Below are 230,686 nucleotides of genomic sequence, written 5' to 3'. Positions count from 1 at the left end.
TTACCGCACCGTTTCACCCTCACCGACGCTCACGCGCCGGCGGTCTGTTTTCTGTGGCACTGTCCCGCGAGTCACCTCGGGTTGCCGTTAGCAACCGCCCTGCTCTGTGGAGTCCGGACTTTCCTCGGCACCGGGCCTGACATCTCGTGGATGCCGGTTCCCGTCGCCGCGGCCGCCCGGCCAACTCGTCCGCACGACAAGACTACTGGTTGAGGCGGGTCGGGTCCGAATCGGCTCCGCGCCTGCCGTTGTCGGTGAGCGCAAGTATGGTCGCCGCATGACCCGATACGTGGCACTCCTGCGTGGAATCAACGTCGGCGGCATCAACATCAAGATGGCCGATCTGCGGCGGGTCTTCACCGACCTCGGGTTCGACGACGTCAAGACCGTCCTCGCGTCGGGGAACGTCCTGTTCACCACGGACTCGGCCGACACCGCGGCGTTGAAGGCCGGCATCGAGTCCGCGCTGCGCGCGGCGTTCCGGTACGAGGCGTGGGTGTTCGTCCTCGAGCTGGACACGGTCACGCGGATCGTCGAGGCGTACCCGTTCGATCCCGAACGCGACGGCTGGCACCCGTACGTGATGTTCACCGCGGAGCCGGCCGTCCTCGACGGCCTGCTCACCGTGCAGGGCGACCTCGATCCCGCGATCGAGCGGATCCAGGGCGGAGACGGCGTCCTGTACTGGGAAGTCGAGCGCGGCCGGACGCTCGACAGCGCGTTCGGCAAGAACACCGGCAAGCCGAAACTCAAGGCCGTGACCACCACCCGCAATCTGCGGACGCTGGTGAAACTGCTGAATTGACTTCCTCCCACGCGTGAACGCGGGGGATTCCTACGCAGCCTCACCCGCGGGGGTGGGGTCTGTTCGGCGGGTTCCTGTTTCATCGGGGTCCGCTGCAGCAAGCCGGAGTCTTACGTCCCCTCCACAAGCGTTTAACGACTCCGCCAGCCCGGCGGCGTCGATGATGTTCACTGCGGCGTTGTAGTCGCGGTCAAGGCAGGCGCCGCACTCACACTCCCAGCCGCGGACGTGCAGCGGCTTCGCCTCACCCACTGCCCCGCACTGGGAGCATGTGCGGGTCGACGGGAACCACCGATTCACTTTCACGACCTGCCGCCCGCACTGGGAGGCCTTCTCCTCGAGCAACCGCACCAGGATCGACCATCCAGCATCGTGCACCGACTTCGCCAAACGGGTCCGCGCCAGTCCCGACACCGCAAGATCCTCGACGGCGACCACTTGGTTCTCGTGGACCAACCGCCGAGCGAGCTTGTGATGATGATCGAGACGCGTCTCGCGCACCTTCCGATGCAGACCGGCAACCCGGATCCGGGCCTTGGCCCTGTTCTGCGATCCTTTCCGCTTCCGCGACAACGCTTTCTGCGCACGCGCCAACCGCCGCTCCGCAACCCGTAGGTGTCTCGGGTGGTCGATCTTCTCCCGCGTCCCGTCCGATCGCACGATCGTGGCCAGGTCGATGAGCCCGAGATCGACCCCCGCCACCGTTTGCAGCTCCTGCAGCGGGGTGTCTGGAACGTCGACGACGAACGACACGTAGAAGCGGCCGTCGGCCTCTCGGGTCACCGTCACCGACGAGGGATCCGACGGCAGCAGTCGTGACGCCTCGAAACGGATCCGTCCGATCTTCGGCAACGCCACCAAACCCACCCCATGTGCGGTCTCGGCGATCTTGAACCCCGCGTTGCGGGTGAACCGAACCGATTGGCGGTGGGTTCGCTTCTTCAACCGCGGCGCACCCACAGCCCGTCCGCGCCGCTTCCCGGTCCGGGAATCGAAGAACGCTCCGTACGCGCGATGCAAATCCGCCAGCGCCTGCTGCAACGGCACCGAGGACACTTCAGCCAACCAGGCGCGCGCCGGTATCCGCTTCGACGCCGTCAACGCCGCCGACAGCTCTGCCCGCGACGGCACCGGAGATCCCGCCGCGCGGGCCGTCTCACGCGCAGCGAGCGCGTCGTTCCACGCCACCCGCACACACCCGAACAACCGGGCCAGGTCCTTCTCCTGCCCCGGCGTCGGATACGCCCGATAACGGTAGCGTTTCAACACACCCGCGACGATACATTGGTGTCATGACAGAAATCTCCGCTATTCGCCTGGACGCCAAGCAGTTTGGGAATGCCACGCCCATTTGGTGTTCGTGACGAAGTATCGGCGGGGCGTGTTCACCGACGAGATTCTGCGCGACTGCGAGACCATCATGCGCGACGTGTGCGACAAGTTCGGTTGCGAACTACGCGAGTTCAACGGAGAAGACGACCACGTCCACCTCCTCATCAGCTTCCCCGCCACCGTCCAGCTGTCCCGCCTGATCAACTCCCTCAAAGGTGTCTCCTCGAGACACCTGAGACGCGACCACGCCGACCACCTCGACTACTACCTGTGGGGAGGGCACCTCTGGTCACGCTCCTACTACTGCGGAACCGCAGGCGGCGCACCGCTGTCGACGATCACCGAGTACGTCCAGTCTCAACGACGACCAATCTGAACAACGGTGCTTCACCTCCGCCGTGAACGATGGAGCATTCTCACAATCACAGGTGGACCCGGCGTGACGTCGTTCACCGGTGACGGCTGCGGCGGTAATGCTCGTGGCCGCCGGCCCGAACCCGGGACGTGCACCGAGTTCGGGCGGGCGACCACTCCGTCGACCACCAGCCGGAGCGACGGTCGCGCTGCGGCGGTCCTGCCAACCGGTTCAGCGGGCGAGTTCGAGCGTCTCGTCGGCGAACGGGTCACCCGTGCGGGGTGCGTTGTACAGGTCCTCGTCGAGGATCTTCTCCCGCTTCGCGACGATCGTCGGCACCAGTGCCTGCCCGGTGACGTTCACGGCGGTGCGGCCCATGTCGACGATCGGCTCGACCGCGAGCAGCAGACCGACACCGGCGAGCGGCAGCCCCAGCGTGGACAGGGTCAGCGTGAGCATGACGGTCGCGCCGGTCGTGCCGGCGGTGGCCGCCGATCCGATCACCGACACCACGATGATGAGCAGGTAGTCGGTCAGGCTGAGATCGACGCCGTAGAACTCTGCGACGAAGATCGCGGCGATCGCCGGGTAGACGGCGGCGCAGCCGTCCATCTTGGTGGTGGCGCCCAGCGGCACGGCGAACGAGGCGTACTCGCGCGGCACACCGAGGTTGCGCTCGGTCACCCGCTCGGTGAGCGGCAGCGTGCCGATCGACGATCGGGACACGAAGCCCAGCTGCGTGGCCGGCCACACCCCCGAGAAGAAGTTCTTCACCGAGAGTCCGTGGACGCGAATGAGGATTGGGTACACCACGAAGAACACGATCGCGAGGCCGATGTACACGGCGACGGTGAAGACACCGAGCTGGCCGATGGCGTCCCAGCCGTAGGTCGCGACGGCCTTCGCGATGAGGGCCGCGGTGCCGATCGGGGCGAGGCGGATGATCCACCAGAGGCCCTTCTGCACGATCGCGAGGAGCGCGGCGTTGAAGTTCAGGAACGGTTCGGCCTTCTCCCCGACCTTGAGGGCGGCGATGCCGATCGCGATCGCGACGACGAGCAACTGCAGGACGTTGAAGCTGAGCGACGTCGTCGCCGACAGGCCCGACGCGGCGTCACCGGTGACCGTGGTCTTGGCGCCGAGGCCGAGGAAGTTCTGCGGCACGAGGCCTGTGAGGAACGCCCACCACGATCCCCCGGTCTTGGGCGCCGTCGCCTGCGCGGCGTCGACCGTCGTGTTGGCGCCGGGATGGGTGATCAGACCGACCGCGAGGCCGACGAGCACCGCGATGAAGGCGGTGATCGCGAACCACAGCAGCGTCTGCACCGCGAGACGGGCGGCGTTCGCGACGTTGCGCAGGTTCGCGATGGAACTCACGACGGCCGTGAAGATCAGCGGGATCACCGCGACGGTGAGCAGCGCGACGTAGCTGGAACCGATCGTCTTGACGGTGCCGACGAGCCAGTTCTCGTTGCCGTCGGCGGCGTCCGGCATGGACCGGGCGATCAGGCCGATGAGGACGCCGAGGATCAGACCCGCGACGATCTGGGGACCGAAGGAGGTTGCCCACTTGGGCAGGGCGCGCCGGGGCGCGTCGAGGGTGGGGGCCGACATGAGGGCCTTTCGGGTGGAGATGTGGAACCGGCGGCGCACGACGACATGCGCGCGACCGAAGGGGACGCACGGTGGCTCAGGAGGACGAGCCGTCCCGGGACTCGAGTGGTCTACCGGGTGTCAGGCGTGACAGACCGCGCTCGCCTGCAGACAGTTGTCGACGTAACGGCGACAGGTCAGCAGGGCGTTCACAGCGCAAGAGGCTACGCCCCCCACTCGCGCGGAATCCAATCGGGCGCCCACGAGGTGGGAGTGACGGACAATGGGGGGCGAGTGCGATGTCTCCAACGTGTACCGGCCACTGTGCGAGGAGAGCGATTGCGATGGACGAGGGCCTCGCCCGAACCACCACCCAAGTGGTCACGATCGCCGTCTCCGTGGCCGTCCTGTTGATCGGTGTCCTCGGATTCGTCCCCGGAGTCACGTCCGGACTGGGCGACATCGCCTGGGCCGGTCCCGGCTCGGACGCGCACATGCTCGGCTGGGCGGACGTGTCCGTCCTCCACAACGTCGCGCACATCACCACGGGCGTCATCGGCCTCGCGCTGGCCCGCACACTGGCGTCCGCCGAGATGTTCCTCATCGGCGCAGGCCTGGTGGCGATCCTGACGGGCGTGTACGGGCTGGTCATCGACTCCGACACCGCGTCGAACTTCCTGCCGATCGACCGTGTCGCCAGCTGGCTCCACCTCGTCGTCGGGGTGACGTTCGTGTTCCTCGGGGTCGCGCTACCGCGACACGACGACGGCCCTACAGATGCGACGTATCGTTGACCAGCCGCACCGACGAACCACCGTCCGGGTAGAACTCGGCGATGCTGAGCGACGCGAGGTCCAGGTGTAGGCGGTACAGCAGCGAGGGGCCCACGTCGAGCCCGAGCTGCAGCAGCGTCTTGATCGGTGTCACGTGGGTGACCACGAGGATGTTCGCCCCGGCGTAGGCCGTGGTCAGATCGTCGCGGACGGCCTCGATCCGCACCCGAACCTCGTCGAAGCTCTCGCCTTCCGGCGGCCGCACCGCGGTGTCCGACAGCCAGCGGCGGTGAAGGTCGGGGTCGCGCTGCGCGGCCTCGCCGAACGTGAGGCCCTCCCACTTGCCGAAGTCCGTCTCGGTGAGCCCCTCGTGCACCGTGACCGGCAGCCCGAGTGCACCGGCCGCCGCCTCGGCGGTCTCGCGGGCGCGCCCGAGCGGCGACGACACCACTGCCGCGATCGCACCCTTGGCCGCGATCCGCTCGGCCGCCGCCCGCGCCTGAGCGCGGCCGAACTCGGTCAGCGGCGGATTCCCGCGACCGGAATAGCGGCGTTCGACCGACAACTCCGTCTGCCCGTGCCGCAGCAGCAGCATCCGGGTCGGGGCACCGACGGCACCGGTCCATCCCGGCGCCGAGGCCGGGGCGGGGGCCGTCTCCTCGGTCCCCTCGTCGGCAACGACACCCGACGTGATCGCGTCCTCGCCGTCCATCGCCTCGTTGGCGAGGCGGTCGGCGTGACTGTTCTCGCTGCGCGGAATCCAGGTGTAGGTCACGCGCGCGAACGATCCGGCCAGCTCCCGCGCCCGCTGCGCCAGCGGAATCATGTCGGGATGCTTGACCTTCCACCTGCCCGACATCTGCTCGACGACCAGCTTGGAGTCCATACGCACGTCCACCTCGTGCGCGCCGAGATCGCGGGCCGCGGTCAGGCCGGCGATCAGTCCGCGGTACTCGGCGACGTTGTTGGTGGCGATGCCGAGCGCCTCACGACGCTCCGCGAGGACGCGACCGCGGTCGGCGGCGAACACCACCGCGCCGTAGCCGGCCGGGCCCGGATTGCCCCGGGATCCACCGTCGGCCTCGACGACGACCCGGCTCTGGGTCACAGACCGGATTCCTTGGTACGCACCATGATTGCGCTGCACTCGGGGCAGCGGACGACGACGTCGGCGGGTGTGGCGGCGATGCGGGCGATTTCGCCGCGGTCGATCTCGATGCGGCACGCACCGCAGCGGCGGGCCTGCAGCAACGCCGCCCCGACGCCGCGCTGCTCGCGCTGCTTCTCGTAGATGGCCAGCAGGTCGTCCGGGAACTGCCCGACCAGGGCGGCACGGTCGGCGTCGCACCGCTCCTGCGTCTTCTCCAGGTCGGCGACCGCGTCGTCGCGGCGACGCTCCGCGTCGATCAGCTCGTCCTCGGCCCGGGTCAACTGTGCACCGGCGTGATCGTGGTCGGCCTGCGACGCCTCCCGACGCTCCATCACCTCGAGCAGTTCGTCCTCGAGGACGCCCTGCCGACGCTCCAGGGTGCCGAGCTCGTGCTGCAGTTCCGACAGCTGCTTCGGGGCCAGGGTTCCCCCCTCGAGCAGCTTGCGGTCGCGCGCCTCGCGCTGGCGGACGGCGTCCACCTCACCCTCGAGCTTCTTGATGTCGCGGTCCAGGTCGTCGAGCACGATCTCCACGGCCACCGACGCATCCTTGCGGGAGAGGCGCTCGGCCTCGAGGCGCTCCACCTCCTGCTGCTCGGGCAGCGTCGAGCGACGGTGCGCGAGCCGAGCCAGCTCGGTGTCCACACCGGCGAGCTGGAGAAGCTTGGACTGCACTGAGGGATCGACGTTCACGCGTGGAAGCTCCTGCTGTGTTCTTGTTCTTCAGGGGTGCTCGGACGGCCCGAGATCAGACGTCAACCGTACCCCCGAATACACCCGTCACCGACCACATCAGTGACAGGCCACGGTCCACGGATCGGTGCGCAGGTCCGTCACTCGCACGTCCCAGCCGTCGACGTCCCCGAACCGCGCGTCGAGCACGCCCTTGGCCTGCGCGCACCACGGCTGTTCGCTGGCCCAGTGCGCGACGTCGACGAGCGCGGGACCGCCCTTGCGCAGGTGCTCGTCCGCCGGATGGTGCCGCAGGTCGGCCGTCACGTAGGCGTCGGCGCCGAGCTTGGAGACGGTGTCGAGCAGCGAGTCGCCCGACCCACCGCACACCGCGACCGTGCGGATGATCCGGTCGGGGTCACCGGCGGCCCGCACCCCCCACTCGGTGCGGGGCAGGGCCGCCGCGACCCGCGCCGTGAACTCGCGCAGCGTCTGCGGCTGCGGCAGCGCGCCGATGCGTCCCAGGCCGCGGGTGCCCGGGAAGTCGGCGGTCTCGAACACGTCGAACGCCGGCTCCTCGTAGGGGTGCGCGGCGCGCAGTGCCGAGAGGAGCCGCGACCGCGCGGACCGCGGCGCGATCACCTCGACGCGGTCCTCGCGCACCGCCTCGACCTGCCCGACCGCGCCGAGCGCGGGGGTCGCTCCCGGCAGGGGCCGGAACTGGCCGTCGCCGGTGACCGTCCAGCTGCATTCGCGGTAGTCGCCGAGCTCACCGGCACCGGCGTCGAACAGGGCCCCGCGCACCCGGGCGGTGTCCGTGGTCGGCACCATCACCACCCACTTGTCGGTGACGGTGTCGGGAATCGGGATCAGCGGCCGGGTATCGACCAGCCCCAGCGCCCCGGCGAGCGCGTCGGACACGCCCGGGTCGGCCCGGTCGGCGTTGGTGTGAGCGCTGTAGAGGGCACAGCCGCCGCGGATCAGCCGATGCAGCAGCGCGCCCTTGGGAGTGTGCGCGCCGACCGTGTCGACGCCGCGCAGCAGCAGCGGATGGTGCACCAGCAGCAGCTGCGCACCCGACTCGAGCGCCTCGTCCACGACCCCGGCCGTCGCGTCGACCGCGACGACGACCTTGCGCACCTCGTCCGCGGGATCGCCGGCCACGAGTCCCACCGAATCCCACGACTCGGCCAACGCCGGCGGGTAGGCGGTCTCGAGTGCCGCGATCACGTCGGCCAGCCGTGGTGTGGTCACAGGAACTCCCTCATGGTCGCGATCAACTGTTCGGTCATCGCTCGCGGCCGGACCGCGATGCGCAGGAAGTCCGGGCCCAGTCCCGGGAAGGTGTCGCACCGGCGCACGGCGATCCCCCGCTCGCGCAGACGGGTGCGCATGCGCTCGCCGTCGGGCAGGCGCAGCAGCAGGAACGGTGCCGCCGCCGGTGTGTGCACCTCGATCCCGGCGTTCCGCAACAGTCCGACGGCGACCGCACGGTCCGCGCCGATCCGCCGCGCCTTCTCACCCGCCTCCGCGACCGCGGCGGGTTCGCTGCACGCGGTGATCGCCTCGAGCTGCAGGCTGCCGACCGGCCAGTGGGCCCGTCCGTGGCACAGCCGCGCCAGGACGTCGGGGGCGCCGAGGGCGTACCCGCAGCGCAGCCCCGCGAGCGCCCACGTCTTGGTCAGGCTGCGCAGCACCAGGACGTCGGGCAGCGCCAGGCCGGCGACCGATTCCGTCTCCCCCGGCACCGCGTCCATGAACGCCTCGTCGACCACCAGGATCCGGCCCGGACGGCGCAGCGCGAGGACGTCGGCGGCGGGGTGCAGCACCGACGTCGGGTTCGTCGGGTTGCCGAGCACGACCAGGTCGGCGGACTCGGGCACCGCCGACGGATCCAGCCGGTACGGCGCGTCCAGTGTCACGTGCGTCACCGGGACGCCGGCCTCGCGCAGCGCCAGTTCGGGCTCGGTGAACGAGGGATGGATCAGCACGGCCTCGCGGACGTCGAGCCGCGGCAGCATCGCGAATCCTTCGGCACCGCCGGCGAGCGGAAGCACCTCGTCGGGCGTGCGACCGTGCCGGGACGCGACCTGCTCGCGCGCACGGCGCTCGGCCTCGGCGCTCGGATACCGGCCGAGCCCTGCCACCGCGTCGGCGAGCCTGCGCCGCAACCACTCCGGTGGGCCGTCGCCCTGCACGTTGACCGCGAAATCCAGCAGTCCGGGTCCCGCCTCGGCGTCGCCGTGGTGCCGCAGCCGCGCGAGCGCGTCGAGCGCCGTTCCCGAACCGGATTCCATAGCCGTCGAGCCTACGGCGCGCACCGGCGCACACCGGACCGGGCGTCCGGGGCCGATGCCAGCACAATGGAACGGTGACGTCTTCCCCATCCGATCCCCTCGCTCCCGTGATGCTGTTCGACCTGGACGGCACCCTCACCGACTCCGCCCTCGGCATCCACAACGGTTTCCGGCACGCCCTCGCGGCGGTCGGTCGCCCCGCACCCACCGCGGAGATGCTGGCGACCGTGATCGGTCCACCGCTGATGGATTCGATGCGCGCGATGGGCCTCGACGAGGCGACGACAGCGGCGGCGCTGGCGGCGTACTTCGAGCGCTACGACGCGGTCGGCTGGTCGGAGAACGAGGTGTACGACGGCATCGAGCCGATGCTGTCGCTCGCCCGGGACACCGGCGCGCGGCTCGCGGTCGCGACGTCGAAGACCGAGAAGTTCGCGGTCCGCATCCTCGAGCACTTCGGGCTCGCCGGGTACTTCGAGGTCATCGGCGGGGCAAGCTCCGACGGCTCGCGCCGCGCCAAGGCCGACGTGATCGAGCACGTACTCGGCGGTCTCGGTATCCCGGCGACGGCGGGCGCTGTCGCCGACGTCGTGATGATCGGCGACCGCGAGCACGACGTCCACGGCGCGGCCCGCTGGGGCATCCCGACGGTGTTCGTCGAGTGGGGTTACGGCTCCACGGCGGAGGCCGAGGGGGCGCAGTGGTTGGCCCCGACGGTCCCGGACCTCGCGCGAATCCTGACGAAGGCGGCCTGATGCGCATGATTCACGTCACGTTCGTGTGCACCGGCAACATCTGCCGCTCCCCGATGGCGGAGCGGATCTTCGCCGAGCACGTGCGCCGCGCCGGTCTCGCCGACCGGGTCCGGGTGACGAGCGCGGGCACCCACGACTACCACGTCGGCGACGGCGCCGATCGGCGCACCGACAAGGTGCTCGAGGCCGCCGGCTATCCGACCGGACACCGTGCCGCGCAGGTCGACGACGACCACCTGGCCGCCGACCTGGTGGTTCCGCTGGACCGGGGGCACGACCGGATCCTCGCCCGCCTCGGCGTGCCCGCCGAGCGGCGCCGGCTGCTGCGCAGCTTCGACCCGGACGCGGACGGCGATTCGGTGCCCGACCCGTACTACGGCGACATCACCGATTTCGAGCTGGTGCGCGACCAGATCGAGGCCGCCGTGCCGGGCCTGCTGGCCTGGGTGCGCGAGAACTGAGCTGCCGGCGAGCCAGTACCGTGGTAGCCGTGCGAAGGCTGACGTTTCTGTTGCGACCCGGCTGGCTGGCGTTGGCCGCCGTCGTGGCCGGTTTCGCCTTCATGTGCTTCACGGTGCTGGCACCGTGGCAGCTGGGCAAGAACACCCGGACGTCGGAACGCAACGGGCTGCTCGAGCAGTCCATCAACGCCGACGCGGTGCCGATCGACAGCCTGATCGTCGGGACCGGTCCCACCCCCCAGGACGAGTGGCGCAAGGTGGTCGCGACGGGTACCTACGTCCCCGACAGCGATCTGCTCGTGCGCCTGCGTTCGGTCGAGGACGCGCCCGCCTACGAGGTGCTCACACCGATCCGGTTCGGCGACGGGCAGACGATGCTCGTCAACCGCGGCTACGTGCGCCCGGTCCAGGGCACCGACGCCCCGCCGATCCCGGCCGCACCGGCCGGTGAGGTGACGCTCCAGGGCCGCATCCGCATGTCCGAGGGCACGGTCGTCGGCAAGGAACCGATCAACGAGGCCGGCGCCAAGCAGGTGTACTTCATCGACTCGGGCCAGATCGGGCTGTTCATCGGGACGGACCTGGTCAACGGCTATCTGCAGCTCGACGAGGACCAGCCGGGCGGACTCGGCACCATCCCGCTGCCTCAGCTCGACGCCGGACCGTACCTGTCGTACGGCCTGCAGTGGCTCGCGTTCGGCATCATGGCGCCGCTGGGTCTGGCCTACTTCGTCCGGGCCGAGCTTCGCGAACGCCGGAAGGCGCGCGACGCCACCGCAGCAGCTGCGGCACCGCCGGAGGAGGCGCCCGCGACACCTGCGCCGGAGCCGGAGCCGACGGTCACCACGCCGACCGAACCCGAGGTGCAGACGCCGAGTGACGACTTCCAGCTTCCGGCCCGCAAGGGACTGCTCAAGAAGTCCAAGGCGCCGGACGCGCCGCTGAGCGAGTCGCAGGCGAAGCTGGCCGACCGCTACGGCAGGAACCGCTGATCCCAGTCCCGCCGACGGGACGCCATATGCTCGCGGCATGAAGGCTGCCAGGGTCGTCTCCGCCACCGCTGCCGTCGCGCTGGTGCTTCTCCCGCTCGGCATCGGCGCGATGGTCGCCTTGCGCGCGGCGCAGCAGGGCAAGGACCTGCAGGCGTGGCCGCTCGTGCTGCTCTGGGTGGTGTACGGATCGTTCGTCGCGGCGGTCGCGTTCCGCGTGCTGCGGCGCACCGCGGTCACGGAGGCGGCCGAGGCGCTGGCGCAGGCGCGCCGCGACGACGACGCCCGCGTGCTCGAGCAGATACCCGCCCCGGCCCGCCCGCCGCGGATCAGCTTCGACGACCTCGACGATCCCGAGGCGATGCGTCTGCTCGAGTACAACGACCGACTGGCCCGCCTCCGCGATCAGCGTTGACGTAGCCGGGCCGCCGCGAGGGTGAGCGCGGCGGCCGCCACGGCGGCCCCCACCTGCACTGCCGACGACAGCCGCGCCGCCCGCTCGAGGTCTGCGACGACCGGCGCCGGCCCGGTGCCGAGGGTCGGCCGCATCTCGACGCCGTGCGCGTACTCGGTCCGCCCACCCAACTGCACGCCCAGTGCGCCCGCGGCCGACGCCTCCGCAACGCCCGCGTTGGGGCTCGGATGCTTCGACGCGTCCCGCCGCCACGCGTCGAGTGCGCCGCGCGCCGACCCACCGACCACGGGCGCCGCGGCCACCGTGAGTGCCCCGGTGAGGCGGGCCGGTGCGAGGTTGACCAGGTCGTCCCAGCGCGCCGCCGCCCAGCCGAACCGCGAGTACTTCTCCGAGCGGTAGCCGATCATCGCGTCGAGCGTGTTGGAGGCGCGGTACGCGAACAGCCCCGGCACGCCCGCGACGGCGCCCCAGAACAGCGCGCCGACGGTGGCGTCCGAGGTGTTCTCGGCGACCGATTCCAGGCTCGCGCGGGCCAGGCCGTCGGTGTCGAGGACGCTCGGGTCGCGGCCGCACAGCGACGGCAGCAGCGCCCGCGCCGCCTCCAGGTCGCCGGCCTCGAGGTGCCGCGCCATCGCCCGCCCGGTCCCCGCCAGCGAGGTGCCGCCGAGGACGGTCCAGGTGGCCGCCGCCGTCACCGTCGTCTCGCCGAGCCAGCCGAGGCGCGCGCCGAGGCGGTGGGCCGCGACGCCGCCGGCCGCGGTCGCGCCGACGAGCACCGCTGTGTGCACGGCGCCCGACAGTCGGCGGTCCGCGTACGTCCGCCGCTCCAATCCCATTGCGGCGAGACCGAATCCGGCCACCGGATGCCACCTGCGCGGATCGCCGACGACCCGGTCGGCGGCGTAGCCGAGGAGCAGACCCGCCGCTCGGGCGGTGGAACGAGAACGTCGGGCCGGGACTCGGCGGGCACAGCGGAACACGACGGTATTTCTACCAACCCTGCGCCACGCGGCGCCCACGGAGTCGCCGGGCAGTGGCACCCTCGACACCATGCCGACGAGTGCCGAAGCGCCGACCGTCCTGCTCGTCGAGGACGACGACCGCCTCACCGACCTGCTCAGCGACCTCCTGTCCGAGGAGGGCTACCGCGTCGACGTGGCCCGCGACGGCCAGACCGGCCTGCACCAGGGCCTGACCTACCGATACGACGTCGTCGTCCTCGACCGGGGGCTCCCGCTGCGCGACGGGATCGAGGTGCTCCGTGCCCTGCGGCGGCGCGCGGTCGACACCCCGGTGCTCGTGCTCACCGCCCGCGGCACCCTGGACGACCGGGTCGAGGGGCTCGACGCCGGCGCCGAGGACTACCTGGTCAAGCCGTTCGAGATACCCGAGTTCCTGGCCCGGCTCCGGGCGCTGCGACGCCGCCGGCTCGAGGTCGCGGAGTCGCTTCCGGTCGCGGGCCGGACACTCGACCTCGCGAGCCGGACGGTGACCGGCCCCGACGGCGCCGTCGAGTTGTCGGCGAGCGAGTGCGCCCTGCTGTCCGTCCTCGCCCGATCCCCCGGTCAGGTGTTCACCCGCGGGCAGCTCCTCGACGCCGCTTTCGGGGCCGCCGGCACCCCGGGCACGGTCGACACGTACGTCCACTACCTGCGCCGCAAACTCGGCCGCGACGTCGTCCGGACGGTGCGCGGGGTGGGCTACCGGCTCGGTTCACGATGACGACCCGGAGATTCGGCCGCCGCCCACGCCTGTCCACCCGGCCGGCGGCGGTGATCGGGGACGAGCACGTGTTGCGGCGGGCCGGACGGGTCGCCGCGCTGCAGGCCGCGGTCGCGCTCGCCGTCGTGCTGGTCGTGGTCGGGCTCGTGGTGTTCGTGGTGGACACCCGTGCCCAGTCGAGGCAGATCGACGCCACGTTGCGGTCCGTGGTCGCGGCCACCGAGGACGTCGACGATCCACCGCCCGACACCGCGCTCGCGCTGCGGACACCGGACGGCACGACGGAGGTGAGCGCGGGCGCGCCGCCGCAGGCCGCGGCGCTGCTCGACGAGCCCTCCGGCTTCACCACCGTCCGCGACGGGGAGCGGCACTATCGCGCATTCGTCGCCGACAACGCCCACGGCCGCGCCGCCGCCCTCCTGGATCTCGAGCCGTACGAGACCGGACGGGAACGGCTCCTGTCGGCCCTCGTACTGGCCGAGATCGCCGGCATCGCCGCCGCCGTCCTCGTCATAGTCCTGTTGTCCCGCAGATCGATCCGCCCGCTGACGCTCGCACTGTCGTTGCAGCGAAGATTCGTCGCCGACGCCTCGCACGAGCTGCGCGCCCCGCTCACCGTCCTGCACACGCGCGCGCAACTGCTCGCCAGGCGGGCCGACCGGCTCGAGCCCGCCGAGGTCGCGCGACAGCTCGACGGGATCGTGGACGACACCCGCGCGCTGAGCGAACTGGTCGAGGATCTCCTGCTGTCCGCGGCATTGGAGACCGGACCGCACACTCGCGAGCCGGTCGAGATGGTGGCCCTGTGCGAGCAGGTTCGCGACAGCGTCGCCGCGCACGCCGACTCCCTCGGTGTCACCGTCGACGTCGAGCGGGACGTCGACGCGCTGGTGGTGACCGGGGCCCGGCCGGCGCTTCGGCGAGCGGTGCACGGACTGGTCGACAACGCCGTCACCCACGTGCGCCCGGGTGGCCGAGTGACCGTCCACGTCGGTCACGACGACGAACACGCCCGAATCTCCGTAACCGACACCGGCGTCGGTATCGCACCCCACCAGCTGCAGCGATTGTTCACCCGCTTCGCGCATGGCCCCGACCAGCCCGCCGGGGGCCGGCGGTACGGGATCGGTCTGGCCCTGGTCCGGGAGATCGCCGTGGCGCACGGCGGCGACGTGCTGGTCCACTCGACCGAGGGCGTGGGGACGACGTTCACTGTCGTCCTGCCCCGCAGTTCCCAGGAGACTCCAAGAATTCGCGCCTAGGGTGGCCGCCAGTCGTACACATCCCGACGGAGGCGATCATCATGGGCCCCACGACATTCGACGGCATGCCGATCCACCCGCTGCTCGTGCACTTCGTGGCGGTGCTGGTGCCGATATCCGCGCTGCTGGTGCTGCTGTCGGTCTGCTGGCCCGCCGCACGACGCCGAATCGGCATCATCTCCCCCGCGCTGGCACTGATCACGCTGATCCTGGTGCCCCTCACCACGCACGCGGGCGAGTGGCTCGAGAAGCAGACGCCCCGCGAGCCGCTGGTGCGGATCCACGCCGAACTCGGCGATCAGTTGATCTTCTGGTCGGCGGGAGTCTTCGTGGTCTCCGCGGTGTGGTGGGCCATCCACGATTCGCGGGTGCGCGGATGGTGGGAGTCTCGCGGCGGGTCGACGGGCAGGCAGACGCCCCGGGTCGTGGCGATCGCGCTCACCGTCGTCGCGATCGCCGTGTCCGTAGGCTCGGTCGTGCAGGTCTACCGGATCGGCGAGAGCGGGGCGGCCGCGGTCTGGACCGGGTCCGACGCCGCGAACGAGGCACCGGCAGCCGCGTCACGGTGACCGCGCCGACGGCGCCTCGTCGTCACCGCTCGAAGCCCCGCCGCATGTCGTCGACGATGCGCGGCCGGTCCAGGGTCGACGGTTCGAGGTCCCGGCGCTGACGGTCGAGCGGGAACACCGCCGCCGACGCGAGCGTCGCCGTGTCGAGGAACCGGCGCGGAGCGGCCTCCGGCGAGAGCTCCAGCGCGGGAGCCGGTCCCACCTGCGCGAGGACGTAACCCCAGTCCCCGAAGCTCGGGACGTACACGTGATAGGGCGTCGTTCCCAGTCCCACCGATCCGACGGTCGCGACCGTTCGCCAGAACGCGTCGGGGGTGGAGTACGGGCTGCCGGACTGGACGACCATCCGGCCGCCGGGCGCCAGGACGGTGGCCGCCACGCCGTAGAACTCGGTGGAGTACAGCCGGCCCAGCGTCGGGGTGTCCGGGTCGGGCAGATCGACGATCACCGCGTCGAATCCGGCGTCCGCGTGTTCGCGCAGCCACCGGAACGCGTCGTCGACGACGACCGTCACGCGCTCGTCCTCGAGCGCGCCGGCGTTGAGCGCCCGCAGCCGGGTGTTCGCCAGGTCGAGCACCGCCGGGTCCAGTTCCACCTGGACGATCTCCCGAACACCGGGGTTGCGCAACACCTCCCGGGCCGCGAGCCCGTCGCCGCCGCCGAGGATCAGCACCCGCCCGGGACTGCGGGCCAGTGCCGGGTACACCAGCGCCTCGGTGTACCGGTGCTCGTCGCGGCTGGAGAACTGCAGGTCGCCGTCGAGGTAGAGGCGCACGTCGCCGGCGCGTTCCGTAACCACGATCTCCTGATACTGCGACCGCTGGGCGTACACGACCGGGTCGGGATACAGGCGCTGGCGGGACGTCGTCTCGATGTCCGACGCCCGCACCAGCAGCCCCGCGAGCAGCGCCGCGGCCAGCAGCAACGCGATCATTGCCGCCGCCCGCACCGTCGGACGCAGGTGTCCGCGCAGGAGGAACAGCGCCGCGACGGCCGCCGCCACCAGATTCACCATGCCGGTCAGGGCCGTGCCCCGGATCAGGCCCGCAGCAGGTAGCAGCACGAACGGCCATGCCAGGCCGCCGATCAGCGCGCCCGCGTAGTCGGCGGCGTTGAGGTTGGCCAGCACCTTGCCGGTGTCGGCGGCGTCGCCGTCGCGGCCGGTCTGCAGCAGCGTCATCAGCAGAGGGACCTCAGCGCCGACGAGCATGCCGATCGCCGCGGTCGCGAGCACCAGCACCCACGTCGACGACCCGAGGAACGTGAACGCCACGTACAGCGCGGCCGCGCTGACGCCGCCGACCAGCCCGAGCACCACCTCGACCGCGACGAACGACGGCGCGGCCTGCCGCAGCAGGGGCTTGGCCGCGAGCGCACCGAGGCCGAGCGCCGCGACGAAACCGGCCACGATGAGCGAGGTTTCGGTGATGCCGCCGCCGGTGAGGCTGGTCGAGAGCGTGAGCAGCGCCAGTTCGTACACGAGCCCGCACGCCGCGCACGCCGCGACGGCGGCGAGCAGCACCACCCGCGACCGGCGGCCCAGCGCGGGCGACGTCGGGGCCGGCTCGACGGACGCGGTGACGGTCACGACAGCGCGGCGGCGTTGACCAGACCGACCGAGAACAGCGTCACCGCGACGGCCCACGCGGCCCCGCTCATCCGCGGCTCGCCCACCAGCGTGACGAGACGCCCAGGCAGCAGCACGTTCATGATCGCGAGCGCTGCGGCCTGCAGCACGACGCCGACGACGCCGTACACCAGCGAATCGGTGATGCCCTGGGCGAATCCGTCGGAGCTGGTCAGGATGGCGGTGACCACGATGATCGCCAACGTCAGGTGGTTGGCCCCCAGCAGCAACGCCGCGTTGGGGTTCTTCTCGACGTACACCTGGTGCCGGAGATTGCCCGGCGTCAGTGCGTCGAGCATCGCGAATCCGGCTGCCAGCACGCCGATCCCGACCACGAAGTAGGCGAGCGTGCCGAGAACGCCCCCGACGATCGGGAGGAACTCGACGGTTCCGATCTCGGTGGGGGCGGCCAGGTTCGTGACGGTCATGTTCGTGCTCCCCGCGTGGTGTGTGATGGCGGTCATTTCGCGGATCCCGATCCGCCGGAGGTGTTGCCCGCGGCCGGCGATCCGGGTGTGAATCCGGTGCCCAGGTAGGTGAAATGGCCGCTGCGGTAGCGGCCGTCGAGGTCCTCGACGTCGATCGTGCTGCCGCCGCCCGGGGCGGGCCCGACGGTCACGATGTCGTCGTTGTACCGCAGGTATTCGTTGTTGCCGTCGGCCTTGCGCGCCGCCGGGACGTCGTCGCGGACGATGCGTTCGACGGTGGTGCCCACGGGATCCGGCGAGAAGTACGTGGTGATGTCACCCTGGGTGCCGCGGTGCGCGAATTTGTCGGCGATGTGGTCGCGCACTCCCCCACCGCATCCGGTGGTCAGCAGCAGCGTCGCGACCGCGAGGACACCGGCCGCCCCACGCCTCACGGTCGCCACCTGCTTTCGGTCTCGACGACCGTGCCGGTCACCGGCCCCGGATACAGATGCCAGGTCCGCCATCGCCATTCGCCGTCGGTCGCGGCGGCCGTCAGCGCGGTGAGGGCGTCGCGGTCGCCGGGGAATGCCCCGCAGATCCAGTCGTCGCCACCGGCCTGGAGACGCAACCACTCCGCACGTCGCCTCAACTCCACGGCCGGCACCCGCTCGACGCGCGAGACGAACCGGTAGCCGGTCCGTTCGTCGAACTGCGGGAGGTCCCGCCCACCGGCCCGGCGGGCGTCGCACGAGACCTGCTCGGTGAAGAGCCGCCCCGGCGCGGAGGCGATCACGACGTGCGACGCACCGAGGACGCCGAGTGTGAGCGTTCCGCCCGCGTCGTCGCGAAGGTGCAGTTCCGCGAGCGCCTTCGGGGCCGGGGCATCGACGACCAGGCCGAGCGCATCCGCGTCGACGTCGGACGGCGCGACGTCGAGCAGGTGCACGGTCACGCCGCGGGGCCCGCGTGGATGACGGTCAGCTCACCGCGCGTGACGGCGCGACCGGTCGACACCTCCCATGATGCGGCCTTCGCCCACCGCTCGAACGCGAGCAGACCGGTCTCGTCCGCGGTCGCGTAGTCCGCGTAGTCCATCGACCCGGACGGCGCTGTGCCGGTGGTTCCCTCGGCGGTGAAGCGGGCCGAGCCCGACTCGATCTTCCGGTACACGCGGTCGTCGAGGATGACGTCGCCGCCGGGTTCGAGACCGGTCCCCTCGCGCCGCATCCACAGCGTCATCTCGAGCTCGCCCTCGTCGTCCTCGACCGTGAGCCACCGACGGCCGGTCGAGCCGTCGAGCAGGTGCTCGTGCCAGCGGTATCCCTCCTGGTCGAGGGTGAGGGTGCCGCGGACGACGTGGTCGATGCCGGCGTACGTGACGATGTCGCCGACACCGATCCGGTGCGGGTCGTAGACCTCCGGGTAGTCGGCGAGCGGATCGACCCGCGGCGACGAACCGGGAGTTCTTGTGCGCCAGACGAATACAGCGATCCCCGCGATCAGAACCAAGATCAACAGGACTATCAGAAGAATCAGGACACCCATCCGGACAGCATTCCCCCCGTGCTCGACTCGTTGCGCCGCCAGACCCTACCGGCGCGCGGCCGCCGACAGCCAGTCGCCCAGCTCGAACGCACCTTCGGACAGCCTTGCATTGCTGGTGGAACGGACTCGCTCGCAATAGCCTTCGGGTTGTGACCGCGAACCAGGAATCACCCGATGCGACCGACGGCACCGGCAACGGACCGCATCCCGCGGAGCCGCACGTGGCAGGGCTCTCGTCGCGCTTGAACTGGCTGCGGGCCGGCGTGCTGGGCGCCAACGACGGCATCGTCTCGGTCGCCGGTCTGGTGGTCGGTGTCGCGGCGGCCACCACCGACCGCGGGCCGATCCTCACTGCCGGGCTGGCCGGTCTGGCCGCCGGCGCCGTGTCGATGGCCCTGGGCGAATACGTATCGGTCAGCACCCAGCGCGACACCGAGCGTGCACTGCTGGCCAAGGAGCGGCACGAGCTGTCGACCATTCCCGAAGCCGAACTCGACGAGCTGACCTCGCTCTACGAGGACAAGGGGCTGTCGCCCGCGACGGCACGCAAGGTCGCCGAGGAACTCACCGCGCACGACGCGTTCGCCGCGCACGCCGAGGTCGAGCTGGGCATCGACCCCGACGAGCTCACCAACCCGTGGCACGCGGCGCTCGCGTCGGCGATCGCGTTCACGGTGGGCGCGATCCTGCCGATGCTCGCGATCCTGCTGCCCCCGGCCAGTGCGCGCATCCCGGTCACGTTCGTGGCAATGCTGGCGGCGCTGGCGATCACCGGCAGCCTCAGTGCCCGCCTCGGCGGCGCGAGCCGACCCCGCGCGGTCCTGCGGGTGGTGACGGGCGGCGCACTCGCGATGGCCGTCACCTACGGGATCGGCCAGCTACTCGGCGTCGCCGGCGTCTGACGCGGGTACCACCGGCTCCCCCAACAGCCAACTTTCGAACGCCTCGTTGCACAGACACGCCGGGGAACGCCGCGCCCGCAGCAGCGCCACCGCTCCCGCCGGGTCCGCCTCACCCGACATCACCAGGGCCCGGGCCGCCACCAGGCTCGACCGGTTGAGCCCCACCTGGCAGTGCACCAGCACCGGACCGGTCTCGCGGCACACGTTCACCCACGCCGCGAGCGCGTCGACCTGCTCGAACCCCTGCTCGCCGCTGTCGTACATCCGCACGTAGACCTCGGAGTCGATGTTGTGCCGCACGTCGTACTGCTCCCACGGGTACAGCGACACCACGTGGACGACGAAGTCCGGCAAGACCAGGCCGTCCCGGCAGCCGCCCTGCCACAGGTTCGGGGCGACCTCGCTGATCACCGGCACGTCGAACGGGATGTGCCCGTGCGCGGTGATCCCGACCAGGTGCTGACGCATCGGGTCGATCTGGATGTCGATCGCGGTGGGGTCGACCAAGTCGTCGTTCACGCTCGGGTCCGTTCGGGTCGCGGCCAGGAGTTCCTGAGGATTCCAGTATCTCCGGTTTTCCCGCGACAACCACGCAAATTCCTGCAGCGGAGCAGACAATCGCCTCTCGACCGATCCGAGGCCCCCTTCCCGTTCTGCGCCGACACGCCTCCCTGTCTGGGGCCCAAGTCTCGCCGTGTCGGCACCTCAGAGCAATCAGCCGCCACAGCGGTGCTTGTCAGACTCTGCCCGTAGCGTGCGCATCGCTGTAGGTCGAGTGAAGACCAGGGCTGATCGGGAGGAACAAAAGCAAATGGACACGGCTTCGGCGTTGTGGCAAATCGCGATCGGCATCGTGATCGCAGTGGTAGTGGCTGCACCAGTAGCGGCAATCACAAACCGGGTGAATCGCACGGATAGCGAGGGCGGCCGCGTCGTGGTTGCAGGCCGTGACGCGGTTGTCGACCAAAGCACCCACCACAGCGTCACGACCGTCATCAACTACGAGTCGGTTCAGAATTACGTGCACGAGAAGTCTGGCCGGGCAGGCGACGAGGATGACGCCTGGGTCCAAATCGTGGCCGCGTTGATCGGCGCCGTGGTTGTTGGCGGAGTGTTCGCGCGTTACTCGAACTGGGTGCTACTTGTCTCCGCAGGTGTCACGGGGACGATCGTGATCTGGGCTGCACTGATGTTCAACGCGTCACGCCAGCGGTTCGGCAAACTTCCCACGCCAGCTGTCGTGATCACCTGGCATGTCGCGACCGTACTCGCTCTAACGATCGCAGGCTGGGTGATAGTCCTCAACACCACCCGTCGCGGCGTCAGGTTTGAAGAGGCCGTCGCTGTAGCCCAGGCATCCGACAGCTGGCTTCCATACCAAGACCTCGTCGACGCGTTCGGCTTCACCGGATTCCTCGTTGTCGCAAGCTTCGGGGTGGCCATTCTGGTTGTGGCACTGCTTGCAGCTCTCGCTGGATTCGACTTGTGCATGTGGGCTGCCGTATTGAGGGTGTCGTCAGCGATCACGCGTGGGGCCACCGTTTCGTCTTCGGCCGTACAGCTTGCGGGCAGGTTCCAGCGGATCACCTCATCCTCGCTGATCGGAGTTGGGATTCTCGGTGGATTGGCCATTCTGTTCGCGACCGGCATGCTGTTCGAGTTGCTTCCGCCTTCCGACAGTCCAACGCAGATTCCAGGGTCTGCTCCGATCCAGTAGCCTCTCGGCAAACTGGGCGCATATCGGAAGGAGCAGTCTGTAGCGTTGGTGCTCGACCCGGTTACTGACCGTCCGAATTCGGCGCGTTGTCCCGCGAGTGTCCCAAGACGTACACGTACCACGATGTACGGTGTGGACAGCTCGGAACCGAATAGGGCGCTGAACTGCACGGCCGTGGACACACGGTACTCGCTCGGACGAGCTGTGGCGCTTTTACACACCAGCGGTCGGGGTTCGAAACCCTCCGCGCCCAGTGGAATGATCCCCCTGGACCGCAGAGAACATGCAGTCCAGGGGGATTCCTATTGCCCAGCAGCTTCTTCTTCGTCCGAGTTTGCCCACACTTGCTTTCACTCTTGCGGCACTCAACGCCGCCGTTACGACCTCAGGATCGTCGTCGAGGAGACCCGCGTACACGCCGAGCATCATGTTGTCGCCATCGGCCCTGGGCCTTCTCATCGAGCAGAAACGTCAAAGCCGTCCAGAATCTGCTCGGTGCAGATCAACGGCGGCGAGGGTCGAGTTCCCTCGCGAAGAAGATCGAGGCTGATTTCAGGATCTCGTTGGCTTCCTTGAGATCTCAATTCTCACGTTCAAGTTCCCTGATCCGCTACTGCTCCGCGGAGGTGGCTCCGGGCATCTGAGCCGTGTCGATCTGGGCCTGCTTGGTCCAGGCCCGAAGAGACTCCGGGCCGAAACCGAGCTTCGGCCCGATGGCTTGACAGGCGGCGTGGAGGGACCGGTACTCGTCGAGGTGGTCGAGGACCATCTTCACCGCTCGCTCACGCTGCTCGGCGGGGTAACGCTTGGGCATGGCCTGCATCCTTCACAAGAAAGGAAGCGGCATCAAACCCGGGACGGTTCACGTTCACGGTGTACTGGATCTCGCCGTCAACGCTCCCTTCGGCGTCGCACCAGGGGCAGCCGCGAGGGTTGAACTCCGGCCAGATATATTTCCACTCAACATCTTTGAGCGCTTACGCGCCGGCTGGCGTCCAGTCGACCGAGGCGAGTAGCTTCTGGCCATCCTCGCTCACACGCATCTTGCTGATCCCGGCCGCAGCCTTCTGCCAGCTCTCGTGCGCGTAGTTGACCGGGGCCTTCTTGTCGGCCTCGACCACGCTCACACCTTTGACGAAGTTGGGCGCAAACTCATGCGGATCAGCTTCAGTGATCTCGAAATCACCGTGGTACGGGGTTTCCCAGTTACCAGTTCATAGAAGTTCAATTTCGCCGAGAGCATTGCCGGTAGCGTCAGCTTTGATCAAAATCTTCGCAAGTAGATGATTCGGTTACATCTGCCGCTAATATCTTGCGGCTTGAATCAAAAGTCAGTAGCCGGTAGTCATCGGCTGCAGCCGCGTGTCGGTCGGCTCGAGTAAGATCAACTCAGTCAGTGAAGAGCACGGGGAGGAACGAACGCGTTGGGCAAGAAGCCAGGTCGCAAGAGTCAGAATCGGCCGCCGAAGCCGGCCGCTCCACCGAAGCGGCAGAGGCAGTCGCTCCCGGAAATCCAAGCCCCTAGGAACGGAAACGGCGGCACCGTTACGGCAACGTTCGTCACCCACCAGGACTCGATTCTTCCTGTGCCGCTCAAGTTTCCGCCACCGCTTGCCCATCTCGCCGCAGATCCGTCTGCGTTTGAGTACAACTGGCAGCACCTCACGTACGCCTTTCACCTCCCCGACCCGGCGACATTCGCCCCTCTTACACAGAAGATCTCGGCCGAAGATCGTCGAAACTTACTTCGGTTCGTTCAGGTATGTGAGAAGACCGCAGGCTACACCGTCGTCAGCCACAAGGGCGGCGCCACTCTCAAGATGGAGCGCGGTGAAGCAACGGTAGAGTTCGAGCAGGCGGACGACGAGGACACCGTTGGATTCTCCGTGCGCTTCAGGCAGCTCCATAAGTCCAGTGTCGGAGACCCAGACTTTGAGAACGTTGCGAACATCCTCGCCAAGTACTCAAAGAACGAAGCAGACGGGGCCGACGAACGGATGGCCGCCCTGTCGGAGTGGCGCAAGACACGTGGCGCACTGATGAACCGTCCACTGCAAAACATTGTGTGCCGCATGGTTCTTGAGAAGGATGGCTACACGCCTGACAAGATCGCAGAGCATGAGATGTACGGGGATGTGAACCCGAACGACATCATCAACCTGTTCAACTACGGCGAGCTGATTCACTTCGGCCAGCGGAGCGAGGAGTACGACGAACTCGCAGAAGACCCCGAGAAGCAAGGTTTCAAGCACCACGACTTCATCACCTCGATGCTTGGCCTTATCCACGTGTACTTCGGATTCTCACGAGTCATCGTCGCTGCGCTCGCTAGTCAGATGAGATAGGAGGTGGAAGGTTTGCGGAGACCAACCCCATTGGGAACCGCCTCAACCACTCCAACAGATCAGTATCCGTAGACCACCCCACACCGACACCACGGGTGGACACTCGGCCGATCCTTCCCATTACTGAACAGCTTGTCGATGTCGACCGTCCCTCCGTCCATCGGTCCGCACATCCGCACGCACCGGCCAACGCCTCCCAGGTCTTCGTCTTGGCTCCGGTCTCGATAGCAAAAGTTCTTCAGTCCCGCCTGGTAGGCGTTCATGCTCTCCGTCTGGGCGATGGCCTCGCGAATCAGCTTCCGGTTGGTCTCCGTCACCTGGCTGACAAGCGCGGCGGTCTGCTCACGAGCAGCTATCAGCACAGACTCGCTCAGTGTCGAGATCCCCAGGTTGATGCCGTACTCCAGCTCGCCGAAGTGACCACCAGTAGCGACCAGTGCCGTTGGGGCGTCGACCACGGCCTTGGTGAGGCTGATTGCTTCTCCTTGCCACACCTCGTCGTCCTCGTCGGCGAGGAGGTTCGCGGCAGCCTTGACCGGCTCGAGAACTAGAGACCAATCGACGTAGCTCGGTGCTCGCCCGGCGAGGCCGGCTAGATACTCGGCAATACCCTCCACGAGTTTCGCTTCGTGAAGCAGATACGGGGGGACTTCATCGTGTTCGCCAAGTCGCTCCCCCGTTCGAGTCGCTAACGCTGCCATCTCTGTTCGACGTCTCCTAAGCGATGCGTGAAGCCGCGGATGACATGGACAGCAAGTACACCGAGTACATAGCTGAAGTCAGGCTGCGGGAGACGCAGGTTGCACGGAAGCACTGAAGGCCAGTGGTGTTGAGGTACCGGCTATCTCACGAGATGGCGCTGAAGAGGCCGGCCAGGATTCCCCAGACAACCACGAGGGCGCCGCCGAGAGCGAAAAAACCAAGGATCGCGGCCAGGCCGGCCCAGGCACGGAGCAGCGCGATGAAGGCGCCCGCGCCGCAAACGATGGTAATCAGTAGGGCCATCGCCCAGGTCTCAGAGTCCACGCGATGAAGGTCCAGGCGCGTGCCGACAGCACCCTATAGGTCAGAGCGACTGAATGATGTCCAGCGCGTCGTCCTGACTCAGCTCCCCGGTGTCTACAAGCTCCTTTGCAAGCTTGTGGATGTCATTCACGAGACCGTCGCTCGGCCTCTCCTTGTTCACCCGGATCAGCTTGTACATCTGCTCGCGGCTCATCCTGAACACCTTCCGTCGTAGAGGTTCGACGGAGCGTAGCACTGCACACCACCAACAAAACTGAAGAGAGGAGGCCTATGGCCAAAGTCATCGCGCACGCACGCGTCAGCACAGGAGTCCAAGACGCGGAGAACTAAGAGTTCGAGATCCGTAGCTTAATGGAGCACCGCGGAATCAGGTGCGACAAGTTCATATCCGAGGTTATCGCGGGCAAAGTCGACGTGAAGGATCGGAAGATCGGCGCAGTGCTCGAATCACTCAAGGCCGGCGACACCTTGATCGTATCCGAGGTACGCCGCATCTCGCGAAGCCTGACTGCGGTGCTGACCACGATCTAGGACGCAACGAAGCGCGGTATCAACATCACGGCGAACGACCGCGACGGGCACCAGCACCAGGTCGGCTCACTCGGGCTCCGCAAGCAAGAGTTGGCCGACCTTAGATCGGAACACATCGACATGGAGGCCCACACCATATAGATCGTCAGGACTCGAACGATCGCGGGCGGGAGGTCATCATCGGCAAGCCCAAGACGGAGCGCTCGAATCGAGAGCTGCCGATCCCCGATCCCGTCGACACGCCTCTGTTCCACGCACGGGGCGTACAGCACGGTGAGCCAGTACTGACTTACAAGGAGAGCAGCTACGTTCTTCGTAGACCTTCTCGCACCGCGGTGTACCCCGGACTACCTCACAGACCGCTCGAATGCCGCCTGTGACCGCCCTCGGGCACCTGCGATCAATCCCCATGACGAACGCCACACCTGTGCGACGCTCATGATCCTCAACGGCGTACCGATCCGACCGTCTCGGGCTGGTTGGGGCACGCCACGGCGTCGTTCACGATGGCCCGTTGCGTCCACAACCAGCCACACGCGCTGACCGCTGCGGCGAAGAGACTAGCCCGACTGGTGACGATGAGGAGCAGACCCGCGGCCACCGGCGCAGAGTTATCGGGAGATGTGACAATCCGTGACAACTTGGCGGCGTTGTGACAACGCGCTACACGCTCCAAGATGCGAAACAACACCTCTCACCTGTAACAACCTTGGTGGGCGCGGAGGGTTTCGAACCCCCGACCGCTGGTGTGTAAAACCAGAGCTCTACCACTGAGCTACACGCCCGAAATCCGGCGACGACTGCCGCCGGAATCGCTTCAGGACTTTAGCGCGGTGAGCGCTTTCTCCCAAGCTGCCTGGTCACGGGGTTCGCCGGGGCCGTTCATCTCCGCGAAGCGGATGATGCCGTCCTTGTCGATCGCGAAGGTGCCGCGATTGGCGAAGCCGAGCTTGTCGTTGAACACTCCGTACGCCTCGGCGACGGCGCCGTGCGGCCAGAAGTCCGACAGCAGCGGGAACGTGTAGCCCTGCTCGGCGGCCCAGATCTTGTGGGTCGGCGACGGGCCGACCGAGATCGCGAGGATCTCGGCGTCGTCGTTCTGGAACTTCGGCAACTCGTCGCGCACGCGGCACAGTTCGCCCTGGCACACGCCCGTGAACGCGAGCGGGTAGAAGACGAGGAGGACGTTCTTCTTGCCACGGAAGTCGGACAGCGTGACTTCCTGGTTGTTCTGGTCCTTGAGCGTGAAATCGGGCGCGGTGGCGCCCACCTCGAGAGGCATGCCTGGTCCTAACGTCGGGTACGTCGGCGCATCCGCCACGACAAACGTACGCCGCGCGGATGAACGGAACTGCGGTTACGGGGGTCGATCAGCGCTTGGGTGCGCGCGCCTTCGGCTGGACCAACCGGCTGCCGCTCCACGACCCGAGGTTCGCGGCCGACGTCTGCGTCAAGCCGGCGGTGGGAGCGGATTCGGCGATCTCGCTGGGCTCGACGTGGCCGGGTCGACCCGTCTTGGGAGTGAGGACCCACACGAAACCATCGTCCGACAGCGGGCCGATAGCGTCCATCAGCGCGTCGACCAGGTCGCCGTCACCGTCGCGCCACCACAGCAGCACGACGTCGACGACCTCGTCGGAGTCCTCGTCGACCATCTCGCCACCGATGGCCTCTTCCACCGACGAACGCAGCTCGTCGTCTGTGTCCTCGTCCCAACCCAGTTCCTGAACCACCATGTCGTGGATAACGCCGAGTTTCTGAGCGTAGTTCTGAGCGTCCTCCGCGGCGACCACGGTGGTGTCCTCCTCTGTTCGGTGGGGCGCGAACTTCCGCGTACCCCGGTCGGGATCGAGCATGTGTCGATCAATAGTGGAAAGCGAACATGGTCGAAGCCTTTCGCGCAAGCTGACGAACGAGAAAATCTCGAGAAAGTGCTCGCAGGACGGCGCGTACCGCCCCTATCAGGGCAAATCCCCGGCCGAACATGGTGCCGCGACGCGCCGGGTACCGAACAACAGGAGCGGGGGTGCTCAGTTCGTCTGGATGGTGAAAGATGAGTGCTGCGCCATATTCATATGGAAACTCGGTAGGTCCTAACAAGGACCGACCGGATGGAGCGGACGCGACACCGCGCGTCCCACCACAATGAGGAGCACACCTTGTCAGACCTGATCCAGGGGCCCGCGTCTCAGCCGAACGCCGACACACCAGGCGTCTCCGGAGGGGCCTCGTCACCCGCTGCGAACGCGCAGCCCGGCACCGACGGCCGGGTCCGCGTCATCCGCGAAGGGGTGGCTTCCTATCTGCCGGACATCGATCCGGACGAGACCAGCGAGTGGCTCGAATCGTTCGACGGCCTGCTGGACCGGGCGGGCCACGCCCGCGCTCGCTACCTGATGCTGCGCCTGCTCGAGCGCGCCGGCGAGAAGCACGTCGCGATCCCCGCGCTCACCTCGACCGACTACGTCAACACGATCCCGACCGAGAACGAGCCGTGGTTCCCCGGCGACGAAGAGGTCGAGCGGCGGTACCGCGCCTGGATCCGCTGGAATGCCGCGATCATGGTTCATCGCGCCCAGCGACCGGGCATCGGCGTGGGCGGTCACATCTCGACCTACGCGTCGTCCGCGGCGCTGTACGAGGTCGGCTTCAACCACTTCTTCCGCGGCAAGGATCATCCCGGCGGCGGCGACCACATCTTCGTCCAGGGGCACGCCTCGCCGGGCATCTACGCCCGCGCGTTCCTCGAGGGGCGCATCCCGGCAGAGCAGCTCGACGGGTTCCGCCAGGAGGCCAGCCACGCCCAGTCCGGCGGCGGCCTGCCGTCGTACCCGCACCCGCGTCTGCTCCCCGACTTCTGGGAGTTCCCGACGGTGTCGATGGGCCTCGGGCCCATGAACGCCATCTACCAGGCGCGTTTCAACCACTACCTGCACGACCGCGGCATCAAGGACACCGCCGACCAGCACGTGTGGGCGTTCCTCGGCGACGGCGAGATGGACGAGCCGGAGTCGCGCGGTCTCGCGCACGTCGCGGCCACCGAGGGCCTCGACAACCTGACCTTCGTCGTCAACTGCAACCTGCAGCGTCTCGACGGCCCGGTCCGCGGCAACGGCAAGATCATCCAGGAGTTGGAGTCGTTCTTCCGCGGTGCCGGCTGGAACGTCATCAAGGTCGTGTGGGGCCGCGAGTGGGACTCGCTGCTGCACGCCGACAAGGACGGTGCGCTCGTCAACCTGATGAACGAGACGCCGGACGGTGACTACCAGACGTACAAGGCCAACGACGGCGCCTTCGTCCGCGAGCACTTCTTCGGTCGGGATCCGCGCACCAAGGCCCTCGTCGCGGATATGAGCGACCAGGAGATCTGGAACCTCAAGCGCGGCGGCCACGACTACCGCAAGATCTACGCGGCGTACGCGGCCGCGATGGCGCACAAGGGTCAGCCGACGGTCATCCTGGCGCACACCATCAAGGGCTACACCCTCGGCAAGCACTTCGAGGGTCGCAACGCGACGCACCAGATGAAGAAGCTGACGCTCGACGACCTCAAGCGTTTCCGCGACATCCAGCGGATCCCGATCTCCGACGCGGAACTCGAGAAGGATCCGTACCTGCCCCCGTACTACCACCCGGGCCCGGATTCGCCGGAGATCCAGTACATGCTGCAGCGCCGCAAGGCGCTCGGCGGTTTCCTGCCGTCGCGCCGCACCGACGCCGCGCCGCTCGCCCAGCCGGACGACAAGACGTACGCGCCGGTCCTGAAGGGGTCGGGCAAGCAGGAGGTCGCGACGACGATGGCCGTCGTGCGCATCCTCAAGGAACTGTTGCGCGACAAGGAGATCGGCAAGCGCATCGTCCCGATCATCCCCGACGAGGCCCGCACGTTCGGCATGGACTCGTGGTTCCCGTCGCTGAAGATCTACAACCGCAACGGACAGCTGTACACCTCGGTCGATGCCGAACTGATGCTCGCCTACAAGGAGAGCTCGGTCGGGCAGATCCTCCACGAGGGCATCAACGAGGCCGGCTCGACGGCGTCGTTCACCGCGGTGGGCACGTCGTACGCCACGCACGGCGAGCCGATGATCCCGGTCTACATCTTCTACTCGATGTTCGGGTTCCAGCGGACCGGTGACGGCCTGTGGGCGGCGGCGGACCAGATGGCCCGCGGCTTCGTCCTCGGCGCCACCGCCGGCCGCACCACCCTGACCGGCGAGGGCCTGCAGCACGCGGACGGCCACTCGCTGCTGCTGGCGTCGACCAACCCGGCCGCGGTGTCCTACGATCCGGCGTTCTCGTTCGAGATCGCGCACATCGTGAAGGACGGCCTGCGTCGCATGTACGGCGGAACGCCCGGCGTGGACGGCTTCGGTGGAGAGAACATCTTCTACTACCTGACGGTCTACAACGAGCCGTACCAGCAGCCCGCCGAGCCGGAGAACCTGGACGTCGACGGCCTGCTCAAGGGCATCCACCTGTACAAGCGGGCCGAGAACTCCGGTCCGCGGGCCCAGATCCTCGTCTCGGGCGTCACGATGCCCGAGGCTCTGCGCGCGCAGCAGTTGCTCGCCGACGACTGGGGTGTCGCCGCGGACGTGTGGTCGGTGACGTCGTGGGGCGAGCTGCGTCGTGAGGGCATCGAGTGCGAGCGCGAGGCGCTGCACAACCCGGGCGTCGACGCACCGCAGCCGTACGTCACCCAGGTCCTCTCGCAGGCGCAGGGTCCGTTCGTCGCGGCGTCGGACTGGATGCGGGCGGTGCCGGACCAGATCCGCCAGTGGGTCCCCGGCTCCTACACCACGCTCGGCACCGACGGGTTCGGCTTCTCCGACACCCGTCCGGCCGCGCGCCGGTTCTTCAACGTCGACGCCGAGTCCATCGCGGTCGCGGTGCTCTCGTCGCTCGCGAAGTCCGGCGAGCTCGACCGGTCGAAGGCCGTCGAGGCGGCGGCGCGCTACCGGATCGACGACGTGCTCGCCGCGCCGGAGCAGACGTCGGATCCCGGCGTCGCGTGACGCCGAGCCGATCGAACTGATCGGCCGCGCCCGACGCGGAACACGCTGAACGCCCGTCGCCGGCACGAGTGTCCTCGGACCTCGTGTCGGCGGCGGGCGTAAGTTCCTTTTCATGGCCGCGGATCAGCCCGAGACGTCGAATCCTTCCCCGCCCGCGCGCGCGGAGCAGCCGAACCCGCCGCAGCCCCGACGGGCGCGCTACCAGCCGCCGGCCCCGAACCCCACGGGACGGCCGAGCCGCGACTCCTTGCCCGACGCGCTGTTGCGCCGCGTCAAGCAGTTCTCCGGCAGGCTGTCCACCGAGGCGATCGCCGCGATGCAGGGTCAGCTGCCGTTCTTCGCCGACCTCGACGCCGAACAGCGCGCGAGCGTGCAGATGATCGTCCAGAGGTCGGTCGTCAACTTCCTCGAATGGCTCACGGACTCCGACAGCGACATCCGGTTCACCATCGACGCATTCCAGGTGATCCCGCAGGACCTCGCCCGGCGGCTGACCCTGCGGCAGACCGTCGACATGGTGCGGGTGGCGATGGAGTTCTTCGAGCAGCGCCTACCCGCGCTCGCCCGCAACGACCGACAGCTGGTCGCGCTCACCGAGTCGATCCTGCGGTACGGCCGTGAGCTCGGCTTCGCGGCGGCGTCGGTGTACGCGAGCGCGGCCGAGTCGCGCGGTGCGTGGGACACCCGGCTCGAGGCCCTCGTCGTCGACGCCGTCGTCCGCGGCGACACGGGATCCGAGCTGCAGTCTCGAGCCGCGACCCTGAACTGGGACGCGACCACACCGGCGACAGTGATCGTCGGCACTCCCCCGCCCGAGGAAAGCCTCTCGGTGATCGGCACAGTGCACACCACCGCCCAGAAGCATGGGCGGGCGGCGCTGGCCGTCGTCCAGGGCGAGCGGCTCGTGATGGTGGTGAGCGGCGAGTTGCACGGCACCAAGGGCGCCCACGAATTCGTGCACGAGCTGATGGAGAGCTTCTCGGACGGTCCAGTGGTGATCGGTCCGACCACCCCGACGCTGGGCGCCGCGCACTTCAGCGCCGTCGAGGCGCTGGCCGGAATCGAGGCTGTCGTGGGCTGGCGAGGGGCACCTCGTCCCGTGTTTGCCGCCGAGCTGTTACCCGAACGTGCACTGCTCGGAGACATCGCCGCTGTCGCCGCCCTCAACGAGCGTTTGATACAGCCGCTGTCGACCGCCGGCACCGCCCTCGCGGAGACTCTCGACGCCTATCTGGACTCCGGTGGTGCGGTGGAGGCGTGTGCCCGTCAGCTGTTTGTTCATCCAAATACGGTTCGGTACCGATTGAAGCGCATTTCGGAAATCACGCGACGGGATCCGACGAACCCACGCGACGCGTATGTGCTCCGCGTCGCAGCGACAGTCGGCCGACTTGCCCAAACGCGCGTTCAATCCGCGACTTCCGACGCATCCGTCGCAAATTTCACATTCCGGAATGTTGGGGCGTAACACTGGAGCGCCCGAATCCGATAGCGCGCGCCGACGTGCCTTTTTGTGGGGAACCTACAAAACACCTGTCCAGAGTTCATCCCCGACAACATCTCGCGCGGACCCGGTGAACGTGTTCTCTTGTAGGCGTGATTTCGTTGCTAGCCCCGGGTCAGGGCTCCCAGACACCCGGCATGCTCAGCCCATGGCTCGAGCTGCCGGGCGCACACGATCGCGTGGCGTTGTGGTCGAAGGCTTCCGGTCTCGACCTCGAGCGCCTCGGTACCACCGCGTCGGCGGAGGAGATCACGGACACCGCCGTGACTCAGCCGCTCGTGGTGGCCGCCGCCCTCCTCGCGTACGAGGAGCTCGAACGCCGCGGACTCGTCCCGGCGGACACCATCGTCGCCGGTCATTCCGTCGGTGAACTCGCCGCTGCCGCTGCCGCCGGAGTCCTCTCCGCCGACGATGCGGTGATGCTCGCCGCGATCCGCGGCGGCGAGATGGCGAAGGCGTGCGCGCTGGAGCCCACCGGCATGTCCGCGGTCCTCGGCGGCGACGAGGATGCGGTCCTGTCGCGGCTCGAGGAACTCGACCTCACGCCGGCGAATCGCAACGCGGCCGGTCAGATCGTCGCGGCGGGTCGCCTCGACGCTCTCGAGCAGCTCGCAGCGAATCCCCCGGAGAAGGCCCGCGTCCGCGCCCTACCGGTCGCGGGGGCGTTCCACACTCGGTTCATGGCACCCGCGCAGGACGCCGTCGCCGAGGCCGCGTCGCGGATCGCACCCAGCGATCCCGTCCGCACCCTGCTCTCCAATTCTGACGGCGCGCCGGTGGCCTCCGGCGCCGACGCCCTGACTAAGCTGGCCGCGCAGGTGACCCGACCTGTGCGTTGGGACCTGTGTACCGCGAGCCTGCGGGCCGCTCAGGTCTCGGCGATCGCGGAACTTCCTCCGGCAGGCACCCTCATCGGGATCGCCAAGCGCGAGATGCGCGGCACACCGACCGTGCCGCTCAAGGAGCCCGGAGATCTTTCCGCACTGACCGAATTCACCGAAGACGGTTAGCTCGCCGCGCGCTCACGATGCGCGTGCCCGGGTCGGCCCCGGCCGATCCGAACCCGAAGACACGAAACAACGAAGAAGGGAGCCACGTAGTGGCCGCCAACCAGGAAGACATCATCGCCAACCTCGCCGAGATCATCGAAGAGGTCACCGGCATCGAGCCGTCCGAGGTCACGATCGAGAAGTCGTTCGTCGACGACCTCGACATCGACTCGCTGTCGATGGTCGAGATCGCGGTCCAGACCGAGGACAAGTACGGCGTGAAGATCCCGGACGAGGATCTCGCGAGCCTGCGTACCGTCGGCGATGTCGTCGCCTACATCCAGAAGGTCGAAGCCGAGGGCGGCGAGGCTGCCGAGACCGTCAAGGCCAAGCTCGAGGCCGCGAAGAACGACGACGAGTGAGCCAACCGTGACCTCCGCTTCTACCAGAGGGAAATTCCCCAATATCGTCGTCACCAGCCTCGCGGCTACGACGTCGGTTGCCGGAGATGTGGATGGCACGTGGAAGGGCCTGCTGGCCGGTGAGAGCGGCATCGACGTTCTCGAGGGCTCGTTCGTGGAGGAATTCGACCTACCGGTGCGGTTCGGTGGCCAACTCAAGGTCCCGTTCGACGACGCACTGAGCAGGGTCGAGATCCGACGGATGAGTTTCGTCGAGCGTCTCGCTCTAGTTCTGGGTCGGCAGGTCTGGCAGAACGCCGGCAGCCCCGAGGTCGACAAGGATCGACTCGGGGTTGTCATCGGCACCGGACTCGGCGGCGGCGAGGCTCTCGTCGACGCCGTGGACAAGCTGCGCGCAGGCGGTTACCGCAAGGTGTCGCCGTTCGCGGTTCAGATGGTGATGCCGAACGGTCCGTCGGCCACCGTCGGACTCGAACTCGGCGCGCGCGCCGGTGTCATCACGCCGGTTTCGGCGTGTTCGTCCGGGTCGGAGGCCATCGCGCATGCGTTCCGCATGATCGCGATGGGCGACGCGGACATGGTCGTCACGGGTGGAGTCGAGGGCAACATCGACTCCGTGCCGATCGCGAGCTTCGCAATGATGCGCGCGCTCAGCACCCGCAACGACGACCCGAAGGCGGCCTCGCGCCCCTTCGACAAGGACCGGGACGGGTTCGTCTTCGGTGAAGCCGGCGCCATGATGATCCTCGAGACCGAGGAGCATGCGAGGGCACGTGGGGCGACGATCCACGCTCGACTGCTGGGCGCGGGGATCACCTCCGACGGCTACCACATCGTGGCACCCGATCCGGAAGGCACCGGGGCGGCTCGCGCCATGACCCGGGCCATCGAGACCGCAGGTCTCACCAAGTCCGACATCAAGCACATCAACGCACACGCCACCGCGACTCCGATCGGCGACATCGCCGAGAGTCTGGCCATCAAGGCAGCGGTCGGCACGCACGCTGCGGTGTATGCGCCCAAGTCGGCTCTGGGCCACTCGATCGGCGCCGTCGGCGCCCTCGAGGCTGTGCTCACAGTCCTGAGTGTGCGTGAGGGCATCATTCCCCCCACGCTCAATCTGGACAACCAGGATCCGGAGATCGATCTCGACGTCGTGAAGGGTGAACCCCGCTACGGCGACATCGATTTCGCGATCAACAACTCGTTCGGTTTCGGTGGGCACAACGTCGCGCTCGCCTTCGGCCGGGCATAACCCAGCCGAACTCGCTGGATCGCCAGGTGGGGGCCCCGTACCCGGGGTCCCCACCCCCGAACCTTCGCCCCATGTGGGCTTGCTCAGGAGGACACGATGACCGTCTTGGCTCCCGCGACGCAGTCCGAAGCATCGACCGATCCGCGCGATCCGCTCGCGCGTCTCGCCAAGCTGTTCGATGCCGGCACCGTCGCTCCCCTACACGACCGTGACAAGTCCGGTGTGCTCGCCGCAGCCGGCGAGATCGACGGCGTGCGCACGATCGCCTACTGCTCGGACGCCACCGTCATGGGCGGCGCGATGGGCGTCGACGGCTGCAAGCACATCGTCGCCGCGATCGACACCGCCATCGCCGAGAAGGCACCGGTCGTCGGCCTGTGGCACTCGGGCGGCGCCCGCCTCGCCGAGGGTGTCGAGGCCCTGCACGCCGTCGGCCTGGTCTTCGAGGCGATGGTGCGCGCGTCGGGTCTGATCCCGCAGATCTCGGTGGTGCTCGGCTTCGCGGCCGGCGGCGCCGCCTACGGTCCCGCACTGACCGACGTCGTGATCATGGCGCCCGAGGGCCGCGTATTCGTCACCGGACCGGACGTCGTCAAGAGCGTGACGGGCGAGCAGGTCGACATGGCGACCCTCGGTGGCCCCGACACCCACACCAAGAAGTCCGGTGTCGCCCACATCGCCGCGCGCGACGAGGACGATGCCTACCACCGCGCCCGCCGTCTGGTGTCGATGTTCTGCGAGCAGGGCGAATTCGATATCGCTGCCGCCGAGCACGGTGACACCGACCTGCGCGCACTCATGCCGGAGTCGGCCAAGCGCGCGTACGACGTGCGCCCGATCGTGCACGAGTTCCTCGACAACGTCGAGGGCGAGTCGAGCTTCGAAGAGCTGCAGGGCAACTGGGCTCGCAGCATCGTCACCGGTGTGGGTCGCCTCGGCGGCCGCACGGTGGGCGTGATCGCGAACAACCCGCTGCGCCTGGGCGGCTGCCTCAACTCCGAGAGCGCCGAGAAGTCGGCCCGCTTCGTCCGGCTGTGCAACGCGTTCGGCATCCCCCTCGTCGTCATCGTCGACGTCCCCGGCTACCTGCCGGGTGTCAGCCAGGAATGGGAGGGCGTCGTGCGCCGCGGTGCGAAGCTGCTGCACGCGTTCGCCGAGGCGTCGGTCCCCCGCGTCACGCTGGTCACCCGAAAGATCTACGGCGGCGCCTACATCGCGATGAACTCCCGTGCACTCGGCGCGACCGCCGTGTACGCGTGGCCCGAGTCCGAGGTCGCGGTCATGGGCGCGAAGGCCGCGGTCGGCATCCTCCACAAGCGTGCTCTCGCGGCCGCCCCGGAGGAGGAGCGCGAGGCTCTGCACGAGCGTCTGGCCGCCGAGCACGAGGCCATCGCCGGTGGCGTCGGCCGCGCCATCTCGATCGGTGTCGTCGACGAAACGATCGATCCCGCCAAGACCCGCAGTGTCATCACCGCGGCGCTCGCCGCTGCCCCCGCGAACCGCGGACAGCACAAGAACATTCCGCTGTAAGCCTGCAGCGATTCGAAGGGCCCCGCGTCGTCGACGCGGGGCCCTTCGCGGTTTCCGAGCCGCGTGCGCGTCCGGGATCCCGAATCGGACGAAAACCGCAATCGTAGATCTCGCAACGACTTTCGAAGAATACGTGCGAATCTCGGCGCACGACAACGACCTTCGTGACCGCGCCCGGCAAGCGAATTCGTGCGACCGGGGTCTAGCCGACGTTGCGATGCAGCCAGGTCACTTCCGCCCCTTCGCCGCCGCTGCGGTAGGGCTCGAGCACGTCGTCCCACGGAGTGCCCAGTGCATGCTCGACGGCGCCGGCGAAGTCGTCGCGCCCCTTCGCCAGCAGCGCGCGCAGTTGCATCTCGCCGACCACGACGTCCCCGTTCGCGCTCATGGCACCGCGCCACAGCCCCAGTCCCGGCGCATGCCCGAATCGTTCGCCGTCGACGCCGTCGCTCGCGTTCTCGGTCACCTCGAAGTACAGCAGCGGCCACGCCCGCAGAGCGCTCGCAAGTCGGGCCCCGGTGCCCACGGGACCGACCCAGTCACAGGTTGCCCGGAGTGTGCCGTCGGATGCGGGCTGCGCGGTCCAGCGCAGGTTGGGGCGGGCATCGAGGATCGAGCCGAGCGCCCACTCGACGTGTGGACACACGGCCGCTGGCGACGAGTGGACGTAGATCACTCCGGTCGTCGCGTCCGCGAACTGGTTCAACGAGCGCACTGCAACACCTCCAGCCTCGACGAGGGACGTCTTCCCCAACGACCTCGCCCGAATCCGGAGCCTCGTGTGCCGCACCGCGACACACAGTGCATCAGTGTGCCCTGTGATGCCGCTGTTACGCCAGTGATAGCAGTAAATTGATCTACCCGCGCGGCCGCAGCTCCCCCAGCACGGCATCGCTGACGTCGGGCCACAGCGGCTTGGCCCAGTCACCGAAGGCCCGGTCGGTGAGCACCACGCACGCCGCGTCGACCTGGGGATCGACCCAAAGGAATGTGCCCGACTGGCCGAAGTGTCCGTAGGTGTCCGACGAGTTGCCGGCACCGGTCCAGTGGGGGCTCTTGCCGTCCCGGATCTCGAAGCCGAGGCCCCAGTCGTTGGGTCGCTGCGGGCCGTATCCGGGGAGCAGGCCCGCGAGCCCCGGGAACTGCACGCGGGTCGCGTCGGTGTGGGTCTGCGGCGAGATCAGGGTCGGCCGCAGGAGTTCGGCCGCGAACGCTGCGAGATCGCGCACACTCGCCTGGGCCCCGTGTCCGGCCGGACCGACGAGCGCGGAGTCGGTCATCCCGAGGGGGGCGAACACGGCCTCGGCGACGTAGTCCGCGAAGGCGATCCCGGTCTCGGCCTCCACGAACTCGGCGAGCACCTCGAAACCTGCGCTCGAGTAGATTCGTTTGACGCCCGGGGCGGCCTGCACCGCCCGGTCACCGAACGCCAGCCCCGACGCGTGCGCCAGCAGGTGCCGCACCGTCGACCCGGGCGGCCCGGCCGGCTGGTCGAGTTCGATCGCCCCCTCCTCGACCGCGACGAGGGCGGCGTACGCGCACAGCAGCTTCGTCACCGACGCCAGCGGGTACACGCGCCGCGGGTCCCCGAAATGCGCAACGCCTCGGCCACCGTCGTAGACGACGGCGGCCGAGGCGTTGTCCACCGGCCATTGCCCGATCCGATCGAGAGTCTGCACCCGATCAGATTACGAGAGACGCCCGATCGGCGATTTACCAGTCCGCTTCGGTGTAGCGGATGACACCGCGGATGTTCTTGTTGTCGAGCATGTCCTGGTAGCCCTCGTTCACCTGCTCGAGCGAGTAGGTGTTGGTGACCATGTCCTCGAGGTTGAGCAGACCCGCCCGGTACAGGTTCAGCAGGTTCGGGATGTCGACGCGGGCGTTGCAGCCACCGAAGATGTTGCCCCGCAGATCCTTCTGCAGCATCGAGAACAGGAACGAGTTGAGCTTGACGTCCATGTCGGCGATGTGGCCCATGGCGGTGACGACGCAGCGGCCGTTCTTGGCCGTGAGGGTGAGGGCCGGGTCGACGTACTCACCCTTCATCTCACCGACCGTGATGATCGTCTGCTGGCACATGCGGCCCCACGTGATCTCCATGATCGGCGCGATTGCCTCGGCCATGGACGGGAAGGCGTGCGTGGCACCGAACTTGAGGGCCTGCTCGCGCTTGAACGGCGACGGGTCGATCGCGAACACGTGGCGCGCACCCGACGCCACGGCGCCCTGCAGCGCGCTCATGCCGACACCGCCGACGCCGATGATGGCGACCGAGTCGCCCGGCTTCACCTCGGCGATGTGCGTCGCCGAACCCCACCCGGTCGGCACGCCGCAGCCGACGAGGGCCGCGAGCTCGAACGGGATGTCCTTCTCGATCTTGACGACGGAGGACTCGTGCACCGTCATGTAGGGCGCGAAGGTGCCGAGCAGGCACATCGGGATCACGTTCTCGCCGCGCGCCTGGATGCGGTAGGTGCCGTCGGCAATGGCCTGACCGCTGAGCAGCCCCATGCCGAGGTCACACAGGTTCGAGTGGCCCGACGAACACGACGGACAACGTCCACACGCCGGGATGAACGAGAGCACGACGTGGTCGCCCACCTCGAGATCCTTGACGCCCTCGCCGACCTTGGTGATCACACCGGCGCCCTCGTGGCCACCCATCGCGGGGTAGGACGGCATCGGCGTCGCACCGGTGACGATGTGGTGGTCGGAGTGGCACATGCCGGCGGCTTCCATGCGGATCTGCACCTCGCCGGCGACCGGGTCACCGAGTTCGATCTCCTCGACCGACCACTTCTCGTTGACGCCCCACAGCAACGCGCCCTTGGTCTTCATTGCAACCGTCCTTCCATACCTGACTACCGGTGGCTGTGACGATAGCCACAAATCTTTCAAATTGAAACATGTTCTAGGCGCCCGGTAACGAAGCGACCGCGTCGGATGCGGGTTTACGCAGGTCGCGGCCCCGTATCGCGAACAGACGCACTTGGACAGTCGACCGTTAGAACGCCGTCCGGACAGTTGTCCTGGGGCTTCGTCGCCGCTCCGCGCGCATCTGGACATCGTTCACGGCGACGTCGTCGGACGTACACGGCGCGGTACCCCGCACGACACCGTCGGCGGTGAGGGTGTGCACCCGAGAACAAACCGACCGCGCACCACTTCGATGCGATCAGGAGATCCGTGCCGATGACCCTCGCTCGCCAGACTGCTTCTGCCGCGCTTGCCGCGCTGACCCTCGCCGGCACCATTGCCGCCGGCACCGCCACCGCCGCCCCGCAGTCGAGCGTCGCCCCCGCGTCGCTGTGCGGTTCGGCCGCCCCGCTCACGGGTTCGCTCTCGACGGGATCGCTGGGTGCCGGCGGTTCCCTGGCGGACCCCGCGTACCTGTGCGCGAAAACCGGGGATCTCCTCGACGTGCGCATCGGCGACGTCCGCGCCACCCAGCCGTCCCTCGGCTACGACGAGGTCTACTACAAGCTCGGGCGCTACACGCGCGGCAAGGACGCGATCAACAAGAAGTTCGACGACTGGTGCGAGGCGAACGGTCAGTTGAAGGCCGCCACCGCCGCACCGAATGCGTCGCTGTCGGATCCCGCATCGTTCACGTGCGAGGTTCCACTCGGCCAGGAGACCGCCGACACCATCGCACCGATGAAGACGGTGGTGATCGGCCCCGGTGGGCGCCCCTACCTCACCGACGGCCACCACACCCTCACGTCGATCTACGAACTCCCCGACGGCGGACCGGACCTGCACGTCCGACTGCGCGTCCTCGACAACCTGAGTGACCTGTCGACCCAGGACTTCTGGGCCGAGATGAAGCAGAACAAGTGGGTGTGGGACCGCGACGTGGACGGCAATACCGTTCCCGTGGAGAACCTTCCGAAGGGCGTCGGGCTCGCCAACTTCGCGGACGACCGTTACCGCAGCCTCATGTACTTCGCGCGGGACATCGGATTCACCGCCGGCACCATCCCGTTCCAGGAGTTCTACTGGGGTACATGGGTTCGCGGCGCGTCCGGCGTCGACCTGAGCACCTGGAACCGGGGCGACCTGACCAGCTACCTCGACACCGTCAAGAAGGTCACGAAGGCACAGACCGCCCTCACGGCCGATTCGGTGGTCGAGGCCGGCTTCACCGCTCGTGAACTCGGCGCCCTGCCCCAGTGGAACGACGGAAAGGCCGAGACGAAGGGCGAATTCGCGAAACTGTCCAAGCCGTACTCGGACGACAAGCCCGGAAAGCTCGCCTACGCGCTGGAGTACAAGAGCGGACTCCGCTGACACAGCAAGCACCCGACCGGACGGCGCCGGGCCACGCGAGATCGCGTCGCCCGGCGCCTTCCTGCGCATAGGGGTCACGACTCCACGCAGCTTACGAATCTTTCATGGTCGCGCGCACGGCCGGTGGCGTAGCCCGTGTACGTGCGGCGCCCCTAGGACAAAGGCCCCTAGATCGATGGGGCGTTCTCCCCTACCCCGGGTGGGACCTACGCCGGCATGGTTGTAGGGCAATTGGATGTCGAAGCTCTACCCGGGGTTGGTGTGAAGAGGTTTCTGCCGTACTTCTCGAAGGCCACGACGGCCGAGAGGGTGTATCACGTGTTCGACGATTGCCCCGTCGGCGCACAGATCCCGAAAGGGGCTCGCGCACCTGGCGTAGGTCCGGGCGGTGAGCTCTATCAGAAGTGCGGGCTTTGTCAGGACTGGGACGACGAGCGTGATGGTGAGCGGGCTCGGCGTCGGGCGCAGTGCGATCTCGAGTGGATCCTGGGGTTCCAAGCTCTGATGAAACATGATTCGGGGCAGGCGAAGGCTGTCGAAGACTAGTCGCGGGCTCGGTGTCGGCCGATCGAGTAAGTGCCTCCCACGTGCGGGCTGACGCACGACAGGTTGCGTTTCCAGCGCTATCGTCAGTCGACGACGGGGATTCAGAACGCGTCGTCAGGTGGAACGAAGCGAGCAACGGAGTGGTAGTGGCGTGCGTGTAACGAACGACGCCGGATCGATCATTGCCGGCGGTGTGTTCTTGGCGAGCGCGCTCGGAGCGCCGGCAGCTGCGGACGGCTTCGGCGGACTGTCGATCTATGTCACGGCCGGCGCGGCATCGGCGGCATACCTGGCCTGGACGGCCGTCGCCAGCCAACGGGGCAGGCCGTGACACCGGACGAGGGCGACGCTGTCGGGGCGGAATACGAAAGGCCCTCGCCGCCCTCATCGGAACGCGGGCATCACCTGCAGGCACCTGGGTGGGGCGGGCGGGGCTCGAACCCGCGACCAATGGATTATGAGTCCACGGCTCTAACCGACTGAGCTACCGCCCCGTGCCGCGGCGAGATGTCGCCGACAGCGGAATCGTACCGCCAGGGTTCGACGGTTCCCGCCTGCGGGGTGGCGCATGTCGCACGGGAGTCCGGAACTGTCGGTGGCTGGCAGCAGACTGACGGACAGCGCCGGCGAGCACCGAGCTCCGGCGACAGCCGAAGGACCGTCAATGAGTAACTGGACCACCCGACCGATCTGCGCGTTCGATCTGGAAACCACTGGCCGAGACCCGCTCTCGGCACGGATCGTGACCGCGTGCGTCATCACCGTCGACGACGACGGGCCTCGGCCGCGGAACTGGATCGTGGACCCGGGTGTCGACATCCCGGCGGACGCGAGCGCGGTGCACGGCATCTCCACGGCGCACGCCCGCGAGCACGGCCAGAACTACACCGCGGGGTATCGCGAGATCCGGGAGGCTCTCACGGACGCGTGGGCGGCCGGCCACGCAGTCGTCGCGTTCAACGCCGCCTACGACCTCACCGTGATGGACGCCGAGGGCCGCCGTCTCGGCTTTCCCCCGCTCGACGACTACGGCCTCGTCGTGGACCCGTACGTGATCGATCGCGAGGTGGACCGGGAGCGTCGCGGCAAGCGCACGCTCGGCGCCCTGTGCGAGCACTACGGGATCGATCTCGGTTTCGCGCACCAGGCGGAGGCGGATGCGCTCGCGGCGTCCGAGTTGGCCCGCCTACTCCCCCAACGGTTCCCTCAGCTCGCGGATCTCGACATGATGGCCAGCCAGACGACGTGGCACGCCGAGCGCCAGCGCGACTTCCTCGAGTATCTGCGCCGCGAGGGCCGGGACACGTCCGACGTCGACGGCCGGTGGCCGATCCGCACCGCCGCCTGAGAGCGGGGCGGGCCGGACCGCGCCCGCTCTGCGAGGATGCGGGTACCGACGACCGAACCGGGGAGGATTCGCCGTGGAAGAACACACCGCGACGCTGCCGCTGGCCTACGACCTCACGTGGACGGTGATCGCCGTGCTGTGGCTCGCCCTGGTGATCGCGACGACCGTTTCCGTACTCCGCGCCCGGCACACGCCCGGCGCCGCCAAGATCGCCTGGATCCTGCTCGTCGTCGCTCTGCCGATCCTCGGCTCGCTCGCGTGGTTCACGCTCGGGAGCAAACCCGCCGAGCGGGGCGGGCCCGCCCCGTCCTGACGGCCGCCGGTCGGAACACCCGACGAAGACAGGGAACGAAACAAGGAAGGCCCCCACCCGTGAGGGTGGGGGCCTTCCTTGGGAGCTCCCCCGGCTGGACTCGAACCAGCAACCGTTCGATTAACAGTCGAATGCTCTGCCAATTGAGCTACAGGGGATTGTCCTGCTCGGCGCTGCCCTTTCCGGCGGCGCCTGAGAAACTGTAGCCCATACCCCCACCCAAGTACCAAATCGCCTGAACAATGGCCGATCGGGCAGGATGTACGCAGGCACTTCGACGGGAGGAATCCGGAAATGTTGCGGTTGTTGGTAGGGGTTGCGGCGGGCTATGTCCTGGGCACCCGGGCCGGGCGGGCTCGGTACGAACAGATCAGCAAGGCAGCCAAGGCCGTGGCGACCAGTCCTGCCACGAAGAAGGCGATCGAGGTGGGCCGGCAGAAGCTGTCGGATTCGCTCAGCACGCAGCCGAAGCTCGAGCCGATGAAGCCGATCGACGAGAAGACCACGATCCTGGTCCCGCAGGACCAGTTGCGGCGGACCTAGCCGGCGACCGCGGCGGGGGTCAGGCGATGCCCTCGCCGCTGGTGTCGCCGATCGCCTGATCGAGCAGGCTGCGACGGTACTGCTCGAGCGCCACGAGATCGCCCAGCAGGGAATGGAATTCGTCGGAGTCCGTGGTCGGCGAGATGCGCTGCAGCTTGGACTTGAGCTCGGCCACCTGCTCGCCGACCCATACCTCCTGCAGCCGGGCCAGCACGCCACGGATGTAGCGGGGTGCGGTGTCGTCGTCGGCAGGCAGCGGTTCCACTGCGAGTTCCATCACGATCGACTGCACGACGAGGTCGTCGGCCGCGCGGCCGACCGCGTCGACCCATTCGGCCCCGCCGAGGCCCGCCGACGTTCCGCCCGCGGTGCCGACCGCCTCGCGCACCGCGGCGTACGCCGGGTGGGTGAAGGTCTCCGCCGGGAGCGAGTCGAAGACGGTGCCGGCGATCGCGGGGTACTGCAGGGCCGCCTTGAGCGCGTCCCGCTGCGGCCACAGCGCGGGATCATTGGGCCGCGGCCGCGACACACCCGGCGCGGGCCTCGCGGCGGCCGCGGAGGGCGACTCGGCGACCGGTCGCCGCTTGGCCGGCGCGGCGCCCCCGCCGCGCGCGAACTTGCGCGCCTCGTCCCGGACCCGGCGTCGCAGGGTCGGGATGTCGTCCCATCCGACCCACCCGGACAGCTGCACCGCGTACTGATCGCGCAGCGTCGACTCCTTGATCCGCGCCACCACCGGAACCGTGCGCCGCAGCGCCTCGACTCGACCCTCCGCGGTGTCCAGATCATGTTCGGCGAGAAGCGATTTGACGACGAACTCGAACATCGGGGTGCGCCTGGCGACGAGGTCGCGGACGGCCGCGTCACCGGACTTCTGACGCAGCTCGCACGGGTCCATCCCGTCGGGCGCGATCGCCACGAACGTCTGCCCGGCCATCTTCTGGTCGCCCTCGAACGCCTTCATCGCGGCCGCCTGGCCGGCGGCATCGCCGTCGAAGGTGTAGATCACCTCACCGCGGAAGTAGCTGTCGTCCATGAGGAGTCGGCGCAGCATCGCGAGATGCTCGTCACCGAACGCGGTGCCACACGACGCGACCGCGGTCTTGACGCCGGCCAGGTGCATGGCCATGACGTCGGTGTAGCCCTCGACGACGACGGCCTGGTGACCCTTGGCGATCTCGCGCTTGGCCAGGTCGAGCCCGAACAGCACGTTCGACTTCTTGTACAGGATGGTCTCGGGGGTGTTGACGTACTTGCCGGGCATGGTGTCGTCGTCGAACAGCTTGCGGGCGCCGAAGCCGATGACGTCGCCGGCGAGATTGCGGATGGGCCACAGCAGCCGCCGATGGAACCGGTCGATCGGTCCGCGTCGGCCCTCCTTCGACAGCCCCGCGGCCTCGAGTTCCTTCGCGTCGAAACCCTTCGCCATCAGGTGCTTGGTGAGCGTGTCCCAGCCGTCGGGGGCGTAGCCGCAGCCGAACTGGGCTGCCGCAGCGGCGTCGAAGTTCCGCTCGGTCAGGTAGTCCCGGGCGGCCTGCGCGTCGGGCTCCTTCAGCCGGGCCGCGTAGAACTCCTGCGCGGCGGCGTTCGCGGCCACGAGCCGTGCCCGGGTGCCGCGGTCGCGCTGGACCGACGGCCCGCCGCCCTCGTAGGAGATCTGGTAGCCGATGCGGTCGGCGAGCTGCTCGACGGCCTCGACGAAGCTGACGTGCTCGATCTTCTGCAGGAACGAGTAGACGTCGCCGCCCTCGCCGCAGCCGAAGCAGTGGAAGTGGCCGTGATTGGGCCGCACGTGGAACGACGGGGACTTCTCGTCGTGGAAGGGGCACAGCCCCTTCATGGAATCGCCGCCCGCGCGCTTGAGCGAGACGTACTCGCCGACGATGTCCTCGATCCGGGTGCGCTCGCGAACGGCCGCAATGTCTCTGTCTGGAATTCGGCCGGCCACGAAGGCAGTCTAGGCCCTTCGCGTGGAGGTGCACCTACCCCCAGCTGGCCTGGGCCCCGAGGCTCTGCTTGTCGATCCGCTCGAGCCGGCTCTCGGTGCACGACGCGATCTGGTCGACGATCACGCGCACCCGCGCGGCGTCGTCGCCGGCCGCGTTCCAGGCGGGCAGGAAGAGCGGATCCAGACCGGCCGGTGCGGTCCGCAGCAACCACTCCGCCACCCGGTGGACCCGGTCCCGCTGCCGATCCTGGCGATTCTTGTGCCCGGCGTCGGACATCACGTAGTGCAGCGCCACCGTCTTGAGCAGCGCCACCTCGGCAGCGACGATCGGCGGCACCTCGAGGTCCGCCTGGTAGCGCGCGAGCGGGGCGGGACCGGTGACGGCCCGGGTGCCGCTCACCGCGGCGGATGCGAACCGGCCCACCAGCTCGCTGGTGAGGTTCTTCAGCGCCACCGAACTGGTGAGGGTGCCGTCGTAGTCCCCGACCGCGGCCACCACCGGCAGCCGCGACAGTCGCGCGGCCGCCTCGACCAACTCGTCGACGATCAGGCCCCGGAACTGGGCGGCCCCCAGTTCGGCCAGCGCCCGCACCTCGACGCGGTCCGTGAGCACGCGCAGGTCGATGCGGCCGGCGATCACGCCGTCCTCCACGTCGTGGACCGAGTAGGCGACGTCGTCGGCCCAGTCCATGACCTGTGATTCCAGACACTGCCGCCCGTCGGGGGCGCCGTCGCGCACCCACGCGAGCACGTCCGCGTCGTCGTCGTACGCCCCGAACTTCGCGCCCGGCGCGGGGCGCGTCCACGGGTACTTGATCGCGGCGTCGAGCGAGGCCCGGGTCAGGTTGAGCCCGACGCTCCGGCCCTCGGGGTCGAGGACCTTCGGCTCGAGGCTGGTGAGGATCCGCAGGTTCTGCGCGTTGCCCTCGAAGCCGCCGCACTTCTCGGCGACCTCGTCGAGCGCCTTCTCGCCGTTGTGGCCGTACGGCGGGTGCCCGATGTCGTGGGCCAGCCCGGCGAGGTCGACGAGGTCCGGGTCGAGCCCCAGCCCGTCGGCGATGCCGCGACCGATCTGCGCCACCTCGATCGAGTGCGTCAGCCGGGTACGCGGGGTGTCGCCGTCGCGGGGACCGACCACCTGAGTCTTGTCGGCCAGCCGGCGCAGCGCCGCGGAGTGCTGCACGCGCGCGCGGTCGCGGGAGAACGCCGACCGATGCTGGGAAGCCTCGGCCGCCGGGACCAGCCCCGCGGTCTTGGGCGCCTCCGGCACCCGTCGTTCCAGATCGTGCGCGGTGTAGCCCGCGCGTGCCGCCGGACCGGTCACTGTCCCGCCGTGTACGGGAAGTCCGCCGAGAAGTGGGTGAGCTGATACCACAGCAAAGCGCCTGTCTCCCTGGTGATTCCGTGCAGCTGCGACTCGCGTGTCATGACCGCGGGACCCTGCCGGGTCGGTGCCGTCCACGCCTCGATACCGGCGTCGCGTGCCATCGTCCGGGTCCGCAGCGAATGCCACGGGTCGCTCACGAGCGCCGCCGAACTCATCCCCCGCTGCCCCATCTCGCGGCTGACGGCCTCGATGCTGAGCAGGGTGTCCGAGCCCTCCTCGACCGCGATGATCGCGTCCGCGGGCACGCCCTGGTCGATCAGGAAGTTCTTGCCCGACGCGGCCTCGGTGTACAGGTCGCCCTCCTGCTTGCCGCCCACCGTGATGACGGCGGGGGCCACGCCCTCCTCGTACAGCTTGCGGGCCTGGTCCAGCCGGGCCTCGAACACCGACGACGGCGTCCCGGCGTACTGCGCGGCCCCCAGCACGACGATCGCGTCAGCCGGGGTGGTGTCGGTGATGCGCGCCACCTGCCACACCCGGACCGCGGTCCCTCCGACGAGCACGACGCCGATCAGGAGCGCGCCCAGCACCAGTCGACTGACCCAACGCCCGACCGCGGCACCGAACGAACGGCGCGGCGCGGGACGCGGGTACAGCTCCGGCGGGTCGTAGCTGGGCGCGGTACTCACTCCCCGATTCTGCACTACGCCCCTCCCCGTGCGCGGTGTACGGACAGGTACAACGCCGCGGGCCGCTGCACGCGGGCTGCTCGGAAGGCCGCGCCGAGGCCCGATCGGTCGGCGTCGACGGTGCTCGAGACGTCCACCGACGGCCCGACACTACCGAAGACCTCAAACCACTGCCCCCACACCCGAACCGGGTGAAGGGGCGGTGGGCGGCTCAGCTCAGTCGATCACCACTGCTGAATGACATCGAAGTGGCTACCCCAGATCGCGGGATCGTTCACATCGAACTGCATGTATCCCCCACGAGCGGCCGCCTCCTCGATCAGCTGCTGAGTCGTAGCGTCCACGTACGGCAGCGGAGAGTCGTAGATCGACCCGTCACCGAGATAGACGGCGACCTGATCCTGGGGCAGGACAGCGTCGATCGCGTTGCCAGCGCCCAGATCACGCAGTACCCGAGTCTCGTTCTGGTCGAACGAGATCCCCTGGTAGCCCTCCCCTGAGCGCAGGGAAACGGCCGACGCGGCGCCGGCCACACCCACCATCAGCCCTGCCGCAGCAGCGGAAATCAGAGCAGCAGCGATCATGCGAGTACGAGACTTCAAGAATTCCCCTCCAGACTCCAGCCGAAATACCGGCCGGTCAGTTCCCAATCGGCCTCGCATCGTAGCCCGAACTCCCGGATGCAGGGCCTTGGCCATCCGTTGCGGCACCGGTGCGCGTGGTGGCGTCAGTCGGTCGTCCTCGGCGCGTAGGCGGCCCGGACACCAGGACTCAGCCGAGACCGTCCCCGAACTGCGCCCGTGCACCCTCGACGATCGCGGCGGGATCCTCACCGGTCACCTGGGCGACCCGGTTGGCCAGATGCCAGATCATCCCCAACATCTCTTCCACCATCCCGTAGACGTCGCCGGGATTGTCGATCGTCTTGGCGAACTCCTCGAGGTCGAGAATCTGTCCATCTCTACCCACCACGTGTCCGAACGGACCAGCCATCGAAGCCCCCATCTGGAAGTTGTCGTCGTTTCGCGGCACACCCGCACGTTCAGCAGACGGGCCGGCGAACCGCACCGATCGGAAGAGCCTTCTTCGACACTGCCGAATGCGGGCGGAGCTACCAGCATGCGCTGGTAGCTCCGCCCGCATTCTTCCCCGAGCTGCGTCAGCTCATGTTGCCGATCACGTTGTTCAGGATTCCGCTGACCACGTTGGTCATCGAACCCTGCGGGTCGGTGACGGATCCGAAGACCTGACCGGATCCGGTATTCACCGAACCGAAGCCCAGATCCTCGAGGCTGCCCGAGCCGGCCTCGACGGGGTTCGGCGGACGGACAGTGACGCACACACCCATCGGGTCGATGTTCCAGTTGCCGGCCGCGAGCACGATATTGGTGCCGGCGCCGCTGTCGAGTTTGGTGCCGACTGCAACGTTATCCGGGACCTTGTAGGTGGTCTCCAGTGCGATGACCCCGCCACCGGCCGTGGTCCACCCGCCGCCCTTGACGATCACGGAATTGTTGGCGACGATGGCGGTACCGGTGACGTCCTCCCACTTCTGATCCCCGATAAGCCATTTGACGTTCAGGCGAGCCTTCACCAACTGGAAACCTGCCGGGTGGAAGTCACGGATCTCGTTGACGAGCGCTCCCGAACCGGACACCTTGGTGACGTAGGTGACGGTCTGCCCCGGCGCGACCTTGCCGTCGCCGACAACCTCTTTGCTCAGGGTGTACGGCGTCCAGAGGGAGCCGGCCCACTTGCTGGTGACCGACTGGTTGAGCGCGCACGCGGGCGCAGCCTGCGCCACCGACGCTCCCAGGCCAACAGTGACGCCGGCGGCGAGGAGGGCCAGAGAGGCGGTTGTGGCCACGGCGTGGCGGAGTGAGCGGCGTGACATGTAGAACTCCGTTCAGTGGGTTGTACAGATCGTGGAAACTCGGGCAGAACTATATCCAGCTTTTCTGAACGAGTGTCCAGTTTGAGAAACAGTCGCGGCCGCCCGAGGCGTCGCCGACGCCACACCCGATAGATTCGTCGCATGGCCCACGCTCTATCGCGTCCCCACGTCAGCCCCGACCGCAGACACCGCTCACTGACCATCGCGGTCGTCGGCGCGCTGCTCTCGCTGGTGATCCTCGCCTTCACCCCCGGGGCCGCATCCGCCGAGACGCCGATGCGGCTGCCCGAGCACATCACCGACGTGTCCGGGGTCCTCGACGCCGGGCAACGCTCGGACGTCCAGGCCGCGCTCGACAGCCTGTACGACGACCACAAGGTGTCGTTGTGGGTGGTGTACGTGGCCGACTTCGACGGGATCTCCCCCGACGCGTGGGCCCAGAACACCGCCAAGATGAGTGGGCTCGGTAACCGCGACGCGCTGCTGGCGGTCGCGACCACGGACCGGTCCTACTACTTCGACGTGCCCCAGGCGCTGTCGGAGATCACAAACGCGGAGATCGATTCGATCAACCAGGACTCGGTGGAACCGGCCCTGCGCGAGGAGGACTGGTCGGGAGCCGCGATCTCCGCGGCGGGCGGACTCGCGGACGCGATGACACCCACCCACACGACGCTGAAGGCCGTCGGCATCGGGGCCGTCGTGCTCGTCGTCGTCGGTCTCGGCGTCTACCTCTATTCGCGCAGGAAGCGCGGCGAACGGCTCGAGCAGTCCGTGGCCGCCGCCCGAGAGGTCGATCCCACCGACGCCGACGCGCTTGCAGCGCTGCCCCTTCCGGCACTGGACGCGCTCGCGAAGGACGCGCTGGTCGAGATGGACAACGCGATCCGCACCAGCGAGGAGGAACTGAACCTCGCGGTCGGCGAGTTCGGCGCCGACAGCACCGCCCCGTTCACCAAGGCGTTCGAGCAGGCCCGGGCGACCCTCGCGTCGGCGTTCACGATCCGCCAGCGCCTCGACGACGACATCCCCGAGACGCCGCAGCAGCAGCGGCAGATGCTGGTCGAACTCGTCACGACATGCGCCCGCGCCGACAAGGAACTCAATGCCCGTGTGGCCGAGTTCGACTCGATGCGCGACCTGCTCCTCGACGCCCCGGCCCGCCTCGACGCGCTCACCCAGTCCGTCGTCGCGTTGACCGTTCGGGCCCCCCAGGCGGACGCGACGCTGTCCACCCTCCGCACGGAGTTCCCGGCGTCCGTGCTCGCCACGATCGAGCACAACCCGGACATGGCGCGGGAACGGATCACGTTCGCCGAGCAGAACATTGCGGCCGGGCGTGACGCGACCGAGTTGCCGGCGGGCAAGCAGGGCCCCGCGGTGGCTGCCATCCGCGCGGCCGAGGGCGCGCTCGACCAGGCCCGCACCCTCCTCGACGCGATCGACCGCGCCGACGCCGACATCCGGCACGCCATCGCCGCACTGCCCGACGCGATGGTGGACGTGCAGCAGGGGATCTCGACGGCAGCCGGGCTCGCCGCGCAGGGTGGGCAGAAGCTCGCCGACGCGAAGGCCGCGGCAGAGGAGGCGCTGCGGAACGCCCAGGCCACCAAGGACACCGACCCGCTCGGCAGCTTCGGCAAGGTCGTCGAGGCGGACGCGAAACTCGACGCCGTCCTCGCCGAGGCGCAGGAGGCCAAGCAGCAGTCCGACCGCGCCCGGGCCCGGCTCGACCAGGACCTCACCGCCGCCCAGTCCCAGGTGACGGCCGCGGCGGACTTCATCTCGACCCGCCGCGGCGCCGTCGGCGCGGAGGCCCGCACGCGACTCTCGGAGGCGCAGCGGCACCTGCAGGCGGCGCAGCAACTGGCCGACTCGGATCCGTCGCAGGCCCTGCAGCACGCGCAGGCCGCGACCCAACTGGGATCGCGGGCGCTGTGGTCGGCCCAGGCGGACGTGAACCGGTACCAGGACGACCAGCGCCCGCCGAGCGGCGGCACCCGCGGCGGGGGCGGCAACGCCGCCGGCGCGATCCTCGGCGGCATCCTCATCGACAGCGTGCTGCGCGGTGGCCTCGGAGGGGGCGGCAATTGGGGCGGGCGCGGCGGCGGCGGCTGGGGCGGCCCCGGCCCGGGATCGTTCGGCGGACCGAGCAGTTCGGACCGCATCGGCCGCGGCGGCGGCGGCCGCTTCTAGAACGACGAAGGCGCGGTGCCCGGGAATCGAGTTCCCGGGCACCGCGCCTTTCGCGTGGTGGTGTCAGGCGCCGATCAGACGCTGGGCGAGGTAGCCCTCCACCTGATCGAGGGCGACGCGCTCCTGCGCCATGGTGTCGCGCTCGCGGATGGTCACGGCCTGGTCGTCGAGGGTGTCGAAGTCGACCGTGATGCAGAACGGAGTGCCGATCTCGTCCTGGCGACGGTAGCGGCGGCCGATGGCGCCGGCGTCGTCGAACTCGATATTCCAGTGCTGACGCAGCGTCGTCGCGAGATCCTTCGCCTTGGGCGAGAGGTCGGCGTTGCGGCTGAGCGGCAGCACCGCGGCCTTGACCGGCGCGAGGCGACGGTCCAGCTTGAGCACCGTGCGCTTGTCGACGCCGCCCTTGGCGTTGGGCGCCTCGTCCTCGGTGTACGCGTCGACCAGGAAGGCCATCAGCGAACGGGTGAGGCCGGCTGCGGGCTCGATGACGAACGGCGTGTAGCGCTCACCGGACGTCTGGTCGAAGTAGCTCAGGTCGGTGCCCGACGCCTTGGCGTGGGTCGCGAGGTCGTAGTCGGTGCGATTCGCGATGCCCTCGAGCTCGCCCCACTCGCTGCCCTGGAACTGGAAGCGGTACTCGATGTCGACGGTGCGCTTGGAGTAGTGGGACAGCTTCTCCTTCGCGTGCTCGTACAGGCGCAGGTTGTCCTTGTTGATGCCGAGGCCGGTGTACCAGTCCATGCGGTAGTCGATCCAGTACTGGTGCCATTCCTCGTCCTCGCCCGGCTTGACGAAGAACTCCATCTCCATCTGCTCGAACTCGCGGGTGCGGAAGATGAAGTTGCCGGGGGTGATCTCGTTGCGGAAGCTCTTGCCGATCTGGCCGATGCCGAACGGCGGCTTCTTGCGCGACGTGGTGAGGACGTTCGCGAAGTTCACGAAGATGCCCTGCGCGGTCTCCGGGCGCAGGTAGTGCAGGCCGGTCTCGCTGTCGACGGGGCCGAGGTACGTCTTGAGCAGGCCGGAGAACGCCTTGGGCTCGGTCCACTGGCCCTTGGTGCCGCAGTCCGGGCACACGATCTCGGTCATCGGCACGGCGTCCGGATCGTCGAGCTTGTTCTTCTCGGCGTACGCCTCCTGCAGGTGGTCCTGGCGGTGGCGCTTGTGGCAGTTGAGGCACTCGACGAGCGGATCGGTGAACACCTCGACGTGGCCCGACGCCTCCCACACCTGGCGGGGCAGGATCACCGACGAGTCGAGGCCGACGACGTCCTCGCGGCTGGTGACCATGTTGCGCCACCACTGCTTCTTGATGTTCTCCTTGAGTTCCACGCCGAGCGGACCGTAGTCCCAGGCCGACTTGGTGCCGCCGTAGATCTCACCGCATGGGTAGACGAGGCCACGGCGCTTGGCGAGGTTGGCGACGGTATCGATCATGGACTTGGGTGCCACTTGGCTGCTCTCCATCTGGGTAATAGATGCGTGGTTCACGTGCGGATTTCGCCCGTCCAGACTATCGGTAGCCGAGGAGGCGTCCCACGCGCCCGGTTGACATGCATATTCGTGCATATCAAAATGGAATTGATTTGCAATAAGGCGGAGCGGTCCGACTCGTTCGACCGCATGTGAGGAGCTGCACAGTGAGTGTTGCCGACGCGGGCGACCTGCGAGCCGAGACACACGACCACGGGCCGTGCGCCGAGACTCCCGCGGCACCGATGCCGTCGAAGGACACCCTCGTCACGGCCGGCGAGATCCTGCGCGCCCTGGCCGCGCCCGTGCGGATCGCGATCGTGCTCCAGCTGCGCGAATCGCAGCGCTGCGTCCACGAACTCGTCGGAGCGCTCGGCGTCACGCAGCCACTGATCAGCCAGCACCTGCGAGTGCTCAAGTCCGCCGGCGTCGTCCACGGCGAGCGCATCGGCCGCGAGGTGATGTACCGACTCGTCGACGACCACCTCGCGCACATCGTCATCGACGCCGTCGCCCACGCCGAGGAAGAAGGATGACCGAGAACGTGACGGACAGCACCGCCCCGCGCGCCCGCGCCGTCGTCGGCGTGCGCTCCACCAAGCAGCGCAGCGCCATCTCGGCCCTGCTCGACGAGATCAGCGAGTTCCGCTCCGCCCAGGAACTGCACGACGAACTCCGCAAGCGCGGCGAGGGCATCGGCCTCACGACCGTGTACCGGACGCTGCAGACGCTCGCCGACGCCGGCACCGTCGACGTCCTCCGCACCGACACCGGTGAATCGGTCTACCGCCGCTGCTCCTCCGGACACCACCACCATCTGGTGTGCCGCGCCTGCGGCTACACCGTCGAGGTCGACGGGCCCGCCGTCGAGCAGTGGTCCCAGACCATCGCCGACAGCAACGGCTTCACCGACGTCAGCCACACCGTCGAGATCTTCGGCAACTGTCGCGACTGCTCGAAGGCCCAGTAGGCAGCGGTCTACGCCGACAGGCCCTTCCGGGCCTCCTCCACGCCGGACAGCACCAGCAGCAGCATCGTCGCGAGCGGCGCGTCGGCCAGTCCCGTGGCCGGGAACGTGTACCGCAGCACGACGTCGGCGAGTTTGCCGTGGGCGATCACGCTGATCGTGCCGAACTGCGCCTGCGCGTTACGCTCCGCCACCCGCTTGTGCAGGGCCGGCTTCAGCGTCCGGTCCCACGCCAGCACGCCGGTCAGCGACAGCACGTCCAGGCCGTCCGCGAGGGTGACCGCCCGCAGCGAGCACAGCGCACCGCCATACTCGAACCGGAGCGAGCCGTCGTCGTCGGCGTCGACGGCCGCGAATCCCTCGAGGGCCGCGCGGGTCCGGACCTGCAGCGCCTCGGCGGCGTCGGCGCTCACTGGTACTTCACTCCGCCGAAGCGACGGTCACGCGACGCGTACTCCACGCACGCCGCCCACAGGTCGCGGCGGTCGAAGTCGGGAAACAGCTTCTCCTGGAACACCATCTCCGCGTAGGCGGACTGCCAGATGAGGAAGTTCGACGTCCGCTGCTCACCGGAGGGGCGCAGGAACAGATCGACGTCGGGCATGTCGGGCTCGTCCAGGTACTTCGCGAACGACGCCTCCGAGATCTTGTCGGGATCGATCTCACCGGCCGCGGCACGACGGGCGATTTCCCGTGCGGCGTCGACGATCTCGGCCCGGCCTCCGTAGTTGACGCACATGGTCAGCGTCATCACGGTGTTGTCCTCGGTGAGCTCCTCGGCGATCTCGAGCTCCTTGATGACGCTGCGCCACAGGCGAGGTCGGCGCCCCGCCCAACGGACCCGCACCCCCATCTCGTGCATCTCGTCGCGACGACGGCGGATGACGTCGCGGTTGAAGCCCATGAGGAACTTGACCTCGTCGGGGCTGCGCTTCCAGTTCTCGGTGGAGAACGCGTACGCGGACAGCCACTTCACGCCGATCTCGATGCAGCCGGCGACAGTGTCCATGAGGACTTCCTCGCCGCGCTCGTGTCCCGCGGTGCGGGGCAGTCCGCGCTCCTGCGCCCACCGTCCGTTGCCGTCCATCACGAGAGCCACGTGGTTGGGGATCAACTCGGGCTGCAGGATGGGCGGGCGGGCACCCGACGGGTGCGGGGCGGGCGGGCGGATCACCCGGTCAGGCTGAGCTTGCGGTTCGCGTCGTCGAATCACGCTCCCCATCCTGCCTGACCGCCTCGGTGTCCCCCACCGCCGCATGCGGTCGGGATCGTTCGATCAGCGGCAGCGTGCGTAGTTGCCGTTCGAGGTGCCACTGCAGGTGCGCGGCGATGAGTCCGCTGGCCTGGCTGCGCATCGCGGGGGTCGCCGTCTCGGCGTCCTTCCACCGCCCGTGCGCGAGTGCGTCCATGAAGTCGAGTACCCCGGCCGACGGGGTGGCCGCGCCGGGCGGGCGGCAGTGCACGCACACGGCGCCACCTGCGGCGACATGGAAGGCGCGGTGCGGGCCCGGCGCCGCGCAGCGCGCACAGTCGGTCAGGGCCGGCGCCCAACCCGCGTACCCCATCGCCCGCAACAGGTAGGCGTCGAGGATCATTTCGGCCGGCCGGGTCCGCTCCCCCACCGCCCGCAGCGCCCCGACGGTGAGGCTGTGCAGCCGCGGGGCCGGGGCCCGCTCCTCGCCGGCCAGTCGCTCCGCGGTCTCGAGGATCGCGCAGGCGGTGGTGTAGCGGCCGTAGTCGTCGACGATGTCGGCCCCGAAGGCGTCGACGGTGCTCACCTGGGTGACGACGTCGAGGCTGCGCCCGGGATACAACTGCACGTCGATGTGCGCGAACGGCTCGAGTCGGGCGCCGAACTTGGACTTGGTCCGCCGCACCCCCTTGGCGACCGCGCGCACCAGCCCGTGCTGCCGGGTCAGCAGGGTCACGATGCGATCGGCCTCGCCCAGCTTGTGCTGGCGCAGCACCACCGCATAGTCCCGGTACAACCTCACGTGCCCAGTCTCCCACGTCGCCCCGACGGCGCCGCGGAACACTCAACGACGCACGTCAGGCCCGTCGATCGCGATCCGCAGGGCATCGAGCGTCGTATCGACGTCCGATTCGTCGTTGAAGTAGTGGAATCCGACCCTCAACCGGTTGCCGGTGACGGTCGCCGCGATGCGGTGCCGGTGGAACGACGCGGTGACGCTCTCCCCGTTCGGGGTGTCGACCGCCACGATGTGCGAGGGCGCTCCCGCGTTGGCGTCGAGGCAACCGAGAGCCGCCGCCCCGTCCCTGAACCGCTGCGCCAGCCCGAGACAGTGCGTCTGCGTCGCGGCACGCTCGAGGCCCGACAGAACCGCGAGCGCCGCCTCGGCCCCGATCCACGACAGCCACGCGGGAGACGTGTCGCATCGGGACGCGTCGGACGCCTCCCGGTAGCCACCACCGAAATAACCCTGCGAACTGCCCGTGCTCTTCCAACTCGGCGCCAGAGGCCGCAGGTCCGCGACCCGGTCCGGCCGCACCACCAGCCACGCGGTACCGCGGGGACAGAGCATCCACTTGTACCCGTGGACCGCAACGTAATCCGCGGCGAGTTCGTCGAGCCGACTGTCGAGGACTCCCAGCGTCTGGGTGACGTTGACGAACAGGCGGGCGCCGACGTCGTCGGTCGCCCGCCGCAGCGACGGCAGATCGACGCGCTCCCCGTCCAACGTGATCACCTCGCTCACCGCGACGAGCGCGGTTTCGGGTCCGATCGCGGCGAGCAGGACGTCGGTGCGCGACAGTCCGGCCACCCGCGGGACGACTCGGACCCGGACGTCGTCGCCGAGCACGCGCATCCACGGATAGAGGTTGCTGCGGAACTCGTCCTCGGCCACCACGATCTCGCCGCCGGGAATCGTGGTGGCCACCGTCGCGGCCGCCTCCGAGAGCGACCCGAGCGTCGCGACGGTTTCGGTCTCCACCCCGAGGTAGTCGGCGAACAGTTCTCGGGCGCGGGGTGCGGCGCGGTCCCAGTCGAGCCAGTCGAACGTCCCGGAGGTCCAGTCCTCCAGCGCCCGGGTGAGGGCCGCGGTCACCGGGCGCGCGGCGGGTGGCGCTCCCGGTGTGTCGAGCCAGATCCGTTCGCCCAGTGCGGGAAACAGTGCCCTGAACTCCGAGTGGTTCATTCCGGGATCGCCACCACTGCCTCGATCTCGACGGCGAGCTCCGGCGCCGCGAGTGCGGCGACGATCGCGGCCGAATGTGCCGGATAGACGCCGTCGGGGTACCACCGGGCGAACACCTCGTCGCGGGCGAGGGCGAACTCGCGGAACGAGTCCTCTCCGACGAGGACGGTCAGCATCTTCACGATCTTGTCCGGGCCGACCCCGAGGGCCGCGAGAACGGCCTCGAGGTTCTCGAACGTCCGGGCCGTCTGCGCCCGGCATCCGCCCGGCACGATCGCGCCGGTCGCGTCCGCGCCGACCTGCCCGGAGACGAACGCCAGCCGGTGCCCGGCGGGAACGACGGCGACGTGGCTGAACTTGCCCATCGGGGGTGCGACGTTCGCCGGGTCGAAGTAGTTCACGAGTCGATCTTCCTTTCACTGGAGAAAACGATCTTGCCGAAACCTCCGGCGTGCGCCATCTCCGCGAGCGCCGACGGTACATCCGTGAGTGGTCGGACCGAGGCGACGACCGGGCGGATCGAGTGCCGCACGACGAAGTCGAGCATGTCCGCGAACTCCTCCTCGCTGCCCATCGAGGTGCCGATGATCTCGATCTGACGGAAGAAGACCTCCCGCAACGACATCGGAACATCCGCGCCCGTCGTGGCACCGAACGTGACGAGCCGTCCGCCCGGCCGGAGTGCGCGGACCGCGGCACCGAACGCCGCGGTTCCGACACCGTCGAACACCACGTCCGCGGGCCGGGTGAGTGCCGAATCGAAGTCCTCGTTCCCGACGACGGCATGGGTGGCACCCAGTTCGAGCGCGCGATCCGCGGCGGCACGGCTGCGGCTGGTCACCGTCACCTCGGCGCCCGCCGCGACCGCCATCGCGAGCGCGATGGGCGCGACCCCACCACTGATACCGGTGACGACGAGGTGCTCGCCGGCACGCAGGCGCGCCCGCGAGAAGAGTCCGCGGTAGGCAGTCAGCCCGGCCAGTCCGAGCGCGGCCGCCTCGTGCACCGACAGGTGCGCCGGCACCGGGTGGACGTTTCGTTCCGGCACGCACACGAACTCGGCGAACGTCCCCGGTCGAGGACCTCCGAGAATCTCGGGGACCTCCGGGACCTCGCCGGTGCGGGGCCAGCCGAGGCAGGGGTTGATCAGCACGGTGCGGCCGCGGAGCCGACCGTCGACGCCGGCTCCGACCGCGTCGATCGTCCCGACACCGTCGGCGCCGATGACGAGCGGCTCGGATCCCTCTTCGCGCCGGTCGATCAGGAACAATTCGTGACGGTTGAGTCCGGCCGCGGCGACGGCCACCCGGACCTCGCCGGCAGCCGGGCTCGGGGTCGGCAACTCGGTGACGGCCATCCCGGCGACGCCGGGCGGCCCGGCATGCGTGGCGGCGATCACGACGTCACCTCCTCGGGCGCCTTGCCGGTGCGGAGCGACACACCGAGGGTCTCGGGTGTGACGAGCGCTGCCAGCAGGCTGACGAGCGCACCCGCGGCGAGATACGCTGCCGGCGCGTAGGTGGAGTGGGTGTAGCTGACGAGCGCCGTCGCGACCAGGGGGCCGGCGCCGCCGAAGAGAACGACGCCCAGGTTGTAGCCGATGGCGAGGCCGCTGTAGCGCCGGGAGGTGGGGAACAGTTCCGAGAACAGGGCCGGCTGAGGCGCAAGCATCATCGCGTCGCCGATCAGGATCAGCACGACGCCGAGGAGCACCGTCGCGAACGAACGCTGGTGGATCAGCAGGAAGCCGATCGGGGTGGTGACGACCACCCAGGCTGCACCCCAGAGCAGGAAAGGCCTGCGGCCCACACGATCACACACCCGCGCAAAGGTGACGACCATGACGACCAGGAAGAGCATGGCGACCAGGCCGGCCCCCCGGGCCACCGACGAGTCGATGTGCAGTTCGGTGATGAAGAAGGTGGGGCCGTACACCAGCAGCACGTAGGTGCACATGGTGGGCGCGCACACGAGGCCGCACACCAGCAGGATCGAGCGCCAGTTCTCCCGGAGCGCACTCAGAAGCGGGGACCGTTCCCGAGCGCCACCGGCGGCCATCTCGGTGTATTCCTCGGTCTCCTCGAGCTTGAGGCGCATGTACAAACCGATCATGCCGAGCGGCAGGGCGAGCAGGAACGGAATCCGCCAACCCCAGGACTGCAGGGCGTCTGCGCTGAGGCTCGCCGTGAGGATCAGCGAACTCAGCGCGGCGGTGAACATGCCCAGGGAGATGGTGATCGTCTGCCAGCTGCCGTAGTACGCACGGCGGTGTGCCGGGGCCGATTCGACGACGTACGCCGCAGCCCCCATCCATTCGCCGCCGGCGGAGATTCCCTGGATGCACCGCAGGATCAGGATCAGCAGCGGCGCCGCCACACCGATACTCGCGTAGGAGGGCACGACCGCCATGAGCGCGGTCGCGAACGAGATCATCAGGATGATCGCGGACAGCGTCACCTTCCGGCCGAACCGGTCGCCGATGTAACCGAAGAAGATCCCGCCGAGGGGACGAACGACGAAGCTGATGCCGAAGACGAGGAATGTGAGCATCAACGAGACCGCGGGATCGCCCTTGTCGAAGAACAGGACGGAGAACGTGGCCGCGAAGTAGCCGTAGAGGACGAACTCGTACCACTCGAGGAAATTCCCGATGCACGCGGCGATGATCGCCTTGCGTTTGGCCGGGGACAGAGTGTCCGAATCCGGTTGTGCGACTGCGGGGGTGGCAAGTTGGGACATGGGTCACTCCTGGGTCTGGGATGACGCGGGGACGGGAGAACTACCAGACGGGCGATCCGAACGTCGGGATGTCGGTGACGTGATCGAGGTACGTGCCGTAGTCGATGTCGAGCCGGGCGAGTCCGTACGCTGCACGGACCTCGCTCGCGACAGCGAGCAGCTGCACGGGATCACCGGGGCAGTGCTGGTGCTGCAGCGCCGCCGACCCCACCCGCGAGGGGCGTTCGGACTCGAATGCGAAGGGGATCCGGACGAGACGGCTGATGTCGAATCCGTTCCCCTCCGCGCTCGGGATGAGCTTGAGGGTGTAGTGGGTGGAGAACCATTCCGGGACGAGTTCGCTTGTCGCGCGGGCGTTGTCGAGCGCGACCCGGCCGGCGACCAGGTCGATTCCGGCAGCGTTCCGGATCGAGTACTCGAGACCGTCCGAGGTCTCGTCCAGCTGCACTCGACGCGCCTGCTTCTTCGGCAACCCGAACAGCTCACGCCCGAGGATGCCGTGGTTGAGCCCCTCGACGTAGGTCCCGACGGCATAGGCGCCGTCGCTCCCCCCGTCGTGGCGGCACCGGACCGAGATTCCGCCCTGCATGTAGGCCGGACGCACCTCCTTGGTGCCGTCCGCGGCCGAGAACTCCGCCCCGATGAACTCCGCGGTCCACACCGCGACCTGCGGGCGACCGCCCGGACCGAGCGGCGCCGGCAGGATCGCGTCGAGCACCTCGCCGTCCGTCTCGTACACCAGCGACAACCAGCGCACGCGGACCGATTCGGTTCCCGCCGCGAACAGCGGCGCGAACGCGGGCATCGCGGTGGCCGCCGCCGCGCGCTCGGGTGTCATGCGTACACCTCCGAGCCGTCGGCGACCAGCGCGGCCTCGATCTCGGCGACGATCCGTTCGGCGGTGGGCACGACGGCGTCGACGAGGCTGGGCGCGGCCGGGATTCGCGCCGGCGGGGCACCGATCCGCAGCGGCGGCTGCCGGAGGCCGACACCCGAGCACACGACGTCGGCGACGACTTCCGCGCCGAGCCCGGCGAAGGTGTGCGCCTCGTGGACGACCGCGAGGCGTCCGGTGCGCTGCACCGAACTCCGGATCGCTCCCGTGTCGAGGGGACGCAGCCACCTGGCGTCGATGACCTCGAGGTCGATCCCCCTGGCGGCCAGGGCGTCCGCCGCCTCGAGCACCCGGAACTGCATCGCACCCCAGGTGACCACGGTCATCGTGGTTCCCGGCCGCCGGGTCACGGCGCCGCCCAGCGGTAGCACCGGACCGCCGAGGGCGACGGGCGTCTTGGCGCCGTGGTACAGCGTGCGGTTCTCGATGACGATGGTGGGATCGTCCGACGCGATCGCGGTCAGCAGGAGGTCGTGAGCATCCTGCGCGGTGGCGGGCATACACACCTGGAGCCCGGGCACGTGCGCGAAGAGCGCCTCGAGGCTTTGCGAGTGCTGTGCACACGCGCCCGGAGCACTCCCCTGCTGCGTCCGCACCGTGATCGGCGCGGACAGCGCGCCCTCGGAGACGTACCGGATGTTGGCGGCCTGGTTCACCAGCTGGTCCAACGCGACCAGCGAGAAGTCCGCCCACATGATCTCGACGATCGGCCGTCGACCGAACATCGCCGAACCGATCGCCCCACCCAGAATCGCCGACTCCGAGATCGGAGTATCGAACACCCTGTCGCCGAAGGCCTTCCGAAGCCCCTTCGTGACGCCGAAGACTCCACCGGGGGCGGCGACGTCCTCGCCGAACACCAGAGTGGTCGGGTCTTCGGTGAGTGCGCGGCGCAGGGCCTCGTTGACGGCGCCGGCGTAGGTCAGGTTCTTGATGTCAGGCATAGAGGTGCTCCAGTGCGGTGTGGGGGTCGGCCATCGGATCGCGCAGCGCCCGGTCCGACGCGTCGGCGACCTCACGGACGACGTCGGCCGCCACGGCATCGAGATCGGCCTGCGTCACGCCGGACGCCAGGAGCGACTGCGCGGCGCGGATCAGTGGTTCCTCGTGGGTGATCTCCTCGATCTCACCGTCGGGCCGGTACTGCTGGGCGTCGCCGATGTAGTGACCGACGAGGCGATGCGTCATCGCCTCGAGCAGCACCGGGCCCTTGCCGTCGCGCGCGTGTTCCGCTGCGCGGGAGACCGCTTCGGCAACCTTGGCGGGGTCGTTCCCGTCGATCCGCGCGCCGGTGAAGCCGTAGATGCCGGCGCGCTTGAACAGGACCTCGTTCTTGACCATGTCGACGATCGGCGTCATCTCGGAGTAGTGGTTGTTCTCGACGACGAAGATCACCGGAAGGTTGCGAATGGACGCGAAGTTCATCGCCTCGTGGACAGCACCCTGGTTCAGGGCGCCGTCACCGAAGGCGGCCACCGCCACCCGACCCGAGCCGTCGAAGGTGGCAGCAAGAGCGGCACCCGCGGCGATCGGCGCACCGGCGCCGACGATCGAGTTCTCGCCGTACATCGCGTGCGCCGGCGTGGAGAAGTAGGCCGACCCGCCGCGGCCACCGTTCGCGCCGGTGCTCCGTCCCAGGAGTTCGGCGAGCACTTGGTGCACCGAGGCGCCGAGGGCGAGCGCCCAGCCGTGGCCACGGTAGGTGGGGAACACCGCGTCCCGCGAAAGATCAAGTCCTGCAGCACCACCGACGTAGATGGCCTCCTGCCCGTTGCAGAGGTGGACCGATCCGACGATGTCACCTGCCTTGCGCAGCCGGAGTATCTCGTTCTCGGTCGTGCGGATTCGGTGCATCTCGCGGAAATATCGGAGCAGAACTCGAGACATGTGTCCTCCACAGTCTGATGGTGATTCGGTAGTAGACGGGTGTCGGCAGCGCGACCGCGCGGGTCAGCGGCCGTCGCCCACCGCGCGCAGCGGTGTGGGCGAGGTGGTGCGAAGGTAGGCCGTGGCCCGGTGCGCGACGTCGCGGACGTGCGTGCTCAGCGAACCGAGATCACGGTTGAATCGGGCGGTCGGCGCCGACACCGCGTAGGCGCCCGACGGCTTGCCGTCGACGTCGAAGAAGGGGGCTGCCACGCAGGACACTCCGACCTCGTACTCCTCGGCATCGATCGCGTAGCCACGCTGGGCCACCAGTTTGAGCTCCGTGGCCAGCGTGTCGTGGTTCGGGATCGTGTTCGGTGTCAGCTGCGTGAAGCTGGTGTCGGGGAGCATCGCGTCGACGTCCCGCGCCGGCAGGTGCGCGAGGATCGCCTTGCACGATGCGCGAGCGTGCATGTTGCCGGTGTACCCCACGTCGAGGTTTCCGACGTTCAGCATGTGCAGCCCGCCGATCCATTCCTGCAGCGTGACCGTGCCGTGGTACCAGCCGGAGATGTACACCGTCTCGCGGGTCAGCCGATGCAGTCGGGACAACAGCGCCGAGAGCGTCGGATCGGGACGGGTGTGATCGGCCACCGTCTTGCTCAGTCGTGCGGCACGACTGCCCACGATGTAGGTGCCCTTGGGCAGCCTCGTGACGAAGCCGTCCTCCTGCAGTGTGCGGAGGATGTGATAGCAGGTGCTGCGGTTGAGATCCAGCTGTCGTGCAAGACTTTTCGCCGACGCCGTGCCATCGGCAGCCGCGATGGCCTCGAGGACCTCCAAGCCCCGGGACAGCGTGCGCAGCGTCGTCCCCTGGTTCGAGGCGGTCACGACGTCGTCCGCGATGCGAGGGCGAGAAGCGTCCGCGCCAACACCTGAGCCGACGCGACGACCTCGTCCTCCTCGATCGACTCGTCCGGGCTGTGCGCGAGCGCCGTATCGCCGGGGCCGTAGATGATCGTGGGGATGCCGCGGGGGCCGTACTGAGCGGCGTCGGTCGCGGCGGTCATCCCCACCAGTGGGGTCGCCGACCGGCGTACAGCGTCGACGCTCTCCCGGACCGCCTGCACGAGAGGCGCGCCGGCATCGGTCTGCCATCCCGGCAACTCGTGCTGCCACACAACCCTGCTCGGTCGCTCGCCCCACCCGGCGTCGGCGTCGACCTTCGCCACCAGTGCCTCGATCCGCGCACGCATCTCGTCGAGGTCCTCGCCGGCGGCCACTCCCCAGCGACCGGCCATCTCGGCGGTATCGGGCACTGCCGCCCGCCAGGTCCCCGCGCGCACGGTTCCCATGACGAACGGGACGGGGGTGGGGATGTCCGCGAAGTACTCGTTCCGGTGCACCTCCGCCCGGGCGTCCGCGAGGTCGGAGAGCGCGGAGTGGATACGCATCAGGTGCAGGAAGGCGTCCTGGCCGCGCCACGGTGCCGACGTGTGGGCCGAGACCCCGTCGATCTCGACGCGGAAGAAGAGCAGCCCGGTTCCCGCCGGTGCCGCCACTCCGCCCGTCGGTTCGAGAACCACGGCCGCGGCCGGCCGCTCGATCCGCTCGAAAGCGGCGCGGGTGCCGATGCCCGTCGTCTCCTCGGCGATGACCAACTGGACGGCAACGTCGAAGGGCAGTTCCACGTCCAGGTTTCGCAGCGCCTGCAGCGCGAAGACGCCGGATGCGATGGGTCCCTTCGTGTCGACCGATCCACGCCCGTGAACGCGTCCGCCGCGGCGCAGCCCGCTGAAGGGCGGCAACGTCCACGATTCGACGTCACCCGGCGGCACGACGTCGATGTGCCCGTTCAGTACGACGGTCGGCGCGTCCTCGCGGGGCGGGCGGGGCCACGCGACGATGTTGCACCGGTGGTCGAGCCGCGGCTCCGTGGCCGGATCAGCGCCGCGGCCTGCCGCGGTCAGGTGCAGATGCTGCGTCTCGTGGATCCAGCCGTTCGCGTCGAACCAGCCGGCGAGGAAACCGTGGATCGTGTCTTCGTCGCCGCTGACACTGGGGCACCGCACGGCGCTGGAGAGGAACTCGAGCATCGGCTCCCTCAGCTCCTCGACCGCCTCCTGCAGCCCGCTCACCGCCGGTTCGGTGGCTTCGGTCGTCCGGGTCATCGCAACACCTCGTTCGGTCATCCGTTCGTTCGGTGGACCCACGATGAACTCCGAGCGATGGTTGGGCAACGAGGAAGCCGATCGAGTGTCACTATATGAACTTTCGCCCGGACCGACCACTCCGATCGGCGTCGAAGCCCCTGCCGAGCAGGCATACGTACCGGTCAGTCCAGAACGTGACCCGGGATCGCCCGCACGAAATTTCAGATAGCCGGACGCGGCGCCGAGCGATCTCGATCACGATTCCGATCGGCCCTATCGTGACGCGCCTAGGCAACCGCGCCGCGGGGCACCGATCCGCGGTTCCCCACAACCCTTGGCAGGAGCTTCAGAATGACCGAGGCCACGCTGTACGACCGGCACCGTTCCGTCATGCCCGAGTGGATGTCCCTGTACTACGAGGATCCCCTCGAAATCGTCTCGGGGAAGGGACGTCACGTCGTCGGAGGGGACGGACGCACCTATCTCGACTTCTTCGGCGGTCTGCTCGCGACCATGGTCGGCCACGACATCCCCGAGATCACCGAGGCGATCCGCGCCCAGGCGGGACGCATCATGCACTCCTCGACGCTCTATCTGATCCGCGCCCAGGTGGAGCTCGCGGAGAAGATCGCGGCACGCGCGCCGATCGACGATCCGCGCGTCTTCTTCGTCAACTCGGGATCGGAAGCCGTCGAGACGGCCTTCCTCCTCACCAGTTGTGCGCAGTCCTCGAACCAGGTGATCGCGCTGCGGGGTAGCTACCACGGTCGGTCGTTCGGCACCGTCGCGGCGACCGGGATCCGAGGATGGTCGGCCACGTCGCTCAGTCCGTTGCAGGTGACGTACGCGCACAGCGGGTACAAGTATCGGAGCCCGTTCGGGCATCTGGACGACGACGCCTACACCGCCGCGTGCGCCGACGAACTCCGCACGATGATCGAGACGTCCACCTCGGGGAACGTGGCCTGTTTCATTGCCGAACCGGTGCAGGGGGCAGGCGGTTTCGCGACTCCCCCGGACGGGTTCTTCCTGGCGATGCAAGAGGTGTTGCGAGAGTACGAGATTCCGTTCGTCTCCGACGAGGTGCAGTCGGGTTGGGGACGGACCGGCAGGTCCTGGTTCGGAATCGAGCACTACGGCGTCCGCCCTCAGGCGATCACGTTCGCGAAGGGGTTGGCGAACGGCATGAGCATCGGCGGAGTCGTTGCCGAGGAGTCACTGATGAACTCGCTGACCGCGAACTCGATCTCCACGGCCGGCGGCAATCCGATGGCGATGGCTGCCGGGAACGCGGTACTGGACTACATCGAAGACCACGACCTGCAGTCCAACGCGGACCGCGTCGGCGCGCTGCTCTCCGACGGTCTGCGGGCTATCGGCGCGCGGTGCCCACTGGTCGGTGAGGTCCGCGGCGTCGGGTTGATGATCGGGGTCGAGCTCGTGCTGCCCGGCACCAAGACGCCCGCGGTGCCGGCAACCACGGCCGTCCTGGCCGAGGCACGGGCCGCGGGCCTCCTCATCGGGCGGGGCGGATTGCACGGCAACGTCCTTCGCGTGACGCCGCCGATGACGGTCACCACCGAGGAGGCCGCCGAGGCGCTCGCGACACTGGAGACCGTCCTGATGAAGGTGTCGGCCGCGGTCGACGCGTGACCGTGCGATACCGGGACGGGCCGCAGGACCTGGCACCGCGAATTGGTCCATGCAACCCGTGACAACAGGCATCGGCCTCCGCTACCGCCATGATCTCCGGCGCAGTGGATCGAACGCAGCCAGTTCGGGGGCCACCCGCCCGGTCACGATGCCGTCGGCGAGCAGGCGCCCTGTGGCCGGGCCGAGCGTGATCCCCCACATCCCGTGGCCACCGGCGACGTACACCCGCGGAGAACGAGTGACGCCGATAAGCGGCAGGCCGTCCGGTGTACACGGTCGGGACCCCACCCATTCGTCTCGTCGGTCGTCCAGGTCCGCCCCACGCAGCAATGGACGGGCGGCCTCCACGATCGCCTCGATCCGCCGTCGATCGAGCGGCGCCTCCGGTGAGCGGAACTCCATCATCCCGGCCACCCGAAGCCGGTCCCCGAGCGGTGTGCACGCGACACGCTGCGCCGGAAAGTAGACAGGGCCCGAAGGAACATGCTCGATCGGAACACTGAAGCTGTATCCCCGGCCCGCCTGCACAGGAAGGCCGACGCCGAATCCACGAGCGATGTCGCCCAGCCACGTTCCTGTAGCGAGCACCACCGCGTCGAACGGCCCCTCATCGCCGGTCGAAGTCGAAACACGCACGGCGGCGCCGTCGTCCACCACCGCCGTGACATCGGGGCCTTCGAGAACGAGGCCTCCGCGCTCGCGAACGGCCGCCGCGAGGCTCCCCACGAAACTCGCCGGATCGACGAACCGTTGGCCGTGCAGTCGGATCGCGGCACCGACCCGGTCGGACAGGGACGGCTCCACCTCGCGGGCGTCGTCGCCGGACAGTACGTCGAAGGCGACCTCCTGTCCCGCACCTCGGATGTGCTCGATCTCCTCGAGCAGCACCGCCCGCTCCTGAGCCGTCCGATACGCCGCCAGAAAGGACTTCGCCTCGTGTGTCCTTCCGCCGACGCCGTTCTCCTCGAGAGCGGCGAACGCCGACAGCGCGTGGCGGTTGATCTCGGCCAGCGCAGTCATCGCCGTGCGCCAGCGCGCCGTCGTGCTGTGCAGCGCGAACGAGGCGAGGAAGCGGATCAGGCGCGGGTTCAACGTCGGCGGAACGTAGACGGGCGAGCGCGGGCTGAGCAGGGCCCGGATGCCGTACCGGAGAACCGCCGGCTCCGGCAGTGGGGTGCTGATGCCCGGCGTGATCCACCCGGCATTCCCCCACGATGCGCCCGCCGCCACACCGTCGCGGTCGATCACCGTGACATCGATTCCCCGCTCCTGCAGGAACCAGGCGGTCGACAACCCGACCATTCCCGCACCGACGATCCCGACCCGCCGCGGGGCCGCATGACTGTTGCCCATGTCGTACCTCTCTTCCTCGATCTTCCCAGCCCTTACGAGGATCGACCAGCGGGCGTCGCCCGTCACCGTCACGAAGCGTCAACAACTGCCGCCGAAACAGTGCCGAGAGCACAATCGAATCTTGTTGCTGCCGAGCGGCAATCGGCAACCTGTCCGACAAGGCCCCTGGAGGAAGCATGATCCGCCTGAGCTACCTCATCGAATCCCTGGGCGGTGCCGTGGTGCGCCCGGCGGTGACTGCCCACCGAGATCAGGTCACCGACGTCGTTCTCTACGAGGGTGACCGGATCGAGCCGGGCGGTCGCGGGCACCTGGTGCTCGGACCGGGGATCCACGAGACGTCACGGGCGGTCGACCTCCTGCACAGCGCCGCCCAGGCCGGTTCGTGCGCGGTGGTGTTGCCGGTACCCGCCGCCGCCGAGCCGGACGTGGTGAGTGCGGCCGAATCGCTCGGCGTCGGACTCGTCGAGTTGCTGCCGACGACCTCGTGGACACACCTCGTGTGGCTGATCCGGAGCGTCATCGACCACTCGACCGTCCGTGTCGGCTCCGAGATCAGCGGCGAAAATGTCGACCACGACGCGCTCTTCGGCCTCGCCGACGCCGCGGCCGCGATCGTCGGCGCGCCTGTCACCATCGAGGACGTCCAGTCCCGAGTCCTCGCGCACTCGGAGCTGCAGGACACCGCGGACACCGCTCGGATCTCCACCATCGTCGGACGACGCGTTCCCGAAAACGTGATCCGGCACTTCCGATCTCGCGGGACCTTTCGTCGACTGCACGGCTGCGACGCCCCCATCCGGATCGACTCCGGACCAGAGGGCTTCCTCCCGCGCCTCGTCGTGCCGATCCGTTCCGGTCGGGAACTGCTCGGGTCCATCTGGGTCGTCGAATCCGAACCGGTGTCCGCACATCAACTGCTCGAGCTGACACGCACCGCATCCGTCGTGGCGCTGCACCTGGTTCGGCTGCGCGCCCAGTCCGGGATGGCGCGCCGGATGTCCGCGGACCGCCTTCGCGCGCTTCTGCTCTCGCCCGACGACGGCGTCACCGTTCCCCTTCCGCCGGGACCGTGGCGCGTCGTCGCGCTGGCGAGCGCGCGAAGCGACACCGCTGATACGCAGATCGCGGCGCAGGAGGGGTTCCTCCGTCGGCACGGATGGCTCCAACCACTACTCACGACGCTCGACGACATACCGATCGCGGTCGTCACCGACGCCGGGTCCACGAGGGTCGCCGGGAGTTGGGAATGGTTGCGGACCGCGATCGCCGGCGCGGACCAGGCGAACGCGTCCGCGCTGGCCGGCGGCCCTGCACGCACCCCGGAAGAACTGTCCAGATCCGGTTCGGAGGCACTGGAACTGGTGGCCCTCGCCGGAGTAGGGCGCCTTCATGCTTCGTCGACGACGTTCGAGGAGGCATGGCCCGACATCGCCCTCGCTCGCGCCCGCTCAGCGATCCTGGCAACGCCGTTCGACGTCGGACCGGTGCGGTTGTTGGTCGATCACGACCGTGAGCGCGGATCGGACCTCGTCGCCACGCTCGCCACATACCTCGCTCATTACGGCGAACCCAAGCGCGCCGCTCGGGAACTCCACGTACATCCGAACACCCTGCGCTACCGGATGAGACAGATCATCGATCTCTCCGGACTCGACGTCACGGATCATCGGGTCCGGCTGGCGGCGGCACTCGTGCTCGACTCGACCACCGCCCGCCGACACCGCGGCGCCTGACGCGCCGCAGATCGGTCCTGCGCGCTCGCGCCGCGGGTCAGTCACTGTCGGGTTCGAGGACCATCACCGGGATCCGGCGGCCGGTGGCCCGCTTCTCGTACACCGCCCATGCCGGATAGATCGACAACCCGAGCCTCCACAGCCTCTCCCGTTCCGTCCCCGCCACCTCGTGCGCCCGAACCTCCTGCACCGCACCGCCGGCGACCGAGATCTCGGCCCGCGGGTGAGCGCGCAGGTTGTAGTACCAGGACGGGTTGTCCGCCTGCCCGTAGTTGGAGGCGATGACCACGATCCGGTCGTCGTCGGGCAGCCCGAGCAGCGGGACGGTGCGGCGGACACCGCTGCGCGCGCCCGTCGTCGTGAGCATGACCACCGGCAGACCCGCGAGCATGCTCGTCAGGGTGCGCCGCCCCCCGGTGATCCGGAAGACCGGACGGTCGACGCGGTGCAGGGTGCGCGCGAACAGCCAGGACACCGGCGCCAGGCCGGCAACCGAGCGCAGTCCGCGCTGAATCGGGTTGGCCTGACCATAGGTTCGCGCCTGCGGCATCGGTGTCTCCTCCGGACGGGGCCGTCAGTTCCGGAAGAACCCGAGAGCCGCCCAGGTGTCGAGATGTCATCGTCGCACGCACAGGACACCGCCGCGCCGAAAACGGTCGTGCCGCTCCCCCGATCAGAGGAGCGGCACGACGAAAACGGGCGCGACAGAATCTAGAAGCCGAGGCGACCCAGCTGCTTCGGGTCGCGCTGCCAGTCCTTGGCGACCTTGACGTGCAGTTCCAGGAAGATCTTGACGCCGAGCAGCTTCTCGATCTGCTTGCGCGCCACCGTGCCGACCTCGCGCAGCCGGGCGCCGCCCTTTCCGATCACGATGCCCTTCTGGCTGGGCCGCTCGACGTACAGCAGGGCGTGGACGTCGAGCATCTCGCCCTGCTTCTCGGTGCGCCCCTCGCGTTCGCGGACCTCCTCGATGACGACGGCCAGCGAGTGCGGCAGCTCGTCGCCGAGGCCCTCGAGCGCGGCCTCACGGATCAGCTCGGCCATGAGCGTTTCCTCGGGCTCGTCGGTGAGCTCGCCGTCCGGGTAGAACGCCGGGCCCGGCTCCATCAGCCCGGCCAGGACCTTCACCAGCAGCTCGACCTGCTCGCCGGAGACCGCCGACACCGGGATCACCTCGGCCTCGGGGCCGAGGAGCTTGGAGACCGCCATGAGCTGGGAGACGAGCGCGTCCTTGCTCACCTTGTCGATCTTGGTGACGAGGCCGACGAGCTTGGTCTTGGGCGCCATCTGACGCACCTGCTCGAGAATCCACCGGTCGCCGGGACCGATCTTCTCGTCCGCCGGAATGCACAGGCAGATGACGTCGACCTCGGAGTACGTGTCACGCACCAGGTCGTTGAGACGCTGGCCGAGCAGCGTCCGAGGCCGGTGCAGCCCCGGGGTGTCGACCAGGATCAGCTGGGCGAAATCGCGGTGCACGATGCCGCGGATCGTGTGCCGCGTGGTCTGCGGCCGCGACGACGTGATCGCGATCTTCTCGCCGACCAGCGCGTTCGTCAGCGTCGACTTGCCCGTGTTGGGCCGTCCGACGAAACAGACGAAGCCGGAACGGAATTCGTTGTCGGTCATGTTCACTCCTGGTTCACGTTTCCGTCTTCGTTCATTGCGTCGGCGGCGGCCGACTCCTCGCCGAGCACGCGCTCGACGTACACCGTGCTGATCCGCACGCGGCCGCGCACGTCGGCGCCGCCCTCACCGCGCAGCAGCAGCCCCGCGGCGACGACCTCCGACCCCGGCAGCGGTACGCGCCCGAGTTCGTAGCCGAGCAGCCCTCCGACAGTTTCGACCTCGTCGTTCTCGATCTCGATGTCGAACAGCTCCCCGAGATCCTCGACCGGCAACCGCGCCGAGACCCGGTACGAGCCGTCCCCGAGATCCTCGACCGGCGGGGTCTCGTCGGTGTCGTACTCGTCGGCGATCTCGCCGACGATCTCCTCGATCACGTCCTCGATGGTGACCAGCCCGGCGATGCCGCCGTACTCGTCGACGAGGACGGCCATGTGGTTGCGGTCGCGCTGCATCTCCGCGAGGAGGCTGTCGAGCGGCTTCGAGTCAGGCACGAACACCGCCGGGCGCATCACCTGGGAGACGGTGACGCTGCGGCCGCCGTCGGACGAGTAGTAGGTCTGCTGGACGAGGTCCTTGAGATAGACGACGCCGAGCACGTCGTCGACGTTCTCGCCGATGACCGGGATGCGCGAGTGCCCGCTGCGCACCGCGAGCGACGTGGCCTGGCCGGCGGTCTTGTCGGCCTCGATCCACACCATCTCCGTGCGGGGCACCATGACCTCGCGGGCGGAGGTGTCGCCGAGTTCGAACACCGACTGGATCATCCGGCGTTCCTCGTCGGCCACCACGCCGCGCTCCTGCGCCAGGTCGACCAGCTCACGCAACTCGATCTCGGACGCAAACGGCCCGGCGCGGAAGCCGCGGCCCGGCGTGAGCGCGTTGCCGACCAGGATCAGCAGGCGGCTGACCGGGCTGAGCAGGGAGCCGAGCGCGACCAGCGGCATCGCGGCCGCAAGCGCGATCGAGTAGGCGTGCTGCCGTCCGAGGGTGCGCGGGCCGACGCCGATCGCGACGTAGTCGACGAGCACCATCACCACGATCGTGACGACGACGCCCCACACCGGGCCGATCAACTCGATCAGCGCCCCGGCGAGGAGGACCGCCGCGGCGATCTCGCACAGGATCCGCAGCAGGACCATGAGATTGACGTAGCGGGGGCGGTCGGAGACGATCCGCACCAGCCGCGCCGCGCCGGGACGTTCGTCCTTCGCCAGCTCGTCCACCCGTGCGGGCGAGAGCGTGTTGAGCGCCGAATCGAGGGCCGCGAACAGGCCGCCCAGCGGCACCAGGACGACCGCGAGAACTATGAGGACGACGGCGTCACTCACCGGCCGATCACCGTCCGCCGGATGTCACTGTTCGGCACCGTCGACGAACCCGGTCTTGCCGAGCAGCCGCTGGTCGCGTGCCGCGAGCTCGGCCTCGCGCTCCGCGCGCCGCAGGTCCTCGTACCAGTCCGCCAGCAGCTGGTTCTGCAGGCCGAACATCTCCTTCTCCTCCTCCGGCTCGGCGTGGTCGTAGCCGAGGAGGTGGAGGACACCGTGGACGGTGAGCAGCGCCAGCTCGTGATCGAGCGAGTGGCCGGCCTTCTGCGCCTGATCGGCCGCGAACGACGGACACAGCACGATGTCACCGAGCATCGACGGTCCGGGCTCGGGCGCGTCGGGGCGTCCCCCCGGCTCGAGCTCGTCCATCGGGAACGACATGACGTCCGTCGGGCCGGGCAGGTCCATCCAGCGCATGTGCAGATCGGCCATGGTCGCCGAATCCACCAGCACCATCGACAGTTCCGCCGCGGGGTGGACGTCCATGCGGGCGATCACGAATCGGGCGACGCTGATCAGGTCCTCGTCGGAGACTTCCATCCCCGATTCGTTGGAGATCTCGATGCTCATCTACGTCGCTCTTTCGTCGTTCGCGGGCCGGCCGTAGCCGTGTTGGGGCGGGAACAACCCTACCGCCGGTGCGAACGCGACTGGACCGCTCGCCGCTGCGCACGGTTGCCGAGCGGCAGATCGTCCGCGCGTGACGCCTCGAACCGGTCGTAGGCATCGACGATGTCGGAGACCAGCCGGTGCCGCACGACGTCGCTGCTGTCGAGGATCGCGAAGTGGATGCCGTCGATGTCGTCGAGGATCTCGGTGGCGGCCCGCAGACCCGAGCGGGCCCCGCCGGGCAGGTCGACCTGGGTGATGTCGCCGGTGACGACGATCTTGGAGCCGAAACCCAGACGGGTGAGGAACATCTTCATCTGCTCGGCCGTGGTGTTCTGCGCCTCGTCGAGGATGATGAACGCGTCGTTGAGGGTGCGGCCGCGCATGTACGCGAGCGGCGCAACCTCGATCACGCCGGCCTGCATGAGCTTCGGGATCGCCTCCGGATCCATCATGTCGTGCAGCGCGTCGTGCAGCGGACGCAGATACGGGTCGATCTTCTCGTGCAGCGTGCCCGGCAGGAAGCCCAGCCGCTCGCCCGCCTCGACGGCCGGACGGGTGAGGATGATCCGCGTCACCTGCTTGCTCTGCAGCGCCTGCACGGCCTTCGCCATCGCGAGGTACGTCTTGCCGGTGCCGGCGGGGCCGACACCGAACACGATCGTGTTCTCGTCGATCGCGTCGACGTAGCGCTTCTGGTTGAGCGTCTTGGGTCGGATCGTCTTGCCGCGCCGGGAGAGGATGTCGAGACTCAGCACGTCGGCCGGCGACTCGGAGAGCCCCTGGGTGAGCATGCCCACGGTCCGCCGGACCGCGTCGGGAGTGATCGGCTGATTGCGGCGCACCAGCGCCGTGAGCTGCTCGAAGACCCGTTCGGCCAGCGCGACGTCGGCCGGCGTGCCGGTCAGCGTGACAGCGTTCCCGCGCACGTGGATGTCGGCGTCGAGGACCTTTTCGAGAGCGGTCAGATTCTCGTCGGAGGACCCGAGCAGGGGCGGCACCACCTCGGGCGGGAGTTCCATCGTCGAGCGGACAGTGCGCTCGGCCGGCTGTGCGGGATCCTGCGGGGCGCCGCGGTAACGCGGCGAGCCGTTCTCGACTTGTTCACTCACGTGAGGGCTATGGCCTACTTCCAGGTCCGACGTGTCCGCAACGGGGTTGTCGCGTGCCCAAAGTCTAGCGCCCGACAGCGACACCGCCCACCGAGTTACCCGGCCGAACCCGTGTTCGATTTGCCCGAATCGGCCAGCCATCCCCCGGCCCGCTCGACCACCTCGACGGCGCGCTCGGGGGGCAGGCCCAGCAGGACCAGCCCCGCGGTGGCGAACGTCTCGCCGTGGTCGACGATCGCGCCCCGGTTCGCGTGCTCGAGCAGCGTCAACGTCATCCCCTCGTACATCGCCACCAGCAGATCCGCCGGCAGGTAGTCCGAGAAGACCCCTTCGCGCTGACCACGCTCGACGTTGCCCACGCTCGTCGCCCGCAGCGGCTCGAGGAGATCGTGGATCCTCTCGTCGCCGAGTTCACGCCGGGCGAACGAGAGCAGGATCCGGAACCGGTCGCCGATCGGCCACGTCCGCAGCGCCAGGACCGCCACACCGAGGTCGGGCGCCTCCGGCGCGGGCGGACCCGCGGCGAGGGTCTCGGCGATCGCGGTCGACGCCTCCGCGACGAGCCCCTCGATCAGAGCGTCGCGGTTCGGAAAGTGCGAGTACACGGTCCGCCGCACCACCCCGGCCGCGCGCGCGACGTCGTCCATGCTCGCGTCCGGGTCGGCGGCGAATGCCGAGATCGCGGCCTCGAGGATGCGGGCGCGGTTCGCACGCGCCTGAGCGCGCAGTGGAGGCGTGGTCTCGGAAGTCACCGGTACATCCTCCCCCGGACCCGGGGTGTGATCTACGTCATGCCGTTCTTGCACACCGATGTGCAGATAACTAACTTGCACATCAGTGTGCAATATTCCGGCGGAGTCCACCGGGGTGCAGGGAGGGTTCGAGACGATGACCATGACGCTGTCGCAACTACCGGGGATCGCCAATACCCCCGTCGACCGGATGGACCGGCCGTACCCGCGCCGGTGGGCGGCGCTGGCGGTGCTGTGCCTGAGCCTGCTGATCGTCGTCATGGCGAACACCGCACTCATCGTGGCCGCGCCCGACATGACCCGGGACCTGCGGCTGACGAGTTCGGACCTGCAGTGGGTCATCGACGGCTACACCGTCCCGTACGCGGCGCTGATGCTGCTGTTCGGCGTCGTCGGGGACAAGTACAGCCGTCGCGGCGCGCTGTTCGCCGGACTGGTGGTCTTCGGCGGCGGCGCCGTGTTCGGCAGCCTCGCCGACACCACCACCGCCGTCGTCGCGGCCCGCATGGTCATGGGCGTCGGCGCGGCGATCATCATGCCGGCCACGCTGTCGCTGCTCGTCGCGACGTTCCCCGCCGCCGAACGCGCCCGCGCCATCGCGGCGTGGGCCGCCACCTCCGGTCTCGCGATCGCCCTCGGCCCACTGCTCGCCGGGTGGCTCCTCGAAAGCCGTTCGTGGCACTCCACTTTCCTCATCAACGTGCCGATCGCCGCGTTCGCGATCGTCGCCGCACTGGTGCTGGTGCCGCCGTCGAAGGCGCACGGGCTGGGCCGCATCGACTGGCTCGGCGGACTGCTGTCCGTCGTGACGATCGGGTGCCTGGTGTTCGCGATCATCGACGGCTTCCACTTCGGCTGGGGCACCGGCTCACTCACCGCGGCCGCGATCTCCGTCGTCGGACTCGCGCTGTTCGTCACGTGGGAGCTCCGGCATCCGCAGCCCCTGCTGAACGTGCGCAAGCTCGGCGAGCGCGCCGTCGGCGGGGCGTCGCTCGCGGTGATGCTCGTGTTCCTCGCGGCGTTCGGCGCGATGTTCTTCATCGCCCAGCAGTTCCAGTTCGTGCTCGGGTTCGGCCCCCTCGACACCGGTGTCCGGCTGCTGCCGCTCGCGGCCGCCGTGTCGGTGGGTGCTGCTGCCAGCGCACGCCTCGCCCCGCGCATCGGCACCCGGGCGATCGTCGCCGGCGGCATGCTCGTCGCGGCGGCGGGCATCCTGCTGCTCGCGCGGGTCGACGGCGGCTCCACCTACCTCGACTTCGTCCCGACCCTCGTGCTCCTCGGTGTCGGTGTCGGCCTGGCGGTCTCCCCCGCCACCGACGCGATCATGGGCAGCTTCCCCGATCAGGATCTCGGCGCGGCGGGCGGGCTCAACGACACCGCGATCGAACTCGGCGGCTCGCTGGGCATCGCGATCCTCGGCTCGGTCCTCGCATCGGCCTACAAGGACGGGATCGCGGGCTTCCTCGCGTCGTTGCCGATCCCGAAACTGACCGGGCCGCAAGCGGATCTGGTGGCGCAGGGGTTGCAGGCGTCGGGTGAGTCGGTCGGCGGCGCCGCGATCGTGGCCGAGGAGATGTCGAAGAACATGCTCGCCTCCGCACAGGCCCAGCCGCTGATGGACGCGGCCACCGTCGCCTTCGCCGACGCGATCTCGCGTGCCAGCCTGGTGGGTGGACTGGCGCTCGCGGTCGGCGCGGTGGTGGTCGCGGTCGTCCTGCCCGGCCGCAGAACCGGTCAGGACTGACCGGCGACGAGGACCTCGCGCGAGAGCTTCCAACTGCGCGTGTTCGGGTCGAGGAATGCGAAATGGTCCTCGCCCTCGATCAGGTGCAGTTCCACCGGGTCCCCGGCGGCCCGGGCCGCATCGACGTAGCGGGACGCTACCTTCGCCGGCACCTGCGCGTCCTCGGTGCCGTGGAGGATCACGGCCGGGATCCCGATCGGCACCCGGTGCTGCGGCGACGCCGAGCGGTACAGGTCGGGATCGTCCGCGAACGGGACGCCGAACAGATCCTCGATGTAGCTGACACGACGTCCCCGCTCGGCGGCCGACGCCAGGTCCAGTGCCCCCGCCTGCGACACCACCAGTTCGGGTCGAACCGTCGTATCCCGCTGTCCGGCAAGCCATACCGCGAGCTGACCGCCCGCCGAGTGCCCGACGACGCGCACCCGGTCGAGGTCGAGCGGCACCGGCGACGCCGCGGCGACCGGCCCGGCGATCGCCTCGAGCGCCGCGACGACGTCCGCCGACATCTCCGGCCAGCGTCCGCCCGCGCCGATGCGCCGGTACTCGACGTTCCACACGGCGACCCCGCTGCGGGCGAGTTCGAGCGAGAACGACGTCCCGAGGTTGAGGTGGTACTGCCCGCTCCAGTAGCCGCCGTGGATCACCATGACGACCGGAACAGGCTCGCCCGCAGGGTTTTCCGGAGCGTAGAAGTGTCCGAACTGCTGCGGCTCGGGGCCGTACTCGATACGTGTCCTGGGCATGTCCGTCGCTCCTGGGTCAGTCGAGGGGGGCCGCGGACCACCGGTCGGTGAGCACCCCGATCGCGCCGAGCGCCACCGCGGCCGCGGTCGACGTCCGGAGCACGGTCGGCCCCAGCAGCACCGCGGTCGCGCCCGCATCGGTGAGGGCCGTGACCTCCTCGTCGGACAGTCCGCCCTCGGGGCCGACCACCAGCACCACCTCGTCGAGGTCGCGCAGCGGCAGCGACGCCAGCGGAGCCTGCGCCGACTCGTGCAGCACGGCCACGACACCGCCGCGACCGACGACGGCACGAACCAGGTCGAGCACCTGCGGGGTGTGGTGCAGGTCCGCGACGTCGGGCACGAACGAGCGCCGCGACTGCTTGGCCGCCGCGACCGCCGCGTTGCGCCAGCGCGCGACGCCCTTCTGCGTCTTGGTGCCCTCCCACCGCGCCACGCACCGCGCCGACTGCCACGGCACCACCGCGTCGACGCCGGCTTCCGTCGCGAGTTCGACGGCCAACTCGCTCCGCTCGGCCTTGGGCAGCGCCTGCACCAGCGTCACCGAAGGCGTCGGGGGCTGCTGGTCGCGGCGAGCCGTGACCTCGAGGTCGAGCCGGTCCTTGGCGGCCGCGGTCACCGTCGCGTCCGCAATGCCGCCGCGGCCGTCCGCGAGCAGCAGGCGCTCACCCGGCTTGATGCGGCGCACCGTCGCGGCGTGCCGGCCCTCGGGTCCGTCGAGGACGGCGGGCTGCCCGACGTCGGGCAGCGGATCCAGATAGAAGACCGTCGCGGCCATCAGTGCGCCCGGCGCCCGTCAGCGTCCGCTGAACGCGTCACGCAGCCGGGAGAACAGGCCCCCGCTGTTCTGCGAACCGGTCGACACGACCTCGGCGTGATCGCGGTCGCGATGGTTCTTGAACTCCTGCAGCAGCTTGCTCTGCTTGCCGTCGAGTCGGGTCGGGATGACCACCTCGAGGTGCGCGTGCACGTCGCCGCGGACGTTCGACCGCAGCTTCGGCATGCCGTGTCCGCGCAGCACCGACACCGAGCCGGGCTGGGTGCCCGGGTCGACCGTGATCTCGGTGGGCCCGTCGATGATCGTGTCGAGCGTGACGGTGGTGCCGAGCGCGGCGTCGACCATCGGCACCCGGATCGTGCAGTGCAGGTCGTCCCCGTCGCGGACGAAGACGTCGTGCGGCTGCTCCATGATCTCGACGTACAGGTCGCCGGGGTGGCCGCCGCCCGGACCGACCTCGCCCTGGGAGGCCAGCCGGATGCGCATGCCGTTGCTCACACCGGCGGGCACCTTGACGTTGATGTCGCGGCGGGCGCGCACGCGGCCGTCGCCGCCGCACTTGTGGCAGGGATCGGGGATGGTCTCTCCGGCACCGCGGCACGTCGGACACGGGCGCGACGTCATGACCTGACCGAGGAACGAGCGCTGCACCGACTGCACCTCGCCGGCGCCGCCACACGTCTCGCACCGCATCGGCTTGGAGTCGCCGTTGGTGCCCGCTCCGGCACAGCCGTCGCACAGGATCGCGGTGTCCACGGTGATGGTCTTGGTGACGCCGGTCGCGCACTCCTCGAGCGTGAGCTTGGTGCGCAGCAGCGAGTCGGCACCCGGCTGGACGCGGCCCCTGGGCCCGCGCGCACCGCCGCCACCGCCGCCAAAGAACGCCTCGAAGACGTCACCGAGGCCGCCGAACCCGGCGCCCGCGAAGCCGCCGCCGGCGCCGCCGCCACCGGACTCCATCGGATCGCCACCGAGATCGACGATGCGCCGCTTCTCCGGATCCGACAGCACCTCGTACGCGGTGGAGACCTCCCGGAAACGCGCCTGCGCGGACTCGTCCGGGTTGACGTCCGGGTGCAGCTCCCGGGCCAGCTTGCGGTAGGCCCGCTTGATCTCCTGATCGGTCGCCTTCGGCCCGACGCCGAGTGTGCCGTAGTAATCCCGTGCCACTTTGGGTATCTCGTCCTTCTCTACTTCGTTCGCACCACGCGGTGAACCGCTCCGACGCCGCAGCGGCCGGGTCGAACGCCCTGTCCGGCGCGGTCGCCCCGCCACACGCTATCGCTCGGCGAGTACCTCGCCGATGTACCTGGCAACTGCAGCCACCGAGGCAATTGTTCCCGGATAGTCCATCCGGGTGGGCCCGAGGACCCCCACACCACCGAACACCGTCCCGGAGGCGCCGTAGCCGGTGGAGATCACCGACGTGCCCCGCATCTCCTCGACCTGCGTCTCCTCGCCGATCCGGACGGTGACCCGACCGGCGTCCTGTGTCGCGGCCAGCAGCTTGAGGACCACCACCTGCTCCTCGAGCGCCTCGAGAACCGAGCGTAGCGAGCCGGGCAGCCCGGCCTGGGTCGTGAAGTCGGCCGCGTTGCGGGTCAGGTTCGCGGTGCCACCCAGGACGAGTCGATCCTCGGGGTGCTCGACGAGCGTCTCGACCAGCACCGTCGCCGAACGGACGACGGCGTCGCGGATACTCTCCGGCGCGTCCTCCGCGAGCTCGGAGACCGCGATCGACGCCGCGGCCAGGCGCTTGCCCTCGAGCGCGCCGCCCAGCAGGGCGCGCAGCCGCGAGAGGTCGTCGTCGTCGATGACGTCACCGAGTTCGACGATGCGCTGGTCGACCCGCCCCGAGTCGGTGATCAGAACCAGCAGCAGGCGGGCCGGCGTGAGCGCCACCACCTCGAGGTGGCGCACCGACGACGCCGACAACGTCGGGTACTGCACGATGGCGACCTGCCGGGTCAGTTGAGCCAGGAGCCGGACACCGCGACGCAGCACGTCGTCCAGGTCCACCCCGGACTCGAGGAACTCGAGGATCGCGCGGCGCTCGGCGGACGAGAGCGGTTTGACGTCGGCGATGCGGTCGACGAACTGGCGGTAGCCCTTGTCCGTGGGGACCCGCCCCGAACTGGTGTGCGGCTGGGCGATGTAGCCCTCGGCCTCGAGGACGGCCATGTCGTTGCGGATGGTCGCGCTGGAGACGCCGAGGTTGTGGCGCTCGACCAGCGCCTTCGACCCGATCGGCTCCTGGGTGGCGACATAGTCGGCGACGATTGCGCGGAGTACCTCGAACCGTCGTTCCTCCGTACTCGACACCGCTGTCCACCTCCACTTCGCCACGAGACCGGGATTCCTCGCTGTCACCCCCGGGACGAGCGCACCGAGAACGGCGCCCACCTCGGTACCCAGTCTAATGGCCGGTCCTGTTGCCAACTGCGCAGGCCGCGCCAGGCATTCGGGGCGAGCCGGGCAGGCCGGTCAGGCCGTAGGGTTGTCGCCGGGTCGGCGCGCGGGTCCGACCACCGACGAGGAACACAGGCGGAACACAGGATGATCTTCAAAGGTGTCCGGGACGGCAAGCCGTACCCGGATCACGGATTGACACTGCGGGACTGGTCCCAGATCCCCCCGCGCCAGGTGCGCCTGGACGAGATCGTGACCACCACGAGGGTCCTCGAACTCGATCGCCTACTGGACGAGGACTCCACCTTCTACGGCGACCTGTTCCCGCACGCGGTGCTGTGGCACGGCGTGATCTACCTCGAGGACGGCGTGCACCATGCGGTGCGGTCGGCGCTGCGCAACCGGGTAGTCCTGCACGCGCGCGTCTTCGACTACGACGCGGCCGAAGCGGTCGACCCCACCGACTGACGCCGGGCAGCGTCAAGCAGCATCAGTCCAGGATGTCCCGGACGACGGCGTCGGCGAGCAGGCGCCCGCGATCGGTCAGCACGAGGTGGTCGGCCTCGACCACCGCGAGACCGTCGTCGACGACGCGCTGAGCTGCGGCGCGCTCACCGTCCCCCAGGTCCGCCAGCGGCAGACCGGTCCGCAACCGGACCGTCAGCATCACCCGCTCGACGTGGACGTCCTCGGCCGTGAGCGTCTCGGACCCGCCAACGGGAAGCTCACCGGCGGACAGTCGGTCCGCGTAGCGTGCCGGGTGCTTGACGTTCCACCACCGCACCCCGCCGACGTGGCTGTGCGCGCCCGGCCCGGCGCCCCACCAGTCGCCGCCGTCCCAGTACCCGAGGTTGTGCCGGCAGCGGGCGTCGTCGTCCGCGGCCCAGTTCGACACCTCGTACCAGTGCAGCCCGGCGTCCGCCAGGCGCGCGTCGATGCGCTCGTAGCGGGACGCGAGGACGTCGTCGTCGGGTGCGGGCAGTTCGCCGCGGCGCACCTTGCGGGCCAGCGCGGTGCCGTCCTCCACGATCAGCGCGTACGCCGAGACGTGGTCGACGCCGGCGTTCAGCACCGCGTCGAGGGACTGGTCCAGATCGGCGTCGGTCTCGCCGGGGGTGCCGTAGATGAGGTCGAGGTTGACGTGATCGAATCCGGCCGCGCGCGCCTCCCGGGCCGCCGCGACGGCCCGGCCGGGGGTGTGGGTCCGATCGAGCACCTTCAGTACGTGCTCGGCGGCGGACTGCATGCCCAGCGAGATCCGCGTGAACCCCGCCTCCCGCAGCGTCGCGAAGAACTCCGGCGACGTGGACTCCGGGTTCGACTCCGTCGTGACCTCGGCACCGTCGGCGAGACCGAAGCTCGACTGCACCGCGCCGATGACCTCCGCGAGCCCCTTCCCGCCGAGCAGCGACGGCGTGCCGCCCCCGACGAAGACGGTGTCGACCGCCGGCGCACCGGTGATCTCGGCGGCCGCCGCCAACTCCCGCTTCAGCGCCTCGAGCCACGACTGCGGCGACGCGGACGTCCCGAGTTCACCGGCCGTGTAGGTGTTGAAGTCGCAGTAGCCGCAGCGCGTCGCGCAGAACGGGACATGGACGTAGACCCCGAACGGCCGCGTCCCCACCCCTTCGAGGGCCGACGCGGGAAGCTCCAGGCGTGTCGATTCGATGTCGACAACAGATCCACTCACCACTCCAGTGTCCCAGCGACCGCGTTTCGCGCCACGTACCCCCGCCCGATCAGGAGATTTCCCGAGAATTTTCGGGAAATATCTCCCCACTGGTCGGCAGCCGGGAAATCCCATGGCAGAATGGCGGCCATGACTGATCGCGGGGTACGACTGGTGGCGCGACGCCACGTCGACCTCAAGCGTGTCTGTAGCTGTTGTTGTCTGCCCTGCGGCGTGTAGCGGCCAGCGTTTCCCTGCCCTGAAGCAGCGGCGCTCGCCTGCGTTCGTCTCCCCCCGTTAGGCCCGTAATCCGGCCGGCCGAGGACGACCCCGCGAGGAAACAGCCCTCCTCTCCCTGTCTTCGACCGGTGCACCGTGAGATTCACGAAATTCAGGAGCACCCATGACGTCGACCACCGACGCCGAATCTGCTGTGAGCCCGCCGGCGCGCACCGCGCGGCCCAAGAAGCGTGTCTCCGAGGGCCAGTGGGCCCTCGGCTACCGCGAGCCGCTCAACGCGAACGAGCAGATCAAGAAGGACGACAACCCACTCAACGTCCGCGCGCGCATCGAGAACATCTACTCGAAGCAGGGCTTCGACAGCATCGACAAGGCCGACCTGCGCGGTCGTATGCGCTGGTGGGGCCTGTACACGCAGCGTGAAGAGGGCTACGACGGCACGTACACCGGCGACGAGAACATCGACCTGCTCGAGGCCAAGTACTTCATGATGCGGGTGCGCTGCGACGCGGGCGCCCTCACCGCCGAGCAGTTGCGCACGGTCGGCGAACTGTCGACCGAGTTCGGTCGTGACACCGCCGACCTCTCGGACCGCGAGAACGTCCAGTACCACTGGATCGAGATCGAGAACGTTCCCGAGATCTGGCAGCGACTCGAGGCCGTCGGCCTCAAGACCACCGAGGCGTGCGGCGACTGCCCGCGTGTGGTGCTCGGTTCCCCGCTGGCCGGGGAGTCGTTCGACGAGGTCCTCGACCCGACGCCGGCGATCGACGAGATCGTCCGCCGCTACATCGGCGATCCGGAGTACTCGAACCTGCCCCGCAAGTTCAAGACCGCGATCTCGGGTCAGCAGGATGTGGTGCACGAGATCAACGACGTCGCGTTCGTCGGCGTGAACCATCCCGAGCACGGCCCGGGCCTGGACCTGTGGGTCGGCGGCGGCCTGTCGACGAATCCGATGCTGGCGCAGCGCGTCGGCGTGTGGGTGCCGCTCGACGAGGTCCCGGACGTGTGGGAGGCCGTGGTCTCGATCTTCCGCGACTACGGCTACCGCCGCCTGCGCGCGAAGGCGCGGCTGAAGTTCCTGATCAAGGACTGGGGCATCGAAAAGTTCCGGGAAGTCCTCGAGACGGAGTACCTGAAGCGGCCCCTCATCGACGGTCCCGCGCCGGAGAAGCCCGAGCGCCCGATCGACCACATCGGTGTCCAGAAGCTGCGCAACGGCCTGAACGCAATCGGGTTCTCCCCCATCGCGGGTCGCGTGTCCGGCACCATCCTGTCCAAGGTCGCGGATGCGGCCGAGGCGGTCGGCTCCGACCGCATCCGCTTCACGCCGTACCAGAAGCTGATCGTGCTCGACGTGCCCGACGAGAAGGTCGAGGAGCTGATCGCCGAACTGCAGCCGCTGGGCCTGCACGCACGGCCGTCGCACTGGCGCCGGAACCTGCTGGCCTGCAGCGGTATCGAGTTCTGCAAGCTGTCGTTCGTGGAGACCCGCAAGCGCTCGCAGGTGCTCGCACCGGAGCTCGAGGAGCGGCTCGCGGACATCAACGCGCAGCTCGACGTCCCGATCACCATCAACATCAACGGCTGCCCCAACTCGTGCGGCCGGTCCCAGATCGCGGACATCGGCTTCAAGGGCCAGTTGGTGGACGACGGCGAGGGCAACCAGGTCGAGGGCTTCCAGGTGCACCTGGGCGGCAGCCTCGGTCTCGACAGCGCGTTCGGCCGGAAGCTGCGTCAGCACAAGGTGACCAGCGACGAGCTCGGCGACTACATCGACCGAGTGGTGCGGAACTTCGTGAAGCACCGCAATGAGGGTGAACGTTTTGCACAGTGGGCAGTTCGAGCAGACGAGGGGGATTTGCGGTGACGGTTGATCTGACGACGGCGACCGAGGACGATCTGCGGGCGATCGCAGCGCAGGGTGCGGCGGACCTCGACGGAGCGTCGGCCCGAGAGTTGCTGCAGTGGACCGAGGACACCTTCGGCTCCGATTACATCGTGGCGTCGAACATGCAGGACGGCGTCCTGGTTCACCTTGCCGCGCAGGTGCATCCGGGTGTGGACGTCCTGTTTCTCGAGACGGGCTACCACTTCCCCGAGACGATCGGCACCCGCGACGCGGTCGAGCAGGTGTACGGCGTCAACGTCATCAACGCGCAGGCCGAGGCCTCCGTCGCCGAGCAGGATGCCGCCGAGGGCAAGGACCTGTTCGCCCGCGAGCCCAACCGCTGCTGCGCGCTGCGCAAGGTGGCGCCGCTGAAGGCGACGCTGAAGAACTACCGGGCGTGGGTCACCGGCATCCGCCGGGTCGAGGCCCCCACCCGGGCGAACGCACCGCTCATCTCGTTCGACGACGCGTTCGGACTGGTGAAGATCAACCCCATCGCCGCGTGGTCGGACGACGACATGCAGGCGTACATCGACGAGCACTCGATCCTGGTCAATCCGCTCGTCGACGAGGGATATCCGTCCATCGGGTGCGCTCCGTGCACCGCCAAACCTCTCCCCGGCGCCGATCCGCGTAGCGGTCGGTGGGCCGGTTCGGCCAAGACAGAATGCGGGTTGCACGCCTCATGACAATCGACATTTCCGAGCCGCGGCTTCAGCTGGACGGCAACAAGTTCGACACCCTCGACGCTCTCGAGTCCGAGGCCATCCACATCTTCCGTGAGGTGGCCGGCGAGTTCGAGAGACCCGTGATCCTGTTCTCGGGCGGCAAGGACTCGACGGTGCTGCTGCACCTCGCGATCAAGGCCTTCTGGCCGGCGCCGCTGCCGTTCGCGCTGCTGCACGTCGACACCGGCCACAACCTGCAGGAGGTGCTGGACTTCCGCGACCACGTCGTCGCGAAGTACAACCTGCGCCTGCACGTGGCCAAGGTCGAGGACTACCTCGCCGACGGCCGCCTCACCGAGCGCCCCGACGGCATCCGGAACCCCCTGCAGACTGTGCCACTGCTCGACGCGATCGCCGAGAACCGCTTCGACGCCGTGTTCGGCGGTGCCCGACGCGACGAGGAGCGGGCCCGCGCCAAGGAGCGGATCTTCTCCCTCCGCAACGCCTTCGGGCAGTGGGACCCGAAGAAGCAGCGCCCCGAGCTGTGGAACCTGTACAACGGCCGGCACTCCCCCGGCGAGCAGGTCCGCGTGTTCCCGCTCAGCAACTTCACCGAGCTCGACATCTGGCGCTACATCGCCCGTGACAACGTCGAACTGGCGAGCATCTACTACGCCCACCAGCGCCCGGTCTACCAGCGCGACGGCATGTGGATGACGCCCGGCGTGTGGGGTGGCCCGGCCGAGGGCGAGGAGTTGCAGACGCTGTCGGTGCGCTACCGCACCGTCGGCGACGGCTCCACCACCGGAGCGGTCCTGTCCGACGCCGCCGACAACGAGGCGATCCTCGCCGAGGTCGCGGCATCACGACTCACCGAGCGCGGCGCCACCCGCGGCGACGACCGAGTTTCCGAAGCGGCCATGGAAGACCGCAAGCGAGAGGGCTACTTCTGATCATGAGCGACCTCCTGAGGCTCGCCACCGCGGGCAGCGTCGACGACGGCAAGTCCACCCTCGTGGGCCGGCTGCTGTACGACACCAAATCCGTTCTGGCCGATCAGATCGACGCCGTCACCCGCGCGTCGGTCGACAAGGGCCTGTCCACCCCCGACCTGTCGCTGCTCGTCGACGGCCTGCGCGCCGAACGCGAGCAGGGCATCACGATCGACGTCGCGTACCGCTACTTCGCGACCCCGCGCCGCTCGTTCGTGCTCGCCGACACCCCGGGACACGTGCAGTACACCCGCAACACCGTCTCGGGTGCCTCCACCGCGCAGCTGGTGATCCTGCTGGTCGATGCCCGCAAGGGCGTCATCTCGCAGACCCGCAAGCACGCCGCCGTACTGGCACTGCTCGGGGTGCCGCGACTGGTGCTGGCGGTCAACAAGATCGACCTCGTCGAGGATCCAGCACAGGTGTTCGCCGACATCACGGCGGAGTTCCGGTCGTTGACCGGATCGCTCGGCTGGGACGACGCCGACGTCCACGCCATCCCGGTGTCCGCGCTGCACGGCGACAACGTCGCGGTGGCGTCGGAGAACACGCCGTACTACGACGGCCCGACGCTGATCGAGCACCTCGAGTCGGTGCCGGTGGACAGCGACAACGAGGGCAGGCACGCGGTGGGCCTGCGCTTCCCGGTGCAGTACGTCATCCGCCCGCGCACCGCGGAGTTCCCCGACTACCGCGGCTACGCGGGTCAGGTCGCGGCCGGATCGGTCGTCCCCGGCGACGAGGTGGTGATCCTGCCATCCGGCACGCGGACGACGGTGGCCCGCATCGACACCGCCGACGGCGAACTCGACGTCGCCCACGCGGGCCGCAGCGTCACGCTGGTCCTCACCGACGACGTCGACGTGTCCCGCGGCGACACCATCGCCGCACCGTCGCATGCCCCCGAGCCGATCGACGAGTTCGACGCCACGGTGTGCTGGCTGGCCGAGAAGCCGCTGCGTCCGGGCGCGCGCCTGCTGCTCAAGCACGGCACCCGCACCACGCAGGCGATCGTCGGCGCGCTCGTCGAGCGCCTCGACGAGCAGGAACTGACGTCCGAGCTGTCCCCGGAGACGCTCGAGCTCAACGAGATCGGCAAGATCTCGGTGCGCGTCGCGGAGCCGATCGTCGCCGACGACTACACCGTCAACCGACACACCGGCAGCTTCCTGCTGATCGACCCGGCCGGCGGCAACACGCTCGCGGCCGGGCTCGTCGGCGACGCGATCGCGGCCGTCGAACTCGGTGAGCGGGTCTGAGACCGTGACGCCGCCGCTGATCGCCGTCGCCCACGGCAGCCGTGACCCCCGATCCGCTCGGGTGGTCACGGCTGCCGTGGCGGCGATCCGCGCGCGGCGACCGGACCTCGACGTCCGGCTGTGCTTCCTGGACCTGAACGCGCCGTCGGTGGACCAGGTCGTCGACGCTGTTGCCGCGGAGGGCCATTCCACGGCAATCGTGGTCCCACTGCTACTCGGCAGCGCCTTTCACGCGCGTGTGGATCTGCCGGGCATTCTCTCCGGCGCCCGTGCGCGGCATCCTCGGCTGACGCTCATCCAGTCGGACGTGCTGGGCCACGACCACCGGCTGGTCGGCGCTGTACGGGACCGGATCGTGGCGAGCGGCGTCGACACCGACGACAGCCGCACCGGTGTCGTCCTCGCGGCCGTCGGCTCGTCGGACCCACGGGCGAATGATCGCACCCGCGCCCTCGCGCCCGTACTCGCCGCGGGCACCCGCTGGGCCGGAACCGTCGTCTGCTTCGCCACGTCCGCCGAACCGACCGTCGCACAGGCGGTCTCACTGCTGCGCTCGCGAGGGGTCGAGCGCATCGTGATCGCCCCCTGGTTTCTCGCTCCCGGACGTCTGACCGACCGACTGGGCACGGCCGCGCTCGAGGCGGCCCCCGACGCGATCCTCGCCGACACCATCGGCGCACACAGCAGCCTCGTCGACGTCACACTCGACCGGTACCGGACCGCTCTGCCCGCCATCGCGCGGGCAGAGCGGTCCGCCTGACCCGTCCGCGTTACAGCAGTTCAGCGCGCAACTGGTCCGGCGACTTCGGCGACAACAGACCAGGAGGGACGTCGTAGACGGTGTGAGCGCCGATCCGGCCGTCGGCATTCAACCGGTACACCGCCCGCGCGTACGCCACCAGGACGCTCGCGGTGAACTCGGGATTGCTGCCCAACGCGAGGCTGTACTCGACGGTCTGCACGTTCCCGGTACCGGTGGACCCACTGCGGATCACGAAGCCGCCGTGCGGCATTCCCCCATGATCGCGCGCGAGAGTGTCCGCGTCGACGAAGTGGACGACCGTGTCGTACTGGTCGAAGTAGTCGGGCATCGTAACGATCGCCTCACGGACCACGTCGGCGTCGGCGCCTGCGCCTGCGTCGAGGACGACGAAGCACTCGCGGGTGTGCTTCTCACGGGTCGTCAATTCGGGCCGGCTGCCGCCACGCACCTTCGCCATCGCCACCTCCGACGGCAGCGTGTACTGCACGGCGGCCGCGACACCGGGCACCCGGCGCACCGCATCGGAGTGGCCCTGGCTGACACCACGCCCCCAGAAGGTGTAGGTCTCCCCCACGGGCAGGATCGCCTCACCGTAGACACGGTTGATCGAGAACAACCCCGGGTCCCAGCCGGTCGAGATCAGCGCCGTGCGGCCGGCGTTGCGTGCCGGGGCATCCACGGCGGCGAAGTATTCGGGGATGCGGGCATGCGTATCGAAGCTGTCCACAGTGTTGAATCGCGCCGCCAACTCCGGGCCCTGCTGCGGCAGATCCGACTTCGAACCACCGCACAGGATCAACACGTCGATCTCGTGCTCGTACCCGGCGAGTGCATCCCAACCGAACACCGCCGTGTCCGGCCGCTGTGGCATGAGCGCCGCCGGGTCGCGTCGGGTGAACACCCCCACCAACGTCATGTCCGCGCTCGCCGCGACCGCGGACTCCACTCCTCGACCCAGATTGCCGTATCCGGCGATGCCGATACGGATCCGACCGCTTACCACTACGCCTCCTAGCAGGGCAGACGTCCGTCGGCTGCCCAACCGCCCACCGTACCTGGACCGTGACGCCGTTGATCGCTGTCGCTCGCGACGACCTGACCACGACGCCGCTCCCGACGTCGTGCTCGACCGGTACCGCGCGGCGCTCGACACGGCGTCGAGGTGGAGGCTCTCCGCCTGACCCGGTCCCTATAGTGGGCGCGTGACGAAGGGAAGGCCCGCCGCGGAAAGCGCGGTGTCGCTGCGACGCAGGTGGAGTCCGGACGACGTGGCCGACGTCCGCCGACAGATCGTCGAACAGTCCCGGTTCGTCGGGCGCACTCACGAGGTCACGTCCCCGCAGGGCGTCACCGCGGACGGTGCGGTCGATCTTCGTGGCGTGGAGACCGCTCGAGGGCACGCACTCTCGGTCAAGTACCTGGCGCTGGAGCGGCTCGACCTGAGCCATGCACGGGGTTCGCTGCACATCTTCGAGACCGAGGTGACGGACAGCCGCTTCGACAAGATCTCCGCGGCGGACAGCGTGCTCGACCGCCTCTTCGTGCGGTGCACCTTTCGCACGGCACGCCTCACCGGGGCGCGGATCGGCCGTCGGCTCGTCGACTGCGACTTCACGGGCGCGTCGCTGCGCAGGATCACCCTCGGCGAGAACACCGTGTTCGAGCGGTGCGTGTTCGACGGGGCGGACCTCACCGACGCGAAGCTCACCGGCGCCCGGTTCGTGGCCTGCACATTCGCCGACGTCCGGTTCTCGGCACTCACGACGTTCGACCGGTGCGACTTCGGGGGCGCGCTGCCCGACCTCGGACCCGCTCGGCAGACCCGGTGCACCCGCGACGGGGTTCTCCTGCCCGACGGCTGGCCGGGCCGGGCGGACGCCGAGGCGCTCGAGCGCGACTACGTCGACCGCTACGTCCGCGCGGTGCGCGAAGGGAACGCGGAGACGATGCCGCTGGAACCCGGGTCACCGCCGCACTGACGCCTCACCCGGCGGAGGACGGATCGATGCTCTCGTCGCGGAACGTCGACCCGCGCTCCCCGAGCACCCCCGCGAGCACCCGGATCGCCTTGGGCCCCACACCGTGGAGCGCGAGCAGTTCCTTCCGGGAATGCCGCGCCACGGCCTCGAGCGTCATGATTCCGGCCTGCTGCAGCGCCCGGGTCGCGGGCCGGCCTATCGCCGTCGACAACTCCCTCACGCCGAGTTCCGCAGTCTCTGCCGCCGGCGTCTCGGCGACGAGCCGCTGCGGCGCCTGGGACAGCCACGCCCGCCGGACGAGGTCGTTCAGCCGGCGGGCGTCGACATCGGCGAGCGGGAGGCGGACCCCGATCGTCCGCTCCTGCCGGGTGATCGGCTCGGCGGCCGGGTTGCAAGCGCGGATCTCGGCGACCGCGTCCTCGGGCAACCACAGTTGCACGGCCCCACCGTCCCGCGTGACCGACGCGAAGACACGTCCGCGCACCCGGTACGCCTCGAGCCCGAAGTGGGTGCCGCTGGTGACGTCCGGCAACGACGTGGCGATGTTGCGGAGCTGGCGGAGCGTCGTCATGCACGAGATCGTAGGGTCACCCGAGCGTGGCGTCGAGCACATCCGCTTTACCTCGAGCTAACTCGAGGTTCTAGCGTCGGATCTGTCACCCCGCAGACACGACGAAGGGCCCCGCTTTGACCACCGCGACATCGACGTCCCAGCTCAGCGACGACTTCCGGCGCACCTTCCGCGGGCATCCCGCCGGGGTCACGGTCGTCACTGCGCAGGGCAGCTGCGGCCCGGTCGGCCTGACGTCTTCGTCCGTCGCATCGGTGTCCGCCGATCCCGCGATCCTCGGCTTTTCGCTGCAGTCGGTCCGCGGGTCCGCCGCCGAAATAGCGCAGGCCCGGAGCCTGCTGATCCACCTGCTCACGGCCGAGAACGTGGAACTGGCCCGCCAGTTCGCGACACCAGGCCGGCCGCGATTCGGTTCGGAGACTGCCTGGTCACCCCTCGCGACCGGCGAACCCCTCCTGCACGGGACCGGTGCGGTCCTGCGCTGCACACCGCTGTCGACGACGGCGGCGGGATCTGCGCTCGTCATCGTCGCGGCGGTCCAGCGGATCCTCGAACCGGAATCCCTCGCCGCTCCCCTGGTCTACAGCGACCGCGAATACCACTGTGTGAACTCCTGGACCGCCCTCCGCTGAACGTTCGTTCGTTCGGGTTGCCGACTACCCTGCGAAAGCGATTGCCGCAGAGATATTCTCGTGGCCATGCCGCCCACTGATCGGCGCACGCGCCGACGATTCGGAGTCGCCGCCCTCACGGTCGCTGCTGCAGCGACGCTCACGTTCGGCGCCACCGCCACACCCGCCGTCGCCGATGCCTTCCCGGTCACCAATCCCTTCTCGACGCCCGGCCCCTCGTCGGAGGCTCTGGCCGTGACCCTGACCGCGCAGCGCATCATGGCGCATTCGGGCCCGGGTGTCGCGATCGCGATCGTCAAGTCCGATCCCGCGGACCCCGCACGGCCCGTCACCACCGCCTACTACTTCGGCTCCGCCGACAAGGCCGCCGGAACGCCGGTGGCACCGCAGACCCAGTTCGAGATCGCCTCGGAGACCAAGACGTTCACCGCGGCGCTGCTGGCCAAACGCATCGCCGACGGCCAGTCGCAGCTGAGCGACCTCGCGCAGGACTACGCCCACGGGGTGACGCTGCCGACAGAGGCAGGCGCGGCGATCACGCTCGGCGACCTCGTCACCCACCGGTCCGGCCTGACCGACGATCCGCCCAATCTCGACAAGCCCTGCGAGGGCCGGATCATGTGCAATCCGAAGGCCCTCTACGACAGGGACTTCCTGTGGCAGGGGCTCGAGGCGCCGGGCGCGCTGCACACCGCTCCCGGCACCTCCTGGCTGTACTCGGACTTCGGGTTCGGCACGCTCGGCACGCTGATGGCGGACGCCTTCGGACCGGGACGGGACCAGCCGCCGTTCGGTCCCGTGGTCCAGCGTGAGCTGACCGGTCCACTCGGGATGACCGCGACCACCCTCGAATCCCGCGCCGCGAATCTCGCTCAGCCGTACGCGGACGGCCACCCCACCGACCTGTGGGACAACACGGCCGCGCTCGCCGGCGGCGGCGGACTCGTCAGCACGGTGTCGGACATGGCCACGTGGGCGGCCGCCACACTCGGCTACGGCGACAACCCGCTCGTGCCGGTGCTGCAGTCGATGATCACCGCGATACCCGGACCGTCGAATCCCGTGCAGAAGGATATGCAGATGGGCATGGGGTGGCAGCTGTACCCGTCATCCGGCATCACCCCCGCACACGCGTTCAAGAACGGCGGCGCGGCCGGTTCGACCAGCGCCACCTACCTGGTACCCGCGCGGGGATGGGCGGTGACTGTGCTCAACAACGGCCACAACATGGATCTGGTCACCGCGGCCACCAAGGATCTCATGAGCACACTCGCCCCGAACACCTCCGAGACGGCGACCGGCAGCAGCGGCTCGCTGCCGTGGGGTTCGTCGGGCTCCTGACCCACCGACCTGCAACAGGCCGACTATCCGGTGACGTCGCTCGGACGGACGTACACCGTCTCGCCCTCGCGCAGCCCCAGCGCGTCGGCGTCGCTACGCGTGATCTGCGCGGAGAGTTCCTGCGCGCCGGTCTTCGGCTGCAACTCGACGCGCACCTCGAATCCGAGGTGGACGACCCGGGACACGGTGGCCGCGAACGACTGCGGGAGCTGGTTGCGGTCCAACCGCAGGTCGTGCGGTCGCACGAGCTGCCCGTTGAGACGGGCGACCGGGCCGAGGAACGACATCACGAAGTCGTTGGCGGGGGTGTCGTACAACTCCTGCGGAGTACCGACCTGCTCGATCCGCCCCTTGTTGAGCACCGCGATCCGGTCGGCGACGTCGAGCGCCTCCTCCTGGTCGTGGGTGACCAGGACCGTCGTGACGTGGACCTCGTCGTGCAGCCGGCGCAACCACGCCCGCAGGTCGTCACGCACCTTCGCGTCGAGGGCGCCGAAGGGCTCGTCGAGCAGCAACACCTGCGGATCCACCGCGAGGGCCCGCGCGAGGGCCATGCGCTGGCGCTGACCGCCCGACAGCTGGGCCGGGTAGCGGTGCTGGAAGCCGTCGAGTCCCACGATCTCGAGGAGGTCGTCGACTTTCTTGGCGATCTCGGCCTTGGGGCGCTTGCGGATCTTGAGCCCGAACGCGACGTTGTCACGCACCGTCATGTGCTTGAACGCCGCGTAGTGCTGGAAGACGAACCCGATGTCGCGCTTCTGCGGCGGCACACCGGTGACGTCCTCGCCGGCGATCGTGATGGTTCCCGAGTCGGGCTGCTCGAGGCCGGCGATGGACCGCAACAGCGTCGACTTGCCCGAGCCGCTGGGCCCCAGCAGTGCCGTCAGCGACCCCGACGGAATCTCGAGGGTGACGTCGTCGAGTGCGGCGAAATCGCCGTAGTTCTTGCGCGCCCCGGTCACGGTAATCATGTCGTGCTCCTCTTGCGGTCGAGCAGAGTCATCAGCAGCAGGGTCACGAGCGCGATCGACATCAGCAGTGTCGCCGCGGCGTAGGCCCCGAAGGTGTTGTGGTCGTCGATGTATCGGGAGTGCACGAGCAACGTCAGGGTCTGCGACTGGCCGGGAATGCCGGACGAGACCATGATGACCGCACCGAACTCACCGAGCGCGCGGGCGACGGTGAGGACGATGCCGTACGTCAACCCCCAGCGGATGGCGGGCAGCGTGATCCGCGAGAACGTCTGCCACTTGGAGGCGCCCAGGGTCGCCGCGGCCTGCTCCTGCTCGTCGCCGATCTCGTGCAGCACCGGCTCGACCTCGCGCACCACGAACGGCAGTGTCACGAAGATCGTCGCGATCACCATGCCGGGCAGCCCGAAGATCACCTTGAAGCCGAGCGACTCGACACCGCCGAACCAGCCGTTGGCACCCCACAGCAGGATCAGCGAGACGCCGACGACGATGGGCGACACCGCGAACGGAAGGTCCACGACCGACTGCAACAGCCCCCGCCCGGGGAAGCGTCCCCGCACCAGTGCCAGCGCGGTGACGATGCCGAACACGACGTTGATCGGCACCACGATCGCGACGATCAGCAGCGACAGGTTGAGCGCCGATATCGCTGCCGGGGTGCTGATCGCCTGGTAGAACGCGACGAACCCGTGCTCGAAGGTGCGGAACAGGATCACGCCGATCGGGACGATCAGCAGCACGAAGAGGTAGGCGAGGACGACGGTGCGGATGCTGATCCGCGCCCACGGGGAGACCTTCACTGCGCGTGCTCCTCTCGACGCTGGTTGCGGGCCGCGAATATGCGCAGCACGAACAGCGTCACGAACGCGATCACCAACAGCGTCACCGACACCGCCGCGGCGCTGACCGGTCGGTCGATCTCGATCTGCTGCTGAATGTACTGCGACGCCACCTGGGTCTCACGGGGAATGTTTCCGCCGATCAGGACCACCGAGCCGTATTCGCCGATCGCGCGGGCGAACGCCAGTCCGGCGCCGCTGATGACCGCCGGGGCCAGCGTCGGCAGCACCACCCGGCGGAAGATCGTCCAGTTACTCGCGCCCAGCGACGCCGCCGCCTCCTCGACCTCCCGGTCGGCCTCCATCAGCACCGGCTGCACCGACCGGACGACGAAGGGCAGTGTGACGAACGCGAGCGCCACGATCAGACCCGGCTGGGTGGCGTTGAGGTGCACGTCGATCGGGCTCTGTGGACCGTACAGCGACAGCATCACGATGCTGGCGACGATCGTCGGCAACGCGAACGGAAGGTCGATGAGCGCGTTGACGATTCGCTTGCCCGGGAACTCGTCCCGCACCAGCACCCAGGCGATCATCGTGCCCATCACGACGTTGATGAGCGCGACGATCACCGACACCGTGATGGTCACCCGCAGCGCGGCGAGCGCACCGGGCGCGGTGACCGCGTCCCAGAAGCCGCTGATGCCGTCCTCGAGGGAGGTGACGGTGAGCGCCGCGAGCGGCAGCAACACGATGACGCTGAGCCACAGCGCCGCGATGCCGATGCCCAGCGGGCCGACGGTTCCGGTGACAGCGAGCCAGTTCTTCCGGCGAGTCAGTGTCGTGGCCATTACTTGGTCGCGTTGTCGTAGATCGCGGCGATGTGGCCGCTGCCCTGTGTGAACAGTTCCTGGTCGACGACGGTCCAGCCGCCGAGGTCCGCGACGGTCCACAGCTTGTGTGGCTGCGGGAAGTCCGCGGCGAACTCGGCCGCGACCGCGGGATCGACCGGCCGGAAGCCGGCCTCGGCCCACAGACGCTGCGCATCGGTGGTGTACAGGTAGTCGCGGAAGGCGCTGGCCTGCGCGACGTTCCGGCCGTTCGAGACCACCGCGACCGGATTCTCGATCTTGAAGGTCACCGGCGGCGTCACGTGCTCCACCGGGTCACCCTTGCGTTCGGTGAACAGCGCCTCGTTCTCGTAGCTCAGCAGCACGTCACCGGTGCCCTGCAGGAACATCTCGGTCGCCTCCCGACCCGACTTGGGCTGCACCTTCACATGCTCGCCCACCAACTTGTCCAGATAGTCCAGGCCGGCCTGCGGGTTCTTGCCGCCCTCGCTCTTGGCGGCGTACGGCGCCAGCAGATTCCACTTGGCCGAGCCGGAGCTGAACGGGTTCGGCGTGACGACCTCGATGCCGGGCTGAAGCAGGTCGTCCCAGTCCGCGATGTTCTTCGGGTTGTCCTTCCGGACCACGAGCGTCACCACCGAGCCGAACGGAATCCCGTTGTAGGCGCCGCTGTTCCACGCCTCGTCCACTAGACCCGCGTCGACCAGCCGGGTGATCTCGGGCTCGACCGAGAAGCTGACGAAGTCGGCCTGCGCGCCGTCCTTGACCTTGCGCGACTGGTCACCCGACGCACCGTACGACGGGTTGAAGGTGACGCCCTTGCCTTCGTCGGTCCGGGCGAACCCCGCGGTCACCTTGTCGTAGCCGGGCTTGGGAACACCGAACGCGAACATGTTGACGGCGCCGGCTCCGCCACCCGCACCCGCGTCGGTGCCGCCCACGACATCGCTCGAGCCGCCGCTGCACGCGGTCAGCGCCACTGCGCCGATCGTGGCGAGTGCGGTCAGAAACAATCGAGAGCGGTGCTTCATACGGATTACCTTCCTACCGGGCTGGCAAGTGCAGAGGATCACATACGGAATCAACCCGGCAACATCGGGTCTCGCGTATCGGAACTCGCGGGGAGTTCCGGGGCGATACGGCGTTCGAAGAATGCTCGCGGTGCGCGACCGCGACCGACACGTCCCGTCGGAACCGAGGGACAGTCGGATGCCCCGGCTATGCGAGGGCGAACGCCGAGATTCGAATCAACAACAGTGAATGTCTGCGACTGCAAGTCGGCCGACAGCGATCAACGCCAATTCATGGCGGACCTGGTGGGCGGCGACTAACGACACGCGGCAGACTTTAGCAGAGGCCCGGTCGACGCCCGAATCGCAAGATCGAGAACGACTGCGACGGCCCTACACCGGCGATCCGCAAGGCATCGCCGCCTTGCGGATCGCCGTGGGCGTCGGGCTACTTGGTCGCGTTGTCGTAGATGACGGCGATGCTGCCGCTGCCCTGCTTGAACAAGTCGGCGTCGACGGTCTTCCAGCCGCCGAGGTCGGCGATGGTCCACAACTTCTGCGGCTGCGGGAAGTCCGCGGCGAACTCCTTGGCGACCTCCGGGTCGACCGGCCGGAAGCCGGCCTCGGCCCACAGACGCTGCGCATCGGTGGTGTACAGGTAGTCGCGGAAGGCGGTGGCCTGGGCGATGTTCCGGCTGTTCGAGATGACCGCGGCCGGGTTCTCGATCTTGAAGGTGACCGGCGGGGTGACGTGCTCGACGGGATCGCCGTTGCGCTCGGTGAACAGCGCCTCGTTCTCGTAGCTCAAGAGCACGTCGCCGGTGCCCTGCAGGAACGTCTCGGTCGCCTCCCGACCCGACTTGGGCTGCACCTTGACGTGTTCACCGACCAACTTGCCCAGGTAGTCCAGGCCGGCCTGCGGATTCTTGCCGCCCTCGCTCTTGGCGGCATACGGCGCCAGCAGGTTCCACTTGGCCGAGCCGGAGCTGAACGGGTTCGGCGTGACGACCTCGATGCCGGGCTGGAGCAGGTCGTCCCAGTCCTTGATGTTCTTCGGGTTGCCCTTGCGGACGACGATCGTCACGACCGAGCCGAACGGAATCCCGTTGTAGGCGCCGCTGTTCCAGTCCTTGTCGACGAGTCCGGCGTCGACCAGTCGGGTGATGTCGGGCTCGACGGAGAAATTCACGAAGTCGGCCTGCGCGCCGTCCTTGACCTTGCGCGACTGGTCACCCGACGCACCGTACGACGGTTTGAAGGTGACGCCCTTGCCTTCGTCGGTCTGGGCGAACGCCGCAGTCACCTTGTCGAACCCCGGCTTCGGGACCGCGTAGGCGAAGAGGTTGATGGTGCCGCCGCTGCCGTCGGCGCTGGTGCCGCTACCCCCCGCGACGTCACTCGAGCCTCCGCTGCACGCGGTCAGCGCGACTGCGCCGATCGTGGCGAGGGTGGTGAGGAACAAACGGGAACGATGCTTCATGTCGGATTACCTTCCTACAGGTCTGGCAAGTGCAGATCACATACGGAATCGACCCGGCAGATGCCGGGCTCAGCATTCGGAACTCGAGGGGAGCACCGAGGGGTGAAGCGGCGTTCGAAGGCAACGTGCGCAGAGCACGCCCGCTGTCGACATGGGTCGACGAGACGACGGTAATCGGATACCGGGACTCAGGAGAGAACGAACGCCGAGATGCGATTCAGCAACAGTGAATATCGGCAACTGCCAGACCACCGACAGCGATCAACGCCAATTCATGGCGGATCCGGGGTGCGGTGACTGGAGACACGCGGCAGATGTTAGCAGAGGATCGGAAGATTATCGGGAAGTCCGATCCGCGCGGGTCAGCGGGTGAAATACCAGGCGATGATGACCAGGACGATCAGCGCAATCAGCGCCATGGTCACGCGTGAGCGTGGCATCTAGGAACCCTCCACCTTCGTTTGCCCGTCCGTCTGCCCGCCGGAATCGACGACCTCGGCACGCCCCAGCAGCGCGAACACTGTGGACAGGGCGCGGTCGAGCAACCAGGCGATACCGAAACAGCACGGGATCATCACGGCGAGCACCAGGACGACCTGCGGGATGAACGGCAGGCCGGCCACCCACAGTTCGGTGCCGTCCCACCAGCTCGCCAGTTGATCCACCCGACCACCCTAGCCGCTGGCACGACCGCCGCCGAACAGGGCGGACCGTCACAGGTTCGCGAACTGTGGACGGTGAGCAACGCTCGGGTCGATGATGAGGTGATGACGACCACGACCGAGCAGCCCGTCGCGACTCCGGCGGGAGATTCCGACGAGGTGGCACCGAAGCGTCGCAGCGTCTACCCGCCGATCGACGACTATGCATTCCTCTCGGATTGCGAGACGAACTGTCTGGTCGCACGCAATGGCGCCGTCGAGTGGATGTGCGTCCCGCGCCCCGACTCCCCCAGTGTGTTCGGCGCGATACTCGACCGGAGCGCCGGACACTTCCGGATCGGACCGTACGGCCAGAACGTGCCGTCCGCGCGTCGCTACCTGCCGGGTGGGCTGATCCTCGAGACCACGTGGCAGACCCAGACCGGGTGGTTGATCGTGCGCGACGCACTCGTGATGGGCCCGTGGCACGCGAACGAACAGCGCTCCCGAAGGCGCCGCCGCACACCGTCGGACTGGGACGCCGAACACATCCTGTTGCGGACCGTCAAGTGCGTGAGCGGCACCGTCGAGTTGGAGATGAGTTGCGAGCCGGCGTTCGACTACCACCGCGCCCCGGCTCACTGGGAGTACACAGGCAAGGTCTACGAGGAGGCCAGCGCGACGAGCCTCTCCGAGGGCGACGGCGAGCATCCGACGCTCCGATTGACGTCGAACCTGCGTCTGGGGCTCGAAGGCCGTGAGGCTCGGGCACGCACTCGCATGGTGGAGGGCGACAACGCGTTCGTCGCGCTGTCGTGGTCGGAACTGCAGGCCCCGCAGACATTCGCCGAAGCCGCCGACAAGATGTGGCAGACCACCGAGTGCTGGCGGCAATGGGTGACGATCGGGCGTTTCCCCGACCATCCGTGGCGGAGCCACCTGCAGAGCAGCGCACTGACCCTCAAGGGTCTGACCTACGCACCGACCGGCGCCCTGCTCGCCGCACCCACCACGTCGCTGCCGGAAACCCCCGGCGGGGAACGCAACTGGGACTATCGGTACGCGTGGGTGCGGGACTCGACCTTCGCGCTCTGGGGCCTCTACACCCTCGGGCTCGATCGTGAGGCGAACGACTTCTTCTCGTTCATCTTCGACTCCGCCCAATCGGACAACGGCGATCCGGCCCCACTGCAGGTGATGTACGGCGTCGGCGGCGAGCACACCCTCGTCGAAGAGGAACTCAGCCACCTGAAGGGCTACGACGGGGCCCTGCCCGTGCGGATCGGCAACGGCGCCTACAACCAGAACCAGCACGACATCTGGGGCACCCTGCTCGACTCGGTGTACCTGCACGTCCGGTCCCGCGACCAGGTCCCCGAGACGTTGTGGCCGCTGCTCCAACGGCAGATCGAGGAGGTCGTCGAGCACTGGCGCGAGCCCGACCGCGGGATCTGGGAGGTGCGCGGCGAACCGCAGCACTTCACGTCGTCGAAGATCATGTGCTGGGTGGCGCTCGACCGCGGTGTCAAGCTCGCCCTGCTGCACGGCGAGAAGGCCTACGCGGCGCAGTGGGGCGAGATCGCCGACGACGTCAAGGCCGACATCCTCGAGCACGGCGTCGACGAGCGCGGGGTGTTCACGCAGCGCTACGGACACCCGTCCCTGGACGCGTCGCTGCTGCTGGCACCGCTGCTGCGGTTCCTGCCCGCCGACGACCCCCGGATCCGGGCGACCGTCCTGGCGATCGCCGACGAGCTCACGGAGGACGGACTCGTGCTCCGCTACCGCGTCGAGTCCACCGACGACGGCCTGTCCGGCAAGGAGGGCACGTTCACGATCTGCTCGTTCTGGCTGGTGTCGGCGCTCGTCGAGATCGGCGAGGTGAAACGGGCCAGAAACCTGTGCGAGCGGCTCCTCTCGTTCGCGAGCCCCCTCAAGCTCTACGGCGAGGAGATCGACCCCAAGACGGGCCGGCACCTGGGTAACTTCCCGCAGGCGTTCACCCACCTGGCGCTCATCAACGCCGTCGTGCACGTCATCCGCGCCGAGGAGTCCGGCCACACCGGCACGTTCCAGCCCGCGCACGGCCCGTCCTGACCTCGGGAACCACGACGCCTGTCGGTGACCTGTGTCACGATCTGCGCATGTTGGATCATCTGGGAATTCAATGCACCGACATCGAGGCCGGTGCGGCGTTCTACGACGCGGTGCTCGCACCTCTCGGCGGAAAGCGGGTCATCGAACCCGCCCCCGGCGTCATCGGTTACGGCGTGCCACCGCACGCGGACTTCTGGATCAGCCCGCTGGCGCCCGCCGACGCGGGCTTCCGCGAGAACCACGTCGCGTTCGCCGCGGACAGCCGCGCCGCGGTCGACGCCTTCTTCGCGGCCGCAGTCGAGATGGGCGCCGAGGTCCTGCACCAACCGCGCGAATGGCCGGAGTACCACCCCGGCTACTACGGCGCGTTCGTGCGTGATCCCGACGGGAACAACGTCGAAGCGGTGTGCCACCGCCCCGGGTAGTTCGGTCGTCAGTAGGTCCGCCGGAGCAACCGCTCCGCGTCGGCCGCGATCGACCGCACCACGTCACAGGCCGGCCGCTCCGACGTGACGAGACCCGCCACCTCACCGGCGTAGACGACACCCTGATTAGGATCCGCGGGATCGTATGCGGCCGAGAGGGTTTCGTTGTCAGCCCCCTGCCCGTGCCACCTCGCGGTGTAGTCGTTGGCGAGGGCGCGACCGCCCCAGCGGGCCGGCCACGGCTGGTCGCGGGCCTGGTCGAACACCGACGTGTAGACGGTGTCGGCGCTGCCCGCCTCGATCAGCTTCGCGCGCGCGTACCCGGGGCCGATCGTCTCGGGACTGGCGAGCAGCACCGTGCCGATCATCGCGCCCTCGGCGCCGGCCGCGATCACCGCGGCCAGCCCACGGCCCGTTCCGATCCCACCGGCCGCGAGCACCGGAAGACGCGTCGCGTCGAGCACTTCCTGCAGCAACGGCAACGTACCGATCCGCCCGGTGTGACCGCCGGCCTCACCGCCCTGCGCGATCACGAAGTCGACCCCGGCCCGTTCGACGACCCGCAGGTCCTCGAGCGTGTTCACCTGCGAGACGGCCAGCGCCCCGGCCGCGTGAACCCGCTCGACGTACGGAGCCGGGTCGCCGAACGACAACGACACCACCCGCGGCTTCTCGGCGAGCGCCGCGTCGAGAAGCGAGTCGTCGGCGTCCAGGGACCACGTCATCAACCCGATGCCGAGCAGCCCGCCGCCGATCTCGCGGGCGATCGCGGATTCGGCCGCGATCCAGTCGGGGGTCGCGTAGCGCGCGGCACCGAGCAGACCCAGGCCGCCGGCACGCGTGACCTCGCCCGCCAGCTGACCGCCGGCGCGGCCGCCCATCGGGGCGCCGAAGATCGGCACCTCCAGCCCGAGCTCACGGGTCAACCAGGTGCCGATCATCGCGTCCCTCCTACTTGCCCTTGGGCTTGTCCGCCACCGACTCGTTCGACAGCGCCGCCACGAAGGCCTCCTGCGGGACCTCGACGCGACCGATGGTCTTCATCCGCTTCTTGCCCTCCTTCTGCTTCTCGAGCAGCTTGCGCTTACGGCTGATGTCGCCGCCGTAGCACTTGGCGAGCACGTCCTTGCGGATCGCGCGAATGTTCTCGCGCGCAATGATCTTCGAGCCGATCGCGGCCTGGATCGGCACCTCGAACTGCTGACGCGGGATCAGCTCGCGCAGCTTGGTGGTCATCTTGTTGCCGTAGGCGAACGCGGCGTCCTTGTGCACGATCGCGCTGAACGCGTCGACGGTCTCGCCCTGCAGCAGGATGTCCACCTTCACCAGCGCCGCCTGCTGCTCACCCGACTCCTCGTAGTCGAGGCTCGCGTAGCCCTTGGTCCGCGACTTGAGGGCGTCGAAGAAGTCGAACATGATCTCGCCCATCGGCAGCGTGTAGCGCAGCTCGACGCGGGTCTCCGAGAGATAGTCCATGCCGCCGAGCTCACCGCGTCGGGACTGGCACAGCTCCATGATCGCGCCGGTGAACTCGCTCGGCGCGATGACGGTGCACTTGGCCATCGGCTCGTAGACCTCGCGCACCTTGCCCTCCGGCCAGTACGACGGGTTGGTCACCTCGTGCTCGGAGCCGTCCTCCATCACCACTCGGTACACCACGTTGGGCGCGGTGGAGATGAGGTCGAGGCCGAACTCGCGCTCGAGCCGGTCCCGGGTGATCTCCATGTGCAGCAGGCCGAGGAAGCCACAACGGAAGCCGAAACCGAGGGCCACCGAGGTTTCCGGCTCGTAGGCCAGCGCCGCGTCGTTGAGCCGAAGCTTGTCCAGCGCGTCACGCAGCACCGGGTAGTCGGAACCATCCATCGGGTACAGGCCGGAGTAGACCATCGGCTTGGGGTCGCGGTAGCCGGTCAGCGGCTCGGACGCGCCGTTGCGGAAGGTGGTGACGGTGTCGCCGACCCGCGACTGCCGGACGTCCTTGACGCCGGTGATCAGGTAGCCGACCTCGCCGACGCCCAGGCCGGCGGTGGCCTTGGGCTCGGGCGAGATGATGCCCACCTCGAGCAGTTCGTGCGTGGTGCCGGTCGACATCATCGTGATCTTCTCGCGGGGACGGATCTTGCCGTCCACCACGCGCACGTAGGTGACGACGCCGCGGTAGGCGTCGTACACGGAGTCGAAGATCATCGCGCGGGCCGGACCGTCTGCGTCGCCGACCGGGGCCGGCACCTGCTTGACGACCTCGTCGAGCAGTTCCTTCACACCGACACCGGTCTTGCCGGAGACCCGCAAGACGTCCTCGGGCTCGCAGCCGACGATGTGCGCGATCTCGGCGGCGTACCGCTCGGGATCGGCAGCGGGCAGGTCGATCTTGTTGAGCACCGGGATGATGGTGAGATCCTTCTCCATCGCCAGGTACAGGTTGGCCAGGGTCTGCGCCTCGATGCCCTGGGCGGCGTCGACGAGCAGCACCGCACCCTCGCAGGCCTCGAGCGCGCGGGAGACCTCGTAGGTGAAGTCGACGTGGCCGGGCGTGTCGATGAGGTGCAGGACGATCTGTTCGGTCGTGCCGTCCTCGTTCTCGACCGTCCACGGCAGACGCACGTTCTGCGCCTTGATGGTGATGCCGCGCTCGCGCTCGATGTCCATGCGGTCGAGGTACTGCGCACGCATGGCGCGTTCCTCGACGACACCGGTGAGCTGCAGCATCCGGTCGGCGAGAGTCGACTTGCCGTGGTCGATGTGCGCGATGATGCAGAAGTTCCGAATCTTCGACGGATCCGTGAACGTCTTCTCCGCAAAGTTGCTGCTCAAGCCCTATTCCCTCGTCTCACTCGCGCACTGACATCGGCCCGGACCGGCATCCACTGCCTCCCGCGCCCTCCCATCATCCCCTGGACACCGGGGTGCGTACACATCCAGGGTCACGGCCGGCGACTTGTGACCAACGTACTGGGCCACCATCGGGACCGACGCGCCCGCGAAGATCAACGTCGAGGCGAAGAAGTGACGGAGGTCGTGGAAGCTCTTCCCGCCCGGCAGGCCACAGTCTCGTCGGACGATCACGAAGCGGTTCGCCACGGTCGTCGGCGACCGCATCCGCCCGCGCGCCGTCCGGAAGATCGGCGGGGATCGGTCCTCGGACGGATTCTCATCGAGCTCCTCGGCGAGCAACCCGATCACCGAATCGCCGACGGGGGTCGTCCGCCGCGATTGCGGAGTCTTCAGCTTCGCAATCGCGAACTCGGATCCGCCGGCCGATTGCTCGGTCACATGGATCTCGCGGCGAAGGAAGTCGACCGAGGAGATTCGCAGTCCGCACAGCTCCCCCGCCCGTAGCCCGGTCCCGGCCGCAAGACTCACTCCCCCGCCTTCGCGCTCACCCTGCTCGCTCGGTGGTCCCGTCATCTCCGCGCCGCCGAGCACTATCAGTGTTGATGTTGAGCCGAACACCCTTATGCACCACTGTGTACGGCACATCGTCGTCGTTGTCCGGGTCGCCGGAGTCCGCAGGATCCGGCAGTTCCGCGATCTCCTCGATGACGATCTGCGCTCGCGCCGCACCGGGATCGAACATCTCCTGAAACGGCCCGACGAACGACCCTCCGAGCCCGCGGCGCTTCGCCCGAATAGCCGCCCACCCGAACATCACGAGTGGGCCGATCATGGCGATCAGCACTAACAGGTCCCCACCCATGCCCGCGAGCGTACCGATCAGATCCTCCGCTCCGCTTAGAAGAGAAGGAGCCGTCCGGGTAATGGTTCGTCATGGAGCCTCATCGCTACGAAGCCGTACCGGACATCGGGAACGGCACCGTGCAGTTCGCTTTGGGACACGGATGGACACGGTGCCGCCCGATCACCGGCGGCCGCACCCCTGCCGCAGGACGCGCGCCACCGACGCGACCTGAATCGAAGAGCGCTGCACCGCGGAGAATCGCGTGCATTGTGCGGCCGGGCCGCAGGTCCCACGCTATTCGTGCGCACACCGCGGGCGGAAGGGCGAAGGCTCCGCACTGGTGGGTAGTGCGGAGCCTTCGCGGGCGCCATGCCATGGACGCCTGGGGCGCGTACTGGAAGCAGGGTCCCTCTTGCTTCCACTACCCACCCGAGACGCACTCGACACATCGAGACGAGGTCGGGTGCGTTCCTGTCTACCCGCAACTGCGGGGTCGCGGGCAGCGAGTTGAACGTTAGTCCAGATCAGGCTGCCTCGCGGCTGAAGTTGCCCCGAAAGCTGACACCGAATCGATCAAGAGTCACAAGACTCGAGGCGCCCGAAAGCGACAAACTGCGTTGTTTACGCGAAACGACCACCGCCCCGAGGATCACTCGGGGCGGTTGATGTGGCGAGCTTCCCTCGAGCCACAACGCGCAACTGCGCGCAGGGTCGGGGGATCAACCGCCGTTCGCAACCGCGAGACTCGAGAGTCCTACGGCAAGCACGGTCTCGCGCACACATCCAGGGTCACGGGCGGCGACATCGAGCGGCGCTCGCGCGGCGCGATCACGCACCGTGCGCCACCGTCGTCGGCGGCCACAGGTCAGGCGCGACACGCCCAGGCATCGATCGAATCATCGAGCACCCGACACAATTCGCACAAAGAAAATGAGCGTGCCGACGGGCCCCGCCCCGAGACCCGATCGAACGCGCGTATTCGACTCCCCCGTGGGCAGTCAGCGAAGACGTGAAAGACCCTTCGATTCTGCTGGGTCATCGAGAAGTACGGCGACGCCTTCCTCATGAATCATTTCAGTCCATCCTCCCCGAGATTCGAAATCCTCCGCGACGAACCGGTCGAACCGAATCCGTCATCGATTCATCGCCACAACGGTCCGCCCGAGTTACACCGCTGCAATCCTCGCCTCGTCAGGACGCCGAACAACGAGGGCGCCCGACACCGCGGCGCCGGCGTCCCGAACGGGGACCGCGCCGCAACTAAGCTCGGATCCCATGGCGAGCACGTGGGGCAGTATCGGCAGGAAGCTCGGCACCTTCGCCGTCCAGCAGGGCCCGAAACTACTTCGGCAGCTGCAGAACACCGGGCCGGTCAAACGCGCGACCGAGGCGATCACCGGGCCGCCGCATCCCACCGTCACGCCCGGACGGCCGGTGTCGCGCAATTCCGCACCCACGGCCCACCGCGCGCGTCGGATCGAGTACGCCCCGAGCCTGGACGGCCAGGCCGATCCTGGCGAGATCGTGTGGACCTGGGTGACGTACGAGGAGGACCCGAGTCAGGGCAAGGACCGCCCCGTCCTCGTCGTCGGCCGCGACGGACCCACGCTGCTGGGACTGATGCTGTCGTCGAACAGCGGGAGGGACGACGACCGCAACTGGCTGCCGCTGGGCGCCGGCTCCTGGGACGCCGAGAACCGCCCCAGCTGGGTGCGGCTGGACCGCGTGCTCGACGTTCCCGAGGCGGGCATCCGCCGCGAGGGCGCCATCCTCGACCGCGACCGCTTCGACGCCGTCGCCACGCGCCTGCGCGCCGACTACAGCTGGACCTGACGCCGCACCGAGACGACGAGAGGGGCCCGGCACACGATCGTGTGCCGGGCCCTCTCCCTGTCAGCGTCAGTCGTTGAGTCGGTTGAAGCGTCCGAAGAGAGCGCGGTAGATGACCGCACCCAGTGCTCCGCCGATCAACGGGAACACGATGAACAACCACACCTGTCCCATCGCCCCGTCCTGGTAGGGCGCGACCGCGAAGCTGCGGGCCGGGTTGACCGACGTGTTGTCGATCGGAATCGAGATCAGGTGGATCACCGCCAGCGTGAAGCCGATCGAGACGCCCGCGAGCGGGACGTCCGACAGCTGGTCGGTAGACGCCAGCACCACGAAGACCAGCAGTGCCGTCAGCAGGATCTCCACCGTCATCGCGGCACCGATGCCGTAGCCCGGCAACACGAGCTGACCCAGCGGACCGCTCTCGGCCGAGGGGCTGTGGACACCCCAGCCGTTCGCGGCCAGGCCGTCCGCCGCACGGCTGTAGGTGGGCAGACTCTGCGCGATCGTGTAGACCGCCAGACCCGCGGCGAGACCGCCGACCACCTGGGCACCCATGTAGATGGCCGCCTTGGCGCCCGAGATGCGGCCGAGAATGAAGTGCCCGAGCGTCACGGCCGGGTTCACGTGGCAACCCGAGATCGGACCGATCGAATAGACCAGGAACATCAGCGTCAGACCGAATGCGAGCGCGATCCCGAGCTGGCCGACCTTGGCCCCAGCGAACACCGCCGTTCCGATCGCAGAGAAGACCAGGACGAACGTGCCGATACCTTCCGCCAAGTACTTCTTGAGATCCGAAATCTCTTCCTTTTCCGCAATTTCCTGTGCTGTCGACATACACCCACCTCCCGAACCCGCTGTTGATTGAGCTGTCGAGCGGGACTTTACGTACAAGGTGGTCTGGTTTGCGTGATCTGGAGCGTGTCGGAGTCCGAATCGAAACGTCGCCCTACCGGTTCCGTCGGTCGTGGGCGGCGCCCACCGAGCGGCCCTGGAGTGCAGGTTTGGGATCGCGACGCGGGTCCTGGTAGTGTCGTCGGTCGGTACATACGTGTGCCCAGAGCTTTTCGACAGTAACCCGCAAAGACGACAGGATTTTACGCGTGGCCAACATCAAGTCCCAGGTGAAGCGGATCCGCACCAACGAGCGCAACCGACTCCGCAACCAGTCGGTCAAGTCCTCGCTGCGTACGGCGATCCGTTCCTTCCGCGAGGCCGCGGCAGCCGGTGACAAGGACAAGGCCAGCGAGCTCCTCGTCACCACCAGCCGCAAGCTCGACAAGGCAGCCGGCAAGGGCGTCATCCACGCCAACCAGGCCGCCAACAAGAAGTCGGCGCTCGCGAAGGTCGCCAACTCTCTCTGACAAGTTTCTGACGGTTCCACCGTCGCAAGCTCTGTAGAACTAGCCCCCCGATCCCTGATCGGGGGGCTAGTTCTGTCACGACCTCACCGTCGGGATGAACGGACCTGTCCGCAGCCCCAGACCTCGGTGTCGAAAGGTCAGCGACCGCCGTGGAGGGACGCGACACGCTGCACCGCCCACTCCACGGCGTAGTCGGCGTCGGCGGCCTGACCCTTCACATCCGCGTTGAGCTTGGCGACGACCTGCAGCGCCTCGCCGATCGAGGTGGGGTCCCAGCCGCGGGCCTGCCCCTGCGCCTTCTTGATCTTCCACGGCGGCATGCCCAGTTCGGACGCCATCCGGAACGGGTCACCGCGCCCGGCCGAGGCCACCCGGGCGATCGTGTGCACGGCGTCGGCGAGCGCGTCGGCGAGCAGAACGTGGGCCACCCCACGGTGCATCGCCCACCGCAGGGCTTCCATCGCACCGCGCCGGTCGCCGGCGACCGCCTTGTCCGCGACGTCGAACCCCGACACCTCGGCCTTGCCCGAGTAGTACCGCTGCACCGCACCGGCGTCGATCTTTCCGCCGGTGTCGGCGACCAACTGCGAGCAGGCCGCGGCCAGCTCGCGCAGGTCGGAACCGACGGCCTCGACGACCAACTCGACGACCTCCGGGGACACGCGCACGCCCGCGGCCCGGAACTCGCCGCGCACGAAGTCCACGCGTTCGCCCGGCTTCAACTTGGCGCACTGGTGGACGGTGGCGCCGGTCTTCTGCAGGACACCGGCCATCGCCTTCGCTCGCCCCGCGCCCGAGTGCAGCACGATCAGCACGACGCCCTCGGGAAGGTCCGCGGCGGCGTCCTGCACGAGCCCGACGGCGTCCTTGCCTGCTTCCGCGGCCGCCTCGAGCACGACCACCCGGTCCTCTGCGAACAGGGACGGGCTGAGCAGCTCGGCCAGCTCCGGGGCGCTGGTGTCACCGGCGCGCAGGCGCGAGACCGGGATGTCCTCCCCCGACGGTCCCGCTGCGGCGCGCACCGCACTGATCACGGACGCGACCGCGCGCTCGACCAACAACTCCTCGTCACCGAGGACGAGATGGAGCGGATCGGGTCGCGTAGAGGTGCTCACCGGACGATGGTGCCATGCGAACGCCCCACCACCGCAAGTGCCCCGGACCCGGATCGAACCACCGCGACGTCACCGTCCACGTCGGTGCGCATCGTCACGGCCCCCAGTGCGGTGAGCCGGTCCACGATGCCCGGGTTGGGGTGCCCGAACGGGTTGTCGGCGCCGACGCTGATCACGGCGAGGCGAGGGCGGACCGCGGCGATGAATTCCGGTGCCGTCGTGCGTGATCCGTGGTGCGGGACCTTCAGCACGTCCGCCCGCAACGACACCCCGGCCCGCAGCAGCGCCCGCTGGCCCGCCTCCTCCGCGTCGCCGGTCAGCAGGATGGTGCCGGCCGGCGTGTACGCCTTGATCACCAGCGAGGTGTCGTTGGCCGCGTCGTCGGCCGCCGCCTCGGTGCGCGGCGGTGGCACCAACGGGCCCAGGACCTGCAACCGCAGCCGACCCACCGTCAGGTCACGTCCGGGCTCGAGACGCACCCTCGCGACGTCGGCACGCGCCGCCGCCCCGGACACGAAGCGGAATCCGCCGCCGGGCAGATCGGACGAGCCGATCGCGATCGCGCCCACCGCGCGGCCGTCGAGCACACCCTCGAGTCCGCCGTAATGATCCGCGTGCAGATGCGTCACGATCACCAGCGCAATCTCCTCGACGCCGAGACGTCGGAGACAGCGGTCCATCGGCTCCCGATCCGGACCGGCATCCACGACCACGGCGCGACCGTCGCCCGTCGACAGGACCAGGCCGTCGCCCTGACCGACGTCGCACGCGACGAACGACCATCCCGCGGCCGGCCACCCCGGCGTATAGATCCGGGTCGGCACCCAGACGGCGGCCACACCGATCACGAGTGCCAGCAGGATCCGGCGCGACCACCGGAACCGCGCCGCGAGTCCCACGATCACCAACCCGACCGTGACGACGGCGGCACCCGCCAACCCGCCGCCGACCGCAACCGTCGCGCCCGGGACGCCCGCCGCACGGTCGGCGACCTCTAGCAGCCACCACAGCGGCGGACCCGCGATCCGCACGACGAGCGCGGCGGCCGGCGCCCACACCGCGGCGAGGACCGCGGTCGCGGCACCGACGACCGTGATCGGCGCGACGACCGGCGCGACGAGGATGTTCGCGACGATCGACACGACGCCGACGGTTCCCGACATCGCCGCCACCAGCGGCGCGGTGACCACGAAAGCTGCGACGGCCACGGCGCACATCTCCGCGAGCCACCGCGGCCAATGCCGTTCCCGCAGCCGATCCACCAGGATCGGGGAGAGCACGACAAGCCCGGCAGTCGCGGCCACCGACAAAGCGAAACCGAAATCGACTGCGAGCGTGGGAAACAACGCGAGCAGAACGACGACGGAAGCCGCGAGGGCGGGGATCGCCTGTCTGCGACGGCCTGTCACCAGCGCCAGCAGGGCGACACATCCCATCGCCGCGGCGCGCAGCACGCTCGGCGACGGCCGGGCGATGACGACGAACGCTGCGAGCGCCGCGCCGGCCAGCACCGCCCCGGCACGCGGGCCGATCCCGAGTCCGCGCACGATCAGCAGCACCGCGCCGAGCACGATGGAGACGTTGGCGCCGGACACCGCGGTCAAGTGCGAGAGTCCGGCCGCGGTGAACGCGTCCTTCACCGCCTGCGGCAGCGCGGACGTGTCGCCGACGACGAGACCGGGCAGCAGGCCGGCCTGATCCGGCGGCAGGCCGGAGGCGGCCGCCGACGCCAACCGCTCCCGGAGGCCGCCGGCCCAGCGCTGGATCGTCGGCGGGTCGACGCGACTCGGCGGACCCGTGGCCCGCACCACCGCGACCGTGAGATCGCTGCGCTCGGGTGCCGCGAGTCGTCCGCGCAGGCTCACCTGCTGCCCGGGCAGCAGGCTCTCCCACTGCGGCGCCTCGGCGAACACCAGCACCGAACCACCTGCGCGGGTCGTTCCTCCCGCGTCCGTTACGGACCGCAGTGACGCCCGGATCATCAGCTGACGCCGGCCCCCGAAACCAGTACTGCGCAACGGCTTCGGGTCGTCGTCGACGACGACGGTCAGCGTGGCGGAGGCCCCGGTGGCCGCCTTCTCGGCGAGCGGGTGGACCGCAACGGCGTGGGCGCGCACGGCAATGGCCGCGGCGAACCCCGCCCCGAGGAGGACGGCCGCGACAACCGCCACACCGACGCCGACCACGATCGGCGACGCACCGCGACGGCGCACCCACACCACGGTGACCGCGGACAGCGCGCCCATGCCGGCCAGCCCGGCGCCGAGGAGCGCGGCGGTCCGCCAACCGGCGAGCATCCCCACGATCGTCGCCGCCCAACACGTCACCGCCGACGGCACGAGGCGCAGATCGAGCGGACGCACCCGGTCCAGCACGGGCGAACTCATTGCGTCACAACGTCACCAGGTCGCGCAGCTTCGCGAGCCGGGCCGGTCCGATGCCGTCCACCTCGCCCAACTGCTCGACGTCGGTGAACTTGCCGTTGTTCTTCCGCCACGCCACGATGGCCGCCGCGGTGACCGGCCCGACGCCGGGCAGCGCGTCCAGGTCGCCCTCGGCGGCCGTGTTCAGGTTCACCTTCCCGGCGCCCTTCGCCGGGGCGCCGGCACCCCCGCCCGACGCCACCGTCCCGGCACCCACCCGCGCGCTGCCGACGGTGGTCGGCCCGCCGTCGGGCGGCGCGACCCCGACCAGGATCTGGTCTCCGTCGTCGACCTTCTCGGCCATGTTGAGGCCCAGCACGTCCGCGCCGGGACGCGGACCACCCGCGGCCGCGAGCGCGTCGGCGATCCGGGAGCCGGGTGGCAGACGCACCAGCCCCGCCTGGTTGACGAGTCCGACCACGCTCACCACCAGTTGGGCATCGGGTGCGGGCGGCGCCGGCTGCGGGGTCGGGGACGCGGACGGGTCGACGACACCGGCGTCCTGCTGCCGGACCTCCACGACCGGCAGGGGCGGAACCGCCTGGGCCGTCGGACGATCCCGCCACACCGACACCGCGGCAATTCCGGCGGCGATCAGACCCACGACGACCAGGGCGACCGCGCCGCGCCGTCCCAGGTTCAGTCGCGTCTCCCACCGCCGCGGCGAATCCCGCAGGCCGTCCGACTCGCCAAGCGAATCGTCCTGTTCGGACAGCCATCCCGGCGCCCACGTCGGAGCGTCGTCGTCATCGGCGGCGTCGACCGCGCCGCCCGGGCGCATCGGCGTCGGCACGGTGGACGCCGCCGCGAGCCTGCTGCGCACCCTCGCTCGATCCAGATCGGTACCCATGGCGCCGACCGTAGGGTCCGCCGACGACGGCTGACCGCCCTCGGGCGCCTCGAGGAAGAAGTCTGTGGATCAGTCGCGGGCTGTGGATGAATCCTTGGACGGATCGTCCGCGTCCGCGCCGCCCGGGCACACCACGACACCGACGGCACCCGCGCCGACGTGTGCGCCGAGCACGCTCCCGATCTCGGTGACGACCAGTTCGGTCATCGCTGGGACGCGTTCTTTCAGTTGCGCCGCAACCTCTTCCGCGCGCTGCGGCGCGGACGAATGATGCACCGCGACAGCGGCGGGTTCCGAGCCGGCGTGTTCGACGGCCGCGTCGACCAACTTGCCCAGCGCCTTCGTCGACGTGCGGGTCTTCTCGCGCAGTACCAGTTTGCCGTCGACGAGGTGCAGCACCGGCTTCATCGCCAGCGCCGTGCCGAGCAGGGCGGCGGCGGTGCCGATCCGTCCGCCGCGCCGCAGATGGTCCAGGCGGTCGACGACGATCAGCGTGCGTCCGCGGGCGGCCACCTCGACCGCCCGCTGGTACACGGCCTCGAGACTGCGCCCGGCGCGCGCGACCCGGGCCGCGGCGAGCGCCGGGAACCCGAGCCCCATGCCCGCCGACGCGGAGTCCACCACGCGGACCCGCTCACCCAGTGTCTGCGCCGCCTGCCGACCGGCCTCCCACGTCCCCGACAGCTGCCGGGAGATGTGCACGGCGACGACACCGTCCCCACCGCTGTCGGCCAGCGCGGCCGCGTACACGTCCCCCAGTTCACCCGGCGACGCCCCCGACGTCGTCACACCGGCCAGGCCGTCCGGGACGGTGTCGATGCCGTCTCGATAGTCGTGCCCGTCGTGGAGCACGTGCAGCGGCACGACACGGATGCCGAGCCTGTCGACCAGTTCGGGTGACAGGCAAGCCGAGGAGTCGGTGACGACGACGACAGGCACGCCCCTACCCTATTTCGCTCTCGGCGGGGTCTGCAGTGCGACGGACGTTCTTGATCGCGTCGATCATGGCCGCCGCGACTTCCTCGTGCGCGTCCCAGCCCCAGTGGATACCGTCCGGATTCGCGCGATCGGAGAAGACGTTCTCGCGGACCGCGGCCGCGAGATCGACCATCGGAACGCGCTTCTCGGCCGACCATGCCTCGAGCGCACGGACCGCGGGGGCGCGCCCGGTGTGGACCCGTCCGTACGCGTCACAGCGGTGCACCGAGGGATATGTCCCGATCACCGGCAGGTCCGGCCGGATCGCGGCGAGCGCGTCTCGGCAGCTCTCGAGGTACTCGACCGACAGTTTCGGCGGCAGCGCCACCGGACGGCCGAGCTTCGACAGCCGCGGCTGCAACCACTGGTAGCCCGAGCGCACCACGCGGCGCAGCGCGGGCGGCCGGATGTAGCGCAGTTGCTCGCGCAGCGCCGTCGGCAGCGGGGACGGCAGCGAATCCATGCCGCCGACCGCGAACACCACGGCTCCGGCCTGCGGCACCGCCGCCCAGACCCGCGGGTCCTGCGTGATCGCCCACCACGCGTCCCGGCTGGTCCAGCCGATCCGCGCGACGAGTTCGACGCGCCACCCCAGTTCCTTCGCCACGAGGGTCGGCCAAATACGCGGATGGTCGGCCGGCAGGCCGCCCTTGGGCCCGTAGTACGCCAGCGAATCCGCGACCACCAGCAGGACGGGCTGCGCCGTCTCGACGGCTTCGCCGTCAGAGGACGTCACTGGCCACGCTCGCCGACGCGTTCCACACATCCAATCGCCATACCGCTTCTGTTCCCTCCCCATGTCCGCTGAGCTGCACCCAGCTGGTGTTCCCGAGTCCTCCGAGCACCGACCACCGATCCACCGGCAGGTCGAGCAGTCGCGCCGTGAGCGCGGCGATGAGACCGCCGTGCGCGACGAGCACCAGCGGATCCGATCCCCAGTTCTCGTGCCGCGCGAGCAGTTCCTGCACCACCGGCAGGCTGCGCTCGGCCACGTCGATGCGGCTCTCCCCGGCCGGCGGCGCCCACTCGGCGTCGGTGCGCCAGCGCGCCCGGGCTCCGGGCGAGATGGCGTCGACGTCGCTGTGGGTGAGCCCCTGCCAGTCCCCGAGGTGCGTCTCGCGCAGCCGGCTGTCGGTCTCCACCGACAGCCCGACGTGGTCGCCGAGCGCGAGCGCGGTGTCGTGCGCGCGGCGCAGATCGGACGACACGATCGCGAACGGACGCTTGTCGGCGAGCGCCTGCGCGACGGTCTTGGCCTGGGTACGCCCCAGATCGGACAGGTCGGTGTCGAGCTGACCCTGCATCCGGTCCGACGCGTTGTACTCGGTCTGGCCGTGCCGCAGCAGGAGCAGACGCCGGACCGCGGGCAGGCCCGCGGCCGCCGTCACAGCTCCGGCTCCCCCGCCTCGTCGACCGGGTCCGAGTCGATCGGCAGCTGCCGGGGCTCGATGCCCTCCACCGGGATCTCCGGGCAGTCCTTCCACAGCCGGTCGAGCGCGTAGAAGTTGCGCTCGTCGGTGTGCTGGATGTGCACCACGATGTCGACGAAGTCGATCAGGGCCCAGCGGCCCTCGCGGGCGCCCTCGCGGCGCACCGGTTTGTGCCCGGCCTCACGCAGCTTGTCCTCGACGTTGTCGACGATCGCGTTGACCTGACGTTCGTTGGGGGCAGACGCGATGACGAAGCAGTCCGTGATCACGAGCTGCTCCGAGACGTCGAGCACCACCACGTCCGTGGCCAACTTCTCGTCGGCCGCCAGTGCCGCGATTCGTGCCATCTCGATGGCGTCGTTCGATGCGCTCACTCAGTGTTCTCCCGGTTCTGCTTGTACTGAAGATTGTGAAGGGTCGGTCGGCGCCTGTCGCGCCGGGACCGGCTCGGACATCGTCACCGCACCGTCGAGCCGCTCCGCCCCACGCGGCCGGTACAGGTTGCGCTTGCTGATGTACTGCACCACGCCGTCCGGCACGAGGTACCAGACCGGCCGGTGCTCGGCAGCCCGCAGACGGCACTCGGTCGACGAGATCGCCAGGGCCGGGATCTCGATCAACGTCACCGCATCCAGCGGAAGCCGGTCGAGGTGGGACGAGAGGTGCTCGGTGTGCAGCTCGTACCCGGGGCGGGAGACGCCGACGAACTTCGCGAGCGCGAACAGCTCCTCCCAGTCCTGCCACGACAGGATGCTCTCGAGCGCGTCGGCGCCCGTGATGAAGTACAGCTCCGCGTCGGGATGCTGGGCCCGCAGGTCGCGCAGCGTGTCCACCGTATAGGTGACCTTGCTGCGGTCGATGTCGACGCGGCTCACCGAGAACCGCGGGTTCGACGCCGTCGCGATCACCGTCATCAGGTAGCGGTCCTCGGCGGGGCTCACCTCACGGTCGTCCTTCTGCCACGGCTGGCCCGTGGGAACGAAGATCACCTCGTCGAGGTCGAACCGATCCGCGACCTCACTGGCCGCCACGAGGTGTCCGTGGTGGATCGGGTCGAAGGTGCCACCCATCACGCCGAGGCGGCGCCGCGGGGTGATCGCTGTCGGCTGCTGCACGATAGTCCAGCTTACGGGCTGCCCCGGGGCGCCGATTCACACAGGCAGCAAACCGGCGACGACCGCGGCGAGCTGCTGGGCGGATCGGCACTCGTGCATGTCGATGACCTCGTTGTAGACCAGCGCCGCCGAGTCCCCGGTCCCCCACTGTCCACGAGGCTCGGGGTTGAGCCAGTGCGCGTGCTTGGCCACCGATACGAGATGTTCGAGCGCCGGCAGCCCCGGGTCGCGGTAGTTGTTGCGCCCGTCGCCCAGAACGAGCAGCGAGCTACGGCTGGTGATGCTGTGCGCGTACCGTTCGGCGAACACGCCCAGCGCGTGCCCGTAGTCCGAGTGCCCGTCGTAGGTGATGAGCTCGGCCTCCCGGATCATCCGCGACATCGCCACCCCGAGGTCCGACCCGGTGTCGAAGAAGCGGGTCACCTCGTCGGTGGTGTCGATGAACGCGAACACCCGCACCCGCGAGAACTGTTCGCGCAGGGCATGCACCAGCAGCAGCGTGAAGTGCGAGAACCCGGCCACCGAGCCGGAGACGTCGCACAGCAGGACCAGCTCGGGACGCGCCGGACGCGGCTTGCGCTGGACCAGATCGATCGGCACCCCACCCGTGGACATGGACTTGCGCAGGGTGCGACGCAGGTCGATCGCGCCCGCACGGGCCCGGCTGCGGCGCACCGCCAACCGGCTCGCGAGCAGCCGCGCCAGCGGTGTCACGCTGCGCCGCAGGGCCACGAGTTCGGAGTCGGACGCCCGCAGGAAGTCGACCTCCTCGGCGAGCCTCGGCACGCCGTAGTTCGCGACGCGTTCCTTGCCGATCTGCTCCGCCGACCGACGCCGTGTCTCGGACTCGACCATCTTGCGGAAGTCCATGATCCGCTGGACCGCGGCGCGCTTGGCGACCTCGGACGCGTAGTCGCCGCCCGGCTTGTCGTCGCGCGACTGGTTGCCGAGCAGCCCGGAGAGGATCTTCTCGAGCAGCTTGTCCGGTGCCACGTTGCGCAGCGCCTGATACACCGAGAACGACGGCCCGTTGGCCGAGTCGTACCGGCCGATCTCCTCGACCATCTGCGCGACGATCGCCTCCAGCTGCTCGATGGCCTCCGGCGAGTCGTCGGAGAGCAGTTCGGCCAGCAGCTCCTGCAGCGCAGCGAAGTCGATCTCGCCGTCGGGCGTGCGCGGCAGCGCGCGGTCCTCGCTGTCGGCATCACCGCCACGGATCCCTACGCCCGCCGGGAACCACAGGTCGAACAGCGCGTCGAACGTCGGTCGGTGGGTGGGGCGTCGCAGCAACGCGCACGCCAGCCCCTCGCGCAGCGCCTCCCGGTCGAGCAGGTCGAGCACGGACATCACCCGACCGGCATCGACCGTCTCGGACGGGCCGACCGAGATGCCGCGACGCCGCAGCGCCTCTACGAAGTCGACGAGATGCCCGGGCAGCCCGTGCGGCGCGGGCGGACCACCACGAGATTGCGCAGGCGAGGTGACCATCGGCTCGGTCCTCTCAGTTGAGGCGCAGCTCGGCGGCGGCGCGCTGCTGATCGGCCCGATGCTTGAGCACCACACCCATCGTGGCGCGGACCGCGTCGTCGTCGAGCGTGTCGAGTCCCAGGGCGAGGAGCGTGCGCCCCCAGTCGATCGTCTCCGACACCGACGGCACCTTCTTGAGCTGCATCGCGCGCAGCACGTTCACGGTCCGGACGAGCTGCTCGGCGATCGCCTCGGGCAGTTCCGGGACCCGGCTCGCCAGGATTCGACGCTCGAGCTCCGCGTCCGGGAAATCCAGGTGCAGGAACAGGCAGCGCCGTTTGAGCGCCTCCGACAGCTCACGCGTCGCGTTCGAGGTGAGCACCGCGAACGGCTTGCGGGTGGCGGTGATGGTGCCCAGCTCGGGAATCGTGACCGCGAAATCGCTGAGCACCTCGAGCAGCAGGCCCTCGATCTCGACGTCGGCCTTGTCGACCTCGTCGACCAGCAGCACCGTCGGATCCTCGCGGCGGATCGCGGTCAGCAGCGGACGCGACAGCAGGAACTCCTCCGAGAACACGTCCTGCTTGGTCGCGTCCCAGTTGTGGTCACTGCCGGCTTGGATGCGCAGGATCTGCTTGGCATGGTTCCACTCGTACAGTGCACGGGACTCGTCGACGCCCTCGTAGCACTGCAGCCGCACGAGCTCGGCGTCCGAGGTCTGCGCGACGGCCCGCGCCAGCTCGGTCTTGCCGACGCCGGCGGGCCCCTCGATGAGCAGCGGTTTACCGAGCCGGTCGGCGAGGAACACCGCGGTCGCGGTCGCCTTGTCGGCGAGGTATCCGGTCTCGGCGAGACGGTCGACGACGTCGTCGACGCTCGCGAACAACGGCGGTGCAGTCGGCAGGGCCCGGTCCACACTCGCTCCTTTCGGGCCGTCTAGGCCGGTCGGGTATGGCCGTCTCCCCAGACAGTCCACTTGGTCGAGGTGAGCTCGCCCAGGCCCATCGGGCCGCGGGCGTGCAGCTTCTGCGTGGAGATCCCGATCTCCGCACCGAACCCGAACTGCTCACCGTCGGTGAACGCAGTCGAGGCGTTGACCATAACCGCGGCCGCGTCGACCCGCGCGGTGAACTCGCGCGCAGCGGACAGATCGGACGTCACGATCGCCTCGGTGTGGCCGGTCCCGTAGCGGTCGATGTGGTCGACGGCCGCGTCGATTCCATCGACCACCTTGAGTGCGATGTCGAGGGTGAGGTACTCCTCCGACCAGTCGTCCTCGGTGGCCGGGACCAGGCCCGGGAGGTCACCGTGGACGGTGACGCTGTGCATCTGTAGCGCCGCCAGCAGCTTCGGGACCGCGGTCTCGGCAATCGCGGCGTCGACCAGGAGCGTCTCGGCGGTGTTGCACACGCTGGGGCGGCGGGTCTTGGCGTTGATGACGATCTTCTCGGCCATCTCGAGGTCCGCGGCCGCGTGCACGTAGACGTGGCAGTTGCCGACGCCCGTCTCGATGGTCGGCACCGTCGCGTCCCGGACCACCGCGTTGATGAGGCCGGCGCCACCGCGCGGGATGACGACGTCGACCAGGCCGCGGGCCTGGATCAGGTGGGTGACGCTGGAGCGGTCCGCACTGGGCAGCAACTGGACGGCGTCCTCGGGCAGCTCCTGCTCGGCCAGAGATGCGCGGAGCACCTTCACCAGCGCGGCGTTGGAGTGAGCGGCGGACGACGATCCGCGCAGCAGGGCCGCGTTGCCGGACTTGAGCGCGAGGCCGAAGGCGTCGACCGTGACGTTCGGGCGCGCCTCGTACACCATGCCGACGACGCCGAGCGGGACCCGGACCTGACGGATCTCGAGGCCGTTGGGCAGCGTCGAACCGCGGACGATCTCGCCGACCGGGTCGGCCAGACCGGCCACCTGACGCAGACCCGAGGCGATGCCCTCGACCCGCGCGGCGGTCAACCGGAGGCGGTCGAGCAGGGACTCGTCGGTGCCGGCGGCGCGCGCGGCCTCGATGTCCTCGGCGTTCGCCGCGAGGATCGCGTCGGTGGCGGCGAGCACCGCGTCGGCCGCGGCGTGCAGCGCGGCGTCCTTCTGCGCTGTGGTCAGCAGTGCCAGGACACGCGACGCGACGCGCGCGCGACGGGCCGCGTCATGCACCTCCTGGCGGGTGTCCCCGGAGTCGCTGGCGGCCGGTGTGGAGTGCGTCGCGGCAGTCATGTCTACAGATTAGCGACCGGTCCGGGCGCATAATCGTTCTGCCCACGCGCCGTCGGCCCTAAGGAAATGTCAGTGGCACAACACGAGACGATCAACCAAGCACCCTCCGAGGGCTACAGTCGCGGACTGAATGCCCGTACCGTGCAGATGATCGCGCTCGGCGGCGCAATCGGCACCGGCCTGTTCTACGGCTCCGGCGGAGCCATCGAGGACGCGGGACCGTCGCTGATCTTGGCCTATCTGGCGGCCGGCCTGGTGATCTTCGTCATCATGCGCGCCCTCGGTGAGCTCCTGACGTACCGGCCGATCTCCGGCAGTTTCGCCGAGTACGCCGAGGAGTTCCTGGGGCGGTTCTTCGGCTTCGCCACCGGCTGGGCGTACTGGGCGGTGTGGGCTGCGACGTGCATGGCGGAGATCACGGTGGCCGGGAAATACGTCGAGTACTGGTGGCCGAGCGTGCCGACGTGGCTGACCGCGCTCGTCGTGCTGCTGGTTCTCTTCACCGCGAACCTCATCTCCGTCAAGTTGTTCGGTGAGGCCGAGTTCTGGTTCTCCACTGTCAAGATCACCGCGATCCTGGGGATGATCCTGATCGGCATCGGCGTCCTCACTCTCGGCTTCGGCCACGCCACGAATCCGACCGTGACGAACCTGTGGGCCGACGGCGGCGTGTTCCCCAACGGATTCGGCAGCGCCCTGATGAGCCTGCAGGTGGTGATGTTCGCGTACGTGGGCGTCGAACTGGTCGGCGTCACCGCCGGCGAGGCCAAGGATCCCAAGCAGACGCTCCGCAAGGCGATCAACACCCTGCCGTTCCGCATCGGACTGTTCTACATCGGCTCGCTGGTCGTGATCCTCTCGGTCGCGAGCTGGCAGGACTTCCACGCCGGCAAGAGCCCCTTCGTCGAGGTGCTCGAACAGATCGGCATTCCTGCGGCCGCCGGCATCATGAACTTCGTCCTGCTCACCGCGGCCCTGTCGTCGTGCAACTCCGGCATCTATTCGACGGGCCGGATGCTGCGCAGCCTGTCGCAGCGCCGCCAGGCCCCGGAGGTGCTGGGCAGGCTGAGCAACCGTCACGTGCCGTACGCCGGCATCACCATGTCGGCCGCGGTGATGGTGATCGGCGTGATCGTCAACGTGCTGTCCCCCGACCGCGCGTTCGTCTACATCACCTCGGTGTCGACGATCGGCATCATCTTCGTGTGGGGCGTGATCCTGCTCTGCCACCTGCGCTACCGACGTTTCGTGAACCGCGGCGCGCTGCCGGCGTCCGACTATCGACTGCCCGGCGCGCCGTACACGAATTGGATCGCGCTGGGCTTCCTGGCGTTCGTCGTCGTACTGCTCTTCTTCACCGACGCGGGCCGGATCGCCCTCGCGGTGGGCGCGGTATTCGGCGCGCTGGTTTGCCTCGGCTACTACGCGCTACTCGGGCGCGTGTCGTCGCGGTACTGACGGAGCCGATCCGCCACACGACGTCCACGGACCCCTCACCCGGCGAGCTGCGGATTCGCCGCTTTCATCTGACGTGGACCGTCAGTCACCCCGCCGCGGCGGTGCCGATGTCGATGGCCGCGTGCACGGCATCGACGAGGACCGGTTGAACGTCAACGGCGGTGCGATCGCGCTCAGCCACCCGGTGGGATCGTCCGGTGTCCGACTGATCGGCGCGGTGATCGACGAAATCGAACGGATGTGACGTCGGGCGAGGCGAACTCCCCGGCAATCCCCCGGAATCCCGAGACTGATCGGCATCCCGTAGATGGTCTACGGGATGCCGAGCAGCAGCATTCACATGTCGATCTGCCACACCTTCGGCCAGTCCTTGCCGCGGAACGCGGCGTCCGTGCCTCCGTCGACGAAGACGACCGAGCCGACGAAGTAGGTCGACTCCGGCCCGAGCAGGTACGCCACGAGCGAGGCGACCTCTTCCGGCCGGCCACCGCGGCCCGCGGGGATGGTGCCCAGGAACTGCTCCATCGCCTCACCGGTCAGCGGATCCTTCCGCCCTTCCTGCGTCATCGGGGTATCGATGAGGCCGGGGGCGATGGCGTTGAGCCGGATTCCCTCCTTGATGTACTCGGCCGACCTCGTCCGCGCGTAGTACGCCAACGCCGCCTTCGTCGCCGGATACGCCTGGAGCGCGGCGAAGTCACCGAAACCGTCGGCCACCGCGTTCGCGGCCTCCTCGTCACCGGCCAGGCATGCCTCCGCGAGGTCCACGGGCCAATTCGGCTGGCTGGTGGTCGAATTCGAGCTGATCAGGATCACGGACGGGCTCTCGCCCTTGGCGAGCAGCGGCCGCAGGCCCTCGAGAAGCTCGATCGCGCCGAAGTAGTTGACCGCGATCAGCAGCCGCGCCGGGCGGCCGGCGGCGGCAGCCAGCCCGGCGAACGGCACGAAGCCGTCGATCTTTCCTCCCGCCAGCTCGGTCACCTGTTCGATGGCCGCGGCACGTCCCTCTGCGGTGCTCAGGTCCACGGTCACGTCGGTGTCGTGCAGGTCGACGCCGATGACGCGGTGGCCGTCGGCCTCCAGTCGCGCCTTGGTTGCCGCGCCGAGCCCGGAGGCTGCGCCGGTGAGGACGTAGGTAGCCATGTTGTTCGTTCCTTCGAGAAGTCGCCGGACCGGGCCGTTGTTGCGGTGGAACCCGATCCGGGTGTCGGTTCGTTGTTGCGGTTCGGAGGCGGATTCGCACGTCGGTGTGCCACGGCCTCCATGTGGGCCCCACACACCGCCTCCAGTGACGCAGACCTCAACCAGCCGGCTAGTGTGACAAATATTAGTCACGCTATGACTAGTATTAGGTGGCGGAATGTTAGAGGTGTCGATGGCCGAGGACAAGCCCCCTCACGATTCCGATCGGGCCGGGTCACCGCCGACGGATCGAGTGATCGCGATCGTCGAGCTGATGGCGGGCAGGTCGGATCCGATCTCGATCAAGGAGATCGCCGCGATTCTCGAGCTGAGCAGGTCGACGACGACGCTGATCATGACGTCGCTGGAACGAGCGGGATGGGTGGCCAGACGGGCGGATCGGCGGTACGTGCTCGGCTCGGGTCTCATCGGCGTGACCGACGCGATCCGCCACGCATTCCCGGCGCTCGCCGACGAGCGCGTACTCGACGAACTGGCCGAGCGCGCGGGATGCGGTGTCGCACTGGCTCTCATCGGCGCCACCGAGGCGACGTTCGTCGGAATCGCCCGCCTCGCCAGTGACGTCCCCACCGCGGTACGCGTGGGGACCCGGCTGCCCCTGCGCGCGCCGATGGGGACCGCCGTGCTCGCGCACCGGTCCACCGCGCAGCAACGGGCATGGCTCGCCACCGCGCCGGCGGAGACGAGAGCATCGCTCGAAGCCGCGCTCGCCCAGGCACGCGAAACCGGCGTGGTGGTCTACGAGCTGGGGCACACCGATCCGCTCGTGCTCAGCTTGATCGGCGAGGTCGTGGGCCTGCTTTCCGAACGTCCACGGCGGGACGCCCTGGGGACGAGGGCCCTCGAACTCCTCGGTGAGCTCGGTGGGCCGCCGTACGAGTCGAGTGCGCTCGACTCCGACGAGCCGCTGTCGGTCAGCTATCTGAGCGCTCCCGTGTTCGATCGCGGCAACCGCGCCGTCTACGACCTCCAGCTCGGACCGCTGCAACCACGCGTCGGCAAGGCCGAGCGGGACCGCCTCATCGCGGAGGTCAAGCAGGCCGCGGCGGAACTCGGCTACGCCGGCGGAGCACCGTGAGGTGACCTGTCCCGAAACCGGGTACCGATCACTCGGCACGCCTAGTCTCGGGGCATGTCCGCTCACCGAGTCGTCGTCGTCGGCAGCATCAACATGGATCTGGTGACATCCACCCCGCGCCTGCCCGCTCCCGGCGAGACGATCCTCGGGGCGTCGTTCACCACGACACCGGGCGGCAAGGGCGCCAACCAGGCGATCGCGGCCGCGAAGGCCGGCGCCGACGTGGTGTTCGTCGGCGCCGTCGGCGACGACACGTTCGCGTTGGACCTGCGGCAGGCGCTCGTCGACGCGGAGGTCGACGCCGAGCGGCTGCGTGAGGTGTCCGGACCCAGCGGCATCGCCGCGATCACGGTCGACGGGGACGGCCAGAACTCGATCATCGTGGTGCCGGGCGCCAACGCCCGTGTCACCGCCCTGACCGCCGACGAACTCGACGCCGTCACGAACACCGATGTCCTGCTGTGCCAGTTGGAGATTCCGCTCGGCACGGTGACGGCCGCCGCCCGTCACGCCGCGAAGTCGGGCACCACCGTGATGCTCAATCCGTCACCGGCCCAGTCTCTTCCACCGGAGCTACTGGAGTCTGTCGACGTCCTCATCGTCAACGAGACCGAGGAACGGCAGCTCGGCGAGGACGCCCTGGCGGCGGTACGGCACGTCGTGACGACACTGGGCGCCGCCGGCGCGCGCTACCGCGGACCGGACGGCGAACGACTGAGCGTCGACTCCCCCACCGTCGACGCGGTCGACACCACCGGCGCGGGTGACGCGTTCGCAGGAGCGCTGGCCTCCGCGTGGAGCCGTGGCCCCCACGCGGCGCTGACGTTCGCCTGCGCGGCCGGCGCGCTCACCGCGACACGGCCCGGCGCGAGTGCGGCCTCCCCGACGCGCAAAGAAATCGACGTTCTGCTGGCCGAGAGCGACTGACGAGGAATTCGGTTGGCCCTCGCGGTCACCACCCGTACGGTCCACGACATGAACGCATCGAAGGATCCGGTCCTGCGCCCGTGCCGCGGGGCCGAGGAGTGGCCGGCGCTGGTCCGCATCTGGCGCAGCGCGGTCGACGCCACCCACGACTTCCTCACCGCCGAGGACGTCGACTTCTACCGGTCACGGATGGTCAGCGACTATCTGCCCGCGGTCGACCTGGCCGTAGCGGAGGTCGACGGCACCCCGGCGGGCTTCTCGGGCCTCGTCGACAACTCCCTGGAGATGCTGTTCGTCGCCGACGCGCAGCGCGGTCAGGGCGTGGGATCGGCGCTCCTGCGGCGGGCGGTCGCCGACCACCCCGATCTGCACCTCGACGTCAACGAGCAGAATCCGCAGGCCGTCGGGTTCTACGAGCGCCACGGGTTCGTCGTCACGGGCCGCTCGGCCACCGACGCCGACGGGCGGCCGTTCCCGATCCTGCACATGGGACGCCCGACGACGTGACCCAGGGTGCGGACGTCGACTGGTTCTGGGACGTAATAGAGGAGTCCTCGCGGAGCCGCGACCGCCTTCGCGAAATTCTCGGACGACTCCCGAAGGACCACGTCTACACATTCCAAGATCTGTTCCTGGATTTCGCCGCCGAACTACAGGACGAGCCGTATCGATCCGTCCTCGGGCCCGACGAGTCCGAGGACGGGCTGGAAGACGCGGCGCACTGGGTCGTCAGCCAGGGGCGCGCGAAATACGAGGCGGTTCTCGCGGAGCCGAGCCTGATGCCCTCACACGTCGACGTCGGTGATCCGGCCAACCTCGGCGGGCTCGCCTACGAGGTCTACCACCACCGGTTCGGGGAGCCGCTGGACCTGGTCTAGGGCGTGGCCGACAGATCCGGTGTCGGTCCCCTCGGGCACGATGGACCCCATGACGACCGCGACCACAGCAGATCTCCGTGACGAGGCCGAACGGTTGCTCAGGGAACTCGCGGGGCCGGACGCCCGGCTGCGCGAGGACCAGTGGACGGCGATCGAGGCGCTGGTCGTCGGCCGACGTCGGGCGCTCGTCGTGCAGCGCACCGGCTGGGGCAAGTCCGCGGTGTACTTCATCGCGGCGAAGCTCCTGCGGGCGCACGGACACGGGCCCACCGTCATCGTGTCGCCCCTGTTGGCGCTGATGCGCAACCAGGTGGCCTCCGCCGAGCGGGCCGGCGTCCGCGCCGCGACCATCAACTCGGGAAACGTCACCGAGTGGGACGAGATCCACCAGCGCGTGGCCGCGCGCGATCTGGACGTGCTGCTGGTGAGCCCCGAGCGGCTCAACAACCCCGACTTCCGCGACCAGGTGCTGCCGTCCCTCGCCGCCGACGCCGGCCTCGTCGTGGTCGACGAGGCCCACTGTGTCTCCGACTGGGGGCACGACTTCCGCCCCGACTACCGCCGGATCCGCACCCTCGTCGAGGACCTCGGCGACGGCATCCCGGTGCTGGCGACCACCGCGACCGCGAACGACCGCGTCGTCTCCGACGTCGCCACCCAACTCGGTGTCGGCGGCGCCGAGACCCTCGTGCTGCGCGGCACCCTCGAGCGCGATTCGCTGAGCATGTCGGTGGTGCGGATCGCGGAGGCGACGCAGCGCGCGGCGTGGCTCGCCGAGCATCTCGACGAACTCCCGGGCTCGGGCATCATCTACACGCTCACCGTCTCGGCCGCGCGCGACCTCGCGAGCCTGCTCGCCGACCGCGGTCACCAGGTGGCCGCGTACACCGGCCAGACCGACGCCGCCGAACGCGAGGTCCTCGAGCACGATCTGCTGAACAACCGGGTCAAGGCGCTGGTCGCGACCTCCGCGCTCGGCATGGGTTTCGACAAGCCCGACCTCGGATTCGTCGTGCACCTGGGTGCACCGTCGTCGCCGATCTCGTACTACCAGCAGGTGGGCCGTGCCGGACGCTCCACCGACAGCGCCGAGGTGGTGCTCCTGCCCGGTCACGAGGACCGGCAGATCTGGAGCTACTTCGCGTCGGTCTCCTTCCCGCGCGAACACATCGTCCGCAAGGTCATCGACGTCCTCGACACCGAGCGTCCGCAGTCGACGATGGCGCTCGAACCACTCGTCGAGCTGAACCGCACACGCCTCGAACTCGTACTGAAGGTGCTGGACGTGGACGGCGCCGTCCGGCGTGTCCGCGGCGGCTGGGTCGCCACCGGGCAGCCGTGGACGTACGACGCCGACCGCTACGGCCGACTCGAGGTCGCGCGCGAGGCGGAACAGCAGGCGATGCTCGAATACGAGCGCACCGACGAGTGCCGAATGACGTTCCTGCGCCGCCAACTCGACGATCCCGGGCTCGACGGCGACAGCCGCTGCGGGCGCTGCGACAACTGCGCCGGCCCGAAGTACAGCGCCGACGTCGCCGCCGCGACGCTCGCCGACACCCGTCAGCGACTCGAGCGACCCGGCATCGACCTGCCACCGCGCAAGCAGTGGCCGACGGGCATGGCGAAGCTCGGAATCAGCCTGTCCGGCAAGATTACCGACGGCGCGGAGCCCGGCCGCGTGTTGGGCCGGCTGTCGGATCTGGGTTGGGGACAGCGCCTCAGGACACTACTCGACGGCCCCGACGCCGCCGTGCCGGACGCGATCGTCGACGCCTGCATCAAAGTGCTCGCGGCATGGGACTGGACCGAGCGACCCGGTTCGGTGATGTGCGTGGAATCGCCCACCCATCCGCTCCTGATGCGTTCGCTGACCGGTCGACTCGCACAGGTGGGCCGACTGTCCGACCTGGGTGTGCTCCACGAGCGGCCCGGCCATCCCCCGGTCTCGGCCGCGAACTCCGCCTACCGCGTCGCGGGCCTGGCGGATGCGTGGGAGGCCCCGGATCTGTCCGGGCTCGATCGTCCGGTGCTGCTGCTCGACGCGGTCACCGACACCGGCTGGACGCTGACGATGGCGGCCCGGACCTTGCGGCGGGCAGGGGCATCCTCTGTCCTTCCCTTCGCTCTCGCCACACCCAAGTGATACACGATGTGACCAGGCTCACATTCACCGTCTCACCTGCGCAGCTACGGGGTCTCGTCTGCCCGATTTTCACCGATCCGTGAAATCGGGCGATGCGGTTGTTACGTTCGAGTCACGAAGAACGGCAACAACAATGACGCCAACACAATCGAGAGCTACCCCGACCACCGTGCCGGACGCGGTGGAGTTACGTAAGCCCCAGGTCTCAGACGGAGTCCGGCTCTGGGAGATCGCGAAGGATTCACAGGTACTCGACCTCAATTCGAGCTACTCATATCTGCTGTGGTGCAGAGATTTTCAGGACACCTCCATCGTCGCCACCGTCGACGGCCAGGTCGTCGGATTCGTGACCGGATACGTCCGCCCCGATGCCCCGAACACGCTTTTCGTGTGGCAGGTCGCGGTCGACACCGAGCAGCGAGGCCAGGGACTGGCCGGGCGGATGCTGAACGCCCTCCTCGACCGACTTGCGCTACAGGGCGTTTGGAATCTCGAAACCACGATCAGCCCGGACAACACCGCGTCCATCGCCCTGTTCACATCGGTGGCGGGACGGCGGGGATCCACCATTACGAGGCGAACTCTTTTCGCTCCGAACGACTTTCCCGACGGGCATGCGGCCGAGGACCTCTACACGATCTCGCCGCTGCACGCTTCCTGAGGAAGGACCACTGATGACCACTGTCGAGACCAGCATTTTCGAGTCCCTCGAATCCGGGGTCCGCAGCTACTGCCGGAACTGGCCCACTGTCTTCGAGTCGGCGTCGGGCGCCTGGATGCGGGACGAGTCCGGCCGCGAGTACCTGGACTTCTTCGCCGGCGCCGGCGCCCTCAACTACGGGCACAACAACCCGGTGATGAAGAGCGCGCTCATCGAGTACCTCGCCGGCGACGGCATCACCCACGGCCTGGACATGTCGACCGTCGCCAAACGTGAGTTCCTGCAGAGCTTCCAGCGCACCATTCTCGAGCCACGCGGGCTCGACTACAAGGTGCAGTTTCCCGGACCGACGGGCACCAACGCCGTCGAGGCCGCCCTCAAACTGGCGCGCAAGGTGACGGGACGGGAATCGATCATCAACTTCACCAACGCTTTTCACGGCATGACACTGGGTGCGCTGTCGGTCACCGGCAACTCGCTCAAGCGCGCCGGCGCCGGTGTGCCACTGGTGCACGCCACCCCCATGCCGTTCGACAACTACTTCGGGGGCGCCACCGACGATTTCCAGTGGTTCGAGCGCGTGCTCGACGACTCCGGCAGCGGCCTGAACCGGCCCGCCGCCGTGATCGTGGAGACCGTGCAGGGCGAGGGCGGGGTCAACGTGGCGCGGCCGGAGTGGCTGCGTGCCCTGTCCGAACTCTGCACCCGTCACGACATCCTGCTGATCGTCGACGACGTCCAGATGGGCTGCGGCCGTACCGGTCCGTTCTTCTCGTTCGAGGTGGCCGGCATCACCCCCGACATCGTGACCCTGTCGAAGTCGATCGGCGGCTACGGGCTGCCGATGGCGCTGACGCTGTTCAAGCCGGAACTCGACCTGTGGGCGCCGGGCGAGCACAACGGCACCTTCCGCGGCAACAACCCGGCCTTCGTGACCGCGACCGCGGCCCTCGACCACTACTGGTCCGACGACGCCCTGCACCGATCCACCCTCGCGAAGGGCGAGCGGATCAACCAGATCTTCGCCAACCTGGCCGACACGTTCGAGGGTGTCAGCACCCGCGGCCGGGGCATGGTGCAGGGACTGGTGTTCGACGATCCCGGCGCGGCGGTGAAGGTGTGCGGGCTCGCGTTCGACGAGGGCCTGCTCGCCGAGACGGCGGGCCCCTCCGACGAAGTCGTCAAGCTGCTTCCGCCGCTGACCATCACCGACGCCGAACTCGATCACGGCCTGAGCATCCTGGCCGAGGCGACCGCCAAGGTCTTCGCCTGACGCTCGGCCGTCCGCACACCCACGATCAGAGGAGACACACATGATCGTTCGCACCACCGACGACATCACCGACACCGACCGCGACATCACCAGCGAGGACGGCAACTGGCGCAGCAAGCGCATCGTCCTCGCCGGCGACGGCGTCGGGTTCTCGTTCCACGAGACCACGATCCGCGCCGGATCGGTCAACGAGTTCCACTACGCGAACCACATCGAGGCGGTATGGCTCGTCGAGGGCGACGGCATCCTCACCGATCTCGACAGCGGCGAGGTGCACCAGTTGCGGCCGGGCACCATGTACCTGCTGAACGGGCACGAGCGGCACCGCGTGGAGCCGGTCACCGAGATGCGCATGCTGTGCGTGTTCAATCCCCCGGTGACCGGCCGCGAGGTTCACGACGAGAACGGCGTGTACCCGCTGATCGCTGTCGACGACGCCGAGCGCGCCGCCTCCTAGGTTCCGGCAGAGGCGGGGATCATCCGATCCGCTGCATCTCGACGGTCGGATCGTCCATCGGGGGAACGTCCTCCACGACCGGCTCCTGCCGGCGCCGCCACCAGATGGTGAACGCGACGGCGACGACGATCAACGCGACGAGCGCCGCGACCGCCGTCCAGAACCGCGTCCCGTAGTAGCCGACGAGGACCATCCGCAGCGCGTTGCGGGCCCATGTCAGCGGCATCAGGGCATGCAGCCATTGCAGCGGCGCCGGCATCTGCTCGATCGGGTACACCGCGCCGAACGCGAAGATCTGGATCATCAACGCACCCAACGCCAGGAAGGTGCCGTTGACCGGGCCGAAGACGACGGTGAACAGGCGGCCGAGGGCCACCGCGGCGGCGCCGACGAGGATCATGACCGCAGTCATCGCCAGGGCGCTCGGCGGATCGGCATCCGCGACGACGAGCGACACCGCCGACGCCACCAGCGCCGCGACCAGCGTCACGACCGCGGGAAGGCGGTAGCGGCGCAGGCCGTCGCGGACGACACCGCCGTGCACGCGCTGGGGTCGACCACGACGCGGGCGGACGACGAACCAGATGAGGATGCCGATCAGGAACAACAGCACCGACATGACGGCGGGGACCGCACCCGGACCGAAGCCGGCCGCCGGGTAGGCGTACTTCGCGTCGACCGCGACGGGCGCCGAGAGCAGACCCGCGGTGGTGCTGCGCTGATCGTCGGTGAACTGGGGAACCTGAGCGGCGCCCTCGGTCAGGCCGGTCGCGAGTTCGGTGCTGCCGGAGTCGAGCTGCCCCATGCCGCTGGAGAGTTCGCCCAGGCCGTTGCGGAGCTGGATGCCGCCGGCGTCGAGCTGGCCGAGACCGGACGACAGCTCGTTCGCGCCCGCACTCAGCTGGTGCGCGCCCTGGGACAGCTGCCCCAGGCCGGTGTTCAGTTCGCCGGCGCCGGCGCTGGCGGCCAGCAGGCCGCCCCGGTAGTCGCTGGTCGGGTCGGTGAGCTGCCGGGCGAGTTCGCGCGCGCCGTCCCGCAGCTGAACGAGCTGGGCCGCGATGTCGCCCTGCTCACCGATGATGCTCAGCACCGGGCCGGTCACCATGTCGACGACCTCGCTGATCTGCCGGGCACCGTCTCCGAGTTGGTCGGTGCCGCCGACGAGCTGCTTCAGGCCGGCGCTCAGCTCGCCGGAGCCCGCGGCGGCCTGGTCTGCACCGGTGGCCAGCTCGCCGGCACCCGCCGCGAGTTCCTTGCCGCCGCGGTTGGCGTCGCCGAGCCCGGTCGAGAGCTCCTGGCTGCCGGCGTAGAGCTGGTCGGTGCCGGTGCGGGCCTCCTTCGTGCCGTTCGAAAGCTGCTGGGCGCCGGTGGCGGCCTCGCCCATGCCCTTCCCGAGGTCGCCGAGGCCGATGAGCACCTGATCGACGGACTGCTCGCCGATGGACTCCGAGACCGCCGAACGCACCTGTGCGACGACGCTCTCGCCGACCGGTGTCGCGACGAGGCTGTTGTAGTCGTTGTAGACGACGTCGAGCTGTGCCTTGCGGCCCGCGCCGCTCGCGGCGCTGGCGACGTCGGCGCTGAACGTCTCCGGGATCACGACCGAGAAGTAGTAGGTCCCGTCGTCGACGCCCTGCCGGGCCTGGTCGGCCGTGACCACCTTCCAGTCCACGTCGCCGCTGTCGACGAGCGCCGCGACGACGTCGTCACCGGCCACGATCCGCGAGCCGTCGACGTCGGCCCCGGCGTCGGAGTTCACGATCGCCACGGGCAGCCGATTGACGGTGTCACCCGGGTTCCACAACGCCCACATATAGAAGGCGGCGATCGCGAGTGGCGCGATGACCAACACGGCGAGGATCGTGCGGACGATATGGGCACGGCGCGTCGATGCGCCGGACCCACCGGAATCGGTTGTGGGCACCATGTTGAGCTCTCTCGTCGGGGACCGGAGCGCGGTCGGCGTACGGAACGCCGCCACCAGAGCTGGACGTAGGTCCAACTTGGTCACGATAGAGAGTGCCCGCCATCACCGTGGGCGTTTTGCCACAAACTCGGCCGGAGGTGATCCCGGTGCGCGTTGTCAGGAAACGGGATCGGGGAAGAACAGCTCACGCGCGCGCCGCGCCACCTCCGCGGACGGGACGTCCTCGATCTTGGTGCAGACGGCCCACCGGTGCCCGAACGGATCGAGGAACACCCCGTGCCGGTCCCCCGAGAAGGTGTCCGCGACCGGCGTCACCAGCGTCGCGCCGGCGTCGACCGCTCGGGCGACGAACGCGTCCGCGTCCTCGACGTAGACGACGAGCGAGGAGTGCACCCAGCCGGGTTCGGGTGCCTTGAGCCCGAAGTCGGGCATCTCGTTCGACAGTTGCAGCATCGAGTCCCCGATCCGGATCTCGGCGTGCATGACGGTGCCGTCGGGCGCGTCCATGCGGTCGACGACGACGGCACCGAGACCGGCGACGTAGAAGTCGAGCGCCGCGGGGCCGTCCGGGACCGCCAAGTACGGCGTGAGGGTCCGGTATCCGTCGGGAATGGGGTTCACTGTGCTCATGGCGTCCATTGTCGGGCGCGGGGCGGCACCGCGGATTGAACGGATCGGACACGCGCCTACCCTGGATCAGGTGATCGACCCGATACTCGAACTGCTCGGCGGTCGGCGCGTGTGCGTGCTGACCGGAGCCGGAATCTCCACCGACTCGGGCATCCCCGACTATCGCGGCCCCGACTCACCGCCCCGCAACCCGATGACCTACCAGCAGTTCGTCGGCGACGTCTCGTTCCGCCGGCACTACTGGGCACGGAATCACCTCGGGTGGCGGTACATGGATGCGGCCCGCCCCAACGCCGGGCACCGCGCGCTGGCCCGGCTCGAACGCGCCGGTGTCGTACACGGCGTGATCACCCAGAACGTCGATCTGCTGCACACCAAGGCCGGCAGTCACCACGTCATCGACCTGCACGGCAGCTACGCGCAGGTGCGCTGCCTCGACTGCGGGCACCGCATCTCGCGGATGACGCTCGCCGAGCGCCTCGACGCCGCGAACCCGGGATTCGCGGACACCGTCGCGGCCGCCACCGGCGTCGAGATCGCGCCGGACGCCGACGCCGTCGTCGAGAGCACCGACCACTTCCGGATGGTCGACTGCGACCGGTGCGGGGGCATGCTCAAGCCCGACATCGTCTACTTCGGCGAGAGCGTCCCGAAGCCACGGGTGGCGGCGGCGTTCGAGATGGTCGCCGGCGCCGACGCACTGCTGGTGGTGGGCTCCTCGCTGACCGTGATGTCCGGCCTGCGGTTCGTCCGCCGCGCCGCCCGGGACGGGATGCCGATCGTCATCGTCAACCGCGGCACCACCCGCGGCGACGAGTTCGCGGCGGTCAAGGCCGAGCTGGGCAGTTCCGAGTTCCTGCAGCAACTCGCCACCGCCCTGCCCGCCTGAGCAACTACAGCGGAACCAGGTCGTCCGCGTGGACGACGGGGCGCTGCATGTCCACCGGCAGCTCCGTCGTCGAGTGGCCGAGCATGTCCTCGATCTCGGTCGAGTCGTACGCGACCACGCCGCGGGCCACGGGACGCTCGTCCGGCCCGACGAGGGAGATCACGTCACCGCCGTAGAAGCGGCCCGCGACCGCGGTGATTCCGGCCGGCAACAGCGACCGCCGGCGCTCCACCACGGCCCGCACCGCGCCCGCGTCGAGGTGCAGCGTGCCCTGCGCGTCCGCGGCGTGCCGCACCCAGAACTTGCGCGCCGACATCCGGTGCGGCCGTGCGGCGAAGACGGTGCCGGCATCGGCCGTCGTGAGCGCCGTCGCCGCGTCCGACGCGGCGGCCAGCAACACCGGCACACCGGAGTCGGCCGCCAGCCGCGCCGCCGACAGCTTGGACGCCATTCCGCCGGTGCCGAGTGCTCCCCCTGACCCGGCGACCACACCGTCCAGGTCCTCGGGGCTGTTCACCTCGGGAATCAGTGTGGCCCCGCCCTTTCGGGGATCACCGTCGTAGAGCCCGTCGACGTCGGACAGCAGCACCAGCGCGTCCGCACCCACCAGGTGCGAGACGAGCGCGGCGAGGCGGTCGTTGTCGCCGAAGCGCAGCTCCGTCGTCGCGACGGTGTCGTTCTCGTTGACGATCGCGACCGCGTGCAGCGCCCGCAGCCGGTCCAGGGTGCGCTGCGCGTTGCGGTGCTGGGTGCGGCGGGCGATGTCGTCTGCGGTGAGCAACACCTGCCCGACGGTGCGCCCGTACCGCGCGAACGACGTTCCCCACGCATGCGCCAACGCCAGCTGGCCGACGCTCGCTGCCGCCTGCTTGGTCGCGAGATCCCTTGGGCGATGGGTCAATCCGAGCGGAGCGAGCCCCGCACCGACGGCGCCCGACGACACCACGACGACGTCCGACCCGGCCCGCATCCGCGCCTCGAGTGCGTCCGCGAGCAGGTTCAAGCGGCTGACGTCGAGTCCGCCGATCAGGCTCGTCAGTGCGGAGGATCCGATCTTGACGACGATGCTGCGCGCGGACGCGATGGCCGCTCTGGTCTCGCTCACTTGTTCTCGGGATCCTCGCTCTCGAGTCCCCGGCGGATCCGGCGAGCATGCTTACGTTCAGCCGCGCCGATGCGCTCGTCCTGGTCGAGACGGGCATCGGTGCCACGACCGGTGCGGACGATGTCGACACCCGCCGCGGTCTGCGGCTCCCACTCGAATCCGACGTCGCCGATGGTCACGAACGCACCGGGCTCGGCGCCCTGCTTGACCAACGCGTCCTCGACGCCGAGGCGCGCCAAGCGGTCCGCGAGGTAGCCGACGGCCTCGTCGTTGTCGAACGCCGTCTGCCGGACCCAGCGCTCGGGCTGGACGCCGCGCACGATGAAGCCACCCGGATTGTCGGGATCGGCGATGACGTCGAACCCGGTCTCCTTGGCCGCGATCGGACGGATCACCTGACGCTTCGGCTCCGCCGGCGGATGCGCCTCACGGTAGTCTGCCACCATCTTGGCGAGCGCGAAGGTCAAGGGCCGCAGGCCGTCCCGGCTCACCGCGGAGATCGTGAACACCGGCCAGCCACGCGCCTCGAAGTCCGGCGTCACCATCTCGGCGAGCTCGGCCGCCTCGGGGACGTCGGCCTTGTTGAGGATCACGATGCGCGGGCGGTCCGCGAGGTCGCCGAGCCCGGAGTCGCCCTTGAGCGCGGGCTGGTAGGCCGCCAACTCCGCCTCGAGGGCGTCGACGTCGGAGATCGGGTCCCGTCCCGGCTCGAGGGTGGCGCAGTCCACGACGTGCGCGAGCACAGCGCAGCGCTCGAGGTGGCGCAGGAAGTCCAGGCCGAGGCCGCGGCCCTCGCTGGCGCCCGGGATGAGGCCCGGCACGTCGGCGACGGTGAACGTCGTGTCACCGCTCGACACCACGCCCAGGTTGGGCTGCAAGGTCGTGAAGGGGTAATCGCCGATCTTCGGCTTCGCGGCCGACAGCACCGACACGAGCGACGACTTGCCTGCGGAGGGGAAGCCGACCAGTCCGACGTCGGCGACGGACTTGAGTTCGAGGATCAGGTCGCCCGCCTCGCCCTCCTCGCCGAGCAGCGCGAAGCCGGGGGCCTTGCGTGCCTTGGATGCCAGGGAGGCGTTCCCCAGCCCGCCGCGGCCGCCGCGGGCCGCCACGAACCGGGTGCCGATCCCGATGAGGTCCGCCAGGACCTCGCCCTGCTTGTCGACGACGACGGTGCCGTCGGGCACCTTCAGGACCAGGTCGGAGCCGTTGGCACCTTCCCGGTTGCCGCCCATTCCCTGAGTGCCGCTGGTCGCCTTGGCCCGCGGGTGGAAGTGGAAGTCGAGGAGGGTGTGGACGTTGCCGTCCACCTCGAGCACGACATCCCCACCGCGCCCGCCGTTGCCGCCGTCAGGGCCGCCGAGCGGCTTGAACTTCTCGCGGTGGACAGAGGCGCAACCATTGCCGCCCTTACCGGCGCTGACGTGCAGCACCACGCGGTCAATGAATCGGGACATGACTGCCGGATCCTTCCTCAGTCAATACTTCTGGGCTACTTCTGGATTCACAGTGTGACGCAGAAGACGCACTGTGGCTGAAACAACAGTAGGGGCGGGCAGGGTTGTGAGACCCTGGCCCGCCCCTACTGGGAGATCGGAACGGAATCGAACTCGTCAGTGCATCGAGACGATGCGAGCCCGAACCGTAGGTGGCAGCAGACCTAGGCCTCTGCCGCGACCGGAACGATGTTCACGGTCTTGCGCCCGCGCTTGGTGCCGAACTCGACGGCGCCCGCAGCGAGAGCGAACAGGGTGTCGTCACCGCCACGACCGACGTTGACGCCGGGGTGGAAGTGGGTGCCGCGCTGACGCACGAGGATCTCGCCGGCGCTGACGGACTGGCCGCCGAAGCGCTTCACGCCGAGTCGCTGTGCGTTTGAATCGCGACCGTTACGGGAGCTGGATGCACCCTTCTTATGTGCCATGTCGAATCCCTCCAGGAATCGGTGAAAGTTCGAGTTACTTGATGCCGGTGACCTTGAGGACCGTCAGCTTCTGACGGTGACCCTGGCGCTTGTGGTAACCGGTCTTGTTCTTGAACTTGTGGATCCGGATCTTCGGGCCCTTGGTGTGCTCGACGACCTCACCGGTCACGGAGATCTTCGCCAGCTTGTCGGCGTCGGTGGTCAGCTCGGACCCATCGACCACGAGGACCGGGGCAAGCGAGACAGCGGTGCCGGGCTCACCCTCGATCTTCTCGACCTTGACGAGGTCACCAACAGCGACCTTGTACTGCTTTCCGCCGGTCTTGACGATCGCGTACGTTGCCATCGGACGGCTACCCCTTGCTACTTCGAACGTGCTCGCGCCGCTGCCGTGAGGCTTTCAGTGCTGCGCGACTGGTCTGGTGTGGCGGCTACCCCTTACGCGCCCGTAAGGCCCGAATAGGGCGCAGCAGAGCGGTATCGCCGGGTAGCGACCGGTCAAGATTACGGGAAGCGGGCCGCCAGGGTCAAACTGGCGCATCCACCCGATCCCGGTGTGGTGCTTCGCCGCCCCGCAACGCGCGCGGGGCGGCGAGTCACCACGAATCCGTCAGGCCTCGGCGTCCACCGGCGGGCCGGCGGGACGTGCTGCGGCACGGCGGCGACGCGGCCGACGCGAAACCTGCGCCTCGCCGTCCCCGGCTGCGTCCGACGCAGCGGGGGCCGCGGAAACAGCCTCAGGTTCGGCAACGGGCTCCGGTGAGGGCTCCGGTGAGGGCTCCGGTGTCGGCTCCGACGTCGGGACCACGAAGACCGTGCCCGCCTCGGTTGCCTCACCTGCCGGTGCTGCCGCCGCCCTCGACACTCGCCGGCTCCGCCGCCTGGCCCGCGGCGCCGCAGGAGCCTCGGGCTCCGGTTCGGCCTTCTCGGGCTCGGCGTTCGCAGGCTCGACCGTTGCCGCCTCGGCCTTTTCGGGCTCCGCCGGCGGTGCCTCGACTTCGTGCTTCTCGACCTGTCCGGTGTCCGCCTCGGACTCGTCCGGGTGGTCTTCGTCGTGGTGCGAGGCCATCGCGAGCGCCACCGGGTGCGCCCGCTTGACGGTCGCGTCGGCGGCCGCCTCCTCCTGCGACGGGTGGGCGTGCTGCCCGTTGGCCGCCGGTTCCTGCGCTGCCGCCGCCGCACGGTCGCGGCCGCGCTTCTTGCGTCCGCCCGACTCCTTCGGCTGACCGCGGCCCTCGTCGCCGGACTTCACCTCGACGGGCTCGTTGTGGACGATGATGCCCCGGCCGTGGCAATGCTCACACGTGGTGGAGAACGCCTCGACCAGACCGGTGCCGAGCTTCTTGCGCGTCATCTGGACCAGGCCCAGCGACGTGACCTCGGACACCTGATGGCGGGTGCGGTCCCGACCGAGCGACTCAGTGAGACGCCGCAGCACCAGGTCACGGTTGGACTCGAGGACCATGTCGATGAAGTCGACCACGATCATGCCGCCGATGTCGCGCAGGCGCATCTGCCGCACGATCTCCTCGGCCGCCTCGAGGTTGTTCCGAGTGACGGTCTCCTCGAGATTGCCACCCGAGCCCGTGAACTTGCCGGTGTTGACGTCGATGACGGTCATCGCCTCGGTGCGATCGATCACCAGCGTGCCGCCTGACGGCAGCCACACCTTGCGATCGAGCGCCTTCGCCAACTGCTCGTCGATGCGGTGCGTCTCGAATACGTCCAAAGCGCCCGGCTCGGAATCGTGCCGCTCGACGCGCGGCAGCAGGTCCGGGGCCACGGTCTTGATGTACGACTCGACCGTGCTCCACGCCTTCTCGCCCTCGATGACGAGCTTCGAGAAGTCCTCGTTGAACAGGTCCCGGACGACCTTGACCAGCAGGTCGGGCTCCTCGTACAGCGCCTGAGGCGAACCGGACTTGCCGTCCTTCGCCTTCGCCGCCTGCTCCTCGATAGTCGCCCACTGAGACTGCAGTCGGGTGACGTCCCGCGAGAGTTCCTCCTCGCTGACGCCCTCGGACGCCGTGCGGATGATCACACCGGCGTCGGCCGGCACGATCTCGCGGAGGATCTCCTTGAGGCGCTTGCGCTCGGTGTCGGGCAGCTTGCGGCTGATGCCGGTGGACGTGCCGCCGGGCACGTACACCAGGAAGCGCCCGGCGAGGCTGATCTGCGTGGTCAGGCGGGCACCCTTGTGGCCCACCGGATCCTTGCTGACCTGGACCAGCACCTGGTCGCCCGGGCGGAGCGCCTGCTCGATCTTGCGTTCCCGGCCGCCGAGACCGGCCGCCTCCCAGTTGACCTCACCGGCGTACAGCACGCCGTTGCGGCCGCGTCCGATGTCGATGAACGCCGCCTCCATGCTGGGAAGCACGTTCTGCACGCGGCCGAGGTAGACGTTGCCGACCATCGACGCCGACGACGAACCCGTCACGAAGTGTTCGACCAGGACGCCGTCCTCGAGGACCGCCACCTGGGTCGACGCCGCCGGGTTCGACCCGCCGACCTTCTCGCGCACGACCATCACCCGGTCGACCGCCTCACGGCGGGCCAGGAATTCCGACTCGCTCAGGATGGGCGGGCGACGACGGCCGGCGTCGCGACCGTCGCGGCGACGCTGACGCTTCGCCTCGAGGCGGGTGGAGCCGCTGATGCCCTGCACCTCGTCCTTGGCGCGGGCCTTGTTCCGCGGCTCGCGCTCGTGCACGACGGTGTTCGGCGGATCGTCCTCCGCCGTGACGTCGCCCTCGGCGCCGCCCTTGCGGCGACGGCGACGACGGCGACGACGGCTGGTGCCGTCGCCGGCTTCCTCGTCCTCGCCTGCCTCGGCGCCCTCGCTCGTCTCGGCTGCCTCACCGGATTCGGCAGTCTCGTCCGCGGACGGCTGCGACTCGGTTGCGGCTTCACCCTCGCCGGCGACCTTCTCCTCGGTCTCCTCCGACTCGGCGCTCTCGGCGGCCTGCTCGCCGCGGCCACGACCACGGCCGCGACGGCCGCGACGGCGCCGACGCTGCTGATCGCCGCCTTCGGTCTCGGTGGACTCGGCGGTCTCGGTGGTCTCGGCCGACTCGGTCGCAGCCGCCGCCTCGTCCGTGCCGGAAGGAGCGGTGGTCGCCTCGTCGGTCGACTCGGCGTGCTCGTCGCTCACCTCGGGCGCGGCGGCCGCGCGCCGACTGCGACGACGACGCGGAGCGGTCTCCTCGACCACGGCCTCGGGCTGGAGGAACAGCGGGGCCTGCACGGTGGCGGCGGGTGCGGACTGCTCGGGCTCGTGCTCTGCACCCAGTTCGGTGTGGGTGAACAACCCGGCACCGGTCGCGCCGGGTTCCTCGGGGGCCGGCGTCGGCTCGGGTTCGGCGACGGCCTCAACCTTTTCCTCGGCCTTTGCGTCGGCCTTCACCTTGGGCGCGGCCTTCTTGCGGGCACGCTTGCGGGGCGCCGGCTTCTCCGGCTTCTCGGCTGCCTGCTCGGCGGGGGCCTGGTCGGCGACTGGTTCGGTCACCGGAGCCTCCGCCACCGGGGTCTCCGGTTCGGGGCTCGGCTCGACGGCACCGGACATCGTCGCGTGGATGCGTTCGGCGATGTCACGCTGCAGGCTGGACTGCGCGCTGCGCAGCTCGGTACCCAGCGCGGCGGCCTCGGCGAGGACCTGCTTGCTGGTGACGCCGAGCAGCTTCGCCAACGCGTGGACGCGAATCTTCTCGGGAAGTACCGGGGTGGTACTTGGTTCGACCGTCGCTTCCGCGATCGGTTCCTGCACACTTTCGGGCGGCGCTTGATCGGCCACGTATTCTCCTCGAGCCCCCGGGCGCGTCCATCCGTCTGGAGATCGGATGTGACCGCGGCCGCGCGGGGGCGATGGTTGTGTACTCGCACCGGGGTACGAGATTGTCTGGTCTCGCTCCACGTGCTCCGCAGTGTCCGTTATCACTGCGAAATCGCGCGGTGCCTGGCAGGATGGCGGCGGCCCACGGCGTGGTACGCCTGACCGTTCACGACGTGAGCGCCTGATCATCCAGCGTGCCGCACGTAGCAGGGATTACCTGCGCCGGTGAGGCAGCGATGACGGGCTTCGCACCGTGGTGTCATCCGATCGGATCCGCGTGGAGCAAAATTGCGGTCCGACCGAGTCAAGTATCCCACACCTGCGCCCGGTCTCCGCCCATCGGCGCACCGGTAGGTGGCGAAACAAAAAGACGCTCCCCGGGCACAGGGCCCGAGGAGCGTCGGAGTCGAGGGGCTCAGGCCCCGGCGAGCTGGGGAAACCAGAGCGCGATCTCACGCTCGGCGGAGTCGACGGAGTCGGAACCGTGCACGAGATTCTGGCCGCCGTCGAGGGCCAGGTCCGCACGAATGGTGCCGGGGACGGCCTTCTCGACCGGATCGGTGCCACCGGCGATCTGCCGGAACGCCGCGATCGCGCGCGGGCCTTCCAGGACCGCGGCCACGAGCGGACCGGACGTGATGAACTCGAGCAGTCCCGGGTAGAACGGCTTGCCTTCGTGCTCCGCGTAGTGCGTCGCGGCGACGTCGTTCGACGCGGTCTGCAGCTCCATCGCCGCGATGGTCAGACCCTTACGTTCGATGCGGGAGAGGATCTCGCCGACGTAGCCGCGAGCCACGCCGTCGGGCTTGATCAATACCAGGGTGCGCTCGTTCACGGAAACAGCGTAGACGGTCAGTCTCGTTGCCCAGGAAGCAGACCCTGCTCGATCCGGCGGGCGATGTCCTTGCGGAGGTACACGATGTACAGCCACACCGCACCGAAGAGCAGACCGATGACGCCGAGCGCCGTGTCCACGAAGAACCCGAGGATGGTGAAGACCTGCAGTGTCAGGTTGAACTTCATCGCCCACGGCCGCCCCTGCATGCCGGAGCCGACGATCATGAGCACCGCCAGCACGCAGATGTAGGTGCCGGAGAACCACGTCAGGCCGGACGCATTGACGACGGCCACCACCGGCAGCGCCAGCAGCACCACGATCGCTTCGAGGACGAGGGTTCCCGCCATCACACCGCGGAAGCCCTTCCACGGATCGTTCGCCGGCGGGCGGAACCCGGGCTGGTTGTTCTCAGGGGTCTCCGGGGTCTCGCTCACGCGGGGTCCTTTCCGAACAGGGATCGGGCGACGCCGGCGGTCACAACCGAACCGGTGACCACGACGCCCGCTCCCGATACTGCCTCGCCGGGTTCGGCGACTTCCTCCGCCAACCCGATCGCTGTCTCGAGTGCGTCTGCCAGGGTTGGGGCGACCACGACCCGCTCGTCGCCGAAGCGGGCCACCGCACGATTCGCCAGGTCCTCGACGTCCATCGCCCGCGGCGACCCGTTGTGGGTGACGACCAACTCGTCGAAGACCGGCTCGAGGGCGTCGAGGATGCCCTCGACGTCCTTGTCGCCCATGACGCTGACGACTCCGACGAGCTTGCGGAAGTCGAACTCCGCCGACAGCGCGGCGGCGAGCGCCTTCGCCCCGTGCGGGTTGTGCGCGGCGTCGAGGAACACCGTGGGCGCGCTGCGCACCCGTTCGAGTCGTCCCGGATTGACCACCGACGCGAAGCCGGCGCGGATCGCGTCGGCCTCGAGCTGACGATCCGGCCCGGCCCCGAAGAACGCCTCCACAGCGGCGAGGGCGAGCGACGCGTTGCGCGCCTGATGCTCGCCGTGCAGCGGCAGGAAGATGTCCTCGTACACGCCGCCGAGTCCCTGCAACTCGAGCTGCTGGCCGCCGATCGCGATCTGGCGCCGCAGCACCTTGAACTCGGATCCCTCGCGGGCGACGGCCGCATCGACCTCGACGGCGCGCCGCAGCAGCACGTCCATCACCTCGGGCTCCTGCTCGGCCAGGATCGCGACGGTATCCACCGGGGCGACGCCCTCGATCCCGCTGTCGCGGCCCTTCTTGATGATCCCGGCCTTCTCCCCCGCGATCGACGCGAGGTCGGGGCCCAGGTAGTCGATGTGGTCGAGCCCGATCGGGGTGATCACCGCGACCTGCGCGTCGATGACGTTGGTGGCGTCCCACTTGCCACCGAGCCCGGTCTCGACGACGGCGATGTCCACCGGCGCCTCCGCGAACGCGGCGTACGCCATCGCGGTGGTCACCTCGAACTTGCTCATCGCGGGACCGCCCGCGGCCTCGGACTGCTGGTCGATCATCCGGACGTACGGCTCGATCTCGCGGTACGTGTCGATGTACGTCCGCACCGGGATCGGTTTGCCGTCGATACTGATCCGCTCCGTCGCCAGCTGCAGGTGCGGGCTGGTCGTCCGTCCGGTCCGGCGATGCAGCTGGGTGAGCAGGGCGTCGATCATCCGCGTCACCGACGTCTTGCCGTTGGTGCCGGCGACGTGGATGGCCGGATAGCTGTGCTGCGGCGAACCGAGCAGATCCATCAGCGCGGAGATGCGGGTCAGCGACGGCTCGATCTTGGTCTCGGGCCAGCGCTGATCCAGCTCCGCCTCGACGAGTGCGAGTTCGGCGAGATCGACCGGGGTGGGTTCGCCCGGGCGTTCGGTGGTCACGCTCCGCCCAGCTCCTTCAGACGTGCGGTCATGCGGGCGATCTCCTCCTGCGCCACCTGCTGGCGGGTGCGGATCTTGTCGACGACCGCGTCGGGGGCCTTCGCGAGGAACGCCTCGTTGGACAGCTTGGCGGTGGTGCCCGCCAGCTCCTTCTCGGCGACCGCGAGGTCCTTCTCGAGGCGCTTCTTCTCGGCACCCAGATCGACCGTGCCCGACGTGTCCAGCTCGACCGTGACAGTGGCCTTGCTCAGGCGCACCTCGACCGAGGCGGTGGCAGCGAACGTCTCGGACGGCTCGGTGAGCTTCGCGAGCGACGCCACCGACGCCAGCTGGCTCTCGATGTCGGCGTCGGTGGCACCGGACAGGCGCGCGGCCACCTTCTGCGACGGCTTGAGGCCCTGGTCGCTGCGGAAGCGGCGGACCTCGGTCACCAGGCGCTGCATGTCCTCGACACGCTGGGCCGCAACGGAATCCGTCGCGACGTCGGTGCCGCGCGGCCACTCGGAGACCACGACGGACTCACCGCCGGTGAGCACCTTCCACAGTGTCTCGGTGACGAACGGGATGACCGGGTGCAGCATCCGAAGCAGCGTGTCGAGCACGTTGCCGAGGACGGCCTTGGTGCCGTCGGCGTGGACGGAACCGTCGGCGAGCTGAACCTTGGCGAGCTCGAGGTACCAGTCGCACACCTCGTCCCACGCGAAGTGGTACAGCGCCTCGCACGCCTTCGAGAACTCGAACTTCTCGAACGCCTCGTCCACCTCGGTGCGGACCTGCTCGAGCCGGTCGAGGATCCAGCGGTCGGCGTCGGTGAGCTGGTCGCGGGCCGGCAGTTCCGCGACCACGGCACCGTTCATCAGCGCGAACTTGGTGGCGTTGAACAGCTTGTTCGCGAAGTTCCGGGACGACTGCGCGTGGTCCTCGCCGACCGCGAGGTCGCTGCCCGGGTTGGCGCCGCGGGCGAGCGTGAAGCGCAGGGCGTCGGCGCCGAAGCGGTCGACCCAGTCGAGCGGGTCGATGCCGTTGCCGCGGGACTTCGACATCTTCTTGCCGTACTGGTCACGGACGAGTCCGTGCAGGAACAGGTCCTTGAACGGGACCTTGCCGCCGCCCACGGCGTCGTCGCCGGCGACGTAGGTGCCGAACATCATCATCCGGGCCACCCAGAAGAACAGGATGTCGTAGCCGGTGACGAGAACGCTCGTGGGATAGAACTTCTCGATCTCGGGGGTCTTGTCGGGCCAGCCCATCGTCGAGAACGGCCACAGACCCGACGAGAACCACGTGTCGAGGACGTCGGGGTCCTGCTCCCATCCCTCGGGCGCCGTCTCGTCCGGACCGAAGCACTGCACCTCGCCGTTCGGGCCGTACCAGATCGGGATGCGGTGACCCCACCACAGCTGGCGCGAGATGCACCAGTCGTGCATGTTGTCGACCCACGCGAACCAGCGCGGCTCCTGGCTGGCCGGGTGAATGACGGTGTCGCCGTTGCGGACCGCGTCACCGGCGGCTTTGGCGAGTGCATCGACCTTGACCCACCACTGCATCGACAGCCGCGGCTCGATGGTCTCGCCCGAGCGCTCGGAGTGACCGACGCTGTGCAGGTACGGACGCTTCTCGGCGACGACGCGGCCCTGCTCGGCGAGCACCTCGCGCACCTTCACGCGGGCCTCGAAGCGGTCCATGCCGTCGAACTGCGTTCCGGTGTCGGCGATCTTGCCGGTCTTGTCCATGATCGTGGGCATCGGCAGGTCGTGCCGCAGGCCCATCTCGAAGTCATTGGGGTCGTGCGCCGGCGTGATCTTCACGGCGCCGGTGCCGAACTCGGGGTCGACGTACTCGTCGGCGATGATCGGGATCCGGCGCCCGGTGAACGGGTGCTCGAGCGTGGTGCCGACGAGGTGCTTGTAGCGCTCGTCGTCCGGGTGGACGGCGACGGCGGTGTCACCGAGCATCGTCTCGACGCGGGTGGTCGCGACGATCACGTGCGGCTCGTCGTCGTCGAGGGAGCCGTAGCGCAGCGAGACGAGTTCGCCCTCGACCTCCTCGAACTTGACCTCGATGTCGGAGATCGCGGTCTGCAGCACCGGCGACCAGTTGACCAGACGCTCGGCGCGGTAGATCAGACCCTCGTCGTACAGGCGCTTGAAGATGGTCTGGACGGCACGCGAGAGGCCCTCGTCCATCGTGAAGCGGTCGCGGCTCCAGTCGACGCCGTCGCCGATGCGACGCATCTGGCCCTGGATGGTGCCGCCGGACTCACGCTTCCAGTCCCAGACCTTCTCGATGAAGGCCTCGCGTCCGAAGTCTTCCTTCTTCTTGCCGTCGGCCGCGAGCTGCTTCTCGACGATGGTCTGCGTCGCGATGCCGGCGTGGTCCATGCCGGGCAGCCACAGCACCTCGTAGCCTTGCATCCGCTTGCGGCGGCACAGCGCGTCCATGAGGGTGTGGTCGAGCGCGTGGCCCATGTGCAGCGAGCCGGTGACGTTCGGCGGCGGCAGGACGATCGAGTAGCCGGGCTTGTCGCTCGACGGATCGGCGGTGAAGTAACCGGCGTCTACCCAGCCCTGGTACAAGTCGGCCTCTACCGCGCTGGGGTCCCAGCTCTTGGGGAGGGCGTCTGCGGGGGTCTGGGGAGTCTCTGGCGCACTGGTCACCCCCCAATCGTAATCAGTGGCGGCGAATCGTCCGGACCCGGCTCGGAAGACCTCTCCCCGCCCCGCGTTTTGCGCACTTATCGGTCTCGGACGACCCCGTCCCGGAGCGATAAGTGCGCAAAACGCAATGTCAGGAGCCGAGGACGTCGGGCAGCGGGACGTCCTCGTCGAGAACGTGCTCGGCCAGGAACGACTCGACGACCTGGTACCAGACCTTGGTGTGCTGCGGGCTGAGCACCCAGTGGTTCTCGTCGGGGAAGTACAGGAAGCGGTGGTCGGTCTTGCCGTCGGCGTCGGCGGGCAGCCCCGACTCCGACAGCAGTTCGTACCACAGGCGCAGGCCCTCGCCGATCGGCACGCGGTAGTCCTTGTCCCCGTGGATGACCAGCATCGGGGTGACGATGTCGGCGACGTACAGGTGCGGCGAGTTCTCGAACGCCATCTCGGGTGTCATCTCGCGCGCCCAGTACCAGGCGGCGTCGGTGGTCGGGGCGAACTGGTCGAGCGCCCACAGGCTCGCGTGCGTGACGATCGCCTGGAACCGGTCGGTGTGCCCGGCGATCCAGTTCGCCATGTAGCCACCGAACGATCCGCCCATCGCGGCGGTGCGCTTCGCGTCGACCTCCGCCAGCGCGACGGCCGCGTCGGTGATCGCCATCAGATCCGTGTAGGGCGCCTTGCCCCACTGGCCCCACCCGCGCTGGACGAAGTCCTGGCCGTACCCGGTCGACAGCGCCGGATCGGGCAGCAGCACCGCGTACCCCTTCGCGACGAGCAGCCACGGATTCCACCGCCACGACCACGTGTTCCACGAACCGAGGGGGCCACCGTGCACCCACAGCAGCAGCGGCGCCGGCGCCTCGGCGGACGCGGAGTCCGGCAGCGCCAGCCACGCGCGCAACGGGGTGCCGTCGGCCGCCTGCCCGACGACCTCGGTGAGCCGGCCCGGCAGCTGCGGCGACTCCGACGGGGCGCGCAGGTCCGTGACGGTGCCGGCGTCGTCCCCGGTGAGCGCGATCCGCACCGGCCGCGGCGGCTGCGCATACGACGCCCGGAGCGCGTAGACCGCCGCACCGTCGGGCGCGACGCGCAGGTCGGTGTAGGCCGCGTCGTCGGTGGTGAGGGCAGCAGGCTGGTCCCCGCGCAGCACGAAGACCGGGCCGCGGCCGTGGTCGTCGGCCGTGAGCAGCAGTCCGTCGCCGCCGGGCAGCCACGCGACGGCGGTGGGCCAGCGATCCCACCCGGGCGCGAGATCCTCGACAGCGCCCTTGTCGAAGGTGTAGCGGTGCAAGGTGATTCGCGGCGCCTGCTCGGGATCGCCGTACGCCTCGCGCAGGTACACGACGCTGGTGCCGTCGGGCGCGATCGCGGGACGCATCATGTCCGCCGCGTCGTCGTCGACGAGCACGGTCCGCTCCCCCGTCGCGGTGTCGATCCGCGCCAGGACGGTCCGGCGGGTGCCGAGGACACCGGGCACGATCCACGTGGTGACGACGAACGATCCGTCGGCCGCGAGGTCGTAGTCGGCGTCCCGGAGCGCGCCGCCCGGCGCCGGCGTCAGGTCGTCGAGCTCGATCTCCCCGGTCCCGCTGTCGGTGTCGGTGGCGCCGGACAGCAGGTGGGGGACGTCGGGGCCGAGGTCGTGGTCCCAGTACCGCACCGGGTATCCGGTGTGCAGGATCGCCTTGACCTTCTTGTCCTTGCGGTCGCCGCGGATCCGCTCGTCGTCCTCGGCGGTGCCGGACGCGCCGAGCACGCCTGTGGACACGACCATGTGCGGCGCCGACCGCGCTGCCCGCACGCCGGAGATCCCCCCACCCCGCACGGCCACCCGGGAGGCCTCACCGCCGCCCGCCGGCAGCCGCCACAGCGAGTTCGGGGCGTCGTCCGACTCGTCCGGCGCGGGGCGGGACGCGGTGAACAGCACATCGCCTACGGCGGTGAACGCGGCCCCGGACTCGCCCTTCGTCCCCCACGTCAACCGCCGAGCGGGCCGCTCCCCGGCGGGGTCCAGTTCCCACACCGCCGACGCGTACTTGGTGCCGGTGTCGTCGAGCGTCGCCTGTGTGACGACCAATCGTGTGCCGTCCGGCGACAGCTCGAGCCCGGACAGCCGCGGCAGTGCCAGGTAGTCGTCGAGATCGTGGAACGGCGTGGCGGGGGGCTGCTGGCTCGAGGTCACCCCTGATTGGTACCACGTGGTCATCGGCCATGACCGGCGTCACGCACCGGGCGGGAGCCCGTTCAGCGCGGGTTGCGCCACATCTGCCACAGCGTCGGGCCGCCGTTCGGAATCACGGCCTCGCCGGTGACCTCGAACCCGAACCGCTCGTAGTAGGGGATGTTCGCTTCCTTGCTCGATTCGAGGTAGGCGGGTGTCCGCTCGGCGTCGCACCGCGACAACCGCGAGTTCAACAGCGCCTTCCCGTACCCGCCGCCGCGCCCCGCGGCGGAGGTGCCGATGGTCGCCAGGTACCAGTGCGGCTCGGTCGGATGCACGGACTCGAGCGCCTGCTCGACCTCGGCACCCACCCGCATCTGCCGGCCCAGTGCGAACGCGAACATCGGCAGGCTCAGGTACGAGCTCAGCGGCGACTGCTTCCACCGTCCCGGCGGATCCCACAGCGCCCCACCGACGACGACACCGGCATCCGACTCCGCCAACTCCGCTCCGCCGCCGGCAAGGTGGTGGTAGCGGATCTCGGCGGCGAACATCCGCGCCAGCCGTGCCGGCCGCTTCGCGGCGTCCGGCAGAATCCAGCACATCACGGGGTCGTCGTCGAAGGCCTCCGCGAGCGCCCGCGAGAGCGCCGGGATGTCCGATCGGGTCACTGGTCGCACGACAACTCCCATGCCGCGAGGGTACCGACCGATCAGGACAGAAGCGGCGCGATGCGCGGCGGGATCTGCTGCAACGCGTACGGCAGGCTCAGCACCGTGCTCCACGTCATGGCCTCGGCGGCGTCGTCCTCGAGGATGATCGTGCGACCGTCCTTGACGGCGTCGAGCGTCTGGTAGACGGGGGTCTTGTCGAGCTCGGCCCGAAGCTTGTCCCCGAACCCGCCCCCGGCGTACCAGACGAGCAGGTCCACGTCCGCGAGCGAGAGCTGCTCGGTACTGATCTCGGCGAAGTTGGTGGTCCGGAGCTGTTCGGCGACAGGCGGATTCACGAAGCCGAGCTCGGTGAAGAAGCGCACCTTGGGATCCGCGGGGCCGTAGACACCGAACTGGCCGGGGCCCTTGAGCGCGCCCACCAGCACCGTCTTGCCGGCGAAGGTCGGGTTGGCCGCCGCGGTGTCGGCGAACTGCTTCTGCACGCCCGACACCAGTTCCGCGGCGCGGTCCTGCTTGCCGAGCGCCTCACCGAGGATGGCCGTCTGGTCCTGCCAGCGCACCCCGTAGTCCGCGACGCCGGCCGGCTGCGCGACGGTCGGTGCGAGCGCCGCGAGCTTGTCGTACTGACTCTGGGTCAGGCCCGAGTAGGTGCTGACGATCAGGTCCGGGCCCGCCGCGGCCACCTTCTCGACGTCGATTCCGGTGTTCGCGCTGCCGACGATCGCGGGCTGCGCGTCGCCGAGCAGGCGCTGCGCCCACGGCCACACGGCGTTCGGATAGTCGCCGTACCAGTCGAAGACGCCGACCGGCACCGCACCGAGCGCGAGCAGGGCGTCCTGGTCGTTGTATCCGACGCTCACCACCCGCTGGGCCTCGGCGGGCACGGTGGTCGCTCCGTACTTGTGCGCGATCGTCGCGCCGCCCCCTCCCGACCCGCCGGCGCCCGAGTCGCTGCTGCATGCGGCCGCGAAGGCCAGCAGCGCGCCCGCACTGCCGATCAGGAACCCGCGGCGTGAGAGTTCGCCGGCTCGCGACTGGAGATCACCCATCGTCAGGACCCTTCGTTCGTGGTGACGTCGTACAGGGAAGGTAAGGCTAACCCAGAGTAGGTAAGGCTAGCCGACTTTACCGGGACGTTCGGTGCGTCGCACCGTGCGTACCCGTCCGAGCCGGGCCAGTATGGGTTCATGACACGTCAGGGTCCCCGCGAAGACATCGACGAGAACGGCCTCGTCGTCACCCACGCCAAGGACTACGCGGCCGGGGTTCCGGCCGTGCTCGTGTCCCTCGAGCGGGCCGTCGAGCAGATGGGCGTCGCGCGCACTGCCCGCACGCTCACGCGCCTCAACCAGCGGCACGGGTTCGACTGCCCCGGCTGCGCGTGGCCCGAGACCCCCGGTCACCGCAAGCCCGCCGAGTTCTGCGAGAACGGCGCCAAGGCTGTCGCCGAGGAGGCCACACTGCGGACCGTGACGCCGGAGTTCTTCGCGGCGCATCCGACCTCGGAACTGGCCGGCCACACCGACTACTGGCTGGGCCAGCAGGGCCGGCTCACGCATCCCATGGTGGTGCGCCCGGGCGGCGACCACTACGAACCCATCGACTGGGGCGACGCCTACCGACTGATCGCCGACCACCTACGCGAACTCCAGACTCCCGACGAGGCCGTCTTCTACACGTCCGGACGGACCAGCAACGAGGCTGCGTTCCTGTACCAGTTGATGATTCGCAGCTTCGGCACCAACAACATGCCGGACTGCTCGAACATGTGCCACGAGTCGTCGGGCAGCGCGCTCACCGAGGCCATCGGCATCGGCAAGGGATCGGTGTCCGTGCCCGATCTCGAGCACGCCGACCTGATCCTGATCGCGGGCCAGAACCCGGGCACCAACCACCCGCGGATGCTCTCGACGCTCGAGAAGGCGAAGGCCAACGGAGCGCGGATCATCGCGATCAATCCGCTCCCCGAGGCCGGGTTGCGCCGCTTCAAGGACCCCCAGAAGGTCCACGGCGTCGTCGGCGGCGGGATCCAGATCGCCGACGAGTTCCTGCAGATCCGGCTCGGCGGCGACATGGCGCTGTTCCAGGGACTGGGCCGGCTGCTGCTCGAAGCCGAGGACCGCGCACCGGGCACCGTCGTCGACCGCGCCTTCGTCGACGCGCACTGCGCGGGCTTCGACGAATACGCCGCGCACGTACGCGGGGTCGATCTCGACACCGTCGTGGCGGCCACCGGCCTGACGATGCGGCAACTCGAGGACACCGCCCGCGCCCTGATCGAGTCGGAGCGGACCGTCACGTGTTGGGCGATGGGCCTGACGCAGCAGGCCCACGCCGTCGCGACCATCCAGGAGGCGGTGAACCTGCTGCTCATGCGGGGCATGATCGGCAAACCTGGCGCGGGCGTGTGCCCGGTCCGTGGCCACTCCAACGTCCAGGGCGACCGGACGATGGGCATCTGGGAGAAGATGCCCGAAGAGTTCCTCGCCGCCCTCGACACCGAGTTCTCCATCGAGAGTCCCCGCCGACACGGGTGGGACACCGTCGACGCGATCCGCGCGATGCGCGACGGGCGCGCCCGCGTGTTCATGGCGATGGGCGGGAACTTCGTGTCCGCGACCCCCGACACCGCGACCACCGAACAGGCGCTCCGCAACTGTGAACTGACGGTGCAGGTCTCGACGAAACTCAACCGCAGCCACGTCGTGCACGGTCGCACCGCGCTCATCCTCCCCACCCTCGGCCGCACCGACCTCGACGTCCAGGCGACCGGCAAACAGCTGGTGTCGGTGGAGGATTCGATGTCGATGGTGCATCTGTCGCGCGGTCGACTGACGCCGGTCAGCCCGCACCTGCGCAGTGAGGTCGCGATCGTGTGCCAGCTGGCGCAGCAGCTGCTCGGCAGCGGCCATCCGGTGCCGTGGACCACGTTCGAGGGCGACTACGACCTGATCCGGGACTCGATCTCGCGCGTCGTGCCCGGCTGCGAGAACTACAACGAACGCGTCCGCCGGCCCGACGGCTTCCAGCTGCCGCATCCGCCGCGCGACTCGCGCGAGTTCCGCACCCACACCGGCAAGGCCAACTTCGCGGTCAACCAGCTCGAGTGGGTGCCGACCCCGCCCGGCCGGTTGATCCTGCAGACGCTGCGCAGCCACGACCAGTACAACACCACGATCTACGGCCTCGACGACCGCTATCGCGGCGTCAAGAACGGCCGCAAGGTGGTGTTCGTGAGTGCCGCCGACATCGCGGATCTGGGCCTGCGTGACGGCCAACTCGTCGACGTCGTGTCCGAGTGGAGCACCGCCGACGGCAGCGTCGAGGAGCGTCGGGTCCACGGCTTCCGAGTGGTCGAGTACAACACCCCCCGGGGCAACGCCGCCGCCTACTACCCGGAGACGAATCCGCTCGTGCCACTCGATCACGTTGCCGCCAAGTCGAACACACCGGTATCGAAGGCGGTCGTCGTCCGGCTGGAACCGACCGAGGAGCACTGATGGGCCGGGTCACCGCCCGCCGCCCCGTCCTGCGGATCACCCCGGACGGCACCCGCCGCCGCCCGGACGCCCTGGCCGTGGAGGAACCGCTCGAGATCCGGCTGGGCGGACGCTCCCTCACCGTCACGATGCGTACCCCGGGCAACGACGTCGACCTGGTCCACGGCTTTCTGCTGACCGAGGGGATCATCCGCGAACCCGAGGACGTCACGGTCGTCCGCTACTGCAACGGCGTCGACGACGACGGCGCGAACACCTACAACGTCCTCGACGTCGAACTCGCCGCCGGCGTGCCCGATCCGGGCAATCGCGGACGGCGTGAGTTCCTGACGACGTCGGCGTGCGGGGTGTGCGGCAAGGCGTCGCTCGACGAGGTCGCGGTCCGCAGCCGCTTCTCCCTCGCCGACAGCACCCTCGAGGTCACCGCGGCGGCACTGTCGTCGATGCCGGAGACCCTGCGGAACAGCCAGCGGGTGTTCGACGCGACCGGCGGCCTCCACGCGGCCGGGTTGTTCACCGCCGACGGCGCGCTGCTCGCACTGCGCGAGGACGTCGGGCGACACAACGCGGTCGACAAGGCGCTCGGCTGGGCGCTCCCCCAGCGCCGGATACCGCTGTCCGACGCGGTCCTCGTCGTCAGCGGCCGGGCATCGTTCGAGTTGGCGCAGAAGGCCGCGATGGCCGGGATTCCGGTCCTCGCAGCGGTGTCCGCGCCGTCGTCGCTCGCCGTCGATCTGGCCCGCGACCGCGGCATGACGCTCGTCGGATTCCTCCGCGGCGAGACCATGAACGTCTATGCCGGGGAGCAGCGCATCAAGACGTGATGCGCCGCTCGGACCGTTCTAGCAGGTCCCGGCAGGCTTCTCCCCCGACTGCAACGTGCGGAAGAAGTGTTCGGCGTCGTCGAACGACTGCGGCACCGCGGACCGGTGATCGGCGCCGTCGTACGTTTTGTAGGCGACGTCGGACCCGTTGCTGCACAGCGACTGCACCAGGGCCCTGCTGCCGGGCTCGGCGATGAGCGCGTCGGCGGTGCCCTGCAGCACCAGCGTCGGGACCGTCAGCGTCAGCTGTCCGGGCGCCTGCTCCTTCAGGTAGGTCACGAGCTTGTCGATGTCGGCGCCGGGCGCGAACGCCTTGTCGACCGGGACGGATCCGATCACGTCGCGGATCTGCGCGACGCACCCGTTGCGGGCGGCGGTGAGCAGCGGCTTCGACTCCGGGGTGACGTACGAATCGGCGTCGATCGACGGGTCGGCCGCCTCGGCGCCCAGCAGGATCAGCGGCAGGAACGCGAGCGCGGGAGCAACTTCCGGCGTTCCGGCCGCGAGGTACTGCGGCGTGGCACTCGTGTCGTTGCCCGGCGCGATCGCGACCGCGCCACGGAGGTCGAGTTCGGGTGCGCGCGCGGCGCCCTGCGCCGCCGTGAACAACGCCGCATGACCGCCCTGGCTGTGCCCCATCGCGTACCACTGGTCGCCGATCGAATCGTCGAGCGCCCGGCTCGCGCGCACGATGTCGACCACCGCGTTCGCCTCCGTTCCGCCGTCCATGTACGGGTGGCCGCCCGGCGTGCCCAGGCCGACGTAGTCCGTCTGCACCACGACGTAGCCGTCCGCGACGTACCGGTCCAGCGTGAGATCGACCCCGCCGAGGTAATCGTGGGCCGGTCCGTCCGCGGCGTCGTTCGACGGCGCGCAGATGTCCGAGACGCCGGTCGTGCCGTGCGCCCAGCTGATCACCGGCCACCCGCCCTCGGGCGCGGATGTCCGGGGAATCGACACAGTGCCGGACACGACGACCGGGTCACCCTGCGCGTTCTGCGACGCGTACGTGATGACCTCGCTGCGCCCGGCGCTCGGCAGGACCGGCGCACCGCGCAGTTCCTGGCTGGACAGCAGCTGACCGGGACGGAGCGCGACGGCCGCCTCGCCCTTCTCCGACTCACCGTTGCCGCAGCCCGCGGCCACCAACGCGACCGTCGTGGCCGCGACGGCGGTGAAGATCCCCGCGCGCCGGGTACGGCCGTTGTCTTTCAGCGAGAACACCTGAACACCTCCGAAAATTAAGATACATGTCTCAGGTCGATGAACATAGCGCATTCAGTACCCTTGCCGACATGAACTCCCCCAACGGTCGCGACACGATCCTCCACGTTGCCGAGCGCCTCATCGCCGAGCGCGGACTGCACGGAGTCTCGGCCAGGGAGATCGTGAGAACCGCTGGGCAGCGGAACAATTCGGCCATCACCTACCACTTCGGGTCGTGGAACGGACTCCTCGAGGCGGTGTGGCTGGCGCACATCGGCAACGTCAACTCGGTGCGCGCCGGCATGCTCGACGCGATCGACGCCGACACCCCGGACCGGCTCGCCGCACTCGTCGGCGCGTACGTCCACCCCTTCGTCGCCGAGGTCGCGGCGCACGAGCCGTCCTACTGGGCACGGTTCAACGAGCAGTGGCTGACCGGCGTGCACATGGACTTCGTCACCCGGCCGACGTCCCTGGTGCCCGACGATCCCAGGTATCCGCGGGTCGGCGGCATGAACATGCTCAAGGAACTGCTCGCGGACATCGGCGCCGAACTCACCCACATCGACGAAAGCCTGCGCGCCCGCCGCGTCGCGCTCATGGCCCGATTCGTGGTGTCCGGGATGGCGTCGTGGGAGCGCGAGGCCACGACCGGCACCGCCGTCGAGCTCGAGTCACTCGAGAACGAACTGACGTCCCTCTCGATCGCGCTGCTGCGCGCCCCGTGAGCCCATGACCGACCCGTCCTCGTCTTCCGACCGGCAGATCCCGAACACCGTGCTGGGCAAGGTGGTCATCGCGCTCGACGCCTTCACCGCCGACGACCACTGGGTGGGCTTCACCGAGCTCGTCCGCCGCACCGGCCTGAACAAGACCACACTGCACCGCCTCCTCGCCGAACTGGTCGAGACCCGGCTGATCGACCGTTCCCCGTCCGGGTATCGCCTCGGCCGTCACCTGTTCGAGCTGGGCATGCGGGCCTCGGTGGAACGCGGCCTGATCGAGGTGGCCACCCCGTTCCTCGAGGATCTCCGCGAGCGCACCCGCGAAACGGTGCATCTGGGCGTCCTCGAGGGCGACGAGGTCGTGTACGTCGCCAAGATCGGCGGACACGGTCAGGCCCCGTCGCCTTCACGGATCGGCGGCCGGATGCCGTTGTACTGCACCGCGATCGGCAAGGTGATGCTCGCGCACGCGCCGAACGAGCTGAAGGTCCAGACCCTCAAGGGACCGCTCCCCCGCCGGACGCCGCGAACCATCACCACACCCGGGCTGCTGGCCCGGCAGCTCGAGACCATCGCCGAGACCGGGGTGTCGTACGAGTACGAGGAGTCGGCCGTCGGCATCGTGTGCGCCGCGGCGGCGATCCTCGACGCCGACGACCGACCACTCGCCGGCGTCAGCGTGACGGGGCCGGCCACCCGCTTCCGTCCCGAGGCTCACGCGAACCAGGTTCGCGCCGCCGCCGCGGGTATCGCGGCGACTCTCGCTCGGCGGGACAACTTGCGGCAGGACTAGGCCTCAGCAGGTAAGTTTCGCTCAGCGAAACTGAATGCTCGCCCTGGACGAGGACCATCCCGCACAGTCCTTACAAGCACATCCCACGACAAGGACATCCATGCCTGACACCGCACCCACGATCTCCGAAGAGGCGATCACCCAGGCGGCGACGCGACTGGCAACCGCAGCCAAGACCGGCGTCGCCTGCGCACCGATCAACGACCTCATCGGTCCCTCCGACATCGGCGTCGCCTACCAGGTTCAGCAGAAGCTGATCGACTGGCAGATCGCAGACGGCGCCGTCGTGGTCGGCCGCAAGATCGGCGCGACCTCGCTGGCCGTGCAGACCCAGCTCGGCGTCGACCAGCCCGACTTCGGCGTCCTGTTCGCCGACATGGACGTCTCCGACCTGCCCGAGGTGCCGACCGAGCGGATGCTCCAGCCCAAGGCCGAGGCCGAGGTGGCGTTCCGCCTCGGCGCCGATCTCGCCGAGGGCGATCTCGATCTGGACCAGATCCGCGCCGCCGTCACCGGCGCCGTCGCGGCGCTCGAGCTGGTCGACAGCCGCATCGAGAACTGGAAGATCCTCATCACCGACACCGTCGCCGACAACGCCTCCTCGGGCCTGTACGTGCTCGGCGACAACTGGGTGACGCTCGACGAGTTCGAGCCCAAGGACGTCGTGATGAAGATGTACGCCGACGACGAGCTCGTCTCCGAGGGCAACGGCGAAGCCTGCCTGGGCGATCCGCTGATCGCGCTGCAGTGGCTCGCCCGCACCGCCCGTGAGTACGGCGAGCCGCTCCGCGCCGGCCAGGTCGTGCTCTCCGGGGCGTTGGGCCCCATGGTTCCCGCCGCGCCCGGGGTGACCATCCGCGCCGAGCTGTCCACCCTCGGCTCCGTGACCGCAGTTTTCTCCCGGAAGGAATCGTGACAATCGTGACGAACAACGCTGATTCGAAGAAGATTCGGGTCGCCATCATCGGGCCGGGCAACATCGGCACCGACCTGATGATCAAGGTCCTGAACAAGTCCGACGTGCTCGAGATGGGTGCCATGGTCGGCATCGATCCCACGTCCGACGGCCTCGCCCGCGCGGAGCGCCTCGGCGTGCCCACCACGTCGGAGGGTGTCGACGGCCTCATCGCGCTCGACGGCTTCGACCAGATCGACATCGTCCTCGACGCGACGTCCGCCAAGGCGCATGTCGCCAACTGCGAGAAGCTCGCGCCGTTCGGCAAGAAGATCATCGACCTCACCCCGGCCGCGATCGGCCCGTTCGTGGTGCCGCCGGTGAACCTCGAGGAGCACCTCGACGAGGATCTCGACAACCTCAACATGGTCACCTGCGGTGGTCAGGCCACCATCCCGATGGTCGCCGCCATCTCCGCCGTCACCCCGGTCCCCTACGCCGAGATCGTCGCCTCGATCTCCTCGAAGTCGGCCGGCCCCGGAACCCGCGCCAACATCGACGAGTTCACCGAGACCACGTCCAACGCCATCCAGCAGGTCGGCGGCGCCGGCCGCGGCAAGGCCATCATCATCCTGAACCCGGCCGAGCCGCCCATGCTCATGCGCGACACGGTCCTCGCGCTCATCGGCGACGCCGACCACGAGGCCATCCGCGCCTCCGTCAAGGAAATGGCCGCCCGGGTCGCCGAGTACGTGCCCGGCTACCGCCTCAAGCAGGAGGTCCAGTTCACGCCGGTCGCCGCCGACGAGCCGGTCCACACCCTGCTGCCCGAGGGCGCAGGCCCGGTCACCACCAAGGTCACCGTGTTCCTCGAGGTCGAGGGCGCGGCCGACTACCTGCCCGCGTACGCCGGCAACCTCGACATCATGACCTCGGCCGCCCAGCGCACCGCCGAGTCCATCGCGCGCCGCCTGATCGCCGCGCGCACCAACACCCCCGCGGAGGTCTGAGCGTGTCCACCAAGATCTACATCCAGGACGTCACCCTGCGCGACGGCATGCACGCCGTCCGGCACCGGATGACCCCGGAGAACGTGGCCCGGATCGCGAAGGCGGTCGACGAGGCCGGCGTCGACGCCATCGAGGTCTCGCACGGTGACGGCATCGCCGGCGGCTCGCTCAACTACGGACCCGGCTCGAACACCGACTGGGAGTGGATCGAGGCCGCCGCCGACGTCGTGAAGAACGCGAAGCTCACGACGCTGCTGCTGCCGGGTATCGGCACCATCGAGGAGCTCGAGCACGCCCACAAGCTGGGTGTGAAGTCGATCCGTATCGCCACTCACTGCACCGAGGCCGACGTCTCCGCGCAGCACATCGCGAAGGCCCGCGAGCTCGGCATGGACGTGTCCGGCTTCCTCATGATGAGCCACATGGCCCCGCCGGAGCTGCTGGCCCAGCAGGCCAAGCTCATGGAGTCGTACGGCGCGCACTGCGTGTACGTCACCGACTCGGGCGGACGCCTGACGATGGACGACGTCCGCGCCCGCATCAAGGCCTACCGGGACGTGCTCGACGCCGACACCCAGATCGGTATCCACGCGCACGAGAACCTGTCGCTGTCGGTGGCCAACAGTGTCGTCGCCGTCGAGAACGGCGTGTACCGCGTCGACGCGTCCCTGGCGGGCCAGGGCGCCGGTGCCGGCAACTGCCCCATCGAGGCGTTCATCGGCGTCGCCGACCTGTACGGCTGGGAGCACGGCTGCGACGTGTTCAAGCTGATGGATGCGGCCGACGACATCGTCCGTCCGCTGCAGGATCGCCCGGTCCGCGTCGACCGCGAGACCCTGACCCTCGGCTACGCCGGCGTGTACTCGAGCTTCCTGCGCCACGCCGAGAAGGCGGCCAAGGACTACGGCCTCGACGCCCGCACCATCCTGCTCGAGGTCGGCAAGCGCGCCCTCGTCGGCGGGCAGGAGGACATGATCGTCGACATCGCGCTCGATCTGCTGAACAAGACCGGCGCCTCGGCGTGATTCGCTGACGTCTCAGCTATCGGCGAAGGCCGGACCCGTTCGAACGGGTCCGGCCTTCGTCGTTCACGGTGGACAGCGGTGCGCTCGGTGGACAGCGGTGCTCTCTGAACAACGGTGCTGAACAACCGCGCACTCTGAACGAAATACCCCTGGAAACGACACTGCCGCCCGACCTCCTCGCGGAGATCGGGCGGCAGTGTCGTTTTCTGCAGAGCCGGCTAGGCCGACTTGTCGCGGCGCTCGCGCTCCGGCTTGCGCGGCACGATCGTCGGCAGCACGTTGTCGTTGACGGTCTCGGCGGTCACGACCACCTTCGCGACGTCGTCACGGCTCGGGATGTCGTACATCACCGGCAGCAGGACTTCCTCCATGATGGCGCGCAGACCACGCGCGCCGGTGCCACGGTGGATGGCCTGGTCGGCGATGGCTTCGAGCGCGTCGACCGTGAACTCGAGCTCGACGCCGTCCATCTCGAACAGCCGGGTGTACTGCTTGACCAGCGCGTTCTTGGGCTCCGACAGGATCTTCACCAGCGAGTCCTTGTCGAGGTTCGTCACCGACGCCACGACCGGAAGACGGCCGATGAACTCGGGGATCAAGCCGAACTTGATGAGATCCTCGGGCATCACCTCGGCGAAGTGATCCTGCGTGTCGATCTCCGCCTTGGATCGCACCTCGGCACCGAAACCGATGCCGCGCTTGCCCACTCGGTCCGAGACGATCTTCTCGAGGCCCGCGAACGCACCGGCGACGATGAACAGCACGTTGGTGGTGTCGATCTGGATGAACTCCTGGTGCGGGTGCTTGCGGCCGCCCTGCGGGGGCACACTCGCCTGCGTTCCCTCGAGGATCTTCAGCAGCGCCTGCTGCACGCCCTCACCGGAGACGTCGCGGGTGATCGACGGGTTCTCGCTCTTGCGGGCGATCTTGTCGACCTCGTCGATGTAGATGATGCCCGTCTCGGCGCGCTTGACGTCGTAGTCGGCGGCCTGGATCAACTTCAGCAGGATGTTCTCGACGTCCTCGCCGACGTATCCGGCCTCGGTCAGCGCCGTCGCGTCCGCGATCGCGAAAGGCACGTTGAGCATCTTCGCGAGCGTCTGCGCCAGATAGGTCTTGCCACAGCCGGTGGGGCCGAGCATCAGGATGTTGGACTTGGCCAGCTCCACGGTCTCGCCGCGGGCATCCCGGCCACGGTCGCCGGCCTGGATCCGCTTGTAGTGGTTGTAGACGGCCACCGCCAGCGTCCGCTTGGCCGCGTCCTGGCCGATGACATAGTTCTCGAGGAACTCGCGGATCTCCGCGGGCTTGGGGAGCTCGTCGAGCTTGACCTCACTCGACTCGGCGAGTTCCTCCTCGATGATCTCGTTGCACAGATCGATGCATTCGTCGCAGATGTAGACCCCCGGTCCCGCAATGAGCTTCTTGACCTGCTTCTGGCTCTTACCGCAGAACGAGCACTTGAGCAGATCGCCGCCGTCACCGATGCGTGCCATCTCGTAAGGTCCCTACTTCCTTGTCTACGTGCGAGCGTCCCCACCCGACTCACACGGCCCGCCCGACGGCGGCTCCGCTTCCTCGGCTCAGGATCGAGGGCTCATGGTGTGACCGTACCCGCAGATCGGGAAAGAGGTCGACCGAAAGCCGGTGATTCCCGCACGGCGAACACGTTTCCGACACCTGAATCACATCCGCGTGGTCAACGCGGAATGCCAAGCTTGACGGGTGTGCGCCCCGGCCCACCGCAATCCGATCGCTCGGCGTGTCGGTGGGCCGGGAACCCCCACATCACTTCTGGGCGGACAGCTTCCGGTACTCGAGCACGTTGTCGATGATGCCGTACTCCTTGGCCTCTTCGGCGGTGAGGATCTTGTCGCGATCGGTGTCCTTGCGGACCACGTCGGGATCCTTGCCGGTGTGCTTCGACAGCGTCGTCTCCATGAGACGGCGCATCCGCTCGATCTCCGCAGCCTGGATCTCGAGGTCGGAGACCTGGCCCTGGATGCCGCCGGTGGCCGGCTGGTGGATCAGCACACGCGCGTTCGGCAGCGCCAGACGCTTGCCGGGGGTGCCGGCCGCGAGCAGCACCGCAGCCGCCGACGCCGCCTGGCCGAGGCACACGGTCGTGATGTCGGCGCGGACGTACTGCATCGTGTCGTAGATCGCCATCAGCGACGTGAACGAGCCGCCGGGCGAGTTGATGTACATCGTGATGTCACGGTCCGGGTCGAGCGACTCGAGCACCAGCAGCTGGGCCATGATGTCGTTCGCCGACGCGTCGTCGACCTGCGTGCCGAGGAAGATGATGCGCTCCTCGAACAGCTTGTTGTACGGGTTGGACTCCTTGACGCCGTAGCTGGAGTGCTCGATGAACGACGGCAGGATGTAGCGGGACTGCGCACCGGCCGGAGCCTGTCCACCGAGCGCGCGGGGATCGAACATGTTGGTCATCAGTTCTCCAAGGATGGTCTGAGCAGAAGGGCGGATGCGGGCGCGGGCCTAGTTGCCCGCGCCACCGGCCTGCCGCGCGCGGGTGACGACGTGGTCGACGAAGCCGTAGTCGAGCGCCTCCCGAGCGGTGAACCAACGGTCGCGGTCCGAGTCCGCCGTGATCTGCTCGACCGTCTGACCGGTGTGCTCGGCGATGAGCTCGGCCATCTCACGCTTGGTGTGCGCGAACTGCTCGGCCATGATCGCGATGTCCGACGCGGTACCGCCGATGCCGGCCGACGGCTGGTGCATCATGATCCGGGCGTGGGGCAGCGCGTACCGCTTGCCCTTCGTGCCGGCCGAGAGCAGGAACTGTCCCATCGAGGCGGCCAGGCCCATGCCGAAGGTCGCGACGTCGCACTCGGCGAACTGCATGGTGTCGTAGATCGCCATGCCCGCCGTGACCGACCCGCCGGGCGAGTTGATGTACAGGTTGATGTCCCGAGTCGGGTCCTCTGCCGACAGCAGCAGGATCTGGGCGCACAGCTTGTTCGCGATGTCGTCGTCCACCTGCGTGCCGAGGAAGATGATGCGCTCGCGAAGCAGGCGTTCGTACACCGAGTCGCTGAGATTCAGACCGGAGGTGGCCGAAGTCATGGCGGGATTCTGGTAAGTCACGGTACCTGCCTTCTCGATAAGTCGTTGGTTCCTCACACAGACACTAACGAAGTAGGGCGGCACCGGAGTCCCGGTGCCGCCCTACTTCGCTGAAAGCGGAAAAGTCTTTCCCTGGGAGGCGTGGAATACGCCGCCGGGACTTACTTCTGCTCGTCGCCCTCGCTGTCCTCGGAGGCCTCGGCGGTGCCGAACATCTCGGCGGTGTCGATCGCCTCGCCGGCCGTGTCGGTGACGCTCGCAGCGTCGACGACACCCGCGAGCGCCTTACCGCGACGCACGTCCGCGAAGACCGCGCCGAGCTGGTTGGCCTGCTGGATCTGCTGGATGAACTGCTCCGGCGCCATGCCGTAGCGCTGCGCCTGGAACAGGATGCGCTCGGTGAGCTCGTCCTGGCCGACGGTGGTGCCGGCGGCGTCGGCGATCGCATCGAGGAGCAGCTGGGTCTTCACCGAGCGCTCGGCGGCCTCCTTGGCGTCCGCGTCGAACTGCTCACGCGTGGTGCCCTGAGCCTCGAGGAGCTCGTTCAGCTTCTCCTCGTCGTGCTCCAGACCGTGGATCGCGTCGTGCAGGGCCGCGTCGACCTCGGCCTGGACGACGGCCTCGGGCAGCGGAACCTCGACGGTCTCGAGCAGGCTCTCCAGAACCTTGTCGCGGATCTGGCCGGCCTGCTCGACCTTGCGGACGCGTGCGACGCGCTCGCGCAGGTCGGCCTCCAGCTCGGCAAGGGTGTCGAACTCGCTTGCCATCTGGGCGAACTCGTCGTCGGCCTCGGGCAGCTCGCGCTCCTTGACCGTGTTGACGGTGACGGTGATGACGGCGTCCTTGCCGACGTGCTCACCGGCGACCAGCTTGGAGGTGAAGTCTTTCGACTCTCCGGCAGCCACTCCCAGGACGGCCTCGTCCAGGCCCTCGATCAGCTGACCCGAGCCGACCTCGTGAGACAGACCGGACGCGGTCGCCTCCGGAACAGCCTCACCGTCGACGGTGGCGGACAGGTCGATGGAGACGAAGTCGCCGTCCTGCACGGCACGCTCGACGCCCTTGAGGGTGCCGAAACGCTGACGCAGCGACAGCAGCTGCTCGGCAACGGCCTCGTCGGTGACCTCGATCGGGTCGACCTCGACGGCGATCGTGGCGAAGTCGGGGAGGGTGATCTCGGGGCGGACGTCGACCTCGGCCGTGAAGACCAGCTCCTGGCCGTCCTCGAGCTTGGTGATGTCGATCTCCGGCTGACCGATGACCTTCACGTCGCTGGCCGAGACGGCCTCGGAGTAGCGGGACGGCAGGGCGTCGTTGACGACCTGCTCGAGCACGGCGCCGCGGCCGACACGAGCCTCGAGCAGCTTGGCCGGCGCCTTGCCCGGGCGGAAGCCGGGGAGACGGATCTGCTGCGCGAGCGCCTTGTAGGCCTTGTCGAAATCAGGCTTGAGCTCCTCGAAGGGCACCTCAACGTTGATACGGACTCGCGTCGGGCTGAGCTGCTCGACGGTGCTCTTCACGGATCTGGCTCCTTCGTAGTGGTGATGCTCTTAGTTCGTTATGTCGTTCTTGCGCGACGGTGCCGCATTCGCGGCCCCGTCGCACGATTGGTCGGGGTGACAGGATTTGAACCTGCGACCCTCCGCTCCCAAAGCGGATGCGCTACCAAGCTGCGCCACACCCCGTCGAACAGGACTTCGCCAACCTCGCGAGGACCCGAGGCAGAATCCTACGGCCCCCCGATTATGAAATCCAAAGCGAGGTCGGTACAGTTCCATCTCGCACACGGCATCGCTGGCGATCCCACTAATGTCGTATGCACGGGGATGTAGCTCAATGGTAGAGCCTCAGTCTTCCAAACTGATTACGCGGGTTCGATTCCCGTCATCCCCTCAGTAGAGGGAAACCCTCGCCCAACTGCCGCAGCGCAGGAGGCGAGGGTTTTTTCGTTTCCGGGACATCTCGCCGAGAAGATCACCTGCGGGGATTCCAGCGGCCGTTCATACCTCCTGTTGCCGCAACCCGCGCACCCCGAAGACCAGCACGAGTGCGATATCCCGCGCGTTTCCCGTTCGCGACACCCCCGATGTGGCATTCGTCACATCGCCCGCGGGCGCCGACGACGGGTTCCGGTCCGATTCCGCGAACGGTCGACCGTTTCGGGCGATGGCCGCCTCGATCGGAAACACTCCCACCCAGGTTGGAACCTGTTACAACTTTCGTACCGATTCCACCGCCCCCGAAGGAGTGCCGGATGCACACCCCCCTCTGCGACGATCTCGGGATCGAGTTCCCGATCTTCGCGTTCACCCATTGCCGAGACGTCGTGGTCGCCGTCAGCAAGGCCGGCGGATTCGGCGTTCTCGGCGCCGTCGGATTCACCCCCGAGGAGCTCGAGATCGAGCTCGAGTGGATCGACAAGCACATCGGCGACCACCCGTACGGCGTCGACATCGTGATCCCGAACAAGTACGAGGGCATGGATTCGAACCTGTCGGGCGACGACCTCAAGAAAATGCTGCAGTCGATGGTGCCGCAGGAGACGCTGAACTTCGCGCGCGGCATCCTCACCGACCACGGCGTCCCGGTACCCGAGGATCCCAACGAGAACGCGTTGCAGCTGCTCGGCTGGACCGAGGCCACCGCCACCCCGCAGGTCGAGGTGGCGCTGCAGCACCCCAAGGTCACGCTGATCGCCAATGCGCTCGGCACCCCGCCCCCGGACATGATCGAGCACATTCACGCGGCCGGCCGCAAGGTCGCCGCGCTCTGCGGCTCGCCCTACCAGGCCCGCAAGCACGCGGACGCCGGCATCGACATCATCATCGCGCAGGGCGGCGAGGGCGGCGGCCACTGCGGCGAGGTCGGCTCGATCGTGCTGTGGCCGCAGGTCGTCAAGGAGGTCGCGCCCATCCCGGTGCTGGCCGCCGGTGGCATCGGCAGCGGCCTGCAGATCGCCGCCGCGCTGGCCATGGGCGCGCAGGGCGCGTGGTCGGGCTCGCAGTGGCTGATGGTCGAGGAGGCCGAGAACACCGCCGTCCAGCAGGCCGCGTACGCCAACGCGAGCAGCCGCGACACGGTCCGCAGCCGCTCGTTCACCGGCAAGCCGTGCCGAATGCTGCGCAACGACTGGACCGAGGCGTGGGAGAAGGAAGGCAACCCGGAGCCGCTCGGCATGCCGCTGCAGTACATGGTGTCCGGCATGGCCGTGGCCGCCACCCACAAGTACCCCGACGAGACGGTCGACGTCGCGTTCAACCCGGTGGGCCAGGTCGTGGGGCAGTTCACCAAGGTGGAGAAGACCGCCGCGGTCATCGAGCGGTGGGTGCAGGAGTACCTGGAGGCCACCGGCACCCTCGAGCAGCTGAACGCCGCCGCCGGAGCCTGACAGACGCCTGACCCGCGCGATCTAGTCGGGCAGGATCGGGACGCTCTCGCCGCGATCGCGATCGCGACCGAGCAGCGCCGCGCGGGTGACCGCGACCGATCCGAACTTCGCCCGGACCGCGTCGAGTGCACCGTCGAGCCGGACACCGTCGGACTCCGTGACAGGAGTCCCGGTGTCCGGCTCGAACGGTAAGGCCAGTTGCTCGGCGCCCTCCCGGCCGAGGTTCGACAGCGCCACACCGACCAGGGTCAGTCCCCGCTCGGCGATCAGCGGCCGTGACTGTGCGAGCAGCGACCGGACCGCGGCGAGGACGGTCTCGGTGCGCGCCGACGCCTCGGCGAGCGTCACCGAACGGGTGGCTCGCCCGAAGTCCGCGAACCGCAACCGCAGCACCACCGTGCGACACACCCAGCCGGCCGCACGCAGGCGTCGCGCCACCCGGTCCACGAGCGCACCGGCCGTCGTCTCGATCTCCTCGAAGCTTCGCGGCCGATTTCCGAGCGCGTGCTGGGCCCCGATGGACCGGCGCCGTCGTCCCGTCTGCACCCGTCTCGGGTCGCGGGCCCACGCGAGCGCGTGCAGGTGCCGCGCCCCCGCGGGACCGACCACCATGGACAGCTCGCGTTCGGAGAGCGTCGCCAGCTGACCGACCGTCCGCACGCCGTAGTCGTGCAGCTTCCGGGAGGTGACCGCGCCGACGCCCCACAGGCGCTCCACGGGCAGCGGGTGCAGGAAGTCGAGCTCACGATCCGGCGGCACCAGCAGCAACCCGTCGGGCTTCCCCACCGCGCTCGCGACCTTGGCCAGGAACTTCGTCCGGGCGACGCCGACGGTGATCGGCAGCCCGACCTCCGCGCGCACGTCGTGCCGGAGCCGTGCCGCGATCCGCATCGGGCTGCCCGAGATCCGACGCAGCCCGCCGACGTCGAGAAAGGCCTCGTCGATGGAGATGCCCTCGACGAGCGGCGTCGTCCGGCGGAAGACCTCGAAGACCGCGCGGCTGGCCTCGGCGTAGGCCGACATCCGCGGTCGCACGACGACCGCCTGCGGGCACAGCCGCATCGCCTGCGCGCCGCTGCTGGCGGTCCGGACCCCGAACGCCTTGGCCTCGTAGCTCGCCGCGAGGACCACTCCCCCGCCCACGATCACCGGCCGCCCCCGCAGGCTCGGATCGTCGCGCTGCTCGACCGACGCGTAGAAGGCGTCCAGGTCGGCATGCAGGATCGTCGCGTCGGCTCGCCCCGACAGCGGAGGCTCCGAACCCGGACCGTCACTCGACTCGGACACGAACATATGTTCGCATCGACCCCCGACAAGCGGATCGTGTCCGAGTCGCGGGTCACCCGACCCCGGTATCCTGAACGATGTCCGTTTTGTCGCCCCCGGAAGGCACCCCGTGGAACTCCTCCTCATCGTCGCTGTACTCGGCGCCGTCGTCTTTCTGGTCATGAAGAGCCAGAACAAGAACAAGGGCCACTCGGCGAACCAGCTCGAAGACGCCAAGGCGGATGCGCGCCAGGCGATCGAGCGACTGGGCGGCCAGGTCTACAACCTCGTCGGCTCCGACGACGCCTCCAAGCAGGCGCTCGCCGACGCGTCCGAGCGGTACACCGCCGCCGGCTCGCAGATCGAGCAGGCCACCACGCCGGTCCAGGCCCGCCTCGCGAAGCAGACCGCGCTCGAGGGCCTGTACTACATCCGTGCCGCGCGCACGGCGATGGGCATGGATCCCGGCCCCGAGGTTCCGAGCATCGACGGCCAGAAGACGGCCGGTTCGGTCACCGAGGACCGCGAGATCGAGTTCGAGGGTCGTCAGGTGTCCGCGTCGCCGAACCCGTCGGCGCGCACGCCGAACTACTACCCCGGCGGCCGCGTCGCCGGACGTCCGGTCCCGGCCGGCTGGTACTCGGAGCCGTGGTGGAAGCCCGCCCTCGTCGCGGGTGCGTGGGGCGTCGGTTCGATGTTCCTGTTCTCGGCGATGTTCTCCGGCATGTCGGGCGTCCCCTACGACGCGCAGGCCTTCGAGAGCGGGTACGGCGACGGCTACCAGGACGGCCTCGAGGCCGGTCAGGACCAGGGTGGCGACATGGGTGACATGGGCGGCGACGCCGGTGGCGACATGGGCGGCGATACCGACTACGGCGCCATGGGAGACGGTGGCGGCGACTGGGGCGGCGGCGACTTCGGTGGTGGCGACTTCGGTGGCGGCGACTTCGGCGGCTTCGACTTCTAGTCGGCCTGACAACCGGGGCACCAGAACAGGTTGCGCCCCTTCATGACTGTGTGAGCGATCGGCGTGCCGCAGATGCGGCACGCCGATCCTGCTCTGCGGTAGGTGTAGGTACGCGGCCGGTCCTTCGCGTACGACGGCTCACCGTGGTCGTCCTCGGGACGCACGACGTGCATCTTGCCGCGACGCACCCCGATGCTCATCAGCTCGACGAGGTCCGCCCACATCGCGTCGAACTCGGCGCGGCTGACCCGCTTGCCCGGGCGTTCGGGGTGGATGCCGTGCCGGAACAGGATCTCCGCACGGTAGACGTTGCCGACCCCGGCGAGGACAGCCTGATCCATCAGTAGCGCGCCGATCGGCGTTTGCGACTTGGAGATCCGTGCCCACGCACGGTCCGGGTCGGCATCGTTTCGGAGCGGGTCCGGCCCCAGCCGGGCCTCGATCGCCGCGACCTGCGGTGGGTGCAGCACCTCGCACGCGGTGGGCCCGCGCAGGTCGGTGCCGTGGTCGGCGCCGATCATGCGCATGCGGACCTGGCCGACGGGCGCGTCGAGGGGCACCGCCGACTCGGTGAACTTCCCGTACAGGCCCAGGTGGACGTGCACCACCAGACCGTTCTCGTAGTGGTGCCACAGGTGCTTGCCCCAGGCGTCGGAACGGACGAGGACGCGGCCGTCGATCAGGGCCGCGTCCTCGGTGAAACGTCCTTGCGGGCTCGACACCCGCACCGGGGATCCCGCGAACCGTCTCTGATGCAGACGCGCGAGACGGTGCAGGGTGTGTCCCTCGGGCAAGGTGGTCTTCCTATGCCTCGGGTGCCTCGGGCAGCGCCGGCGCGACACCCGTCTTCTCGTACTCGGCGAGGATGTCGATGCGACGCTGGTGGCGCTCCTCCTCCGACCATGCAGTCGACAGGAAGGCGTCGACGATCGCGAGCGTCTCCTCGAGCGTGTGCATACGGCCGCCGATGCCGATCAGCTGCGCGTTGTTGTGCTGGCGCGCGAGCTGTGCGGTCTCGACGCTCCACGCCAGCGCGCAGCGGGCGCCGGGGACCTTGTTCGCGGCGATCTGCTCGCCGTTGCCGCTGCCGCCGAGCACCAGGCCCAGGCTGCCCGGGTCGGCGACGACGCGGCGGGCCGCCTCGATGCAGAAGGCGGGGTAGTCGTCGAGGGCGTCGTATTCGTGCGCACCGCAGTCGATGGCCTCGTGGCCGTTGGCGGTGAGGTGTTCGATGATCTGGTTCTTGCGTTCGAAGCCGGCGTGGTCGGCACCCAGGTATACGCGCATGACCTCAATTCTGACAGGCGGCGCCGACCCGGCGACGGTGGGGACTCGAGCGGACCGGCCGCGGACACGCGACTACCACGTGCCCGCGCCACCCGCCTGCCCCTGGTCCGATGTCCGAGCGGGCGACGTCAGTCGAACGCGGGGTCCTCGGTGCGGGTGCGCTTGAGCTCGAAGAAGTGCGGGTAGGACGCGAGTGCCACCGCGCCGTCCCACACTCGGCCTGCGTCCTCGCCGCGCGGGATGCGCGACAGGACCGGACCGAAGAACGCGGTGCCGTTGACGTGGATCGTCGGGGTGCCGACGTCGTCGCCCACCTTGTCCATGCCGGCGTGGTGGCTGCGGCGCAGCTCGGCGTCGAACTCGTCGGTGTCCGCGGCCGCGGCCAGGTCCGCGGGCAGCTCCAGCTCGGCCAGCGACTTGACGATCACGTCGGTCAGGTCCTGGTTGCCCTCGTTGTGGATGCGGGTGCCCATCGCGGTGTAGAGCGGGAGCAGGATGTCGTCGCCCCGCTGCTGCGCGGCCGCGATCAGCACGCGCACCGGCCCCCACGCCTGGGCCATCCGCTCGCGGTACTCCTCGGGCAGCTCGCGTCCCTCGTTGAGGACGGCGAGGCTCATGACGTGGAAGTTCGCGTCGATGTCGCGGACCTTGGTGACCTCCAGGATCCAGCGCGACGTGATCCAGCACCACGGGCACAGCGGATCGAACCAGAAGTCGACAGTGTCCTTGCGGTCTCCGCTGCCGGTGTTTGCACTCACGCCTGACTCCCTCTTCCTGCGGCGCGACCTCCGTCACACCTGTCCGTTCAAGACAACCACGACCCCGCGGGAATCCTTCCCGCGCGCCCGTGACCCCGGATAGTGTCGGTGGAGGACAGCCACCAGCGAGAGTCGACACGACGGTCGACAGCAACGGTCGTCGGCGACTCGGGGACGGAGCCTCCCGTGACACTCCACGCGCCATCGAATCGCACGTTCGTGATCGTCGGCGGCGGCCTGGCCGGCGCGAAGATCGCAGAATCGTTGAGGGACAGGGACTTCGACGGGTCGATCGTGCTCCTCTGCGAGGAGGACCACCTTCCGTACGAGCGGCCGCCACTGTCGAAGGAACATGTCGCCGGCAAGAAGGAATTGCCCGATTTCACGGTGCAGCACGGTGACTGGTACCGCGACCACCACGTGGACGTGCGGCTGGGAACGACGGCGACGGCGATCGACCGCGACCGCAAGCACGTGGTCCTGCCCGACGGTTCCACCGTCGCCTACGACAAGCTGGCCCTCGCCACGGGTTCGCGGTCGCGCCGTCCCCCGATTTCCGGCGCGGACGCCGCGGGCGTGCACTACCTACGCACGATCGACGAGTCGGACGCTCTCATCGCGGCGCTGGAGCCCGGATCCCGGTTGGTAATCGTGGGTGGGGGGTGGATCGGCCTGGAGATCGGGGCGGGCGCGCGGAACCGGGATGTGTCGGTCACGATCGTCGAGGCTTCCGAACTGCCGCTGCTCGCCGCGCTCGGCAAGGAGATGGGTGCGGTGTTCGCCGATCTCCACCGCGAACACGGCGTCGATTTCCGGTTCGGCGCGAAGGTCGAGGAGATCACCGTGACCGACGGCCGCGCCGACGGCGTCCGCCTCGGCGACGGCACGGCGCTGCCCGCGGATACGGTCCTGGTCGCGGTCGGCGCGCAACCGAACATCGAGATCGCCGAGTCCGCGGGACTTTCCGTCAACGGCGGGGTGCTCGTGAACGGGAACCTGACCACCAGCGATCCCGACATCGTCGCCGTCGGGGACATCGCCGCGCAGCAGCACCCGCTGTTGGCGACGCGGGTCCGTGTCGAACACTGGGCGAACGCGCTGAACCAACCGGCGATCGCGGCGGCGACCATGCTGGGGCATCCCGAGGAGTACACGAATCTGCCGTACTTCTTCACCGACCAGTACGACCTCGGCATGGAGTACGTGGGCTGGGCGCCGAAGTACTCGAAGGTGGTCACCCGCGGCGACGTCGCGGGGCGCGAGTTCCTCGCGTTCTGGCTCGACGAGGAGAACCACGTCCTGGCCGGGATGAACGTCAACATCTGGGACGTCACCGACGACATCAAGGCGCTCGTCGCGTTCTCCGGCCCGGTCGATCCCACCCGGCTGGCCGACCCCGCCGTCCCGCTCGCCGAGCTCCATCCGTGACCCCGCGTTTCGCGCACTTGTCGGTGCCGCGGACGCCCGAGCCGCAGCGACAAGTGCGCAAATCGCGGGCGGGCCGGGATGCGTGGTGGGATAACAGAGAGTTGTTTGTCCATCCTTGACGAGGAGATCTCCGTGGCCCCACCGAATCTGACCCGTGAACAGGCCGCCGATCGGTCGGCGCTGGTGTCGGTCGACAACTACCGCATCGACCTCGACCTCACCGACGGCGCCGGCCGGCCGGGCGAGAAGACGTTCCGCTCACGCACCACCGTCACGTTCGGGGCCACCGCCGGATCCTCGACGTTCATCGACATCATCGCCGCCACAGTCCATTCCGCGACACTCAACGGCGCACCCGTGGACGTGTCGTCGTACGACGAGTCCACCGGGATCACGCTCGACGGCTTGGCCGAGGCCAACGAACTGGTCGTCGACGCCGACTGCCTGTACACGAACACCGGCGAGGGCCTGCACCGGTTCGTCGACCCGACCGACGACGCGGTGTACCTGTACTCGCAGTTCGAGACCGCCGACGCCAAGCGCATGTTCGCGTGCTTCGATCAGCCCGACCTCAAGGCCACCTTCGACGTCGCGGTCACCGCGCCGGAGGACTGGAAGGTGGTCTCCAACGCCGAGACCGTGCAGACGCTCGCGGCGACGCCGGGCCGGCATGTCTTCCGCACCACGCCGCGCATGAGCACCTATCTGGTCGCGCTGATCGCCGGCCCGTACGCGCAATGGTCGGACAGCTACTCGGACGAGCACGGCACCATCCCCCTCGGCATCTACTGCCGCTCCTCGCTCGCCGAGTACATGGACGCCGAGCGACTGTTCACCGAGACCAAGCAGGGCTTCGGCTTCTACCACCACAACTTCGGGATCCCCTACGCCTTCGGCAAGTACGACCAGCTGTTCGTGCCGGAGTTCAACGCGGGCGCGATGGAGAACGCGGGCGCGGTGACGTTCCTCGAGGACTACGTCTTCCGCTCCAAGGTGACCCGGTACTCGTACGAGCGGCGCGCCGAGACCGTGCTGCACGAGATGGCGCACATGTGGTTCGGCGACCTCGTCACGATGCAGTGGTGGGACGACCTGTGGCTCAACGAGTCCTTCGCGACGTTCGCGTCGGTGCTGTGCCAGACCGAGGCCACCGAGTACCCCAACGCGTGGACCACGTTCGCGAACGTGGAGAAGTCGTGGGCGTACCGGCAGGACCAGTTGCCGTCGACGCACCCGATCGCCGCGGACATCCCGGACCTGGCCGCGGTCGAGGTCAATTTCGACGGCATCACCTACGCCAAGGGCGCGAGCGTGCTCAAGCAGCTCGTCGCGTACGTGGGCCTCGAGCCGTTCATGTCCGGCCTGCGCGACTACTTCGCCGAGCACGCGTTCGCGAACGCGACGTTCGACGACCTGCTGCGCGCGCTGGAGAAGGCGTCCGGCCGCGACCTGTCCGGCTGGGGTGCGCAGTGGCTCAAGACGACGGGCCTGAACATCCTGCGCCCGGACTTCCAGATCGAGCCCGACGGCACGTTCTCGCGTTTCGCGGTGCTGCAGGAGGGGGCCGAGCCGGGCGCCGGCGAGACCCGCGTGCACCGGCTCGCGGTCGGCGTCTACGACGACGACCCGGCCACCGGCAAGCTCGTCCGGACCCATCGCGTCGAGCTCGACGTCGAGGGTCCGAGCACCGACGTCCCCGACCTGGTGGGCGTTCCGCGCGGCAAGCTGGTGCTCGTCAACGACGACGACCTCACGTACTGCTCGCTGCGCTTGGACCGCGACTCGCTCGACACCCTCGTGGGCCGGATCGGGGACATCGCCGAGCCGCTCCCCCGGACGCTTGCGTGGTCGGCGGCGTGGGAGATGACGCGGCAGGCCGAGATGCGCGCCCGCGACTTCGTCAGCCTCGTCCAGCGCGGGATCGGCGGGGAGACGGAGGTCGGTGTCGTGCAGCGGCTGCTGCTGCAGGCGCAGACCGCGCTGTCGGCGTACGCCGAGCCCGGTTGGGCCGACGCGTTCGGCTGGCCGGCGTTCGCGGACCGGCTGCTCGAGCTGGCGCGCGAGGCCGCGGCGGGCTCGGACCACCAGCTGGCGTTCGTCAACGCGCTGACCGGGTCGCAGCTGTCGGCGTGGCACACCGAGGTGCTGCAGGAACTGCTGGACACGACCGATCCCACGACGATCGGCCTTCCCGGACTCGTCGTCGACACGGACCTGCGCTGGCGGCTCGTGCACGCGCTCGCGGCCGCTGGCGAGGTGGACGCGGACGGACTGCAGACCCCCTTCATCGACGCCGAGGCCCAGCGCGACCCCACCGCCGCCGGGGCCCGGCAGGCGGCGTCGGCGGCAGCCGCGCGCCCGCAGGCCGTGGTCAAGGAGACCGCCTGGACGACAGTGTTCGACGACGACACCGTCCCGAACATCACCGCCCGCGCGATCATCGGTGGCATCGTCGCGCCGGGACAGTCGCAGCTGCTCGAGCCGTACGTCGCGCGCTACTTCGCGGAGATCCCCGCGGTGTGGGAGCGGCGGTCGAGCGAGGTCGCGCAGACCGTCGTCGTCGGGCTGTACCCGTCGTGGTCGATCAGTGACGAATCGGTGGCCGCAGCCGACGCGTTCCTCGCCGGTGAGCATCCGCCGGCGCTGCGGCGCCTGGTGGTCGAGGGCAAGGCTGGGATCGTGCGCTCGCTCGAGGCCCGCGCGTTCGACGCCACCTGACCCAGCAGAGCTGAATGTCGGGCTCCGCCCGAAATGCCGGTGACCCGATGCCATGCGGCATCGGGTCACCGGTGGAGCGCTTGAGTACAGGTATTACTTGGGGGCGATCGCCGAGCTCATCACGCGCAGGGCCGAGACGAGACCGTCGATGAGGTTGCCCTCGCCGAACGACGCGACGGCAGCCGTGACACCGAGCTGCGCGACGCGGTCCGTCACGCGGTTTCCGATCCGACGACCACCGCGGACCTCGATGGCCCGCTGGTTCGGCGACACCGCGATGAGGACCGAACGCTCGGCCTCGGGGGTGCTCGGGAAGACGGCGTCGGCGCCGGCGGCCGGGTTCTCGCCCAGATCGCCGATGAAGACGTTGAACCGCACCTGGGTCAGGCGGGTCGCGTCCGTGAGCGCATCGTCGAGGCGCACGAGCTCGTCGGTCGTGAACGGCGGCTGGTTGAGGAGCTCGCCGACGCGGTGCACGCCGGAGAGGCGACCGCTGGTGGTCACAACCGTGCCGACCGGCAGATCAGCGGGCGCGACCGCCGAGGACTGGAGAACGTCACCACTTGCCACTTGCCGAACCTCCGATCAGATCTGCACCAGCCGCGGCATGCGCCGAGTGGTGGCTGTGGGTGGTCACCTCGTCGGTGGCGCTCCACAGAACCGGGCCGAACGTCCACCGCTCGCCGAGGCGGTACTCCGCCGGGAGCGGGTTCGGCGACCGACGGACCGTGATGGTCAGGAGGCCGAGGACCGCGATCACCAGGACTGGAATCCCTACGAATATCAGCACTGTCTCGAGAATGCTCACGACGCAAACCGTAGCCCAGTCCTGCCGAAATGGAAGCGCCGGGGCCGAATCAGGCCGCGCCCTCCCCGAGATACGGAATCCACGTCGGGTGCACCTCGGTGGTGCTCGCCAGCAGCCGCCAGTGCGGACCCGACGGCGGCACCAACGCCGTGCGGAGCGTCCACCCCAACTCGGCGAGCAACTTGTCCGCTTTTCGGTGGTTGCACGGCGCGCAGCAGGCGACGCAGTTCTCCCACGAGTGTCCGCCGCCGCGGCTTCTCGGGATGACGTGATCGATGGTCTCGGCCTTGTCGCCGCAATAGCCACACCGGAACCGGTCGCGGTGCATCAGTGCGGCCCGGGTCATCGGCACGCGGGTCCGGTACGGCACCCGCACGTAGTTGCGGAGCCGGATCACGGACGGGACCTGGAGGGCGTAGCCCTCGGAGTGAATGACAGGCCCGAGCGGGTCCTCGTGGACGGCGTCGGCCTTGTCGCACACCATCAGCACGACCGCGCGGCGGGCGGGCAGGGCGGTGAGGGGTTCGAAGGTGGCATTGAGGAGCAGCACCCGGCGCTTCTTCCAGGTGGGCAGCGCGGCGCTCTGTGACGAGGCGAGTCCGGACAGGTCCGACTCGGGGATGACGTGCAGCGGAAAGGCCCCCGACGTGCGGTTATCCCGCACGTCAGTGGGCACGAGTTGTCGGTGCGAACGCACGTTCTTTCGGTGTGTCATGCCACCTCCGCGAAGACTGTCCCAAGTTGACCACGGATGATCGGGTCGCGCACACCCATTTCAGCGAAAAAATCGGCGCACATCGGGTGAACATCGGGCGGCACGCGGGCCCGGTGGATGACGCACAGTTGTCGGACACGGGCACAATGGAGCACGACATGACTGAGACGAACCACACGACGCAGCAGACCTTCTACGAGGCAGTGGGCGGAGCCGAGACGTTCCGCAAGCTCACCGCGCGGTTCTACGAGGAAGTGGCCAAGGACGAGGTGGTCCGGCCGCTGTACCCCGAAGAGGACCTCGGCCCCGCCGAGCGGCGCATGCGCATGTTCCTCGAGCAGTACTGGGGCGGGCCCCGTACCTACTCCGAGGAGCGCGGGCATCCGCGCCTGCGGATGCGGCACAACCCGTTCAAGATCGGGCCGATCGAGCGGGACGCGTGGCTGCGGTGCATGCACACGGCGATCGCGTCGATCGACGACACGACCCTGGACGAACCGCACCGCCGCGCCCTCGTCGACTACATGGAGATGGCCGCGGCCTCGATGGTCAACTCGCCGGTGTAGGCGACACAGTCTCATACGCCACTCCCCGCCTTCTCGATGCGGCACTATGAGTGACTGTGACCAGCCGTGAGGAGCAGTCCGCCACCCCGCCGGCCGACGCGCGTTCGTGGTGGTCTAACGCCGTCTTCTACCAGATCTATCCGCGGTCGTTCTCGGACTCCAACGGTGACGGTGTGGGCGACCTCGGTGGGGTGATCGACCGTCTGGGCTACCTCGAACTGCTCGGGGTCGACGCGCTGTGGCTCAGTCCGGTCATGCGGTCACCGATGGCCGATCACGGCTACGACGTGTCCGATCCGCGCGACATCGACCCACTGTTCGGTGACCTCGCCACGATGGACGCGTTGATCGCCGCGGCGCACGCGCGCGGGATCCGCGTGACGATGGACCTCGTCCCGAATCACACCAGCAACGAGCACCCGTGGTTCCGTGAGGCCCTCGCCGCCGCCCCCGGCAGCGCCGCGCGCGACCGTTACCTCTTCCGCGACGGCCGCGGACCGGACGGTTCGCAGCCGCCCAACAACTGGCCGAGCGTCTTCGGTGGGCCCGCCTGGACCCGGGTCACCGAGCCCGACGGCACCCCCGGCCAGTGGTACCTGCACATCTTCGCGGCCGAGCAGCCGGATCTGAACTGGGACAACCCCGAGGTGTTCGCCGACCTCGAGAAGACGCTGCGGTTCTGGCTTCACCGAGGCGTCGACGGATTCCGGATCGATGTCGCCCACGGGATGGCCAAACCGGACGGGCTGCCCGACCACGACTGGGACACCAACGCCCTGCTCCGCAACGACGACGACGATCCGCGGTTCAACAATCCCGGCGTCCACGAGATCCACCGCGGCATCCGCAAGATCATGAACGAGTACCCACACGCGATGTCGGTCGGCGAGATCTGGGTGCGTGACAACGAGCGGTTCGGCGAGTACATCCGCCCCGACGAGCTGCACCTGGGCTTCAATTTCCGCCTCGCCGAGACGACGTTCGACGCCGACGCGGTGCGGGCGGCCATCGAGAACTCCCTCGACGCCGTCGCACGTGTCGGCGGCACGCCGACGTGGACGCTGTCGAATCACGACGTCGAGCGGGAGGTGACCCGGTACGGCGGCGGCGACCGCGGCCTCGCCCGCGCCCGGGCGATGGCGCTCGTCGAACTCGCGCTGCCGGGGGCGTCGTTCATCTACAACGGCGCCGAGTTGGGGCTGCCGAACGTGGACCTGCCGGACGCGGTCCTGCAGGACCCTGTGTGGGAACGGTCGGGACACACCGAACGCGGCCGGGACGGCTGCCGCGTACCGCTGCCGTGGGAGGGGGCGCACCCGCCGTTCGGCTTCTCGACCGCTCCCGACACATGGCTGCCGATCCCGCCGGAGTGGGCGGCCCTGACCGTCGAGACGCAGCTCGAGGAGGTCCGTTCGACGCTGTCGCTGTACCGCTCGGCCCTCGAGCTACGCGCGATGCTGCCGCAGTGCTCGGGCGACGACATCGCTTGGTACGGAAGCCCTCCCGGGTGTTTCGCGTTTCGCCGCGCGGGTGGGCTGATCTGCGTGTTGAACTCGACCGACGGCCCGATCGAGCTGCCGGCCGGCACGGTCGTCATCACCAGCCGTCCGCTCGCCGACGGTCTGCTGCCGGCCGACTCTGCCGCCTGGATGATCTGACCGGTCGACCTCCCGCAGAGCGGGAGAGGAGATTTCGCTGCTCCCCATGCCCTTTCTAGGGTCGTGGACGTGACCTGCCCCGGGGCACACGCCCCGAGCCGTCGCCTCCCCACGCACCCCGAGGAGATCCGCGATGTCGACCGATCCGCAGGCCGGATCCACCGAAACACTGTCCCGTTTCAACGGATTCGCCCGAAACGGCCGAGATCAGGACTTCCGCCGCGGCGAGGGCTCCGGAGTCCTGGGCACCAAGAGGTGTTCGGCTACATCGGCGCCCGGCACGCCGCCCGCAGCAACTGAGATCGCGAATCGCTGGAAGGTGAATCACATGAATGAATCGGCAATGCTGTCCGACAAGGTCGTGCTCGTCACGGGAGGCGCCCGTGGTCTCGGCGCCGCGTTCGCGCGCCGGATCGTCGACGGCGGCGGGAAGGTGGTGATCGCCGACGTCCTCGACGACGACGGCCGCGGCACCGCCGCCGACCTGGGAGATGCCGCGCGCTACATCCGCCTCGACGTCACCGACGCCGACGCGTGGCGGGCGGCCGTCGAGTTCGCCCTCGCCGAGTTCGGAACCCTGACGGGGCTGGTGAACAACGCCGGCGTCTCGACGGGCCAGTACATCGAGCACGAACCGCTCGAGCATTTTCGGCAGGTGCTCGACATCAACCTGGTGGGCGTGTTCAACGGCATCCAGGCCGTCATCGCCCCGATGCGGGCCGCAGCTGGCGGCTCGATCGTGAACATCTCGTCGGCGGCGGGCCTGATGGGCCTGGCTCTCACGGCCGGCTACGGCGCGTCGAAGTGGGGTGTGCGCGGGCTGACCAAGATCGCCGCCGTCGAGCTCGGCACCGACCGGATCCGGGTGAACTCGGTCCATCCCGGGATGACCTACACCCCGATGACGGCGAGCGTCGGCATCCAGCAGGGCGAGGGGAACTACCCCAACACCCCGATGGGCCGGGTCGGCGAGGCCGACGAGATCGCCGGCGCGGTGACGTACCTGCTCTCGGATGCCGCGTCGTACGTCACCGGGGCCGAGATCGCCGTCGACGGCGGCTGGACCGCCGGACCCACCGTCAAATACGTTATGGGACAGTAGGACTCGGCCCGAGCACCGGACTTCAGGCGGTCCCGTTCCAGAAGTCGACGAGCACCTTCGTCAGCTCCTCGGGCTTCTCCTCGTTCGGTGTGTGGGCGGCCCCCGCGATGATCTCGAACTTCACGCCGAGCCGCGCCGCGGCGTCGGCCTGGGCGTCGACCGGAACCATGTCGTTCTCGCCCGCGACGACCAGGATCGGCACGCTGGTCGCGGCCAGCTGCTCGACGCGGTCCGGCTCCTCGCTCATGGTGAGGGCGATGCCGGCGATGTTCGCGGTCTTGGTGGCCAAGATGCGACCCCGCAGGAATTCCTTGACCGGCGCCGGGAAGATCTCCTCGAAGGCGCCGAACATGGCCTTCCACAGCGCCTCGTTGCCACCCGCCCACAGCAACTCCGGGATCTGCCCGATGTCCACGGCCATGCCCAGGTTCTGGCCACTCGGCGGCGAGTCGAGGATCACGTAGTCCAGGAAGCGCGCCGGGTCGTTCAGCACGGCGGCCCGGGTGACGAGACCGCCGAAGCTGTGGCCGAGGAGGTGGACCTTCTCGTCGGGCGCCACCGCATCGAGCACCTCGGCGAGGTCCAGCGCGAACTTGGCAATCGTGTACTCGGCGACCGCGTCCGGGCCTTCCGGTCCGTCCGAGTCGTACTGGCCGAGTTGCGAATACGAGATCAGTCGATAGCCGGCCGCGGTGACGAACGGCGCCATCGGGAGGAAGTCCTCCCGGGAGCCGGTGAAGCCGGGGACCATGACGACGGTGCCCTTGCCCGGGGCGCCGGCGTCGGGCGTCGCCTCGAAGTAGGACAGCTCGCCGCGCGAGATCCTGATGCGGGACAGATTGACGGTCATGACGGGGTCCTCCTTGTGGTTCACGGGCTGGTCGGTCGAGCAGTAGCGGTCAGATGTCCCAGGCGCATGCGGCCGAGTCCTTCAGTTCGATCGGCGTCGTCAGCCGACGGTCGGTGGCCGAGCGCGCTGCGACCAGCGTCCGCGAACCGCCCACCACTCGCCACGCCGACGCCGACTCGTCCCAGCGCGCCAGCGTCTTGCGGTCTACGGTGATCCGCGCGATCGCCGTCTCGCCCGCGTCGGCGGTCACCGAGGCGAAGCCGACGAAGCGCCGCGGATCGTTCCCGTCGGCGCCCTCGCCACCGACGTAGAGCTGGACGACCTCGCGTCCGGTGCGTCCGCCGGTGTTGCGGACGGCCACCTCGACCGTCACTGCACCCGAATCGGTCTCGGCGGCAGTGATGCCCTCGTATGCCCAGGTGGTGTAGCCGAGACCGTGCCCGAACGGATAGGCCGGGCGAATCGCGGCCTTCTCGTACGCGCGGTACCCGAACGTCGAGCCCTCGGCGTAGTCGATCACGCCGTCGACGGGCTGCGTCGACAGGACCGGCGCGTCGGCGCCGACGGCGGGGAAGGTCGTGGGCAGCCGGCCACCGGGCTCGACGACGCCGGCGAGGGCGTCGGCGATCGCATGGCCGCCTTCCTGACCGGGCAGCCAGGCCCACAGCACCGCCGCGACCTCGTCGCGCCACGGCATCTCCACCGGCGCACCGGCATTGACGATCACGACCGTCCGCGGGTTCACCGCGGCGACCGCCGACACCAGTTCGTCCTGCCGGCCCGGCAGCAGCAGGTCGGTGCGGTCGAAGCCCTCGCTCTCCACCTCGTCCGTGGTGCCGACGAAGACCAGCGCCACGTCGGCGTTCCGCGCCGCCTCGACGGCGGCCGCGAACGCATCGTCCGGAGCCGCGCGGGGCGCATCGTGGTTCAGGCCGAACATCACCATCGGGAAGCTCGGGACGGTTGCCCGCATCTCGACGCCGACCGTCCCGGCCACGAGCTCCGCCGAGACGCGGTGCTCCGGCGGCTTGACCAGGTTCTCGATCAGGTCGTTGTCGGCACTCGTGAGCGTGATCTCGTGGGTGTCGGCCGCGCCGATCCGCAGGGAGTACTGCCCGGCTCCCGACACCGAGAACTGGTGCGCGCCGGCCTCGGCGACGGTCAGGTCGGTCCGCACGCGGACCTCGGCGGTGCCCTCCGGGAGGGTGCCCATGAACACCAGACGGGACGTGAGCCGCCGCTCGGTGCCGAGAACGGTGCCGTCCGCCGACACGAAGTCGACGCGGAAGCCCGGCTCGCCGGTCTCCGGGTCGACGGCGACGCCCGCCGGTATGGCGGGAAGGATGCGCTGCGTCGAAACGCCTTCCTGGTAGTCGATCTCGACCGAGTCGTCGAACGCCTCGCGCAGACCGGCCAGCGGACTGACGACGTGAGTGGGGTTGACGTGCGCGGAGCCTCCACCCTGAGCGGTCAGCAGCGCGGCGTTCGGGCCGAGGACGGCGACGCGCTCGAGCGACGCCGGATCCAGCGGCAGGATGCCACCCTCGTTGCGCAACACGATCATGGCGCGCGCCGCGATGTCCCGCAGCTGCAAGCCGGCGTCGGCCGGGGTCCTCGACGGGGCAGGCCCCTCGAAGCCGTCCAGGTAGCCGGTGCGGGCGGCGAGCCGGAGCACGCGCAGCACCTTGTCGTCGACGATGCTCTCGGGGACCTCGCCGGCACGGACCGCCGCGACGAGCGCCTCGCTCCACGGGCTGTGCGGCCCGGGCATCGCGACGTCGAGGCCCGCGTTCGCGGAGCCGGCCGTCGAGCGGGTGGCGAACCAGTCGGACACGACCGCGCCGTCGAATCCCAACTCCCCCTTGAGGACTTCGGTGAGCAGTCTCCGGTTGTCGGTCAGGCTCGCGCCGTTGACCGAGTTGTACGAGGCCATGACGGACCAGGCGCCGGCACGGACCCCGGCCTCGAAGGGCACCAGGTAGACCTCGCGCAGGGCCGTCTCGGAGATCCGGGCGTCGTACGTCATGCGCTCGGTCTCGGACTCGTTCCCGATATAGTGCTTGACCGTCACCGCCACGCCGTTGGCCTGGACACCGGTGACGAAGCCCGCCACGGTCGCTGCCGTCAGCAGCGGGTCCTCCGAGTAGCACTCGAAATGCCGGCCGCCGAGCGGCGAGCGGTGGATGTTGACGTTCGGGGCGAGGAGCCACGCGACGCCCTTGTCTCGGGCCTGGGCGCCCATGAGGGCTCCCGCACGCTCGACCTGCTCCGGGTCCCAGGTGGCGGACAGTGCCGAGGGGTTCGGGAAGAGAAGGCTGGTGTCGCGCTCGTCCCAGGTCGTTCCGCGTACACCGTTGGGGCCGTCCGAGAGGAGCAGCTTCCGCAGACCGATCTTCTCGATCGGATCGAGGGACCAGAAGTCCGCGCCGGTCAGCAGACCGACCTTCTCCTCCAGCGTCAGTTCCGTGAGGAGCTTTCCCAGCTTCTCCTCGTCCACCGCAGTCGCATCGTTTCGGGGGCTGTTCACAACCGACACTCCTTCGCACCGTCTCGCGGTCCGGGCCTCTTCGACCGCCGGGGTCGAGGCTAATCGCAAATACCGAGTGCCTAGTAAGTTTGTTATCGCGTCGTTATATTAGGCCTCCTAGAGTGAGACCGTGACCACCCGCCAAGAGGGCAGCGATGCAGCCGTCCGACGCCGACGAGGCGGCAGCTACGCCGTCGGCCGAGCCCGACGTGCCCGGATACTCCACATCGCGATGGAGGAGTTCGCCGAGAACGGCTACCGCGGCGCCTCGCTCGCCCGGATCGCCGAGCGCGCCGAAATCTCGCAGCCCGGCCTGCTGCATCACTTCCACACCAAGGAAGAACTCCTGACCGCCACGCTCGACCTGCGCGATGAGATGGACGGCGAACGCTTCACCGATGTCGACGGCGCGCCGCTGACCGGCATCGCCGCCCTCGAGGCCCTCGTCGACCTGGTCGAGCGAAATCAGCGCATCCCGGGACTCGTCCAGCTCTTCACCGTGCTCAGCGCCGAGTCCGTCACCGCCGACCACCCGGCACACGCCTGGGCCCGCACCCGCTACCGACGCATCCGCCGGTTCATCGCCGACGGCATCCGTGCCGGGATCGCGTCCGGCGAGTTCCGGCCCGACGTCGCTCCCGAGGCGCACGCGTTCCGACTGGTCGCCCTCATGGACGGCCTTCAGCAGCAGTGGCTGCTGGACGCCGAGGCGGTCGACATGACGGCGGTGTTCGGGGCCTACCTCCGCGAGACGCTGGAGACGATCCGGGCCCGTAGGGAGTCGTAGAGACCCGAACCCGCCCCGGGCATTGACAAATGTTGTGATCTGTCTCACCTTTGAGGCATGACGACGACGATGTCCGGCAATGCGGCCTACGTCCCCCGTTCCGGCGCATCGTGGCGGGACCCGTGGCCGATGTACGCGGCGCTGCGCGACCACGACCCCGTCCATCACGTCGTGCCCGAGTCGGCCCCCGCGGACGACTACTGGGTGCTCACCCGGCACGCCGACGTGTACGCGGCGGCGCGCGACGCGGACACCTTCTCGTCCGCCGAGGGCCTCACGATGACCTACGGCGAACTCGACAAGATCGGCCTGCGCGACAATCCGCCGCTCGTGATGCTCGACCCGCCAGTGCACACGCAGTTCCGCCGACTGGTCGCGCGCGGATTCACTCCCCGCCAGGTGGAGGCCGTCGAGCCGGAGGTCCGCCGCTTCGTCGTCGAGCGCCTCGAGCGGCTGCGCGACGCCGGCACCGGCGACATCGTCACCGAATTGTTCAAGCCGCTGCCGAGCATGGTGGTGGCGCACTACCTGGGCGTCCCAGCGGAGGACCGCGGCCAGTTCGACGGCTGGACGGAGGCGATCGTCGCCGCCAACGCGAGCGGTGATCCGCTCGAGGCCCAGACCGCCGTGGTCGAACTGATGACCTACTTCGGCGGCCTGATCGAGCGACGGAAGGCCGAGGCCGAGGCCGGCAACGCGGGCGACGACACGATCTCGCACCTGGTCGCCGCGGGGATCGGCGCGGACGGCGACGTCTCGGGCCTGCTGTCGATTCTCGGGTTCGCGTTCACGATGGTCACCGGCGGCAACGACACCACCACCGGGATGCTCGGCGGCGCAGTGCAACTGCTGACCCAGCGCCGCGACCAGCGGCAGCTCCTGCAGGGCGATCCGTCGTTGATCCCCGGCGCGGTCGAGGAACTGCTGCGGCTCACCTCCCCCGTCCAGGGTCTGGCCCGCACGACCACCCGCGACGTCACCATCGAGGACGTGACGATTCCGGCCGGCCGCAAGGTGCTGCTGGTGTACGGCTCCGCGAACCGCGATCCGCGCGTGTTCGGAGCCGACGCCGAGGAACTCGACGTGCTGCGCAACCCGCGGCAGATCATGACGTTCAGCAACGGCAACCACCACTGCCTCGGCGCGGCCGCCGCCCGCATGCAGGCCCGAGTGGCACTCGAGGAGCTGCTGGCCCGCTGCCCCGACTTCGACGTCGACATCGACGGGGTCGAGTACGCCGCCGGCAACTACGTCCGCCGCCCCATCCACGTCCCCTTCCGCGCCGGATGAGCATGACCCCCAACGGATCCGGTTCGTGGCTGAGCGACGAGCGCACCGAGGTGGCGGCCGAGAGGATCCTCGACGCCGCCGCCGCACTGTTCGTCGAGCGCGGCGTCACGGCGACGGGTATGGCCGAGGTCGCGAAGGCAGCCGGCTGTTCACGCGCGACGCTGTACCGCTACTTCGAGAACCGCCGGGCCCTGCACCGCGCGTTCGTGCACCGCGAGGCGCGAAAGCTCGGTGAGCGGATCGCCACCACAGTGGCACCGATCAGCGAGCCCCGCGCGCGGGTCGCCGAGGCCGTCCTCATGGCGATCCGCGAGGTTCGAGCGACACCGACGCTGGCCGCGTGGTTCGGCCTCGGTGACGCGGGCCTGGCCGCCGAGCTCGCGAGCACGTCGGAGGTGATCGAGGTGCTCGGCGCCGCGTTCCTCGCCGACGTCTGGACTGCCGACGACGTCGAGATCACCCGCCGCGCACGGTGGTTGGTGCGCGCGATCGTCTCACTGCTCGTCGTCCCGGGCACCGACGCCGACGACGAGCGCGCGATGGTCGAACAGTTCCTGGTGCCGGCCGTACTGCCACACGTGCCACACGCGCTGTAACGGTTCGGGGTCCGTCTGCGGATACAGGAGTGCGGCGCACGTCGCGGATCTCGCGGTACCGGATCGAAATGGGGACAGATCATGGTCGAGCAGTCGGTGCGACGGATGTGTACTACGGCGATCACTGCCGTCGGCCTCGCTACCGCGGTCGCGGTCGGGGGCGGCGCCGTCGCGAATGCCGAACCCGCGCCGCCGATATCGACGACGATGACGTGCTCGAGCGCGAATCCCCTCTTCTGGGCACCGTCGTTCACGTGGACCGTCACCGCCGCGTCGGGGGAATCGCTGCGCCCCGGAGGGACCGCGCTCGAACCGTCGATCCTGCTGAGCGGCGGGAACGAACTACCCGCACCGCCCAGCGGACTCCTCCCCAGCATCGGCCCCAACTGGTACGGCACGCGTGTGTCGGTGGACTGGCACAACACGACGACGGGGGCCTCCGGTCACAGCGTCAGCGACGAGGCGGCCTGGCAGCAGAAGCCCGGGATCCCGATCAACCGCACCTGGACCGGGACCGGGACGGTCTCGTTCACCGTGACCGTCCAGACCGGCGCGGGATGGTGGTTCGTCAACCCCCAGAACGCCGTCTGCCAGGGAACGATCTCCGTGGTGCCCGGGCGATGACCGCGAACCGGACCGTCGACATGCGCATCGTTCCGGACGTGCTGCCCGCGTCCACCCCACCCCGGTGGCCGCACCCGGGTCTCGTGCTCAGGTCCGACGACACCTACATCGTCGGCCGGGAGAAGATTCGCGAGTTCGCCCGGGTGATCCTCGCCATCGATCCCGCGCACCACGACGTCGACGCGGCACAGAAGGCCGGATACGCGGACATCGTCGCCCCGCCCACCTTCACCGCGGTGGTGACGGCGACCCTGATCCGGGACATGCTGACCACCCCGGGGGCGGGGATCGACATGGGCACCCACACACCGATCCACGTGAACGAGAAGATCACCGTCGCGGCACCGATCCTGGCCGGCGACGTCCTCACCGCGTCGATGACGATCACCAGTGTCACCGAGCGCGGCGACGCGGTGTTCCTCGACACCGAGACCCGCCTCCGCACCGCGGCGGGCGAGTCACGGTCCACGGTGGTGTCGTCGATTCTGGTCGCCCCCAACGCAGAATCGGCGCGTCCCGAACCGGAGTCGGTCGGCGCGCGCTGATCCGTGTCTACGCGGTGAACAGCGGAATCGCACCGGCGCGGCGGGTGTAGACCGAACCGAACCGCGCGTCGAGGCGCAGCCACGACGGCGTGGCCCGCACCCGCACGATCTCCCGCTCGTCGATGGCGTCGAGGTCCGTGTCCGCGGTGGCCGGCCGACCGTCGGCGAGCGGCACGAATCCCATTCCGGTGAGGGCGAACACCGTGCGCATGGAAACCTCGACCTCGGTCCCGCCGCCCTCGACCGCGAGCACCTTCTGCTCGAGCAGCGACGTCGGCGGCCCCTGCGCGCTGCCGTGCTCGCGCGCCAGGGCGGCGCCGCGCTGGGCCAGGCCGAGCAGGACCCGGGCGGGAACGTCGTCGATGTGGACGAACCCGGACTCGGGCGGCAGCGCGCCGCGCCACGCGGAGTCCATCGCGAAACCCGGGTCGATCTCGCGGCCGGTCGCGCTGTCGGACAACGCGCGCAGCAGCGCGTCGGCGGCCGCCGTCGTGTCCTGCGGACGCACGTCGCCGACGACCACCCGGGTCGCGAGGGCATCGAATCCCGTTGTCGCCCATGCTGACACCCGACCGTCGTCGCGCCGCCGGAGTCGCACCACCGCCGATTCGTCCAGCCGGACCGCGCGCCCGACGAACATCGCCAGGTTCGCCCGGTCCGCGGCGTCGGGAACCGTCAGAACCCGCTCATGCACGCTTCCACAGCTCCAGGTAGCCCCGCTCGGGCGCGGTCAGCCGGCGCAGCCGCTGGGTGCCGATGTCGAACGCCGCGATCTGCGTCGACGCGACGATGGACGGCGGGGTCGTGGGGGCCGCTCCCCCGGGCCGCACCTCGTACGCGATGGTGAAGTCCACTGCGCGGATCTGCTCCACCCACATCAGGACGTCGAGCGGGCTGTCTTCGTGACGCAGCTGTCCGCGGTAGCGCACGTGCAGGTCGGCGATCACCGCACCGTCGCGCAGCGTCACCGTCGGCGCGCCGTCGTCGAAGAGCCACGGGATCCGCGCCTCCTCGAGGAGCGTCACCATCCGCGCGTGGTTGATGTGCTGGAACGCGTCCATGTCGGACCAGCGGACCACCACCTTCGTGTGGAATCCCACCGGCTGCCCGTCCTGCCGCCCGTCGACGGCAGCCCCGTTCCGCACGGCTTCCTGCGACCCGCTCACCTTCCGACCTCCGATCTGGTGCCCACGCCCCGCACCATGCTGCGTATCTGACGCGCCGCCACCGAGAGCGTCGCGAGGTCCAGCGTTCCAGACTCGAAGATCTCCGCGAGCGCGGACCTGGCCCTGGCAAGCCGCGAGGCGTTGGTCGACTCCCAGTAGTCGATCTTCTCCTCCGGCGACTCGGTCGGCTCCCCACCGGCCAGGACCTCGAGCGTGAGCGAGCGCAACGACCCGTAGAAGTCGTCGCGCAGCGCCAACCTGGCCAGTGAATGCCACCGGTCGCCGCGCGCGAGGTCCGACACCGCGGTCAGCAGCCAGTCGATGCCGAGGTGCGCGTCGAGCGCGAAGTAGAGCTCGGCCACCTCCTCGCCGTTGCGCTCGCAGATGTCGGCGATGTCGATGATGTCGAGCAGGCAGAACAGGTCCAGCAGCCGATACACCTCGAGCGCGAGTTCCTTCGGGGCGCCGTCCGCGATGGCCGACCGCGACCGTCTCGCGAGGTCCGTCACGTGGTGACCGCGCAGCCAGCCGGGGACCTTGGGGGCGAGCTTGCGGAACTCCGACGAGTACCGACTGATCTCGGCCCCCACCGCGATCGGCTGCGGGCGGTTCGACAGGAACCAGCGCGACGCCCGGTCGAGGACCCGGCGCGACTGCAGCATCAGCACATCCGAGACGTCCGAGGGCATCTCAGCCGCCCGGACGCGCTCCCACACGTCGTGCAGTTCGAAGATCGAGGTGACGGCGGCGTACGCGCGGATCGCGTCGGTGCTCGACGCACCCGCGTCCTCGGCGAGCCGGTACACGTACGTGATGCCGCCGTTGTCGATGGCCTCGTTGGCGAGCATCGTCGCGACGATCTCACGACGGAGCGGGTGGGAGCGGATCGACGAGCGGAACCGGGCGCGCAACTGCGCCGGGAAGTAGCCGGGCAGCCGGGCGGCGAAGAACTCGCTGTCGGGCAGCTCGGTCGCCAGCAGGTCCTGCTCGAACGCGAGCTTGACGTGCGCCATGACGGTCGCGAGCTCGGGGGAGGTCAGGCCGCCGCCGGCCTGCGCCCTCTTGTTGAACTCGGCCTCGGTCGGCAGCGCCTCGAGCTTGCGGTCGAGGCCGTGGTGCGAGATGAGCGTCGCGATGAGTCGGCGGTGCACGCCGAGCATCTGCGGCGCACTCGCCCTCGACATGCCCAGCTGATCGTTCTGGGAGATGTTGTCCGCCAACACCAGTCGCGCGACCTCGTCGGTCATCGAGGCCAGCAACGGGTCCCGATCGGCCTGCGTCAACTCGCCGCTGCTCACGAGCGAGTCGAGCAGGATCTTGATGTTCACCTCGTGGTCCGAGCAGTCCACGCCCGCCGAGTTGTCGATGGCGTCGGTGTTGATCTTGCCGCCGTGCAGTGCGTACTCGATCCGCCCCAGTTGCGTGACGCCGAGGTTGCCGCCCTCGCCGATCACGCGGGCGCGGACGTCGGCGCCGTGCACGCGCACCGCGTCGTTGCTCTTGTCCCCCACCGCCGCGTCGGACTCCGATGCCGCCTTGACGTACGTGCCGATCCCGCCGTTCCACAGCAGGTCGACGGGCGCCTGCAGGATCGACTTGACGAGGTCCGGCGGCGACATCTCGGTGACGTCCGCGGGCAGTCCGAGCGCCTCGCGCACCTGCGGGCTGATCGGCACCGACTTGGCCGTCCGCGCGTACACGCCGCCGCCCTCGCTGATCACACCCGCGTCGTAGTCGGCCCACGACGACCGCGGCAACGCGAACATCCGACGACGTTCGGCGAACGACCGCGCCGCATCCGGATTCGGATCCAGGAAGACGTGCCGGTGATCGAACGCCGCGACGAGGCGGATGTGTTCGCTGAGCAACATCCCGTTACCGAACACGTCGCCGCTCATGTCGCCGATCCCGACGACAGCGAAATCGTCTGCCGTGATGTCGATTTCGAGCTCACGGAAGTGCCGTTTGACGCTCTCCCACGCGCCGCGGGCGGTGATCCCCATCTCCTTGTGGTCGTACCCCGCCGACCCGCCGGACGCGAACGCGTCACCGAGCCAGAATCCGTACCCGGCCGCGACGTCGTTGGCGATGTCGGAGAACGTGGCCGTGCCCTTGTCCGCGGCCACGACCAGGTACGTGTCGTCGCCGTCGCGGCGCACCACACGTTCGGGTGGCACCACCGCTCCGGTGATCCGATCGACATTGTCGGTCACGTCGAGCAGACCCGAGATGAAGGTCCGGTAGCACGCGACACCCTGGTCGCGCACCGCCTGCCGGTCGACTGCGGGGTCACCCGTCGGGGCGACCGGGTGCTTGACGACGAAGCCGCCCTTGGCGCCGACCGGGACGATCACCGCATTCTTGACCGCCTGCGCCTTCGCGAGCCCGAGGATCTCGGTGCGGAAGTCGTCGCGGCGATCCGACCACCGCAGTCCCCCACGCGCGACCTGACCGAACCGCAGGTGCACGCCCTCGACGTGGGGCGAGTAGACGAACACCTCGAACCGTGGCCGAGGCTTGGGCAGCTCGGAGATCCGGCCGGGCTCGAACTTCAACGACAGGAACTCGCGGAACTCGCCGTCGCCGCCGTGCACGAAGTGGTTGGTGCGCAACGTCGCCTGCACCAGGCCGAACAGGGCCCGCAGGATGCGGTCGACGTCGAGGCTGACCACCTCGCCGATCGTGGCCCGCAGCGCCCGCTCGAGACCCCGCGAGCGCTTGCGGGCGTCGGCCGACACCCCGTCGGGGTCGAACAGCGACTCGAACAACTCGACGAGCAGGCTCGCGATCTCCGGGTGATCGAGCACCACCGACTCGATGTGGACCTGGCTGTAGGCGAATCCGGCCTGCCGCAGGTACTTCACGTATGCCCGCAGCACCGACACCTGCCGCCAGTCCAGGCCCGCGCGCAACACCAGTTCGTTGAAGCGGTCGGCCTCGCACCGGCCGTGCCAGATCGCGGTGAACGCCTCGGTGAACCGATCGCGCAACTGTTCGTCGGGCCCGCCCTCGCCCACGTCGGCAGCGGCATCGCGCAACAGCTTCGCGGGGACGGCGATCCCGAACTCGTACAGCCAGCACTGCAGTCCGTCCGGCCGCCGGACCGAATACGGCCGCTCGTCGAGCACCTCGACGCCCAGACTGTGCAGCACCGGGAGGACGTGGGACAGCGAGATGCCCTTGCCCGCGAAGTAGAGCGCGAACTGCCACTTCCACGGCGGATCGGGAAGATCATGGTGGATCCGCAGGTCGATCGAGTCGACGTCGAGGCCGGCGAACCGGCTGATGTCGACGAGCGCCTCGACGGCGTCGAAGTCCTCCTTGTAGCCGTCGGGAAGCTCGGCCGCGTACTTCGCCGCGACCACCGGGTCCACGTTGGGATCGGCCGCCACGGCATCCGCGAAATGGTCGTCCCAGCTGCGGCTCGCCTCGGCCAGCAACCCCTGGATGCGGAGCCGGTTCGCTTCCGAGGTGTCCACCCGGCCGTCACGCGCGCCCGGCGGCTTCCGGATCGTCACGTGCAGCATCGCGAGGTCCCCCTCGGTGACCCGGGCCGTGTAGTCGAGCGACCCACCGCCCAGCTCGTCGAGCAGGATCTGCTGCATCGCCAACCGCACCCGCGTCGTGTAGCGGTCCCGCGGCAGGTACACCAGACACGACACGAATCGTTCGAAGCTGTCCTCGCGCATGAACAATCGCACCTGTCGGCGCAATCCGATGTTGAGAACCGCGGTCATCGTCTCGAGCAGCGCGTCGGTGTCGATCGAGAACAGTTCGGTGCGCGGGAAGGACTGCATCACCTCGAGCATCGCCTGGCCCGAGAACGAGTCGATGGCGAAACCGGCGCGCTCGATCGCGGTCCGCACCCGCCGCGCGATCACCGGGATCTCGAGGACGTTCTCGTGCAGCGCCGTCACCGTGAACACCCCGAGGAACCGGTGCTCGCCGACGATCGAACCGTCGTCGGCGAGGATGCTCACGCCCACGAAGTAGGGATACACCGACCTGTGCACCGTCGCGGGAGCCGAACCCTGCGTCAGCACCAACAGCGGACGATCCGGAATGTTCACTGTCAGTGGAATTTTGATGTGTTCGTCGGCGTGAGCGTCCGATCGCAACACACCCAGTCCACTGTCCGGCGTCCGCCGGGTGCGGTGACCGTCCGTGCATTCGTAACGCCGGTAACCGAGCACCGTGTAGTGGCCGTCGGCGAGCCAGCGCAACAGATCCGCGCAGTCCCGCAACTCGTCGGCCGACCGCCCGGGCGGCGGATTGTCCGCTCGCACATCGAGTTCGGCGGCGAGAGCGCGCTGCAGTGCACGCATGGCATCGGTGTCCGCCACGACTTGTCCCACGTCGGACAGCACATCGGCGATGGACGACTCGAGCGAATCGAGCACCTCGTCCTCGGTCGCGGGATGCAACTGCACATGCATCCACGACTCCGCGAGGGCGCCGTCCGGCAGGTCACGGATCGGGACGTCGGACAGGACCTGTTCCAGCGTGCCGTCGGGGCTCCTGCGTACGCCCAGAATCGGGTGGACCACCTCGCTGATGGAGGCGTCGAGTCGGCCCAGCATCGCGGTCACGGATTCGACGAGCAACGGCATGTCGTCGGTGACGATCTGCAGGGCGGCGCCGACGCCGGTGCCGTCGGCCGGACGGTGGACGCGCGTGACCGCACTGCCCGGCGTGCGACGGTGGGCGAGCAGCAGGTGCTCACGGATGATCGCGTCCGAACGACGGTTCAGGACGCTGTCGGGTTCACCGGCAGAGGTGTGCCGGAAGTAGACCGCCGCCACGTCCGGCAGGCACGCCCGCAGCTCGGCGGGAAGTTCGAGAGACCGGTCGGCATCCACAGAATCCGTCATCGCCACGCTCCGTCCCTGTCGAGGTCACCGCGGTCGGGCTCACTGGCGAGCCTAACCGCGGTGACCCCGAGTCGTGCAGAACTCGGCGCGCGACCGGGTGCGTCCCCGGGCGTCCGGGACTACGCGGGTGCCGTTGCCGACAGGTAGCGCGTCAGCACCTCACGCTCGACGTCGGCGAGCGGGCGGGCGCGCTCGGCGTGGACGTCGAAGCCCACCATCACGGCGTCGCCGGTAGCGCACACGTTGCCCGCGACGTCCTTGACGACGTGACGCACCGTGAACGACGTCGTGCCGACTTTCACGACCGAGACGTCGATGCGCACCGGACCGGACGCGTCGGTGATGGGACGAAGGAACTCGGCGTCCATCTTGCTGACGACGACCGCCCGGGGTGCGGCGCCGGCCGACGCCGCACCCTCGATCAGGAAGAGCGAACGCGCCTCCTGCATGTACTCCACGACACGGGCGTTGTTGACGTGACCGAGCCGGTCGGAGTCACCCCAACGGACCTGGATGTCGCAGCTGTAGACCTGGGACGAATCCTTGGACACAGGTCAGTCGCGGGTCAGCTTGCGGTGCGTGACCCGGTGCGGACGTGCGGCGTCCGCACCGAGGCGCGCGACCTTGTTCTCCTCGTACGCCTCGAAGTTGCCCTCGAACCAGTACCAGGCGGCCTCGTTGTCGCCGAAGGCGCCTTCCCAGGCGAGGATGTGCGTGCAGGTGCGGTCCAGGAACCAGCGGTCGTGGGAGATCACGACGGCGCAGCCGGGGAATTCCTGCAGCGCGTTCTCGAGCGAGCTCAGGGTCTCGACGTCGAGGTCGTTGGTCGGCTCGTCGAGGAGGATCAGGTTGCCGCCCTCTTTGAGGGTCAGTGCCAGGTTGAGGCGGTTGCGCTCACCACCGGAGAGCACACCCGACGGCTTCTGCTGATCCGGGCCCTTGAATCCGAACGCGCTGACGTACGCGCGCGACGGCATCTCGTTCTGGCCGACCTCGATGTAGTCGAGTCCGTCGGAGACGACCTCCCACACCGTCTTGGTCGGGTCGATGTTGGCGCGGTTCTGGTCGACGTAGCTGAGCTTGACCGTCTCGCCGACCTTGACGGTGCCGGAATCCGGCTCCTCGAGCCCGACGATGGTCTTGAACAGCGTGGTCTTACCGACACCGTTGGGGCCGATGACGCCGACGATGCCGTTGCGCGGCAGCGTGAACGACAGGTCCTTGATGAGCAGGCGGCCGTCGAAGCCCTTGTCGAGGTTCTCGACCTCGACCACGACGTTGCCGAGGCGCGGCGGGGTCGGGATCTGGATCTCCTCGAAGTCCAGCTTGCGGTGCTTCTCGGCCTCGGCGACCATCTCGTCGTAGCGGTCGAGGCGAGCCTTGTTCTTGGACTGGCGGGCCTTGGCGCCGGAACGGACCCAGGCGAGCTCCTCCTTGAGGCGCTTCTGCAGCTTCTGGTCCTTCTTGCCCTGCACCTCGAGGCGGGCGGCCTTCTGCTCCAGGTAGGTGGAGTAGTTGCCCTCGTACGGGTACAGGCGACCGCGGTCGACCTCACAGATCCACTGCGCGACGTGGTCGAGGAAGTAGCGATCGTGCGTGACCGCAAGGATGGCGCCGGGGTAGGCGGCCAGGTGCTGCTCGAGCCAGAGGACCGACTCGGCGTCGAGGTGGTTGGTGGGCTCGTCGAGGAGCAGCAGGTCGGGCTTGCTCAGCAGCAGCTTGCACAGCGCGACGCGACGCTTCTCACCACCGGAGAGGTGGGTGACGGGCTCGTCCGGCGGCGGGCAGCGCAGCGCGTCCATCGCCTGCTCGAGCTGCGAGTCGATCTCCCACGCGTCGGCATGGTCGAGCTTCTCCTGAAGCGTGCCCATCTCCTCCATCAGCTCGTCGGAGTAATCGGTGGCCATCAGCTCGGCGATCTCGTTGTACCGCTTGAGCTGGACCATCGTCTCGCCGAGACCCTCCTCGACGTTCTCGCGAACCGTCTTGGTCTCGTCGAGGTGCGGCTCCTGCATCAGGATGCCGACCGACGCGCCGGGCGCAAGGAAGGCCTCGCCGTTACCCGGCTGGTCCAGCCCGGCCATGATCTTCAGGATGCTCGACTTGCCGGCGCCGTTCGGGCCCACCACACCGATCTTGGCGCCCGGGTAGAAGCTCATGGTGACGTCGTCGAGAATGACCTTGTCACCATGCGCCTTGCGCACCTTTTTCATCGTGTAAATGAACTCAGCCACCCAAAGGCTCCAATCTGGAACGGAAATGCGCAGCTCACAGGCTGCGAGAACGTACGACTCGACCGCCAGCCTACCGCGCCGGTCCAGCGCCTCTCCCGCGCGAGCGGCTCGAGCACCGGGACCGCGTCGGGCGTGTCCGATAATGGCCGGGTGCGGTCGCGGAAGAAGATCTTGGACGCCACGCTCGGGCTGATCGCGAGCGCCGGGTTCGAGGGTGTGAACATCGCGGCGGTCGCTGCCGCCGCCGGCGTCACCCGGCAGACCGTCTACTCGATCTTCGGCTCGCGGGAGGACCTCGTCTCGCAGGCGACGGCCGGCCTCCTCGTCCAGGTGCTCGGCGACATCCGTGCCCGCGTGGAGCGCGCGGGCTCCCCCGTCGAGTACGTCGTCGAACTCATCGTCGCGGGCCGCGCCGCGATCCGCGACGAACCCGTCCTCGGCGCGCTGCTCCACGCGGAGCGCGGCAATCCGCTGTTCGACCCCGGCATGATCGCCCGAGCCAAACCCATTGCCCACGAACTACTCTCGCCGATCATCGAGCGGGATCCGGCGCTCGCGCCCCGCGCGGACGACATCGTCGAGATAGCGCTGCGACTGGGCCTGTCCGTCGTCATCTTCGACGACGAGGCCGTCCACACCGACGACGACCTGCGCCGCTTCCTCACCCGCTGGCTACGGCCGGCGATGACCCTCGACGCCCGGGACACGGCAACTTCTTGACACCTATCGCGACAAGTGTCTAGTTTTAGCTCGCTCTTCGGAGTGAGTCGGATCACTCCGCCTGGCTGACCACCCGTCCGCCCGGAGCTGAAGGGACCGTTCACGCGCCTACAGCGCACAAGGGGTCCCTTCAACTGCTGCGCAACGCGAACCGGACGGGTCGACGCCTGTCTCGCATCGATCAGGTCGTATCCGAGAACTGGGGGGGGGAATCGCCGTGTCCGAGATCAAGAGAAGGTCCTTCCTGACCGCCGCCGCGGCGGCGGGGATGGCGCTGGCCGCACCGGGTGCCGCCCGCGCCGCCACCGGGATCGCGGCCCGCGTCGACCGGATTCCGGTCACCCGCGAGGAGCACCGGGTGGTCGTCGTCGGATCCGGGTTCGGCGGCGGCGTCACGGCGCTGCGACTGGCCGAGGCGGGCGTACCGGTCCTCGTGCTCGAGCGTGGGATCCGCTGGCCCACAGGCCCGAACGCGTCGACGTTCCCCAGTCCGACCGCACCGGACAAGCGGGCGCTCTGGTACCGGTCCGCGCCGCAGCTGTTCGGCCGGCCGGTCGTGTTCGAGCCCTACACCGGCCTGGTCGAAGCCGTTCCCGGCGAGAACATGACGGCGCTGTGCGCGGCCGGTGTCGGTGGGGGTTCCCTGATCTACCAGGGGATGTCGCTCCAGCCGTCGGAGGCGGTGTTCAGCACCCACTTCCCCGGGGAGATCGACTGGGCGGAGATGGACCGGGTGCACTACCCGCGGGTGGCGCGGATGCTGCGTCTCGCGGTCGCACCCGACGAACTGGTCGACAGTCCCAGCTATCTCGCGCCGCGCACCTTCGCGCAGCACGTCCAACGCGCCGGGCTGCCGCTGTCGAAGATCCTGATGCCGATCGACTGGAACTACGCCCTCGACGAACTCCGCGGGCTGATGCGGCCGTCGTACACCAACGGCGACGGCGCACTGGGCGTCAACAACGGCGGCAAACACTCGGTCGACGTCACCTACATCGCCGCCGCCGAGGCCACCGGAAAGGTGACGGTGCAGACGCTGCACGAGGTCACCGACGTCGAGCGGGCGCCGGACGGCCGCTGGACCGTCTACGTGAACCGCATCGACACTACGGGCCGGGTGCTAGAGAACAAGATCCTCACCACCGATGCGCTGGTCATGGCCGCGGGCAGCCTGAACACCACCAAGATGCTGGTGCGCGCGGCGGCGCAGGGCCGGATCCCCGACATGCCCGACGGGCTCGGCGGCGGCTGGGGCACCAACGCCGATCGGATCTACGTGTGGACCAGCCCGGACGGCGACTTCGGCGCGGTCCAGGGCGGCCCCGTCGTCTACGGCAGCCTCAACTGGGAGGATCCCGCGAACGCGCACACCGTGATCCAGGCCTCGATCCCATCCCTGTCCGTCGACGTGCACAGCACGATGCTCGTCGGATACGGCGTGAGCGACGGGCGCGGCAGTTTCGTCTACGACCCCGCCGTGAACGACGCGGTGCTGCGCTGGCCCCGGGAGGGCGACTCGGCCATCCAGAACGGGCACATCGGACCGACGGTGCGGGCGATCGCGGGCCCGACCAGTGTCCTCACCGACACCAACGCGATCGTGCCGTCCACGTGGCACCCGCTCGGCGGGGCGTGCATGGGACCGGTGTGCGACGTCGAAGGCCGCGTCCACGGCCAGCGTGGCCTCTACGTCCTCGACGGCGCCCTGATGCCCGGGAACACCGCCGCGTGCAACCCGTCCATGACCATCGCCGCGGTCGCCGAGCGCGCACTCGACCGCATCGTCGCGCACGACGTCGGCGCCGTCATCTGATCGCCGCCCGCGCAGTTGCCGGCCTGCAGGACGGCACGCCGACGGCGGTCACCGGCACCTTCATCGACAGCACACATCCGTGGCGCGGCAAGGGCCCTCGGCCGACTGTCGTCATCGCGCCGGGCACGTCCGGCCAGGGGGACCAGTGCGCGATGTCGCGGGCGCTCTCCACAGGGCTGAACGCCGGTACCGATCCCCTGTTCCTGTCCGCCAATCAGGAGGCGTTGTCGCCCGTGCGAGCGCGGCGCGAACGTCACGTTCCGCACCAACGAGCTGCCGGCCATCGCGCCGGGCACGACCTTCGGCAACCACTTCGGGCCGCTGGTGGTCGACGCGTACGGGAACGGCGCGCCCGTCCGCTACCTGCTCGACCGGTTCGACGACGTGCCGGTCGCGCCCGGCTGCAGCATCGACTGACGAATGTCGGCGCAGAAGCTTCGCTCAGGCACCGTGTGTCGTCGCCGACGGAACGGTGGCCGATCCGTGCACCGTTCCTGCGTAGCGCCGGATCAACGACGCGCCGTCGCCGGCGGTGACCGTGACGTCGTAGCGGCCGTCGACCGCCGGCCATCTGGCGCTCGCTCGGCCGTTCGGTTCGACCTCGCAGACGCGCGAATCCCCGTCGATGCCCGGCGCGCCGATCGTGAACGACAGCGCCGACGCGCCGTGGTTCGCCAGCTCCAACTCCACCCACGCATCCGCCGGCCCGTCGCCGTGCAGCACAGCCCTGACGTCAGGCACGGCGTCGTCGGTCGGTGCCAGCACGCCCGCGCAGTGGCAGAGGAATCCGTCGGCTCCGTGGACGGTGAAGTCGTAGCGGCCCGCGGTGCGCACGGCATCCCACTCGTAGACGGCTGTGCCCGCCGACGCGACCGTGAACGGAGTCCCCGCGAACGGCCGGTACGCGTTGGGGAACACCGTGTAGTGGAAGGCCACACTCCCCTCGTTCGTCAGCTCGGCTCGGATCCGGCCGGTGGCGCGATCCACCACGACATCGGCCCACGGCCGGTACGGCAGCGGGCGGTGCGGGCGGCTCCCCGGCTCCTGGGTGGGCATGACCTGGCCGCCCGTTTCAGGGAGCGGCACAGGCGGCAGGTCCACGGCCGCGTCGGCGGCCGCCATCAACGCGCTCGTGTCCGGTAGGTCGGGGATGGTGTAGTCGGGATTGCCGAAGTCGAAGCAGCTCGTCAGGTCGCCGCACACCGCTCGCCGCCATGCGCTGATGTTGGGCTCGCGCACCCCGGTGACGAGCTCGAGGAAGCGCAGCACCGAGGTGTGGTCGAACACTTGGGAGTTCACCCATCCGCCGCGCGACCACGGGGAGACCACGAACAGCGGTACCCGGTTGCCCAGCCCGATCGGCTGCCCGTCGACGAACTCCTCGGGGGTCCCGGCGGGCGGGAAGGGCGGCACGACATGGTCGAAGTAGCCGTCGTTCTCGTCGTACATCACGAGAAACGCGGTGTGCCGCCACACGTCCGGGTTGGCGAACAGCGATCGGAGCGCGGTGTCGACCCAGTGCGCCCCGTACGCCGGGCTGGCATTCGGGTGCTCGCAGAACAGATACGGCGACACGAGCCACGACACCGTGGGCAACGTCCCATCCGTGCAGTGCGCGTCGAAGTCGGTCAGGTCCCACCTCGTCATCGCGTTGATGTACCGGGGATCGTCCTTGTCGAAGCCGTGGAACTGCGGGAAGTACTCGAGGGCGTTGTCCTCGTAGTTGCCGTCCCGTTCGTCGAGGCCGGGCGTGTGGTAGACGCGCCAGGAGACACCCGCGTCGGACAGACGCTCGGCATACGTCGTCCAGTCGCACACCGGGCTCTCTGGAAGCGGCGTGTTGTCGATCCACGGCCCGGTCGTGCCGTCGCGACCCGGTCCCACCGTGCCCGTCCACAGGTAGAGGCGGTTGGGGCTGGTGGGGCCGGCCATCGAGCAGAAGTACGCGTCGCCGATCGTGAACGCGTCCGCAAGCGCGTACTGATACGGGATGTCCTCCCGGGTGAGGTATCCCATGCTCCGCTCGCCCTTGGCCGAGGTCCAACGGTTCATTGCACCCTGGTTGATCGCGTCGTGACCGCTTTCCCAGTCGTGCGGCAGGCCCTCCGCGTTCTGGGCGTTGTACCGAGTGGAGTCCATCCGGTACGGCAGGAGAACGCCGCCCTCCCCGCGGGACAGCGCAGGCTGGTGGAAGACGCTGTCTCCGTCGGGGAAGGTCAGGGCCTGCCGGTCCTCGAACCCGCGCACGCCGCCGAGTGTGCCGAAGTAGTGGTCGAAGCTGCGGTTCTCCTGCATCAGAATCACCACGTGGCGAATGTCGTCCATGCTCAATACCTTTCGACCGGGTGCAACAGGGAGGCGAGGAAGGCGACGTCGACGTCCTCGAGCGAGGGCAGGATCGTCCGTCCCGCGGCGGGCGGGATCGGGACCGAAGGCACGACGAGTACGGCGCAACCCGCGGCCTCGGCCGCCGCCACACCCACCGGCGTGTCCTCGACCGCGACGCACGCGCGCGGGTCCACTCCGAGGGCCGCCGCGGCCGCGAGATAGGGGTCCGGCGCCGGCTTGGAGCAGGCCGTGTCCTCGACCGCGATCGTGGTCGTGAAGCGCTCGGCACCGAGCGTCGCGCGCACCAGGTCGACGACCCGTCGCGGTGACGCCGTGACGATCGCTGTGGGGATCCCCGCGCCGGCAAGGTCGTCGAGCAGCGGGAGCACGCCGGGACGTGGCACCACCGCGTCGGCGACCAGGGCCACGAAGGCATCGTCGAGTTCGTGAGCAAGCGCATCCGGGTCGGGCGCCGCCGATCCCAACGCGAGGCACAGATGGGCGGCGGTGTGGTCGGAGGGACGCCCCAGGACGGCCGGCGCGTCGGCCGACGACAGGGGACGTCCGAGCCGCGCGGCGACCTGCTCGACGGCGTCCCACCAGAGCCGCTCGGTGTCGACGAGCGTCCCGTCCATGTCGAAGAGGACGGCGGCCGGGGCCCCGGGCCGGGTGTCATAGCTCATCGGGTTCGCCTCCACGATCGCCGCTCGGTCGAAACAGCCTGCTGCACTGCAGCTCTGGTCGGTTCGGTGGCCCGGCGCGGGCAGTCCACCAGCACCGGGCGGTCCGGCAGCGAGAGGGTCACGGCGGCGCCCACACCGAGTGGGGACGCGGCGGCAGACACGTCCGCGAACGCCTCGCGTCCGTCCGGCAGCTGCACGGTCAGCCGCGTGGTGGCGCCGCGGAACGTCGCGGTGACGATGCGGGACATTCCGTCGTCGGCCGCGGTGACGCCGAGGGCCTCCGGGCGCACCAGCACGTCGACGTCCCGGGCGCCGCTACCGGAAGGTGTGGCACCCGGCAGCTCTCCGTGGACCGGCAGACTGCGGCCGAGGACGTGGACGGTGCGCCCGCCCGCCTCGAGCTGTCCGGGTATCCGGCTCATGACCCCGACGAACTCGGCGACGAACGCCGTCGCCGGGCGCTGGTAGAGCTCCGCCGGAAGTGCGCACTGCTCCATCTGCCCGGACCGCATGACGGCGACCCGGTCGGCCATGGAGAGGGCCTCCTCCTGGTCGTGGGTCACGAACAGCGTCGTGATGCCCAACTGCTGTTGCAGCCGGCGGATCTCCTCCCGCAGGTTCTGGCGCACCTGCGCGTCGAGCGCCGACAGCGGCTCGTCCAGCAGCAGGACCCGGGGACGCAGCGCGAGGGCGCGCGCCAACGCCACCCGCTGCTGCTGGCCACCGGAGAGCTGGCCCGGGTACCGCGCCGCGTGCTGCGACAGCCCGACCAGCTCCAGGAGTTCCATTGCACGCGCGCGCCGGGCGGGCTTGCCCCTCCCCTGCATCCTCAGCCCGAAGGCGACGTTGTCGACGGCGTTCAGATGCGGGAACAGGCTGTAGGACTGGAACACCATGCCCACATCGCGGCGGTTCGCGGGCACCCGCGTGATGTCCACGCCGTCCATGAGCACCATGCCCGCGTCGGGGCGCTCGAACCCGGCAACGGTGCGCAGCGCGGTTGTCTTGCCGCATCCTGACGGGCCGAGCAGGGCCAGTAGTTCGCCCGGGCGGATCTCCAGGTCCAGCCCGTCCAGCGCCGTGGTGGAGCCGAAGGTGCGGCGTAGTCCGCGGAACTCCACGGTGGAACCGGCACCCGCGGCGCGGTCGGCGTCGGCCGTCCGATCGATGAGAATCTCGGTCATGGGGTCTCCCTGAGGCGTCGAGTGCGGCCGGCCGCGGCGACCACCATGAGCAGCGCCCAGGTGCCGACGAGACCGACGATTGATACCGCCACCGACATCTGCGCTTGCGAACCGCTGATCATGACGGTCCACACCGCGAACGGCTGGTACCCGAGGAGCGCAGCGACGGCGTACTCGCCGAGGACGAGAGCGAGAGTCAGGAAGGCGGCGTTGAGAAGGGCGCCACGCAGATTCGGTAGCACCACATGGATGAGGGTGCGCGGCCACGAGGACCCGCACGACCGCGCGGCCTCGACGAGGACCCGCAAGTCGAGCGCGGACAGGCCGGCGTCGAGCGTGCTGTAGGCGAGCGGCAGGGCCATCACCGCGTAGGCGAACACCAGGATCACGGGAAACTCGGGGTCCTGCAACGCAATCAGGCCGTCGAACAACGGCGTGCCGTAGTAGCGGTCCGCGCCCCACCGCAGCAGCGTGGTGATGCCGGCGCCCAGAGCGACGGCCGGAACGACCAGCGGCAGCAGGCACACGGCCTGTACGACCGTGCGCAGGCGAGGTGCGGCGAGCCGCACCGCCAGCAGTGCCGGCACGAGCAGACCGAGTACGACGGCGATCGTCGCGACGGCCACTTTCAGCGTCAATACCAGGCTGCCCGTCAGGCCCTGGGCGCCACCGATTCCGGTGTACGCGTCGAGATCGACGTGTTGGTCGGGCGATCCGATGCCCACGCTGAAGGCGAACGCGCACGCGATCGGCACCACGAAGTAGAGACCGGCGAGCAGCAGCACGACCCCGCGACCGTAGCCGGGCCTGGTCGTCGTCAGGCCAGCCATCGGGCGCTCCTTCGCTGCAACGGCAGGTAGACGGCCATGACGATCGCCGCGACCAGCACCATGTCCAGGCCGAGGGCGAGGGCGATGTTGCCCTGCCCGACGAGCACGTCGCCGGACAGGCCCGCGGCGATCTGAACGGTGACCAACTGGACGGTGCTCCCGGCGATCGCCGCGGCCGTCGAATAGGCACTGAAGGCCGTCCCGAACAGCAGGACGAATCCGCCAAGCAGCGACGGCCGCAAGATCGGTAACGCCACGTGCCGCCAGTACTGCACCACACTCGCACGATTGTTCGCGGCCGCCTCGCGCCACTGCCCGCGCAGACCTTCGAGTGCCGGAGTGAGGGTCAGGACCATCAGCGGGATGAGGAAGTACAGGTAGACGACGGTCAGCCCCCGCATGTCGTAGAGGCTCCAGCCGAGTTCGTCGAGGTGCAGTGCGTTCGTCAGGACACCCGCGTTGCCGAGGGTCGCCACGAACGCGAAGGCCAAGGGAACTCCGCCGAAGTTCGCCAGGACACCGGCCGCCGCCAGGACCGCCTCACGCAGAGCCCGGAACCGCGACGTCACGATCGCATGCGCGATCGGCAGGCCTACGACCGCCCCGATCGCCGCTGCCGCCGCCGAGAGCTTGATGCTGCCGAGCAGGCTCGACAGGTACGGGTCCTGCAGCGTCGCAGTCATGTTGGCCGTGGTCAGCCCGCCCTCGGTGGACCCGGTCGAGGGCGTGGTGAACGCACCGACCACCATCGTCGCAACCGGCAGGCCCAACGCGACCGCCGCGAACAGGAGCAGCGGAAGGACGCCGAGCCAACCCCCCGCCGTCACCCGAAAGCCGCTGCGGCGGCGGCCTGCCGGGGTGCCGACGGCAGTGCCCGACCGCGTGCTCAGAGCACGCGGCGCAGTCATCTGAACGCTCATTTGGCGAGCACACCGCCCCAGCCGCGGCTGACAACTTCCTTGGCCTTCGTCGACTGCGCCTCCGCCGGGAAGACCGGGACTCCGGCGTCGACCTCCGGCAGTCGGGCCGCAGCGGTGGCGTCGACAGTCCCCGCCTTCTCCATCGCGGGCATGAGCACCGGACGGGCGTAGCCCTTCAACCAGAGGTTCTGGCCCTCGGGGCTGTAGAGGAACTCCTGCCAGAGCCGCGCCGCCGCCGGGTGCGGCGCCCACTTCACGATTGCCTGCGAGTAGAACTGAGCGAACAGGCCGTCGGCCGGGATGGCCACCTGCCAATCGACGCCCTTGTCGCGGAGCGAGTCGCTGTAGCCGGCGTTGAGGTAGTCCCAGTTGACGCTGATCGGGGTCTCACCCTTCTGGATGGTCGCGGGCGTCGACTCGACCGGGTTGAAGTTGCCGACCTCGTTGAGCTTGGCGAAGTAGTCCAGACCCGGCTGGATGTTGTCGAAGGAGCCTCCGTTCGCGAGAGCGGCCGCGTAGACGGCGGCGAAGGCGGAACCGGACTGCGTGGGGTTGCCGGTCAGCGCGACCATGCCCTTGTACTGCGGGTCGAGAAGTTCGGCAAAAGTCTTCGGGCACTTCACAACGCGGGCGTTACAGCCGATGGAGACGTAGCCGCCCATGTCGTTGTACCACCGAGCGTCGGTGTCCTTCTGGCCGTCGGGGATGTCGGCGAACGCCTGCACGCGGTACGGGGCCAGCACGCCCTGCTCGGCGGCGCTGATGCCGAAGGTGTGGCCCACGTCGATGACGTCCGGCGATCGGTCCTGCCCCTTGCGCGAGGTCGCGGCGTTGATCTCGTCCTGACTGGACGCGTCCGGATTCTCCACCTCGACATCGATCCCGTACTTCGCCTCGAAGGTGTCGATGATCGCGCCGTAGTTGGCCCAGTCCCGCGGGAGGGCGATGGCGTTCAACTTGCCTTCCTGCTTGGCGGCGGCGATGAGGCCGTCCATGCCACCGAAGTCCGCGGCCGAGGTGGCGGTAGACGCCCCACCGGCATCGCCGTCCGCCTTCGTGCTGGTCAGCCCGCAGCCCGCGAGGGTCGAGAGGGCGATCGCCAGCGAACAAGCGAGGCTCGCCCGGCGAAGGTTGTGCAGTCGCATGGTGTCTCCCTGATGATCAATGTTGGCTATACAACTTCGCAATCATTTCGACAGAGCGACGTTGCCACGGGGTGAACGGTTCGGAATCGAGTCGTGAAGTTTGACCGTCCACAAACCAACGCCCGCTCGCGTGGATATGCCTGTGACCGTTGGGAAAAGCTGCGAGAGCTACGATCGGGAAAAGACCACCGGGTTCCGGAAAGGAGACGAACATTGGCTGAGGCGGGGGGCAAGCGTCCGCGTGCCGAGTACCGAAGGTTGGCAGCCGAGTTGCGAGAGGCGATTACGTCGGGAGAGTTCGGTTCCGGCGACCGGCTGCCCAGCGAGGAGAGTCTCGCCGGGCAGTACGGCGTCTCCCGCGGCACCGTCCGGCAAGCACTGGCCGTCCTCCGCGCGAACGGACTGGTCACCTCACGACGTGGCACCCGCCGCGTCATCCTCGGCACGGCTCGCACACAGAGCTTCTTCGAGTTGCTCAGCTTCACCGGTTGGGCGCACTCGATCGGTGAGGACCCCGGAAGCCGAACGATCGACATCGCGCACCGGGTCGCGGTGCCTCTGGAGTGCGAGCAGCTCCAGCTCGAACCGGGATCGCACATCTACCGGGTCGTTCGCCTCCGAACCCTCTCGCGGGTTCCCGTCATGCTCGAGCGCGCTATCTACCCCGAGCAGATCGGCAAGCTGATCGCCGCCCTGCCGCCGGACGCGCCCTCTCACGCGCATCCCCTGCTGGACGAGGGTGTCGTCTTCACGGACGCCGACCACACCATCGACCTCGTCGAGGCAGATCCGGACGACGCACGTTTCCTGGGTTGCGCCGAGGGCTCGCCCCTGCTCCGCGAGCGCAGACGCGTCACCGACCCGGCCAGCACCCCGTTGTTGTGGTCCGACGACCGATTTCTTCCCGGCACGGTGTCGTTCACCGTGCACAACTCGGTGGCCACGACAGCCCTGTCACGCCGCCGTGGCTAGCCTCGAAGGGCGGCCACATCCCCTGCCTGATCCGGATCCGGAGGCCTCACGTGACTCATTCCGACATCGCCGACGACGACACCACGGCGCCTGACGGCGACGCCGCGCCGTCCCTGCCCGAGCTCCGGCTGAGCCTGCCCGCCGTCGAGCACAACATCGAGCTCATGGCGGCATGGTGCCGCGACCGCGGCGTCGAGCTGTGCCCGCACATCAAGACGACGATGACACGCCCCATCGTCGAGCGGCAGCTGCGCGCCGGTGCGTGGGGCGTCACTGTCGCCACCGTTCGCCAGGCATCCGTCGCCCTCGGATGGGGGATGCGGCGCATCCTCATCGCCAACGAGGTGATCCATCGCCCCGACCTCGAGGCCATGCGCTCGTGGCTCGACGCGCACCGCTCACTCGAGCTCTACCTGCTGGTGGACTCGCTCGCGGGCCTGAGTCTGGCGGCGACGGTCATGCGGGGTGCCGCCAATCCCCTGAGGGTCCTCATCGACGTCGGGGCGCCGGACGGACGGAGCGGCGTGCGAGAGGTCTCGGCAGCGCTGGCCCTCGCCCGGGCATGCGAGGACAAGCCGGGAATCGTCCTCGCGGGCGTCGCGGGGTACGAGGGCGTCCGACCCAATCGGCGGGACGCGGACATCCTCGCGCAGGTCGACGCGCACTGCCGGACGGTGGTGGAGGCCTTCCACGCCGTGTCACCGCGGATCCGGATCGAACGGCCCGTCTTCAGCATGGGCGGCTCGGCCTTCCCGGACCGGGTCATCGACGCCATTGCGGACCTTCCGGACCTGTCCGGGCGGACCGGGAACCCTCCCGTTCCAGTGCTGCGGTCGGGTTGCTACGTGACGCACGACCACGGAACGTACGCCGAGGTGTCGCCGGTGCCGGGGCTGCGTGCCGCGCTGACGGTCCGGGCGGTGGTTCTGTCCGCGCCGGAACCGGGACTGATCGTGGTCGGCGCCGGCAAGCGCGAGCTGCCGTACGACGCGGGCCTGCCGGTAGTGGTGTCCGCCCGCGACGCCCAGGGAACCCCCCGCAGGGCGGCGAAGGCGACATCAGCCCGGATCTACGACCACCACCTCGTCCTCACCGAGGCCGAGGGGTTGGACGTCGGTGATGTCGTGGATCTCGGGATCTCCCACCCCTGTTCGGCCTTCGACCGCTGGCCCGACATCACGGTGATCGACGACGACGGCCGCGCGCGAACGGTGTGGCACCCGCAGTTCCGTTGAGAAGTCGTGAAGCACAGCGCCTTCCACGGGTGGCACGTGTGAGCCCCACGGCCGGGGCGTCAGATCAGAGGCGTGCCCGCACGAACGGCGTCGAATCGGGCAGCGATGCGGCCATGGTGCCGTCGTGGTTGGTGGGGTACGTCATGTAGGTGGCGTCCACTCCGGCGAGCCGCAGATCGGCAATGAGCTTGAACGACAACGGCGCCGGCACCACCGTGTCGAGCAGCCCCTGCGCGATGAACAGCGACCGGTCGTAGCCCGCGGTCGGCACCGCGAGGTACTCGGTGATCGCCGCCCGGAACGCCGGGTCGTCGAGGGATCGACTCAGCAGTGCCCCCACCGAGACGCCCTTGACCGCGTCCGCCTGCGCCTCGTAGCACAGGCTCTCGGCCGAGTCGACGAACTTCCGCCCGACCGGTGTCAGGTAGCTGTCCACGTCGGCACCCGGCATCGTCGCCCGCATGCCGGCCAGGATGTAGGTCGTGAAGACCGTCAACCCGTCGAGCCCGAGGTCCGGGATCCACGGGCCCCCGAACGGGTAGACGTTCTCGAGATTCGACGGCGCACCCGTGGTGACCGCGCCGCGGAAGTCGAGTTCGGGCGCATACCGCGTGGCCTCGTGCGCGGTGAACAGCGTGGCGTGCCCGCCCTGCGACTGCCCGATCGCCATCCACCGCGACGACAGCTCGGGCACGGCCGCCCGGCCGGCCCGGACCATGTCGATCACGGCGGTCGCCTCGGACGCGCCCTGCAGGTACGGGTGCACGCCGGGCGTGCCGAGCCCGATGTAGTCCGTGGCCACGATCGCGTATCCCTGGGACAGCCAGTGCCCCAGGTAGTTCGCGTCCCGCGCCGACCGCGGGTTCCGAGACGGCGCGCAGTCGTCGCCGAGCCCGACCGTGCCGTGAGCCCACGACATGACCGGCCACCCGCCCTCGGGCGGCGTGCCCGGCGGCACGAAGACGACGCCGCTGCTCGACGCGGGACGCCCCTCGGCGTCCCGCGTCGTATAGGTCATCCGGTACTCGCGCGCGGCCCCGGCCAACCCCAGCTCGGGCGGCAAGGTCTCGACCGATTGCACGCGGCCGGGTTCCTGCCCGGCGGGCGCTCCCCCGGCCGCGGCCGTGACCGGCGTCAGCGCCGCCACGGCGAGAACCGACAGCACCGCAATCCCTCGTCGCACGTCCCTGCGGGCCATCGCGCCTCCTCGCCGTCCCGGCGACCACTCCGGTCGCATGCAATCACCTTCGCAGACATCGATACCCGCGCACACGGGAAACACGCGATCGGCTATCCGGCGAGGGCGGCGGTCCCCGTGCCGACCAGCTCGTCGGCCTCGCCGTCGACCGCGGGCGGTTCGGTGGCATCCTCCGCCGACGCCACCCGCAGCCTGCCCGTGCGGTCCAGCTTCGCCGAACAACGCGCAAGATCGGGCCCCACTGCGGCGGCGCGCATCTCGAGGTCGGAGCGCGGCTCGCCGTCGCGCGTGCGGTACTCGTTGGTGCGCAGCTCGCCGTACGCGATGATCGGATCCCCCTTCATCAGCGACGCACCCACGCCCTGCACCAGCCGGCGCCAACAGCTCACGGTCAGGTACAGCGTGCCGCCGTCGACCCACTCACCGCTCTCGCGGTCGCGGCGGCGGACGTTGCTCGCCATCCGGAAGCTCATCACCTCCTCGCCGGACCCGGTCTCCCGCTTGACCGGATCGGTGATGACCGTGCCGACCACCGCGGCCTGTGTCTCGTACATCGACTTCCCCCTTCGACCCCGACTCCGCCGCCCGCCGAACCGGCGGACGCACCGCCCGGACGGGGCGGTGCGTCCGACCATGCCGTGGATTCGGCGCGGAGCGCTGGGTCCGAGCACGATTGTGGATGAACGAAAGTCGTATCCACATGCGCGCCCGGCGGGTCCGGGCACGGACGGATTCCGTCGGCGGTACGTGCTAGATGCACCCGTCGGTGCGCTCGGCGCGTGCGGTGGGGCGACTGACCTTCACTGCGACCACGGGACCCAGGAAAGAGCGTCACGCCAACCGGGCCGCCCGAAGGCCCACGCCTGAAGAAGCTGCGCCACAGCGTCTACCGCGAACGCCTCGTCGTCGTGGGGTACCCACGCCTGGAAGTGTCTGTCCGACCCTCCCTCGCGGTACTCCACGTCACAACTGAGGTCGTCGTTGAGATACACCTGAATGTAGTGCTGGTCAGCGGGTTCCAGATCGAGCCGCCGCAGGACGACAAACCGGCACGTGAGACTGAGACCGGCCAGAAGGTCGCGTAGCTGTTCCTCGGATGGGTCGTTCCAGGTTGTCCCGTCCTCATCGACCGCCTGAAGTGCCGGTGCTGCCATATGGTCGGATTCTACGGACCGATCATGGTCTCGACAGCTGGAGGGTGTGGCTCACGATTTGGTTCACTGGCCGCATGAACGACCTACCCACGGAAATCGAGGTGCGGGGTACCGTGCTGGACCGCATCGCACTCGCGGAGGAGCTCGTCTGCTGGTCGACCGCTCTGCCCGGTGACGAACCGCGCACGGTCAGCATCGTCGTCGAACCGGCAGGGCGGCCGACGGATGCGGCCGTCGCCGCCGCGGCGGAGGCGATCGCCGGATTCGACGGGCTCGCAGCCGCCGCCTCGCGCTATCTCGTCGCCGAGCTCACCGATCCCGCCTGGGCGCTCGACGCGGCGGACCGCGCACGGCTCGACGAGCCGGAGGCGCCGTTCGGCATGCCCGAGGCGGTCATCTGGGCGGACGGTTCCTGGATGATCCGCTTCGCCGAGTGCGGCCTCGCGATGGGCGAAGAGTTCGGCATCGGCGTGCGTTTCGACGGGTCGGCGCCGGTCGGCATCGAGGACCTGTCCGGGGCGACCGAGATCGAGACGGAGACGGACTGACCACGCCCACTGTCGCGGCCGCGGCTCGGCCCGGGTCCCCCTAGAGGCCTGACTGCCGGTCGCGGCGCGCGAGTTCGGCGAACATCGCGTTGTGCGCGGCGAGGTCGGCGCCGTCGTCGCGTTCGGCGGCGCGATCCACTCGTTTCGCGGTCTTCTGGTCGCTGCGCGACCACTGCACCAGCAGGGCCAGCATGATGATCACGAGCGGCATCTCGCCGGTGGCCCATGCGATGGATCCGCCCAGCTGCTGATCGCGGAGCAGGTCGTCGTTCCACCCGAGGCCCAGCGACCGGTAGAACGTGGCGCCCATGACCTCGCCCATGCTCATCAGCGCGATGCCGAAGAACGCGTGGAACGGAAGCGATCCGAAGACCACGCCCAGCTTCGTGATGGGCTGCAGGTTCCGCGGCGACGGGTCGATTCCGATGACGACCCAGTAGAACAGGTACCCGCTGAGGATGAAGTGCAGGTTCATCAGCAGGTGGGCCGCGTGGCTGTCGACGGACGCGCTGAAGATGCCGCCGAGGTACAGCGCGTAGAAGCCGCCGACGAACAGCACCGCCGCCACGAGCGGGTGGGTGAGGAAGCGCGAGATCGGGCTGTGCAGGAAGCTCAGCAGCCACTCGCGCGGGCCCGGGACGCCATCCTTACCGGCGGGGCGCAACGCCCGCAGCGCGAGAGTGAACGGAGCACCGAGCACCAACAGCACCGGCGCCAGCATCGACAACGCCATGTGGCCACCCATGTGGACGCTGAACACGGCCGGGGCGTACCGACCGACGCCCGACGACGTGGCGATGAGCAGGACGAGGCAGCCCGAGAACCACGCGATGGACCGCCCGACCGGCCACGCGTCGCCGCGCTTGCGCAGTGTCCGCAGCCCCGCGATGTACAGGACCGCGAGGACGATCGCCGCGGTACCGAAGATCAGGTCGAATCGCCAGTCCAGGACGAGGCGGGCGAAGGTGGGCGGGCCGTCCAGGTTGTAGCCCAGTTCCACCTCGGTGATCGTCGGAATCGACGACGGCGGCGGGGGCGGGGTCCGGCCCAGGCCGACCGCGATGCCGATCGTCGCCGCGAACACGAGCGCCTCGACGCCGGCGAACCGGATGAGCGCCCCGCGGGACTCGGGGTTGGCGGCCAGCGCCGGGAGCGCCCGGCGGCGTTGGAACCAGCCGATCACACCGAGCACGACGAGGGCGACCACCTTCGCGACGATCAGGCGTCCGTAGGTGGTGGTGAACAGCTCGTCGAGCGGCATCCGGACGAGCGCGTTGATCACGCCGCTCAGCGCCATCGCGACGAAGCAGATCGTGGCGACGAACGAGAACCGCTTGGCCGCGACGTCGGTGTGGGCGCCGCGCCGGCGGGCGTGCGCGAGGAGCGCGAACAGGCCGCCGGCCCAGAAGGCGGCGCCGACCAGGTGCCAGATCAGGCTGTTGGTCGCGACGTCGTGGGAGCCGCCGGACGACGAGTGTCCCGTCAGCGCGATCGGCATCATCGTCGCGACGCCGAGCAGCAGCAGGAACGGCGTCCAGGACCAGCGCAGCGCCAGCCGGGTGACCACCGCGAGGACCAGGGCGAGGCCCGCGGTCCACGCCCACGCGACGGCGTTCTCGACCTGCCCGATCGCGGACCACAGGTTGTCCGGCTTGATCGCCACCAGGAACGGCTGACCCGACGTGTCCGACAGCGTCAGCGGCACCAGGAGCACCGCGCACAGCGCCCACACGAGCGCGGCGTGCGACGCGGTGCGGACCGCACGGTAGCCGTCGACGTCGAGCACACCGTTCTTCTGCGGCGGCACCATGAACGCCGCGAACAGCAGCGAGCCGATCGCGATGACGGCCCCGATCTCGCTGACCGCACGAATGGCGGGCAGCCCATACGTGGTGAAGGGGCCGGGGTCGGGGATGCCCATGAGCACCAGCGCCTGGGACGCCGACAGGGCCACGACCAGCGCGGCGACCAGTCCCGCGAGGACACCGCTGACCGCGTAGACGATGCCGGATCCGGCACGGGGGGACGGAACGGGAGCGCGCTCGGACTGCTCTCGCAGGGGTGTTGCCATGCCCACCAGCGTAGGACCTACGACAACGCGTCGGACTCAGGCCTCACCCAGTCCGGGCCCTCCGGGACGCGGGCGCCGCGACCGACGATCGTCAGCATCTCGCCGAGCGTCGCGACCGAGTGGGCGGACAGGAAGTCGTCGCAGAAGGGCAGCGCCGCCGCCATCGACCCGGCGACCGGTTCGAAACCCGGTGTGGCCGCGCGAGGATTGACCCACACCAGCCGGTGGGCCCGGCGACGGATACGCGCGACCGCGCGGGCGAGGTCGGCCGGCGGATCGCTGTCCCAGCCGTCGGACGCGATGATCACCACGGCGCCGCGCAGCACGGTGCCGTGTGACGAGGACAACAGCGCCGCGAGGCTGCCCGCGATGTGGGTGCCGCCGAATCGGTCCACGACCCGCTCGTTGGCTCGGGCCACCGCGACGTCGGCGCTGCGATGTTCGAGCACCGGGGTCAGCCGCGTCAGCCGGGTGGAGAACGCGAACACCTCCGCGTCGTGGCCGGTTCCACGGACCACGGCGGCACGCATGAGGTGCAGATAGACGTCCGCGTAGCCGCGCATCGAGCGACTCACGTCGCACACCAAGACGATCCGCCGCCGTCGCACCCGCGGCCGGCACCGGACCAGCCGGATCGGTTCGAATCCGGTCCCCCGCGCCCGCCGCATGCTGGCGCGCAGATCCACCCGCCCGTGCCGGTGGGGTTCGCGGCGGCGGCTGCGCCGAGTCGGCCAGTGCAGCTGGGCCTGCTCGAGCCACCGTCCCAGCAGCCGCAGGTCCTCGTCGCGGAACTCCCCGAACGACTGGTCGGCGATCGCCTCGAGCGGGCTGGGCAGCCGCAGCGGGACGCCGATCGCCTCGGCGTCGTCCGTCTCCTCCAGCCCGGCGACGTCCGCGTCCCGCGTCACCCACGGCGGGGCCACCCGATCCCCTGACGATCGCGCCGCCACGGCCGCGTCGTCGGGTCCGCGGCGCTCGACGCGCGCCGGCGGGGCCGACGCCCGGGCGGCCGGGTCGAGCGGCAGCACCGCCTCGTCGAACACCGACGCGAACACCGCGTCGAACCGCTCGAGGTCGCCGCGGCGGCCGACGAGGGTGACGCGGGCCGTCCAGTACAGCCGGCTCCGCCCGGTCGGGGGCAGCACCCGCAGCGCCTCGGTGAGGCGGGCCGCGCCGCTGGCCGAGACCGCCACCCCGGCCGCCCGTGCCCGCGTGACGAGCGCGACCGCGAATGCCGCGAGGTCGACGCCGCGCAGCAGCGCGGCGGACGGGACGGTCACCGGCGCCGGGACCGCAGCACGACGAACACGACGACGGCGGCGACGATCGCCGCGAGCAACGGTGCCACCCGCCGCGCGACGGAGCCGCCGGCGAGTTCGATGAGGTCGATCGGCTCGGGTTCGGGCACCGTCCCCGCGGACAGCGGTGTCGGCGGAACGACGGCCATTACCGGCGTGCCGGTGCTCTCGGTGGGCGCGCCGGTCGCCAACCGGTCCTGGAGCGACGCCGCGAACTGCCCCATCAGCTTCGTGGAGACCTGTTGGATCATCCCGCTGCCGAACTGGGCCAGCTTGCCGACGACCTTCATTTCCGTGTCCACGGTCACCCGGGTGGCACCGCCGGACTCGTGCAGGCGGGCGGTGATCGTCGCGGACGCGTTGCCGCTGCCGCGCTTCTCCCGGCCGCGGGCGTCGATGACGGCGGTGCGCGACTGCTCGTCCTTCGAGGCAAACGAGGCTCGGCCGGCGAACTCGCTCGTCACCGGCCCGACCTTGATCTTCACGGTGCCGAGGTAGTCGTCCCCCTCGCGCCCGGTCATCTGCGCGCCGGGCAGCAGCGGCGCGATGCTCTCGAGGTCGGTGAGCACCTCCCACGCGCGGTCGATGGGCGCGTCGACCGTGAACTCGTCTGCAATCTTCATCGTGGTCCTCTCGTCAGGTGGCCCCGCTCGCCAGGTAGTCGCCGACGGCGTCCGCCAGCACGGTTCGGTCGTCGGGGGTCTTCGCGATGGCGCCGAGGCTCGCGAGCGCGTCGGCCGACACCAGGTCGGCGGCGCCCAGCGCCGCGAGCGCCGACACCCAGTCGATGGCCTCCGCGATCCCGGGTGGTTTGTCGAGGTCGAGCGTCCGCGCGGACGCCACGAACTGGGTGACGCTCGCGATCAGCGCGGCGGTGGCGCCCGGCACGGTCCGGCGCAGGATCGCAGCCGCGCGCTCCGGCGCCGGGTAGTCGATCCAGTGGTAGAGGCAGCGCCGGCGCAGCGCGTCGTGCAGGTCACGGCTGCGGTTCGACGTCAGGACCACGATCGGCGCTCGCTCCGCGACGAACGTGCCGAGTTCGGGCACCGTCACCGACGACTCGCCCAGGAACTCGAGCAGCAGTGCCTCGAATTCGTCGTCGGCCCGGTCGATCTCGTCGATCAGCAGCACCGGCGGCAGCGGTCCGCGGTGCCGCACGCACCGCAGGATCGGACGTGCCTGCAGGAACTGTTCGGTGAACAGGTCGGCCTCCTGCAACCGTTCGCCGCGGGCCTCGGACAGGCGCACCGCGAGCAGCTGGCGCTGGTAGTTCCAGTCGTAGAGGGCCTCGTCGGCGCCGAGGCCCTCGTAGCACTGCAGGCGCACCAGCTCGGTGCCGAGCGCCGCGGCCAGCGCCTTCGCGGCCGTCGTCTTCCCCACCCCGGGTTCGCCTTCGAGCAGCAGCGGCCGCCCCAGCCGCAGCGCCAAGAAGAGCGCGGTGGCGGTGCCGTCGTCGAGCAGGTAGTCCTGCGCGTCGAACCGTCGGGTCAGCTCGTCGACATCGGCGAAGTAGGCGTCCACGGCTGTTCCGATCACGACGCGTCCCGGTCCTGGTCGAGCAGGGCCCGGTACCCGTCCCACGTGTCGACGTCGAGGGGGATGCGTTCGTCGACGGGCACCTCGAACACGTCCATGTCCTCGCGGTCGAAGAGCTTCCACACCGCCTTGTCGCCGGCGAGCTCGGCCAGATCACCGAACACGCTGCGCCCCAACCACAGTGGATGACCGAGCCCGTCCGCGTACCGGCACATCCCGATGTTCTCCATCGCGCCGCCGGCCACCAGGTCCCGCACCGTCCACGGCGTCACCCCGGGCTGGTCGCCCAGCAGCAGCACGATGCCCGCGGCGAGCGGATCGACCTCGCGCAGCGCCGCCCGCACCGAGGCCGAGCACCCGCTGCCGGCGTCGGCGCAGTGCACGACGGTGCAGCCGCGGAGGTCGACGAGGTCCTCGATCGCCTCCGCCGATCCGGGAACGGTCACCAGCAGTTGATGGAACCGACACGCCCGCGCCGCCGCGAGGGTCGCGTCGAGCAGTGTCGCGCCGCGGTACGGCAGCAGTTGCTTGGGCCGCCCCAGCCGCCGCGACCCGCCCGCGGCCAGCACCAGCCCGGTCACGAACATCGCGCCCGCTCCTTCTCATAGGTGCGGCGGCACCCGGGCGCGCAGAACCAGTAGTCCTCCCCGTCGATCTGCAGGTGCGGGGTGTCGTCGTCGACGGTGACGGCCATGCCGCACACCGGATCGATCACCGTCAGCCGCTCGGCCTCCGATTCCGTTGTGCCGGTGGCTGTTTGCTCCGCCAGGTGTTCGACGCGGATCTCGTGGACCAGTTCCGCGAGGATCGCCAGCGCGATCTCGCCGGGCGTGCGCGCACCGATCGCGAGACCCGCGGGGGTGTGCACAACGCCGCGTTCGGCGGCGTCGAGGTCGAGTTCGTCGAGGATCGCCGCGCCGCGGACTCGACTGGCGACGAGCCCGACGTACCCGGCGCCCGCGTCCAGCGCCTCCCGGATCGCGCCCGGCTCGTCACCGCCGAGGCTGGCCACGATCACCGCGGTTTCGCCGGCGCTCGGGGTGGCGCCGCGCCGGACGTCGAGGTCGAGCGCGGCCGCCAGGTGCGCGACCGCGTCGGCGACCGGGCTCTCCCCGACCACCCGGACGATCGGAGCCGGTAGGCACGGCTGCAGGAAGATCTCCATCGCCCCGCCGGACAGGCAGTGGTTGACGACGACCCGGGCGCCGGGCACATCCGGGTACTCGGGTCCGCCGTCGGGCAGGATCCGCAGCAGCAGGCTCTCCCCCGCCTCGAGCGCATCGGTCGCGGCCTGCCGCACCGAGTTCTGCGCGCAGTGGCCGCCGACGAAACCCTCGATCGTGCCGTCCGGCAACACGATTGCGCCGTCGCCCGGCGACGACGACGTCGGCTGCTGGGCACGGACCACCGTCGCGCGCACGTAGGGGCGCCGCTCACCGGTCAACTGGGCGGCGCGCGCAGCGAGGTCCATTCGCATCTCCTTCTCAGATCGGCGGGGTCGCCCGACCCTGCATCGCCTCCCACACCCGTGACGGCGTCAGCGGCATGTCCGCGTGGCGCACCCCGAACGGCTTCAACGCGTCGACGACGGCGTTCACCACCGCCGGCGGCGAGCCGACGGTCGCGCTCTCCCCGATCCCCTTGGCCCCGATCGGATGGTGCGGCGACGGCGTGACCGTGTACCCGGTCTCGAGGTGCGGCACCTCGAGCGCGGTGGGGATCAGGTAGTCCATGAGCGAGCCGCCGAGGCAGTTGCCGTCCTCGTCGAACGCGACGATCTCCATGAGCGCCATGCCGATCCCGTCGGTGATGCCGCCGTGCACCTGCCCCTCGATGATCATCGGGTTGATGCGGGTGCCGCAGTCGTCGACCGCAAGGAAGCGGCGCACCTTCACCTCACCGGTGCCCGGGTCGACGTCGACGACGCAGAAGTACGCGCCGTACGGGTACGTGAGATTCTCGGGGTTGTAACAGATCTGGGCCTCGAGTCCGCCCTCGATGCCGTCGGGCAGGTCCCCGGCACCGTACGAGCGCATCGCGATGTCCTGGATCGTCACCGCGGCCGACGGGTCGCCCTTGACGTGGAAGTTCCCCTTCTCCCATTCGAGGTCGGCCACCGACACCTCGAGCATGCCGGACGCGATGATCCGGGCCTTGTCGCGGACCTTGCGCGCGACCAGCGCGGCCGCGGCCCCGGATACCGGCGTCGAGCGGCTGCCGTAGGTGCCGAGCCCGAACGGGGTGTTGTCGGTGTCACCGTGGACCACGTCGATGTCCTCGGGCGGGATGCCGAGTTCCTCGGCGACGATCTGCGCGAACGTCGTCTCGTGCCCCTGCCCCTGGGTCTGCACCGAGATCCGGACGACCGCCTTGCCGGTCGGGTGCACGGTGAGCTCGCAGCCGTCCGCCATGCCGAGGCCGAGGATGTCCATGTCCTTGCGGGGCCCGGCGCCGACGGCCTCGGTGAAGAACGACATACCGATGCCCATCAGCTCGCCGCGTTCGCGCTTGTCGGCCTGCTCGCGGCGCAGATCGTCGTAGCCGATCATGTCCATGGCCTTGCGCATCGTCGTCGCGTAGTCGCCGGAGTCGTACTTCCATCCGGTCTTGGACGTGTACGGGAACTGGTCGGGCCGCAGCAGGTTCTTCAGGCGCAGCTCGGCGGGATCCATGCCGAGGTCGAACGCCAGGCAGTCCACGAGTCGCTCGACGAGGTAGACGGCCTCGGTGATGCGGAACGAGCACGCGTACGCCACGCCGCCCGGCGCCTTGTTCGTGTAGACCGCCGTCATCTTGCAGTACGCGGCCTCGAGGTCGTAGCTGCCAGTGAACACCCCGAAGAAGCCGGCCGGGTACTTCAGCGGCGCCGCGGTGCCGTTGAACGCACCGTGGTCGGCGAGGACGTCGGTGCGGACGGCGAGGATCTTGCCCTCGGACGTCGCGGCGATCTCGCCGACCATGATGTAGTCGCGCGCGAACCCGGTGCTGGTGAGGTTCTCGCTGCGGTCCTCCATCCACTTGACCGGCTTGCCGGTGAGCAGCGACCCGACGATCGCGCACACGTAGCCCGGGTAGATCGGCACCTTGTTGCCGAACCCGCCGCCGATGTCCGGCGAGATGACGCGGATCTTGTGTTCGGGCAGCCCGGCCACGAGCGCGTACAGGGTGCGGTGCGCGTGCGGGGCCTGGCTCGTGGACCACAGCGTCAGCTTGCCGTTCACCGCGTCGTAGTCGGCCACCGCGCCGCACGTCTCCATCGGCGCGGGATGCACGCGCGGATAGACGATCTCCTGCCGCACCACGACGTCGGCCCTCGCGAACACGGCCTCGGTGGCGTCGGAATCGCCCGTCTCCCAGTCGAAGCAGTGGTTGTCGGTCTTGCCGTCCAGGTCGGTGCGGATGACGGGGGCGTCGGGCGAGAGCGCGGTCCGCGCGTCGATGACCGGGTCGAGCGGCTCGTACTCGACGTCGATCAGCTCGAGCGCGTCGCGGGCCGAGTACCGATCCTCGGCCACGACGAACGCCACCTCCTGCCCCTGGAACCGCACCTTGTCCGTCGCGAGAACGGCCTGCACGTCGTTGGAGAGCGTCGGCATCCACGCCAGGCCCTTCTCCGCGAGGTCTGCACCGGTGACGACGGCCGAGACCTTGGGATGCGCCTGCGCGGCTGTCGTGTCCACCCGCGCCACGCGCGCGTGCGCGATCGGCGAGCGGAGAATCGCCAGGTGCAGCATGCCGGGCAGCTGGACGTCGTCGACGTAGTGCCCCTGGCCGCGGATGAACCGCGGGTCCTCCTTGCGCAGCATCCGGCCGTGCCCGCACGGCTTGCCGTCGTTGGAGGCGCTGTCCGGATCGACCGTCCCGGGCGTCTCGTCGAGTGTGGTCACGTCGTACCTCCCGTCGTAACGGTGTCGGTGGTGGCGCCGCCGTGCTCGGCGGCCCAGCGAACCGAGCGGACGATCGTGGTGTAGCCGGTGCAGCGGCAGATCTGCCCGGAGATGGCCTCCCGGATGGTCTGTTCGTCCGGGTCCGGATCGCGGTCGAGCAGCGCGCGGGCGGTGATCATCATGCCGGGCGTGCAGAAGCCGCACTGCAGTCCGTGACACTGCATGAACCCTTCCTGCACGGGATCGAGGACACCGTCCTGCGCCAGGCCCTCGACGGTGCGCACGGTGCGCCCGCCGGCCATGACCGCGAGCATCGTGCACGACTTCACCGGTTCGCCGTCCACCGACACCACGCACGTCCCGCAGTTGCTGGTGTCGCAGCCCCAGTGGGTTCCGGTGAGCCCCAGCCGGTCTCGCAGGAAGTGCACCAGCAGCATCCGCGGCTCGACGTCCTCGGTCACCTCGGTGCCGTTGACCGTCATCGTCACCTGCATCTCACGTCTCCGATCGTGTGGCGGTGGCCCGTTCGGCGGCGGTGCGCAGCGACCGGACGGTCAGTTCGTCGGCGAGGTGCCGCTTGTAGGCGGCGGTGCCGCGTGGGTCGGTGACCGGCTCGCACGCCTGCCCGGCGAGTTCACCGGCCCGCCGGAACGTCTCCTCGGTGGCGGGTTGCCCCCGCAGGAAGTCGCCGATGGCTGCCACCCGGTCCGCGTCCGGTTCCACCGCGGTGAGCCCCACGGACGCCTCATCGACCCGGTCGCCGTCCAACGACAGCGCCGCCCCGGCGGCCGCGATGGCCCAGTCCCCCACGCGCCGTTCCACTTTCGTGTACGCGCTCGCTCCGGAGCGCACCCGGGGGATCCGGACTTCGATCAGGATCTCGTTGCCCTGCACCGCGGTCTCGTACGGCCCGACGAGGAACTCGGCCATCGGGACCTCACGCACCCCGGTCGGCCCGCGGATCACACAGACGGCACCGACCACCGAGCACACGGTCGTCAGATCCTCGGCCGGATCGGCCTGGCACAGCGAGCCGCCGATGGTGCCACGGTTACGGACCACCGGGTCGGCGATCACCCGCTCGGCGTCCCGGAAGATGGGGAACACCGCGGCGAGCTCGTCGGACTCGAGGATCTGGCGGTGCCGAACCATCGCGCCGATGCGCACCACCTCACCCTCGACTGCGATGTGGCCGAGTTCGTCGACGAGGTCGTTGATGTCGATGAGGTACTCGGGGTTGGCCAGGCGCAGCTTCATCATCGGCAGCAGGCTGTGCCCGCCCGCGACGACCCGCGCCTCGTCCCCCAGTCGATCCAGCAGCGCGATCGCGTTCTCAACGTCGGTGGCGCGCTCGTATTCGAACAGTCCCGGAACCTGCATGTGGCACTCCTCACAGTGCGGGATGGTTCCAGCGTGTGCCCCTCCGGTCGCGGGCGTCAAGCACGATTCAGCGATCACTTGATCGCGGCGCCCACTCACCCGCCGTGATCATCCGGATTGTTCGTGATGGATGCGTCCGTGCAGGTCACGCAGGGGTCGGCCGTGTCCGCCCCACCTGCGCGCGATGATCTCGGCCGCGATCGAGACCGCGGTCTCCTCCGGGGTGCGCGCACCGAGGTCGAGCCCGATCGGGCTCGACAGCCGGGACAGCTCGTCGTCCGAGAGCCCGGCCTCGCGCAGCCGGGCGAGACGATCGCGGTGGGTGCGCTCGGACCCCATCGCCCCCACAAACCCCACCTCGGGGAGCCGCAGCGCGACCTCGAGCAGCGGAACGTCGAACTTGGGGTCGTGGGTGAGCACGCAGACGACGGTGCGGCCGTCGATCGCGCCGGCCTCGGCCTGCGCCGTCAGGTACCGGTGCGGCCAGTCGACGATCACCTCGTCGGCGGTCGGGAACCGGCTCGCGGTCGCGAACACCTCCCGCGCGTCGCACACGGTGACGCGGTAGCCGAGGAAGGCGCCCTGCCGCGCGACCGCGACCGCGAAGTCGATCGCCCCGAACACCAGCATCCGCGGCGGCGGCGCGTGGCTCGCGACGAACACCCGCAGGCCCTGACCGCGGCGCTGCCCGTCCGGGCCGTACTCGAGGACGGCGGTCCGGCCGGCCGCGAGCAGACCGCGCCCGTCGTCGGTGACGGCCTGGTCGGCACGGGGCGAACCGAGCGTTCCGGTCGTCGTGTCCGGGCGCACGACGAGGTGGCGGCCGACCCACGCGCGATCGCTGTGATCGACGACGGTAGCCACCGCGACCGGCCGCTGCGCCTCGATGTCGGCGGCGACGGCGTCGAGATCCGGGAAGGTGCGGCGCGAGACGGGTTCGACGAACACGTCGAGGATGCCGCCGCACGTGAGCCCGACGGCGAACGCGTCCTCGTCGCTCACGCCGTACCGCTCGAGGACCGGATCGCCCGTTGCCACGACCTCCGACGCCAACTCGTACACCGCGCCCTCGACGCACCCGCCCGACACCGATCCGGCCACCCGGCCGTCCGGCGCGACCACCATCGCCGCCCCCGGATCCCGCGGCGCGGACCGGAACGTCGCCACTACGGTGCCCAATCCCGCGGTGTCGCCGGCCCGCCAGATTGCGAGCAGATCGGACAAGACGTCGCGCATCGCGTCAGCCTCCAGCCCCGGCCGTCGCCGCTGGTGAGACCGGTTCATTCGCCGGTTGCGGGCGGGGACGCCGTCGTAGGCTCGGGGCGTGACTCCCGCTCAACTGCGAGCCTATTCCGCGGTGGTGCGGCTCGGATCGGTTCGAGCGGCGGCGCGCGAATTGGGCATGACGGATTCGGGCGTCTCGATGCATATCGCCCAGCTCCGCAAGGAACTCGACGACCCGCTGTACAGTCGCCGACCGTCCGGTCTGGCCTTCACCCCTGGCGGGCTGCGCCTCGCGAGCCGGGCCGTCGAGATCCTCGGACTGCAGCGACAGACGGCGCTCGAGGTGAGCCAGGCCGGGCACGGGCGACGCCTGCTCCGGATCGCCGCGTCGCCGCTGTTTGCCGAGCACGCCGCGCCCGGCCTCATCGACCTGTTCGCGGGGCGCGCGAAGGACCTCTCCGTCGAGTTGAGCGTCCACCCGGTCCGACAGTTCGGGAGTCTCATCTCGTCGCGGGCCGTCGACGTCGCGCTGGGCCCCCGGGTGCTCGGCGAACACCAGCCGCTGTGCGTGCACCCATTCCTGCACTACGAAGTGCTGACCGTGTGCGCGCCGGAACATCCGATGGCGCACACCCGTCCCACGCTGCAGCGACTACGGGAACAGCCGTGGTTCCTCGGGCCGTCCGCCGCCGGCGGCGACGGGGTGATGCGTCACCTGCTGCGTGTCCTCGACATCCCCCGGGACCGGCAGCGGATCTTCCAGAGCGACGCCGCCGCCGTCGAGGCAGTCCGCCGATCGTCCGCACTGACGCTGACACTCGGCTTCGCCGTCAGCGACGAGCTGTCCGACGGCACACTCGGACTCGTCGAGGGACCGGACCTGCGCGCCGCCGGCGAGTGGTGCGCCACGACACTGCACCACCAGCACCTCCAGCCAGCCGCGTCCGAACTGCTGCACTTCGTCAGCACCCCCCGATGCATCCACGCCATGATCCGCGGCACCGGTGTCGAGGTCACCCACTTCAAGCCGAAGGTCCACGTGACGCTCTGGAGTTGACGCCACACGCCACCCGGATGCACAGGGCACCGCCGTTCAGCGGGTATGCTCTTGGCCGCGCCTCCGTAGCTCAGTTGGATAGAGCAAGAGCCTTCTAATCTCTAGGTCGCAGGTTCGATTCCTGCCGGGGGCACTTCAGAGGGTGATTTCGCCCGACCTCCCGACCCGGTCCACCGGTTGTTCAGCCGGCGGCCGTTACAGACGGCTCGTTCTCGGTGTGGAGTCCGGCATCGTCACCCGCATCCGCGTGGCGTTGAGCGCAGCAACGTCGACATGTGCACGGGGAGACGTGGGCACGGCGAGCGGCACGGGCGCGGTTCGCGTCGATCTCGTTGGAGTCCAACCGGTCCGGCCGACGAACCACCCGTCAAGGGTCGGTAACGATCGACGACCGCAGAACGACATTGGCGATGTGTGAGTCGCTCGTGCGGTTCGGCGTCACGCACGACCAGGGGTCGTCATTCGACGGAGGGGGAAGCATGGCCGTTGTGAAGAAGTGTGCCGCCGGCACCTCAACCCCGGCAACCCTGCCGTTCAGCGGATTCCGCGGACTGACCGGCATCGAACTCGACGGCGGCCGCGTCTACATCGCCGACTGAGCCCACTGATCCGCTGACGGACACGACAGTCGCGCTGCAAAGCACCAGAATCGGAGAGAAACAGCATGAGGAAGTTCATCGGGGGACGCAGCGCGATCGCGGTTGCCGCACTGGCCGCGACGACGATGCTCGGCTCCGGAACGGCGGGCGCGGCACCGGTGCCGGTACGCGCACTGGACACGTGGGCGCTGTCGGACGACATCGGCCGGTGCGGCATCGTCCGTATCCCGATGACGGTGGGTCTATCCAGCGGATGGCCCGGCGGCGAAGCCTACATCCTGCTGTCCCCGGAGTTCTACGGCCCGGACCTGACCCACCAGGTGGCCCCGTGCATGATCCCGGTGACCGTGCACTGGGAGAACCTCGACACCGGCGGCACCGGCAGTCGCACCGTGTACCCGATGGACAGCCGGGAGAACCGCGTCTACCAGACCTCGGGGAACGCCGCGTATGTCGCGTCGGGGTTCGGGCGGGTCCGGTTCTGGCTCAGCACCGGGACCCCGCACGTGTCGGCGCCGCCGATCGAGGCCGTCGTATCGCTCTGATCCGACCCGGCACCAGCCGGGGCGGGCTCACACGACGGAGAAGGAGGCCGGCAGCGGCGTCCGGCCGGTCAAAGCCATCAGCACGGTGGCGCCGTCACCGATCGCCACCGCGATTCGCGCCGCCAGCTCGGTTGTCTCCGCGAGGACATCGTCGGGAAGCGCGAAGGGGACCTCCGCGGCAGCAGCAATGTCGAGACTGTGGACGGCGAGCTCGAAGGTTCGAGTCGGCAGATACGAATGCAGCCGCATCCCCAGTCCACCGATCACCTGGATCAGGCGATCTTCGCCATCCCCGAGCTGAGCGAACACGACCCCCAGAAGAGCGTCGACCGAGACTGCGGGGTCGGCACCGAGATCGACACCGGCTTGGCGACCGCGTTCGACCACCGCGGCCGGATCGACAGCCGACACCGCGGCCCTCGCACGGGCGTAGTACTGCTCAGGGCTGGCGATGTCGACAGTCTCGGCAGTGCTCTCCAGGTACGTCCCCACCGTTGTCAATGCCCGCGATGCGTGACCCACCAGCGACCGGAGATCCCACTCTCCCAGACCCGGTCCGTCCCACCGATCCTCGGGGATCGCGTGAACCAGCGTCGAAAAGCTCTGCGCCGCTGACACATAGGTCGCCACCGGTGTATCCACAATTCCCCTAGGTTCGAACGCTCCGATCAGAACTCGAGCGCTACCCCAGCTTCCAATTTCCGAACAACAGTGAAACACCCTCAGCTTGGTGGTTCCGGGGACGACGCCGAGCTGCCGCCAAGCAGAATCGTGCTGATCAGGTTCGGATCGTCGGTCATCGGCACGTGTCCGATCCCGGGCAAGACCAACACCCGCGCTTGCGGGAAGATCCTGCGTACTCGACGGGCCTGATACACCGGCAGAATCATGTCCCGCCGGCCCCACGCAACGGTGACCGGAACTGCCGGATCGACGACCGGCGGAAAGCCGAACGAGGCGGTCATCGCGCGGTCCAGCAGGGCGTTCGTGGCGAGCGAATGGGCGCCGATCACGGCGTCCTCGTACGACACCCGGCTCGGGTGCCCGTAGAACGCGGCGAGTGCGGGATAGCGCATGGCCTTGTATCGCATGGCTTTCGGCAGCCTCGGCCCCATTGCCCGGGCGAATCCACGCAGCGTCCGAAACGTCAGGCTTGTGCGAACCTGATCGGCATGGCTGACGAAGAAGCCTGCCGGTGAGAGCGCGGTGGCCGACGCAACCTCGCCGCGAGCCGCGACGGCGAGCCAACCCCCGAGAGAGTTCCCGGCAATGTGCGGACGTTCCCCCGCCGGTGTCACCGATCGGACGAAATCGCTCAACTCCCCGAGGATCTGACCCAACACGTCAGGCCCGTCCGCGAGGGCCGCAGACTCCCCGTGGCCGGGAAGGTCGACAGTGACAACCCGGCGATAGGGCGTCAGCTGATCCAGCAGCGCGCTCCAGGCCTGCCGACGATCCACCACCCCGTGAACGAGGACCAGCGTGGGCCCGGAACCGGCGACGTCATGGCGCAGTTCCATGGGCAGATGTTACCGCCGACACGCCCTCGCCCGACTCGATCGGGCCGCCGAACATTTCCTCATGAGTGGACTGCGGCACGGACGGGGCAACCCGTCACCTGACCGTGCAGCAGGCCCGCTCGAGGAGCAGTCGCGTCGGATCCGGCGCGGGTTAGCGCCGCTTTCGCCAGTCGTGCTCCTCGGCCCCTACTACGCGGGCCGGGCAAGTGGGCCGATACCGGATCCGGACGAAACCCGCGCACGACTTACGGCGATGGTTCACGAGACCCTGATCGAGCGGGCGCTGCTCCGCGCCGGAACCGACGAGGTTGTGACCTTGCCGGCGATCGAACTCGGGGATCGCGCAATCGAATTGGCGTATGCTCGGGCGCCGGACGGTGACCGAGCGGTTCTGACCGAAGGTGTGGTGGCGTTGACTCGATATCTGAAGACGTCCGGTATGCGTAGGACGACGGTGGTCAGTGCTCTGTTGGCCCTCACCCTTGCTGCGGGAGGTGGGGCAGCGCAGGCCAAGCCGACGTATCCCGTCCCGCATGGCTATCCCGACGGTGTGGCAGCACAGCTCACCCACCCGGGGCAGGCGCCGCCGGGAGCGAACGACATGTCGTGCAAGCCGAGTCGTGAGCATCCGAATCCTGTTGTCCTGCTGAACGGTTTTGCCTCGACCGACACCTTGGCCTGGCAGACGCTATCGCCGCTGCTGGCCAACGACGGGTACTGCGTCTTCAGCACCACCATCGGCAAGACCACGTTCGGTGACTACGGCGGATTCGCCAGCGTGCAGGACAGCGCCCGCGAAGTCGACGCGTTCGTCACACGAGTGCGGGAAGCGAACAGCGCCGCCAAGGTCGACATCGTCGCGCACTCGGTCGGCGGGGCGGTCGGCTTCTGGTACCTCTCCGAACTCGGTGGGGCGCAATCGGTTCGCAACCTCGTGAGTCTCGGAACTCCGTTCCACGGATCCGATCTCGACGGGATGGCCAGTCTGTTGACGATTACGGGTGCGGCGGAAGGGCTTTCGCGGGTGTGTGCGCAGTGCCGCCAGCTGGCAGCCGCGTCGCCGTTCCTCGCCGAGCTGAATCCCGACCCGGCGCGGATACCGGATGTGCATTTCACCGACATCGTGTCCCGATACGACGAGATCGCGACGCCGTACCTCACCGGACTGCTATCGGATGGTCCGAACGTACGAAACGAGGTCCTGCAAGATCGGTGCGCCACCGACTACGCAGATCATTTGCAGCTGCCGTACGACCCAGTGGCGATCGAGGTGGTGCAGGAGGCGCTGAATCCAGGGCGGGGTGAGAGGGCGGTTTGTCCGGTGGTGTTGCCGGCGCCTGTGGGAACTGTGAGCTGACCAGGCCCCGTTGGAATTCGCGCCGCAGTGACCACAGCCGTTGTCGCGGCCGTTGCCGCAGATTCTTCACTGGCGCCCCCCGGCCACCTCGTCGGGCGCCCCTGCGAACGCCAGGGTGCGGTACGTCGCGCTCGGTGATTCCCGCGCCGCCGGACCGTCGCTCGACCGGATCGCGGAGACTATGTACCTGGCTGAGGTGCCTCACCAGACAGGAGACAAGCTCTAGCCGAATCGGACGTTGCTGATGTCGATGGAGACCATCACCAGTCCCGGCCAAGCCCGTCCCTGCTCGTCGCGGCGGAAGGCGCGACGAGCGGAGGGCAGGCGGATTCCGTCGGCTTCGATGATGTTGTAGACGTATTGCGCGACAGCGAAGCCGCCGGCGATGTCGACGTGGTAATCGTGGCGGCGCAGCAGGTTGTCGGAGCCGAAGTAGAACTGCTGGTGCGTGCTGTGGCTGGGGTTGCCGTCGGGGAAGGTGACGTCCAGGCCGCGCCAAACTTGGTCGCGTTCGTGCCAGGGCTCGATCTCGGCGACCTCGAAGCCCGGCATGGTGAACAGGAACGGCGTGGTGAAGTACGTCCACATCGCGTAGCCGTTGAAGTAGGCCCGGTCCAGGGCGTCCCACGGGGTTTCCAGCTCGTGGCCGGCGAATGCCTCGCGGGGGTGGTCGCGTTCGGCGACGATCCGGCCGTCGAGTTTCTCGATGGTCAGGCGTTCGGGGGTGAAGTCGGTCTTCTGGTCGAGCGCTCCGAACGGCTCCAACGAACAGCGTTCCTCGTGCAGCCACACGGACTGTTCACGCGGGGCCGGGTCTTGGGGCACGCCCTTGATCACGAACAGGTCGCCACCGCTGACCACGGTACCGCGCACCCTGGTGAAGGCGTTCCAGCGCTCGAGCCCGCCGTGGGCTTCGACGACATCGGCGAGCAGGTCGGTCATCTCGGATCACCTACCCACCGGCTCGCCGAGCGCAGCAGGCTCGGCGGATGACGGCAACGGAACGTGGGTGGCCGGACGGGTCCTTCATCGGGACCTCCTTGGCAGAGTCATCGAGAGCTCACCACTGCCAACCCTGCCACTTCGATCCGAGGCTTTCAGCCATAGTCAGCAATCGGCATCAGGTCGACACCGGTCGGCGGCTCGATGCGCCGTAGCGTCCCATCGAACGATGTCACGTAGAGCGCCCAGCCGTCACCGGCCCTCCCGATACGTACCGAACTGGGCCCCTGCCACCCGTTCGAGAGCCCCGACGCGACGACACACGTCGCGCCGCTCTCCGGGTCGACGCTGTAGATTGCGCCCTCGATATGGGCTGCGACATACAGTATTCCGGCCCGTGACATCGTCAGATCGTCTGCGCCTGGCAGCACTCCAGGGATCCTCGTGACGACCGCCCAATGCGCCGGATCATCTAGCGGCAGCCGGTAGATCTGTCCGGTGAACAGATCGTCGGTGTAGACGAACCGCCCATCAGGGCTCGAGGCCAACCCCTCCCCTCGCGGCACCGGCGACCAGTTCGATTCGACGTATCCCGATTCGGATCGATAGCGAGTCACGCCCATCGGCGGTCCACCCTCGGTGCCGACCCAGGTCGTCAACAAGTCCCCGTCCGGAAGTCGCAGCAGCCCGTTCCCTCCGAGCGGTCCCCGGTCGACCAATTGACCTGTCTCGGTGTCCAATTGCCACAGTTTGCCGTCCTGCCGCGTCAGGAAATAAAGATCCGATCCGTCGAGCTGCAACCCGCCGGGGGCGGCCAGGTTCTCGACCACCGTGTTCACACGGCCGTCGGCGTCGACGTGGTAGACCTTCGAGTCGCCGGCCAGATAGAAGCCGCCCTCCGCGTCCGGTTCGAGGTTCTCCAGCTGTTCCAACCCCTGCGCCACGGTTTCGACCTGCCAGTCGCCACAATCCGCAGCGAAGGACGATCCGTGCGCCGGCGTCGCCATCACGGCGCTCACAGCCGCAAGTGCCACCGAAATCCCCAGCCACCGAGTCGATCTACCGAACCTCCCCATAGCGCGCAACATACTGCACAGCCCTCGACGCGGGGCCGTATTCGAACACGAACGCGGCCCGCCCCGGGATGCCGGGGACGGGCCGCGTCTCACGAATTCGGCGAACTCACTGACCGTCGACAGTCTCGACGAATCCCTCGGGAGTATCGAAGCCCTCGAGCTTCTGCTCGCCGGTGGCGGCCGGGTCCGGGCGGTCGAGCTGATCGGTCGCCGACATGGAGATCCGCCGCAGGTCGGTGCGCATGTAGATCACGTTGTACCGGTCCCACGTCGTCAGCACGAAGTACAGGTCCGGGCCGGTCGACCACGGGTGCATGAACCCGCCGTACAGACCCGGCAACGTAGCCGAACCGATGAGCGTCTGGCTCCCGCTCCACGGCCCCTCCGGCTTGTCTGCCTGCCGGATCTTCAGGCCCTCCACGTCCGTGTACATCGCGACATACTTCTGCAGGTAGTCGTTCCACTGCACCGACAGCTCGCTGACGGGGGCCTTGATCACCGGCGTCGCCTTGGTGATGTCAGATACCCAGGCGGTACCTGTCCAGTACTCGTACTTGGCCGGATCAACGATATCGGTGGTGTTCGCCAGCACACGGGCAAGCCGTGCCGCACCGGAACGCCCTGAGGGAGTGCCGAATTCGTAGACGTAGCCGTCGCCGCGGTCCGGCACGAACGCACTCATCTGCCAGTCCGCGTTGTTCTTCGAGAACGCCGGAATGTCGTCGACACCGGGGATTGGAACCGGGGTGTCGAAGACGCCTTCCCGATTGACCCGTACGGTCCTCAGATCGGTCTCCCAGGTGTTGCCTTTGTCGAGGGAAACGGCTAGTCCGGAGTAGTTCGTGGTCCACTCACCGGGCGTGTCCCACGACCGGACAGACATCCACCGCACGTATTGCACACCGCCGACTGACACACCGCCCGTGGGGATGACGGTGAACTCCGGCAGGCGCCCCGGCCCGTCGGAGAGCAGGCCCTTGATCACCTGCTTCGAGAAGTTCTCCGCCGGCGGCGGGGCGAGCGGCGAGCTGTCGATCCGCATACCGTCGCCCAGGCTGTTGTCGGTGCTGCGGAACAGGACGTTGCTCCGCCACTGGTCGCCCTCGATGCCGCAGTCGCCGACGGTGTCGCCGAAGAGCATCATGACGTTGCGCTCGGAGCCGGTCTTGCCGTTGTCCCACATGATGCCGAGGTCGGTGCCCGAGACGCTGTACTTCTCGATGCTCTTGTTTGGGCTACCCGGCCCCGTGACCATCTCGAGAGCCTTGGTGCGACCGGTGAGCACCGGAAGTGCACCGTTGGGCGCGCCGGTGATCCACGGCAGCGAGTTCATCAACGACCCTGTGGCGCTACCCAGGCTGCCCGAGCTCAGGCTGCCGGAACTCCCGGCGCTACCCGAACTCCCGGAGCTGCCGAGGCTGCCCGAGCTGCCGAGACTTCCGCTGCCGTTGCCGTTCTGACCGCACGGTCCACCGACCGCACCGGCCGGCGTCGCCATCCCGACCGACAGACCGACCGTCAGTGCGGCCGCCGACAATGCGGCGGTCCACCCCCGATTCACCACTCTCACAGACTGCTTCCTTCCAGCTAGTGGGAGGCAATCCGTGCGCAGCCCATCGCGCTCTCCCCCCGAAGATGTGCATCGATCAACAGCAAACCATGTCATACCCAAGACGTGCGCGTTACCGATGTGATTGATGTGAAAATTGAGACTCGCCCGAGGGAGCCGATTCCCCGCCCCGTGCCGGGATCACCGACCGGGTTCAGGCGCCATTTCCCCAGGTGCGCAACGCCTGTAACACGATGTTTACACGTGGCTAATCTCACTTTCCCCTGGTAACCGTCGAATTCGCCCTACTTCGCGGACTAGCCTGTAACAGAAAGATTAAAAAGTTCTCACGGAATCAGGTAGGTGAAAGTTGTCTGTACGCGACCGCGTCGAGGAGATCTACAAGCAGGTACTCCTTCGCAATGCTGGCGAGCCGGAGTTCCACCAGGCGGTCGCCGAGGTCTTCGAGTCGCTCACCGTGGTGCTCGATCGACACCCCAACTACGCCGATGACGCCCTGATCGAGCGCCTCTGCGAGCCCGAGCGGCAGATCATCTTCCGTGTTCCGTGGCAGGACGACAACGGAAACATCCACGTCAACCGCGGTTTCCGCGTGCAGTACAACAGCATGCTCGGCCCCTACAAGGGCGGCCTGCGCTTCCACCCGAGCGTCAACCTCGGCATCGTCAAGTTCCTCGGCTTCGAGCAGATCTTCAAGAACTCCCTCACCGGCCTGCCCATCGGCGGCGGCAAGGGCGGTTCGGACTTCGACCCCAAGGGCAAGTCCGAGTCCGAGATCATGCGCTTCTGCCAGTCGTTCATGACCGAGCTGCAGCGCCACATCGGCGAGTACACCGACGTCCCGGCGGGTGACATCGGCGTCGGCGGCCGCGAGATCGGCTACCTGTTCGGCCAGTACAAGCGCCTCAACAACCGGTACGAGTCGGGCGTCCTCACCGGCAAGGGCCTCACCTGGGGCGGATCGATGGTCCGCAAGGAGGCCACCGGCTACGGCGCGGCGTACTTCGTCGCCGAGATGATGGCCGCGAAGGGCGAGAGCCTCGAGGGCAAGAAGGCCGTCGTGTCGGGCTCCGGCAACGTCGCCATCTACGCGATCGAGAAGATGCACCAGCTCGGCGGCACGGCCATCGCCTGCTCCGACTCCTCCGGCTACATCGTCGACAACAACGGCATCGACCTCGACCTGCTCAAGGAGATCAAGGAGGTCCGTCGCGGCCGCATCTCCGAGTACGTCGACGAGCGCAAGGACGCCCAGTTCTTCGCGGGCGGCAACATCTGGAACGTGCCGTGTGAGATCGCGCTGCCGTGTGCCACCCAGAACGAGCTGGACGACGTCTCCGCGAAGACCCTGGTGAGCAACGGCGTCAAGGCCGTCGCCGAGGGCGCCAACATGCCCACCACCCCGGGCGGCATCGCGGTGTTCCGCGAGGCCGGCGTCGCGTTCGCTCCCGGCAAGGCCGCCAACGCCGGTGGCGTCGCCACCTCCGCGCTGGAGATGCAGCAGAACGCCTCGCGCGACTCGTGGAGCTTCTCCTACACGGACGAGCGCCTGTCGAAGATCATGCGCGACATCCACCACCGCTGCTCCACCACGGCCGAGGAGTACGGCAAGCCGGGCGACTACGTCCTGGGCGCCAACATCGCCGGCTTCGTGAAGGTGGCCGACGCGATGTTCGCGCTCGGCGTCATCTGATCTGCACCGACACCCGGGACGGGCCCGGCATCGCACCACCGCGATGCCGGGCCCGTCCCGTCTCGTCACCCGGTGGCGCGAGCACTTGCGCCGGAACCCGGCGCACACGTCACCGTTCCACTACCGTGTCTCCCCATGACCGCCGACTCCCGGATCGACCGAGTTCGCCTGGGCGACCTGACATTCGACGTCACCGTCGCCGGCCCGGACGACGGGATCCCGATCGTGATGCTGCACGGGTTCCCCGAGAGCTCGGCGGCCTGGCGCCCGATCACCCCACGCCTGCTCGCCGCGGGCATGCGTGTCATCGCACCGAATCAGCGCGGTTACTCCCCTGACGCCCGGCCGCCGGCGGTCGAGGACTACCGCTTCGATCACCTCGTCGACGACGTCGTCGGCCTGCTCGACGCCTACGACCTCGACTCCGCGCACCTGGTGGGCCACGACTGGGGCGCGGCCATCGCATGGCAGGTCGCGGGACGGCACCCGGACCGGATCCGCAGCCTCACCGCGGTGTCGGTGCCGCACGCGGCCGCGATCGGATGGGCCCTGCGCGAGGACGCCGATCAGCAGCGCCGATCCGCTTACGTCGGCCTGCTCCGAGAGGAGGGAACGGCCGAAACGTTTCTGCTCGAAGATGATTCGCGGCGCCTACGCGGGGCGTTCGGCGACGCCACCGACCCGGACCTGATCGAGGAACACGTGCGGCTGCTGTCGCAGCCGGGAGCGCTGACCGCGACGCTCAACTGGTACCGAGCCCTGGTTCGCGCCTTCAGTGACCTGCCGCCGGTGCGGGTGCCGACCACGTACGTGTGGGGCACCGCGGACCCGACCCTGGGCCCCGCGGCGGCGCGGCGGTGCAGCGAGTTCGTCGACGCCCCCTACCGATTCATCGTCCTCGACGGCGCCGGCCACTGGATCCCTGAGGAGAACCAGGACGCCCTGGCCGACGCGATCCTGGCGCGGGTGTCGCTCAGCTGAGGCTCACCCCAGCAACACCTCGAGTTCGTCGACCACCGCGTCGAGCGGACGCGAGGTCCCCTGCGCCTGCGCCATCACCAGCGCACCCTCGAGCGCGCTGACGATCAGCACCGACAGCGAGGCCGCGCGGTCCCGGGCGACGCCGTCGTCGACGAGACTCGCGGCGATCAGCCCGCACCACTCGGCGAACGTGGTCCCCGCGACCTCGCGGGCGCCGCGCTCGGTGCCGAGCGCCGCCGCGACGATCGGGCAACCCGCGGCGTAGTCGGTGGCCTCGAGGCCCCGCCGCCACAGGTCGACGAGTTCCCGCAACGCGGACACGGTGTCGCCGGACACGAGGACCCGGGCCACACCCCGACCGAGATAGGCGGCGGCGGACCTCGTGGCCTCCTCCACGAGCTGGGACTTGCCGTCGGGGAAGTGGTGGTAGATCGATCCGCGCGGGGCGCCACTGTGGGCGAGCACGTCGGTGAACGACGTCGCCGCCACGCCCTGCTCGCGGATCAAGGCGACGGCGCTGTC

Annotated in this window: 223 protein-coding genes, 6 tRNA genes, 1 other RNA gene and 1 pseudogene (2 of these 231 cut by a window edge); 87 read left to right on the top strand and 144 right to left on the bottom strand. The window is 69.1% G+C overall.

Annotated features, from left to right (window positions below):
- Positions 1-188: RNase P RNA component class A (gene rnpB / locus ABI214_RS24270), an RNA gene on the bottom strand; it reaches 240 nt to the left of the window's first position.
- An 89-nt stretch (positions 189-277) separates the two neighbouring features.
- On the opposite strand from rnpB, the gene ABI214_RS24265 reads away from it, so the two are divergent.
- Positions 278-805, top strand: coding sequence for a DUF1697 domain-containing protein (locus ABI214_RS24265; protein ID WP_348604968.1), 528 nt, complete (start codon positions 278-280; stop codon positions 803-805).
- A gap of 30 nt (positions 806-835) precedes the next feature.
- Here the strand turns inward: ABI214_RS24265 and ABI214_RS24260 are convergent, their stop codons facing one another.
- Positions 836-2,074 (bottom strand): RNA-guided endonuclease InsQ/TnpB family protein, encoded by a 1,239-nt coding sequence (locus ABI214_RS24260; RefSeq protein ID WP_348604967.1) that lies wholly within the window; start codon positions 2,072-2,074, stop codon positions 836-838.
- A gap of 10 nt (positions 2,075-2,084) precedes the next feature.
- Between ABI214_RS24260 and tnpA the strand changes: the two genes are divergently transcribed.
- Positions 2,085-2,513 carry an IS200/IS605 family transposase gene (tnpA, locus tag ABI214_RS24255; protein WP_348611998.1) on the top strand — a complete coding sequence of 143 codons (429 nt, stop codon included), beginning with the start codon at positions 2,085-2,087 and terminating at the stop codon, positions 2,511-2,513.
- A gap of 210 nt (positions 2,514-2,723) precedes the next feature.
- Here the strand turns inward: tnpA and ABI214_RS24250 are convergent, their stop codons facing one another.
- Entirely contained in the window at positions 2,724-4,106 is a 1,383-nt protein-coding gene (locus ABI214_RS24250; RefSeq protein WP_348604966.1) for a dicarboxylate/amino acid:cation symporter, read from the bottom strand.
- A gap of 323 nt (positions 4,107-4,429) precedes the next feature.
- Here ABI214_RS24250 and ABI214_RS24245 point away from each other — a divergent pair, with 323 nt between their 5' ends.
- The gene (locus ABI214_RS24245) at positions 4,430-4,879 is read left to right on the top strand and encodes a DUF4383 domain-containing protein (protein ID WP_348604965.1); all 450 of its coding nucleotides are present in this window, start codon (positions 4,430-4,432) and stop codon (positions 4,877-4,879) included.
- On the opposite strand, the gene ABI214_RS24240 is transcribed toward ABI214_RS24245, so the two are convergent.
- The 4 genes from ABI214_RS24240 to cobC all read right to left on the bottom strand — a co-directional run bounded on the left by ABI214_RS24240 (position 4,857) and on the right by cobC (position 8,976).
- Positions 4,857-5,966 (bottom strand): bifunctional RNase H/acid phosphatase, encoded by a 1,110-nt coding sequence (locus ABI214_RS24240; protein WP_348604964.1) that lies wholly within the window; start codon positions 5,964-5,966, stop codon positions 4,857-4,859. The two genes, ABI214_RS24245 and ABI214_RS24240, sit on opposite strands and share 23 nt — an antisense overlap.
- A complete protein-coding gene (locus tag ABI214_RS24235; protein ID WP_348604963.1) occupies positions 5,963-6,700 on the bottom strand; it encodes a zinc ribbon domain-containing protein in 738 nt (245 codons plus the stop codon). The genes ABI214_RS24240 and ABI214_RS24235 overlap by 4 nt, the downstream gene beginning before the upstream one ends.
- Before the next feature lie 99 nt (positions 6,701-6,799).
- Positions 6,800-7,933, bottom strand: coding sequence for a Nif3-like dinuclear metal center hexameric protein (locus ABI214_RS24230; protein ID WP_348604962.1), 1,134 nt, complete (start codon positions 7,931-7,933; stop codon positions 6,800-6,802).
- On the bottom strand, positions 7,930-8,976 hold the full coding sequence (gene cobC / locus ABI214_RS24225; RefSeq protein WP_348604961.1) for an Rv2231c family pyridoxal phosphate-dependent protein CobC: 1,047 nt from the start codon (positions 8,974-8,976) through the stop codon (positions 7,930-7,932). Before cobC ends, ABI214_RS24230 begins: the two co-directional genes overlap by 4 nt.
- 110 nt (positions 8,977-9,086) lie before the next feature.
- Here cobC and ABI214_RS24220 point away from each other — a divergent pair, with 110 nt between their 5' ends.
- From ABI214_RS24220 to ABI214_RS24205, 4 genes are read left to right on the top strand one after another with little or no spacing between them, the layout of a single operon-like run.
- Positions 9,087-9,731 carry an HAD hydrolase-like protein gene (locus tag ABI214_RS24220; RefSeq protein WP_348611995.1) on the top strand — a complete coding sequence of 215 codons (645 nt, stop codon included), beginning with the start codon at positions 9,087-9,089 and terminating at the stop codon, positions 9,729-9,731.
- Between the two features lie 5 nt (positions 9,732-9,736).
- Positions 9,737-10,192: a low molecular weight protein-tyrosine-phosphatase gene (locus ABI214_RS24215; RefSeq protein ID WP_348611992.1), complete on the top strand. Its 456-nt coding sequence runs from the start codon at positions 9,737-9,739 to the stop codon at positions 10,190-10,192.
- Positions 10,193-10,221: 29 nt separating this feature from the next.
- Positions 10,222-11,184 (top strand): SURF1 family cytochrome oxidase biogenesis protein, encoded by a 963-nt coding sequence (locus tag ABI214_RS24210; protein WP_348604960.1) that lies wholly within the window; start codon positions 10,222-10,224, stop codon positions 11,182-11,184.
- Positions 11,185-11,221: 37 nt separating this feature from the next.
- Positions 11,222-11,596: a hypothetical protein gene (locus tag ABI214_RS24205; RefSeq protein WP_348604959.1), complete on the top strand. Its 375-nt coding sequence runs from the start codon at positions 11,222-11,224 to the stop codon at positions 11,594-11,596.
- On the opposite strand, the gene ABI214_RS24200 is transcribed toward ABI214_RS24205, so the two are convergent.
- Positions 11,587-12,576, bottom strand: a complete 990-nt coding sequence (locus ABI214_RS24200) for a cobalamin biosynthesis protein (RefSeq protein ID WP_348604958.1) — start codon at positions 12,574-12,576, stop codon at positions 11,587-11,589. The genes ABI214_RS24205 and ABI214_RS24200 overlap by 10 nt on opposite strands.
- Positions 12,577-12,646: 70 nt before the next feature.
- On the opposite strand from ABI214_RS24200, the gene ABI214_RS24195 reads away from it, so the two are divergent.
- Genes ABI214_RS24195 through ABI214_RS24185 form a run of 3 tightly spaced genes read left to right on the top strand, consistent with a single transcriptional unit; the run spans position 12,647 to position 15,149 of the window.
- On the top strand, positions 12,647-13,318 hold the full coding sequence (locus tag ABI214_RS24195) for a response regulator transcription factor (RefSeq protein ID WP_348604957.1): 672 nt from the start codon (positions 12,647-12,649) through the stop codon (positions 13,316-13,318).
- A complete protein-coding gene (locus ABI214_RS24190; protein ID WP_348604956.1) occupies positions 13,315-14,580 on the top strand; it encodes a sensor histidine kinase in 1,266 nt (421 codons plus the stop codon). The genes ABI214_RS24195 and ABI214_RS24190 overlap by 4 nt, the downstream gene beginning before the upstream one ends.
- A gap of 41 nt (positions 14,581-14,621) precedes the next feature.
- Positions 14,622-15,149 (top strand): DUF2231 domain-containing protein, encoded by a 528-nt coding sequence (locus tag ABI214_RS24185; RefSeq protein WP_348604955.1) that lies wholly within the window; start codon positions 14,622-14,624, stop codon positions 15,147-15,149.
- A 22-nt stretch (positions 15,150-15,171) separates the two neighbouring features.
- On the opposite strand, the gene ABI214_RS24180 is transcribed toward ABI214_RS24185, so the two are convergent.
- The 5 genes from ABI214_RS24180 to ABI214_RS24160 are packed head-to-tail and all read right to left on the bottom strand — an operon-like array spanning position 15,172 to position 18,731.
- Positions 15,172-16,737 (bottom strand): polyamine aminopropyltransferase, encoded by a 1,566-nt coding sequence (locus tag ABI214_RS24180; RefSeq protein WP_348604954.1) that lies wholly within the window; start codon positions 16,735-16,737, stop codon positions 15,172-15,174.
- Entirely contained in the window at positions 16,734-17,204 is a 471-nt protein-coding gene (locus ABI214_RS24175; protein WP_348604953.1) for a DUF350 domain-containing protein, read from the bottom strand. The genes ABI214_RS24180 and ABI214_RS24175 overlap by 4 nt, the downstream gene beginning before the upstream one ends.
- Positions 17,205-17,236: 32 nt before the next feature.
- On the bottom strand, positions 17,237-17,647 hold the full coding sequence (locus tag ABI214_RS24170) for a DUF4247 domain-containing protein (protein WP_408586411.1): 411 nt from the start codon (positions 17,645-17,647) through the stop codon (positions 17,237-17,239).
- On the bottom strand, positions 17,635-18,138 hold the full coding sequence (locus ABI214_RS24165) for a DUF2617 family protein (RefSeq protein ID WP_348604951.1): 504 nt from the start codon (positions 18,136-18,138) through the stop codon (positions 17,635-17,637). The genes ABI214_RS24170 and ABI214_RS24165 overlap by 13 nt, the downstream gene beginning before the upstream one ends.
- Positions 18,135-18,731 (bottom strand): DUF4178 domain-containing protein, encoded by a 597-nt coding sequence (locus tag ABI214_RS24160; RefSeq protein ID WP_348604950.1) that lies wholly within the window; start codon positions 18,729-18,731, stop codon positions 18,135-18,137. The genes ABI214_RS24165 and ABI214_RS24160 overlap by 4 nt, the downstream gene beginning before the upstream one ends.
- Before the next feature lie 149 nt (positions 18,732-18,880).
- On the opposite strand from ABI214_RS24160, the gene ABI214_RS24155 reads away from it, so the two are divergent.
- The gene (locus ABI214_RS24155; protein ID WP_348604949.1) at positions 18,881-19,633 is read left to right on the top strand and encodes a VIT1/CCC1 transporter family protein; all 753 of its coding nucleotides are present in this window, start codon (positions 18,881-18,883) and stop codon (positions 19,631-19,633) included.
- Here the strand turns inward: ABI214_RS24155 and ABI214_RS24150 are convergent.
- A complete protein-coding gene (locus ABI214_RS24150) occupies positions 19,610-20,152 on the bottom strand; it encodes a protein-tyrosine phosphatase family protein (RefSeq protein ID WP_348604948.1) in 543 nt (180 codons plus the stop codon). The genes ABI214_RS24155 and ABI214_RS24150 overlap by 24 nt on opposite strands.
- Before the next feature lie 292 nt (positions 20,153-20,444).
- Here ABI214_RS24150 and ABI214_RS24145 point away from each other — a divergent pair, with 292 nt between their 5' ends.
- Complete coding sequence (locus ABI214_RS24145) at positions 20,445-21,350, top strand: hypothetical protein (protein WP_348604947.1); 906 nt, start codon at positions 20,445-20,447, stop codon at positions 21,348-21,350.
- A 610-nt stretch (positions 21,351-21,960) separates the two neighbouring features.
- Here ABI214_RS24145 and ABI214_RS24140 read toward each other — a convergent pair.
- Both ABI214_RS24140 and ABI214_RS24135 read right to left on the bottom strand, forming a co-directional pair.
- The gene (locus ABI214_RS24140) at positions 21,961-22,164 is read right to left on the bottom strand and encodes a transposase (RefSeq protein WP_348604946.1); all 204 of its coding nucleotides are present in this window, start codon (positions 22,162-22,164) and stop codon (positions 21,961-21,963) included.
- 163 nt (positions 22,165-22,327) lie between these two features.
- Positions 22,328-22,471 (bottom strand): hypothetical protein, encoded by a 144-nt coding sequence (locus ABI214_RS24135; RefSeq protein WP_348604945.1) that lies wholly within the window; start codon positions 22,469-22,471, stop codon positions 22,328-22,330.
- A 303-nt stretch (positions 22,472-22,774) separates the two neighbouring features.
- Between ABI214_RS24135 and ABI214_RS24130 the strand changes: the two genes are divergently transcribed.
- Positions 22,775-23,695, top strand: coding sequence for a hypothetical protein (locus ABI214_RS24130; RefSeq protein WP_348604944.1), 921 nt, complete (start codon positions 22,775-22,777; stop codon positions 23,693-23,695).
- 59 nt (positions 23,696-23,754) lie between these two features.
- Here ABI214_RS24130 and ABI214_RS24125 read toward each other — a convergent pair whose 3' ends face one another.
- The 3 genes from ABI214_RS24125 to ABI214_RS24115 all read right to left on the bottom strand — a co-directional run bounded on the left by ABI214_RS24125 (position 23,755) and on the right by ABI214_RS24115 (position 24,914).
- Entirely contained in the window at positions 23,755-24,396 is a 642-nt protein-coding gene (locus tag ABI214_RS24125; protein ID WP_348604943.1) for a hypothetical protein, read from the bottom strand.
- 145 nt (positions 24,397-24,541) lie between these two features.
- On the bottom strand, positions 24,542-24,721 hold the full coding sequence (locus tag ABI214_RS24120) for a hypothetical protein (RefSeq protein ID WP_348604942.1): 180 nt from the start codon (positions 24,719-24,721) through the stop codon (positions 24,542-24,544).
- Between the two features lie 40 nt (positions 24,722-24,761).
- A complete protein-coding gene (locus tag ABI214_RS24115) occupies positions 24,762-24,914 on the bottom strand; it encodes a hypothetical protein (RefSeq protein WP_348604941.1) in 153 nt (50 codons plus the stop codon).
- 146 nt (positions 24,915-25,060) lie between these two features.
- Between ABI214_RS24115 and ABI214_RS25570 the strand changes: the two genes are divergently transcribed.
- Positions 25,061-25,252, top strand: coding sequence for a recombinase family protein (locus ABI214_RS25570; RefSeq protein ID WP_408586532.1), 192 nt, complete (start codon positions 25,061-25,063; stop codon positions 25,250-25,252).
- A 710-nt stretch (positions 25,253-25,962) separates the two neighbouring features.
- Here ABI214_RS25570 and ABI214_RS24110 read toward each other — a convergent pair.
- From ABI214_RS24110 to ABI214_RS24100, 3 genes are all read right to left on the bottom strand, one after another.
- Positions 25,963-26,037 (bottom strand) — tRNA-Val (locus ABI214_RS24110).
- A 32-nt stretch (positions 26,038-26,069) separates the two neighbouring features.
- Positions 26,070-26,534 (bottom strand): peroxiredoxin, encoded by a 465-nt coding sequence (locus tag ABI214_RS24105; protein ID WP_348604940.1) that lies wholly within the window; start codon positions 26,532-26,534, stop codon positions 26,070-26,072.
- A gap of 88 nt (positions 26,535-26,622) precedes the next feature.
- Positions 26,623-27,045, bottom strand: coding sequence for a DUF3052 domain-containing protein (locus ABI214_RS24100; RefSeq protein WP_348611990.1), 423 nt, complete (start codon positions 27,043-27,045; stop codon positions 26,623-26,625).
- A 366-nt stretch (positions 27,046-27,411) separates the two neighbouring features.
- Here ABI214_RS24100 and aceE point away from each other — a divergent pair, with 366 nt between their 5' ends.
- From aceE to ABI214_RS24070, 6 genes are all read left to right on the top strand, one after another.
- A complete protein-coding gene (gene aceE / locus ABI214_RS24095; protein ID WP_348604939.1) occupies positions 27,412-30,270 on the top strand; it encodes a pyruvate dehydrogenase (acetyl-transferring), homodimeric type in 2,859 nt (952 codons plus the stop codon).
- 112 nt (positions 30,271-30,382) lie between these two features.
- Positions 30,383-31,738 (top strand): helix-turn-helix domain-containing protein, encoded by a 1,356-nt coding sequence (locus ABI214_RS24090; RefSeq protein WP_348604938.1) that lies wholly within the window; start codon positions 30,383-30,385, stop codon positions 31,736-31,738.
- A gap of 128 nt (positions 31,739-31,866) precedes the next feature.
- Positions 31,867-32,784, top strand: coding sequence for an ACP S-malonyltransferase (locus ABI214_RS24085; protein WP_348604937.1), 918 nt, complete (start codon positions 31,867-31,869; stop codon positions 32,782-32,784).
- An 89-nt stretch (positions 32,785-32,873) separates the two neighbouring features.
- Positions 32,874-33,185 (top strand): meromycolate extension acyl carrier protein AcpM, encoded by a 312-nt coding sequence (acpM, locus tag ABI214_RS24080; protein WP_348604936.1) that lies wholly within the window; start codon positions 32,874-32,876, stop codon positions 33,183-33,185.
- Positions 33,186-33,192: 7 nt separating this feature from the next.
- The gene (locus ABI214_RS24075; RefSeq protein WP_348604935.1) at positions 33,193-34,440 is read left to right on the top strand and encodes a KasA/KasB family beta-ketoacyl-ACP synthase; all 1,248 of its coding nucleotides are present in this window, start codon (positions 33,193-33,195) and stop codon (positions 34,438-34,440) included.
- 96 nt (positions 34,441-34,536) lie between these two features.
- Positions 34,537-35,970, top strand: a complete 1,434-nt coding sequence (locus tag ABI214_RS24070; protein WP_348604934.1) for an acyl-CoA carboxylase subunit beta — start codon at positions 34,537-34,539, stop codon at positions 35,968-35,970.
- A 202-nt stretch (positions 35,971-36,172) separates the two neighbouring features.
- On the opposite strand, the gene ABI214_RS24065 is transcribed toward ABI214_RS24070, so the two are convergent.
- The 3 genes from ABI214_RS24065 to ABI214_RS24055 form a co-directional block, all read right to left on the bottom strand.
- Positions 36,173-36,685, bottom strand: a complete 513-nt coding sequence (locus tag ABI214_RS24065; protein ID WP_348604933.1) for a DUF3145 domain-containing protein — start codon at positions 36,683-36,685, stop codon at positions 36,173-36,175.
- 142 nt (positions 36,686-36,827) lie between these two features.
- The gene (locus tag ABI214_RS24060; RefSeq protein ID WP_348604932.1) at positions 36,828-37,649 is read right to left on the bottom strand and encodes a serine hydrolase domain-containing protein; all 822 of its coding nucleotides are present in this window, start codon (positions 37,647-37,649) and stop codon (positions 36,828-36,830) included.
- A 34-nt stretch (positions 37,650-37,683) separates the two neighbouring features.
- Positions 37,684-38,811 carry an NDMA-dependent alcohol dehydrogenase gene (locus ABI214_RS24055; protein ID WP_348604931.1) on the bottom strand — a complete coding sequence of 376 codons (1,128 nt, stop codon included), beginning with the start codon at positions 38,809-38,811 and terminating at the stop codon, positions 37,684-37,686.
- A 354-nt stretch (positions 38,812-39,165) separates the two neighbouring features.
- Between ABI214_RS24055 and ABI214_RS24050 the strand changes: the two genes are divergently transcribed.
- Together ABI214_RS24050 and ABI214_RS24045 are read left to right on the top strand one after the other, a co-directional pair.
- Complete coding sequence (locus ABI214_RS24050; RefSeq protein WP_348604930.1) at positions 39,166-40,263, top strand: ParB/Srx family N-terminal domain-containing protein; 1,098 nt, start codon at positions 39,166-39,168, stop codon at positions 40,261-40,263.
- A 697-nt stretch (positions 40,264-40,960) separates the two neighbouring features.
- The gene (locus tag ABI214_RS24045; RefSeq protein WP_348604929.1) at positions 40,961-41,140 is read left to right on the top strand and encodes a hypothetical protein; all 180 of its coding nucleotides are present in this window, start codon (positions 40,961-40,963) and stop codon (positions 41,138-41,140) included.
- 89 nt (positions 41,141-41,229) lie between these two features.
- Here the strand turns inward: ABI214_RS24045 and ABI214_RS24040 are convergent.
- A tRNA-Ile gene (locus tag ABI214_RS24040) sits at positions 41,230-41,303 on the bottom strand.
- Between the two features lie 170 nt (positions 41,304-41,473).
- Here ABI214_RS24040 and ABI214_RS24035 point away from each other — a divergent pair.
- Positions 41,474-42,157, top strand: a complete 684-nt coding sequence (locus ABI214_RS24035; RefSeq protein ID WP_348604928.1) for a 3'-5' exonuclease — start codon at positions 41,474-41,476, stop codon at positions 42,155-42,157.
- A gap of 73 nt (positions 42,158-42,230) precedes the next feature.
- The gene (locus ABI214_RS24030) at positions 42,231-42,470 is read left to right on the top strand and encodes a PLDc N-terminal domain-containing protein (RefSeq protein WP_348604927.1); all 240 of its coding nucleotides are present in this window, start codon (positions 42,231-42,233) and stop codon (positions 42,468-42,470) included.
- An 85-nt stretch (positions 42,471-42,555) separates the two neighbouring features.
- On the opposite strand, the gene ABI214_RS24025 is transcribed toward ABI214_RS24030, so the two are convergent.
- Positions 42,556-42,628: transfer RNA gene (locus ABI214_RS24025), tRNA-Asn, on the bottom strand.
- A gap of 136 nt (positions 42,629-42,764) precedes the next feature.
- On the opposite strand from ABI214_RS24025, the gene ABI214_RS24020 reads away from it, so the two are divergent.
- On the top strand, positions 42,765-43,013 hold the full coding sequence (locus ABI214_RS24020) for a hypothetical protein (RefSeq protein ID WP_348604926.1): 249 nt from the start codon (positions 42,765-42,767) through the stop codon (positions 43,011-43,013).
- Between the two features lie 19 nt (positions 43,014-43,032).
- Here ABI214_RS24020 and dnaG read toward each other — a convergent pair whose 3' ends face one another.
- The 6 genes from dnaG to ABI214_RS23990 all read right to left on the bottom strand — a co-directional run bounded on the left by dnaG (position 43,033) and on the right by ABI214_RS23990 (position 48,871).
- Positions 43,033-44,961, bottom strand: coding sequence for a DNA primase (gene dnaG, locus ABI214_RS24015; RefSeq protein WP_348604925.1), 1,929 nt, complete (start codon positions 44,959-44,961; stop codon positions 43,033-43,035).
- 34 nt (positions 44,962-44,995) lie between these two features.
- Entirely contained in the window at positions 44,996-46,285 is a 1,290-nt protein-coding gene (locus tag ABI214_RS24010) for a deoxyguanosinetriphosphate triphosphohydrolase (protein ID WP_348604924.1), read from the bottom strand.
- Positions 46,282-46,881, bottom strand: coding sequence for a YdcF family protein (locus ABI214_RS24005; RefSeq protein ID WP_408586531.1), 600 nt, complete (start codon positions 46,879-46,881; stop codon positions 46,282-46,284). The genes ABI214_RS24010 and ABI214_RS24005 overlap by 4 nt, the downstream gene beginning before the upstream one ends.
- A 320-nt stretch (positions 46,882-47,201) precedes the next feature.
- Positions 47,202-47,561 carry a hypothetical protein gene (locus tag ABI214_RS24000; RefSeq protein ID WP_348604922.1) on the bottom strand — a complete coding sequence of 120 codons (360 nt, stop codon included), beginning with the start codon at positions 47,559-47,561 and terminating at the stop codon, positions 47,202-47,204.
- 187 nt (positions 47,562-47,748) lie between these two features.
- Entirely contained in the window at positions 47,749-47,970 is a 222-nt protein-coding gene (locus ABI214_RS23995; protein WP_348604921.1) for a hypothetical protein, read from the bottom strand.
- 166 nt (positions 47,971-48,136) lie between these two features.
- Positions 48,137-48,871, bottom strand: a complete 735-nt coding sequence (locus ABI214_RS23990) for a hypothetical protein (RefSeq protein WP_348604920.1) — start codon at positions 48,869-48,871, stop codon at positions 48,137-48,139.
- Positions 48,872-49,012: 141 nt separating this feature from the next.
- Between ABI214_RS23990 and ABI214_RS23985 the strand changes: the two genes are divergently transcribed.
- On the top strand, positions 49,013-51,067 hold the full coding sequence (locus ABI214_RS23985; RefSeq protein WP_348604919.1) for a TPM domain-containing protein: 2,055 nt from the start codon (positions 49,013-49,015) through the stop codon (positions 51,065-51,067).
- Between the two features lie 63 nt (positions 51,068-51,130).
- On the opposite strand, the gene ABI214_RS23980 is transcribed toward ABI214_RS23985, so the two are convergent.
- Entirely contained in the window at positions 51,131-52,522 is a 1,392-nt protein-coding gene (locus ABI214_RS23980; protein WP_348604918.1) for a glycine--tRNA ligase, read from the bottom strand.
- A 188-nt stretch (positions 52,523-52,710) separates the two neighbouring features.
- Between ABI214_RS23980 and ABI214_RS23975 the strand changes: the two genes are divergently transcribed.
- Positions 52,711-53,079: an ArsR/SmtB family transcription factor gene (locus ABI214_RS23975; protein ID WP_408586393.1), complete on the top strand. Its 369-nt coding sequence runs from the start codon at positions 52,711-52,713 to the stop codon at positions 53,077-53,079.
- Positions 53,076-53,513 carry a Fur family transcriptional regulator gene (locus ABI214_RS23970; protein ID WP_348604917.1) on the top strand — a complete coding sequence of 146 codons (438 nt, stop codon included), beginning with the start codon at positions 53,076-53,078 and terminating at the stop codon, positions 53,511-53,513. Before ABI214_RS23975 ends, ABI214_RS23970 begins: the two co-directional genes overlap by 4 nt.
- Before the next feature lie 8 nt (positions 53,514-53,521).
- Here the strand turns inward: ABI214_RS23970 and ABI214_RS23965 are convergent, their stop codons facing one another.
- From ABI214_RS23965 to ABI214_RS23910, 12 genes are all read right to left on the bottom strand, one after another.
- A complete protein-coding gene (locus ABI214_RS23965; protein ID WP_408586391.1) occupies positions 53,522-53,923 on the bottom strand; it encodes a hypothetical protein in 402 nt (133 codons plus the stop codon).
- Entirely contained in the window at positions 53,920-54,723 is an 804-nt protein-coding gene (locus tag ABI214_RS23960; protein WP_348604916.1) for an isoprenyl transferase, read from the bottom strand. Before ABI214_RS23960 ends, ABI214_RS23965 begins: the two co-directional genes overlap by 4 nt.
- Positions 54,689-55,504: a DNA repair protein RecO gene (gene recO / locus ABI214_RS23955; RefSeq protein WP_348604915.1), complete on the bottom strand. Its 816-nt coding sequence runs from the start codon at positions 55,502-55,504 to the stop codon at positions 54,689-54,691. Before recO ends, ABI214_RS23960 begins: the two co-directional genes overlap by 35 nt.
- Positions 55,505-55,546: 42 nt before the next feature.
- Positions 55,547-56,668 (bottom strand): aminotransferase class V-fold PLP-dependent enzyme, encoded by a 1,122-nt coding sequence (locus tag ABI214_RS23950; protein WP_348604914.1) that lies wholly within the window; start codon positions 56,666-56,668, stop codon positions 55,547-55,549.
- The gene (locus ABI214_RS23945; protein WP_348604913.1) at positions 56,665-57,069 is read right to left on the bottom strand and encodes a RidA family protein; all 405 of its coding nucleotides are present in this window, start codon (positions 57,067-57,069) and stop codon (positions 56,665-56,667) included. Before ABI214_RS23945 ends, ABI214_RS23950 begins: the two co-directional genes overlap by 4 nt.
- Positions 57,066-58,067, bottom strand: coding sequence for a zinc-binding dehydrogenase (locus ABI214_RS23940; RefSeq protein WP_348604912.1), 1,002 nt, complete (start codon positions 58,065-58,067; stop codon positions 57,066-57,068). Before ABI214_RS23940 ends, ABI214_RS23945 begins: the two co-directional genes overlap by 4 nt.
- The gene (locus tag ABI214_RS23935; RefSeq protein ID WP_348604911.1) at positions 58,064-59,407 is read right to left on the bottom strand and encodes an MFS transporter; all 1,344 of its coding nucleotides are present in this window, start codon (positions 59,405-59,407) and stop codon (positions 58,064-58,066) included. Before ABI214_RS23935 ends, ABI214_RS23940 begins: the two co-directional genes overlap by 4 nt.
- A gap of 40 nt (positions 59,408-59,447) precedes the next feature.
- Positions 59,448-60,245 carry an acetoacetate decarboxylase family protein gene (locus ABI214_RS23930; RefSeq protein ID WP_348604910.1) on the bottom strand — a complete coding sequence of 266 codons (798 nt, stop codon included), beginning with the start codon at positions 60,243-60,245 and terminating at the stop codon, positions 59,448-59,450.
- Positions 60,242-61,246: an alpha-ketoacid dehydrogenase subunit beta gene (locus tag ABI214_RS23925; RefSeq protein ID WP_348604909.1), complete on the bottom strand. Its 1,005-nt coding sequence runs from the start codon at positions 61,244-61,246 to the stop codon at positions 60,242-60,244. The genes ABI214_RS23930 and ABI214_RS23925 overlap by 4 nt, the downstream gene beginning before the upstream one ends.
- On the bottom strand, positions 61,239-62,189 hold the full coding sequence (locus ABI214_RS23920; RefSeq protein ID WP_348604908.1) for a thiamine pyrophosphate-dependent dehydrogenase E1 component subunit alpha: 951 nt from the start codon (positions 62,187-62,189) through the stop codon (positions 61,239-61,241). The genes ABI214_RS23925 and ABI214_RS23920 overlap by 8 nt, the downstream gene beginning before the upstream one ends.
- 63 nt (positions 62,190-62,252) lie before the next feature.
- Positions 62,253-63,059, bottom strand: a complete 807-nt coding sequence (locus ABI214_RS23915) for an IclR family transcriptional regulator (RefSeq protein ID WP_348604907.1) — start codon at positions 63,057-63,059, stop codon at positions 62,253-62,255.
- Positions 63,056-64,339 carry a M20 family metallopeptidase gene (locus ABI214_RS23910; protein WP_348604906.1) on the bottom strand — a complete coding sequence of 428 codons (1,284 nt, stop codon included), beginning with the start codon at positions 64,337-64,339 and terminating at the stop codon, positions 63,056-63,058. The genes ABI214_RS23915 and ABI214_RS23910 overlap by 4 nt, the downstream gene beginning before the upstream one ends.
- Before the next feature lie 333 nt (positions 64,340-64,672).
- Here ABI214_RS23910 and ABI214_RS23905 point away from each other — a divergent pair, with 333 nt between their 5' ends.
- Positions 64,673-65,974 (top strand): aspartate aminotransferase family protein, encoded by a 1,302-nt coding sequence (locus ABI214_RS23905; RefSeq protein ID WP_348604905.1) that lies wholly within the window; start codon positions 64,673-64,675, stop codon positions 65,972-65,974.
- Positions 65,975-66,055: 81 nt separating this feature from the next.
- Here the strand turns inward: ABI214_RS23905 and ABI214_RS23900 are convergent, their stop codons facing one another.
- Complete coding sequence (locus ABI214_RS23900) at positions 66,056-67,327, bottom strand: NAD(P)/FAD-dependent oxidoreductase (protein ID WP_348604904.1); 1,272 nt, start codon at positions 67,325-67,327, stop codon at positions 66,056-66,058.
- Between the two features lie 176 nt (positions 67,328-67,503).
- Here ABI214_RS23900 and ABI214_RS23895 point away from each other — a divergent pair, with 176 nt between their 5' ends.
- Positions 67,504-69,063, top strand: a complete 1,560-nt coding sequence (locus tag ABI214_RS23895) for a PucR family transcriptional regulator (RefSeq protein ID WP_348604903.1) — start codon at positions 67,504-67,506, stop codon at positions 69,061-69,063.
- 37 nt (positions 69,064-69,100) lie between these two features.
- On the opposite strand, the gene ABI214_RS23890 is transcribed toward ABI214_RS23895, so the two are convergent.
- From ABI214_RS23890 to ABI214_RS23865, 6 genes are all read right to left on the bottom strand, one after another.
- Positions 69,101-69,613, bottom strand: a complete 513-nt coding sequence (locus ABI214_RS23890; RefSeq protein ID WP_348604902.1) for a nitroreductase/quinone reductase family protein — start codon at positions 69,611-69,613, stop codon at positions 69,101-69,103.
- A gap of 161 nt (positions 69,614-69,774) precedes the next feature.
- The gene (gene era, locus ABI214_RS23885; protein WP_348604901.1) at positions 69,775-70,692 is read right to left on the bottom strand and encodes a GTPase Era; all 918 of its coding nucleotides are present in this window, start codon (positions 70,690-70,692) and stop codon (positions 69,775-69,777) included.
- Positions 70,693-70,694: 2 nt separating this feature from the next.
- On the bottom strand, positions 70,695-72,020 hold the full coding sequence (locus ABI214_RS23880) for a hemolysin family protein (protein WP_348604900.1): 1,326 nt from the start codon (positions 72,018-72,020) through the stop codon (positions 70,695-70,697).
- Positions 72,021-72,044: 24 nt separating this feature from the next.
- Positions 72,045-72,587, bottom strand: coding sequence for an rRNA maturation RNase YbeY (gene ybeY / locus ABI214_RS23875; RefSeq protein ID WP_127914111.1), 543 nt, complete (start codon positions 72,585-72,587; stop codon positions 72,045-72,047).
- A 59-nt stretch (positions 72,588-72,646) separates the two neighbouring features.
- On the bottom strand, positions 72,647-73,738 hold the full coding sequence (locus tag ABI214_RS23870; RefSeq protein ID WP_408586383.1) for a PhoH family protein: 1,092 nt from the start codon (positions 73,736-73,738) through the stop codon (positions 72,647-72,649).
- Positions 73,739-73,833: 95 nt separating this feature from the next.
- Positions 73,834-74,490: a TetR/AcrR family transcriptional regulator gene (locus ABI214_RS23865; RefSeq protein ID WP_348604899.1), complete on the bottom strand. Its 657-nt coding sequence runs from the start codon at positions 74,488-74,490 to the stop codon at positions 73,834-73,836.
- A 136-nt stretch (positions 74,491-74,626) separates the two neighbouring features.
- On the opposite strand from ABI214_RS23865, the gene ABI214_RS23860 reads away from it, so the two are divergent.
- Positions 74,627-76,234, top strand: a complete 1,608-nt coding sequence (locus ABI214_RS23860) for an MFS transporter (RefSeq protein WP_408586530.1) — start codon at positions 74,627-74,629, stop codon at positions 76,232-76,234.
- Here the strand turns inward: ABI214_RS23860 and ABI214_RS23855 are convergent.
- The 4 genes from ABI214_RS23855 to hrcA form a co-directional block, all read right to left on the bottom strand.
- A complete protein-coding gene (locus ABI214_RS23855) occupies positions 76,225-76,980 on the bottom strand; it encodes an alpha/beta hydrolase family protein (protein ID WP_348604898.1) in 756 nt (251 codons plus the stop codon). The two genes, ABI214_RS23860 and ABI214_RS23855, sit on opposite strands and share 10 nt — an antisense overlap.
- Before the next feature lie 16 nt (positions 76,981-76,996).
- Positions 76,997-77,758, bottom strand: a complete 762-nt coding sequence (locus ABI214_RS23850) for a 16S rRNA (uracil(1498)-N(3))-methyltransferase (protein ID WP_348604897.1) — start codon at positions 77,756-77,758, stop codon at positions 76,997-76,999.
- 18 nt (positions 77,759-77,776) lie between these two features.
- A complete protein-coding gene (dnaJ, locus tag ABI214_RS23845; protein WP_348604896.1) occupies positions 77,777-78,928 on the bottom strand; it encodes a molecular chaperone DnaJ in 1,152 nt (383 codons plus the stop codon).
- 108 nt (positions 78,929-79,036) lie between these two features.
- The gene (hrcA, locus tag ABI214_RS23840) at positions 79,037-80,080 is read right to left on the bottom strand and encodes a heat-inducible transcriptional repressor HrcA (protein ID WP_348604895.1); all 1,044 of its coding nucleotides are present in this window, start codon (positions 80,078-80,080) and stop codon (positions 79,037-79,039) included.
- A 234-nt stretch (positions 80,081-80,314) separates the two neighbouring features.
- Between hrcA and ABI214_RS23835 the strand changes: the two genes are divergently transcribed.
- The gene (locus ABI214_RS23835; RefSeq protein ID WP_348604894.1) at positions 80,315-80,635 is read left to right on the top strand and encodes a type II toxin-antitoxin system VapB family antitoxin; all 321 of its coding nucleotides are present in this window, start codon (positions 80,315-80,317) and stop codon (positions 80,633-80,635) included.
- Between the two features lie 22 nt (positions 80,636-80,657).
- On the opposite strand, the gene hemW is transcribed toward ABI214_RS23835, so the two are convergent.
- Positions 80,658-81,857 (bottom strand): radical SAM family heme chaperone HemW, encoded by a 1,200-nt coding sequence (gene hemW, locus ABI214_RS23830; RefSeq protein ID WP_348604893.1) that lies wholly within the window; start codon positions 81,855-81,857, stop codon positions 80,658-80,660.
- Between the two features lie 382 nt (positions 81,858-82,239).
- On the opposite strand from hemW, the gene ABI214_RS23825 reads away from it, so the two are divergent.
- The 5 genes from ABI214_RS23825 to ABI214_RS23805 are packed head-to-tail and all read left to right on the top strand — an operon-like array spanning position 82,240 to position 87,649.
- On the top strand, positions 82,240-83,949 hold the full coding sequence (locus tag ABI214_RS23825; RefSeq protein ID WP_348604892.1) for a nitrite/sulfite reductase: 1,710 nt from the start codon (positions 82,240-82,242) through the stop codon (positions 83,947-83,949).
- Positions 83,946-84,659 carry a phosphoadenylyl-sulfate reductase gene (locus ABI214_RS23820; RefSeq protein ID WP_348604891.1) on the top strand — a complete coding sequence of 238 codons (714 nt, stop codon included), beginning with the start codon at positions 83,946-83,948 and terminating at the stop codon, positions 84,657-84,659. The genes ABI214_RS23825 and ABI214_RS23820 overlap by 4 nt, the downstream gene beginning before the upstream one ends.
- The gene (gene cysD / locus ABI214_RS23815; RefSeq protein ID WP_348604890.1) at positions 84,656-85,591 is read left to right on the top strand and encodes a sulfate adenylyltransferase subunit CysD; all 936 of its coding nucleotides are present in this window, start codon (positions 84,656-84,658) and stop codon (positions 85,589-85,591) included. Before ABI214_RS23820 ends, cysD begins: the two co-directional genes overlap by 4 nt.
- A 2-nt stretch (positions 85,592-85,593) precedes the next feature.
- On the top strand, positions 85,594-86,889 hold the full coding sequence (locus ABI214_RS23810; RefSeq protein ID WP_348604889.1) for a sulfate adenylyltransferase subunit 1: 1,296 nt from the start codon (positions 85,594-85,596) through the stop codon (positions 86,887-86,889).
- Positions 86,876-87,649 (top strand): sirohydrochlorin chelatase, encoded by a 774-nt coding sequence (locus ABI214_RS23805; RefSeq protein WP_348604888.1) that lies wholly within the window; start codon positions 86,876-86,878, stop codon positions 87,647-87,649. Before ABI214_RS23810 ends, ABI214_RS23805 begins: the two co-directional genes overlap by 14 nt.
- Before the next feature lie 10 nt (positions 87,650-87,659).
- On the opposite strand, the gene ABI214_RS23800 is transcribed toward ABI214_RS23805, so the two are convergent.
- The gene (locus ABI214_RS23800; RefSeq protein WP_348604887.1) at positions 87,660-88,655 is read right to left on the bottom strand and encodes a diaminopimelate dehydrogenase; all 996 of its coding nucleotides are present in this window, start codon (positions 88,653-88,655) and stop codon (positions 87,660-87,662) included.
- A 199-nt stretch (positions 88,656-88,854) separates the two neighbouring features.
- Here ABI214_RS23800 and ABI214_RS23795 point away from each other — a divergent pair, with 199 nt between their 5' ends.
- Positions 88,855-89,631: a pentapeptide repeat-containing protein gene (locus ABI214_RS23795; protein WP_348604886.1), complete on the top strand. Its 777-nt coding sequence runs from the start codon at positions 88,855-88,857 to the stop codon at positions 89,629-89,631.
- Positions 89,632-89,635: 4 nt separating this feature from the next.
- Here ABI214_RS23795 and ABI214_RS23790 read toward each other — a convergent pair whose 3' ends face one another.
- Positions 89,636-90,202, bottom strand: a complete 567-nt coding sequence (locus tag ABI214_RS23790; RefSeq protein WP_348604885.1) for an MmcQ/YjbR family DNA-binding protein — start codon at positions 90,200-90,202, stop codon at positions 89,636-89,638.
- 116 nt (positions 90,203-90,318) lie between these two features.
- Between ABI214_RS23790 and ABI214_RS23785 the strand changes: the two genes are divergently transcribed.
- The gene (locus tag ABI214_RS23785; protein WP_348604884.1) at positions 90,319-90,834 is read left to right on the top strand and encodes a flavin reductase family protein; all 516 of its coding nucleotides are present in this window, start codon (positions 90,319-90,321) and stop codon (positions 90,832-90,834) included.
- A 66-nt stretch (positions 90,835-90,900) separates the two neighbouring features.
- Positions 90,901-92,175 carry a serine hydrolase domain-containing protein gene (locus ABI214_RS23780; RefSeq protein ID WP_348604883.1) on the top strand — a complete coding sequence of 425 codons (1,275 nt, stop codon included), beginning with the start codon at positions 90,901-90,903 and terminating at the stop codon, positions 92,173-92,175.
- A 23-nt stretch (positions 92,176-92,198) separates the two neighbouring features.
- Here the strand turns inward: ABI214_RS23780 and ABI214_RS23775 are convergent, their stop codons facing one another.
- The 8 genes from ABI214_RS23775 to ABI214_RS23750 form a co-directional block, all read right to left on the bottom strand.
- A complete protein-coding gene (locus tag ABI214_RS23775) occupies positions 92,199-93,146 on the bottom strand; it encodes a sulfate/molybdate ABC transporter ATP-binding protein (RefSeq protein ID WP_348604882.1) in 948 nt (315 codons plus the stop codon).
- Positions 93,143-93,949, bottom strand: a complete 807-nt coding sequence (cysW, locus tag ABI214_RS23770; protein WP_280762025.1) for a sulfate ABC transporter permease subunit CysW — start codon at positions 93,947-93,949, stop codon at positions 93,143-93,145. The genes ABI214_RS23775 and cysW overlap by 4 nt, the downstream gene beginning before the upstream one ends.
- A complete protein-coding gene (gene cysT / locus ABI214_RS23765; protein ID WP_348604881.1) occupies positions 93,946-94,779 on the bottom strand; it encodes a sulfate ABC transporter permease subunit CysT in 834 nt (277 codons plus the stop codon). Before cysT ends, cysW begins: the two co-directional genes overlap by 4 nt.
- On the bottom strand, positions 94,779-95,810 hold the full coding sequence (locus ABI214_RS23760; RefSeq protein WP_348604880.1) for a sulfate ABC transporter substrate-binding protein: 1,032 nt from the start codon (positions 95,808-95,810) through the stop codon (positions 94,779-94,781). The genes cysT and ABI214_RS23760 overlap by 1 nt, the downstream gene beginning before the upstream one ends.
- Positions 95,811-96,026: 216 nt before the next feature.
- On the bottom strand, positions 96,027-96,116 hold the full coding sequence (locus tag ABI214_RS25565) for an Ms4533A family Cys-rich leader peptide (protein ID WP_408586376.1): 90 nt from the start codon (positions 96,114-96,116) through the stop codon (positions 96,027-96,029).
- A gap of 121 nt (positions 96,117-96,237) precedes the next feature.
- Positions 96,238-97,269, bottom strand: coding sequence for a sulfate ABC transporter substrate-binding protein (locus ABI214_RS23755; RefSeq protein ID WP_348604879.1), 1,032 nt, complete (start codon positions 97,267-97,269; stop codon positions 96,238-96,240).
- A 217-nt stretch (positions 97,270-97,486) separates the two neighbouring features.
- Positions 97,487-97,576 carry an Ms4533A family Cys-rich leader peptide gene (locus ABI214_RS25560; RefSeq protein WP_408586374.1) on the bottom strand — a complete coding sequence of 30 codons (90 nt, stop codon included), beginning with the start codon at positions 97,574-97,576 and terminating at the stop codon, positions 97,487-97,489.
- 133 nt (positions 97,577-97,709) lie between these two features.
- Complete coding sequence (locus ABI214_RS23750; protein ID WP_348604878.1) at positions 97,710-97,934, bottom strand: hypothetical protein; 225 nt, start codon at positions 97,932-97,934, stop codon at positions 97,710-97,712.
- A 102-nt stretch (positions 97,935-98,036) separates the two neighbouring features.
- On the opposite strand from ABI214_RS23750, the gene ABI214_RS23745 reads away from it, so the two are divergent.
- Positions 98,037-100,007, top strand: coding sequence for a glycoside hydrolase family 15 protein (locus tag ABI214_RS23745; protein WP_348604877.1), 1,971 nt, complete (start codon positions 98,037-98,039; stop codon positions 100,005-100,007).
- Positions 100,008-100,054: 47 nt separating this feature from the next.
- Positions 100,055-100,432, top strand: coding sequence for a VOC family protein (locus ABI214_RS23740; protein ID WP_348604876.1), 378 nt, complete (start codon positions 100,055-100,057; stop codon positions 100,430-100,432).
- A gap of 8 nt (positions 100,433-100,440) precedes the next feature.
- On the opposite strand, the gene ABI214_RS23735 is transcribed toward ABI214_RS23740, so the two are convergent.
- The 4 genes from ABI214_RS23735 to ABI214_RS23720 are packed head-to-tail and all read right to left on the bottom strand — an operon-like array spanning position 100,441 to position 104,129.
- The gene (locus ABI214_RS23735; RefSeq protein ID WP_348604875.1) at positions 100,441-101,373 is read right to left on the bottom strand and encodes an NAD(P)H-dependent flavin oxidoreductase; all 933 of its coding nucleotides are present in this window, start codon (positions 101,371-101,373) and stop codon (positions 100,441-100,443) included.
- Positions 101,374-101,383: 10 nt separating this feature from the next.
- Positions 101,384-103,246: a translation elongation factor 4 gene (lepA, locus tag ABI214_RS23730; protein WP_348604874.1), complete on the bottom strand. Its 1,863-nt coding sequence runs from the start codon at positions 103,244-103,246 to the stop codon at positions 101,384-101,386.
- Positions 103,247-103,249: 3 nt separating this feature from the next.
- On the bottom strand, positions 103,250-103,885 hold the full coding sequence (locus ABI214_RS23725; RefSeq protein WP_348604873.1) for a tyrosine-type recombinase/integrase: 636 nt from the start codon (positions 103,883-103,885) through the stop codon (positions 103,250-103,252).
- Positions 103,812-104,129 carry a hypothetical protein gene (locus ABI214_RS23720; protein ID WP_348604872.1) on the bottom strand — a complete coding sequence of 106 codons (318 nt, stop codon included), beginning with the start codon at positions 104,127-104,129 and terminating at the stop codon, positions 103,812-103,814. The genes ABI214_RS23725 and ABI214_RS23720 overlap by 74 nt, the downstream gene beginning before the upstream one ends.
- Positions 104,130-105,386: 1,257 nt before the next feature.
- Here ABI214_RS23720 and ABI214_RS23715 point away from each other — a divergent pair.
- Positions 105,387-105,944 (top strand): type II toxin-antitoxin system PemK/MazF family toxin, encoded by a 558-nt coding sequence (locus tag ABI214_RS23715; RefSeq protein WP_348604871.1) that lies wholly within the window; start codon positions 105,387-105,389, stop codon positions 105,942-105,944.
- 66 nt (positions 105,945-106,010) lie between these two features.
- Here ABI214_RS23715 and ABI214_RS23710 read toward each other — a convergent pair whose 3' ends face one another.
- Positions 106,011-106,781, bottom strand: a complete 771-nt coding sequence (locus tag ABI214_RS23710; RefSeq protein ID WP_348604870.1) for an aquaporin — start codon at positions 106,779-106,781, stop codon at positions 106,011-106,013.
- 266 nt (positions 106,782-107,047) lie between these two features.
- Between ABI214_RS23710 and rpsT the strand changes: the two genes are divergently transcribed.
- Positions 107,048-107,308 carry a 30S ribosomal protein S20 gene (gene rpsT / locus ABI214_RS23705; protein WP_348604869.1) on the top strand — a complete coding sequence of 87 codons (261 nt, stop codon included), beginning with the start codon at positions 107,048-107,050 and terminating at the stop codon, positions 107,306-107,308.
- A gap of 137 nt (positions 107,309-107,445) precedes the next feature.
- Here rpsT and holA read toward each other — a convergent pair whose 3' ends face one another.
- The 11 genes from holA to ABI214_RS23650 form a co-directional block, all read right to left on the bottom strand.
- Entirely contained in the window at positions 107,446-108,423 is a 978-nt protein-coding gene (gene holA, locus ABI214_RS23700; RefSeq protein ID WP_348604868.1) for a DNA polymerase III subunit delta, read from the bottom strand.
- The gene (locus ABI214_RS23695) at positions 108,420-110,810 is read right to left on the bottom strand and encodes a DNA internalization-related competence protein ComEC/Rec2 (RefSeq protein ID WP_348604867.1); all 2,391 of its coding nucleotides are present in this window, start codon (positions 110,808-110,810) and stop codon (positions 108,420-108,422) included. The genes holA and ABI214_RS23695 overlap by 4 nt, the downstream gene beginning before the upstream one ends.
- 4 nt (positions 110,811-110,814) lie before the next feature.
- A complete protein-coding gene (locus tag ABI214_RS23690) occupies positions 110,815-111,696 on the bottom strand; it encodes a ComEA family DNA-binding protein (RefSeq protein WP_348604866.1) in 882 nt (293 codons plus the stop codon).
- A 69-nt stretch (positions 111,697-111,765) separates the two neighbouring features.
- Positions 111,766-112,635, bottom strand: coding sequence for a DegV family protein (locus tag ABI214_RS23685; protein WP_348604865.1), 870 nt, complete (start codon positions 112,633-112,635; stop codon positions 111,766-111,768).
- A 4-nt stretch (positions 112,636-112,639) separates the two neighbouring features.
- Complete coding sequence (octT, locus tag ABI214_RS23680; RefSeq protein ID WP_348604864.1) at positions 112,640-113,410, bottom strand: diglucosylglycerate octanoyltransferase; 771 nt, start codon at positions 113,408-113,410, stop codon at positions 112,640-112,642.
- Positions 113,397-114,062 (bottom strand): histidine phosphatase family protein, encoded by a 666-nt coding sequence (locus tag ABI214_RS23675; protein WP_348604863.1) that lies wholly within the window; start codon positions 114,060-114,062, stop codon positions 113,397-113,399. Before ABI214_RS23675 ends, octT begins: the two co-directional genes overlap by 14 nt.
- The gene (gene rsfS, locus ABI214_RS23670; RefSeq protein ID WP_348604862.1) at positions 114,059-114,478 is read right to left on the bottom strand and encodes a ribosome silencing factor; all 420 of its coding nucleotides are present in this window, start codon (positions 114,476-114,478) and stop codon (positions 114,059-114,061) included. The genes ABI214_RS23675 and rsfS overlap by 4 nt, the downstream gene beginning before the upstream one ends.
- A complete protein-coding gene (nadD, locus tag ABI214_RS23665) occupies positions 114,479-115,219 on the bottom strand; it encodes a nicotinate-nucleotide adenylyltransferase (protein ID WP_348604861.1) in 741 nt (246 codons plus the stop codon).
- Positions 115,220-115,255: 36 nt separating this feature from the next.
- Positions 115,256-116,707 carry a vWA domain-containing protein gene (locus tag ABI214_RS23660; RefSeq protein WP_348604860.1) on the bottom strand — a complete coding sequence of 484 codons (1,452 nt, stop codon included), beginning with the start codon at positions 116,705-116,707 and terminating at the stop codon, positions 115,256-115,258.
- A gap of 13 nt (positions 116,708-116,720) precedes the next feature.
- A complete protein-coding gene (locus ABI214_RS23655) occupies positions 116,721-117,602 on the bottom strand; it encodes an AAA family ATPase (protein WP_348604859.1) in 882 nt (293 codons plus the stop codon).
- A 20-nt stretch (positions 117,603-117,622) separates the two neighbouring features.
- On the bottom strand, positions 117,623-118,906 hold the full coding sequence (locus ABI214_RS23650; RefSeq protein WP_348604858.1) for a glutamate-5-semialdehyde dehydrogenase: 1,284 nt from the start codon (positions 118,904-118,906) through the stop codon (positions 117,623-117,625).
- A 66-nt stretch (positions 118,907-118,972) separates the two neighbouring features.
- On the opposite strand from ABI214_RS23650, the gene ABI214_RS23645 reads away from it, so the two are divergent.
- Positions 118,973-120,364 (top strand): amino acid permease, encoded by a 1,392-nt coding sequence (locus tag ABI214_RS23645; protein ID WP_348604857.1) that lies wholly within the window; start codon positions 118,973-118,975, stop codon positions 120,362-120,364.
- A gap of 73 nt (positions 120,365-120,437) precedes the next feature.
- The gene (locus ABI214_RS23640; protein ID WP_348604856.1) at positions 120,438-120,608 is read left to right on the top strand and encodes a hypothetical protein; all 171 of its coding nucleotides are present in this window, start codon (positions 120,438-120,440) and stop codon (positions 120,606-120,608) included.
- A 92-nt stretch (positions 120,609-120,700) separates the two neighbouring features.
- Here ABI214_RS23640 and ABI214_RS23635 read toward each other — a convergent pair whose 3' ends face one another.
- Positions 120,701-121,507, bottom strand: coding sequence for an SDR family oxidoreductase (locus ABI214_RS23635; protein WP_348604855.1), 807 nt, complete (start codon positions 121,505-121,507; stop codon positions 120,701-120,703).
- 217 nt (positions 121,508-121,724) lie between these two features.
- On the opposite strand from ABI214_RS23635, the gene ABI214_RS23630 reads away from it, so the two are divergent.
- The 8 genes from ABI214_RS23630 to ABI214_RS23595 all read left to right on the top strand — a co-directional run bounded on the left by ABI214_RS23630 (position 121,725) and on the right by ABI214_RS23595 (position 128,987).
- Positions 121,725-122,645, top strand: coding sequence for a helix-turn-helix domain-containing protein (locus ABI214_RS23630; RefSeq protein ID WP_348604854.1), 921 nt, complete (start codon positions 121,725-121,727; stop codon positions 122,643-122,645).
- 54 nt (positions 122,646-122,699) lie between these two features.
- Complete coding sequence (locus ABI214_RS23625; protein ID WP_348604853.1) at positions 122,700-123,572, top strand: ribokinase; 873 nt, start codon at positions 122,700-122,702, stop codon at positions 123,570-123,572.
- Between the two features lie 48 nt (positions 123,573-123,620).
- Entirely contained in the window at positions 123,621-124,079 is a 459-nt protein-coding gene (locus tag ABI214_RS23620; RefSeq protein WP_348604852.1) for an acetyltransferase, read from the top strand.
- Entirely contained in the window at positions 124,076-124,450 is a 375-nt protein-coding gene (locus ABI214_RS23615) for a DUF4240 domain-containing protein (RefSeq protein WP_348604851.1), read from the top strand. Before ABI214_RS23620 ends, ABI214_RS23615 begins: the two co-directional genes overlap by 4 nt.
- A gap of 49 nt (positions 124,451-124,499) precedes the next feature.
- Positions 124,500-126,596 (top strand): RecQ family ATP-dependent DNA helicase, encoded by a 2,097-nt coding sequence (locus ABI214_RS23610; RefSeq protein ID WP_348604850.1) that lies wholly within the window; start codon positions 124,500-124,502, stop codon positions 126,594-126,596.
- A gap of 133 nt (positions 126,597-126,729) precedes the next feature.
- Positions 126,730-127,257 (top strand): diaminobutyrate acetyltransferase, encoded by a 528-nt coding sequence (gene ectA / locus ABI214_RS23605; RefSeq protein WP_348611976.1) that lies wholly within the window; start codon positions 126,730-126,732, stop codon positions 127,255-127,257.
- Between the two features lie 13 nt (positions 127,258-127,270).
- Positions 127,271-128,530 (top strand): diaminobutyrate--2-oxoglutarate transaminase, encoded by a 1,260-nt coding sequence (gene ectB / locus ABI214_RS23600; protein ID WP_348604849.1) that lies wholly within the window; start codon positions 127,271-127,273, stop codon positions 128,528-128,530.
- Between the two features lie 40 nt (positions 128,531-128,570).
- Positions 128,571-128,987, top strand: coding sequence for an ectoine synthase (locus ABI214_RS23595; protein ID WP_348604848.1), 417 nt, complete (start codon positions 128,571-128,573; stop codon positions 128,985-128,987).
- Between the two features lie 19 nt (positions 128,988-129,006).
- On the opposite strand, the gene ABI214_RS23590 is transcribed toward ABI214_RS23595, so the two are convergent.
- Both ABI214_RS23590 and ABI214_RS23585 read right to left on the bottom strand, forming a co-directional pair.
- On the bottom strand, positions 129,007-130,914 hold the full coding sequence (locus ABI214_RS23590; RefSeq protein WP_348611973.1) for a YhgE/Pip domain-containing protein: 1,908 nt from the start codon (positions 130,912-130,914) through the stop codon (positions 129,007-129,009).
- 156 nt (positions 130,915-131,070) lie between these two features.
- Positions 131,071-131,544, bottom strand: a complete 474-nt coding sequence (locus ABI214_RS23585) for a VOC family protein (protein ID WP_348604847.1) — start codon at positions 131,542-131,544, stop codon at positions 131,071-131,073.
- Between the two features lie 70 nt (positions 131,545-131,614).
- Between ABI214_RS23585 and ABI214_RS23580 the strand changes: the two genes are divergently transcribed.
- Positions 131,615-132,433 carry an NAD-dependent protein deacetylase gene (locus ABI214_RS23580; RefSeq protein ID WP_348604846.1) on the top strand — a complete coding sequence of 273 codons (819 nt, stop codon included), beginning with the start codon at positions 131,615-131,617 and terminating at the stop codon, positions 132,431-132,433.
- A gap of 4 nt (positions 132,434-132,437) precedes the next feature.
- Here ABI214_RS23580 and proB read toward each other — a convergent pair whose 3' ends face one another.
- From proB to ABI214_RS23520, 12 genes are all read right to left on the bottom strand, one after another.
- Positions 132,438-133,538, bottom strand: a complete 1,101-nt coding sequence (gene proB, locus ABI214_RS23575; RefSeq protein WP_348604845.1) for a glutamate 5-kinase — start codon at positions 133,536-133,538, stop codon at positions 132,438-132,440.
- Complete coding sequence (obgE, locus tag ABI214_RS23570; RefSeq protein ID WP_348604844.1) at positions 133,535-134,995, bottom strand: GTPase ObgE; 1,461 nt, start codon at positions 134,993-134,995, stop codon at positions 133,535-133,537. Before obgE ends, proB begins: the two co-directional genes overlap by 4 nt.
- 203 nt (positions 134,996-135,198) lie before the next feature.
- Positions 135,199-135,462 (bottom strand): 50S ribosomal protein L27, encoded by a 264-nt coding sequence (gene rpmA, locus ABI214_RS23565; protein ID WP_013416501.1) that lies wholly within the window; start codon positions 135,460-135,462, stop codon positions 135,199-135,201.
- A 34-nt stretch (positions 135,463-135,496) separates the two neighbouring features.
- A complete protein-coding gene (gene rplU / locus ABI214_RS23560) occupies positions 135,497-135,808 on the bottom strand; it encodes a 50S ribosomal protein L21 (protein WP_005512259.1) in 312 nt (103 codons plus the stop codon).
- Between the two features lie 264 nt (positions 135,809-136,072).
- Positions 136,073-139,252: a translation initiation factor IF-2 N-terminal domain-containing protein gene (locus ABI214_RS23555; RefSeq protein ID WP_348604843.1), complete on the bottom strand. Its 3,180-nt coding sequence runs from the start codon at positions 139,250-139,252 to the stop codon at positions 136,073-136,075.
- Positions 139,253-139,706: 454 nt separating this feature from the next.
- Positions 139,707-140,126 carry a nucleoside-diphosphate kinase gene (ndk, locus tag ABI214_RS23550; protein WP_348604842.1) on the bottom strand — a complete coding sequence of 140 codons (420 nt, stop codon included), beginning with the start codon at positions 140,124-140,126 and terminating at the stop codon, positions 139,707-139,709.
- 17 nt (positions 140,127-140,143) lie between these two features.
- On the bottom strand, positions 140,144-140,476 hold the full coding sequence (locus ABI214_RS23545; RefSeq protein WP_408586528.1) for a DUF4233 domain-containing protein: 333 nt from the start codon (positions 140,474-140,476) through the stop codon (positions 140,144-140,146).
- A gap of 83 nt (positions 140,477-140,559) precedes the next feature.
- Positions 140,560-141,990 carry a bifunctional tetrahydrofolate synthase/dihydrofolate synthase gene (gene folC / locus ABI214_RS23540; protein WP_348604840.1) on the bottom strand — a complete coding sequence of 477 codons (1,431 nt, stop codon included), beginning with the start codon at positions 141,988-141,990 and terminating at the stop codon, positions 140,560-140,562.
- Positions 141,987-144,647: a valine--tRNA ligase gene (locus tag ABI214_RS23535; protein WP_348604839.1), complete on the bottom strand. Its 2,661-nt coding sequence runs from the start codon at positions 144,645-144,647 to the stop codon at positions 141,987-141,989. The genes folC and ABI214_RS23535 overlap by 4 nt, the downstream gene beginning before the upstream one ends.
- A 130-nt stretch (positions 144,648-144,777) precedes the next feature.
- Positions 144,778-146,829 carry a S9 family peptidase gene (locus ABI214_RS23530; RefSeq protein ID WP_348604838.1) on the bottom strand — a complete coding sequence of 684 codons (2,052 nt, stop codon included), beginning with the start codon at positions 146,827-146,829 and terminating at the stop codon, positions 144,778-144,780.
- 62 nt (positions 146,830-146,891) lie between these two features.
- The gene (locus tag ABI214_RS23525; protein WP_348604837.1) at positions 146,892-147,500 is read right to left on the bottom strand and encodes a GNAT family N-acetyltransferase; all 609 of its coding nucleotides are present in this window, start codon (positions 147,498-147,500) and stop codon (positions 146,892-146,894) included.
- A 20-nt stretch (positions 147,501-147,520) separates the two neighbouring features.
- Complete coding sequence (locus ABI214_RS23520) at positions 147,521-148,531, bottom strand: iron-siderophore ABC transporter substrate-binding protein (protein ID WP_348604836.1); 1,011 nt, start codon at positions 148,529-148,531, stop codon at positions 147,521-147,523.
- Between the two features lie 138 nt (positions 148,532-148,669).
- Between ABI214_RS23520 and ABI214_RS23515 the strand changes: the two genes are divergently transcribed.
- Together ABI214_RS23515 and fdhD are read left to right on the top strand one after the other, a co-directional pair.
- The gene (locus ABI214_RS23515; protein WP_348604835.1) at positions 148,670-150,982 is read left to right on the top strand and encodes an FdhF/YdeP family oxidoreductase; all 2,313 of its coding nucleotides are present in this window, start codon (positions 148,670-148,672) and stop codon (positions 150,980-150,982) included.
- A complete protein-coding gene (gene fdhD, locus ABI214_RS23510) occupies positions 150,982-151,806 on the top strand; it encodes a formate dehydrogenase accessory sulfurtransferase FdhD (protein WP_348604834.1) in 825 nt (274 codons plus the stop codon). Before ABI214_RS23515 ends, fdhD begins: the two co-directional genes overlap by 1 nt.
- An 18-nt stretch (positions 151,807-151,824) precedes the next feature.
- Here fdhD and ABI214_RS23505 read toward each other — a convergent pair whose 3' ends face one another.
- Positions 151,825-153,030: an alpha/beta hydrolase family protein gene (locus tag ABI214_RS23505; RefSeq protein WP_348604833.1), complete on the bottom strand. Its 1,206-nt coding sequence runs from the start codon at positions 153,028-153,030 to the stop codon at positions 151,825-151,827.
- A 71-nt stretch (positions 153,031-153,101) separates the two neighbouring features.
- On the opposite strand from ABI214_RS23505, the gene ABI214_RS23500 reads away from it, so the two are divergent.
- The 5 genes from ABI214_RS23500 (at position 153,102) to dmpG (ending at position 157,460) form a co-directional block, all read left to right on the top strand.
- Positions 153,102-153,740 carry a TetR/AcrR family transcriptional regulator gene (locus tag ABI214_RS23500; protein ID WP_348604832.1) on the top strand — a complete coding sequence of 213 codons (639 nt, stop codon included), beginning with the start codon at positions 153,102-153,104 and terminating at the stop codon, positions 153,738-153,740.
- 4 nt (positions 153,741-153,744) lie between these two features.
- Positions 153,745-154,530, top strand: coding sequence for an IclR family transcriptional regulator (locus ABI214_RS23495; RefSeq protein WP_348604831.1), 786 nt, complete (start codon positions 153,745-153,747; stop codon positions 154,528-154,530).
- A gap of 100 nt (positions 154,531-154,630) precedes the next feature.
- Entirely contained in the window at positions 154,631-155,446 is an 816-nt protein-coding gene (locus ABI214_RS23490) for a 2-keto-4-pentenoate hydratase (protein ID WP_348604830.1), read from the top strand.
- Positions 155,443-156,435 carry an acetaldehyde dehydrogenase (acetylating) gene (locus tag ABI214_RS23485; RefSeq protein WP_348604829.1) on the top strand — a complete coding sequence of 331 codons (993 nt, stop codon included), beginning with the start codon at positions 155,443-155,445 and terminating at the stop codon, positions 156,433-156,435. The genes ABI214_RS23490 and ABI214_RS23485 overlap by 4 nt, the downstream gene beginning before the upstream one ends.
- Positions 156,432-157,460, top strand: coding sequence for a 4-hydroxy-2-oxovalerate aldolase (gene dmpG / locus ABI214_RS23480; RefSeq protein WP_408586526.1), 1,029 nt, complete (start codon positions 156,432-156,434; stop codon positions 157,458-157,460). The genes ABI214_RS23485 and dmpG overlap by 4 nt, the downstream gene beginning before the upstream one ends.
- A gap of 218 nt (positions 157,461-157,678) precedes the next feature.
- Here the strand turns inward: dmpG and clpX are convergent, their stop codons facing one another.
- The 5 genes from clpX to ABI214_RS23455 form a co-directional block, all read right to left on the bottom strand.
- The gene (clpX, locus tag ABI214_RS23475; protein ID WP_280762075.1) at positions 157,679-158,956 is read right to left on the bottom strand and encodes an ATP-dependent Clp protease ATP-binding subunit ClpX; all 1,278 of its coding nucleotides are present in this window, start codon (positions 158,954-158,956) and stop codon (positions 157,679-157,681) included.
- Between the two features lie 292 nt (positions 158,957-159,248).
- Complete coding sequence (locus ABI214_RS23470; protein WP_280762076.1) at positions 159,249-159,911, bottom strand: ATP-dependent Clp protease proteolytic subunit; 663 nt, start codon at positions 159,909-159,911, stop codon at positions 159,249-159,251.
- 48 nt (positions 159,912-159,959) lie between these two features.
- Positions 159,960-160,568, bottom strand: coding sequence for an ATP-dependent Clp protease proteolytic subunit (locus ABI214_RS23465; protein WP_408586360.1), 609 nt, complete (start codon positions 160,566-160,568; stop codon positions 159,960-159,962).
- A 140-nt stretch (positions 160,569-160,708) separates the two neighbouring features.
- Positions 160,709-162,067 carry a trigger factor gene (tig, locus tag ABI214_RS23460; RefSeq protein WP_348604827.1) on the bottom strand — a complete coding sequence of 453 codons (1,359 nt, stop codon included), beginning with the start codon at positions 162,065-162,067 and terminating at the stop codon, positions 160,709-160,711.
- Positions 162,068-162,155: 88 nt separating this feature from the next.
- A tRNA-Pro gene (locus ABI214_RS23455) sits at positions 162,156-162,232 on the bottom strand.
- Positions 162,233-162,369: 137 nt separating this feature from the next.
- Between ABI214_RS23455 and ABI214_RS23450 the strand changes: the two genes are divergently transcribed.
- Positions 162,370-162,440, top strand: a tRNA-Gly gene (locus ABI214_RS23450).
- Positions 162,441-162,801: 361 nt separating this feature from the next.
- Complete coding sequence (locus ABI214_RS23445) at positions 162,802-163,935, top strand: nitronate monooxygenase (RefSeq protein ID WP_348604826.1); 1,134 nt, start codon at positions 162,802-162,804, stop codon at positions 163,933-163,935.
- 21 nt (positions 163,936-163,956) lie between these two features.
- Here the strand turns inward: ABI214_RS23445 and dinB are convergent, their stop codons facing one another.
- Positions 163,957-165,228: a DNA polymerase IV gene (dinB, locus tag ABI214_RS23440; protein WP_348604825.1), complete on the bottom strand. Its 1,272-nt coding sequence runs from the start codon at positions 165,226-165,228 to the stop codon at positions 163,957-163,959.
- 103 nt (positions 165,229-165,331) lie between these two features.
- Here dinB and ABI214_RS23435 point away from each other — a divergent pair, with 103 nt between their 5' ends.
- Complete coding sequence (locus ABI214_RS23435; protein ID WP_348604824.1) at positions 165,332-166,168, top strand: DUF1542 domain-containing protein; 837 nt, start codon at positions 165,332-165,334, stop codon at positions 166,166-166,168.
- On the opposite strand, the gene ABI214_RS23430 is transcribed toward ABI214_RS23435, so the two are convergent.
- The 3 genes from ABI214_RS23430 to ABI214_RS23420 form a co-directional block, all read right to left on the bottom strand.
- A complete protein-coding gene (locus tag ABI214_RS23430) occupies positions 166,165-166,962 on the bottom strand; it encodes an Fpg/Nei family DNA glycosylase (RefSeq protein ID WP_348604823.1) in 798 nt (265 codons plus the stop codon). The two genes, ABI214_RS23435 and ABI214_RS23430, sit on opposite strands and share 4 nt — an antisense overlap.
- Before the next feature lie 10 nt (positions 166,963-166,972).
- Positions 166,973-167,455 (bottom strand): ribose-5-phosphate isomerase, encoded by a 483-nt coding sequence (locus ABI214_RS23425; protein ID WP_280762436.1) that lies wholly within the window; start codon positions 167,453-167,455, stop codon positions 166,973-166,975.
- Positions 167,456-167,583: 128 nt separating this feature from the next.
- On the bottom strand, positions 167,584-168,213 hold the full coding sequence (locus ABI214_RS23420) for a DsbA family protein (protein ID WP_348604822.1): 630 nt from the start codon (positions 168,211-168,213) through the stop codon (positions 167,584-167,586).
- Between the two features lie 186 nt (positions 168,214-168,399).
- Between ABI214_RS23420 and ABI214_RS23415 the strand changes: the two genes are divergently transcribed.
- Positions 168,400-169,641, top strand: a complete 1,242-nt coding sequence (locus tag ABI214_RS23415; protein WP_348604821.1) for an NAD(P)/FAD-dependent oxidoreductase — start codon at positions 168,400-168,402, stop codon at positions 169,639-169,641.
- Positions 169,642-169,773: 132 nt separating this feature from the next.
- Entirely contained in the window at positions 169,774-172,359 is a 2,586-nt protein-coding gene (gene pepN, locus ABI214_RS23410; RefSeq protein ID WP_348604820.1) for an aminopeptidase N, read from the top strand.
- Between the two features lie 93 nt (positions 172,360-172,452).
- On the opposite strand, the gene ABI214_RS23405 is transcribed toward pepN, so the two are convergent.
- Genes ABI214_RS23405 through ABI214_RS23395 form a run of 3 tightly spaced genes read right to left on the bottom strand, consistent with a single transcriptional unit; the run spans position 172,453 to position 173,882 of the window.
- The gene (locus tag ABI214_RS23405; RefSeq protein WP_348604819.1) at positions 172,453-172,929 is read right to left on the bottom strand and encodes a DUF5130 domain-containing protein; all 477 of its coding nucleotides are present in this window, start codon (positions 172,927-172,929) and stop codon (positions 172,453-172,455) included.
- A complete protein-coding gene (gene ctaJ, locus ABI214_RS23400) occupies positions 172,916-173,167 on the bottom strand; it encodes an aa3-type cytochrome oxidase subunit CtaJ (RefSeq protein WP_348604818.1) in 252 nt (83 codons plus the stop codon). Before ctaJ ends, ABI214_RS23405 begins: the two co-directional genes overlap by 14 nt.
- Positions 173,168-173,216: 49 nt before the next feature.
- Positions 173,217-173,882 carry an HNH endonuclease gene (locus ABI214_RS23395; RefSeq protein ID WP_348604817.1) on the bottom strand — a complete coding sequence of 222 codons (666 nt, stop codon included), beginning with the start codon at positions 173,880-173,882 and terminating at the stop codon, positions 173,217-173,219.
- A 158-nt stretch (positions 173,883-174,040) separates the two neighbouring features.
- Between ABI214_RS23395 and ABI214_RS23390 the strand changes: the two genes are divergently transcribed.
- From ABI214_RS23390 to ABI214_RS23380, 3 genes are all read left to right on the top strand, one after another.
- Positions 174,041-174,448 (top strand): globin, encoded by a 408-nt coding sequence (locus tag ABI214_RS23390; RefSeq protein ID WP_348604816.1) that lies wholly within the window; start codon positions 174,041-174,043, stop codon positions 174,446-174,448.
- A gap of 50 nt (positions 174,449-174,498) precedes the next feature.
- Complete coding sequence (locus tag ABI214_RS23385) at positions 174,499-176,106, top strand: glycoside hydrolase family 13 protein (protein WP_408586354.1); 1,608 nt, start codon at positions 174,499-174,501, stop codon at positions 176,104-176,106.
- A 328-nt stretch (positions 176,107-176,434) separates the two neighbouring features.
- On the top strand, positions 176,435-177,208 hold the full coding sequence (locus ABI214_RS23380; RefSeq protein ID WP_348604814.1) for a glucose 1-dehydrogenase: 774 nt from the start codon (positions 176,435-176,437) through the stop codon (positions 177,206-177,208).
- A gap of 22 nt (positions 177,209-177,230) precedes the next feature.
- Here ABI214_RS23380 and ABI214_RS23375 read toward each other — a convergent pair whose 3' ends face one another.
- Both ABI214_RS23375 and ABI214_RS23370 read right to left on the bottom strand, forming a co-directional pair.
- The gene (locus tag ABI214_RS23375) at positions 177,231-178,058 is read right to left on the bottom strand and encodes an alpha/beta fold hydrolase (protein ID WP_348604813.1); all 828 of its coding nucleotides are present in this window, start codon (positions 178,056-178,058) and stop codon (positions 177,231-177,233) included.
- A gap of 49 nt (positions 178,059-178,107) precedes the next feature.
- Positions 178,108-180,585, bottom strand: coding sequence for a beta-glucosidase family protein (locus ABI214_RS23370; RefSeq protein ID WP_348604812.1), 2,478 nt, complete (start codon positions 180,583-180,585; stop codon positions 178,108-178,110).
- Between the two features lie 130 nt (positions 180,586-180,715).
- On the opposite strand from ABI214_RS23370, the gene ABI214_RS23365 reads away from it, so the two are divergent.
- The 5 genes from ABI214_RS23365 (at position 180,716) to ABI214_RS23345 (ending at position 184,427) form a co-directional block, all read left to right on the top strand.
- A complete protein-coding gene (locus ABI214_RS23365) occupies positions 180,716-181,372 on the top strand; it encodes a TetR/AcrR family transcriptional regulator (RefSeq protein ID WP_348604811.1) in 657 nt (218 codons plus the stop codon).
- Between the two features lie 57 nt (positions 181,373-181,429).
- On the top strand, positions 181,430-182,662 hold the full coding sequence (locus ABI214_RS23360; RefSeq protein WP_348604810.1) for a cytochrome P450: 1,233 nt from the start codon (positions 181,430-181,432) through the stop codon (positions 182,660-182,662).
- Between the two features lie 2 nt (positions 182,663-182,664).
- A complete protein-coding gene (locus tag ABI214_RS23355) occupies positions 182,665-183,258 on the top strand; it encodes a TetR/AcrR family transcriptional regulator (RefSeq protein WP_348604809.1) in 594 nt (197 codons plus the stop codon).
- 81 nt (positions 183,259-183,339) lie between these two features.
- Complete coding sequence (locus tag ABI214_RS23350) at positions 183,340-183,882, top strand: hypothetical protein (protein WP_348604808.1); 543 nt, start codon at positions 183,340-183,342, stop codon at positions 183,880-183,882.
- The gene (locus ABI214_RS23345; RefSeq protein WP_348604807.1) at positions 183,879-184,427 is read left to right on the top strand and encodes an FAS1-like dehydratase domain-containing protein; all 549 of its coding nucleotides are present in this window, start codon (positions 183,879-183,881) and stop codon (positions 184,425-184,427) included. Before ABI214_RS23350 ends, ABI214_RS23345 begins: the two co-directional genes overlap by 4 nt.
- A 7-nt stretch (positions 184,428-184,434) precedes the next feature.
- Here ABI214_RS23345 and ABI214_RS23340 read toward each other — a convergent pair whose 3' ends face one another.
- The 5 genes from ABI214_RS23340 to ettA all read right to left on the bottom strand — a co-directional run bounded on the left by ABI214_RS23340 (position 184,435) and on the right by ettA (position 192,698).
- Entirely contained in the window at positions 184,435-185,121 is a 687-nt protein-coding gene (locus ABI214_RS23340; RefSeq protein WP_348604806.1) for a hypothetical protein, read from the bottom strand.
- The gene (locus ABI214_RS23335; RefSeq protein ID WP_348611967.1) at positions 185,114-185,572 is read right to left on the bottom strand and encodes an acyl-CoA thioesterase; all 459 of its coding nucleotides are present in this window, start codon (positions 185,570-185,572) and stop codon (positions 185,114-185,116) included. Before ABI214_RS23335 ends, ABI214_RS23340 begins: the two co-directional genes overlap by 8 nt.
- Before the next feature lie 17 nt (positions 185,573-185,589).
- Positions 185,590-190,464, bottom strand: coding sequence for an NAD-glutamate dehydrogenase (locus tag ABI214_RS23330; protein ID WP_348604805.1), 4,875 nt, complete (start codon positions 190,462-190,464; stop codon positions 185,590-185,592).
- Between the two features lie 119 nt (positions 190,465-190,583).
- Positions 190,584-191,015, bottom strand: coding sequence for an acyl-CoA thioesterase (locus tag ABI214_RS23325; protein ID WP_348604804.1), 432 nt, complete (start codon positions 191,013-191,015; stop codon positions 190,584-190,586).
- 3 nt (positions 191,016-191,018) lie between these two features.
- On the bottom strand, positions 191,019-192,698 hold the full coding sequence (gene ettA, locus ABI214_RS23320) for an energy-dependent translational throttle protein EttA (protein ID WP_348604803.1): 1,680 nt from the start codon (positions 192,696-192,698) through the stop codon (positions 191,019-191,021).
- 150 nt (positions 192,699-192,848) lie between these two features.
- On the opposite strand from ettA, the gene ABI214_RS23315 reads away from it, so the two are divergent.
- The 3 genes and pseudogenes from ABI214_RS23315 to ABI214_RS23305 all read left to right on the top strand — a co-directional run.
- Complete coding sequence (locus tag ABI214_RS23315; RefSeq protein ID WP_348604802.1) at positions 192,849-193,418, top strand: TetR/AcrR family transcriptional regulator; 570 nt, start codon at positions 192,849-192,851, stop codon at positions 193,416-193,418.
- A 217-nt stretch (positions 193,419-193,635) separates the two neighbouring features.
- Positions 193,636-195,231 carry a GMC oxidoreductase gene (locus tag ABI214_RS23310; protein ID WP_348604801.1) on the top strand — a complete coding sequence of 532 codons (1,596 nt, stop codon included), beginning with the start codon at positions 193,636-193,638 and terminating at the stop codon, positions 195,229-195,231.
- 26 nt (positions 195,232-195,257) lie between these two features.
- A pseudogene (locus tag ABI214_RS23305) lies at positions 195,258-195,461 on the top strand (lipase); the annotation flags it as partial.
- A 211-nt stretch (positions 195,462-195,672) separates the two neighbouring features.
- Here ABI214_RS23305 and ABI214_RS23300 read toward each other — a convergent pair.
- Genes ABI214_RS23300 through ABI214_RS23275 form a run of 6 tightly spaced genes read right to left on the bottom strand, consistent with a single transcriptional unit; the run spans position 195,673 to position 202,321 of the window.
- The gene (locus tag ABI214_RS23300; RefSeq protein WP_348604800.1) at positions 195,673-197,556 is read right to left on the bottom strand and encodes a phosphocholine-specific phospholipase C; all 1,884 of its coding nucleotides are present in this window, start codon (positions 197,554-197,556) and stop codon (positions 195,673-195,675) included.
- 2 nt (positions 197,557-197,558) lie between these two features.
- Positions 197,559-198,242 (bottom strand): HAD family hydrolase, encoded by a 684-nt coding sequence (locus tag ABI214_RS23295; protein WP_348604799.1) that lies wholly within the window; start codon positions 198,240-198,242, stop codon positions 197,559-197,561.
- A complete protein-coding gene (locus ABI214_RS23290) occupies positions 198,239-199,426 on the bottom strand; it encodes an ABC transporter ATP-binding protein (RefSeq protein ID WP_348604798.1) in 1,188 nt (395 codons plus the stop codon). Before ABI214_RS23290 ends, ABI214_RS23295 begins: the two co-directional genes overlap by 4 nt.
- Positions 199,423-200,256 carry an ABC transporter permease gene (locus ABI214_RS23285; protein WP_348604797.1) on the bottom strand — a complete coding sequence of 278 codons (834 nt, stop codon included), beginning with the start codon at positions 200,254-200,256 and terminating at the stop codon, positions 199,423-199,425. Before ABI214_RS23285 ends, ABI214_RS23290 begins: the two co-directional genes overlap by 4 nt.
- Complete coding sequence (locus tag ABI214_RS23280; protein ID WP_348604796.1) at positions 200,244-201,164, bottom strand: ABC transporter permease; 921 nt, start codon at positions 201,162-201,164, stop codon at positions 200,244-200,246. The genes ABI214_RS23285 and ABI214_RS23280 overlap by 13 nt, the downstream gene beginning before the upstream one ends.
- An 8-nt stretch (positions 201,165-201,172) precedes the next feature.
- Positions 201,173-202,321, bottom strand: a complete 1,149-nt coding sequence (locus tag ABI214_RS23275) for an ABC transporter substrate-binding protein (protein ID WP_348604795.1) — start codon at positions 202,319-202,321, stop codon at positions 201,173-201,175.
- Between the two features lie 213 nt (positions 202,322-202,534).
- Here ABI214_RS23275 and ABI214_RS23270 point away from each other — a divergent pair, with 213 nt between their 5' ends.
- Entirely contained in the window at positions 202,535-203,293 is a 759-nt protein-coding gene (locus ABI214_RS23270) for a GntR family transcriptional regulator (protein ID WP_348604794.1), read from the top strand.
- 50 nt (positions 203,294-203,343) lie between these two features.
- On the top strand, positions 203,344-204,528 hold the full coding sequence (locus ABI214_RS23265) for an alanine racemase (RefSeq protein WP_348604793.1): 1,185 nt from the start codon (positions 203,344-203,346) through the stop codon (positions 204,526-204,528).
- A gap of 64 nt (positions 204,529-204,592) precedes the next feature.
- Here ABI214_RS23265 and ABI214_RS23260 read toward each other — a convergent pair whose 3' ends face one another.
- From ABI214_RS23260 to ABI214_RS23250, 3 genes are all read right to left on the bottom strand, one after another.
- Complete coding sequence (locus ABI214_RS23260) at positions 204,593-205,726, bottom strand: alpha/beta hydrolase family protein (protein WP_348604792.1); 1,134 nt, start codon at positions 205,724-205,726, stop codon at positions 204,593-204,595.
- A 92-nt stretch (positions 205,727-205,818) separates the two neighbouring features.
- The gene (ssb, locus tag ABI214_RS23255; protein ID WP_348604791.1) at positions 205,819-206,280 is read right to left on the bottom strand and encodes a single-stranded DNA-binding protein; all 462 of its coding nucleotides are present in this window, start codon (positions 206,278-206,280) and stop codon (positions 205,819-205,821) included.
- 246 nt (positions 206,281-206,526) lie between these two features.
- The gene (locus ABI214_RS23250; RefSeq protein WP_348604790.1) at positions 206,527-206,880 is read right to left on the bottom strand and encodes a hypothetical protein; all 354 of its coding nucleotides are present in this window, start codon (positions 206,878-206,880) and stop codon (positions 206,527-206,529) included.
- A gap of 74 nt (positions 206,881-206,954) precedes the next feature.
- Between ABI214_RS23250 and ABI214_RS23245 the strand changes: the two genes are divergently transcribed.
- On the top strand, positions 206,955-207,428 hold the full coding sequence (locus ABI214_RS23245) for a hypothetical protein (RefSeq protein WP_348604789.1): 474 nt from the start codon (positions 206,955-206,957) through the stop codon (positions 207,426-207,428).
- 40 nt (positions 207,429-207,468) lie between these two features.
- On the opposite strand, the gene ABI214_RS23240 is transcribed toward ABI214_RS23245, so the two are convergent.
- The 10 genes from ABI214_RS23240 to ABI214_RS23195 all read right to left on the bottom strand — a co-directional run bounded on the left by ABI214_RS23240 (position 207,469) and on the right by ABI214_RS23195 (position 218,836).
- Complete coding sequence (locus ABI214_RS23240) at positions 207,469-209,499, bottom strand: cytochrome c oxidase assembly protein (RefSeq protein ID WP_348604788.1); 2,031 nt, start codon at positions 209,497-209,499, stop codon at positions 207,469-207,471.
- Positions 209,500-209,516: 17 nt separating this feature from the next.
- A complete protein-coding gene (locus tag ABI214_RS23235; protein ID WP_348604787.1) occupies positions 209,517-210,779 on the bottom strand; it encodes a vWA domain-containing protein in 1,263 nt (420 codons plus the stop codon).
- Positions 210,776-211,420, bottom strand: coding sequence for an SRPBCC family protein (locus ABI214_RS23230; RefSeq protein ID WP_348604786.1), 645 nt, complete (start codon positions 211,418-211,420; stop codon positions 210,776-210,778). Before ABI214_RS23230 ends, ABI214_RS23235 begins: the two co-directional genes overlap by 4 nt.
- 13 nt (positions 211,421-211,433) lie before the next feature.
- The gene (locus ABI214_RS23225; RefSeq protein WP_348611964.1) at positions 211,434-212,318 is read right to left on the bottom strand and encodes an AAA family ATPase; all 885 of its coding nucleotides are present in this window, start codon (positions 212,316-212,318) and stop codon (positions 211,434-211,436) included.
- An 11-nt stretch (positions 212,319-212,329) separates the two neighbouring features.
- A complete protein-coding gene (locus ABI214_RS23220) occupies positions 212,330-212,920 on the bottom strand; it encodes a nucleotidyltransferase family protein (protein ID WP_348604785.1) in 591 nt (196 codons plus the stop codon).
- Positions 212,911-213,804, bottom strand: coding sequence for an XdhC family protein (locus tag ABI214_RS23215; protein ID WP_348604784.1), 894 nt, complete (start codon positions 213,802-213,804; stop codon positions 212,911-212,913). Before ABI214_RS23215 ends, ABI214_RS23220 begins: the two co-directional genes overlap by 10 nt.
- 13 nt (positions 213,805-213,817) lie before the next feature.
- Positions 213,818-216,220, bottom strand: a complete 2,403-nt coding sequence (locus tag ABI214_RS23210) for an aerobic carbon-monoxide dehydrogenase large subunit (protein WP_348604783.1) — start codon at positions 216,218-216,220, stop codon at positions 213,818-213,820.
- Positions 216,217-216,714 carry a (2Fe-2S)-binding protein gene (locus tag ABI214_RS23205; RefSeq protein WP_348604782.1) on the bottom strand — a complete coding sequence of 166 codons (498 nt, stop codon included), beginning with the start codon at positions 216,712-216,714 and terminating at the stop codon, positions 216,217-216,219. The genes ABI214_RS23210 and ABI214_RS23205 overlap by 4 nt, the downstream gene beginning before the upstream one ends.
- A 1-nt stretch (position 216,715) precedes the next feature.
- Positions 216,716-217,600 (bottom strand): FAD binding domain-containing protein, encoded by an 885-nt coding sequence (locus ABI214_RS23200; RefSeq protein ID WP_348604781.1) that lies wholly within the window; start codon positions 217,598-217,600, stop codon positions 216,716-216,718.
- A 108-nt stretch (positions 217,601-217,708) separates the two neighbouring features.
- Positions 217,709-218,836 carry an XdhC family protein gene (locus ABI214_RS23195; protein ID WP_348604780.1) on the bottom strand — a complete coding sequence of 376 codons (1,128 nt, stop codon included), beginning with the start codon at positions 218,834-218,836 and terminating at the stop codon, positions 217,709-217,711.
- 88 nt (positions 218,837-218,924) lie between these two features.
- Here ABI214_RS23195 and ABI214_RS23190 point away from each other — a divergent pair, with 88 nt between their 5' ends.
- The 3 genes from ABI214_RS23190 to ABI214_RS23180 all read left to right on the top strand — a co-directional run bounded on the left by ABI214_RS23190 (position 218,925) and on the right by ABI214_RS23180 (position 221,025).
- Positions 218,925-219,881: a LysR family transcriptional regulator gene (locus ABI214_RS23190; protein WP_348604779.1), complete on the top strand. Its 957-nt coding sequence runs from the start codon at positions 218,925-218,927 to the stop codon at positions 219,879-219,881.
- Positions 219,882-219,940: 59 nt separating this feature from the next.
- Positions 219,941-220,014 (top strand) — tRNA-Arg (locus ABI214_RS23185).
- Between the two features lie 531 nt (positions 220,015-220,545).
- The gene (locus ABI214_RS23180; protein ID WP_348604778.1) at positions 220,546-221,025 is read left to right on the top strand and encodes a hypothetical protein; all 480 of its coding nucleotides are present in this window, start codon (positions 220,546-220,548) and stop codon (positions 221,023-221,025) included.
- Between the two features lie 27 nt (positions 221,026-221,052).
- Here the strand turns inward: ABI214_RS23180 and ABI214_RS23175 are convergent, their stop codons facing one another.
- Positions 221,053-221,667, bottom strand: a complete 615-nt coding sequence (locus ABI214_RS23175; RefSeq protein WP_348604777.1) for a maleylpyruvate isomerase N-terminal domain-containing protein — start codon at positions 221,665-221,667, stop codon at positions 221,053-221,055.
- Positions 221,668-221,747: 80 nt separating this feature from the next.
- The gene (locus tag ABI214_RS23170) at positions 221,748-222,545 is read right to left on the bottom strand and encodes an alpha/beta fold hydrolase (protein ID WP_348604776.1); all 798 of its coding nucleotides are present in this window, start codon (positions 222,543-222,545) and stop codon (positions 221,748-221,750) included.
- Positions 222,546-222,606: 61 nt separating this feature from the next.
- On the opposite strand from ABI214_RS23170, the gene ABI214_RS23165 reads away from it, so the two are divergent.
- On the top strand, positions 222,607-223,902 hold the full coding sequence (locus ABI214_RS23165) for an esterase/lipase family protein (RefSeq protein WP_348604775.1): 1,296 nt from the start codon (positions 222,607-222,609) through the stop codon (positions 223,900-223,902).
- A gap of 222 nt (positions 223,903-224,124) precedes the next feature.
- On the opposite strand, the gene ABI214_RS23160 is transcribed toward ABI214_RS23165, so the two are convergent.
- The 3 genes from ABI214_RS23160 to ABI214_RS23150 all read right to left on the bottom strand — a co-directional run bounded on the left by ABI214_RS23160 (position 224,125) and on the right by ABI214_RS23150 (position 227,490).
- Positions 224,125-224,844: a hypothetical protein gene (locus tag ABI214_RS23160; protein ID WP_348604774.1), complete on the bottom strand. Its 720-nt coding sequence runs from the start codon at positions 224,842-224,844 to the stop codon at positions 224,125-224,127.
- Positions 224,845-224,999: 155 nt separating this feature from the next.
- On the bottom strand, positions 225,000-225,863 hold the full coding sequence (locus tag ABI214_RS23155; protein ID WP_348604773.1) for an SMP-30/gluconolactonase/LRE family protein: 864 nt from the start codon (positions 225,861-225,863) through the stop codon (positions 225,000-225,002).
- A 163-nt stretch (positions 225,864-226,026) separates the two neighbouring features.
- On the bottom strand, positions 226,027-227,490 hold the full coding sequence (locus tag ABI214_RS23150; RefSeq protein ID WP_348604772.1) for a DUF4185 domain-containing protein: 1,464 nt from the start codon (positions 227,488-227,490) through the stop codon (positions 226,027-226,029).
- A 349-nt stretch (positions 227,491-227,839) separates the two neighbouring features.
- On the opposite strand from ABI214_RS23150, the gene gdhA reads away from it, so the two are divergent.
- Both gdhA and ABI214_RS23140 read left to right on the top strand, forming a co-directional pair.
- Positions 227,840-229,183 carry an NADP-specific glutamate dehydrogenase gene (gene gdhA, locus ABI214_RS23145; RefSeq protein ID WP_348604771.1) on the top strand — a complete coding sequence of 448 codons (1,344 nt, stop codon included), beginning with the start codon at positions 227,840-227,842 and terminating at the stop codon, positions 229,181-229,183.
- 135 nt (positions 229,184-229,318) lie between these two features.
- Positions 229,319-230,164, top strand: a complete 846-nt coding sequence (locus ABI214_RS23140) for an alpha/beta fold hydrolase (protein ID WP_348604770.1) — start codon at positions 229,319-229,321, stop codon at positions 230,162-230,164.
- Between the two features lie 3 nt (positions 230,165-230,167).
- Here ABI214_RS23140 and ABI214_RS23135 read toward each other — a convergent pair whose 3' ends face one another.
- Positions 230,168-230,686: the 3' portion of a TetR/AcrR family transcriptional regulator gene (locus ABI214_RS23135; RefSeq protein ID WP_348604769.1), read on the bottom strand. It continues 48 nt past the right edge of the window; 519 of the gene's 567 nt are visible here — the last part of the coding sequence; the start codon falls outside the window, past its right edge; its stop codon occupies positions 230,168-230,170.

This window comes from Prescottella soli (assembly GCF_040024445.1).
In the GTDB taxonomy this organism is placed as follows: domain Bacteria; phylum Actinomycetota; class Actinomycetes; order Mycobacteriales; family Mycobacteriaceae; genus Prescottella; species Prescottella soli.
This window is presented reverse-complemented; position numbering and strand designations above follow the sequence as displayed.

Coding starts and splice junctions, on each gene's coding strand:
- ABI214_RS24265 (WP_348604968.1), top strand. CDS start 278: ATGACCCGATACGTGGCACTCCTGCGTGGAATCAACGTCGGCGGCATC.
- ABI214_RS24250 (WP_348604966.1), bottom strand. CDS start 4,106: ATGTCGGCCCCCACCCTCGACGCGCCCCGGCGCGCCCTGCCCAAGTGG.
- ABI214_RS24245 (WP_348604965.1), top strand. CDS start 4,430: ATGGACGAGGGCCTCGCCCGAACCACCACCCAAGTGGTCACGATCGCC.
- cobC (WP_348604961.1), bottom strand. CDS start 8,976: ATGGAATCCGGTTCGGGAACGGCGCTCGACGCGCTCGCGCGGCTGCGG.
- ABI214_RS24220 (WP_348611995.1), top strand. CDS start 9,087: ATGCTGTTCGACCTGGACGGCACCCTCACCGACTCCGCCCTCGGCATC.
- ABI214_RS24215 (WP_348611992.1), top strand. CDS start 9,737: ATGATTCACGTCACGTTCGTGTGCACCGGCAACATCTGCCGCTCCCCG.
- ABI214_RS24205 (WP_348604959.1), top strand. CDS start 11,222: ATGAAGGCTGCCAGGGTCGTCTCCGCCACCGCTGCCGTCGCGCTGGTG.
- ABI214_RS24195 (WP_348604957.1), top strand. CDS start 12,647: ATGCCGACGAGTGCCGAAGCGCCGACCGTCCTGCTCGTCGAGGACGAC.
- ABI214_RS24190 (WP_348604956.1), top strand. CDS start 13,315: ATGACGACCCGGAGATTCGGCCGCCGCCCACGCCTGTCCACCCGGCCG.
- ABI214_RS24185 (WP_348604955.1), top strand. CDS start 14,622: ATGGGCCCCACGACATTCGACGGCATGCCGATCCACCCGCTGCTCGTG.
- ABI214_RS24175 (WP_348604953.1), bottom strand. CDS start 17,204: ATGACCGTCACGAACCTGGCCGCCCCCACCGAGATCGGAACCGTCGAG.
- ABI214_RS24160 (WP_348604950.1), bottom strand. CDS start 18,731: ATGGGTGTCCTGATTCTTCTGATAGTCCTGTTGATCTTGGTTCTGATC.
- ABI214_RS24145 (WP_348604947.1), top strand. CDS start 20,445: ATGGACACGGCTTCGGCGTTGTGGCAAATCGCGATCGGCATCGTGATC.
- ABI214_RS24140 (WP_348604946.1), bottom strand. CDS start 22,164: ATGCCCAAGCGTTACCCCGCCGAGCAGCGTGAGCGAGCGGTGAAGATG.
- ABI214_RS24125 (WP_348604943.1), bottom strand. CDS start 24,396: ATGGCAGCGTTAGCGACTCGAACGGGGGAGCGACTTGGCGAACACGAT.
- ABI214_RS24115 (WP_348604941.1), bottom strand. CDS start 24,914: ATGAGCCGCGAGCAGATGTACAAGCTGATCCGGGTGAACAAGGAGAGG.
- ABI214_RS24105 (WP_348604940.1), bottom strand. CDS start 26,534: ATGCCTCTCGAGGTGGGCGCCACCGCGCCCGATTTCACGCTCAAGGAC.
- ABI214_RS24090 (WP_348604938.1), top strand. CDS start 30,383: ATGGCCGCGGATCAGCCCGAGACGTCGAATCCTTCCCCGCCCGCGCGC.
- ABI214_RS24070 (WP_348604934.1), top strand. CDS start 34,537: ATGACCGTCTTGGCTCCCGCGACGCAGTCCGAAGCATCGACCGATCCG.
- ABI214_RS24055 (WP_348604931.1), bottom strand. CDS start 38,811: ATGAAGACCAAGGGCGCGTTGCTGTGGGGCGTCAACGAGAAGTGGTCG.
- ABI214_RS24050 (WP_348604930.1), top strand. CDS start 39,166: ATGACCCTCGCTCGCCAGACTGCTTCTGCCGCGCTTGCCGCGCTGACC.
- ABI214_RS24035 (WP_348604928.1), top strand. CDS start 41,474: ATGAGTAACTGGACCACCCGACCGATCTGCGCGTTCGATCTGGAAACC.
- ABI214_RS24020 (WP_348604926.1), top strand. CDS start 42,765: ATGTTGCGGTTGTTGGTAGGGGTTGCGGCGGGCTATGTCCTGGGCACC.
- ABI214_RS24000 (WP_348604922.1), bottom strand. CDS start 47,561: ATGATCGCTGCTGCTCTGATTTCCGCTGCTGCGGCAGGGCTGATGGTG.
- ABI214_RS23995 (WP_348604921.1), bottom strand. CDS start 47,970: ATGGCTGGTCCGTTCGGACACGTGGTGGGTAGAGATGGACAGATTCTC.
- ABI214_RS23990 (WP_348604920.1), bottom strand. CDS start 48,871: ATGTCACGCCGCTCACTCCGCCACGCCGTGGCCACAACCGCCTCTCTG.
- ABI214_RS23985 (WP_348604919.1), top strand. CDS start 49,013: ATGGCCCACGCTCTATCGCGTCCCCACGTCAGCCCCGACCGCAGACAC.
- ABI214_RS23970 (WP_348604917.1), top strand. CDS start 53,076: ATGACCGAGAACGTGACGGACAGCACCGCCCCGCGCGCCCGCGCCGTC.
- ABI214_RS23950 (WP_348604914.1), bottom strand. CDS start 56,668: ATGAACCACTCGGAGTTCAGGGCACTGTTTCCCGCACTGGGCGAACGG.
- ABI214_RS23935 (WP_348604911.1), bottom strand. CDS start 59,407: ATGTCCCAACTTGCCACCCCCGCAGTCGCACAACCGGATTCGGACACT.
- ABI214_RS23930 (WP_348604910.1), bottom strand. CDS start 60,245: ATGACACCCGAGCGCGCGGCGGCGGCCACCGCGATGCCCGCGTTCGCG.
- ABI214_RS23925 (WP_348604909.1), bottom strand. CDS start 61,246: ATGCCTGACATCAAGAACCTGACCTACGCCGGCGCCGTCAACGAGGCC.
- ABI214_RS23920 (WP_348604908.1), bottom strand. CDS start 62,189: ATGTCTCGAGTTCTGCTCCGATATTTCCGCGAGATGCACCGAATCCGC.
- ABI214_RS23910 (WP_348604906.1), bottom strand. CDS start 64,339: ATGACCCGGACGACCGAAGCCACCGAACCGGCGGTGAGCGGGCTGCAG.
- ABI214_RS23905 (WP_348604905.1), top strand. CDS start 64,673: ATGACCGAGGCCACGCTGTACGACCGGCACCGTTCCGTCATGCCCGAG.
- ABI214_RS23900 (WP_348604904.1), bottom strand. CDS start 67,327: ATGGGCAACAGTCATGCGGCCCCGCGGCGGGTCGGGATCGTCGGTGCG.
- ABI214_RS23895 (WP_348604903.1), top strand. CDS start 67,504: ATGATCCGCCTGAGCTACCTCATCGAATCCCTGGGCGGTGCCGTGGTG.
- ABI214_RS23890 (WP_348604902.1), bottom strand. CDS start 69,613: ATGCCGCAGGCGCGAACCTATGGTCAGGCCAACCCGATTCAGCGCGGA.
- era (WP_348604901.1), bottom strand. CDS start 70,692: ATGACCGACAACGAATTCCGTTCCGGCTTCGTCTGTTTCGTCGGACGG.
- ybeY (WP_127914111.1), bottom strand. CDS start 72,587: ATGAGCATCGAGATCTCCAACGAATCGGGGATGGAAGTCTCCGACGAG.
- ABI214_RS23860 (WP_408586530.1), top strand. CDS start 74,627: ATGACCATGACGCTGTCGCAACTACCGGGGATCGCCAATACCCCCGTC.
- ABI214_RS23855 (WP_348604898.1), bottom strand. CDS start 76,980: ATGCCCAGGACACGTATCGAGTACGGCCCCGAGCCGCAGCAGTTCGGA.
- ABI214_RS23850 (WP_348604897.1), bottom strand. CDS start 77,758: ATGGCCGCGACGGTCTTCTATCTGGATCCGCTGCCCGACGTCGGGCAG.
- ABI214_RS23835 (WP_348604894.1), top strand. CDS start 80,315: ATGATCTTCAAAGGTGTCCGGGACGGCAAGCCGTACCCGGATCACGGA.
- ABI214_RS23825 (WP_348604892.1), top strand. CDS start 82,240: ATGACGTCGACCACCGACGCCGAATCTGCTGTGAGCCCGCCGGCGCGC.
- cysD (WP_348604890.1), top strand. CDS start 84,656: ATGACAATCGACATTTCCGAGCCGCGGCTTCAGCTGGACGGCAACAAG.
- ABI214_RS23810 (WP_348604889.1), top strand. CDS start 85,594: ATGAGCGACCTCCTGAGGCTCGCCACCGCGGGCAGCGTCGACGACGGC.
- ABI214_RS23790 (WP_348604885.1), bottom strand. CDS start 90,202: ATGACGACGCTCCGCCAGCTCCGCAACATCGCCACGTCGTTGCCGGAC.
- ABI214_RS23780 (WP_348604883.1), top strand. CDS start 90,901: ATGCCGCCCACTGATCGGCGCACGCGCCGACGATTCGGAGTCGCCGCC.
- ABI214_RS23775 (WP_348604882.1), bottom strand. CDS start 93,146: ATGATTACCGTGACCGGGGCGCGCAAGAACTACGGCGATTTCGCCGCA.
- cysT (WP_348604881.1), bottom strand. CDS start 94,779: ATGGCCACGACACTGACTCGCCGGAAGAACTGGCTCGCTGTCACCGGA.
- ABI214_RS23760 (WP_348604880.1), bottom strand. CDS start 95,810: ATGAAGCACCGCTCTCGATTGTTTCTGACCGCACTCGCCACGATCGGC.
- ABI214_RS23755 (WP_348604879.1), bottom strand. CDS start 97,269: ATGAAGCATCGTTCCCGTTTGTTCCTCACCACCCTCGCCACGATCGGC.
- ABI214_RS23745 (WP_348604877.1), top strand. CDS start 98,037: ATGACGACCACGACCGAGCAGCCCGTCGCGACTCCGGCGGGAGATTCC.
- ABI214_RS23740 (WP_348604876.1), top strand. CDS start 100,055: ATGTTGGATCATCTGGGAATTCAATGCACCGACATCGAGGCCGGTGCG.
- ABI214_RS23735 (WP_348604875.1), bottom strand. CDS start 101,373: ATGATCGGCACCTGGTTGACCCGTGAGCTCGGGCTGGAGGTGCCGATC.
- ABI214_RS23720 (WP_348604872.1), bottom strand. CDS start 104,129: ATGGGTGGGGACCTGTTAGTGCTGATCGCCATGATCGGCCCACTCGTG.
- ABI214_RS23715 (WP_348604871.1), top strand. CDS start 105,387: ATGGCGAGCACGTGGGGCAGTATCGGCAGGAAGCTCGGCACCTTCGCC.
- ABI214_RS23710 (WP_348604870.1), bottom strand. CDS start 106,781: ATGTCGACAGCACAGGAAATTGCGGAAAAGGAAGAGATTTCGGATCTC.
- ABI214_RS23695 (WP_348604867.1), bottom strand. CDS start 110,810: ATGAGTTCGCCCGTGCTGGACCGGGTGCGTCCGCTCGATCTGCGCCTC.
- ABI214_RS23690 (WP_348604866.1), bottom strand. CDS start 111,696: ATGGGTACCGATCTGGATCGAGCGAGGGTGCGCAGCAGGCTCGCGGCG.
- ABI214_RS23660 (WP_348604860.1), bottom strand. CDS start 116,707: ATGGTCACCTCGCCTGCGCAATCTCGTGGTGGTCCGCCCGCGCCGCAC.
- ABI214_RS23650 (WP_348604858.1), bottom strand. CDS start 118,906: ATGACTGCCGCGACGCACTCCACACCGGCCGCCAGCGACTCCGGGGAC.
- ABI214_RS23645 (WP_348604857.1), top strand. CDS start 118,973: ATGTCAGTGGCACAACACGAGACGATCAACCAAGCACCCTCCGAGGGC.
- ABI214_RS23635 (WP_348604855.1), bottom strand. CDS start 121,507: ATGGCTACCTACGTCCTCACCGGCGCAGCCTCCGGGCTCGGCGCGGCA.
- ABI214_RS23630 (WP_348604854.1), top strand. CDS start 121,725: ATGTTAGAGGTGTCGATGGCCGAGGACAAGCCCCCTCACGATTCCGAT.
- ABI214_RS23625 (WP_348604853.1), top strand. CDS start 122,700: ATGTCCGCTCACCGAGTCGTCGTCGTCGGCAGCATCAACATGGATCTG.
- ABI214_RS23620 (WP_348604852.1), top strand. CDS start 123,621: ATGAACGCATCGAAGGATCCGGTCCTGCGCCCGTGCCGCGGGGCCGAG.
- ABI214_RS23610 (WP_348604850.1), top strand. CDS start 124,500: ATGACGACCGCGACCACAGCAGATCTCCGTGACGAGGCCGAACGGTTG.
- ectA (WP_348611976.1), top strand. CDS start 126,730: ATGACGCCAACACAATCGAGAGCTACCCCGACCACCGTGCCGGACGCG.
- ectB (WP_348604849.1), top strand. CDS start 127,271: ATGACCACTGTCGAGACCAGCATTTTCGAGTCCCTCGAATCCGGGGTC.
- ABI214_RS23595 (WP_348604848.1), top strand. CDS start 128,571: ATGATCGTTCGCACCACCGACGACATCACCGACACCGACCGCGACATC.
- ABI214_RS23590 (WP_348611973.1), bottom strand. CDS start 130,914: ATGGTGCCCACAACCGATTCCGGTGGGTCCGGCGCATCGACGCGCCGT.
- ABI214_RS23585 (WP_348604847.1), bottom strand. CDS start 131,544: ATGAGCACAGTGAACCCCATTCCCGACGGATACCGGACCCTCACGCCG.
- obgE (WP_348604844.1), bottom strand. CDS start 134,995: ATGTCCCGATTCATTGACCGCGTGGTGCTGCACGTCAGCGCCGGTAAG.
- rpmA (WP_013416501.1), bottom strand. CDS start 135,462: ATGGCACATAAGAAGGGTGCATCCAGCTCCCGTAACGGTCGCGATTCA.
- rplU (WP_005512259.1), bottom strand. CDS start 135,808: ATGGCAACGTACGCGATCGTCAAGACCGGCGGAAAGCAGTACAAGGTC.
- ABI214_RS23545 (WP_408586528.1), bottom strand. CDS start 140,476: ATGGCGGGAACCCTCGTCCTCGAAGCGATCGTGGTGCTGCTGGCGCTG.
- ABI214_RS23525 (WP_348604837.1), bottom strand. CDS start 147,500: ATGGGAGTTGTCGTGCGACCAGTGACCCGATCGGACATCCCGGCGCTC.
- ABI214_RS23520 (WP_348604836.1), bottom strand. CDS start 148,531: ATGGGTGATCTCCAGTCGCGAGCCGGCGAACTCTCACGCCGCGGGTTC.
- ABI214_RS23515 (WP_348604835.1), top strand. CDS start 148,670: ATGACACGTCAGGGTCCCCGCGAAGACATCGACGAGAACGGCCTCGTC.
- fdhD (WP_348604834.1), top strand. CDS start 150,982: ATGGGCCGGGTCACCGCCCGCCGCCCCGTCCTGCGGATCACCCCGGAC.
- ABI214_RS23500 (WP_348604832.1), top strand. CDS start 153,102: ATGAACTCCCCCAACGGTCGCGACACGATCCTCCACGTTGCCGAGCGC.
- ABI214_RS23495 (WP_348604831.1), top strand. CDS start 153,745: ATGACCGACCCGTCCTCGTCTTCCGACCGGCAGATCCCGAACACCGTG.
- ABI214_RS23490 (WP_348604830.1), top strand. CDS start 154,631: ATGCCTGACACCGCACCCACGATCTCCGAAGAGGCGATCACCCAGGCG.
- clpX (WP_280762075.1), bottom strand. CDS start 158,956: ATGGCACGCATCGGTGACGGCGGCGATCTGCTCAAGTGCTCGTTCTGC.
- ABI214_RS23470 (WP_280762076.1), bottom strand. CDS start 159,911: ATGACCAACATGTTCGATCCCCGCGCGCTCGGTGGACAGGCTCCGGCC.
- ABI214_RS23445 (WP_348604826.1), top strand. CDS start 162,802: ATGCACACCCCCCTCTGCGACGATCTCGGGATCGAGTTCCCGATCTTC.
- dinB (WP_348604825.1), bottom strand. CDS start 165,228: ATGTTCGTGTCCGAGTCGAGTGACGGTCCGGGTTCGGAGCCTCCGCTG.
- ABI214_RS23425 (WP_280762436.1), bottom strand. CDS start 167,455: ATGCGCGTATACCTGGGTGCCGACCACGCCGGCTTCGAACGCAAGAAC.
- ABI214_RS23395 (WP_348604817.1), bottom strand. CDS start 173,882: ATGACACACCGAAAGAACGTGCGTTCGCACCGACAACTCGTGCCCACT.
- ABI214_RS23390 (WP_348604816.1), top strand. CDS start 174,041: ATGACTGAGACGAACCACACGACGCAGCAGACCTTCTACGAGGCAGTG.
- ABI214_RS23380 (WP_348604814.1), top strand. CDS start 176,435: ATGAATGAATCGGCAATGCTGTCCGACAAGGTCGTGCTCGTCACGGGA.
- ABI214_RS23375 (WP_348604813.1), bottom strand. CDS start 178,058: ATGACCGTCAATCTGTCCCGCATCAGGATCTCGCGCGGCGAGCTGTCC.
- ABI214_RS23360 (WP_348604810.1), top strand. CDS start 181,430: ATGACGACGACGATGTCCGGCAATGCGGCCTACGTCCCCCGTTCCGGC.
- ABI214_RS23355 (WP_348604809.1), top strand. CDS start 182,665: ATGACCCCCAACGGATCCGGTTCGTGGCTGAGCGACGAGCGCACCGAG.
- ABI214_RS23350 (WP_348604808.1), top strand. CDS start 183,340: ATGGTCGAGCAGTCGGTGCGACGGATGTGTACTACGGCGATCACTGCC.
- ABI214_RS23345 (WP_348604807.1), top strand. CDS start 183,879: ATGACCGCGAACCGGACCGTCGACATGCGCATCGTTCCGGACGTGCTG.
- ABI214_RS23330 (WP_348604805.1), bottom strand. CDS start 190,464: ATGACGGATTCTGTGGATGCCGACCGGTCTCTCGAACTTCCCGCCGAG.
- ABI214_RS23300 (WP_348604800.1), bottom strand. CDS start 197,556: ATGGACGACATTCGCCACGTGGTGATTCTGATGCAGGAGAACCGCAGC.
- ABI214_RS23295 (WP_348604799.1), bottom strand. CDS start 198,242: ATGAGCTATGACACCCGGCCCGGGGCCCCGGCCGCCGTCCTCTTCGAC.
- ABI214_RS23290 (WP_348604798.1), bottom strand. CDS start 199,426: ATGACCGAGATTCTCATCGATCGGACGGCCGACGCCGACCGCGCCGCG.
- ABI214_RS23285 (WP_348604797.1), bottom strand. CDS start 200,256: ATGGCTGGCCTGACGACGACCAGGCCCGGCTACGGTCGCGGGGTCGTG.
- ABI214_RS23280 (WP_348604796.1), bottom strand. CDS start 201,164: ATGACTGCGCCGCGTGCTCTGAGCACGCGGTCGGGCACTGCCGTCGGC.
- ABI214_RS23275 (WP_348604795.1), bottom strand. CDS start 202,321: ATGCGACTGCACAACCTTCGCCGGGCGAGCCTCGCTTGTTCGCTGGCG.
- ABI214_RS23260 (WP_348604792.1), bottom strand. CDS start 205,726: ATGGCCCGCAGGGACGTGCGACGAGGGATTGCGGTGCTGTCGGTTCTC.
- ssb (WP_348604791.1), bottom strand. CDS start 206,280: ATGTACGAGACACAGGCCGCGGTGGTCGGCACGGTCATCACCGATCCG.
- ABI214_RS23250 (WP_348604790.1), bottom strand. CDS start 206,880: ATGGCAGCACCGGCACTTCAGGCGGTCGATGAGGACGGGACAACCTGG.
- ABI214_RS23245 (WP_348604789.1), top strand. CDS start 206,955: ATGAACGACCTACCCACGGAAATCGAGGTGCGGGGTACCGTGCTGGAC.
- ABI214_RS23240 (WP_348604788.1), bottom strand. CDS start 209,499: ATGGCAACACCCCTGCGAGAGCAGTCCGAGCGCGCTCCCGTTCCGTCC.
- ABI214_RS23230 (WP_348604786.1), bottom strand. CDS start 211,420: ATGAAGATTGCAGACGAGTTCACGGTCGACGCGCCCATCGACCGCGCG.
- ABI214_RS23220 (WP_348604785.1), bottom strand. CDS start 212,920: ATGTTCGTGACCGGGCTGGTGCTGGCCGCGGGCGGGTCGCGGCGGCTG.
- ABI214_RS23215 (WP_348604784.1), bottom strand. CDS start 213,804: ATGGACCTCGCTGCGCGCGCCGCCCAGTTGACCGGTGAGCGGCGCCCC.
- ABI214_RS23205 (WP_348604782.1), bottom strand. CDS start 216,714: ATGCAGGTGACGATGACGGTCAACGGCACCGAGGTGACCGAGGACGTC.
- ABI214_RS23200 (WP_348604781.1), bottom strand. CDS start 217,600: ATGCAGGTTCCGGGACTGTTCGAATACGAGCGCGCCACCGACGTTGAG.
- ABI214_RS23195 (WP_348604780.1), bottom strand. CDS start 218,836: ATGCGCGACGTCTTGTCCGATCTGCTCGCAATCTGGCGGGCCGGCGAC.
- ABI214_RS23180 (WP_348604778.1), top strand. CDS start 220,546: ATGAGGAAGTTCATCGGGGGACGCAGCGCGATCGCGGTTGCCGCACTG.
- ABI214_RS23170 (WP_348604776.1), bottom strand. CDS start 222,545: ATGGAACTGCGCCATGACGTCGCCGGTTCCGGGCCCACGCTGGTCCTC.
- ABI214_RS23165 (WP_348604775.1), top strand. CDS start 222,607: ATGAGTGGACTGCGGCACGGACGGGGCAACCCGTCACCTGACCGTGCA.
- ABI214_RS23160 (WP_348604774.1), bottom strand. CDS start 224,844: ATGACCGACCTGCTCGCCGATGTCGTCGAAGCCCACGGCGGGCTCGAG.
- ABI214_RS23140 (WP_348604770.1), top strand. CDS start 229,319: ATGACCGCCGACTCCCGGATCGACCGAGTTCGCCTGGGCGACCTGACA.